The 223,985-nt window shown below is 63.0% G+C and carries 220 protein-coding genes, 1 tRNA gene and 9 pseudogenes (2 of these 230 cut by a window edge); 134 read left to right on the top strand and 96 right to left on the bottom strand.

Annotated elements, in window-relative coordinates:
- On the top strand, positions 1-226 hold the 3' end of the coding sequence (locus BPNPMPFG_RS13325) for an Lrp/AsnC family transcriptional regulator (RefSeq protein ID WP_258595860.1). 254 nt of this gene lie to the left of the window's left edge; 226 of the gene's 480 nt are visible here — the last part of the coding sequence; its start codon lies beyond the left edge, outside the window; the stop codon is at positions 224-226.
- Between the two features lie 247 nt (positions 227-473).
- On the top strand, positions 474-1,370 hold the full coding sequence (locus tag BPNPMPFG_RS13330) for a glycosyltransferase family 2 protein (RefSeq protein ID WP_258595861.1): 897 nt from the start codon (positions 474-476) through the stop codon (positions 1,368-1,370).
- On the opposite strand, the gene BPNPMPFG_RS13335 is transcribed toward BPNPMPFG_RS13330, so the two are convergent.
- From BPNPMPFG_RS13335 to BPNPMPFG_RS13350, 4 genes are all read right to left on the bottom strand, one after another.
- On the bottom strand, positions 1,271-1,936 hold the full coding sequence (locus BPNPMPFG_RS13335; protein WP_258595863.1) for an HAD family hydrolase: 666 nt from the start codon (positions 1,934-1,936) through the stop codon (positions 1,271-1,273). The genes BPNPMPFG_RS13330 and BPNPMPFG_RS13335 overlap by 100 nt on opposite strands.
- Positions 1,929-2,501 carry a D-sedoheptulose-7-phosphate isomerase gene (locus BPNPMPFG_RS13340; RefSeq protein ID WP_258595864.1) on the bottom strand — a complete coding sequence of 191 codons (573 nt, stop codon included), beginning with the start codon at positions 2,499-2,501 and terminating at the stop codon, positions 1,929-1,931. Before BPNPMPFG_RS13340 ends, BPNPMPFG_RS13335 begins: the two co-directional genes overlap by 8 nt.
- 7 nt (positions 2,502-2,508) lie before the next feature.
- The gene (rfaE1, locus tag BPNPMPFG_RS13345) at positions 2,509-4,002 is read right to left on the bottom strand and encodes a D-glycero-beta-D-manno-heptose-7-phosphate kinase (protein ID WP_258595865.1); all 1,494 of its coding nucleotides are present in this window, start codon (positions 4,000-4,002) and stop codon (positions 2,509-2,511) included.
- Positions 4,003-4,143: 141 nt separating this feature from the next.
- On the bottom strand, positions 4,144-4,776 hold the full coding sequence (locus BPNPMPFG_RS13350) for a LysE family translocator (RefSeq protein ID WP_258595866.1): 633 nt from the start codon (positions 4,774-4,776) through the stop codon (positions 4,144-4,146).
- Positions 4,777-4,939: 163 nt separating this feature from the next.
- Here BPNPMPFG_RS13350 and rfaD point away from each other — a divergent pair, with 163 nt between their 5' ends.
- The 3 genes from rfaD to waaC are packed head-to-tail and all read left to right on the top strand — an operon-like array spanning position 4,940 to position 7,841.
- A complete protein-coding gene (gene rfaD / locus BPNPMPFG_RS13355) occupies positions 4,940-5,890 on the top strand; it encodes an ADP-glyceromanno-heptose 6-epimerase (RefSeq protein WP_258595868.1) in 951 nt (316 codons plus the stop codon).
- Positions 5,863-6,870: a lipopolysaccharide heptosyltransferase II gene (gene waaF / locus BPNPMPFG_RS13360; protein ID WP_258595869.1), complete on the top strand. Its 1,008-nt coding sequence runs from the start codon at positions 5,863-5,865 to the stop codon at positions 6,868-6,870. The genes rfaD and waaF overlap by 28 nt, the downstream gene beginning before the upstream one ends.
- Positions 6,867-7,841, top strand: coding sequence for a lipopolysaccharide heptosyltransferase I (gene waaC, locus BPNPMPFG_RS13365; RefSeq protein WP_258595871.1), 975 nt, complete (start codon positions 6,867-6,869; stop codon positions 7,839-7,841). The genes waaF and waaC overlap by 4 nt, the downstream gene beginning before the upstream one ends.
- Before the next feature lie 136 nt (positions 7,842-7,977).
- Here waaC and greA read toward each other — a convergent pair whose 3' ends face one another.
- Positions 7,978-8,451, bottom strand: a complete 474-nt coding sequence (gene greA / locus BPNPMPFG_RS13370; RefSeq protein WP_258595873.1) for a transcription elongation factor GreA — start codon at positions 8,449-8,451, stop codon at positions 7,978-7,980.
- A 324-nt stretch (positions 8,452-8,775) separates the two neighbouring features.
- Complete coding sequence (locus BPNPMPFG_RS13375) at positions 8,776-9,312, bottom strand: tetratricopeptide repeat protein (RefSeq protein WP_258595874.1); 537 nt, start codon at positions 9,310-9,312, stop codon at positions 8,776-8,778.
- Positions 9,313-9,454: 142 nt separating this feature from the next.
- On the opposite strand from BPNPMPFG_RS13375, the gene BPNPMPFG_RS13380 reads away from it, so the two are divergent.
- From BPNPMPFG_RS13380 to BPNPMPFG_RS13390, 3 genes are all read left to right on the top strand, one after another.
- Entirely contained in the window at positions 9,455-9,880 is a 426-nt protein-coding gene (locus tag BPNPMPFG_RS13380; RefSeq protein WP_258595875.1) for a DUF3775 domain-containing protein, read from the top strand.
- A 186-nt stretch (positions 9,881-10,066) separates the two neighbouring features.
- On the top strand, positions 10,067-11,116 hold the full coding sequence (locus tag BPNPMPFG_RS13385) for an extensin family protein (protein WP_258596734.1): 1,050 nt from the start codon (positions 10,067-10,069) through the stop codon (positions 11,114-11,116).
- A 110-nt stretch (positions 11,117-11,226) separates the two neighbouring features.
- Complete coding sequence (locus BPNPMPFG_RS13390) at positions 11,227-12,033, top strand: extensin-like domain-containing protein (protein WP_258595876.1); 807 nt, start codon at positions 11,227-11,229, stop codon at positions 12,031-12,033.
- 7 nt (positions 12,034-12,040) lie between these two features.
- Here BPNPMPFG_RS13390 and BPNPMPFG_RS13395 read toward each other — a convergent pair whose 3' ends face one another.
- On the bottom strand, positions 12,041-12,610 hold the full coding sequence (locus BPNPMPFG_RS13395) for a gamma-glutamylcyclotransferase (protein WP_258595877.1): 570 nt from the start codon (positions 12,608-12,610) through the stop codon (positions 12,041-12,043).
- Between BPNPMPFG_RS13395 and BPNPMPFG_RS13400 the strand changes: the two genes are divergently transcribed.
- From BPNPMPFG_RS13400 to BPNPMPFG_RS13425, 6 genes are all read left to right on the top strand, one after another.
- A complete protein-coding gene (locus BPNPMPFG_RS13400; protein ID WP_258597107.1) occupies positions 12,539-12,766 on the top strand; it encodes a hypothetical protein in 228 nt (75 codons plus the stop codon). The genes BPNPMPFG_RS13395 and BPNPMPFG_RS13400 overlap by 72 nt on opposite strands.
- 80 nt (positions 12,767-12,846) lie before the next feature.
- Entirely contained in the window at positions 12,847-13,554 is a 708-nt protein-coding gene (locus tag BPNPMPFG_RS13405; protein WP_258595878.1) for an LssY C-terminal domain-containing protein, read from the top strand.
- Positions 13,555-13,697: 143 nt separating this feature from the next.
- Positions 13,698-15,008 (top strand): hemolysin family protein, encoded by a 1,311-nt coding sequence (locus BPNPMPFG_RS13410; protein ID WP_258595879.1) that lies wholly within the window; start codon positions 13,698-13,700, stop codon positions 15,006-15,008.
- Positions 15,009-15,515: 507 nt separating this feature from the next.
- On the top strand, positions 15,516-16,382 hold the full coding sequence (locus tag BPNPMPFG_RS13415) for a helix-turn-helix domain-containing protein (RefSeq protein ID WP_258595880.1): 867 nt from the start codon (positions 15,516-15,518) through the stop codon (positions 16,380-16,382).
- Positions 16,383-16,541: 159 nt separating this feature from the next.
- Positions 16,542-16,946, top strand: a complete 405-nt coding sequence (locus BPNPMPFG_RS13420) for a YciI family protein (RefSeq protein WP_258595882.1) — start codon at positions 16,542-16,544, stop codon at positions 16,944-16,946.
- Positions 16,943-18,205: an RNA polymerase sigma factor gene (locus BPNPMPFG_RS13425; RefSeq protein ID WP_258595884.1), complete on the top strand. Its 1,263-nt coding sequence runs from the start codon at positions 16,943-16,945 to the stop codon at positions 18,203-18,205. Before BPNPMPFG_RS13420 ends, BPNPMPFG_RS13425 begins: the two co-directional genes overlap by 4 nt.
- A 50-nt stretch (positions 18,206-18,255) precedes the next feature.
- Here the strand turns inward: BPNPMPFG_RS13425 and BPNPMPFG_RS13430 are convergent, their stop codons facing one another.
- Complete coding sequence (locus BPNPMPFG_RS13430; protein ID WP_258595885.1) at positions 18,256-19,758, bottom strand: winged helix-turn-helix domain-containing tetratricopeptide repeat protein; 1,503 nt, start codon at positions 19,756-19,758, stop codon at positions 18,256-18,258.
- 231 nt (positions 19,759-19,989) lie between these two features.
- Here BPNPMPFG_RS13430 and BPNPMPFG_RS13435 point away from each other — a divergent pair, with 231 nt between their 5' ends.
- From BPNPMPFG_RS13435 to BPNPMPFG_RS42910, 3 genes are all read left to right on the top strand, one after another.
- Positions 19,990-20,721 (top strand): alpha/beta fold hydrolase, encoded by a 732-nt coding sequence (locus BPNPMPFG_RS13435; RefSeq protein ID WP_258596735.1) that lies wholly within the window; start codon positions 19,990-19,992, stop codon positions 20,719-20,721.
- A 229-nt stretch (positions 20,722-20,950) separates the two neighbouring features.
- Positions 20,951-21,733 carry an alpha/beta hydrolase gene (locus tag BPNPMPFG_RS13440; RefSeq protein ID WP_258595887.1) on the top strand — a complete coding sequence of 261 codons (783 nt, stop codon included), beginning with the start codon at positions 20,951-20,953 and terminating at the stop codon, positions 21,731-21,733.
- Between the two features lie 240 nt (positions 21,734-21,973).
- Positions 21,974-22,114, top strand: coding sequence for a hypothetical protein (locus tag BPNPMPFG_RS42910; protein WP_319945991.1), 141 nt, complete (start codon positions 21,974-21,976; stop codon positions 22,112-22,114).
- 134 nt (positions 22,115-22,248) lie between these two features.
- Here BPNPMPFG_RS42910 and BPNPMPFG_RS13450 read toward each other — a convergent pair whose 3' ends face one another.
- On the bottom strand, positions 22,249-22,854 hold the full coding sequence (locus BPNPMPFG_RS13450; RefSeq protein ID WP_258595888.1) for an NADPH-dependent FMN reductase: 606 nt from the start codon (positions 22,852-22,854) through the stop codon (positions 22,249-22,251).
- A gap of 89 nt (positions 22,855-22,943) precedes the next feature.
- Here BPNPMPFG_RS13450 and BPNPMPFG_RS13455 point away from each other — a divergent pair, with 89 nt between their 5' ends.
- Entirely contained in the window at positions 22,944-23,312 is a 369-nt protein-coding gene (locus tag BPNPMPFG_RS13455; RefSeq protein ID WP_258595889.1) for a winged helix-turn-helix transcriptional regulator, read from the top strand.
- A 431-nt stretch (positions 23,313-23,743) separates the two neighbouring features.
- Here BPNPMPFG_RS13455 and BPNPMPFG_RS13460 read toward each other — a convergent pair whose 3' ends face one another.
- Both BPNPMPFG_RS13460 and BPNPMPFG_RS13465 read right to left on the bottom strand, forming a co-directional pair.
- A complete protein-coding gene (locus BPNPMPFG_RS13460; RefSeq protein ID WP_256754348.1) occupies positions 23,744-24,139 on the bottom strand; it encodes an acyl-CoA thioesterase in 396 nt (131 codons plus the stop codon).
- A gap of 91 nt (positions 24,140-24,230) precedes the next feature.
- Positions 24,231-25,172: a phosphoribosylaminoimidazolesuccinocarboxamide synthase gene (locus BPNPMPFG_RS13465; RefSeq protein WP_258595890.1), complete on the bottom strand. Its 942-nt coding sequence runs from the start codon at positions 25,170-25,172 to the stop codon at positions 24,231-24,233.
- A 201-nt stretch (positions 25,173-25,373) separates the two neighbouring features.
- On the opposite strand from BPNPMPFG_RS13465, the gene BPNPMPFG_RS13470 reads away from it, so the two are divergent.
- Genes BPNPMPFG_RS13470 through BPNPMPFG_RS13480 form a run of 3 tightly spaced genes read left to right on the top strand, consistent with a single transcriptional unit; the run spans position 25,374 to position 29,115 of the window.
- Positions 25,374-26,990: a GMC family oxidoreductase gene (locus BPNPMPFG_RS13470; RefSeq protein WP_258595891.1), complete on the top strand. Its 1,617-nt coding sequence runs from the start codon at positions 25,374-25,376 to the stop codon at positions 26,988-26,990.
- Complete coding sequence (locus tag BPNPMPFG_RS13475) at positions 26,987-28,201, top strand: mandelate racemase/muconate lactonizing enzyme family protein (RefSeq protein WP_258595892.1); 1,215 nt, start codon at positions 26,987-26,989, stop codon at positions 28,199-28,201. The genes BPNPMPFG_RS13470 and BPNPMPFG_RS13475 overlap by 4 nt, the downstream gene beginning before the upstream one ends.
- Positions 28,198-29,115 (top strand): NAD(P)-dependent oxidoreductase, encoded by a 918-nt coding sequence (locus BPNPMPFG_RS13480; protein WP_258595893.1) that lies wholly within the window; start codon positions 28,198-28,200, stop codon positions 29,113-29,115. The genes BPNPMPFG_RS13475 and BPNPMPFG_RS13480 overlap by 4 nt, the downstream gene beginning before the upstream one ends.
- Before the next feature lie 92 nt (positions 29,116-29,207).
- Here the strand turns inward: BPNPMPFG_RS13480 and BPNPMPFG_RS13485 are convergent, their stop codons facing one another.
- Positions 29,208-30,146, bottom strand: a complete 939-nt coding sequence (locus BPNPMPFG_RS13485) for a diacylglycerol/lipid kinase family protein (protein WP_258595895.1) — start codon at positions 30,144-30,146, stop codon at positions 29,208-29,210.
- Positions 30,147-30,841: 695 nt separating this feature from the next.
- On the opposite strand from BPNPMPFG_RS13485, the gene BPNPMPFG_RS13490 reads away from it, so the two are divergent.
- The 3 genes from BPNPMPFG_RS13490 (at position 30,842) to BPNPMPFG_RS13500 (ending at position 33,126) form a co-directional block, all read left to right on the top strand.
- Positions 30,842-31,276 (top strand): DUF4383 domain-containing protein, encoded by a 435-nt coding sequence (locus BPNPMPFG_RS13490; protein ID WP_258595897.1) that lies wholly within the window; start codon positions 30,842-30,844, stop codon positions 31,274-31,276.
- Positions 31,277-31,282: 6 nt separating this feature from the next.
- Positions 31,283-32,413 carry a hypothetical protein gene (locus BPNPMPFG_RS13495; RefSeq protein WP_258595898.1) on the top strand — a complete coding sequence of 377 codons (1,131 nt, stop codon included), beginning with the start codon at positions 31,283-31,285 and terminating at the stop codon, positions 32,411-32,413.
- 191 nt (positions 32,414-32,604) lie between these two features.
- The gene (locus BPNPMPFG_RS13500; RefSeq protein WP_258595900.1) at positions 32,605-33,126 is read left to right on the top strand and encodes a hypothetical protein; all 522 of its coding nucleotides are present in this window, start codon (positions 32,605-32,607) and stop codon (positions 33,124-33,126) included.
- A 115-nt stretch (positions 33,127-33,241) separates the two neighbouring features.
- Here the strand turns inward: BPNPMPFG_RS13500 and BPNPMPFG_RS13505 are convergent, their stop codons facing one another.
- The 3 genes from BPNPMPFG_RS13505 to BPNPMPFG_RS13515 form a co-directional block, all read right to left on the bottom strand.
- Positions 33,242-33,865 carry a hypothetical protein gene (locus tag BPNPMPFG_RS13505; RefSeq protein WP_258595902.1) on the bottom strand — a complete coding sequence of 208 codons (624 nt, stop codon included), beginning with the start codon at positions 33,863-33,865 and terminating at the stop codon, positions 33,242-33,244.
- Positions 33,866-33,964: 99 nt separating this feature from the next.
- Positions 33,965-35,584, bottom strand: a complete 1,620-nt coding sequence (locus BPNPMPFG_RS13510; RefSeq protein ID WP_258595903.1) for an FAD-binding oxidoreductase — start codon at positions 35,582-35,584, stop codon at positions 33,965-33,967.
- A gap of 324 nt (positions 35,585-35,908) precedes the next feature.
- Positions 35,909-36,151 (bottom strand): DUF1344 domain-containing protein, encoded by a 243-nt coding sequence (locus BPNPMPFG_RS13515; protein ID WP_258595904.1) that lies wholly within the window; start codon positions 36,149-36,151, stop codon positions 35,909-35,911.
- Positions 36,152-36,594: 443 nt separating this feature from the next.
- On the opposite strand from BPNPMPFG_RS13515, the gene BPNPMPFG_RS13520 reads away from it, so the two are divergent.
- The gene (locus tag BPNPMPFG_RS13520; RefSeq protein WP_258595905.1) at positions 36,595-37,089 is read left to right on the top strand and encodes a YegJ family protein; all 495 of its coding nucleotides are present in this window, start codon (positions 36,595-36,597) and stop codon (positions 37,087-37,089) included.
- A 13-nt stretch (positions 37,090-37,102) separates the two neighbouring features.
- Here the strand turns inward: BPNPMPFG_RS13520 and BPNPMPFG_RS13525 are convergent, their stop codons facing one another.
- Positions 37,103-38,074 carry a hypothetical protein gene (locus BPNPMPFG_RS13525; protein ID WP_258595906.1) on the bottom strand — a complete coding sequence of 324 codons (972 nt, stop codon included), beginning with the start codon at positions 38,072-38,074 and terminating at the stop codon, positions 37,103-37,105.
- A 287-nt stretch (positions 38,075-38,361) separates the two neighbouring features.
- Positions 38,362-39,408 (bottom strand): CapA family protein, encoded by a 1,047-nt coding sequence (locus BPNPMPFG_RS13530; protein ID WP_258596736.1) that lies wholly within the window; start codon positions 39,406-39,408, stop codon positions 38,362-38,364.
- Positions 39,409-39,563: 155 nt separating this feature from the next.
- Between BPNPMPFG_RS13530 and BPNPMPFG_RS13535 the strand changes: the two genes are divergently transcribed.
- Positions 39,564-40,820: a hypothetical protein gene (locus tag BPNPMPFG_RS13535; protein ID WP_258595907.1), complete on the top strand. Its 1,257-nt coding sequence runs from the start codon at positions 39,564-39,566 to the stop codon at positions 40,818-40,820.
- A gap of 239 nt (positions 40,821-41,059) precedes the next feature.
- On the opposite strand, the gene BPNPMPFG_RS13540 is transcribed toward BPNPMPFG_RS13535, so the two are convergent.
- Positions 41,060-42,259, bottom strand: coding sequence for a clavaminate synthase family protein (locus tag BPNPMPFG_RS13540; protein ID WP_258595908.1), 1,200 nt, complete (start codon positions 42,257-42,259; stop codon positions 41,060-41,062).
- A 102-nt stretch (positions 42,260-42,361) separates the two neighbouring features.
- On the opposite strand from BPNPMPFG_RS13540, the gene BPNPMPFG_RS13545 reads away from it, so the two are divergent.
- Positions 42,362-43,291 (top strand): LysR substrate-binding domain-containing protein, encoded by a 930-nt coding sequence (locus BPNPMPFG_RS13545; RefSeq protein ID WP_258595909.1) that lies wholly within the window; start codon positions 42,362-42,364, stop codon positions 43,289-43,291.
- Between the two features lie 5 nt (positions 43,292-43,296).
- On the opposite strand, the gene BPNPMPFG_RS13550 is transcribed toward BPNPMPFG_RS13545, so the two are convergent.
- The 3 genes from BPNPMPFG_RS13550 to BPNPMPFG_RS13560 form a co-directional block, all read right to left on the bottom strand.
- Positions 43,297-44,229 carry a hypothetical protein gene (locus BPNPMPFG_RS13550; protein WP_258595910.1) on the bottom strand — a complete coding sequence of 311 codons (933 nt, stop codon included), beginning with the start codon at positions 44,227-44,229 and terminating at the stop codon, positions 43,297-43,299.
- Complete coding sequence (locus BPNPMPFG_RS13555; RefSeq protein WP_258595911.1) at positions 44,229-46,931, bottom strand: hypothetical protein; 2,703 nt, start codon at positions 46,929-46,931, stop codon at positions 44,229-44,231. The genes BPNPMPFG_RS13550 and BPNPMPFG_RS13555 overlap by 1 nt, the downstream gene beginning before the upstream one ends.
- 145 nt (positions 46,932-47,076) lie before the next feature.
- A complete protein-coding gene (locus tag BPNPMPFG_RS13560) occupies positions 47,077-47,946 on the bottom strand; it encodes a protein-L-isoaspartate O-methyltransferase family protein (RefSeq protein ID WP_258595912.1) in 870 nt (289 codons plus the stop codon).
- Positions 47,947-48,460: 514 nt separating this feature from the next.
- Between BPNPMPFG_RS13560 and BPNPMPFG_RS13565 the strand changes: the two genes are divergently transcribed.
- The gene (locus tag BPNPMPFG_RS13565; RefSeq protein WP_258595913.1) at positions 48,461-50,119 is read left to right on the top strand and encodes a tlde1 domain-containing protein; all 1,659 of its coding nucleotides are present in this window, start codon (positions 48,461-48,463) and stop codon (positions 50,117-50,119) included.
- Positions 50,120-50,247: 128 nt separating this feature from the next.
- Positions 50,248-53,424 carry an excinuclease ABC subunit UvrB gene (gene uvrB, locus BPNPMPFG_RS13570; RefSeq protein ID WP_258595915.1) on the top strand — a complete coding sequence of 1,059 codons (3,177 nt, stop codon included), beginning with the start codon at positions 50,248-50,250 and terminating at the stop codon, positions 53,422-53,424.
- A 125-nt stretch (positions 53,425-53,549) separates the two neighbouring features.
- Here uvrB and BPNPMPFG_RS13575 read toward each other — a convergent pair whose 3' ends face one another.
- A complete protein-coding gene (locus tag BPNPMPFG_RS13575; RefSeq protein ID WP_258590727.1) occupies positions 53,550-54,656 on the bottom strand; it encodes an ISAs1 family transposase in 1,107 nt (368 codons plus the stop codon).
- Positions 54,657-54,924: 268 nt separating this feature from the next.
- Here BPNPMPFG_RS13575 and BPNPMPFG_RS13580 point away from each other — a divergent pair.
- From BPNPMPFG_RS13580 to BPNPMPFG_RS13615, 8 genes and pseudogenes are all read left to right on the top strand, one after another.
- Positions 54,925-56,056, top strand: a pseudogene (locus tag BPNPMPFG_RS13580) (IS481 family transposase).
- A 296-nt stretch (positions 56,057-56,352) separates the two neighbouring features.
- Positions 56,353-57,258 (top strand): DMT family transporter, encoded by a 906-nt coding sequence (locus BPNPMPFG_RS13585; protein WP_258596737.1) that lies wholly within the window; start codon positions 56,353-56,355, stop codon positions 57,256-57,258.
- Positions 57,259-57,526: 268 nt separating this feature from the next.
- The gene (locus BPNPMPFG_RS13590) at positions 57,527-59,053 is read left to right on the top strand and encodes an ABC-F family ATP-binding cassette domain-containing protein (protein WP_258595916.1); all 1,527 of its coding nucleotides are present in this window, start codon (positions 57,527-57,529) and stop codon (positions 59,051-59,053) included.
- Positions 59,054-59,139: 86 nt separating this feature from the next.
- Positions 59,140-59,419, top strand: a pseudogene (locus BPNPMPFG_RS13595) (type II toxin-antitoxin system RelE/ParE family toxin).
- A gap of 26 nt (positions 59,420-59,445) precedes the next feature.
- A complete protein-coding gene (locus BPNPMPFG_RS13600) occupies positions 59,446-59,754 on the top strand; it encodes a HigA family addiction module antitoxin (RefSeq protein WP_258595917.1) in 309 nt (102 codons plus the stop codon).
- Positions 59,755-59,886: 132 nt separating this feature from the next.
- A complete protein-coding gene (locus BPNPMPFG_RS13605) occupies positions 59,887-60,069 on the top strand; it encodes a hypothetical protein (protein ID WP_258595918.1) in 183 nt (60 codons plus the stop codon).
- A gap of 160 nt (positions 60,070-60,229) precedes the next feature.
- Positions 60,230-60,652 carry a VOC family protein gene (locus BPNPMPFG_RS13610; RefSeq protein WP_258595919.1) on the top strand — a complete coding sequence of 141 codons (423 nt, stop codon included), beginning with the start codon at positions 60,230-60,232 and terminating at the stop codon, positions 60,650-60,652.
- 111 nt (positions 60,653-60,763) lie between these two features.
- A complete protein-coding gene (locus tag BPNPMPFG_RS13615) occupies positions 60,764-61,117 on the top strand; it encodes a DUF1428 domain-containing protein (RefSeq protein ID WP_258595920.1) in 354 nt (117 codons plus the stop codon).
- Positions 61,118-61,122: 5 nt separating this feature from the next.
- On the opposite strand, the gene BPNPMPFG_RS13620 is transcribed toward BPNPMPFG_RS13615, so the two are convergent.
- Both BPNPMPFG_RS13620 and BPNPMPFG_RS13625 read right to left on the bottom strand, forming a co-directional pair.
- The gene (locus tag BPNPMPFG_RS13620) at positions 61,123-62,757 is read right to left on the bottom strand and encodes a tetratricopeptide repeat-containing sulfotransferase family protein (protein WP_258595921.1); all 1,635 of its coding nucleotides are present in this window, start codon (positions 62,755-62,757) and stop codon (positions 61,123-61,125) included.
- 181 nt (positions 62,758-62,938) lie between these two features.
- A complete protein-coding gene (locus tag BPNPMPFG_RS13625) occupies positions 62,939-63,157 on the bottom strand; it encodes a hypothetical protein (RefSeq protein WP_258595922.1) in 219 nt (72 codons plus the stop codon).
- Positions 63,158-63,499: 342 nt separating this feature from the next.
- On the opposite strand from BPNPMPFG_RS13625, the gene BPNPMPFG_RS13630 reads away from it, so the two are divergent.
- From BPNPMPFG_RS13630 to BPNPMPFG_RS13655, 6 genes are all read left to right on the top strand, one after another.
- A complete protein-coding gene (locus BPNPMPFG_RS13630; protein ID WP_258595923.1) occupies positions 63,500-63,706 on the top strand; it encodes a cold-shock protein in 207 nt (68 codons plus the stop codon).
- A 245-nt stretch (positions 63,707-63,951) separates the two neighbouring features.
- On the top strand, positions 63,952-64,221 hold the full coding sequence (locus tag BPNPMPFG_RS13635; protein ID WP_258595924.1) for a hypothetical protein: 270 nt from the start codon (positions 63,952-63,954) through the stop codon (positions 64,219-64,221).
- Positions 64,218-64,484, top strand: coding sequence for a hypothetical protein (locus tag BPNPMPFG_RS13640; protein ID WP_258595926.1), 267 nt, complete (start codon positions 64,218-64,220; stop codon positions 64,482-64,484). The genes BPNPMPFG_RS13635 and BPNPMPFG_RS13640 overlap by 4 nt, the downstream gene beginning before the upstream one ends.
- 143 nt (positions 64,485-64,627) lie before the next feature.
- The gene (locus BPNPMPFG_RS13645) at positions 64,628-64,765 is read left to right on the top strand and encodes a hypothetical protein (RefSeq protein WP_164482279.1); all 138 of its coding nucleotides are present in this window, start codon (positions 64,628-64,630) and stop codon (positions 64,763-64,765) included.
- A 110-nt stretch (positions 64,766-64,875) separates the two neighbouring features.
- Positions 64,876-65,100, top strand: a complete 225-nt coding sequence (locus tag BPNPMPFG_RS13650; RefSeq protein WP_258595927.1) for a hypothetical protein — start codon at positions 64,876-64,878, stop codon at positions 65,098-65,100.
- 110 nt (positions 65,101-65,210) lie between these two features.
- Positions 65,211-65,870, top strand: a complete 660-nt coding sequence (locus BPNPMPFG_RS13655; RefSeq protein ID WP_258595929.1) for a flavodoxin family protein — start codon at positions 65,211-65,213, stop codon at positions 65,868-65,870.
- Here the strand turns inward: BPNPMPFG_RS13655 and BPNPMPFG_RS13660 are convergent.
- Positions 65,840-66,241, bottom strand: a complete 402-nt coding sequence (locus tag BPNPMPFG_RS13660) for a Kazal-type serine protease inhibitor family protein (RefSeq protein WP_258595931.1) — start codon at positions 66,239-66,241, stop codon at positions 65,840-65,842. The two genes, BPNPMPFG_RS13655 and BPNPMPFG_RS13660, sit on opposite strands and share 31 nt — an antisense overlap.
- A 118-nt stretch (positions 66,242-66,359) precedes the next feature.
- Here BPNPMPFG_RS13660 and BPNPMPFG_RS13665 point away from each other — a divergent pair, with 118 nt between their 5' ends.
- From BPNPMPFG_RS13665 to BPNPMPFG_RS13690, 6 genes are all read left to right on the top strand, one after another.
- The gene (locus BPNPMPFG_RS13665; RefSeq protein ID WP_258595933.1) at positions 66,360-66,623 is read left to right on the top strand and encodes a hypothetical protein; all 264 of its coding nucleotides are present in this window, start codon (positions 66,360-66,362) and stop codon (positions 66,621-66,623) included.
- Positions 66,624-66,763: 140 nt separating this feature from the next.
- Positions 66,764-66,976, top strand: coding sequence for a cold-shock protein (locus tag BPNPMPFG_RS13670; RefSeq protein WP_006202520.1), 213 nt, complete (start codon positions 66,764-66,766; stop codon positions 66,974-66,976).
- A 342-nt stretch (positions 66,977-67,318) separates the two neighbouring features.
- Positions 67,319-67,531 carry a cold-shock protein gene (locus tag BPNPMPFG_RS13675; RefSeq protein ID WP_013530020.1) on the top strand — a complete coding sequence of 71 codons (213 nt, stop codon included), beginning with the start codon at positions 67,319-67,321 and terminating at the stop codon, positions 67,529-67,531.
- A gap of 185 nt (positions 67,532-67,716) precedes the next feature.
- The gene (locus tag BPNPMPFG_RS13680) at positions 67,717-68,145 is read left to right on the top strand and encodes a BA14K family protein (RefSeq protein ID WP_258595938.1); all 429 of its coding nucleotides are present in this window, start codon (positions 67,717-67,719) and stop codon (positions 68,143-68,145) included.
- 168 nt (positions 68,146-68,313) lie between these two features.
- Positions 68,314-68,706 carry an IS630 transposase-related protein gene (locus BPNPMPFG_RS13685; RefSeq protein WP_258592109.1) on the top strand — a complete coding sequence of 131 codons (393 nt, stop codon included), beginning with the start codon at positions 68,314-68,316 and terminating at the stop codon, positions 68,704-68,706.
- A complete protein-coding gene (locus BPNPMPFG_RS13690) occupies positions 68,612-69,265 on the top strand; it encodes an IS630 family transposase (protein ID WP_495885005.1) in 654 nt (217 codons plus the stop codon). The genes BPNPMPFG_RS13685 and BPNPMPFG_RS13690 overlap by 95 nt, the downstream gene beginning before the upstream one ends.
- A gap of 12 nt (positions 69,266-69,277) precedes the next feature.
- Here BPNPMPFG_RS13690 and BPNPMPFG_RS13695 read toward each other — a convergent pair whose 3' ends face one another.
- From BPNPMPFG_RS13695 to BPNPMPFG_RS13705, 3 genes are all read right to left on the bottom strand, one after another.
- Positions 69,278-69,916: an MBL fold metallo-hydrolase gene (locus BPNPMPFG_RS13695; RefSeq protein ID WP_258595939.1), complete on the bottom strand. Its 639-nt coding sequence runs from the start codon at positions 69,914-69,916 to the stop codon at positions 69,278-69,280.
- A 361-nt stretch (positions 69,917-70,277) separates the two neighbouring features.
- The gene (locus BPNPMPFG_RS13700) at positions 70,278-70,595 is read right to left on the bottom strand and encodes a hypothetical protein (protein WP_258595940.1); all 318 of its coding nucleotides are present in this window, start codon (positions 70,593-70,595) and stop codon (positions 70,278-70,280) included.
- 145 nt (positions 70,596-70,740) lie between these two features.
- Positions 70,741-71,634, bottom strand: coding sequence for a branched-chain amino acid aminotransferase (locus BPNPMPFG_RS13705; RefSeq protein ID WP_258595941.1), 894 nt, complete (start codon positions 71,632-71,634; stop codon positions 70,741-70,743).
- A gap of 247 nt (positions 71,635-71,881) precedes the next feature.
- Here BPNPMPFG_RS13705 and BPNPMPFG_RS13710 point away from each other — a divergent pair, with 247 nt between their 5' ends.
- From BPNPMPFG_RS13710 to BPNPMPFG_RS13725, 4 genes are all read left to right on the top strand, one after another.
- Positions 71,882-72,415, top strand: a complete 534-nt coding sequence (locus tag BPNPMPFG_RS13710) for a MarR family winged helix-turn-helix transcriptional regulator (RefSeq protein ID WP_258596739.1) — start codon at positions 71,882-71,884, stop codon at positions 72,413-72,415.
- On the top strand, positions 72,402-73,121 hold the full coding sequence (locus BPNPMPFG_RS13715; protein WP_095090873.1) for a response regulator: 720 nt from the start codon (positions 72,402-72,404) through the stop codon (positions 73,119-73,121). Before BPNPMPFG_RS13710 ends, BPNPMPFG_RS13715 begins: the two co-directional genes overlap by 14 nt.
- A 51-nt stretch (positions 73,122-73,172) precedes the next feature.
- Entirely contained in the window at positions 73,173-74,588 is a 1,416-nt protein-coding gene (locus tag BPNPMPFG_RS13720; protein ID WP_258595942.1) for an ATP-binding protein, read from the top strand.
- 209 nt (positions 74,589-74,797) lie between these two features.
- Positions 74,798-75,820, top strand: a complete 1,023-nt coding sequence (locus BPNPMPFG_RS13725; RefSeq protein WP_258595943.1) for a glycosyltransferase family 4 protein — start codon at positions 74,798-74,800, stop codon at positions 75,818-75,820.
- Positions 75,821-76,044: 224 nt separating this feature from the next.
- Here BPNPMPFG_RS13725 and BPNPMPFG_RS13730 read toward each other — a convergent pair whose 3' ends face one another.
- The 3 genes from BPNPMPFG_RS13730 to BPNPMPFG_RS13740 form a co-directional block, all read right to left on the bottom strand.
- Positions 76,045-76,404, bottom strand: a complete 360-nt coding sequence (locus BPNPMPFG_RS13730) for a tRNA-binding protein (protein WP_258595944.1) — start codon at positions 76,402-76,404, stop codon at positions 76,045-76,047.
- Positions 76,405-76,422: 18 nt separating this feature from the next.
- Complete coding sequence (locus BPNPMPFG_RS13735) at positions 76,423-76,923, bottom strand: type III secretion system chaperone family protein (RefSeq protein WP_006202532.1); 501 nt, start codon at positions 76,921-76,923, stop codon at positions 76,423-76,425.
- 323 nt (positions 76,924-77,246) lie between these two features.
- Positions 77,247-77,549, bottom strand: a complete 303-nt coding sequence (locus tag BPNPMPFG_RS13740) for an accessory factor UbiK family protein (RefSeq protein WP_258595948.1) — start codon at positions 77,547-77,549, stop codon at positions 77,247-77,249.
- A 166-nt stretch (positions 77,550-77,715) separates the two neighbouring features.
- Here BPNPMPFG_RS13740 and lgt point away from each other — a divergent pair, with 166 nt between their 5' ends.
- From lgt to BPNPMPFG_RS13770, 6 genes are all read left to right on the top strand, one after another.
- Positions 77,716-78,570 (top strand): prolipoprotein diacylglyceryl transferase, encoded by an 855-nt coding sequence (lgt, locus tag BPNPMPFG_RS13745; RefSeq protein WP_258595950.1) that lies wholly within the window; start codon positions 77,716-77,718, stop codon positions 78,568-78,570.
- Positions 78,567-79,655: a class I SAM-dependent methyltransferase gene (locus BPNPMPFG_RS13750; protein ID WP_258595952.1), complete on the top strand. Its 1,089-nt coding sequence runs from the start codon at positions 78,567-78,569 to the stop codon at positions 79,653-79,655. Before lgt ends, BPNPMPFG_RS13750 begins: the two co-directional genes overlap by 4 nt.
- Positions 79,656-79,787: 132 nt before the next feature.
- Complete coding sequence (gene pgeF / locus BPNPMPFG_RS13755) at positions 79,788-80,582, top strand: peptidoglycan editing factor PgeF (protein WP_258595954.1); 795 nt, start codon at positions 79,788-79,790, stop codon at positions 80,580-80,582.
- Positions 80,582-81,733, top strand: a complete 1,152-nt coding sequence (locus BPNPMPFG_RS13760) for a M24 family metallopeptidase (protein WP_258595955.1) — start codon at positions 80,582-80,584, stop codon at positions 81,731-81,733. The genes pgeF and BPNPMPFG_RS13760 overlap by 1 nt, the downstream gene beginning before the upstream one ends.
- Positions 81,734-81,776: 43 nt before the next feature.
- A complete protein-coding gene (locus tag BPNPMPFG_RS13765; RefSeq protein WP_258595956.1) occupies positions 81,777-82,388 on the top strand; it encodes a hypothetical protein in 612 nt (203 codons plus the stop codon).
- 155 nt (positions 82,389-82,543) lie between these two features.
- Entirely contained in the window at positions 82,544-83,479 is a 936-nt protein-coding gene (locus BPNPMPFG_RS13770) for a ribose-phosphate pyrophosphokinase (RefSeq protein ID WP_019860650.1), read from the top strand.
- Between the two features lie 94 nt (positions 83,480-83,573).
- Here the strand turns inward: BPNPMPFG_RS13770 and BPNPMPFG_RS13775 are convergent, their stop codons facing one another.
- Positions 83,574-84,458: an AraC family transcriptional regulator gene (locus BPNPMPFG_RS13775; protein WP_258595957.1), complete on the bottom strand. Its 885-nt coding sequence runs from the start codon at positions 84,456-84,458 to the stop codon at positions 83,574-83,576.
- 149 nt (positions 84,459-84,607) lie between these two features.
- Between BPNPMPFG_RS13775 and BPNPMPFG_RS13780 the strand changes: the two genes are divergently transcribed.
- Positions 84,608-85,858 carry an MFS transporter gene (locus tag BPNPMPFG_RS13780; protein ID WP_258595959.1) on the top strand — a complete coding sequence of 417 codons (1,251 nt, stop codon included), beginning with the start codon at positions 84,608-84,610 and terminating at the stop codon, positions 85,856-85,858.
- Positions 85,859-86,033: 175 nt separating this feature from the next.
- Here BPNPMPFG_RS13780 and BPNPMPFG_RS13785 read toward each other — a convergent pair whose 3' ends face one another.
- Positions 86,034-86,891 carry an alpha/beta fold hydrolase gene (locus BPNPMPFG_RS13785; protein ID WP_258595960.1) on the bottom strand — a complete coding sequence of 286 codons (858 nt, stop codon included), beginning with the start codon at positions 86,889-86,891 and terminating at the stop codon, positions 86,034-86,036.
- A 151-nt stretch (positions 86,892-87,042) separates the two neighbouring features.
- Between BPNPMPFG_RS13785 and BPNPMPFG_RS13790 the strand changes: the two genes are divergently transcribed.
- Positions 87,043-87,471 (top strand): MarR family winged helix-turn-helix transcriptional regulator, encoded by a 429-nt coding sequence (locus BPNPMPFG_RS13790; RefSeq protein ID WP_258595961.1) that lies wholly within the window; start codon positions 87,043-87,045, stop codon positions 87,469-87,471.
- Positions 87,472-87,624: 153 nt separating this feature from the next.
- Here BPNPMPFG_RS13790 and BPNPMPFG_RS13795 read toward each other — a convergent pair whose 3' ends face one another.
- Positions 87,625-89,007 (bottom strand): FAD-binding oxidoreductase, encoded by a 1,383-nt coding sequence (locus BPNPMPFG_RS13795; protein ID WP_258595962.1) that lies wholly within the window; start codon positions 89,005-89,007, stop codon positions 87,625-87,627.
- A gap of 299 nt (positions 89,008-89,306) precedes the next feature.
- Between BPNPMPFG_RS13795 and BPNPMPFG_RS13800 the strand changes: the two genes are divergently transcribed.
- Positions 89,307-90,443 carry a helix-turn-helix transcriptional regulator gene (locus BPNPMPFG_RS13800; RefSeq protein WP_258595963.1) on the top strand — a complete coding sequence of 379 codons (1,137 nt, stop codon included), beginning with the start codon at positions 89,307-89,309 and terminating at the stop codon, positions 90,441-90,443.
- Positions 90,444-90,518: 75 nt separating this feature from the next.
- Here BPNPMPFG_RS13800 and BPNPMPFG_RS13805 read toward each other — a convergent pair whose 3' ends face one another.
- From BPNPMPFG_RS13805 to BPNPMPFG_RS13835, 7 genes are all read right to left on the bottom strand, one after another.
- Entirely contained in the window at positions 90,519-90,836 is a 318-nt protein-coding gene (locus BPNPMPFG_RS13805) for a MocE family 2Fe-2S type ferredoxin (protein ID WP_258595964.1), read from the bottom strand.
- Positions 90,837-90,906: 70 nt separating this feature from the next.
- Positions 90,907-91,848 (bottom strand): substrate-binding domain-containing protein, encoded by a 942-nt coding sequence (locus BPNPMPFG_RS13810; RefSeq protein ID WP_258595965.1) that lies wholly within the window; start codon positions 91,846-91,848, stop codon positions 90,907-90,909.
- 87 nt (positions 91,849-91,935) lie between these two features.
- On the bottom strand, positions 91,936-92,946 hold the full coding sequence (locus tag BPNPMPFG_RS13815; RefSeq protein ID WP_258595966.1) for a sterol desaturase family protein: 1,011 nt from the start codon (positions 92,944-92,946) through the stop codon (positions 91,936-91,938).
- A gap of 8 nt (positions 92,947-92,954) precedes the next feature.
- On the bottom strand, positions 92,955-93,746 hold the full coding sequence (locus tag BPNPMPFG_RS13820; RefSeq protein WP_258595967.1) for a 3-methyl-2-oxobutanoate hydroxymethyltransferase: 792 nt from the start codon (positions 93,744-93,746) through the stop codon (positions 92,955-92,957).
- A 75-nt stretch (positions 93,747-93,821) separates the two neighbouring features.
- Positions 93,822-94,829 carry a LacI family DNA-binding transcriptional regulator gene (locus BPNPMPFG_RS13825; RefSeq protein ID WP_258596741.1) on the bottom strand — a complete coding sequence of 336 codons (1,008 nt, stop codon included), beginning with the start codon at positions 94,827-94,829 and terminating at the stop codon, positions 93,822-93,824.
- A gap of 216 nt (positions 94,830-95,045) precedes the next feature.
- Positions 95,046-97,034: a putative bifunctional diguanylate cyclase/phosphodiesterase gene (locus BPNPMPFG_RS13830; RefSeq protein WP_258595968.1), complete on the bottom strand. Its 1,989-nt coding sequence runs from the start codon at positions 97,032-97,034 to the stop codon at positions 95,046-95,048.
- 301 nt (positions 97,035-97,335) lie between these two features.
- On the bottom strand, positions 97,336-98,376 hold the full coding sequence (locus BPNPMPFG_RS13835) for a class I SAM-dependent methyltransferase (RefSeq protein WP_413776850.1): 1,041 nt from the start codon (positions 98,374-98,376) through the stop codon (positions 97,336-97,338).
- 320 nt (positions 98,377-98,696) lie between these two features.
- Between BPNPMPFG_RS13835 and BPNPMPFG_RS13840 the strand changes: the two genes are divergently transcribed.
- From BPNPMPFG_RS13840 to ychF, 3 genes are all read left to right on the top strand, one after another.
- Positions 98,697-99,338 (top strand): 50S ribosomal protein L25/general stress protein Ctc, encoded by a 642-nt coding sequence (locus tag BPNPMPFG_RS13840; protein WP_258595971.1) that lies wholly within the window; start codon positions 98,697-98,699, stop codon positions 99,336-99,338.
- Positions 99,339-99,362: 24 nt separating this feature from the next.
- Positions 99,363-100,088, top strand: coding sequence for an aminoacyl-tRNA hydrolase (gene pth / locus BPNPMPFG_RS13845; RefSeq protein ID WP_258595972.1), 726 nt, complete (start codon positions 99,363-99,365; stop codon positions 100,086-100,088).
- A 95-nt stretch (positions 100,089-100,183) separates the two neighbouring features.
- The gene (gene ychF, locus BPNPMPFG_RS13850; RefSeq protein WP_258595973.1) at positions 100,184-101,287 is read left to right on the top strand and encodes a redox-regulated ATPase YchF; all 1,104 of its coding nucleotides are present in this window, start codon (positions 100,184-100,186) and stop codon (positions 101,285-101,287) included.
- 198 nt (positions 101,288-101,485) lie between these two features.
- Here the strand turns inward: ychF and BPNPMPFG_RS13855 are convergent, their stop codons facing one another.
- From BPNPMPFG_RS13855 to BPNPMPFG_RS13865, 3 genes are all read right to left on the bottom strand, one after another.
- Positions 101,486-103,906: a choice-of-anchor D domain-containing protein gene (locus tag BPNPMPFG_RS13855; RefSeq protein WP_258595974.1), complete on the bottom strand. Its 2,421-nt coding sequence runs from the start codon at positions 103,904-103,906 to the stop codon at positions 101,486-101,488.
- Between the two features lies 1 nt (position 103,907).
- Positions 103,908-104,672: a hypothetical protein gene (locus BPNPMPFG_RS13860; protein ID WP_258595975.1), complete on the bottom strand. Its 765-nt coding sequence runs from the start codon at positions 104,670-104,672 to the stop codon at positions 103,908-103,910.
- Positions 104,673-104,736: 64 nt separating this feature from the next.
- The gene (locus BPNPMPFG_RS13865; protein ID WP_258595976.1) at positions 104,737-105,003 is read right to left on the bottom strand and encodes a hypothetical protein; all 267 of its coding nucleotides are present in this window, start codon (positions 105,001-105,003) and stop codon (positions 104,737-104,739) included.
- Positions 105,004-105,548: 545 nt separating this feature from the next.
- Here BPNPMPFG_RS13865 and corA point away from each other — a divergent pair.
- The 3 genes from corA (at position 105,549) to BPNPMPFG_RS13880 (ending at position 107,595) form a co-directional block, all read left to right on the top strand.
- On the top strand, positions 105,549-106,523 hold the full coding sequence (gene corA, locus BPNPMPFG_RS13870) for a magnesium/cobalt transporter CorA (RefSeq protein WP_258595977.1): 975 nt from the start codon (positions 105,549-105,551) through the stop codon (positions 106,521-106,523).
- A gap of 128 nt (positions 106,524-106,651) precedes the next feature.
- The gene (locus BPNPMPFG_RS13875) at positions 106,652-107,128 is read left to right on the top strand and encodes a MaoC family dehydratase (RefSeq protein ID WP_258595978.1); all 477 of its coding nucleotides are present in this window, start codon (positions 106,652-106,654) and stop codon (positions 107,126-107,128) included.
- Positions 107,125-107,595, top strand: coding sequence for a MaoC family dehydratase (locus BPNPMPFG_RS13880; RefSeq protein WP_258595979.1), 471 nt, complete (start codon positions 107,125-107,127; stop codon positions 107,593-107,595). Before BPNPMPFG_RS13875 ends, BPNPMPFG_RS13880 begins: the two co-directional genes overlap by 4 nt.
- Before the next feature lie 167 nt (positions 107,596-107,762).
- Here the strand turns inward: BPNPMPFG_RS13880 and BPNPMPFG_RS13885 are convergent, their stop codons facing one another.
- The 6 genes and pseudogenes from BPNPMPFG_RS13885 to petA all read right to left on the bottom strand — a co-directional run bounded on the left by BPNPMPFG_RS13885 (position 107,763) and on the right by petA (position 113,465).
- Entirely contained in the window at positions 107,763-108,308 is a 546-nt protein-coding gene (locus tag BPNPMPFG_RS13885; RefSeq protein WP_258595981.1) for an adenine phosphoribosyltransferase, read from the bottom strand.
- 9 nt (positions 108,309-108,317) lie between these two features.
- The gene (locus tag BPNPMPFG_RS13890) at positions 108,318-109,463 is read right to left on the bottom strand and encodes an alpha-hydroxy acid oxidase (RefSeq protein ID WP_258596743.1); all 1,146 of its coding nucleotides are present in this window, start codon (positions 109,461-109,463) and stop codon (positions 108,318-108,320) included.
- 180 nt (positions 109,464-109,643) lie between these two features.
- Positions 109,644-110,338: pseudogene (locus BPNPMPFG_RS13900) on the bottom strand (acid phosphatase).
- Positions 110,339-110,599: 261 nt separating this feature from the next.
- Positions 110,600-111,472 carry a cytochrome c1 gene (locus BPNPMPFG_RS13905; protein ID WP_258595984.1) on the bottom strand — a complete coding sequence of 291 codons (873 nt, stop codon included), beginning with the start codon at positions 111,470-111,472 and terminating at the stop codon, positions 110,600-110,602.
- A gap of 114 nt (positions 111,473-111,586) precedes the next feature.
- Complete coding sequence (locus BPNPMPFG_RS13910) at positions 111,587-112,888, bottom strand: cytochrome b (RefSeq protein ID WP_258595986.1); 1,302 nt, start codon at positions 112,886-112,888, stop codon at positions 111,587-111,589.
- Between the two features lie 16 nt (positions 112,889-112,904).
- Positions 112,905-113,465, bottom strand: a complete 561-nt coding sequence (gene petA, locus BPNPMPFG_RS13915; protein ID WP_258595987.1) for a ubiquinol-cytochrome c reductase iron-sulfur subunit — start codon at positions 113,463-113,465, stop codon at positions 112,905-112,907.
- Positions 113,466-113,725: 260 nt separating this feature from the next.
- On the opposite strand from petA, the gene BPNPMPFG_RS13920 reads away from it, so the two are divergent.
- Genes BPNPMPFG_RS13920 through BPNPMPFG_RS13930 form a run of 3 tightly spaced genes read left to right on the top strand, consistent with a single transcriptional unit; the run spans position 113,726 to position 114,774 of the window.
- Positions 113,726-114,001, top strand: coding sequence for a type II toxin-antitoxin system Phd/YefM family antitoxin (locus BPNPMPFG_RS13920; protein WP_258595988.1), 276 nt, complete (start codon positions 113,726-113,728; stop codon positions 113,999-114,001).
- A complete protein-coding gene (locus BPNPMPFG_RS13925) occupies positions 114,001-114,423 on the top strand; it encodes a type II toxin-antitoxin system VapC family toxin (protein WP_258595989.1) in 423 nt (140 codons plus the stop codon). Before BPNPMPFG_RS13920 ends, BPNPMPFG_RS13925 begins: the two co-directional genes overlap by 1 nt.
- 6 nt (positions 114,424-114,429) lie before the next feature.
- On the top strand, positions 114,430-114,774 hold the full coding sequence (locus BPNPMPFG_RS13930) for a cupin domain-containing protein (protein WP_258595990.1): 345 nt from the start codon (positions 114,430-114,432) through the stop codon (positions 114,772-114,774).
- Positions 114,775-114,828: 54 nt separating this feature from the next.
- Here the strand turns inward: BPNPMPFG_RS13930 and BPNPMPFG_RS13935 are convergent, their stop codons facing one another.
- The 5 genes from BPNPMPFG_RS13935 to BPNPMPFG_RS13955 are packed head-to-tail and all read right to left on the bottom strand — an operon-like array spanning position 114,829 to position 119,840.
- Positions 114,829-115,134 (bottom strand): DUF6665 family protein, encoded by a 306-nt coding sequence (locus BPNPMPFG_RS13935; RefSeq protein WP_258595991.1) that lies wholly within the window; start codon positions 115,132-115,134, stop codon positions 114,829-114,831.
- Position 115,135: 1 nt separating this feature from the next.
- Entirely contained in the window at positions 115,136-115,603 is a 468-nt protein-coding gene (locus BPNPMPFG_RS13940) for a GNAT family N-acetyltransferase (protein ID WP_258595992.1), read from the bottom strand.
- A 4-nt stretch (positions 115,604-115,607) separates the two neighbouring features.
- Entirely contained in the window at positions 115,608-117,491 is a 1,884-nt protein-coding gene (locus tag BPNPMPFG_RS13945) for an ABC transporter ATP-binding protein (RefSeq protein ID WP_258595993.1), read from the bottom strand.
- The gene (locus BPNPMPFG_RS13950; protein WP_258595994.1) at positions 117,488-119,371 is read right to left on the bottom strand and encodes an ABC transporter ATP-binding protein; all 1,884 of its coding nucleotides are present in this window, start codon (positions 119,369-119,371) and stop codon (positions 117,488-117,490) included. The genes BPNPMPFG_RS13945 and BPNPMPFG_RS13950 overlap by 4 nt, the downstream gene beginning before the upstream one ends.
- A 28-nt stretch (positions 119,372-119,399) precedes the next feature.
- Positions 119,400-119,840 carry a hypothetical protein gene (locus BPNPMPFG_RS13955; protein WP_258595996.1) on the bottom strand — a complete coding sequence of 147 codons (441 nt, stop codon included), beginning with the start codon at positions 119,838-119,840 and terminating at the stop codon, positions 119,400-119,402.
- 449 nt (positions 119,841-120,289) lie between these two features.
- Here BPNPMPFG_RS13955 and BPNPMPFG_RS13960 point away from each other — a divergent pair, with 449 nt between their 5' ends.
- Complete coding sequence (locus BPNPMPFG_RS13960) at positions 120,290-120,748, top strand: tRNA (cytidine(34)-2'-O)-methyltransferase (RefSeq protein ID WP_258595998.1); 459 nt, start codon at positions 120,290-120,292, stop codon at positions 120,746-120,748.
- A gap of 220 nt (positions 120,749-120,968) precedes the next feature.
- A complete protein-coding gene (gene soxR, locus BPNPMPFG_RS13965; protein WP_258595999.1) occupies positions 120,969-121,442 on the top strand; it encodes a redox-sensitive transcriptional activator SoxR in 474 nt (157 codons plus the stop codon).
- Positions 121,443-121,544: 102 nt separating this feature from the next.
- On the opposite strand, the gene BPNPMPFG_RS13970 is transcribed toward soxR, so the two are convergent.
- Complete coding sequence (locus tag BPNPMPFG_RS13970; protein WP_027039410.1) at positions 121,545-121,802, bottom strand: hypothetical protein; 258 nt, start codon at positions 121,800-121,802, stop codon at positions 121,545-121,547.
- A gap of 169 nt (positions 121,803-121,971) precedes the next feature.
- Here BPNPMPFG_RS13970 and hemF point away from each other — a divergent pair, with 169 nt between their 5' ends.
- Together hemF and BPNPMPFG_RS13980 are read left to right on the top strand one after the other, a co-directional pair.
- Positions 121,972-122,886 carry an oxygen-dependent coproporphyrinogen oxidase gene (hemF, locus tag BPNPMPFG_RS13975; protein WP_258596001.1) on the top strand — a complete coding sequence of 305 codons (915 nt, stop codon included), beginning with the start codon at positions 121,972-121,974 and terminating at the stop codon, positions 122,884-122,886.
- 164 nt (positions 122,887-123,050) lie between these two features.
- A complete protein-coding gene (locus tag BPNPMPFG_RS13980; RefSeq protein WP_258596002.1) occupies positions 123,051-123,236 on the top strand; it encodes a DUF1059 domain-containing protein in 186 nt (61 codons plus the stop codon).
- Positions 123,237-123,298: 62 nt separating this feature from the next.
- Here BPNPMPFG_RS13980 and BPNPMPFG_RS13985 read toward each other — a convergent pair whose 3' ends face one another.
- The 3 genes from BPNPMPFG_RS13985 to BPNPMPFG_RS13995 are packed head-to-tail and all read right to left on the bottom strand — an operon-like array spanning position 123,299 to position 125,822.
- Positions 123,299-124,564, bottom strand: coding sequence for a CCA tRNA nucleotidyltransferase (locus BPNPMPFG_RS13985; RefSeq protein WP_258596003.1), 1,266 nt, complete (start codon positions 124,562-124,564; stop codon positions 123,299-123,301).
- Positions 124,561-125,193: a CoA pyrophosphatase gene (locus BPNPMPFG_RS13990; RefSeq protein WP_258596005.1), complete on the bottom strand. Its 633-nt coding sequence runs from the start codon at positions 125,191-125,193 to the stop codon at positions 124,561-124,563. The genes BPNPMPFG_RS13985 and BPNPMPFG_RS13990 overlap by 4 nt, the downstream gene beginning before the upstream one ends.
- Complete coding sequence (locus tag BPNPMPFG_RS13995; RefSeq protein WP_258596744.1) at positions 125,193-125,822, bottom strand: DUF1285 domain-containing protein; 630 nt, start codon at positions 125,820-125,822, stop codon at positions 125,193-125,195. Before BPNPMPFG_RS13995 ends, BPNPMPFG_RS13990 begins: the two co-directional genes overlap by 1 nt.
- A 142-nt stretch (positions 125,823-125,964) precedes the next feature.
- Between BPNPMPFG_RS13995 and BPNPMPFG_RS14000 the strand changes: the two genes are divergently transcribed.
- From BPNPMPFG_RS14000 to BPNPMPFG_RS14015, 4 genes are read left to right on the top strand one after another with little or no spacing between them, the layout of a single operon-like run.
- Positions 125,965-126,969 (top strand): AAA family ATPase, encoded by a 1,005-nt coding sequence (locus BPNPMPFG_RS14000; protein WP_258596006.1) that lies wholly within the window; start codon positions 125,965-125,967, stop codon positions 126,967-126,969.
- Positions 126,969-127,979: a DUF58 domain-containing protein gene (locus BPNPMPFG_RS14005; protein ID WP_258596007.1), complete on the top strand. Its 1,011-nt coding sequence runs from the start codon at positions 126,969-126,971 to the stop codon at positions 127,977-127,979. The genes BPNPMPFG_RS14000 and BPNPMPFG_RS14005 overlap by 1 nt, the downstream gene beginning before the upstream one ends.
- Positions 127,976-130,798, top strand: coding sequence for a DUF4159 domain-containing protein (locus BPNPMPFG_RS14010; RefSeq protein WP_258596009.1), 2,823 nt, complete (start codon positions 127,976-127,978; stop codon positions 130,796-130,798). The genes BPNPMPFG_RS14005 and BPNPMPFG_RS14010 overlap by 4 nt, the downstream gene beginning before the upstream one ends.
- A 3-nt stretch (positions 130,799-130,801) precedes the next feature.
- The gene (locus BPNPMPFG_RS14015) at positions 130,802-132,874 is read left to right on the top strand and encodes a hypothetical protein (RefSeq protein ID WP_258596010.1); all 2,073 of its coding nucleotides are present in this window, start codon (positions 130,802-130,804) and stop codon (positions 132,872-132,874) included.
- A gap of 49 nt (positions 132,875-132,923) precedes the next feature.
- Here the strand turns inward: BPNPMPFG_RS14015 and clpS are convergent, their stop codons facing one another.
- From clpS to BPNPMPFG_RS14035, 4 genes are all read right to left on the bottom strand, one after another.
- A complete protein-coding gene (clpS, locus tag BPNPMPFG_RS14020; RefSeq protein WP_258596011.1) occupies positions 132,924-133,223 on the bottom strand; it encodes an ATP-dependent Clp protease adapter ClpS in 300 nt (99 codons plus the stop codon).
- A gap of 205 nt (positions 133,224-133,428) precedes the next feature.
- A complete protein-coding gene (locus BPNPMPFG_RS14025) occupies positions 133,429-133,794 on the bottom strand; it encodes a hypothetical protein (RefSeq protein WP_258596012.1) in 366 nt (121 codons plus the stop codon).
- A gap of 216 nt (positions 133,795-134,010) precedes the next feature.
- On the bottom strand, positions 134,011-134,259 hold the full coding sequence (locus tag BPNPMPFG_RS14030) for a hypothetical protein (protein ID WP_258596013.1): 249 nt from the start codon (positions 134,257-134,259) through the stop codon (positions 134,011-134,013).
- A gap of 38 nt (positions 134,260-134,297) precedes the next feature.
- Positions 134,298-134,597, bottom strand: coding sequence for a hypothetical protein (locus BPNPMPFG_RS14035; RefSeq protein ID WP_258596746.1), 300 nt, complete (start codon positions 134,595-134,597; stop codon positions 134,298-134,300).
- 234 nt (positions 134,598-134,831) lie between these two features.
- On the opposite strand from BPNPMPFG_RS14035, the gene BPNPMPFG_RS14040 reads away from it, so the two are divergent.
- Together BPNPMPFG_RS14040 and BPNPMPFG_RS14045 are read left to right on the top strand one after the other, a co-directional pair.
- Positions 134,832-135,548 (top strand): response regulator, encoded by a 717-nt coding sequence (locus tag BPNPMPFG_RS14040; protein ID WP_258596747.1) that lies wholly within the window; start codon positions 134,832-134,834, stop codon positions 135,546-135,548.
- Positions 135,545-136,951 (top strand): ATP-binding protein, encoded by a 1,407-nt coding sequence (locus BPNPMPFG_RS14045; protein ID WP_258596014.1) that lies wholly within the window; start codon positions 135,545-135,547, stop codon positions 136,949-136,951. Before BPNPMPFG_RS14040 ends, BPNPMPFG_RS14045 begins: the two co-directional genes overlap by 4 nt.
- Before the next feature lie 24 nt (positions 136,952-136,975).
- Here BPNPMPFG_RS14045 and choV read toward each other — a convergent pair whose 3' ends face one another.
- The 3 genes from choV to choX form a co-directional block, all read right to left on the bottom strand.
- On the bottom strand, positions 136,976-138,157 hold the full coding sequence (choV, locus tag BPNPMPFG_RS14050; protein ID WP_258596015.1) for a choline ABC transporter ATP-binding protein: 1,182 nt from the start codon (positions 138,155-138,157) through the stop codon (positions 136,976-136,978).
- A complete protein-coding gene (gene choW / locus BPNPMPFG_RS14055) occupies positions 138,154-139,008 on the bottom strand; it encodes a choline ABC transporter permease subunit (protein WP_258596016.1) in 855 nt (284 codons plus the stop codon). The genes choV and choW overlap by 4 nt, the downstream gene beginning before the upstream one ends.
- 131 nt (positions 139,009-139,139) lie before the next feature.
- On the bottom strand, positions 139,140-140,075 hold the full coding sequence (choX, locus tag BPNPMPFG_RS14060) for a choline ABC transporter substrate-binding protein (protein WP_258596017.1): 936 nt from the start codon (positions 140,073-140,075) through the stop codon (positions 139,140-139,142).
- 258 nt (positions 140,076-140,333) lie between these two features.
- On the opposite strand from choX, the gene BPNPMPFG_RS14065 reads away from it, so the two are divergent.
- A complete protein-coding gene (locus tag BPNPMPFG_RS14065) occupies positions 140,334-140,945 on the top strand; it encodes a thymidine kinase (protein ID WP_258596018.1) in 612 nt (203 codons plus the stop codon).
- 132 nt (positions 140,946-141,077) lie between these two features.
- Here the strand turns inward: BPNPMPFG_RS14065 and BPNPMPFG_RS14070 are convergent, their stop codons facing one another.
- The gene (locus BPNPMPFG_RS14070) at positions 141,078-141,974 is read right to left on the bottom strand and encodes a DMT family transporter (protein ID WP_258596019.1); all 897 of its coding nucleotides are present in this window, start codon (positions 141,972-141,974) and stop codon (positions 141,078-141,080) included.
- 125 nt (positions 141,975-142,099) lie between these two features.
- Between BPNPMPFG_RS14070 and BPNPMPFG_RS14075 the strand changes: the two are divergent.
- The 9 genes and pseudogenes from BPNPMPFG_RS14075 to BPNPMPFG_RS14115 all read left to right on the top strand — a co-directional run bounded on the left by BPNPMPFG_RS14075 (position 142,100) and on the right by BPNPMPFG_RS14115 (position 153,154).
- A pseudogene (locus BPNPMPFG_RS14075) lies at positions 142,100-142,957 on the top strand (LysR substrate-binding domain-containing protein).
- A 137-nt stretch (positions 142,958-143,094) separates the two neighbouring features.
- A complete protein-coding gene (locus tag BPNPMPFG_RS14080; RefSeq protein WP_258596020.1) occupies positions 143,095-143,484 on the top strand; it encodes a c-type cytochrome in 390 nt (129 codons plus the stop codon).
- Positions 143,485-143,808: 324 nt separating this feature from the next.
- Complete coding sequence (locus BPNPMPFG_RS14085) at positions 143,809-144,897, top strand: hypothetical protein (RefSeq protein ID WP_258596021.1); 1,089 nt, start codon at positions 143,809-143,811, stop codon at positions 144,895-144,897.
- A gap of 25 nt (positions 144,898-144,922) precedes the next feature.
- Positions 144,923-146,068, top strand: coding sequence for a hypothetical protein (locus BPNPMPFG_RS14090; protein WP_258596023.1), 1,146 nt, complete (start codon positions 144,923-144,925; stop codon positions 146,066-146,068).
- Between the two features lie 24 nt (positions 146,069-146,092).
- On the top strand, positions 146,093-148,003 hold the full coding sequence (locus tag BPNPMPFG_RS14095) for an AAA family ATPase (protein ID WP_258596024.1): 1,911 nt from the start codon (positions 146,093-146,095) through the stop codon (positions 148,001-148,003).
- Positions 148,004-148,072: 69 nt separating this feature from the next.
- A complete protein-coding gene (locus BPNPMPFG_RS14100; protein WP_258596025.1) occupies positions 148,073-148,483 on the top strand; it encodes an endonuclease domain-containing protein in 411 nt (136 codons plus the stop codon).
- 67 nt (positions 148,484-148,550) lie between these two features.
- Positions 148,551-149,849: a DUF6638 family protein gene (locus tag BPNPMPFG_RS14105; protein WP_258596026.1), complete on the top strand. Its 1,299-nt coding sequence runs from the start codon at positions 148,551-148,553 to the stop codon at positions 149,847-149,849.
- Between the two features lie 105 nt (positions 149,850-149,954).
- Positions 149,955-151,073 carry a DUF2333 family protein gene (locus BPNPMPFG_RS14110; RefSeq protein ID WP_258596029.1) on the top strand — a complete coding sequence of 373 codons (1,119 nt, stop codon included), beginning with the start codon at positions 149,955-149,957 and terminating at the stop codon, positions 151,071-151,073.
- A gap of 401 nt (positions 151,074-151,474) precedes the next feature.
- Positions 151,475-153,154, top strand: a complete 1,680-nt coding sequence (locus BPNPMPFG_RS14115; protein WP_258596030.1) for a formate--tetrahydrofolate ligase — start codon at positions 151,475-151,477, stop codon at positions 153,152-153,154.
- Between the two features lie 69 nt (positions 153,155-153,223).
- Here BPNPMPFG_RS14115 and BPNPMPFG_RS14120 read toward each other — a convergent pair whose 3' ends face one another.
- Positions 153,224-153,868 carry a cysteine hydrolase family protein gene (locus BPNPMPFG_RS14120; RefSeq protein WP_258596031.1) on the bottom strand — a complete coding sequence of 215 codons (645 nt, stop codon included), beginning with the start codon at positions 153,866-153,868 and terminating at the stop codon, positions 153,224-153,226.
- A gap of 126 nt (positions 153,869-153,994) precedes the next feature.
- Here BPNPMPFG_RS14120 and BPNPMPFG_RS14125 point away from each other — a divergent pair, with 126 nt between their 5' ends.
- The gene (locus BPNPMPFG_RS14125; protein ID WP_258596033.1) at positions 153,995-154,990 is read left to right on the top strand and encodes a GlxA family transcriptional regulator; all 996 of its coding nucleotides are present in this window, start codon (positions 153,995-153,997) and stop codon (positions 154,988-154,990) included.
- Positions 154,991-154,995: 5 nt separating this feature from the next.
- Here the strand turns inward: BPNPMPFG_RS14125 and BPNPMPFG_RS14130 are convergent.
- A pseudogene (locus BPNPMPFG_RS14130) lies at positions 154,996-155,548 on the bottom strand (sugar O-acetyltransferase).
- Positions 155,549-155,733: 185 nt separating this feature from the next.
- On the opposite strand from BPNPMPFG_RS14130, the gene BPNPMPFG_RS14135 reads away from it, so the two are divergent.
- The 4 genes from BPNPMPFG_RS14135 (at position 155,734) to BPNPMPFG_RS14150 (ending at position 160,017) form a co-directional block, all read left to right on the top strand.
- Positions 155,734-156,195: a DUF4126 domain-containing protein gene (locus tag BPNPMPFG_RS14135; RefSeq protein ID WP_258596034.1), complete on the top strand. Its 462-nt coding sequence runs from the start codon at positions 155,734-155,736 to the stop codon at positions 156,193-156,195.
- On the top strand, positions 156,192-157,568 hold the full coding sequence (locus BPNPMPFG_RS14140) for an FAD-containing oxidoreductase (protein ID WP_258596036.1): 1,377 nt from the start codon (positions 156,192-156,194) through the stop codon (positions 157,566-157,568). The genes BPNPMPFG_RS14135 and BPNPMPFG_RS14140 overlap by 4 nt, the downstream gene beginning before the upstream one ends.
- A gap of 125 nt (positions 157,569-157,693) precedes the next feature.
- On the top strand, positions 157,694-158,872 hold the full coding sequence (locus tag BPNPMPFG_RS14145; RefSeq protein WP_258596038.1) for an MFS transporter: 1,179 nt from the start codon (positions 157,694-157,696) through the stop codon (positions 158,870-158,872).
- A gap of 89 nt (positions 158,873-158,961) precedes the next feature.
- Positions 158,962-160,017: a succinylglutamate desuccinylase/aspartoacylase family protein gene (locus tag BPNPMPFG_RS14150; protein ID WP_258596040.1), complete on the top strand. Its 1,056-nt coding sequence runs from the start codon at positions 158,962-158,964 to the stop codon at positions 160,015-160,017.
- Between the two features lie 226 nt (positions 160,018-160,243).
- Here BPNPMPFG_RS14150 and BPNPMPFG_RS14155 read toward each other — a convergent pair whose 3' ends face one another.
- Complete coding sequence (locus BPNPMPFG_RS14155; RefSeq protein ID WP_258596041.1) at positions 160,244-161,014, bottom strand: isocitrate lyase/PEP mutase family protein; 771 nt, start codon at positions 161,012-161,014, stop codon at positions 160,244-160,246.
- Between the two features lie 338 nt (positions 161,015-161,352).
- Between BPNPMPFG_RS14155 and BPNPMPFG_RS14160 the strand changes: the two genes are divergently transcribed.
- Positions 161,353-163,542 (top strand): anthranilate synthase, encoded by a 2,190-nt coding sequence (locus tag BPNPMPFG_RS14160; protein WP_258596043.1) that lies wholly within the window; start codon positions 161,353-161,355, stop codon positions 163,540-163,542.
- Between the two features lie 5 nt (positions 163,543-163,547).
- Positions 163,548-164,495 (top strand): cation diffusion facilitator family transporter, encoded by a 948-nt coding sequence (locus BPNPMPFG_RS14165; protein WP_319945992.1) that lies wholly within the window; start codon positions 163,548-163,550, stop codon positions 164,493-164,495.
- 108 nt (positions 164,496-164,603) lie between these two features.
- Here the strand turns inward: BPNPMPFG_RS14165 and BPNPMPFG_RS14170 are convergent, their stop codons facing one another.
- Complete coding sequence (locus BPNPMPFG_RS14170) at positions 164,604-165,695, bottom strand: hypothetical protein (protein WP_258596044.1); 1,092 nt, start codon at positions 165,693-165,695, stop codon at positions 164,604-164,606.
- A 102-nt stretch (positions 165,696-165,797) separates the two neighbouring features.
- On the opposite strand from BPNPMPFG_RS14170, the gene BPNPMPFG_RS14175 reads away from it, so the two are divergent.
- The 4 genes from BPNPMPFG_RS14175 to BPNPMPFG_RS14190 all read left to right on the top strand — a co-directional run bounded on the left by BPNPMPFG_RS14175 (position 165,798) and on the right by BPNPMPFG_RS14190 (position 168,618).
- Positions 165,798-166,235, top strand: coding sequence for a DsrE family protein (locus BPNPMPFG_RS14175; protein WP_258596045.1), 438 nt, complete (start codon positions 165,798-165,800; stop codon positions 166,233-166,235).
- Between the two features lie 61 nt (positions 166,236-166,296).
- Positions 166,297-167,079, top strand: a complete 783-nt coding sequence (locus BPNPMPFG_RS14180) for an SDR family NAD(P)-dependent oxidoreductase (protein WP_258596046.1) — start codon at positions 166,297-166,299, stop codon at positions 167,077-167,079.
- Positions 167,080-167,141: 62 nt separating this feature from the next.
- Entirely contained in the window at positions 167,142-167,450 is a 309-nt protein-coding gene (locus BPNPMPFG_RS14185) for a putative quinol monooxygenase (protein ID WP_258596047.1), read from the top strand.
- Between the two features lie 64 nt (positions 167,451-167,514).
- Positions 167,515-168,618, top strand: coding sequence for an AbrB family transcriptional regulator (locus tag BPNPMPFG_RS14190; RefSeq protein WP_258596048.1), 1,104 nt, complete (start codon positions 167,515-167,517; stop codon positions 168,616-168,618).
- 71 nt (positions 168,619-168,689) lie between these two features.
- Here BPNPMPFG_RS14190 and BPNPMPFG_RS14195 read toward each other — a convergent pair.
- The 5 genes and pseudogenes from BPNPMPFG_RS14195 to BPNPMPFG_RS14215 form a co-directional block, all read right to left on the bottom strand.
- Positions 168,690-169,919, bottom strand: a pseudogene (locus BPNPMPFG_RS14195) (MFS transporter); the annotation flags it as partial.
- Positions 169,916-170,245 carry a hypothetical protein gene (locus BPNPMPFG_RS14200; RefSeq protein ID WP_258596049.1) on the bottom strand — a complete coding sequence of 110 codons (330 nt, stop codon included), beginning with the start codon at positions 170,243-170,245 and terminating at the stop codon, positions 169,916-169,918. The gene BPNPMPFG_RS14200 and the pseudogene BPNPMPFG_RS14195, both read right to left, overlap by 4 nt.
- A gap of 2 nt (positions 170,246-170,247) precedes the next feature.
- Complete coding sequence (locus tag BPNPMPFG_RS14205; protein ID WP_258596051.1) at positions 170,248-170,811, bottom strand: cysteine hydrolase family protein; 564 nt, start codon at positions 170,809-170,811, stop codon at positions 170,248-170,250.
- A gap of 36 nt (positions 170,812-170,847) precedes the next feature.
- Positions 170,848-171,309: a MarR family winged helix-turn-helix transcriptional regulator gene (locus tag BPNPMPFG_RS14210; RefSeq protein ID WP_258596753.1), complete on the bottom strand. Its 462-nt coding sequence runs from the start codon at positions 171,307-171,309 to the stop codon at positions 170,848-170,850.
- Between the two features lie 88 nt (positions 171,310-171,397).
- On the bottom strand, positions 171,398-172,279 hold the full coding sequence (locus tag BPNPMPFG_RS14215; protein ID WP_258596053.1) for a LysR family transcriptional regulator: 882 nt from the start codon (positions 172,277-172,279) through the stop codon (positions 171,398-171,400).
- A 146-nt stretch (positions 172,280-172,425) separates the two neighbouring features.
- On the opposite strand from BPNPMPFG_RS14215, the gene BPNPMPFG_RS14220 reads away from it, so the two are divergent.
- Complete coding sequence (locus BPNPMPFG_RS14220) at positions 172,426-173,964, top strand: MFS transporter (RefSeq protein ID WP_258596055.1); 1,539 nt, start codon at positions 172,426-172,428, stop codon at positions 173,962-173,964.
- A gap of 11 nt (positions 173,965-173,975) precedes the next feature.
- Here BPNPMPFG_RS14220 and BPNPMPFG_RS14225 read toward each other — a convergent pair whose 3' ends face one another.
- The 3 genes from BPNPMPFG_RS14225 to BPNPMPFG_RS14235 all read right to left on the bottom strand — a co-directional run bounded on the left by BPNPMPFG_RS14225 (position 173,976) and on the right by BPNPMPFG_RS14235 (position 176,313).
- A complete protein-coding gene (locus BPNPMPFG_RS14225) occupies positions 173,976-174,290 on the bottom strand; it encodes a nuclear transport factor 2 family protein (protein WP_258596056.1) in 315 nt (104 codons plus the stop codon).
- A gap of 75 nt (positions 174,291-174,365) precedes the next feature.
- Positions 174,366-175,142 carry an esterase family protein gene (locus BPNPMPFG_RS14230; protein WP_258596058.1) on the bottom strand — a complete coding sequence of 259 codons (777 nt, stop codon included), beginning with the start codon at positions 175,140-175,142 and terminating at the stop codon, positions 174,366-174,368.
- A 4-nt stretch (positions 175,143-175,146) separates the two neighbouring features.
- Positions 175,147-176,313 carry an ATP-grasp domain-containing protein gene (locus BPNPMPFG_RS14235; RefSeq protein ID WP_258596060.1) on the bottom strand — a complete coding sequence of 389 codons (1,167 nt, stop codon included), beginning with the start codon at positions 176,311-176,313 and terminating at the stop codon, positions 175,147-175,149.
- 524 nt (positions 176,314-176,837) lie between these two features.
- Between BPNPMPFG_RS14235 and leuA the strand changes: the two genes are divergently transcribed.
- From leuA to BPNPMPFG_RS14255, 4 genes are all read left to right on the top strand, one after another.
- Complete coding sequence (leuA, locus tag BPNPMPFG_RS14240; protein ID WP_258596755.1) at positions 176,838-178,514, top strand: 2-isopropylmalate synthase; 1,677 nt, start codon at positions 176,838-176,840, stop codon at positions 178,512-178,514.
- A 182-nt stretch (positions 178,515-178,696) separates the two neighbouring features.
- On the top strand, positions 178,697-180,478 hold the full coding sequence (locus BPNPMPFG_RS14245; RefSeq protein ID WP_258596062.1) for a tetratricopeptide repeat protein: 1,782 nt from the start codon (positions 178,697-178,699) through the stop codon (positions 180,476-180,478).
- 157 nt (positions 180,479-180,635) lie between these two features.
- The gene (locus BPNPMPFG_RS14250; RefSeq protein ID WP_258596063.1) at positions 180,636-181,439 is read left to right on the top strand and encodes an alpha/beta fold hydrolase; all 804 of its coding nucleotides are present in this window, start codon (positions 180,636-180,638) and stop codon (positions 181,437-181,439) included.
- A gap of 114 nt (positions 181,440-181,553) precedes the next feature.
- Positions 181,554-182,171, top strand: a complete 618-nt coding sequence (locus BPNPMPFG_RS14255; protein WP_258596064.1) for a hypothetical protein — start codon at positions 181,554-181,556, stop codon at positions 182,169-182,171.
- On the opposite strand, the gene BPNPMPFG_RS14260 is transcribed toward BPNPMPFG_RS14255, so the two are convergent.
- Entirely contained in the window at positions 182,155-183,075 is a 921-nt protein-coding gene (locus tag BPNPMPFG_RS14260; RefSeq protein ID WP_258596065.1) for a metallophosphoesterase family protein, read from the bottom strand. The two genes, BPNPMPFG_RS14255 and BPNPMPFG_RS14260, sit on opposite strands and share 17 nt — an antisense overlap.
- Before the next feature lie 71 nt (positions 183,076-183,146).
- On the opposite strand from BPNPMPFG_RS14260, the gene BPNPMPFG_RS14265 reads away from it, so the two are divergent.
- On the top strand, positions 183,147-183,644 hold the full coding sequence (locus BPNPMPFG_RS14265) for an NUDIX domain-containing protein (RefSeq protein ID WP_258596066.1): 498 nt from the start codon (positions 183,147-183,149) through the stop codon (positions 183,642-183,644).
- Position 183,645: 1 nt separating this feature from the next.
- Here the strand turns inward: BPNPMPFG_RS14265 and BPNPMPFG_RS14270 are convergent, their stop codons facing one another.
- Positions 183,646-184,635 carry a glutathione S-transferase family protein gene (locus BPNPMPFG_RS14270; RefSeq protein WP_258596067.1) on the bottom strand — a complete coding sequence of 330 codons (990 nt, stop codon included), beginning with the start codon at positions 184,633-184,635 and terminating at the stop codon, positions 183,646-183,648.
- A 273-nt stretch (positions 184,636-184,908) separates the two neighbouring features.
- Here BPNPMPFG_RS14270 and BPNPMPFG_RS14275 point away from each other — a divergent pair, with 273 nt between their 5' ends.
- The 6 genes from BPNPMPFG_RS14275 to BPNPMPFG_RS14300 all read left to right on the top strand — a co-directional run bounded on the left by BPNPMPFG_RS14275 (position 184,909) and on the right by BPNPMPFG_RS14300 (position 189,711).
- A complete protein-coding gene (locus BPNPMPFG_RS14275) occupies positions 184,909-185,445 on the top strand; it encodes a GNAT family N-acetyltransferase (protein ID WP_258596068.1) in 537 nt (178 codons plus the stop codon).
- A gap of 60 nt (positions 185,446-185,505) precedes the next feature.
- The gene (locus BPNPMPFG_RS14280; RefSeq protein ID WP_258596069.1) at positions 185,506-186,267 is read left to right on the top strand and encodes a 3-hydroxyacyl-CoA dehydrogenase; all 762 of its coding nucleotides are present in this window, start codon (positions 185,506-185,508) and stop codon (positions 186,265-186,267) included.
- Positions 186,268-186,272: 5 nt separating this feature from the next.
- Positions 186,273-187,448, top strand: coding sequence for a CaiB/BaiF CoA transferase family protein (locus BPNPMPFG_RS14285; RefSeq protein ID WP_258596070.1), 1,176 nt, complete (start codon positions 186,273-186,275; stop codon positions 187,446-187,448).
- A 35-nt stretch (positions 187,449-187,483) separates the two neighbouring features.
- Positions 187,484-188,296, top strand: a complete 813-nt coding sequence (locus BPNPMPFG_RS14290) for a HugZ family pyridoxamine 5'-phosphate oxidase (RefSeq protein ID WP_258596071.1) — start codon at positions 187,484-187,486, stop codon at positions 188,294-188,296.
- Positions 188,297-188,415: 119 nt separating this feature from the next.
- Positions 188,416-188,760, top strand: coding sequence for an ArsR/SmtB family transcription factor (locus BPNPMPFG_RS14295; protein ID WP_258596072.1), 345 nt, complete (start codon positions 188,416-188,418; stop codon positions 188,758-188,760).
- A 147-nt stretch (positions 188,761-188,907) separates the two neighbouring features.
- Positions 188,908-189,711 carry a TrmH family RNA methyltransferase gene (locus BPNPMPFG_RS14300; RefSeq protein WP_258596073.1) on the top strand — a complete coding sequence of 268 codons (804 nt, stop codon included), beginning with the start codon at positions 188,908-188,910 and terminating at the stop codon, positions 189,709-189,711.
- A 1-nt stretch (position 189,712) separates the two neighbouring features.
- Here the strand turns inward: BPNPMPFG_RS14300 and BPNPMPFG_RS14305 are convergent, their stop codons facing one another.
- Together BPNPMPFG_RS14305 and BPNPMPFG_RS14310 are read right to left on the bottom strand one after the other, a co-directional pair.
- Entirely contained in the window at positions 189,713-190,849 is a 1,137-nt protein-coding gene (locus BPNPMPFG_RS14305; protein ID WP_258596075.1) for a coiled-coil domain-containing protein, read from the bottom strand.
- A 188-nt stretch (positions 190,850-191,037) separates the two neighbouring features.
- Positions 191,038-191,574, bottom strand: a complete 537-nt coding sequence (locus BPNPMPFG_RS14310) for a DUF1134 domain-containing protein (RefSeq protein ID WP_258596077.1) — start codon at positions 191,572-191,574, stop codon at positions 191,038-191,040.
- Between the two features lie 443 nt (positions 191,575-192,017).
- Here BPNPMPFG_RS14310 and chpT point away from each other — a divergent pair, with 443 nt between their 5' ends.
- Positions 192,018-192,647 carry a histidine phosphotransferase ChpT gene (chpT, locus tag BPNPMPFG_RS14315; RefSeq protein ID WP_258596078.1) on the top strand — a complete coding sequence of 210 codons (630 nt, stop codon included), beginning with the start codon at positions 192,018-192,020 and terminating at the stop codon, positions 192,645-192,647.
- Between the two features lie 247 nt (positions 192,648-192,894).
- Entirely contained in the window at positions 192,895-193,263 is a 369-nt protein-coding gene (locus BPNPMPFG_RS14320; protein ID WP_258596756.1) for a response regulator, read from the top strand.
- A gap of 119 nt (positions 193,264-193,382) precedes the next feature.
- Here BPNPMPFG_RS14320 and ctrA read toward each other — a convergent pair whose 3' ends face one another.
- Positions 193,383-194,078: a response regulator transcription factor CtrA gene (gene ctrA / locus BPNPMPFG_RS14325; protein ID WP_006203583.1), complete on the bottom strand. Its 696-nt coding sequence runs from the start codon at positions 194,076-194,078 to the stop codon at positions 193,383-193,385.
- A 451-nt stretch (positions 194,079-194,529) separates the two neighbouring features.
- On the opposite strand from ctrA, the gene BPNPMPFG_RS14330 reads away from it, so the two are divergent.
- Complete coding sequence (locus BPNPMPFG_RS14330) at positions 194,530-194,907, top strand: hypothetical protein (RefSeq protein WP_056595903.1); 378 nt, start codon at positions 194,530-194,532, stop codon at positions 194,905-194,907.
- Positions 194,908-194,978: 71 nt separating this feature from the next.
- Here the strand turns inward: BPNPMPFG_RS14330 and BPNPMPFG_RS14335 are convergent, their stop codons facing one another.
- Entirely contained in the window at positions 194,979-195,377 is a 399-nt protein-coding gene (locus BPNPMPFG_RS14335; RefSeq protein ID WP_258596080.1) for a winged helix-turn-helix transcriptional regulator, read from the bottom strand.
- Positions 195,378-195,466: 89 nt separating this feature from the next.
- Between BPNPMPFG_RS14335 and BPNPMPFG_RS14340 the strand changes: the two genes are divergently transcribed.
- Positions 195,467-196,393 (top strand): NADP-dependent oxidoreductase, encoded by a 927-nt coding sequence (locus BPNPMPFG_RS14340; RefSeq protein ID WP_258596081.1) that lies wholly within the window; start codon positions 195,467-195,469, stop codon positions 196,391-196,393.
- Between the two features lie 82 nt (positions 196,394-196,475).
- Here the strand turns inward: BPNPMPFG_RS14340 and sciP are convergent, their stop codons facing one another.
- Complete coding sequence (gene sciP / locus BPNPMPFG_RS14345) at positions 196,476-196,751, bottom strand: CtrA inhibitor SciP (RefSeq protein WP_006203587.1); 276 nt, start codon at positions 196,749-196,751, stop codon at positions 196,476-196,478.
- A 289-nt stretch (positions 196,752-197,040) separates the two neighbouring features.
- On the opposite strand from sciP, the gene mnmA reads away from it, so the two are divergent.
- Positions 197,041-198,231, top strand: a complete 1,191-nt coding sequence (mnmA, locus tag BPNPMPFG_RS14350; protein WP_258596082.1) for a tRNA 2-thiouridine(34) synthase MnmA — start codon at positions 197,041-197,043, stop codon at positions 198,229-198,231.
- Between the two features lie 58 nt (positions 198,232-198,289).
- On the opposite strand, the gene BPNPMPFG_RS14355 is transcribed toward mnmA, so the two are convergent.
- Positions 198,290-199,249, bottom strand: coding sequence for a Gfo/Idh/MocA family protein (locus BPNPMPFG_RS14355; protein WP_258596083.1), 960 nt, complete (start codon positions 199,247-199,249; stop codon positions 198,290-198,292).
- A 240-nt stretch (positions 199,250-199,489) separates the two neighbouring features.
- Here BPNPMPFG_RS14355 and BPNPMPFG_RS14360 point away from each other — a divergent pair.
- Positions 199,490-199,566 (top strand) — tRNA-Met (locus BPNPMPFG_RS14360).
- Positions 199,567-200,083: 517 nt separating this feature from the next.
- Here BPNPMPFG_RS14360 and BPNPMPFG_RS14365 read toward each other — a convergent pair.
- A complete protein-coding gene (locus BPNPMPFG_RS14365) occupies positions 200,084-201,604 on the bottom strand; it encodes an aldehyde dehydrogenase family protein (protein ID WP_258596084.1) in 1,521 nt (506 codons plus the stop codon).
- Between the two features lie 147 nt (positions 201,605-201,751).
- On the opposite strand from BPNPMPFG_RS14365, the gene adhP reads away from it, so the two are divergent.
- Positions 201,752-202,825 carry an alcohol dehydrogenase AdhP gene (gene adhP, locus BPNPMPFG_RS14370; RefSeq protein WP_258596085.1) on the top strand — a complete coding sequence of 358 codons (1,074 nt, stop codon included), beginning with the start codon at positions 201,752-201,754 and terminating at the stop codon, positions 202,823-202,825.
- Between the two features lie 390 nt (positions 202,826-203,215).
- Positions 203,216-203,713, top strand: coding sequence for a cupredoxin domain-containing protein (locus BPNPMPFG_RS14375; RefSeq protein WP_258596086.1), 498 nt, complete (start codon positions 203,216-203,218; stop codon positions 203,711-203,713).
- A 94-nt stretch (positions 203,714-203,807) separates the two neighbouring features.
- Here BPNPMPFG_RS14375 and BPNPMPFG_RS14380 read toward each other — a convergent pair whose 3' ends face one another.
- Positions 203,808-204,491 (bottom strand): VIT1/CCC1 transporter family protein, encoded by a 684-nt coding sequence (locus tag BPNPMPFG_RS14380; protein WP_258596087.1) that lies wholly within the window; start codon positions 204,489-204,491, stop codon positions 203,808-203,810.
- Between BPNPMPFG_RS14380 and istA the strand changes: the two are divergent.
- Together istA and istB are read left to right on the top strand one after the other, a co-directional pair.
- A pseudogene (gene istA / locus BPNPMPFG_RS14385) lies at positions 204,409-205,948 on the top strand (IS21 family transposase). The gene BPNPMPFG_RS14380 and the pseudogene istA overlap by 83 nt on opposite strands.
- 15 nt (positions 205,949-205,963) lie before the next feature.
- Entirely contained in the window at positions 205,964-206,722 is a 759-nt protein-coding gene (istB, locus tag BPNPMPFG_RS14390) for an IS21-like element helper ATPase IstB (protein ID WP_258596088.1), read from the top strand.
- Positions 206,723-206,841: 119 nt separating this feature from the next.
- On the opposite strand, the pseudogene BPNPMPFG_RS14395 reads toward istB, so the two are convergent.
- Positions 206,842-207,120, bottom strand: a pseudogene (locus BPNPMPFG_RS14395) (VIT1/CCC1 transporter family protein); the annotation flags it as partial.
- A gap of 162 nt (positions 207,121-207,282) precedes the next feature.
- Here BPNPMPFG_RS14395 and BPNPMPFG_RS14400 point away from each other — a divergent pair.
- Positions 207,283-207,509, top strand: a pseudogene (locus BPNPMPFG_RS14400) (pyridoxamine 5'-phosphate oxidase family protein); the annotation flags it as partial.
- A 122-nt stretch (positions 207,510-207,631) separates the two neighbouring features.
- Here the strand turns inward: BPNPMPFG_RS14400 and BPNPMPFG_RS14405 are convergent.
- The 6 genes from BPNPMPFG_RS14405 to BPNPMPFG_RS14430 all read right to left on the bottom strand — a co-directional run bounded on the left by BPNPMPFG_RS14405 (position 207,632) and on the right by BPNPMPFG_RS14430 (position 216,340).
- Positions 207,632-208,222 carry a DUF6920 family protein gene (locus tag BPNPMPFG_RS14405; protein WP_258596089.1) on the bottom strand — a complete coding sequence of 197 codons (591 nt, stop codon included), beginning with the start codon at positions 208,220-208,222 and terminating at the stop codon, positions 207,632-207,634.
- Between the two features lie 137 nt (positions 208,223-208,359).
- Positions 208,360-208,728, bottom strand: coding sequence for a hypothetical protein (locus BPNPMPFG_RS14410; protein ID WP_258596090.1), 369 nt, complete (start codon positions 208,726-208,728; stop codon positions 208,360-208,362).
- Positions 208,725-209,783 (bottom strand): Acg family FMN-binding oxidoreductase, encoded by a 1,059-nt coding sequence (locus tag BPNPMPFG_RS14415; protein ID WP_319945993.1) that lies wholly within the window; start codon positions 209,781-209,783, stop codon positions 208,725-208,727. Before BPNPMPFG_RS14415 ends, BPNPMPFG_RS14410 begins: the two co-directional genes overlap by 4 nt.
- Before the next feature lie 352 nt (positions 209,784-210,135).
- Entirely contained in the window at positions 210,136-212,463 is a 2,328-nt protein-coding gene (locus BPNPMPFG_RS14420) for a phosphoketolase family protein (RefSeq protein WP_258596757.1), read from the bottom strand.
- Positions 212,464-212,528: 65 nt separating this feature from the next.
- Positions 212,529-215,150, bottom strand: a complete 2,622-nt coding sequence (gene mgtA, locus BPNPMPFG_RS14425; RefSeq protein WP_258596092.1) for a magnesium-translocating P-type ATPase — start codon at positions 215,148-215,150, stop codon at positions 212,529-212,531.
- Positions 215,150-216,340 carry an acetate/propionate family kinase gene (locus BPNPMPFG_RS14430; protein ID WP_413776851.1) on the bottom strand — a complete coding sequence of 397 codons (1,191 nt, stop codon included), beginning with the start codon at positions 216,338-216,340 and terminating at the stop codon, positions 215,150-215,152. The genes mgtA and BPNPMPFG_RS14430 overlap by 1 nt, the downstream gene beginning before the upstream one ends.
- Positions 216,341-216,611: 271 nt before the next feature.
- Between BPNPMPFG_RS14430 and BPNPMPFG_RS14435 the strand changes: the two genes are divergently transcribed.
- The 9 genes from BPNPMPFG_RS14435 to BPNPMPFG_RS14475 all read left to right on the top strand — a co-directional run.
- Positions 216,612-216,863, top strand: coding sequence for a biotin/lipoyl-containing protein (locus BPNPMPFG_RS14435; RefSeq protein ID WP_258596094.1), 252 nt, complete (start codon positions 216,612-216,614; stop codon positions 216,861-216,863).
- A gap of 51 nt (positions 216,864-216,914) precedes the next feature.
- Entirely contained in the window at positions 216,915-217,361 is a 447-nt protein-coding gene (locus BPNPMPFG_RS14440; RefSeq protein WP_258596095.1) for a pyridoxamine 5'-phosphate oxidase family protein, read from the top strand.
- Positions 217,362-217,541: 180 nt separating this feature from the next.
- On the top strand, positions 217,542-219,062 hold the full coding sequence (locus BPNPMPFG_RS14445) for a PAS domain-containing sensor histidine kinase (protein WP_258596096.1): 1,521 nt from the start codon (positions 217,542-217,544) through the stop codon (positions 219,060-219,062).
- Complete coding sequence (gene fixJ / locus BPNPMPFG_RS14450; protein ID WP_258596759.1) at positions 219,055-219,669, top strand: response regulator FixJ; 615 nt, start codon at positions 219,055-219,057, stop codon at positions 219,667-219,669. Before BPNPMPFG_RS14445 ends, fixJ begins: the two co-directional genes overlap by 8 nt.
- A 123-nt stretch (positions 219,670-219,792) precedes the next feature.
- Positions 219,793-220,152: an ANTAR domain-containing protein gene (locus tag BPNPMPFG_RS14455; RefSeq protein ID WP_258596097.1), complete on the top strand. Its 360-nt coding sequence runs from the start codon at positions 219,793-219,795 to the stop codon at positions 220,150-220,152.
- An 85-nt stretch (positions 220,153-220,237) separates the two neighbouring features.
- Positions 220,238-220,894, top strand: a complete 657-nt coding sequence (locus BPNPMPFG_RS14460) for a helix-turn-helix domain-containing protein (protein WP_258596098.1) — start codon at positions 220,238-220,240, stop codon at positions 220,892-220,894.
- Between the two features lie 457 nt (positions 220,895-221,351).
- On the top strand, positions 221,352-221,798 hold the full coding sequence (locus BPNPMPFG_RS14465; protein WP_258596099.1) for a pseudoazurin: 447 nt from the start codon (positions 221,352-221,354) through the stop codon (positions 221,796-221,798).
- Between the two features lie 241 nt (positions 221,799-222,039).
- Positions 222,040-223,143 (top strand): copper-containing nitrite reductase, encoded by a 1,104-nt coding sequence (gene nirK, locus BPNPMPFG_RS14470; RefSeq protein ID WP_258596100.1) that lies wholly within the window; start codon positions 222,040-222,042, stop codon positions 223,141-223,143.
- A 134-nt stretch (positions 223,144-223,277) separates the two neighbouring features.
- Positions 223,278-223,985, top strand: the 5' portion of a protein-coding gene (locus BPNPMPFG_RS14475) for a formylglycine-generating enzyme family protein (protein WP_319945994.1). 99 nt of this gene lie beyond the right edge of the window; 708 of the gene's 807 nt are visible here — the first part of the coding sequence; its start codon is at positions 223,278-223,280; its stop codon lies off the right edge, out of view.

Consider the following 223,985-nt stretch of genomic DNA (forward strand, 5'->3'; position numbering starts at 1 on the left):
GCGCACCTTTGCCGAGCGCACCCGAGGCTGGCCGATCGTGCGCGACGCCTGGATGGTGTCGGGGGAATCCGATTTCCTGCTGCATTGCGTGGCGAGCGACCTCGGCGCCTTCCAGACCTTCGTTATCGAGGAGCTGACTTCGACTCTGAATGTCGACACGGTGCGCACCGCGCTCACCATCCGCCGGGTCAAGGACGAAGGCCTGGTCTCGTTTGCACAGCCTTGAAACGGTCGACCGGCAGCACCACGTCGTGCCTGGCCGATGCGAATTCCCGTTTCGTCATACCAGGGCCGCTTTCGCATTCGACAGGCTCTGGTGTAGAAAGCCGGGGCGTTCTGCCGGACCCGGCCGCCTAGTTGGTTTCCTAAGGCGATTTCAGGGAAAGTGTGTACGGTTTTTCGTCCGGAGTCGCGTAAGAACAGATGGCGCAAGCTGCGCAAATTCCCAGAACAGCGTGCCGTAGAGTGGGATCATGACTCGATTTTCTAGCCCGGTTTCGGCGCTTGTCATCTGCATGAACGAAGCCGACATGATCGGACCGTGCCTGGAAAGCGTCGACTTCTGCGCCGAGATCATCATCGTTGATTCAGGTTCGACGGATAACACCCTGGACGTCATTCAGGAGTTCATCGCCAAGGGCTATCCGATAAGGCTGTTTCACAACGACTGGCCGGGTTTTCCACGCCAGCGACAATTCACGCTCGATCAAGCCACGCAGCCATGGTGCCTTTCGATTGAAGCCGATGAGGCCGTCGACGACCTGCTCAGGCAGTCGATCGTGGCCGTGACGCAGCCTCAAAATGACGCCATCGACGGATGGTACGTAAGACGCCGCGACAAGCTGAAAGGCTATGGCTATGCGCACCGCTGGGTGCTGCACAACAGGCTGCTGCGTCTTTTCCGCCGTGACAAGGCCACCATGGACCTTGACTTGCGGGTCCATGAATCGTTCGAGGTGCCGGGCCAAACCAACACGATTGAAAGCGGCGTGTTGCTGCATCGCCGCGAAATCACTGTCGCGGAGGATCTGGCAAGAGCCAACACGTACTCCAGCCTCAAAGTTGCCACGCTGGTCGAGAGAGGCAAGAAGCCCGGCCTGACAAAACTGGTGCTGTCGCCGTTCGGCAACTTCCTGAAATTCTACCTGGCCAAGCGCTATTTCCTGTGCGGCCGACATGGGTTCGTCTATTCAATGATGGTGATGGTGTATTCGTTCGCCACAGAGGCCAAGCTTTACGAAGCGTCGCGAGACAATGATCGGGCGAGCCATCACGGCCGGCCTGACACGGCGCCTAGTGCCGCTATTGCGGCGAGCAGGCCGCCGAAATCCTCGCGGTCGCGCCAGGGCCAGACTGTGAAACCCGATTGAACAGCCGATTCGCCATCGACCAGCCAGCCCCGTGAGAGGCCGGCGCGCCGTCCCGCCTCCATGTCCGCCGGCTTGTCGCCGACGATCAGCGAGCGCGGCAGATCGAGCCCGAGACGTTTGCCCGCCTCCAGCAGCATACCCGGATTGGGCTTGCGCATCGGATGATCGGCGATCGCAAGCGGCCCCTCGCCTGCCTCGTGATAGGCACAGGCCAAGACCATGTCGACGGACGCGTTGTCGGCGCGCAACAAGTCGAGCACGCGGCCGTTGACCGCGGCGAACTCGCTCCAGCCAAAATAGCCGCGCGCGATGCCAGACTGGTTGGTGACGACGATGACGGGAATGCCGGCCCGGTTGGCGGCACCGATCGCCGCGGCGATATCGTCGCACAGCACCATCTTGGCCGGATCATCGGGATAGCCGGTATCGACGTTGACGGTACCGTCGCGGTCGAGGAACAGCGCCGGCGCGCCGGCGGGAAACACCCTCGAACCGACCCGCTCGACCCACAGGCCGGGCTCCGCCAGCGGATAGGGGCCGGACGTCGTGGCATCCGTGTCAGCCATTGCTGAGACGCGCTTCGACCACCTCGCACAGGTGGTGGTAGAGGCACAAATGCCCCTGCTGGATGATCGGCGTCGAGGTCGACGGCACATTGAGCAGGATGTCGGACAGCGGCTTGAGCTTGCCGCCGGTGTCGCCGGTCAGGCTGATCACCGTCATGCCCATCATCCGCGCCTGTTCGGCGGCGGCGAGGATGCTCGGCGAATTGCCGCTGGTCGAGATCGCCAGCAGCACGCCGCCGGACGAGCCATGCGCCTCGACCTGGCGCGAAAACACCGTGTCGAAGCCGTAGTCGTTGCCCCAGGCGGTCAGCACCGCCGCATTGGCCGGCAGTGCGATGACATTGTAGGCCTTGCGCTCTTTCAGGAAGCGGCCGACCAGTTCGCCGGCAATGTGGATGGCATCGCTGGCCGAGCCGCCATTGCCGCAGATCAGCAGGGCTTTCCCCGACGAAAGGGCCGTCACGACGGCGCTCGCCGCCCGCTCCATCTCGCTGGTCAGGTCACGCTCGACCATAGCGGAAATCGCAGCCGCGGAGCGGACCAGGTAATCGTTCAGTTCAGACATGAAACCCTCAGTTCGTGGTGCCGCCGGCACGCAATTTGCCGATGGTGCTGGTGGTGCTCTTGCCGGCGACGAGATCGACCAGCACGACGCGCCCGCCAGCCTTCTGCACCACATCGGCGCCGACCACGGTGTCGATCGTGTAATCGGCGCCCTTGACCAGTATGTCGGGCAGCAGGGCTTCGATCAGCGCCAGCGGCGTATCCTCCTCGAACACCACGACCGCATCGACCGAGGCAAGGGCTGCGAGCACGCAGGCGCGATCATGCTGGTCGTTCACCGGCCGCCCCGCGCCCTTCAGCCGCCGCACCGAGGCATCGCTATTGAGGCCAAGCACCAGCCGGTCGCACTGGCTGCGCGCCGCGTGCAAGAGACTGACATGGCCGGCATGCAGGATGTCGAAACAGCCATTTGTGAAGCCGACGCTCAAGCCCTCTTCCTTCCACGCCGCCACCATGCGTGCGGCTGATGTGGCGTCTAGGATGGCATCCTTGTGGGCGGTCGGTCCATGCGAGCGGAACAGCGCGCCGGTAAGCTCCTCGACCGTCAGCCGCGCGGTGCCGCGCTTGCCCACCACGACGCCGCCGGCTGCGTTGGCGATCGAGGCAGCCGCGACAGGGTCAGCACCTGCCGCCAGCGCCAGCGCGAAGCTCGCGATCACCGTGTCGCCGGCGCCCGAGACGTCGAACACTTCGCGCGCCTGGGTGGCGATGTGGCGCGCCTCGGTCGGGGCGACCACGCTCATGCCCTTTTCGCTGCGCGTCGCGACGACGAAGTCGAAGCCATGCGCCGAAATCAGCTGGCGCGCCGCCGCCACGATCTCGTCATCGGCGAACACCGCGTGGCCGACAGCCTCGCCAAGCTCCTTTCGATTGGGGGTGATGGCTGTCGCCCCGGCATAACGCGCATAGTCGCGGCCCTTCGGGTCGACCAGGACCAGCTTTCCCGCCTCACGGCAGATAGCGATCAGGTCGCCGGCGACGCCATCGAGCAATATGCCCTTGCCGTAGTCGGACAGGATGACGATGTCGGCGCGCGTCAGTGCCGCGCGGAAATGCTGGATCAGGCCGGCGCGCTCCGCGGCGCCGAGCGGCTTGATTTCCTCCTCGTCGAACCGCAGCACCTGCTGGTTGAGCGCGCTGAAGCGGCTTTTCGACGAGGTCATGCGGCCACGCTCCTGCGCCAGGCCCACTGTCTCGGCGCCGAGTTCGCGCAGCATGCGCACCAGATTGTCGCCGGCCGCGTCAGCGCCGATCACCGACACCGGAATGGCGGACGCGCCAAGCGAGACGATGTTGGCGACGACATTGCCGGCGCCGCCCATCGTCGAGCTCTCGCCGCGCCCGTGCAGCACCGGGATCGGCGCTTCCGGCGAGATCCGCTCGATGACGCCGTTGACGAAACGGTCGAGGATGAAGTCGCCGACCACCAGCACGGTGGCCTGGCCGAACCGCGCAATGGCGCGGTGCAGGGGTTCGGGGGAAGGCGGATTGTGCTTGATCATGTCACTGGCAACGCGCGGGAAAGGCCGATCTCAATCTTGCTGATGGTCATCGATTGACGGGCCGGATCTTTCATGGCGAAGCCGATATACCGCAATTTCGCGCAGCGCAACGGCAGGACGTGACCGCGGTGGCCCCGGCGGTCAGCTCTTCTGCAAGGCAACGTGCACGCCCAATCCTACCAGAACCGCACCGCCGGCCCGCTGCATCAGGCGCTGCGCGCGGCTAGAGCGCCGCAGCCGGCCGATCACCGCGCCGGCCAGGAACACGCAGACGACATCGGCCGAAGAGAACATCAGGTTGACGATGGTGCCCAGCACGACGAACTGCAGCCAGACCGGAAACACCGCCGAGGCATCGATGAACTGCGGCAGGAACGCCATGAAGAAGATCGCCGTCTTGGGATTGAGCACCTCCACGGTGATGCTCTCGAAAAAAGCGCGCCGTGCCGATTTCCGCTCGATCGCGGGCAGCGCCGCATCGCCCTCGACGCGCTTGCGGAACAGGGCGACGCCAAGCCAGATCAGATAGAGCGCGCCGACCAGCTTGACCGCCATGTAGAGCGGCGGCACGGCGTGAAACAGCACCGACAGGCCGGCCGCGGCAGCGAAAACATGCACATAGCCGCCCAGGTGAATGCCAAGTGCCGCCGTCAGCCCGGACCAGCGGCCGCGCGCCATCGTTTGCGCGGCGGCGTAGAGCATCGCCGGGCCGGGAATATAGGCGAAGATCGCCGTGGTGGCGAAAAACGCGACAAGCAGTTCGGTCGACGGCATTCTTTTGTCCTCGCGATCATGCCGGGCGGCACAAACCAACTGAAGCGGAAGCTTTGCGGCGCCACTGTGACATCCGCTCCGCTGCCTGCTTTGTCGACAGCCCACCCTGCCTCCCTTATAAGGGCCGGAATCGACAAGCGAAACGCGTATCAGGGTCAACAACATGATCATCGTTACGGGCGGCGCCGGCATGATCGGCTCCAACATCGTCGCCGCGCTCAACGCCGAAGGGCATGACGACATCCTCGTCGTCGACGACCTCACCGACGGCCACAAGATCGTCAATCTCGCTGATCTCAGGATCGCCGACTATCTCGACAAGGACGATTTCCTGTCTCGCATGGAGGCCGGTTCACTCGGCCGCATCGAGGCCGTCTTCCATCAAGGCGCCTGCTCGACCACCACCGAATGGAACGGCAAGTTCATGATGGGGGTGAATTACGCCTTCTCGAAGCGGCTGCTGCATGCCTGCCAGGCGCTGCGCGTACCCTTCCTCTACGCCTCCTCGGCTTCCGTCTATGGCGGCGGCTCGGAATTTCGCGAGGACCCGGCGCTCGAGCGGCCGCTCAACGTCTACGCCTATTCCAAGAAGCTGTTCGACGACTATGTCAGGCGCACCGTCTTCGATACCGACCATTCGCAGGTTGCAGGCCTGCGCTACTTCAACGTCTATGGCCCGCGCGAGGCGCACAAGGGCACCATGGCTTCTGTCGCCTTCCATCTGTTCAACCAGGTCGAACGCGGCGAGAACCCGAAGCTGTTCGGCGCCTATGATGGGTTCGGACCTGGCGAACAAAGCCGCGACTTCATCCATGTCGGCGATGTCGCCGACGTCAATCTGTGGCTGTGGAAGCGCGGCGCGAGCGGCATCTTCAATTGCGGCACCGGCCGCGCCCAGCCCTTCCGCGCCATTGCCGAAACCGTCATCGACACGCTGGGCCAAGGGCAGATCGAGTTCATCGAATTCCCCGACAATCTCAAGGGCAGCTACCAGAGCTTCACGCAAGCTGATATGTCCCGTTTGCGCGCGGCCGGTTACAATGGCCAATTCCGGACAGTGGAAACCGGTGTCAGAGACTATGTCGAATGGCTGAAAGCCCAACGATCCTCGTGATCGGCCCACGCTGGGTGGGCGATATGGTGATGGCGCAGTGCCTGTTTTCGGCGCTGAAAGAGCTGTATCCCAACGCCGCGATCGATGTGCTGGCGCCGGCCTGGGCCGCACCGCTGGTCAAGCGCATGCCGGAGATACGCCAGCAGATCGACTTTCCGCTCAAACCCGGCGCGCTCGAATTCACCATTCGTCGCCGCTTCGGCCGCCTGCTGCGCGGCCGCTACGACATGGCCTATATCCTGCCGGGCAGCTGGAAATCGGCGCTGATCCCGTTCTTTGCCCGCATTCCGCGCCGTTTCGGCCATTTGCGCGAAATGCGCTATGGCCTGCTGACTGACATCGTGCCGCTGCCCGATGCCGTGAAGCGACGCACCGCGCAGGCCTATTTCAGTCTCGCCCAGGGCGGTAGCTTCCAGGCGCCCCGGCTGACAGTGGACGCGAAAAACCAGGCCGCCCTGCTCGATCGCTTCGGGCTCGCACCGCAGAAATTCGTGGCGCTGATGCCCGGTGCCGAATTCGGCCCGGCCAAGCGCTGGCCGAGCGAAAGCTATGCCGGGCTTGCCCGTGACTTCATGGACAAGGGTTTGAAGGTCGTGCTGTTCGGCTCGAAGAACGACCGCGACGTGACGGCTGAGATCGCCGCACTCGCACCCGGCGTTGTCGACCTCGCTGGCCAAACGCGGCTGGAGGATGCCATCGACCTGATCTCAGCGGCAAGGCTGGCGGTGTCCAACGACAGCGGGCTGATGCATGTCGCGGCGGGAGTCGGCACGCCGATCGTTGCCGTCTACGGCTCGACTTCGCCCGAAAATACGCCGCCAATGGCGGAACGCCGCGAACTGGTCTGGCTCGGCCTGTCCTGTTCGCCTTGCCACAAGAAGATCTGCCCGCTCGGCCATCTCAACTGCCTGAAGACGCTTGAGGTCGCACAGGTCGCGGCGGCGGCGGACCGGCTGCTGGAAATCCCGGCAGCCGCATGAAAGTGCTGATCGTCAAGACATCCTCGATGGGCGATGTCATCCACACCTTTCCCGCGGTCGAGGATGCCCGTCTTGTCAGGCCGGACGTGTCCTTCGACTGGTGCGTGGAAGAGGCATTCGCCGGCATCGTGGCGCTGCATCCGGCCATCGACAAGATCCACACGGTGGCGATCCGGCGCTGGCGCAAGGCGCTGCTCGACGGTGGCACCTGGCGCGAGGCGGCTTTGTTGCGCCGCACCTTGCGTGCGTGCCGTTATGACCTGGTCATCGATGCGCAAGGTCTGCTGAAATCCGCCCTGGTGGCAAGGCAGGCCGGCGCGCCGATTGCCGGCTTCGACCGCTCCAGCGCACGCGAACCTTCGGCAACCCTGTTATACGACGTCACCTACGCCGTGCCGCGTGACCTGCACGCCATCGAACGGACGCGGCGGCTGTTCGGGCTGGCGCTCGGCTATCAGCCCGATCTTTCGGCGCTGGACTCGGGCATCGTCCCGCTATCAGGCAATCTCGCCGGCATCGGCGGCAGAACCGCTTTCCTGCTGCACGGCACCAGCCGTGAGGACAAAAAATGGCCGGTCCAAGACTGGATCGAAACCGCCCGCCTGCTGGTTGAAAGGGGAATGACGCCGGTCACCACATGGTCGAACGAGCGTGAGAAAGCGGTGGCCGAAGCAATCGCGGAAGCTATTCCGTCAACGATAATGGTGCCCAAATCGCCACTGGCCGAAATTGCCGCCATCATCGGCCGCTCGACGCTGGTGATCGGCGCCGACACCGGCCTCACCCACCTCGCCAGTGCCTTCGGGCTGCCGACGGTTGCAGTGTTCCTGGCGACCGAGCCCGGCCTCACCGGCCCGCGCGGGCCATATGCGTCGACGCTTTTGGCCACAGCAGGTGGGCGTGTTGCGCCGGCGGACGTGGTGGCCGAGGCAGAGAGGCTATTGGTACTTCAATTGCAAGCGCCGGCTTAGGACTTTTCAGATTTCGCTCCGGCGAGTCGAATAGCGTGGTTTTCGAGAACCGGAGCGGAGCGTACTTAAAGTACGTGAGCACCGGAAGCGCAGAAAACCGCGCTAGTCGGCCGCCAGAGTAGAATTATCAAAGGTCCTAGATGAACTGCACCTGGACGATCTCATACCCCCTAGCGCCGCCGGGCGCATTGACCTCGATGGCGTCGCCGACTTCCTTGCCGATGAGCGCGCGCGCGATTGGCGAGGAGATCGAGATGCGGCCCGATTTCACGTCCGCTTCCTGGTCGCCGACGATCTGGTAGGTCTTCTTTTCCTCGGTGTCCTCGTCGACCAGCACCACGGTCGCGCCGAACTTGACCTTTTCGCCGCTGAGCTTGCTGACGTCGATCACTTCGGCGCGCGCGATATAATCTTCGAGCTCGTTGACACGGCCTTCATTGAGGCTCTGCGCCTCCTTGGCGGCATGATATTCGGCATTTTCGGAAAGATCGCCGTGCGAGCGCGCCTCGGAGATCGCCTCGATGATGCGTGGCCGCTCTTCCTGCTGGCGCCAGCGCAGCTCTTCCTTGAGCGACGCGAAACCTCCGCCTGTCATCGGGACCTTGTTCATGATGCCTGACCTTTCCTGCCGCCACCCCCGCGTTTCGGGGAAAGCCTTGTCGATGGGTACAAAAAGAAAACGGTCCGACAGCCTCGGGCTAACGGAACCGTTTCACCGCAATTTCCCTGAATATAGCAATCTTCGCGGGTTTTTCACGTCCAAAAATCGGTTTTGCAAAAATCATCTACGGCTTTAACAAATGCCGCCGCCTTTCACAAATGCCATCGCTGCTTTCGCAAATGCCGTGGCGGCAGATGTGAATTTTCGGATGGCCGGCAACAAAAATCCGGCCGCGATCGCTCGCGGCCGGATTGAGGAGCACTGCGGGTTGAATCAGCTCCTCATGAAATGATCGATCTGCTCCGACAGCATGCCGTATTCACGCGAACCCTTGCCGGTCCGCTTCTCGATCTCCATCAGCTGTTGCTGAGCGCCGGCCAGATCGCCGATCTGCAGATGCGCTTCGCCGAGATATTCGCGCACCAGCGTGTAGTTGGGATCGATGCGCAGCGCTTCCTCGTAATAGCCGAGGCCGACCGTGACGCGACCGGAATGGCGGTGCGAATAGCCGAGATAGTTGAGGATGCGCGGATCCTGCTTGTTGGCGGCAAGGCTGAGCACGGCGATCGCCTCGTCATAACGCCCTGCCATCGCCAGCGCGTGACCGGCATCATAGATGCTGTCGTCGTCCAGCATGCCTTCCTTAGGCGGTACGCATTTCTGCTTCTTCTTGTCCCAGACCTCCCCCTTTTTGCACTGGGTGGTGGTCTGATCGCTGCCACCGCTACTGCCGGCGGCGAACGCCGGAACGGCAAGGAACTGCAGCGCGACAAGGGCAGTCGCCGCCTGGATCAGCATTCTTTTATGCATCGAAGCCTCCTTGGGGGTGAGAATGCAACACTAACGCCGGGTGCCGGCCGTTTCATCCCGGAAAAAAGTAGCGGGGCGAAGATCGCGTGACGGCTGCTGCAAATCGGCTATCATCCGGCAAACGACCTGACGGAGACGGCCCGTGCAGCGGCGGCTTGAAAAGGATTGGGAGCTTTCGATCGGCCCAGACACCGTGCGCCTGTTCATCCTCAAGGCCAAGGCGCTGAGTGCCGCCGTCAACGAGGACTATGCTGACGGCGCCGAGCATGAGGTCGAGCTTGACGGCGAGGCGCATGCCAACCACCATCATGACGGCCTTGCCGAGGAAAGTTCGGAAAACTTGACCGAGGAAGAGCTGCGCGAGCTGATCAACGACCTCAATGTCGATGAAGCAGCCGAACTGGTCGCGCTGGCCTGGGTCGGTCGCGGCGACTACGATGCCTCCGAATGGACGGACGCGGTGACGGCGGCGCGAGAACGCGCCAACAAGCGCACGGCAAAATACCTGCTTGGCATGCCGCTGCTTGCGGACTGGCTGGAGGAAGGGCTGGAAGCGATCGGCGCGTAACGTCGCGGTTACTGTTCGTGATGGCGCCAAGGCAACCTCCTTGCGTTGGCGCCGTTGAGGGCGATGGGGTCGTTTGTCTTTTCCAGAACATGCAAAATAGCGCTGGTCATGGCCGTCACAGCTTTGCTGGTTGCGCCGGCTGACGCCAGACAGCGCCATCGCCACCACAAGCCGCTGACCATGCGGGTGGAGCAGCCGCTGACACCACGGGTCGGGCAGCCGCTGAAGCCCCGGGGCAAGCAACCGCTAAAGCGGCGGATCGAGCGGCAGGTCACGCCGAGCCCGACACAGATACAGCAGAAAACCCAGGATCCAGTGCAGCAGCCACCAGCCGATGTTCCGGTGCCTGAGCCACGTCCCGACGACGCGCAGAAGGCCGACGCTTCAAAGACGGAGGAGCTGAAGACGCAAGCTCCAAAGAACGGCGGAGCCGGCCGGCTCAATGAAGAGGGCCGGTTGAACGAAGAAAAGTCCCATCAGAAAAAGCAGGCGCGGCCCGAACCGTCGGCCGATACGGAAAGTGAGCCGGAGCCGCCGGCCATAGCGCCGACGCCACCACAAAAACCTGCCGACGCGGAGCCCGGGGTTGAGCCGCCGGCCGTCGCCCCGCAGCCGCCGCAAAAGCCGGCCGATGCAGGCGACAAGAAAATGCTGCCCGACCCGCGCTCGGCCGATCTCCCCGACGAGAAAATGCCCGAAGAGGAAGTCGCTTGCCGCCAGCGGCTGAAGACGCTCGGCGTCGAATTCGAGGAACACAAGGCGGAAAGCAATCCCGAAATCGGCTGCTCGATCCCCTACCCGATCGTGTTGAAGACACTCGGCAAGTCGATCGCCATCGCCCCCGGCACCGAGCTCAATTGCCCGATGGCCGAGGCGGCGGCGCGTTTTGCCGCCGATGTCATCCAGCCGGCGGCAAAGGCCGAATTCGGCACCGATCTGAAATCGATCAGCCAGGCATCCGCCTTTGTCTGCAGGCCACGCCACGGCACACGAAAACTGTCGGAACATGCCTTCGGCAACGCGCTCGACATCGCCAGCTTCACGCTGTCGGACGGCAAGAAGATCGAGATCGGCCCATCGCCGCCGGAGAAGGATGCGAAATTCCTCAATGCCGTGCGCAAGGCCGCCTGCGGGCCGTTCAAGACCGTGCTTGGACCAGGCGCCGACGCCGACCATTCCTTGCATTTCCATCTCGACCTCGAGCCGCGTCGGCATGGCGGCACATTCTGCCAGTGATATTCCGCCGATGCGTGCCGCAATTCGGCCGCAGGCATGAACGCCGACGCAGAGTTTTCCTTTACCCTTGATCGTTAAAATGCCGGATATCCGTGAATGGGATTCCGCCAATGGCCGGCAAATTTCGCGCCGTTTTTTTAGCAGCCGCACGCCCATCGAAACTTGCAGCGATGATTGCCGCCGGCGTTGCCCTCGCGACGGTTTCGGCCTGCAACACCGGCAGCGTTCTGTCGCTCGAACCGGCCGTCGATGTCGGCTCGCAGACGGCAGCCGTGCCGCAATACACCGGCATGCAGAAGCTTGTTCCCTCCAACCCCTACATGACGCAGGCTGCCTATCCGCGCATGGATGAGCCGATGTCGCCGGTCGAGCAGATGCCGGCCAGCGAAACCGACTGCCGCCAGCAACTGAAGCGCCTCGACGTCGCCTACACCGACCTGGCGCCGATCCATGAAGGCCAGTGCGGCATCGATTATCCGGTCAAGGTCTCGGCCATCGGCAGCGTCCAGATGAAGCCCGCCGCGACGCTGACCTGCGACATGGCCGCGACCTTCGCCGGCTGGACCAGGAACGAACTCGTTCCCTCCGCCCGCTGGCGCTATTTCTCCGGCGTCAAGACCATCCACCAGGGCTCCAGCTATTCCTGCCGCAACATTGCTGGCGAGGGCGTCCTGTCCGAGCACGGCAAGGGCAACGCGCTCGATGTCATGAGCATCGAGCTCAACAATGGCGACGACATCGACGTGCGCAAGCCCGGCCTGTTCGCCTTCCGCACCCGCGGCTTCCTCAACAATGTGCGCGCCGACGGCTGCCAGTATTTCACCACCGTGCTTGGCCCCGGCTACAATTACGACCACCGCAACCATTTCCACTTCGACATCAAGAACCGCAAGAACGGTTATCGCGCCTGCCGCTAGGACGAAATCAGGCGTGATTGGTGTCGCTGGTCGACGCGACGATCTGCCTTGCCACGAGGTTCTGGATGCGCCAAAGATTCCGGTCGCGGATGCCGCTCTGCTCCAGCATGCCAACGGTTCGGAACAGATATTGTGCCGATGAGCCCCAATGCCCGGCGGCACGCGCCAGCGTCTGGGCGACCTGCTCCAGCGGCAGTTTACCGGCATAGGCCCTGCAATCCGGCGCGGCGACGAAAGCCAGCGCGATCAGCGGGCCGCTCGTGGTCTTGACCTTGATCCAGCGCGGTACGTTGGTCGGTGGGTTCGCATCGATCTCACGGCGCATCAGCTGGCCAAGTTGGCCGAAATGGTCTTCCGCAGGCAGTCGGTAGACGATCCCGTTGCAGCTGCCACCGCGATCAAGGGCCAGCATCAAAGCCGGCAAATCGCGCGTTCCGCGCCAGCGTGTCAGTTTCAGGCAGAATGAACGATGCCATCCCGGCGCCGTTGCGGGACGCTGTTCAACATGGGCGAATTCGGGATTCCAGATCAGCGAGCCGTAGGCAAAGATCCAAAGCGTTTCAGGCCGGTGCTGCAAAAGCAGCTGTTCGACGAGTTCATCGAACTCCGCATCGGTATGCTCACTGGTTCCGGGCTCTGGCCCGGGATCGGGCTCAACACGCTCAATGCCATTGGCCTGCGGCCTGCCAGCTTCCGCTCCATTGCTGCCCCGCGCAAAAACGATGGCCGATGATAGACCGGCGGCGCGCCGCTGGCCATTGATTTCGAGGGTCTGTCGGGCAACAGATATATCGCACGGATCGAGCGGCAGTGATGAGCCAGCGAAGTTTTTGGCGACGCGTTGCAATCTGGGTGGCGACCTTGCTGGCCGCCTATCTGGCGCTCGCCTATTTCGCCGTGCCGGAATTCTGGACGTTCCGCGATAGCGGCTTTCGCACCCAGCGCTTCGAGATGGTGACGCACACGCCGCAGGGCATTCCGGGCGACCCCATCAATGTCGGCTTGGTCGGCACCGAGAAGGAGGTGGTCCATGCCCTCGCCGTCGCCGGCTGGGACACTGCCGACGCCGTGACCTTGAAGACCGCGATCGAGATCGGTGAAAGCGTGCTGTTCAACCACCCCTATCCCGATGCGCCCGTCAGCCGGCTGCTGTTCGACGGCCGCGCCCAGGATCTCGCCTTTGAAAAACCGGTCGGCGGCAGCGCCGACCGGCGTCATCATGTCCGCTTCTGGCAGACCGGCGCGACCGGCGACGACGGCCGACCGCTATGGCTGGGCTCGGCCAGCTTCGATCGCGGCGTGGGGCTGAGCCACCATACCGGCGCCATCACCCACCGTATCGGCCCCGATATCGACGCCGAACGCGATTTCCTGATGCGCGACCTGGCCACCGCCGGCACGCTGATCTCGACCAGCGGCATCGCAAGTGTCGGCGCCACCAGCACCGGGCGCAATGGCGGCGGCGATCGCTATGTCACGGACGGCAGGGCGATTGTCGGCGTGTTGAAACAACTGCCGTGAGACCATGTGCCCTGAAAGCGGTCCCGGTTTTGGGACGACGAAATGTATCAGAACAAAGACTTAAGGCGTTGCGCACGACTCCGTTTGAACACGATGCGCTTTAACTATTTTCGAACACCGCGCCGCAATGCTATTGAGCCCTCATGCTATACGTCGAAATTGCTATCGTGGTCGTCCTCATCTGCGTGAACGGCCTTTTGTCGATGTCCGAACTCGCCATCGTCTCGTCGCGCCCGGCGCGGCTGAAAGCCATGATCGACCGTGGCGTCAACGGCGCCGGCCGCGCCCTCGAGCTTGGCTCCAATCCCGGCAAGTTCCTGTCCTCGGTGCAGATCGGCATCACTTTGGTCGGAGTTCTCTCCGGCGCGTTTTCGGGCGCCACGCTGGGCGACCGGCTGGCCACCTTCCTGGCCTCGAACGGCATGCGCGAAACCGTCGCCGATCCGCTCGGCGTCGGCATCGTCGTCGCCATCATCACCTATTTCTCGCTGATCGTCGGCGAGTTGGTGCCCAAGCAGATCGCCTTGCGCGATCCAGAGCGCGTTGCCGCCCGCGCCGCGCCGGCGATGACCATCCTCGCCACCATCTCGGCCCCCCTGGTCTTCCTGCTCGACATTTCCGGCCGCGCCATCCTGTGGCTGCTCGGCCAGCGCGGCGAAAGCGAGGAGAAGGTCACCGACGAGGAAATCAAGATGCTGGTCGCCGAGGCCGAGCATCACGGCACCATCGAATCCGACGAACGCCGCATGATCGCCGGCGTCATGCGGCTGGGCGACCGCGCCGTGCGCGCGGTGATGACGCCGCGCACCGAGGTCGACTGGATCAATTTGCAATCCGACGAGAGCGCCATCCGCAAGCTTTTGATGGAGACCCAGCATTCGCGCCTGCCGGCGGGCGACGGCGGCGTCGACGTCATGGTCGGTGTCGTTCAGACGCGCGACGTGCTCGCCGCACTGCTTGCCGGTCGTGCGCTCGACCCGCGGCGGCATGTGCGCGCCGCCCCCATCGTCTATGACCAGGCCGACGCCCTGGATGTGCTGCAGAAGCTCAAGGAATCCGACGTGCCGATGGCGCTGGTGCATGACGAATATGGCCACTTCGAAGGCATCGTCACCCCGGCCGACATTCTCGAAGCCATCACAGGCGTGTTCCGGGCGGACACCGACGCTGGCGACGAGGAGAATGCCGTCAAGCGCGAGGACGGCTCATGGCTGCTCGCCGGCTACATGCAGGCCGACGAGATGGCCGAGGTTCTCGGCATCGACCTGCCGGAAAACCGCGACTACGAGACCGTCGCCGGCTATGTGCTGGCGCACATGCATCATCTGCCGGCGACCGGCGAATGCGTCGACGCGCAGGGCTGGCGCTTCGAGGTGGTCGATCTCGACGGCCGCCGCATCGACAAGCTGATCGCCACCCGCCTGCCTGGCGCTCACCGCGAGGCGGTGCGTTGACGATCAAAACGACTCTTCGGACCAGCTCTGGAACATGAGCCCGGAAAGTGGAATCCGGCTTTCGGAAAATCACGTTCAAACAGGCAGATAAAGCCTGTTCCGTCCGCTCTCGAACACTTGCACTGCAAGATCGTTCAATCGGCCGATGATCAAGATCCCCTACCGTATGCGGGTGACGTTCCAAGAGAACTCGCCTCCGGAATCAAGGTCCAAGGGAATTTCAATGTCGACTGTTGTTGCTGCACTCGGCGGCAGTGGGGCCGGCGAATTTTATCGAGCTGGACGCCAACTTTTGGCGGTGTCCACTCCGGACCACCCGCGATAGGATCGTTCCATGCGCTCATCTCGCGGATGGGCCAAAGGGCTGCACTCGAACGGCAACCGATTGTAAAAAGTCGAGCGTCGCGTCAGGTGGCCGAAGGGTGATTTTCGATCGCCTGGCCGTGCACTGGCAGGCGCAGGGAGGCTTCAATGGTCCTTAATGTTCCCCGGGTCGACATCGCCACCGTGCCGATCGGCCTGCCTCCAAACGGCCGCAAGCTGGCGGTCCGGGGCATCGCCCGCTCGAGGCTGATCGCGGCCGACATTCGATACGGCCTGACGCAGGTCGGCCACAACGCGGAATTCCCCAGCTGGGACGATGCCTTCAGCATCGGCGTGCGCTTTAAGGATGAAACAAGCGATATCCACGTCGACGGTCGCAACTACTCGCATCCTCGCCGAAGAGGCGAAACCCATATGCTGTATCTGTCGGGGGTCGAGCACATCGATTTCAGCACCCCTCGCCACACGATCGAGACCTTGCTGCCGCGAAGTTTCATGCGTGAGATCGCCGACGATCTGGAAGTCCCGCATGTGACGCATCTCGGGCGGAGCCTTTTCCACGTAACCCGTGATCCCGTCATCAGGCATCTAGCCATGCGGATTCAACCTTTCTTCGACGCGCCCGAAACGCTCGATCCGCTGCTGGCCGACCATTTCATGTGGAGCCTTGGTATCCATGTCTGCGCACGCTATGGGGATCTCGCCATACGACGTCCCGTCACTGGCGGCTTGAGCACGTGGCAGCAGCGGCTTGCCAAGGAAGTGATCGAGACGAGTCTGGTAGGCGGTATCGGCCTCGCTGAGCTCTCCAGATTGTGTGGGCTGGGAACCAGCCAGTTCGCGCACGCCTTTAGAAAGTCAAACGGCATGGCGCCCTATCAGTGGCTGGTGAACCGTCGGGTTGACCGGGCGAAGGAAATGCTTGCCGGAACGGCCTCTCTGGCCGACATCGCGCTCGCAAACGGCTTCGCCGACCAGAGTCATCTGACACGCGTCTTCTCGCGTCAGGTGGGCCTCACGCCCGGTAAATGGCGGATCTCGCTTCACTGAGTCGCATCATTGGCTTCCCAGAAGCATCGACGCGTCAGGCGCGGCTCATTGTCGGTTTCCACAACAAGCAGGTATTTGAACTTTTTATCGCACACCTGTCGATTCCGCCGGGACCCGTTCGTCGTATGATCGAACCAACCCAACCAAGGAGAAAGACACATGCGGTTCATGATGCTGATGATCCCCGGCGGCTACGCAACGGCGGCGCCCGATGTCATGCCCAGCGCCGAGGCGGTAGAGACGATGATGAAATACAATGAGGAACTGAAGAAGGCCGGCATTTTGCTGGCACTTGACGGGCTGCATCCGCCATCTTCGGGCGCTCGGGTCAGCTTCAGGGGTGGCAAACCTACTGTCACCGACGGCCCTTTCGCGGAGGTCAAGGAAGTGCTGGGCGGCTATTGGATGATCGACGTGCGCTCACGCGAGGAGGCCATTGAATGGGCCCGCCGCTGTCCCGCTTCGGAAAACGACGTGATCGAGGTCCGCCGCGTCCAGGAGATGAGCGATTTCCCCGAAGACGTCCAGAAGGCAGTAGAAGGTTTTGGCGAGCTTAAGGGTTGACGGCCACCGCAACCATAGAGGCGGTCTGGCGGATCGAGCAGCCGAAGCTCACCGCCAGGCTGGCCCGCTATCTGCGCGACGTCGGGTTGGCAGAGGAGATCGCCGGGGATGCCTTCCTGCTGGCGATGGAACGCTGGCCCCGGGACGGTATCCCGCGCAACCCGGCCGCCTGGCTGACCCAGGTTGCGAAGAACCGGGCGCTCGACCGCCTGCGCCGCACCACCATGATCGATGGCAAACATCGCGAACTCGCCATCGACCTCACCGCGCTGGAGCGCGAGATGCCCGACATCGAGGCCACACTCGACGAGGATATGGACGACGACCTGCTGCGGCTGATCTTCACAGCTTGCCATCCGGTGCTGCCGGCCGAGCAACGCGCAGCACTTGCCCTGCGGCTGCTGGGCGGGCTGTCGACGGCCGAGATCGCCCGCGCCTTCCTGGTGCCCGAAGCCACCGCCGCGCAGCGTATCGTACGCGCCAAACGGACGCTTCGCGATGCTGCCATCCCGTTCGAGACGCCCCATGGGCAGGACCGACGCGAACGCCTCGCCGCCGTGCTGGAGGTGGTCTATCTGATCTTCAACGAGGGCTATGTGGCGACAGCGGGGCCGGACTGGCTGCGCGCCGGTCTGTGCGGCGAGGCACTGCGCCTGGGCCGCTCGCTGGTGGCGCTGATGCCACAGGAGCCCGAGGTGCAGGGGCTGGTGGCCCTGATGGAGTTGCACGCCTCGCGTTTCGCGGCCCGCACCGGCAAGGCGGGCGATCCGATCCTGCTGCTCGGCCAGGACCGCGGCCGGTGGAACTGGTCGCTCATCCGGCGCGGTCTCGACGGTCTGAACCACGCGATGACCCTGACCTCGGCACCCGGCCCCTATCTGCTGCAGGCGATGATCGCCGCCTGTCATGCCCGCGCTGTGACCGCCGCCGATACCGACTGGATCGCGATCGCCGCCTACTACCAGGCACTCGCCCTGGCAGCCCCCTCGCCGATCGTCGAAATCAACCGGGCCGTGGCAGTCGGCATTGCGTTCGGGCCGGCACAGGGTCTCGCCATCGCCGACGCGCTGAAAGACGAGCCACGCCTGAAGGAATCGCATCTCTTGCCTACGGTGCGCGGTGATCTTCTGGAGAGATTGGGACGTCTAGCGGAAGCGCGCGCCGAATTCCGCCAGGCCGCCGGATTGACCGGCAACGACAGAGAGCGCGCCTTGTTGCTCGCCCGCGCCAATTCTCCCGCCCTGCGGCCCGAATCCTGAACCATCAATGCCGGCGCGGCGCCGCGTATCTAGCCATGGGTACGGACGCTCTAGGCGGAGCACTCAACAGGCAGCCCTGCCCTCAGGAGCCCGTTCCTGATCCGGTTCAGATCCTGCGGATTCCTGAACGGCGTCCGGCCAATGCCTTCCGCAAACGAATAGCCCGGCTTTATCGCCATCAGTTCGCTCCAGGCCCGCCGCGCGCCCTCATCGTCACCCAACAGGCCGAGCACCGCGGCGAGATAGGCGCGGCTCATGTCGGTTTCCGGAACGAGCAGGATACGCTCCCGCAACAGCGCGGCCGCGGTTTCGTATTTGCCGGCGACCAGATGCGCCACGCCCAGATGATGAAGATAGTTTTGCGTGAACAGGGGATCGAGGCGAATGGCGCGCTCGATGTCCTCGATCGCCGCTGACGGCTCTCCCGAATAGGTGTTAAGCATCCCGCGCAGCGCCAGCGCAGGCGCAAAGTTCGGATTGAGCGTCAGTGCAATCTCGACTTCGGACGCCCATCGCTCGAAGTCCTTGCTGTACGTCGAAACCAGGGCGGCAACACCATGCGGAAAGGGATCGTTTGGATCGAGACGGATCGCTTCCTCGACGAGGCCGCGGGCTTCGGCCAGTGCGCGTTCGGGATCGTTCGTCCAGCGGTTGTAATAGGCGTGCCCCATCGCCATTGCGAGCGCGGCATAGGGCGCCGCGTAGTTGGGATCGTGGTCGATCGCTTGGCGAAACAGTTCGCTTGTCCGCTTGAAGACATCGGAATTCTGCGTCGCGCCCCGTTGCATCGCACGGCCACGCAGGAAGCAATCATAAGCATCGAGATCCGTCGTTCCGGTCGAGGCAATTCCGGGCCATTGCGCCGTCTCTTTCGGGCTCAGCGCGATCCTGAGTGCGCCGACGATCCGGCTCGCCACTTCCTCCTGCAGCGTGAACATATCAGCCAGTTCTCGGTCATAGCTTTCGGCCCACAGATGCGCCCCTGTCTCGCCGTCGCTCAACTGCGCGGCGATGCGCAGACGGTTGCCGCTTTTGCGCACGCTACCCGCCAGGATGAAACGAACGCCCAGCTCCCTGGCGACAGTGCGTATGTCGATCGATAGTCCCCTATAGGCAAAGCTCGAGCTGCGGGCGATGACGACCAGCCCGGAAAGCTTCGACAGCATCGTTATGATGTCCTCCGCGAGCCCATCGGCGAAGTATTCCTGCTCCGGATCGCTGCTGAGGCTGGTGAGCGGAAGAACCGCGAGCGAGGGCTTTGCCTGCAGCGGAGCGGTCCTGCCCTCCTGCTCAAGGCCGAGCCCGAGCCCGAGGAACCGGTAGCCGATGCGCGGGATGGTGGCGACCCACTCCGCGCCATCCGGCATCGGCCCGAGCGCCTTGCGCAACAGTGCTATCTGAACCGAAAGATTGCTCTCCTCGACGGCGCTGCCTTGCCAGCCGGCGTCCATGAGCTCGGTCTTCGTCAGAATCTCACCTGGGCGCTTGAGAAGCGCGTCGAGCAGAAGGATGCCCCTGCGCCCCAGCGCCACCGGTTCGCTGTCGCGCAGCACGTCCCCTTGTCGGGGTCCAGCGTGAACGGGCCAAAAACGAGAGCTTGCTTCGACATTGTCCGGTTGCAGCTTAGGAAATTGTTCGGAGATTATTCGGCATCCGTTCAATACGCGAGAGGCCGTTTCAAGACACCTTCTCCAGCATGGCAGACCAAGCCTGCCGTTAATGCGCTGAGGAAGGAAAAGCAAATGAACACAGTACTTTCGCTGCTCGCTCTATCGCTGGCGAGCATGGTCGCGGCGGTGCCCGCCTTCGCGGTCAGTGGTTCGCAAAGGGCCATCGTGCTCGTCCATGGCGGCTTCGTCGACGGATCCGGCTGGGAGGGCGTCTACCAGAAGCTGAAGGCCGATGGTTATGATGTCGCCATCGTCCAGAACCCTACCAAATCGCTTGCCGGCGACGTTGCCGCGACGCGTGCGGTCATCGACGCGCAGGACAAGCCTGTCATTCTGGTCGGCCATTCCTATGGCGGCGCCGTCGTGACCGAAGCCGGCAATGATCCGAAGGTTGTCGGCCTGGTCTATATCGCCGCTTTCGCCCCCCATGCCGGCGAGTCCGTGGCCAAGCTGACCTCCAACCCGGCGCCCGGAGCCCCGGTGCCTCCGATCCTGCCGCCCCAGGACGGCTTTCTCATGCTCGACAAGAACAAGTTCGCGGCTTCGTTCGCGGCCGACGTCGAGCCCGGCAAGGCCGCCTTCATGGCGGACTCGCAGGTGCCCTGGGGGCTCGACGCGCTGAATGGCGTGATCAGCAAGCCAGCCTGGAAGGTCAAGCAGAGCTGGTACCTCGTCGCGACGGAAGACAAGATGATCCCGCCGGACGTCCAGCGCACTATGTCGAAGCGCGCAGGCTCCACCGTCGTGGAGGTTCCGGGCAGCCACGCGATCTATGTGTCGAAGCCCGGCGCGGTCGCCGAACTGATCGAGGAAGCCGCCCAAACGGCAAAAGCGCCCGCAAACTGATCGGCTTTGGCCGCCTCGACCCTTCGAGCCCGGCCATCATCCGATCACCAGCACTGTGCGCCGTAACGAAAGCGGCTCGCATCCACCGGAATACGGGCCGGGCCCACTGCAGGATCGTTCAATCGAGCCTCGAATCCAATCGCTAGCGTGCTTCTCGGCTGGTCCGGGAGCCCGCTGGGGATGCGGCCAACCCGGCCGCCAAGCAACTGTTTTGAAAGGGAGAACTCAAATGTCTAGCGCACTGACTTTGATTGCCGCCGCAGTGGGGCTTGCCCTGGGCGTCAACGCAACCGCGGCCATAGCCGCGAGCAACAAGCCGACGAAGTCCATCATCCTGGTGCATGGCGGCTTCGTGGATGGGTCCGGCTGGGAGGGTGTCTACGATATCCTCAAGAAGGACGGCTATGATGTGACGATCGTCCAAAATCCGACCATATCGCTGGCCGATGACGTCGCGGTCACAAAGCGTGCCATCGCGGCCGCTCCCAACCAGGTCATCCTGGTTGGTCACTCCTACGGTGGCGTCGTGGTGTCGGAGGCCGGCACCGACCCGAAAGTGGCGGGCGTGGTCTATATCACGGCCTTCGCTCCCGATGCGGGCGAGTCCGTCTCAAGCCTGATCGCCAACCCACCGCCCGGGGCTCCAGTGCCGCCGATCCTGCCGCCAGTCGACGGGTTCCTGTTCCTGGATCGCGCGAAGTTCGCAGCTTCGTTCGCTGCCGATGTCCGGCCCGATCTCGCCTCGTTCATGGCGGATTCGCAGGTTCCGTGGGGCCTCGCGGCACTCGATGGCAAGGTCACCGCGCCGGCTTGGAGGATCAAGCCCAGCTGGTACCTGGTTGCCACCGAAGACAAGATGATCCCGCCGGATGCCCAGCGCGCCATGTCGAAGCGTGCCGGCTCCACTGTCATCGAGGTCCCGGGCAGCCATGCGATCTACGTGTCGAAGCCCGGTCCGGTCGCCGAATTCATCGAAACAGCCGCCCAGACGGTAAAGACGGCTGGAAACTGATCGGCTTCGACCACATCGATCCAGCGAACCTACCCATCCCAGCGAACCATCATCCGATTACCAACGCGGTCGTCGACCGCTTAACCCAAGAGAGAGGACCAGACCATGAACTTCAAAGCCACTTGCCTTGCGGCAATTGCCGTATTCGCCATCGGCGGTGCCGCGGTCGCCGGCGCACTCGACGAGCCTTCCAACATGGCGCCGTTCTAAGCGGATTCGGCACTGAAGCAGCTGAAGCCGATGCCTGAATTCAAGAAGGTCTTCATGGCGATGCCAAAGGACAAGCAGGACGAAGTGCACCGACTGTGCCAGGACGCCGCGATGAGCAAGCCGCACGCCGAGTTCTGCGCGGACGTGAACGCGTTGGCCGGCAAATCCTGAACCAGGCTCTTGAAGGATGGCGGGCATGCAACCCGCCATCCGGCTTTTGTATAAACCCGACGGCGCTCGCCTCCCATAATTGAAAAGGGCGACGCAAGCGCCGCCCCGTATCCTTGGGAGGATGATGTCGAAGGTCAGGCTGCCTTGATTTCCTCGTCGATGGCGTCGGCCTGACGTGCTGCCTTGAGTGCCTTGGCCCACCAGGCAACGTCGTTGACCAGCGCCGTGGCGGCCTGGTTCAGATGCTCGATGTCTTCGAGTTTCTTCTCGCCCTGCCGGACGGCGAGGAAATCGCCCCAGGCGATGTGGACGGCCGACTTGACCGGCGCCATCTGCAGCTCGACCGCATGCATACGGAGCTGCTCGACGGCGCGGGCGCCGCCGACGCTGCCATAGCCGACGAAGCCGGCCGGCTTCTTGTTCCATTCGTTGGCGGCGTAGTCGATGGCGTTCTTCAGCACGGCCGTCGGGCCATGATTGTATTCGGCGGCGGTGAAGATGAAGCCGTCGTACCCGGCGACCTTCTTCTGCCAGCGCTGTGCAACCTCATTCGTCGACGGCACCCAGGCGGAGGATGCGACCTCGTCGAAGAACGGCAGCGGAAAGTCACGCAGGTCGACGATCTCAACGTCGATGTCGGCATGCGACTTGGCGATCTTGGCGATCCATTGGGTCGGTACGTCGGCGAAGCGCGCGGCGCGGGTCGAACCGATGATGATGGCGATTTTTGGTTTTGACATGGGGGCTCTCCACATAAGTATAGCTGGTATCATTTGGATACCGGCGCTATATGAGATACTGACAACTCGACGCGCAAGGAGGCACCTTTTTGTTACCGAGGCACCCGCATATCACCGAAGACTGCCGCGCCGTTTCGGAAATCCTGCAGCGCGTCGGCGACAAATGGACCGTTCTCGTGGTCGGCAAGCTTGGCGACGGACCGTTGCGATTCAACGAGTTGCGCGCCGCCGTCGGCGGCATTTCGCAGAAGATGCTGACCACCACCTTGCGCGGACTGGAGCGCGACGGCTTCGTCACCCGCACCGTATTCCCGACCATACCGCCGCGCGTCGACTACGAACTGACCGAACTCGGCCATGAATTGCTGATCCCGGTCAGCGCGCTTGGCGAATGGGCGCGCATCAACACCACGCGTGTGCGGGCAGCGCGCGAGAAATTTGACGGAATGCATGCCTAAAACGCTTGCGTTGCAAGGGTTTGCCTGTGGCTGCGTTGAGGACATTTCAGTTCGTCAGCGGGGCTGTTGATCCGGCTTGCAGCCGGCTTTTCAGGCTGACGCCCCGCAGACAAAGCAAGGCCGAGAAGCAAAGCGCCGTTCAGCAATTGTTGACTGATTGTCTTCGTTCCGGTTCACCCGGCATATCGCAGGTGGGAAGCCGAGGCCTCGCTCTATGAAGTACCCCCACCCCTAACCCCGCCCCACAAGGGGGAGGAGACTTCCGTTGGTGCTGATCTTGGCAAATTGCCTGCCTTTCGAGGCCAAAGAGGAAGTAAAAGCACGCGGTAGCGTTCCCTCCCCCTTGTGGGGAGGGTTAGGGTGGGGGTCCTTCTTCGCAAGAATCCATATGCGATTGCCCCGGGATATAGGGCGTGCGCCGATGCCCCCGGTCAGCTTTCCGCCGGAACCGCCTTTGGCTTGCCTTCGCCATCCAGCGCCACCATGACGAAATCGGCATGGGTGACCTTCTCCATCAGGTCGGAGAGGTAGCGCTGCGCCCAGGCTTCGACCTTGAGCGTCATCGAGGTGCGGCCGACGCGCTCGACATGGGTGTAGATGCACAGCGTGTCGCCGATCTTCATCGGCTTGGCGAACGACATCTCCTTGACCGCCGCCGTCACAACGCGGCCCTTGGCGCGCTCGGCGGCACGGATGCCGCAGGCAAGGTCCATCTGCGCCATCACCCAGCCGCCGAAAATGTCGCCGGCCGCATTGGCGTCCGAAGGCATGGCCAGCGTGCGCAGCGTCAGATCGCCGAGCGGCCGTCCGTCAGCGTAGTGCACCATGGGGAAATCCTTCGAGATCGGTTGCCCTCGATCCCGTATCGTCACGGCGCCGGCAGGTCAACGCGCCATCCAACGAAGTCTCGCTTGGCCGCTAGAAGTAGCGCGCGAGGTTCGAACGAATGCGATCGAGGACAATATCCCCGGAAACGTCAGGAGAAAATTCTCTGCCGGTGATCGCCTCATAGGCCTGCGCATAAATCCTGGAGGCCTGTTCGACGATCTCGTCGGGTATGTCGGGAATCGGTTCCCTGTAGGGATCGCACCTTGCCGAAACCCACGACCGGATGAAATCCTTGTCGAAGCTCTCCGGCCGGCTTCCGCTGGCGAGGGCATCTTCATAGCTCTTGGCGATCCAGTACCGGCTGCTGTCCGGCGTGTGGATCTCGTCGGCAAGGATTATGGTCCCGTTCTTGTCGGTGCCGAATTCATATTTCGTATCGGCAAGGATGAGGCCGCGTTCGACGGCGCGCTGCTGGCCGCGGGCGAACAGCTGCAAGGCGTAGCCCGATACGGTATCCCACTGTGCCTGCGTGAGCAGGCCATGTTCGAGGATCTCGGCTTCCGACAGTGGCTCGTCATGGCCACCGTGCAGCGCCTTGCTCGTCGGCGTGATGATCGGCTCGGCCAGTTTCTCATTGTCGCGCAGGCCGTCCGGCAGGCGCAATCCATACATCTCCCGATCGCCGCGCCGGTACCTTGTCAGGATCGAGGTGCTGGTGGTTCCCGCCAGATAACCACGCACGACGATCTCGACCGGCAGGATATCGAGCCTTGTGCCGACGACCACATTCGGGTCGGGGTATTCGAGGACATGGTTCGGACAGATATCGGCAGTTTCTTCGAACCAGTAGCGCGCCGTCTGCGTGAGGATCTCTCCCTTGAACGGGATCGAGGTCAGGATGGTGTCGAAGGCACTGAGGCGGTCGGTTGCGATGATGATGCGCCTGCCGTCTGGCAGGTCGTAATTTTCGCGGACCTTGCCGCTGTAGCGACCCGGCAATTCGGCAATGAAAGCGTCGGACAGGGTGCGCATGGGATTTCCTGCCTTGCGGAAATTGGCGGATGCCATCGCTTAAGCCCTAGACCCCCGGCATATCAAGCAGGATTGTCAGCCACTCAATTCAAACCTTGTGTCGGCAGTCGCATTTTTCACAACGCATGCCGGAAGGCGCGGCGACGTGGCGAGCCCGCCGCGTCTAGGCTGCAGCCGAATTTCCGGAGCCGCCTACCAATCATGCAGACCTATGACTTCATCATCGTGGGCTCCGGCTCGGCCGGCTCGGTCCTGGCGGACAAACTGTCGGCATCGGGACGTTTCTCCGTGCTGGTGCTGGAGGCCGGCGGCACTGACCGCCGCTTCTACGTGCAGATGCCGCTCGGCTACGGCAAGACCTTCTTCGATCCGGCGGTCAACTGGAACTACAAGGCCGAGCCGGACCCGGGGCTCGCGGGCAATGTCGACCACTGGCCGCGCGGCAAGCTGCTTGGCGGCTCGAGCTCGATCAACGCCATGGTCTGGATCCGGGGCGCGCGCGAGGATTTCGATGCTTGGGCCGCTGCAGGCAACCTAGGCTGGGGCTATGACGATGTCTTGCCCGCCTTCAAGGCGCTGGAGGACAATCAGGCCGGTGCCGACGCATGGCGCGGTGTGGGCGGCCCGCTGCATGTCACCGACTGTTCGAACGCCGTCCATCCGCTCACCAAGCGCTATCTCGCCGCCGGCCAGCAAGCCGGCCTGCCGCTCAACCCGGATTTCAACGGCGCTGCCCAGGAAGGCGTCGGCATCTACCAGATCTCGACCCGCAACGGCCGCCGCATGTCGGCGGCGCGGGCCTTCCTGCGCCCGGCGATGAAGCGCGCCAATGTTCGCGTCGAGATGAACGCGCTGGCGACCCGGATCCTGTTCGAAGGCAAGCGCGCCGTCGGCGTCGAATACCTGCAGAACGGCGAGACCAAGACGGCGCGTGCCGGCCGCGAGGTCATCCTGTCGGGCGGCTCGGTGAACTCGCCGCAGCTGCTGCAACTGTCCGGTGTCGGCCCGTCCGCTCTGCTCGGCGGTCTCGGCATCCCCGTCGTCCACGCCAACGAGAATGTCGGCGCGCATTTGCAGGACCATGTCGGCATCAACTACACCTTCAAGGGCAGGCTGCCGACGCTCAACCAGACGCTGCGTCCATGGTGGGGCAAGCTGCTGGTCGGCATGCAATACATCCTGACGCGCTCGGGGCCGCTGTCGCTGTCGATGAACAATGCCGGCGGCTTCTTCCGCACCGATCCGGGCGCGGCCCGGCCCAACATGCAGCTTTATTTCCAGGCCTTCTCGACCGTCATTCCGAAGAGCGGCGAGCGCCCGATCCTGACGCCGGATCCATGGCCGGGCTTTTCCATCGGCCTGTCCAATTGTCGACCGTCGAGCCGTGGCGAGATCATGATCCGTTCCAGCAACCCGCGCGACTATCCCAGGATAACGGCCAATGCCTATTCGACCGAGGCCGATGTCGCCGAGATGCTCGACGCGGTGAAGTTCGTGCGCAAGATCGCCTCGATGCCGGCAATGGCGGAAATCATCGAGGAAGAGGTCTTGCCCGGCCCGTCGATCACCTCGGACGCCGATCTGATCGCGGATTTCAGGAAACGCTCGGGCACCGTCTATCATCCGGTGTCGACCTGCCGCATGGGGCCTGATCCTGCGCGCGCAGTCGTCGATCCACGTCTCAAGGTGCACGGTATCGAAGGCCTGCGTGTCATCGACGCCTCGATCTTTCCCGACAACATCACCGGCAACACCAACGCCGCTTCGATCATGACCGGTTCGAAGGGCGCCGAACTGGTTCTGGAGGACCAAAAATGAAGATCACCGACGTCAAGACCTGGGTTGTCGGCAACCCGCCGCCTGGCATCGGCGGCAAGTATTTCATCTTCGTCAAGCTGACCACCGATGGCGGCGTCGTCGGCTATGGAGAGGCCTACAACGCCACCTTCTCCGCCCATATCACGGCGAAGATGGTCGAGGACATGGCCGAGCGCTATCTCGTCGGCCGCGATCCGCACGACATCGAAAACTTCTTCCGCCGCGCCTATTCCTCCGGCTTCACCCAGCGGCCTGACGTGTCCGGCATGGGCTGCTTCTCGGCGCTCGAAATGGCCTGCTGGGACATCATCGGCAAGGAGGCCAACAAGCCGGTCTACAAATTGCTCGGCGGCCAGGTGCACGAGACGCTGCGCTCCTACACCTATCTCTACCCGCACACCGGCAGCGTCCATTCGGAGGACGCGCCGGATGGCAAGAACGTCTACAACGATCCCGATATGGCGGCGGCCTGTGCGCTCGAATATGTCGAGCAGGGTTTCAATGCCGTCAAGCTCGATCCGGCCGGCCCCTACACCGCTTTCGACGGCCACCAGCCGCGCTTGCTCGACATCGATGTCTCCACCCGCATGATCAAGGCGATCCGCGAGGCGGTCGGCACCCGCGCCGACATCCTGTTCGGCACCCATGGCCAGTTCACGGCATCGGGCGCATTGCGCATGGCCCGCGCCATCGAGCCCTACGATCCGCTGTGGTTCGAGGAGCCGGTCCCGCCTGATATGCCCGAAGTGATGGCCCAGGTCGCTCGCGGCACATCGATCCCCATCGCCACCGGCGAGCGGCTGACGACCAAGTTCGAATTCGCCCGTGTCATCGAAAACCGTGCCGCGACCATTCTACAGCCGGATCTCGGCCGCTCCGGCGGCATTCTCGAAACCAAGAAGATCGCCGCCATGGCCGAGGCCTACCACATCCAGATCGCCCCGCACTGCTATTGCGGGCCGATCGTCGGCGCCGCCAACATCCAGCTGGCGGTGACGCTGCCCAACTTCCTCATTCTCGAATCGCTGAAGCAGTGGGACGGTTTCCACGCGACGCTGCTGAAGAAGAAGATCGAGTGGCAGGACGGCAACGTCATCCCGTCGAAGGAGCCCGGCCTCGGCGTCGAGCTCGACGAAGCCGTCTGCGACGCGCATCCCTATACCGGCAAGGAACTGCACCTGCAGATGATGCAGACGCCGTTGATGCCGTGAGCGAAAGCTACGCCTTCATCGGCCTTGGCCACCTCGGCGGCAACCTTGCCGCCAGCCTGATCCGCAACGGCCTTGCCGTCACCGTCTTCGACCGCGCCCCCGCCGCCGTCGAGCGCCTCGTTGCGCTCGGCGCCACCTCGGCAACCAGCCCGGCCGAGGCCGCCGCCCGCGCCGGCAACGCCATCTCTTGCCTGCCTTCGCCCAAGGTCAGCGAAGCGGTACTGGCCGGCCCTGATGGGCTGCTCGAAGGCTTGCCCAAGGGCGGCACCTGGATCGAGATGTCGACCAATGGCCGCGACGAGATCGTGCGCCTTGCCGCCCTCGCCTCGGCCAAGGGCATCGAGACGTTGGAATGCCCGGTCACCGGTGGCGTGCATCTGGCTGCGGTGGGAAAAATCACCGCGCTGGTCGGCGGTGATGCAGCACTTTATGCGCGTCATCGCGCTGCCATCGAAGCAATGTGTGCGAAGTCGTTCCTGATGGGTCCGGTCGGCTCGGCGGCGGTGATCAAGGTGATCACCAACATGCTGGCCTTCATCCATCTCGTCGCCGCCGGCGAAGCGCTGATCCTGGCCAAGCAAGGCGGTCTCGACCTCGCCCAATCCTACCACGCCATCGTTGCCTCCTCCGGCAACAGCTTCGTCCACGAGACCGAAAGCCAGCTCATCCTCAACGGCTCCTACGACATCGGCTTCACCATGGACCTGGCGCTGAAGGACCTTGGCTTCGCGCTCGCCATGGCCGAGCAATCCGGCGTGCCGCTCGACCTGGCCTCACGCGTCAACTCGATTTTTGAGCAAGGCAGAGATGCCTATGGCGGCGGCGCCTGGTCCACACAGATCGTCAAACTGCTCGAGGATGCCGTTAGCACCGACCTGCGCGCCCCCGGTTTTCCGGCGAAGCTGGGAATCTGAACGCAGACTGAAAACCCAGCAATTTCATACAATTAAATAGACAGTTGGATTCTTTTTCGAAACCACTGGAATCAATGTCGCAACGCCTTGATTCAGTATCTGAGCGTCAGCGCGCCGGGCAGGATCTCGAAGGTCGCCGGTATGCGTCCTGGCGACTCGCCGTCTATGTCGACCAGCGCGCCGTTCTTCTCGACATCGCCGAGCGGTTCGACAACCACTTTCCTGCCGCGCAGGATGGTGATGTCAGGATGGTTGCGGTGACGCCCGCCATAGAGCAGCCGGATGTCCCAGATCAGCTTCAGCTTTCCGGCCGCGCGCAGGATGACGATGTCGAACTGGCCGTCGGTCAGCTCGGCATCCGGCGCGATCATCATGCCGCCGCCAAAGAACTTGCCATTGGCGACCGCCACCAGCGCCATCCGCGCCTCGACCGGTGTACCGTCGTCGACGGTGATCCTGACCTCCTGAAAGCGGTAGCGGACGAATTCCACCACCGTACGCCACAGGAACAGCGCCTTGGCCGACACCTTGCCCTTGCGCTTGTCGGCATTGACGGCGCGGTCGGTGGCGCCCGACAGGCCGAGGCTGGCTATGTTGATGAAGTGGCGGCTGGCCAGCGCGCCGTGATCGTCGATATAGCAGATGCGCCCGGCATCCACCTTCCGAGCCTTGGCCTCGGCGAGCCGCTTCAGCACCGCGTCCACTTCTTTCGGCAGGCCGAGTCCGCGCGCGAAATCGATGCCGGTGCCGCATGGCAAGAGACCGAGTTCGGTCGTCCGGCCGCTCTCCTGAAATGCCTGCAGCAGCCCGTCGGCCACTTCGCTGGCGGTGCCGTCGCCACCCGCCGCGATCACCAGGTCGAAACCGTTTGCCGCGAGGTCGAGCGCCAGCCGCTCGGCGTCGCCTTCGGCCTGCGTTTCGCGCAGTTCGAAATCGCCGAAATGCTTTTTCAGCGACGCGGCAACGTCTGGCCAATACCGTTTCAGTCGGCCCCCACCGGCAATCGGATTGAGAACAACGCCGACTTTCAAGCAATCCCTCCCGCAAGGACATCGAGGCGCTGACGCCTCGAATCCTTTGCCGGCATTGAAGCCCGCACCGGCCGGCAGGGCAAGGCCGAATGTCCGCTGGAACCGCTCCTCAGGCGGGCTTGAAAATCCCGCCGTCATTTGGTCGATCCCCGATAATCCCGCTATCCACAGGCCCGCCGCAGTTTCGCCAACCACTTATCCGGCGTACGTTGAACCCATCTCAGGCGGCTACCGATCGCCCCGCCGAAAGGCGAAGTGAAAGGCGGATTTCCTGAGGCCCGTACGGCCCGGATCGAGAGCAGGCTTGCCTGTTCGAGGGATGGATGCCGAGACCTACGGGGCCGCGGAAAGCGTGCCAACGCCGACGGCGGACCGATGCTGCCATGAAGGACGGCAAAAACCTTCGATGGTGCGCAGGGCAAAGCCCGCAAGGGCGGAGACCGGCGCGGTCCCGAACGGACGCTGCTCTCGGGTAGCGGACTGGCAGGACCGTCAAAATCAAGGCCGGCATGGCGCGACGACTTTACGGAAGTTGCTGCCGCGACCGTGTCCTGATCTGACAGGGAGGCGCTGGGAGAAATCCCGGCGCCGACTGTCTTTTTTCTATCTCCGCGATTTTTACGGTGTTTTCGGTTGGGGCTGCAACCAGCGCCAAAATCGGCTAACGTTTGGCGTCAGTTGAAGGGGGATACTTCATGACGCTGATCCAGAAGCTTGCCGTTGCATACGCCTTCCTGTTTTTCGGTGTCGTCGCCATCGGCTACATACCGGCGTTCAACGATGCCAACGGCAATCTGTTCGGGCTGTTCTCGCTGCAATGGTATGACGACCTGCTGCACGCCTTCTCCGGCGTCTGGGCGCTGGCCGCCGCCTTCATCTCGCACCGCCAGGCGGTGTTCTATTTCAAGCTGTTCGGCTCGGTCTATCTGTTCGATGGCGTGCTCGGCCTGATCACCGGTTCCGGCTGCCTCGATGCCGGCATCTTCATCAACGGCTTCCGCTCTCTCAACGATATCGAATTCCCGGCCCGCGTCTTCGCCAACCTGCCGCATATCGTGATCGGCGGCTTCGCCGTCTATGTCGGCTTCTGGCTGTTGAAGCGCATATACGACCACTTCGCCACGGCCTGACCGGCCATGTTCCTGTTCCGCTGGCTGAAGCGCATCATCAAGACGATCCTCTGGCTGATCGTCATCGTCATCCTGATCCCGATCGCCGGGCTGAGCTATGGCTTCCTGACGACGTCGTCGCTCGACAAGACGCCGCTGCCCGGCATTGCCGACGGCGCACCGCCCAAGGCACTGGCCGACAAAGTCCGTGCCGAAATCCCAGGCTATCAGCGGCCGAAGGAGTCGACTTTTCTCACCTATCCGGAATGGGCGATCGTGTACGCCGCGCGCGAATATGCCGGCTTCGTCGACAAGAACCAGCCGAGCGGCTTCCCCTACTGGTCCTATGTCGGCCGCTTCTGGCAGGACTACGCCATGGTGATCCGCGCCAGCTCCGCCTACCAGTTCAACGTCGCCAACCACCAGATGCTGGTCGTCATCGGCACCAGTCACTCGATCGAGCACATCTTGCAGTGGGCCTATGAGAACACGATCGGCCGCGTCACCGAGGCGACATCAGGCAAGCGCACCGCCGCCGACATCTATCAGGCCAAGGTGGCGGCCGACTATGCAGCCTTCCTCGACCAGGTGCCGTGGTACGAGTTCCCCTACGCCGAAAAGCGCGCCGGCCTGTTTGCAGTGCAGCCGGCGCCGGGCGACAGTTCTGTCCGCACCAGCGAACGCAAGCTGGCCTTCGGCCTCGCCGACACTATCAAGCAGGGCTACGCCGGCCTGATCACCAAGGCACTCGCCGCCACTTCGGACCCCGCCTTCCTCGACATCCATGTCTGGGCCAAGGGGCCGGTCGGCGAAGCCACCCGCAACGAGGCCGACACCTTGCTCGAGCGCGACATGGGTCCGGATGGCACCATCTTCGTCACCAAGCGCTACCAGGTGTTTACCGAGATGATCCCACGCCTGATCGACAAGGGCGTGTCCTTCGTCGAGATCGGCGGCAATGACGAGATCATGGTCACTGTGCTCTCCACCGACTCGATCGCTGTCCCCGAAGGCATCCGCATCCTGTTCAGCTATCCCCTCCCAGCCGACCCGTCGACGCGCCGCACCGGGCTGACAGTCGCCGTACGCAAGCTGCATCTGGTGCTGCCGGCGCTGATCAAGTCAGGCGCCAGGCTCGAACACGTCTACGATTACTGAGACCTTTCGGCCACATCCCGCAAGGATCAGCCATATCCAGCGCCACGCCACGCTCATTCCACAATCGCGGCCAAATCCCGCCTTGTTCGCGCGCGATGGATTGTTGCATGTCGCCAAAAGTGGAAACCGGTTTTGGGAAAACGACATGCACCTAAATGGGCTGCCGGGGGGCATCTCGAAGGGACAAGACCGTGATCAAGACCGCCCTTGTCGCCATGACCATTGTCGGCTGCGACTGCGACGCCAAGCTTTGCGAATATATCGGCGAGACGCCGGCCAAGTGGTCGACCATCGCCGAGTGCGAAGCGGCGATGAAGAACCAGATGCTGCACGAGCGCAATTTCAACTATCCGCTCGTTTCCGGAATCTGCCGCACGAAGGGCTCGTCGACCTCCTCGCAGCTGGCCGCGACCGCGTCGCGCCCGGAACTGAAGCCGGTCAGCAGGGTCGTTAAAATCGAAAGCCCGCTGCCGCCGGAATTGAGCCATCGGCCGAGCGTCCCGGTCGGCTCACCGACGACCGCCATGGAAGCGGCGGCCGCCCGGCCCGTCGCCTATGAACAGGTGGTCGATGGCGGAACCGGCGTGCTCTATCGCACGAAGAATGGCTACGCCGTGGTCAAGACCGATCTTGGCCGCGCCGTGTCGGCCACCGCCGACATCGCAAAACGGTCGGCCGACTGGCTGGCTGGCCTGGTGCCGAGCAAGCTGTAGGCCGGCCAATGCATGTCGCCTAAAAGTGCGCGGCGGTTTGGAACAACGACATACATAGAACCAAAGACTCAAAGCACGTCGACTGAATCCGTTTCAACGCGACGTCCTTTGGCGTCTACATCTTCAGCTTGAGGCTCTGCCAGAACTTGTCGATCAGCGGCTTTTCGGTCGCCGCATCCTCACCGGCAACACGCGTGATGAACAACAGCCCCTGATCGGCAAGGCCGAAGCCGACAATCTCGAAATCGGCAGTGTCGGTGCGTGTCTTCACCGTGGCTGTGATGCCGGTCAGTTCCTTGCCGTCGGCGAGCTTGCGCGCCGTCGGTGCCTGCGTCAACTCAGCACCGGCCTGCACCGATTCCTTGGTCATCTCCTGCAGCATCAGCTGATTGAGCGACACCGGATTCATCTTGCCGTATTCCTGCACGACGACGATCGTGCCCAGCGCCGATGCCATCAGATACTGCGTGATGTTCTCGCCGAGATCGGTCTTGGTCACCGAAATATTGCTCGAATGTACGAAGGAGAAACGGCCGCCGGAAAAAGTGGCGAAGTCGTTACGCTCGAGCGTCACCTTGCTTTGCTTGCCGCCGGGCAGCGTCACATCTGTGCTTTCGCCGGGATCGATATCGACCGTCACGCCGTCGATGGTCAGCCTGAAAGCCTTGAGATCCTCGGCACCGGCCGGTCCAGCGCACAGCGCGATGAGGGTGAGTGCCGCCGCCGATACCATCCGCATGGTTGTTCTCCTGCTCTATTCCTGAGCAGTTCCCTAGGGAAAGCGCTGCGCGCTTTTCCCGGGGAAAACCGCTTCACACTTTTCCTGGAACTGCTTCCGCTACACCACTCCGCTCAGCGCCTTGATGGCACGGTAGAAGGTCGAGGAAAACAGTTCCGTCGGGTCATATTGCCGTTTCGAGGCCAGGAAGGCCGGCAATTCGGGATAGGATGCCAGCAATTCACTGGCGGTAAAATGCAGCTGGTAGGGCAGGAAGAACCGCCCGCCATGCTTGATCGTCACATCGATCAGCGCCCGTGTCAGCGCCCGCATCCTGGCAGTGCCGTCGGCATCGGTCGGTTGGTTGATGTAGAGCACCAGCGAATAGGCCGGCTCCGGCGCGTAGGTCAGCGCCACATCCTCCTTGTGGACGATGCGCACCGAGGCGTTGAGCACCGGCAGTGTCTGGTTGCACAGGATCTCGCGCGCCTCCGCGATAAACTCGATATAGACGGCGCGCGGGATGAAATACTCGTGCAGGATGTCGGTCTCGTCAGGCAGATCGTTGAACAGATACGGCACCGAATCGTGCATCGGGTTGTTGCGGGTGACAAGGCAGGCCTCGCCCTCGGCCATGGCTGAGCTACGCGCCACCGTGCAGCTCTCGAATTTCGGCTCCAGCGTCTTTTCGGTGAACCATTTCAGCTCCTGGAACAGGCTGCCCCATTTCGCCAGATTGATGATCACCCGCTTCAGCCCGACCGAGCCCGGCTCGCCGATCCCGGGCTGATCGGCCGGCTGATCGGCCACCTTGTCATAGCGATAGACGATCATGTCCTCGAGGAAATTGCCCGGCGCCGTCGACAGATGGCCGTAGAACAGCCCGATCTCCTTGTTCGGCTCCAGCATCTCGGCAAAGAATTTCGGGAAATCGTCCGATTTGATGATCTCGCGCGAGGTCCGGTAGACGACGTTGTCGACGATATCGAGCGTTGCCTCCAGCACCACCCCGAACAGGCCGTAGCCGCCAACGACGTGGCGGAACAGGTCGGCGTTCTCGCTTGGTGAGCAGGTCGTCACCGAACCGTCAGCCAGCATCACCCGCATCGAGCGGATCGAACCCGCCACCGAACTCGCCTGATGATCCATACCATGCGCGTTGACCGACAGCGAACCGCCGACCGAGAAGATATCGGTCGACTGCATCGCCTTCACCGCGAAGCGCGGATGCAAGAGGGTCTGGATGTCTTGCCAGCGCGCGCCCGGCTGCAAGGTCATGGTCTTGGCCGCCGCGTCGACGGTCACCTTGTTGAAATTTCTGAGATCGAGCACCAGCGCGTTATCGTCGAAGGCATGCCCGCCCATCGAATGGCGGATGGCGGCCAGCGACACTTTCAAGCCGTTGGCGCGCGCTAAGACCAGCGCTTTGGCGATGTGCTCTTCCTTGCTGACCTCGACCACGCCGTAGACCGGTGTCATTGAAAGGCCACTGGCATCGTTGATGTCGCCGCCTTTTGCAGACCAGGGCAGCGAAGAATCGAAGGCTGGTGCGTTCTCCAGGGGTTTCAGCGGCAGCACGATGCCGTCGATATCGGCGATGCGTCCGGCGTTCTTCGGTCCCGAAGGCCCGCGCGCCAGCCGCGCCACCGTCGTGCCGCCCCACAGCACCGCGCCGCCGACGACAGCCGCACCCAGCAGCAATCGCCGCGACAGGCGAAACCCTTTTTGTGCCTCGGCCATGAATATCCCCCGTCGACCAAGGGATAGCGCGGCACTTTGGCAAAAACCATAGCGGCGCATGGCGGAGCCGAGGCGCTGTTACGGCATCAAGGCGGCGGATGTGGAAATTGAGCCGTCACAAGGGCGATTTCGGAGGATTGCGCCGCCCCTCATCCGCCTGCCGGCACCTTCTCCCCGTACGTACGGGGAGAAGGGACGTGCTCCATCGCTGGCGACCCCTCTCCCCGTTCTTCACGGGGGTCCGAAGGACGGGCGAGACAAGTGGCTCGCCCGGGAACGGGTAAGGGTGAGGGGCAGCGCCAACGCTGAGAAATTGCGTTGCCGCTACGAGGCCTTCTTGATCGACGTCACCATGCCGGTCTTGTCATCGACGGTCACCGCCACCTTGGCGCCGACCTTCAGTTTCCCGATCGCCGCTTCCGGCGACAATTGGTAGATCTTGCCGTCGTCGAGGGTGATCGACTTGGTCGTCGGGTCGACCGCCTGGATGGTGCCCTGAACGGTCGCGGCATAGGCGGTGCCCAGGAAGGCGAGCAGAGCGGCGGTGGTTACGAGGGTCTTTTTCATTCGGTAGCACTCCGTGCTGTTTCGGTTTTTCGGGCTGCATCTTTGAGAAACGACAGCACCGAACGGCCTGAAACTGGAACGGAAAGCTTGGCCTGCGCAAATCACGTTGAGTGAATTTTCGCAAACAATATCATAGGCTTAATTCCGACACATTGCTTATGGTGGGCGCGATTTCCAATCGCTTCGGTCTTCCCTAAAACGCATTTCTTTCCACGAAAAGAGTCATTTGGCCGATTGCGGCGGGCAGCTTTCGACCACCATGCAGCCGCCGCAATCCACCTCGGGCGACATCACGGAACAGACTGCTGACCGGTCATCGGTACAAATTTTGTTTCATGGATCAGCTGAAACCGCTGCTCCGAAGAGAATGAATATCGCGCTCCGGTTGAAAATTCGAAACGGATGCATGATGGTATCAGCCGTCATGAAGGGGGCCGTCATCCATGAAGCTTGCAGTCCGGACCATGATATCCCTGATGCTGGCGCTTGCTCCAGGACTGGCTGGCGCACAAGGCGCGGATCCCGGCGACGACAAAACGGTTATCTTTACTCCCGGCGATCCCGACATGGCGGCAGCGACCGCGAAGGCGCTCGCCAGCCTGGATGAATTCCTGACTTTGTCCGAGGCTCCTCCCTCTGGGACAGACAGGTTCAAATTGAAGGTCAAGGTGCGGGACGGAAACGTCACCGAGCACTTCTGGGTCATACCGTTCCGTCGCACCGAGACCGGCTTTGTCGGCATATTGGCGAACCAGCCGGAGGGAGTGCACAACGTCGTCCTCGGCCAGAATATAGAATTCACCAGGGACGATATTTCCGACTGGGGATACACAAGCGACGGGCGTCAGGTCGGCAGCTTCACCGTTTGTGTGATGTTCAAGAAAATGTCGAAAGAAGAAGCAGACACCATGCGCGACAACTACGGCTTCGACTGCTGACAGCGAGGTCCGATTAACCCATCTCGTCCCGCGCGCCGATCTTGCGCACAAGCGCCGCCGTCGCCAGCATGGCGCCCATGTCCGCTATCATCGGCGCGACGTGCCTGGTGTAGTCGAGCGGCACCGAAATGTCCGGCAGCTCGAAGAAATTCTTCGTCTGCGGCAACAGCAGGAAGCCGTCGCTGCCATTGAGGGCGACGCGGGCCGGGTCATCCGGCCAGGTTTCACCCAGCCATTTCAGCGCCTGCGCCAGCCGGCCGGTCACGAGTGGTCGCGCCGCCTCGACATTGTCAGTACGGAATTCATAGGCGGCGTCGAGTTCAGGCACGCCGGATGACAATTCCTGCATCTTGTTGGCGAACATGCCGCGGAAGAAGCCGACGACGCCGTTGGCTCGCCGCGCCGCCACAAGTACCCCGGGAAACGGCTCGATCGTCTCGAAGGCGACAATGACGCCCTTGAAGCTTGTCGCCTTGTTCTTGGTTGCCGCCCCATCCCACAGATCCGCTTCATAAAGCTCGAACGGGAACCCTTCGTAGCGTCCGGATATGATGTCGTCGAAGCGGCTCATGGTGAAGCCGCCGACCGTCTCGCGCGGCAACCGGTCGAACGAACGCGGCGTCACGCCATGCTGGTAGCGCATATCCCTGATGAAGCCGAAGATGATCGGCAGCAGCGTTTCGCGGAACGATTGCCGCAGCCGTCTCGCCGGCCTGATCGCCCGGAAGTAGAGCAGGATCGCCGCCACCAAAGCGATGACATAGAGAAACAGATGCGGCGTCGAGAACCATTGCTCTTTGGGATCGGCGACCTTGTTGAACAGCCAGGCGACCAGCACCACGAACACCAGCACCAGCCCGACGAACAGCGGCATCCGCCAGCGCACTTGCCGGACCGCCGAGGCCCTCGCCGCTTCATAGGTCTCGATGTCTTTCCGGATGCCGGCGATATCAGCTTCATCAGGCATGAAATCCGCTGTTTCCATCGCCACCCCCGCAAGCCGCCTCTGCCGGCGCATGATAGTCGGTTTTGTCGAAGCGGCGCCAGCCGGGTAGAGCGGTGATCCCTTCTCCCCTTGCGGGGTGAGCCGCCGGTTCGCGAAGCGAATTCATCGTGCCGGTGGCACGATGAAAGGCGGCGAACGCCGGGACGCTGCGGAGCAGCGGGGACCCGGCAGGTGGATCGCTCGCCACCCGGCCCTTCGCAGGCTCAGGGCGTTCGAGGCTCGAAAAGCCAAGCAATTGGCTTTTCGTCCGCTGCGCGGACCGCCTCTCACTCCACAAGGGGAGAAGGGAAGATCGCCCTCAATCGGCCTTCGACCTTGCCACGCATTTCCCCCACCAACCCCTCCACCGGCAGCAGCCGTTCATGGTCTCCGGTGCGCAGCCGCACGAAGGGATGCAGCCGGTAAGACGCAATCGCGCCACGCGTATCGGCATCGGCACTGACATCGACGACGAATATTCCGCCGATACGCCCCGGCCATGGCTGGCGGGAAAGGGCGGTGCCGAGGAAATCGCCGAGGCCATAAGCGACGATCGTCTGGCCGATCCGCTCCACAGGCTGCAGGACATGGGCGTGATGGCCGGCGATCAGCCTGACGCCCTGCCCGGCCAGCCGCCTGGCCAGCGCCCGCGTTTCGGCGCGCGGAAAGTGCCGGAACTCCCAGTCCCAATGCGGCACCGCGCAGGTGAGATCGAAACCGGCATCGTGCGGCCAGCGCGCCGGATCGTACTCCGTCGACACGCGGCCGGCGAACAGCTCCGCGTCCGCATTGCGCCACAGCGTGAAGGCGGCAAAACCCAATGTCAGCGGCCCGGCTTTGACAGGTTCCACGGGACCATTGGCGGCCAAGCCGATGGTGCGGATGCCGAGCCGCTTCAGCGCCGCAACCGTCTCGTCGAAACCGGCGACGCCCTGGTCTAGCACATGGTTGTTGGCCAGCGACAGCACCAGCTTTTCGCGCGCGATACCCACCGCCGCCAACGCCTGGCTCAGAAATCGCTCGCTCATCGCATGATGCGTGCCGAACTTTGTCCCCAGCACGGCGCTTGGTCTGTCCACAACGGGGCTTTCGCAATTGCCGATCACCAGGTCGGCAGCGCCGAGCAACGCCTTGATCGCCGGGTCGCAGTCCGGCGCGCCGCGGTTGGCCACCGCCGAGATGTCGCCGATAAAGGCAAGCCGCACCGTCTGCTTCGGCGGCGCTGTCATCGTCGCCCCGGCCATCGGCGCGAAACCATTGGCATCGCCACCGAGCGAGGGCTTCAGAAAGCTCGGCAGCCAGGACAGTTTGTAGGAAAGCGGATAGTTCGACACGCCCATGCCCAATCGTTTGCCCTGTGTAGACTGTCCACCTCAAGGGTTGAAGCGCATCCGTTGACAATCGTGCGGCGATGGCGGTCTGCGCCGACAGGCGCGGCACCGCAAATGTGTGTATGGTCGCCGGCGCAACCAACGCATGGGAGGCAAAGATGAACCGACTTTCGCGCCTGCTGGCATCTGCCTTCATTGTGCTTGTGCCTTTGTCTTCCGCTCGCGCCGCCATGCCCGAAGCCGCAACCGCGTTGTTCGAGGCCAAGACCGTGGCCGCGCGCGACAGCGCCCTGTCGACGCTGGAGGCAGCCGCGCCAAAAGATCCGGCGTCAGCCTACGCGGCCGGCGCCGGCGAATTCTTCACCGCGTTGGAGCTGCTGGCCAGTGGCCTGCACCGCCATGGCTTCGAAAGCCCGCGATCCTTCATGCTGCCCTTGATGCGACTGCCGGTGCCCGACAATCCCAATCCCGAGCCGCTGACCTATGAGCAGTTCCGCGCCATCCTGGTCGCCTTCCGCGACCGGCTGGAAAAATCCGCCGCTACGCTGGGCTCCGTGCCGGCCGATGCGGACATCGGCATGGTCATCGACCTCACCCATGTCGGCATCGACCTCAACGAGGATGGCACGATCGCGCCGGATGAAAGCATGGCCGCCATCATGGCCTCGCTGTCGCGCGGCGGCAGTGCACCGGATGTTGCAGCACCGGCTCTGACCTTCCGCTTCGACCGCGCCGACGGTTTCTGGCTGCAGGGCTATGCCGAATTCCTGATGGCGCAGGCCGATTTCTGGCTGGCGCATGATTTCAGGAGCACCTTCGACGGCTCCTTCCACATGCTGTTCCCGCGCGCCAAGCTGCCGTTGCAGGATAGTCTCGTGCCGCCGAGCGACGACATGGGCAGCAGCATCTTCTCCTCGGAATGGCGCATCGCCGATTTCATCTCGCTGGTGCATCTGGTCAACTGGCCGGTGGTCGAACCCGAGCGCCGGCAAGCGGCGCGCCGCCACCTGCTCGAAATGATCCGGCTGTCGCGCGAGGACTGGAAGGCGATCCGCGCCGAGACCGACAATGATCGCGAATGGCTGCCGGGACCACAGCAGAAAGGCGAGAACCCGCTCACCGGCCTCGAAGTCGGCGAGGAGCAGGTCGCGGCCTGGCTCGCCACCTTGACCATGGCCGAGGATCTCCTGGAAGGCCGTGTGCTGCTGCCGCATTTCCGCATCACCGGCAAGGGCATCAACATGAAACGCTTCTTCGACGAGCCAAAGCCTTTCGACCTCGTGCTGTCGATCACCGGCCCGGGCATCGCGCCCTATCTCGAGAGCGGCAAGATTCTCTCCAGCGACGATTTCGACCAGATCCAGCGCCAGTTCGGCGGCGGTGGGTTTCTCACATTTGCGCTGTGGTTCAATTGACGAAAGCTTGGGTTCCTCGCCCCCATGAAATGGGGGAGAGGCGGCTCGGCGAAGCCGAGACGGAGAGGGGGATAAACTCAGCCTTCATAAATTGAGGGAAAGCCGCCAACGTCGCAGCCCCTCTCCGACCGCTTCGCGGCCACCTCTCCCCCATTTCATGGGGGCGAGGAACCCCAGCCTTCCGAGGCCGAAGTCAACTCTGGCGGATGTCGCGACAAACGATTGGCTATCAACACCCCTTAAAAGATGGCCCCCTGATAAAGCACCGCTTCCGCCTCCTGCGGCGCAAAACGGCGGGCCAGCGTGCGAAACGCGCTGTGCACGCCATCGCGATCGATGTTGCAGCTTCTGAGGTGCCGCACCGCCAGCGTCGGGTCGAAGGCGCTGCGGCCATGCATGACGCGCTGGTTGTCGAAGACCAGCACTTCGCCCGGCTGCAGCTGATGCTGGAACTGGTTTTGCGGATGGCAGATCAGCCGCGTCAGTTCGGCCAGTGCCTCGATCACGCCATCGATTTCATCCTCGGATGCCGTCTGCGGTGCCAGGCAGCGGTCGTTGTAGCGGATGCCGGTGACGGCCCCGGTGGCATCGAGGCTGATGACATGTGCCTCGGCGCTGAAGTACACCTCGCCCGCATGCTCGCGATGAAAGGTGACGCCGTGCCGCGTCAACACATCGAACAGGTCGGGCGTCCTGTTCCGCATCAGTTCGGCGACATGAAAGCCGTCGACCATTAGCGAGGTGCCGCCGCTGCCCGCACCCGTGTGGATGGCGTGGAAGAAGATGAAGCCCGGCGGCGCATAGCGGAACGGCTCGTCGGTATGCGGGATCTGCGCCCGCGCCGTCTCGCCCGCCACCCGCGCATCCGGCCGCGAGATCAGATCGAACACCTTGCCATAGCTGGTTTCGCGGATCGGCCCGTAGCGGGCGGCGACCCGCACCGTGGCTTCCGTCTCGGCCGGAACCCCGGTCAGCATGGCGATGCCGTGATCGCGCAGCGCCCGTAGCGAATGAAACAGCGCTTCGTCATCCGCGACCACCGCATCGAAGGCGAAGCGGCCGAGCTTTGCAGACAGGTCGCTGCTCCACAATTGCGGCTGGAAACGAGCCGGGCCTGAACCAGCGCCGGCATGGCCAGCCAGGAAATCCGAACCGTAACACGAGACGTGGCCGTCACCCCAGACGACACGCACCTCGCCCGCCGCGACATCGATTGAGCTGGCCCGAACACCAGCGGCAACATCGGCCGGCGTCAGCCATCTCTTGCCGGAAGCGGTGTCGCCGCATTGCTCGCATTCGCAGGCCAGCCGCAGCCAGCGCGTCGACAGCTTTCCCGTCCGGCCGACCGCCAGATCGACGGCGACGCGCTCACCCTCGGAACGCATAGCGCGGATTGGCGCGGTAGAAACCGAGTGGCTTGGCTTTGGCGTGTCGAGCATTGTGGTGGCCCTTTGCGATTGAATTTCCTGAACAAGCCTATGCCTGAGAAAATGCCGATTCAAACGAGTTCCTTTCGCCAGCTTTTGAGTTAATCTCAATCCATGACGATGCTCAGGGAATTGCCTCTATCCGCCTTGCGGGCGCTGCTCGCCGCCGCCAGGGCCGGCAGCCTGACGCGTGCGGCCGACGAGCTGGGCGTCACGCCCGGCGCCATCGGGCACCAGATCCGGCAGCTGGAGGAGCGGCTCGGCATCAAGCTGGTGCGGCGCGAAGGCAACGGCATTGTGCTGACCCGCGCCGCCGAGGCCGCCCTGCCCGACATCGACCGCGGTTTTGACGCGTTGGCCTCCGGCATGCGGCGGCTGCGCTTCGAACGACGGGCCGAGACCTTCACCATCTCGGCCGATCCTTCCTTCGCCTCGCTGTGGCTCGCACCCCGCCTCAGCAGAATGCGGACGGTGCTGGGTAAGCTCGACGTGCGCATTGTTGCGTCCGTCGCGCTCGATGCCATGCCGGAGGAAGGCGTCGACCTCGCCATCAGCTATCGCAAGGGCGGCGCCTCGGGTCTCGCATGGCTCGACCTGTTCACTGAACGGGTGATCCCGGCTTGCGCGCCTGCGTTGGTTCGCGGCCATATCAGGCCGGATGCGGCCGAGGTGCTCGAGAGCATGCCGCTGCTGCACATCGATCCGACGATGGGCGACGACGTCTATCCCGCATGGCGCGACTGGTTCACTGCTGCCGGCAGGCAACGGAAAGGCATCGACCAGGGCCCGCGTTTCGGACTGACCATCGTCGCGGCACAGGCGGCGATTGCCGGCATAGGCGCATTGCTGGCCAGCGAACTGGTGCTGCGGCGCCACCTCGACCCCGGCCATCTCGTCGAGATCGCAAGGGATGTGCCGGCATTGACGATAAGGCGCCGGCTCGTCTGGCCAGAGCACGGTGTGAAGGCGCGCCGCGCCGCCGCTGTCGCCGCCGAACTGGCGGCAATCGCGGACATCGGCATCGATGGCGCCCTGCCGCAGTGAACAGGCTAACGCCGAAATCCATTCATTCGGCCTAGCAGCCACTGCAGCGGATTGGCGACGAACGCCCGCGTGACAAACGTATCATGGGCGGCATCCGAGGCAAGGAAGGCGACAGTGCCGGCTTCGAGGCGGCGGGGCGGATCCGAACTGGCGTCGATGCCCTGGCCTGCCAGCAATTGCCGGATTTGTGCATTGCCGAAGGCCGAGGATTGGCCATAGGCGCTGACGAAAAAGCTCTTCCTGTGGCGCGCGATCCAGCTGGTGAAAATATCGGCCTCGTCGAACACGGCGTCGAGCAGGATGACGCCGAGCAGGCGGCCGCCAACATCGCCGTTCTTCAACACGAAGGCGGCGGGATTGTAGCCGCCGCTATAGGCGACCAGCACCACCGGCATGGCGTCGAATTTTGCCGCTTTGGCGCCGATCAGTTTGCCCAGCCCTTGTGACGCCTCGGCCATGAACTTCGCAAAGACGCCCGGCGTCCAGAAATTGCCGGCGCTGGAATCCTGCGCGTTGCTGGCGAATTGCGGCGCCACCAGTGCGGCGTTGAGGCCGGACGCTTCCAGCTGCGCGACAACCCGCTGGCGGCCGACCACATCGCGCTGCAAGGTGGCGCCATTGCCGTGGAAGAACACCACGATGACCGCCGGCTTGGCGGGATCGAATCCTCGGGGCGCCGCCAGCAGCGTGCTGCGGTCAAAATAGGTCTCGTCTTCCCAGTAAATGCCGCCGCGCGGCGAGGTGTGACCATGACGGCCGTTGGCGGTCACGTCGAGAAACGGTCCGGAGCCATCCGGCAGCTTTCCCCGGTAGGGAAAGGGCGATGTCTTGAACGGCACGATCGTCGATACGGCCTTGCGCAAGCGCGCCCCCTGGCTCGCGACTGGGAACGCCGCCGCGGCCAGCAGTCCGGCGACGATGGCACGCCGGTCCGGCATCAGGCGGCCACCAGATGTACGGCCGGCGCCTTCGACGGCAACAGCACCGCGAAAAAAGCCGGGATGGCGATAAGATAGCCAATCGCCGCCCATTGCAGCACGGCGCTGAGGCCGAAGCTGGTGGCGACGATCGGCACCGCGGCCGAGCCGATGACGGAGAAGCAGCCATTGATGCCCCAGGCCCAGACGAACAGATGCGCCTTGCCGAGCCGCGCCAGCCAGGTCATGGCGGTCGCCATCGGCATGCCCATCAGGAAGGCCGGCGGCGACACCAGGAGAAAGCAGAGCAGCAGCCGGACGGCGTAGGGGTAGGCGCCGATCCAGTCGAGCACCGGCGACAGAGCGAAGCCGTAGGCCAGCAGCAGCACGCAGATCGCCAGCAGCACGACCGGCAACAGCGTCCTGGCGCGGTCGAAGATGCGCTCGGCAAACAGGCTGCCGAGACCGGAAAACACCAGCATCGACGAGATCAGCACCGAGGCCGACACGGTCGGATTGGCGAGCGCCACGGTGAAGCGGCTGATCAGCCCGACCTCGACCATGATGTAGCCGAGGCCGAGGCAGGCGAAATAGAGGATGGTGCCAAGCTTGCCGCGCGAGCGCGAAAACACGATGCGCCAGCCGAAGATGACCGGGAGCAGCACCAGCGACGCCGCCGTGACGCAGGCGATGCCGAGCGTCGCCCAGATCAGCAGATAGCCCCAGTCGTCCTGGAACAGGTCGAGCCGGTCCAGCGTCAGCGGCAGGTCGGCGACCTTCACATAGGCGGCGAAGTAGGGCTGGTCGTTGCTCAGCGGATGCGCGTCGAAGACATAGTCGCTGGCAAGCTTTGCCCAGCCGCCGGTCAAAAGCGCATGCCAGGTCATGCGCTGCAACGCCGTCGCCGGCAGCACATCGGGGCCGGCATTGCCGCCGGCGTCGGCGCAGGCATCGAGCGTCGGATCGGCTGGCGCCGTCGGATCGCAGGCCCCGTTCGGCACGGTCGGATCGGCCGGCGCCGTCGCATCGGCGGCGGGCTGCGTCAGCGTCGCGTCCTCGCCGCTGCCGAAGATCGAAGCGCGATAATCGTCGAGGATTTTTTGCGCCGTCGTGCCGTCATAGGCCATGCCGGGGTAATAGATCTCCTCCCACGACATCGACTTGGTGTAGTCGCGCAGCGTCTTGATTTCCGCCTCGCTGAAGCCGCCGCGCTTGAACAGCACCGTTGTCGTCGAGAGATAGCTCGAGACGGCGAAGATGTCGTTCGCCGCACCCGCCGGATCGTACGCCTTGGCCGCCTCGGCGATGGTCGAATAGAGCTTCAGCACCGATTTCGGCGGCTCTTCCTTGTTCCACAAGGTCACAGACAGCACGCCGCCATCGGCCAGCGCGTGCATGTAGCTCAGCATCGCCTCGCGCGTGTAGGCATATTTCTCCGAGATGGCGAAGCCACCCGGATTGGACAGGCCGACGCTGTCGGCGAGGCTGAGGTCGATGACGTCGTAGCGCTCGTCGGTGTTGGCGAGGAACAGGCGCCCGTCATAGTCGATCACCTTGAGGCGCGGTTCGGCGAGGATATCGCCGGTGACATCCCTGAGCACCGGGTCTCGGAACGCCCGCAACGTCATCGGGTTGCTCTCGGCCACGGTGACCGATGTCGAACCGGCATTGAGCGCCGCCTGCGTGGAGATGCCGCCACCGAACTGCACCACGAAGGTCTTGGGCCTCTCCTTGATGACATAAGGATAATGCATCGGCAGATAGCGGAAATAGACCTGCTCGGCCGGCGCCAGGTTGCGCATGATGCCTTCCGGCCCGTCGCCGTCGCGATACATGCCGACATAGGTGTTGGCCGGAACCTCGGGCATGCCGAAGGCGGCGTTGTCGCTCAGGCCCGGCGCGAAATGCATGTAGGAACTGGCATAGACCTGCAGGTCGCCGAACGGCGAGACGCTGCGGTAGATGCGCTTGCCGTCCGGGAAGTTGCGGGCATAGGCGACGCCCTTGTACTGCGACACCGCGATATCGGGTATGCCGAGCAGGCCGGGCAGCATCAGGTAACCTGATATCGACAGCGCCGCCACGATCACGCCGGCGACGACGCTCTTCCAGGCCCCGAAGGCGAAAAACCACAGCAGCGAGCCGGCGGCCCAGAGCAGCAGCGGCACGACGATGATGGTTTCCGGCGCGAACAGATACATCGACACCAGCACGACGAGGCCGGCGAGCCCCGAGCCGGTCAGGTCGGCGAAATAGACGCGGCCGAAGGCGGTGCGGCTTTTCAGGAAGACGATGCCGAGGAAGAATGCGCCGGCAAGGAACGGCAGGAGATAGAGCAGGAAATTGGCCAGCAGCCGCCATTTCTGCGCGGGGTCGGAGACCAGGAAGATGGCGTTGAACGGCACCGTCTGCGCAGCGAGATTGGAGGCGACGGCAAGCGGGCCGATCAGCAGCAGGGCAGCCGTGGCGGCCCCTTGCCAATGCCGGTCGAACCAGTCCTTGCCGGCGAAGATGACGACGCTGGACAGCGAGAAGCCGAGCATGGCGAGGCTGACCACCAGCGAGCCGAAATGCGACCAGCTGCCGACGGCGAACACCCGCATGACGGATATCTGCAGCGCGATGATGGCACCGGCAATCAGTCCGACCGCGAGATAGTGCGCGAGCCGCGGCGCCTCCAGGGAGGCGATGCTCGAGCGAGAATTCGATACGACGGCTGCCATGCAGGCCCCTTGATGCGGCGGTTCAGCTAAGCAGGTTCCGCAAAAGTGTCCCACGGTTTTGCGGCAAGAACCTGCGGCAAGCAAGAAACCAAACCAGACAACGCGGTGGCCAGGCGAGCGAAGTCTGCTTAGGCCGACGCGGCAATCAGCCGTTATGCGTGCCGACGATCTGGTCGCCTTCCAGCTTGGTAAAGGGCACGAAAGGCACCACCTTGCCATTGTAGATGTCCGAGCGGACGATGTTGAAGGTGCCGTCGGCGAGCTGCTCCTTGATCACCTTAAGCACATGCTGCGCGCCCGGCGGGCCGACGGGAATGACCATGACGCCATTGGGCTTGAGCTGCTGCAACAGCGACGGCGGAATATGATCGATGCCGCAGGTGACGATGATCTTGTCGAACGGACCGACGCTTTCCCAGCCATAATAGCCGTCGGCATTGCGGCTGGTGACCGAGCCGAACTCGCTGTAGCCGCGCTCGACCAACGCGTCATAGGTGCGGCGGGTGCGCTGCGCCAGCGGATTGATGATCTCGATCGTGTGCACCTTGTCTGTCAGATTGGCCAGATAGGCCGCCTGGTAGCCGGAGCCGGTGCCGACCTCGAGCACGGATTCGCCGAGCTTGACGTCGATGGCCGTCGTCATGCGTCCGACCAGATGTGGGCCGGAAATGGTCACGCCGTAGCCGATGTCGAGGAAGGCGTGATCATAGGTGCGCGCCAGATTCTGCGGCAGGACGAACTCTTCGCGCGGCGTCAACAGGAAGGCGCGCTTGTTGCGATCGTCCAGCACGTCCTTGTTATAGACCATGATCTGGAAGCGATCGAACCGCTCGGCCAGCAACTTCGGATCCTCGCCGCGATTGGCCACCATCCAGTCGATGAACGACTTTTTGTCCTTGAACGGCACTTCGGCGTTCCGGTCATACGCCACCGGAACGTTCGCCTTGACGGCGGCCGGAAGAATGGAAAACGCCGCAGCCCCCGCCGACAGCGCCAAGAAGTCCCGACGCTTCATGGAAAAAGCCTCCAAAAGTGGCCTTTGCCACCCCCAAACCAAGCACTTCAATCCGATTGCACCGCCTCCCAAAACGAGTCAATGGCCCTCGACAGGTGACCGTCCGGGCGGGGAAATTGTGGCAGGAGGGCAACAGTTTTGCCGATGTGACGGCTTATTCGGCAATACGCAATGGCGTGCGCCATTGTCACACGACTCGCTGAACAGCCCTTTGGGTACATTAGCAAGGGCTGTTTTGCTTGACTTGGGCGGCAAAAACAGGCAGCAAAACAGCATTGGAAGGGCTGCAATACCGCGTTCGGGTCGTGGACAAGCCTTCTCTGGCACAAAGTCCACGTCTCTCGGTTGGTTTTGAGAGGGATTGGTTAACCAACTTTGTCCATATTTTGAAGCAATCGGCAACTAACGACAGGCGCGGCAAACGCGTCGGGGACCACCTGGGATCACTCACAGAATGGTCGTCGCGGCTATCACAGCCGCGGACGTAGGAGCCGATTGGAGCAAGATTGGTTGCATGGCGTTCTTGAGTAAAAAAAATTTAGGGGACAAGCGTTGGGACGGTGAGACCGCCTGCGACGCGCCACGTTCCTCTTCCTTCAACCCTGAACGGATCATCCGCTGGGTCGCGGTGCCCGGCGTCGGCGCTGCCATTGGCCTATGGCTGGTCGGCACCATCGCTGGCCTGAGTTCAGTCGGCGCCTCGCTGTCGTCGACATCAGGCGGCCTGCCGCAGACGCTTTCGATACCGGGATCGCTCGCCCTGGCCGATCCGCTGAAGCAGCATTTCCTGAGATCTTCGGCGCCGTTCGTGCTGGCCAATGCCAATGGCGGCGCGCAGGCGCTGCATGACCATGCAGTGCAGTGCGGCGCCAGCTGCTTCAAGCTGGCTGGAGTGAGCCCCCAGTCGGAGAAATCCGCGCGGCTTGTGGCCCAGGCAAAGCCAGCCCCGGTGGTCACAAAATCGAAATCGCAGGAGCGTTTCGAACGCATGGAAGCATCGCTGTCGCCGACAAGGCTTGCCGCCGCTTTCGCGGGTGCCGGAAAGCCTGATGTCGCGGCCGATGCATCCGCGCACCCTGTCATTTCCGCTGTCGCGCCGCAAATTGCCGAAGCGTCCCTGGTGCCATCCGCCAAGGTCATGGCCAGCCTGTCGGATGACATGCCGGCCCCGGCGGCGGAACGCTTCGCCCGGATGGATACCGGCTCGGTGGTCGTGCAGACCGCGCCGCAGCCGATGGGCTTTGCCCAGTCGGAGACGGATACGCCGGACAACGCACAGTTGGCGCTTGCCCTTGTGCGGTCGCTGCCGGTTGAGGACGAGGCGTTCGCCTCACCGCTGCCGATGACCGAATCTTCTGCCGATGTCGCGGTTTCGCCTGTCGAAACCCAGCATGAGCAGCCCGGCGATGCCGCCTCGCTGCCGGACGCGCTCACCAACGACGTGCCGCTGCCGACCCAGCGCCCGCAGTTCGACGCGCCGCAGCCACCCAAGGTCGTGGACCAGGACAAGCCGGTTCAGCAGCCAAGGGGCGCGCAGGCTAAGCCGGCGCAGCAGACCAAGCCGATCCAGCAGGCCAAGCCGGTCCAGCAGACCAAGCCGGTCCAGCAAGCCAGGCAACCGGCCCGGCAAGGGCGCCCGGGCGATGGCGGCGACGTGCTGGCCTATGCCAAGCCGGACACGCCTTCGGGCGGCCTCGGCCAGGCGTTCAGGAACCTGTTCACCGGGCCAGGAGACGCCAGGACCGGAGCCGGCAATGGCGTCGCTGTGTACGATATCAGCGCCAAGACAGTCTATCTGCCGGACGGCCAGCGTCTCGAAGCGCATTCCGGTCTCGGCGCCATGGTCGATCAGCCACGCTATGTCGACCAGAAGGATCGCGGCCCGACACCGCCCAACACCTACAATCTGTCGCTGCGCGAATCGCGTTTCCACGGTGTCGAGGCGTTGCGCCTGACGCCGGTCAACGGCGGCAACAAATACAACCGCAACGGCCTGCTCGCCCACACCTACATGCTGCGCGGCGGCCGCGCCGAGTCGAATGGCTGCGTCGTCTTCCGCGACTATGCCCGCTTCCTCGCCGCCTTCAAGAAAGGTAAGATCACGCGCCTCGTCGTGGTGCCGCGCCTGAACGGATCGGCGACCCGCGTGGCGGACAACGCACGCGGCGCCTGATCACGAGAGGGATATAGCATTGCCTTCCCGCCTCCTCCTGACAGCCTTCTGTCAGGAGCCGCACCCGGCAACACGCCTCCCTTCATCCCGCTCTTTCCATTTTGCCCAGGAAATCCCATATTCGGGGCATGGCCAAATCCCCCGATGAAAGAACGCCGCCGACGGCGAATGAGGACCGCGCCGCGCCGAAGCGGCGCAGCCCGCTGACCGATTTCCTCGATGCCTCGGAGCCGCTGCACAGAGGCGGCTTCGCCGAGATGCCGCAAGCAGAATTGTCGGGCACGCCGCTGACCGGTTCGATCGCCGATTGGGCCGAACAGATCGAACAGGAGGCCGAGAAGGAAGGCCGCCTTGCCGGCAAGGGCGACGGCGGCAAGGCATCGAAGCCGTCGAAAAAGATTCCCGAGCGCTCAACCTCGCCGGGCCGCAGTTCGCGCGGCACCTCGATGGGTGGCGCGGCGACAGCCAGGGAGCGCACGGCAGCCGGCCTCAACCCGGTCGCCGGTCTCGACATCTCGCTGGAAGACGCCGAGACCATGGCTTCGGGCAGTGTCACCGCCACGGTCGCGGCGCTGTCGGCGTTGATCGAATCCGGCAATCCGCTGCACAAGGACGGCGTGCTGTGGACCCCGCACCGCCCTGCCCGTCCGGAAAAATCCGAAGGCGGCATCGCCATCAAGATGGTGTCGGACTTCGAGCCGGCCGGCGACCAGCCGACCGCCATCAAGGATCTTGTCGAGGGCGTCGACAACCACGATCGCACCCAGGTGCTGCTCGGCGTCACCGGCTCCGGGAAAACCTTTACCATGGCCAAGGTGATCGAGGAGACGCAGCGCCCCGCCCTGATCCTGGCGCCGAACAAGACGCTGGCCGCGCAGCTCTATTCCGAGTTCAAAAAATTCTTCCCAGAAAACGCCGTCGAGTATTTCGTCTCCTACTACGATTATTACCAGCCGGAAGCCTACGTTCCGCGCACCGACACCTTCATCGAGAAGGAATCCTCGATCAACGAGCAGATCGACCGCATGCGCCATTCGGCGACGCGCTCGCTGCTCGAACGCGACGACGTCATCATCGTCGCCTCGGTGTCCTGCATCTACGGTATCGGCTCGGTCGAAACCTACACGGCGATGACCTTCCAGATGCAGATCGGCGACCGGCTCGACCAGCGCGCGCTGCTCGCCGACCTGGTGGCCCAGCAATACAAGCGCCAGGACATCAATTTCGTCCGCGGCTCGTTCCGCGTGCGCGGCGACACGATCGAGATCTTTCCGGCCCACCTTGAAGACCGCGCCTGGCGCATCTCGATGTTCGGCGACGAGATCGAGCAGATCACCGAGTTCGACCCGCTGACCGGCCAGAAGACCGGCGAGCTGAAAAGCGTCAAGATCTACGCCAATTCGCACTATGTGACGCCGCGCCCGACCCTCAATCAGGCGATCAAGTCGATCAAGGAAGAGCTCAAGCACCGGCTGGTGGAACTCGAACGAGCCGGCCGCCTGTTGGAGGCGCAGCGGCTGGAACAACGCACCCGCTTCGACCTGGAGATGCTGGAAGCCACCGGCTCCTGCGCCGGCATCGAGAATTATTCGCGCTATCTGACCGGCCGCCAGCCGGGCGATCCGCCACCGACGCTGTTCGAATACATTCCCGACAATGCGCTGGTCTTCATCGACGAAAGCCACGTCACCGTGCCGCAGATTGGCGGCATGTATCGCGGCGACTTCAGGCGCAAGGCGACTCTGGCCGAATACGGCTTCCGCCTGCCGTCCTGCATGGACAACCGGCCGCTGCGCTTCGAGGAATGGGACGCCATGCGCCCGCTCTCCGTCGCCGTGTCGGCAACGCCCGGCGGCTGGGAAATGGAGCAGGCCGGCGGTGTCTTCGCCGAACAGGTCATCCGTCCGACCGGGCTGATCGACCCGCCGGTCGAGGTGCGCCCTGCCAAGAGCCAGGTCGACGACGTCGTCGGCGAGATTCGCGACACCACCAAGGCCGGCTACCGCACGCTGGTGACGGTGCTGACCAAGCGCATGGCCGAGGACCTGACCGAATATCTGCACGAGCAGGGCGTACGCGTCCGCTACATGCACTCCGACATCGACACGCTGGAGCGCATCGAGATCCTGCGCGACCTGCGGCTCGGCGCCTTCGACGTGCTGGTCGGCATCAACCTCTTGCGCGAAGGCCTCGACATTCCCGAATGCGGCTTCGTCGCCATTCTCGATGCCGACAAGGAAGGCTTTTTGCGTTCGGAAACCTCGCTGATCCAGACCATCGGCCGCGCCGCTCGCAACGTCGACGGCAAGGTCATCCTCTACGCCGACCAGGTCACCGGCTCGATGGAACGGGCGATGGCCGAAACCAGCCGCCGCCGCGAGAAGCAGATGGAGTGGAACGAGGCCAACGGCATCACCCCGGAATCGGTCAAGTCGCGCATCTCCGACATCCTGGACTCGGTCTACGAGAAGGACCATGTCCGCGCCGACATCTCGCAGTTCACCGACAGCGCCGGTGCGATGATGGGCAACAATCTCAAGGCCCATCTCGACGCCATGGACAAGCAGATGCGCGATGCCGCCGCCAATCTCGATTTCGAGAAGGCGGCCCGCATCCGCGACGAGATCAAGCGGCTGCGCGAGATGGAACTGTCCATCTCCGAGGATCCGCTGGCCAAATATGCCGACATGGAAAGCCCGGTCTCGGGCCGGGAGAAGGGCAAGCACAACAAGGGCCGTGCCATCCACCGCACGGTCGACGACCAGGGAAACATCCCTGTCGTGGCGGTCAGCAAGCCGGAAGGGACCGCAAACGATCGCGTCAAATCCGCCCTGTTCCGCAAGTCGGCGCTCGACGAGATGGGCGCCGATGGCGCGGTGCCGGTGAAAAGGCCGCTGTTTGCGAAACCCTCGCTCGACGCCATGGATCCAGGCACCGACATGCCGACGCCCGCGGGCGCCGTGTCGCGCTCGCTGTTCAAGAAACAGTCGGCCGAGGAGGCGCATGGTTCCGATTTCGGCATTCCCGGCGACGCCGCCAAGCCGCTGTTCAAGAAGAACTCGCTCGACGAGATGACGGTGCGGCGCACCGAGAAACCGGTTGAAGGAAAAATGCCGGCCAAGCCACAGCCAATCTCCCCCCAAGTGGGGGAGATGTCCGGCAGGACAGAGGGGGGCGCGAAGGAACACGGCGACCCCAACAAGCCTGTCGTCCGCCAGCGCGCCGGCATCGGCTCCTACGAAGATCCCGGCGACGCCCGCCGCGAAAAGCGCCGGCCGGGGAAGACGGGCAGGCCGGGACGGTAGCGATCCTTCGCGCCCCTCTGTCCTGCCGGACATCTCGCCCACGAGGGACAGGGCAATCGCATATGGGAAGCAGAGGCTTTCGCTCTACGATAACCCCCACCCCTGCCCTCCCCACAAGGGCAGGGCTATCGCATATGAGTGATAAGGCTGATGAGGTCTTGATCGGCCCACCGTGCTTTGAGTCGTTTGTGGCTGAGCGGGATGTTTTCCGGGTCGGCTCTAAGGATGTTGAGAGTAAGGCGCCGAAGTATGGCGTGGTTTGCCGGCGCGTTGTTCTTGCGACCCCTGATGCGATCTTCGCAGAGCAGGACGTCGAGTTGCCAGTGCAGCTCATTCTCTATGCTCCAGTGGCGGCGAACGGAGGCGATCAGTTCTTTGGCCGGCATTGTGCGCGACAACGCATAGCAGCGGACCTTGTGGGTGGTCTTGCCATCGACGGTGCGCCAGCTTTCGACACGGCCGACGGCGCAAAGGTCGACGAGCGCGTTCTGGCCCGGCGTCTGGGCGAAGGGGACGACGAAAGCACGGCGCACCTCGTGGCGGCCATGGGCATCCTCGTCGACCTGATGGAACCTGGTTCTTTTGCTCGCAGCTGCCGCGTCGAGGGCGGCATTGGCCTGTACTGCCAGTTTCGACTGGTTGCCCTTGATGGCCAGCACATAGTTGCCGCCACCTTCGCGGATGGTCTTGGTCATGCGGCGATGGCAGTGCAAGGCATCGCCGGTGACGGTCAACCCCTTGAGCGACAACAGCTTGAGCGCCTCGATCGCAGCCTCGACCTCGCCACCCTTGTGTGCCACGACCTGAGCCAGGCTCATGAAGGTGTCGCAGGCAAAGACTGTAACCACCAGCGGCGGCATGTGGGCGCAGCCCTTGGCGTAGGCGCGCCTGAGGCTCTTGCCGTCGACGGCGACTTGGCCTTTCGGCACATCGATGTGCGCCTGTGTGCCGAAGGCGGCCATGAAGCGCATGAAGGCGGCGTTGAAGGCCACCGGATCGAGTGCGGCCAGCACCCGGCTGAAGGTGTCGTGGCTGGGCACGCCGTGCTTGAGGGGGATGAACTGCCGCAACAGATCGAGCCGCGACTTGGCAAACAGCACCATCTCCGTGCAGTGCGTCGCTCCGCAAAGCACCGCCGCCAGCGCCACGAACAAAATCTCTGGCAATTCGTGCTGGGCCGTGAAGTCTCGAGGGTCCGGAACCTCGTCGAATATATCCACAAACACCATCATGACCTCCTGTCTTCAAGAGGTCCGTCAGAATCAATTTCTCTCCACCACGCAAGTGACCCGATCTACTCATGTGCGATTCCCCTGCCCACAAGGGGGAGGGAGATTCTGTAGGCGCTGATCTCGACAAATTGCCGACGTTTTGACGGCAAAGATGAAGGGCGCGCGGCAGCTTCCCTCCCCCTTGTGGGTGTTTGGACCGGAGACATCGCGAACAGGTGTGCGAAGACATCGCGAACAGTTTTGCGCGTTTTGCGCGAGGGGGTTCGGGATGCCATTCGGGGACAACAGCGCGATGAAACAGAAATTGGAATTCGTCAGGTTGGCGAGCGCGGCGGGTGCGAATGTGAGCGCGTTGTGTCGGCGCTTCGGAATCGGCCGGACGTTGGCCCACAAGCTGATCGCTCGCTATCGAGCGCAAGGCGATGCGGGGCTTTTGGAGCGTTCGCGGCAGCCCCATTTGAGCCCACGGCGCAGCGCCCCTGAGGTCGAAGCGGCAGCCCTTTGGGTGCGTGCGGCGCATCCGGCCTGGGGTGGGCGCAAGATCGCGCGTGTGCTCGCTCGCGAGGGTATCGGCACCCCTTCGCCCTCGACGGTGACCGGCATCCTGCGCCGCAACGGGATCGAGCTCGGATTGCAGGGCGGCGGGGCGCAGCCTTTCATCCGCTTCGAGCACGAAGCCCCCAACGATCTGTGGCAGATGGACTTCAAGGGCCATGTCGCCCTGCGCACCGGCCGGCTGCATCCGCTCACCGTGCTCGACGACCATTCGCGCTTCTCGGTCGTGCTGTCGGCCTGCTCCGATCAGACCACCCAAACCGTGCAAACGCGCCTGATCGAGGCCTTCCGTCGCTATGGCCTGCCGTGGCGCATCGCCACCGACAATGGCCCGCCCTGGGGCGATGGCGGCCGCAACAACTTCACGCTGCTCACCGTCTGGTTGATCGAGGCCAGCGTCGCCGTCAGCCACTCCAGGCCTTGCCACCCGCAGACACTCGGCAAGGACGAGCGCTTCCACCGAACGCTCAAGGCCGAGGCGCTGCAAGGGACCACCCTTCGCCGATCTCGCCAAGGCTCAGCACGCCTTCGACCAGTGGCGCCATGTCTACAACGCCCAGCGTCCCCACGACGCGCTGGACGGCGCCGTGCCGCTCGACCGCTACCGGGCCTCGCAGCGCCAGTATCGCGAAATTGTCGAGCCGTTCGAATACGCCAAGGACGATCTCATCCGCCGCGTTCAGCAGCATGGCTTCGTCTCTATTCTCGGCCGCAAAATGCGCCTCTGCAAAGCCTTCGCCGGAAAATCCGTTGCCTTCCGTCCGACCGCAACAGACGGCCTCTTCGACGCCTGGTTCAGGCACCAGAAAATAGAAACCATCGACCTCAATGCCATGGCTCGATAGCATGCAAAACTGTTCGCGATGTCCTCGCACACCTGTTCGCGATGTCTCAGGTCCAAACAGTGGGGAGGGTTAGGGTGGGGGTCTATCTTCGCAAGAATCCATATGCGATTGGCCTGCCGACGAGGGAGGAGATGTCCGGCAGGACAGAGGGGCGCGCTGCCCAGGGCGCTGTCCCTCCAACATAAGTCTCTTCTATGGGCAACAAGTCCCTCCTGGACTATGAGCTCACCCTTGCCAGCTGCGGGTGGAACCTATACGGCCCTGCCATCCCGCCCCAGAAAACCGTCCACCACACCATGAAACCCAAGGACATCGCCGCCTACGTCTTCCTGGCCATCACCTGGGGCCTGTCGTTCCTGGTATTGCTCAAGGTGGTGCATGCCTTTGGCTGGATCGGTGCGGTCACCTTGCGTTCGCTGCTCGCCGGCATCACGCTGTTGCTGCTGGCGGCGGTGACCGGGCGCAGGCTCGATTTCAGCGCCGGCTGGCGGCCTTTCGCGGCAGTCGGCGCGACGACGGTCGCGGCACAGCTGATCGGCCTGTCCTATGCCACGCCGCGCATCGGCACGGCGATGGCCGCCATCCTCGTCGCCGCTATCCCGCTGTTCTCGATGATCATCGGCCAGTTGTGGGGGCTTGAGCGCATCACCGTTCGCGGACTGGCCGGGCTGCTGCTCGGCGCCGCAGGCATCATCGTTCTGGTCGGCTTCCCCGCCGTGCCCCTCACGGCATCCTTCGCGCTTGGCTGCGCCGCCTCGCTGTTCAGTTCGTTCTCGGCCGCTTTCGGCAGCAATTACGCCAACCGCCATCTGCGCTCGGCCGGCTCGCTCGAACTCACCAGCGCCGCCTTCCTGTTCGGTGGGCTTATGACGCTGCCGCTGCTGCTTGCAGTGCCGGTGCCGGCGATGCCGAGCGCCGTCGACTTCCTCTATCTCGCCCTTCTCGCCTGCGTGATGAGCGCGCTGACCTACGTCGTCTATTTTCGGCTGATCGCCAGCATCGGCGCAACCAGGACGATCAGCGTCGAGTTCGCCGTGACCGTTGTCGCGGTGCTGGTCGGCACGGTTCTGCTTGGCGAGTCGCTGACCATCGTCCAAGGCTTCGGCGCGGTGGCGATCATCGCCGGCTGCGTGCTGGTGCTGGACCCGTTCCCGCGCCGCGTGAAAGCGGTAGCCTTGCCATCGGCCCCGCCCTTGGTGTAGCCCGCCCTTGGTGTAGTCAGTTTCCACACTCGAACGTCTTGAAAGGAGGGCTCACGTGTTTACTTTTTTTCGTCACCATCGTCAGCGTGGCCCGATTTCTGCCCTGCGAGCTTGCTTGCAGGGCTGACCAGGGACGGTCCGGGTTTTTCCCGCTTCGATTTTTTGGTCTGCCCTTCGTGGTGTTGCAACGCCTGTTCTGATGGCCGGCACGCGCACCGTCAAAGTGCATTGAACCGGAGTTTTCCTCCGGCAAGACCAGAGAAATCCAATGGCCCTGATCAGCCTCAAATCCCTCGGCGTCACCATGAGTGCGCCGCTCTTTGCCAATCTCGACCTCACCATCGGCACCGGCGACCGGCTTGGCATCGTTGCCGCCAACGGCCGCGGCAAGTCGACCTTGCTGAAATGCCTGACCGGCGAGATGGAGCCGACAACAGGCGACATCACCCGTACACGCGGCCTGCGCGTCGGCCATGTCGAACAGTCCGTTGCATCAGCCCTTCTCGAACGCAGCTTCCATCAGGTGGTCGCCGATGCCTTGCCGCCGGAGCAAGCCGAAAGCGAACTATGGCGCGTCGACGTGGTGCTGGATTCGCTCGACGTGCCCGAACCGATGCGCGAACGGCACATGCAGGCGCTGAGTGGTGGCTGGCAGAGGCTGGCGCTGATCGCCCGCGTCTGGGTCACCGATCCGGATGTGCTGCTGCTCGACGAGCCGACCAACCATCTCGACCTGGCCCGCATCAGCCAGTTGGAAAGCTGGCTCAACACGCTGCCGCGCGAAGTGCCAGTGGTGATCGCCAGTCACGACCGCGCCTTCCTCGACGCCACCACCAACCGGACGCTGTTCCTGCGCCCGGAACAGTCGCCGGTGTTTGCGCTGCCCTACTCCAGAGCAAGGCAGGCGCTCGACGACGTAGACGCCTCGACCGAGCGCAAGTTCCAGCGCGACATAAAGGTGGCACAGCAATTGCGCCGGCAAGCAGCCAAGCTCAACAACATCGGCATCAATTCCGGCAGCGACCTTTTGACGGTCAAGACCAAGCAGCTCAACCAGCGAGCGGAGCGGCTGGAAGAGGCGGCCGCCCCGGCGCATCGCGAGAAATCGGCGGGCGCGATCCGGCTCGCCAATCGCGGCACCCACGCCAAGGTGCTGATCACGCTCGACGATGCGGCGGTGGAAACCCCTGATGGAACGCTGCTGTTCAGGACCGGCAAGCGCCACATCTGCCAGGGCGACCGCATCGTGCTCCTCGGCCGCAACGGCGTCGGCAAGTCGCGCTTCGTCACCTTGATCCGCAACGCCATCCTCGAGCCTGAAACCGTGCGGAACATGAAGGTGACGCCGTCGACTGTACTCGGCTACAGCGACCAGGCGCTGTCCGGCATCAGCGGTGACGACACGCCGCTGGCGATGGTCTCGCGCCGCCACGATGTCGGCGAGCAGCGCGCCCGCTCGCTGCTCGCCGGTGCCGGCGTCGGCATCGACATGCAGGAGCGCAAGATCGGCGTGCTGTCCGGCGGTCAGAAGGCGCGGCTGATGATGCTGGCTCTTCGGCTCGCCAACCCCAACTTCTATCTGCTCGACGAGCCGACCAACCATCTCGACATCGACGGCCAGGAGGCATTGGAAGCCGAACTGCTGGCGCATCAGGCAAGCTGCGTGCTCGCCTCGCACGACCGCTCCTTCATCCGCACCATCGGCAACCGCTTCTGGCTGATCGACAAGCGGCGGCTGGCCGAAGTCGAGGACCCGGAGGATTTCTTCCGCTCAGTGGCCGATGCGACAGGATGACGGCGACGCTATGAACGGCACTTATGCCTGTAAATTATTTGCTTACAGGCTCTTGACTAATGTAAGCAATCTGTTTACATAGACCTGTGATCAAGTCCTTCAAGAACAAGGCGTTGTCGGGACCTCTTTCAAACCGGGAAAACCGGCAAGATCGACGCCAAGATGCACAAGCGCATTCTTGTCCGGCTTGATCGCCTGGAGGCTTCAGAGAAGCCGGAGGAGATGAACCTCCCCGGCTTCGACTTCCACCCGCTGAAAGGCTTCGATCCCATCCGCTACACGGTCCACGTCAACCGTCCGTGGTGCATCACATTTGAGTTCGACGGCAAGGACGCCGCCCGCGTCGATTTCGAGCAATACCACTGAGGCGGCCAAATGGAGAAGTTCGACTTATGACCGTGCACGAGCCGACGCGTCCCATTGAGCGTTGTCCCTCCCACCCGGGGGCGCTGCTTGACGACATTATCCCGGCAACTGGAAAGACCAAGGTGGAAATTGCAAATCTGCTCGGGATCTCCCGACAGCAGCTCTATGACATCATCCGCGAAAAGAGACCGGTTTCGCCGGCTGTGGCCGCCCGCCTTGGGAAGCTGTTCGGCGACGGCGCCGCGATCTGGCTTCGGATGCAGGCGGCTTTCGATGCCTGGCACGCAGAGCGTGAAGTTGATGTTTCAGCTATCCCTACGCTCAAGGTTGCCTAGATCCACTCTCGGCGACGAAATCTGATCGGGTGCCACGCAAGAAAATCATGGCGGTCTGTCGGATCGCCTCAGCGCGCCTCGTCCTTGGGACGCCGACACGGTGATGCCGGCGCAAACCAGGGAGAATTCATCATGTCGGTCCTTTCATCCATCGGTCGCATCGCAACCCACTATGCGGCGGCACGCGCCCGCCACCGCAGCGAACGCATCCTGCTGTCGCTGCCAGCCGAATTGCGCAAGGACATCGGCTTTCCCGAAATCTTCGACGCGCGGAACAGCCGTCGCGCGGCCACGTTCTCGGCCAAGGTCATATGACCGCGATCAGCCTGCCCATGCCCCTGTCGCTCAATTCCGCCGGTTGCCCGGCACACCCAGGCCCTGCCTTCGAAAAAATTTTCGCGACCCTGTAGGACCGCCGTCACCTCGTGCGTCCTATGATCGGCAAGGCCAACCAAACGCAAAGAGGAAGCAAGACATGACCGACCAGACCCCGGCTCAGGCCGTAGCGAAAGTGCTTGGCGGATTGACCCCCTATCTGCAGGTGGACGGCGCCTTCAAGGCCGCCGAATTCTACAAGAAAGCCTTCGGCGCGGAGCAGGTGTTTGCCTATCCGCCGGACGAAAAAGGCCGCACCATACACATCCATCTTCACATCAACGGCTCTACGCTGATGCTGGGCGACGCTTATCCCGAGCACGGCCATCCGCATAAGGATCCGCAGGGCTACACCATGCAGCTGCATCTTCAGGACGACACCATCGAAACCTGGTGGAAGCGCGCCATCGAGGCCGGCTGCGAGGAAGTGGTGCCGCTGCAGGTGATGTTCTGGGGCGACCGCTGGGGACAGATGCGTGACCCCTTTGGTGTTGCCTGGGCGATGAACGCCCCGGTGAAGTAAGTTTTCTCATCGAGCAGCAACGTCCCTCGCTGCCCGCGGAGGGATGATGCTCACCTGCGCCGGGTTGATCCCCTGCCGGCCCGGCGCTCCATTTCAGCAAAGGAAACCACCATGTCCTATGTCGATGGCTTCGTGCTTGCAGTGCCCAAGGCAAAACTCGATGACTATAAGAAGCTGGCCAACACAGCCGGCATCGTCTGGAAGGAGCACGGCGCGCTCGCCTATGTCGAATGCGTCGGCGACGATGTGCCTTATGGCGAGGTCACCTCGTTCCCGCGCGCGGTGCAGGCCAAGGACGACGAGATCGTCGTCTTCTCCTGGGTGGTCTATGAATCGCGAGAAAGCCGCGATGCGGTGATGGCCAAGGTGATGGCTGACCCGCGCCTGAAACCCGATTGGTCGGCCATGCCGTTCGACGGCAAACGCATGATCTTCGGCGGCTTCAAGCCGTTCATGGAGCTGTAGGCGGATCAGTCCAACTTGTCGAGCAGTGGCTTCAGCCGGTCGCCATAACGCTTCCACAAATCGACCGAGCCCTGATACATCGGCTGGCGCACCTGCGCGGCCGACGCCGTGCGCACCGGCCGGTCCGTCTCGTGGAACGACAGCACCGCATCGTTCCACGGCAGGCCGAGATGGGCGATGAGCGCCCGTGTCTGCCCTTCCTGGTCGGCGACGAAATCCTCGTAGCGCACATCATGCACCACCCCAGGCAGCACGGTATGCCAATGCGCCATGATGTCGGTGTAGAGATTGTGGAAATCGGCGAGTTCGCCAAGATCATAGCCGTAGCGGTGGCTGTCGCCGCGGAAATGCACCTTGTAGATCGACAGGCACGTCGCCGCCGCGTCGCGCGCGCAATGGACGATCTTCGCCTTCGGCAGCATCAGGTGGAGGAAGCCGACGAGCAGGAAGTTGCCGGGCATCTTGTCGGTGACATGCTTGAAGCCTGGGTAGCGGGCGTGCAGCATGTCGAGATAGGCCTCGCCGGCCTCGGCGAACACCTTGTCGGGCATGTCGGCGATCCCTGCCGGGAAGCCGCCCTTCATGGTCAGCGGAAACTGCTTGCCGACCGCCGTCTTCAGGATGCTGAGCTCGCCGGCGCCATAGACTAGCGGATGGCTGGCGATGATCTGCTCGACCAGCGTCGTGCCGGAGCGCGGCATGCCGACGACGAAGATCGGCGTGTCGTCGCTGATCGTGCTCGGCCGGTGTTTCACGAAGAAGCCGGCATCGAAGGTGGCCTTCATCGCCTCGAATTCGGCCCGCGTCTTGGCCGCATCGTACTCGATGCCCTTGCGGCGGATCGCATTGCCTTCGGCGAAATAGTCGAAGGCACGCGAGTAATCCTTCAGGTCGTCATTGGCCTTGCCGAGACCGAAGGATAGCTGCATGCGGGCCACGCTGTCCCGCGGCGCCTTGGCATGCTGGGCCTCCATGCCGGTCAGCTCGGCATCACGTTCCTTCTGGCGCTTGACCTGCGTCAGCATCAGCCAGGCTCTCGCCATGCCGGGGTCGACGGCCAGCGCCTGCCGGAAAAGATCGGCCGCTTCGTCGAGCTTGCCCTTTTCCATCAGCCCGACGCCAAGGCCGTGCAACAGGTCGGCATCCTTGGGCCGGATGGTCAGCGCCTCGCGGAAGACGGCCAGCGCCTCGTCGAGCCGCCCGGCTTCCTGCAGGGTTTCGGCAAGCCCGATGCGGGCGCGGACATGGAAGGGATTGCGCCCGACCGTGCCGCGATAGATGTCTTCGGCGCCCTCGAACTGGCCGAGCTGCTTCAGCGACGAACCGAGATTGTCGCGCGCCGCCAGTTGATCGGGCCGCAGCGTCACCGCCTTGCGGAAACAGTCGACGGCTGCAGCGACCTGGCCGAGATCGCGCAGCACGGTGCCGAGATTGTTTTGAAAATCCGGATTGCCGGGCTGCAGGCGCACCGACTGTTCGATGAGACCCAGCCCTTCGGCGCTGCGCCCGGTCTGGTGCAGCAGCAATCCCAGGAAATGCGCGGCGGCGGCGTGATTGGTCTTCTGCGCCAGCACCTGCCGGTAGATCGCCTCGGCCTCTTGCCGGCGCCCGGCCTGATGCAGTTGCAGCCCCTGCTGCACATGCTGGTCGAGCCCCAGCGGCGGTTGACCGCCCGAGCCTGAGTTGGCGCCCGCCGCTCTTCTCTGATCTCGGTTGATGGGAAACCTGCCTTGATTTGTCCGCCTGCCGCGATCTAGGCCATCAGCGCGGCAGGTTCAAGGCTTCGCTTGGTGTCTCGCCTTCGCGGCGGCGTGGAAAAGATCAAATCAGGCGATTGGTCTCGGCAACTTGCCTGGCCCGCCTCACGGTGCCATCGGTATCGGCGATCGTTCGCCTTGCTGCCTCATCGCTTCGGATCGTCAGCCGTGCCGACTTGACGACCATCGGCTTGCCAGTCGGGCCAACGGCAATGGCGTGTATGGGCTTGATGGCCGGGTTGATCGCTACGGTCGTTCCTCTCGGGGTTCTGACGGAAACCATGGCTTTTGTCCTCTCGCGAATAAATAAAATACAAGTGCCGAGACGATTGCCCCGGCATAATTTTAAGCATTTTTTTGAAAGCCCCCAAACTCTATCAGGGTTTTTCAAATAGTTACAGCGATCTATTTTTTTGTAATCTATTTTTTTGTAAAAGCCGGGGTTTTTTGGAAATCTTCTTGAATGTGCCAGCCCATCAAGCTATATAGACGAAATCGCTTTGGGCCAGAATTGGCATCTCGCGGCGTCAGAGGTTCTCGACCCGCCAATCTCATTCCAAATCATCGATACCGGGCGCACAGCATATTCGCTCCGCGACCATGTCTCATTCTTCGAAAGACACACATGAACACCGGAACCGTGAAGTTCTACAATGGCCAGAAGGGCTTCGGCTTCATTCAGCCGGCCGATGGCGGTAAGGACGTTTTCGTCCACGTCAGCGCGTTGGAGCGGGCCGGCTTCCCCGGTCTCGCCGAAGGCCAAAAACTGCAGTTCGAGTTGGAGCGTGACACCAAGGGCCGCGAGTCGGCCGCCAATCTGCAACTGATCTGATCCGGCCGAATTCGATGAACGCTGACCACGGATGTACTGGCAGCTCTCGAAATCGGCTTATTTCCAGCGATTGCCGGAAATAGGAAAGCGGGGCTCGTCCCCGCTTTTTTGCTTTCAGGCGGCCGTTCTAGAGCAATTCCAGGAAAAGTGTGAAACGGTTTTCTGTCCGGAATTGCGTCAAAACAAAGAGATAGAGAGGCGCCGCGAGGCGCGAACGCTTTCCGGAAAACATCAAGGTTAAGACAATGCCGGACCGCACCACCCACTCCATCGCCCATTTCGCGGCACCCTTCGTGCTCGGCGGACTGGAAGGACAATTGCCGGCCGGCGACTACGACATCGATCACGACGAAGAGGTGATCGAGGGCATGTCGCGGCTTGCCTGGCGCCGCGTCGCCACCTTCATCCACCTGCCGGCAAGGACGGTGAAGAACCCGACCACCAGCCAGCTTGTCGCCATCGATTACGTCGAACTCGAAACAGCGCTGAAGCGCGACAGGGAGAATGCAGCATGATCCGTTTCCAGCAGAATGCGCGCCCGCGCACCGACACGCCGTCGCATCTCTTTGCCGTCGGACAGACCGTGCGCATGAAGAGCCGCACCGGCCTCGTCCAGAAGACCGCGGAACTGTTCCAGATCAAGAGCAGGCTGCCGGTCAAGGACGGCTCGCCGCAGTACCGCATCCGCAGCGAACAGGAGACCCATGAACGGGTCACCACCGAAGACAATCTCGAACCGGCCGACAATCCGGTTGTCGCTGACAATCCGGTCGTCTGAGACCTCGTGCATGTCGCCCAAAAGTGCCCAGCGGTTTTGGGACAGCGACATGTACAAAACAACGACTTAACGCGCGTCGGCTGAACCGGGTTAGACGCGACGCGCCTTAGCAAAGCCAGGCCAAAACGCAGCAGGAGCACGACATGTCCAAGGGTCAACAGCGAAGCAACCGCGAAACGCGAAAGCCGAAGAAGGACAAGGTCGTGGCCAAGCCCGCCTCCCCCTTCGGCTCGTCGGTCAAGCAGGCGGAGAGCAGCCTGAAGCCAAAGTCGAAGGGCTGACGCCAGGGGCGCCTTGTGCGCCCTCTCCGTCGCCCTGTGTGAGGGCTGTGTGAGGCGACGGACTGACTGAACAGGCCCGCGCAACGCTTTGCCGCACCACGGAGGCGCGCTTGAACTTCGTCATCGAGTTCTACCGGTCGCGCGACGCCGACGAAGCCACGCTCGACAAGGTGTCGCTGGAAGCGCCGAATCTGCGCGCCGCACTGCAGGGCGCCACCGCGCTGTTCCACACGCTGGCCATGCCGCAAATCCCCGATCGCCTGTGCATTTCCGACGAAGATGGCAGCGAGCTTTACGCCGGCCCGGCCGATGGAGCGTATCCGGCGGAGGTATGAGAGCCGCCGCGCTTTCCCACCTTTCACCAACCTCTTGAGGTGCGATCCGCGCGCAACCGTAAGCGCCTCGCGACGTTGAGCCTGCACAACCAAATGCAGGAGCCCGCGCTGTGTCCCTTACCGCCTTTGCCCTCAACTGCTCGCTGAAAGCCTCCGGCGACAAGGGAAAATCCTCCACCGACAAGATCATCGCCGACCTGTTTTCGGCCTTGAAACCGCATGGCGTGAAGGGCGAGATCGTCAGGGCCCTCGACCATGACATCAAGCCCGGCGTGCTGTCCGACATGGGCAAGGGTGACGCCTGGCCGAAGCTGCGCGCGAAGATCATCGCCGCTGATATCTTCATCCTCGGCCTGCCGATCTGGATGGGCCAGCCGTCGAGCGTCGCCAAGCGCGTCATGGAGCGCATGGACGCCTTTCTCTCGGAAACCGACGACAAGGGTCGCATGCCGGCCGCCGGCAAGGTGGCGCTGGTGGCGATCGTCGGCAATGAGGACGGTGCGCATCATTGCCACGCCGAATGCTTCCAGTCGCTCAACGATGTCGGCTTTACCATCCCGGCCAATGGCGGCGTCTACTGGGTCGGTGAGGCGATGGGCGACGTGAACTATGTCGACCTGCCTAAGACCCCCGAAAAGGTCGCCGGCATGATCGAGATGGCCGCGTCAAATGCCGCCCATCTGGCCGCCCTTCTGAAGAGCAAGGCCTATGTTGGGGTGGACAAGTGGCGCTATCTGCCTCAGCACTGTCCATCGCCAACGACGCGGTAATCCGCGGCGCGGGCTTCGCAGGCATTGGGGAAGGTGCGCATCTCGCCATGCCGGCGGGCGCACACGGGAGCGTATTCGCGGGTGCAGAATGTCTGTTCCTCGCCACCGCCACCACCCCCGCCGCGGCATGGGCCGTCGCGCACGATACGGTAGTCGGCGCGGTCGGCAAGGCAGGCATTGGCGAAGGTCTGGCGGTCACCGCCGCGCCGGGCGCAGACCGGCTCGTACTGCTTGCTGCAGTATTGCGGTTCGGGCCGTGGCGGACGTGGCCCCGGTCCGTCATCGACGACGACGGTGCAGGCGGCAAGAATTGCCGACAGGAACAGGACGGCAAAACCTTGCCGCGAAAAGATTGCCGCCAGAAACTTCATGTTGATCTCTCCCCCGATCCCGTCCCGGCCCGATCCCGTCCCGGAAAGACGATCCTCATCAATCCCTTGCCAAATGCAACCCCGTTAGCAGCCTCGCCGCTGGAAACCATGCCTGGCCGTGGCCGGCATCAGCCCCGACACTGGCGACCACAATATCTGGCCCATTCGTGGCCCGGTTCTGGCCGATGACCCGACCGGCAACCAAGCCTATGCCGAGCCGAACGATGCTCAGGTCAGTCGATTCATGCGTCGGGATGCGCCCAGTGCGGCGGCCCGCGGCGGTATCTTGCAACGTTCACGTTTCCGTGCAATAAATTCCGTGTTCGGGCATTTGCGACCCGGAGAGCGGAACGTTTTGGACGACCTTTCCCCGATACTGTGAATCTCTGACGGCCCCGTTTTTCGGCGGGGGGTTTGACCATGCGCCAATGCATGACTGCCGAAGCAACCACCGGGACTTGCCCATTGCGCCAGGCGGCGGGCAGGACCAACAAAGACTGAACGGGTGAAGGAGTTTCCCCAATGGCCCAGACCGGCACCGTTAAATTCTTCAACGCGACCAAAGGCTTCGGTTTCATCACGCCCGATGGCGGCGCCAAGGATGTGTTCGTCCATATCTCCGCGATCGAGGCCTCCGGCTTGCGTACGCTCGTCGACGGCCAGAAGGTCACCTTCGATGTCGAGCCGGATCGCATGGGCAAGGGCCCCAAGGCCGTCAACCTCCGCGCTGCCTGAGCCATCGGCACGCCGCACGTCTCCCGGACGCGCGACGGAGGCTCCAATGCCTGGACCTGGCTTGGAGAGGGGTTTGAGTTTTGAAAGGCGCGGCGGCTTTCGTCGCGCCTTTTTCGTGCCGAGCGTGCGGCCCAACGCATGTCGCTCAAGAGTGCGCAGCGGTTTTGAGCGACATGCATAAAAACAAAGACTTAAAACCACCTCGTCTGAATCCCTTCAAACGCGGCGCGCCTTAGGGCCCGCAAAACTTTCTCTTGCCGATGGCGCTAAAATAAAGGACAAATTTCCACTCGGGCATTTGCCGGCCCGAGACTGGACTTTATGGGATCAAAGGAGCTTCCCATGCCGCAGACCGGCACCGTCAAATTCTTCAACCATGCCAAGGGCTTCGGCTTCATCACGCCCGATGATGGCGCGAAGGATGTTTTCGTCCATATCTCAGCCGTGCAGGCGTCGGGTCTTCCCGGTCTCGAGGACGGCCAGAAAGTGTCCTTTGACACCGAACCGGACAAGCGTGGCAAGGGCCCCAAGGCCGTCAATCTGTCCGTCGGCTGAGTTCGGCCCTCGGATAGACGACGGCCGCGGCAGGACCGCTCCCTTGAGTGCGTGATCTTCTACGCCTGTTTGACATTGACGCGTCGAAATCCGTTCAGCCCCCGTTCAGCCACGGTCGCATATTAGTCTTGGGTAAAGCCGGACCGCATCCCAGAACTGCACGGGCCGGCACGAAGGAGACCGACATGAACCGAATTTTCAAGACCGCAGTCCTGTCCGCCGCCGTGGTCGCCGCCACGCTGGCGACCTTGCCCGCCGCCAACGCGCGTGACTGGCGCCGTCATGGCCATCACGGCAACGGCGATGCGATTGCCGCCGGCGTCCTCGGCCTCGCCGCCGGGGCGCTGATCGGTGGCGCGTTGGCCAATGACCAGCCGCCGCCTGAAGCCGACCGCTACTACGATGACGGTTACTACGATCGTGATGTGCGGGTGCGTCCGGCACCGATCCGTCGCTATTATGCGGAGCCGAGGGTTGTCTACAATGAAGGCTACGCCGAGCCGTGGACCCGTGGCTGGTACGAATACTGCTCGGACCGCTACCGCAGCTTCAACGCCCGCACCGGCACGTTCACCGGCAATGACGGCGAACAGCATTTCTGCACGGCCAACTGAGGCTTCCCTGCCCCAAACAAAAAAGCGCTGGCTGAAAGGTCGGCGCTTTTTTGTTATTCGGCTTTGGCCGCCCAGAGTTCCTTTAGTCTAAAGCGTGTCGCGATTTAAGGGATTCAGGATTCCCATAGATTTGAGTTCGTGATTCATTGCGGCTGAAAGGAGACCGCGATGGGCAAGCCGCTACCGCTTGAGTTGCGTCGGCGTGTTGTTGCGTATGTCGATGAGGGACATGGTCACCGCGAGGCTGCGCGCCATTTCCGCGTTTCGCCTCGCTTTGTGAACAATCTGATCAACCTGCGGCGGCAGACCGGTTCGCTTGAAGCGCGTCGGCAGGGCCATGTGGGCGGCGGCAAGCTTGAGCCGCATGCCGAGTTTGTCCGCTCGCGGTTGGCCGAGACCGGCGAACTGACGCTAGATGAGCTTTGCGTCGAGCTGGAGGTGCGCGGGGTGAGCGTGCACCGCTCCAATGTCGGTCGCCTGCTCAATCGCCTTGGGCTCAGTCATAAAAAAAACTCTACTGGCCAGCGAGCAGCAGCGGGCCGACGTGCGCCAGGCGCGTGAACTGTGGATCGGGCGGCGAAAGCGCTTCTTCAACAAGGCTTTGGCGCGGCTGATCTTCATCGATGAGACGTCGACCAATACCAAACTGACCAAACGCACCGGCTGGGCGCCGAAGGGCGAGCGCTTCAGGACGCATGCGCCATTCGGCAAATGGCAGACGCAGACCTTCATCGCCGGGCTGCGATGTCACGGTCTTGTCGCGCCGTGGATCGTCAACGCGCCGATGAATGCCGCCATCTTCGAACGCTACGTCGAAACGCAGCTCGCTCCCGAACTGTCGCCCGGCGATGTCGTCATTCTCGATAATGTCGGCTTCCACAAGAACGAGCGCGCTGCCCAACTGGTTCGCCAAAGGGGCGCATGGCTCCTGTTCCTGCCGCCATACTCACCCGATCTCAATCCGATCGAGATGGCCTACTCAAAACTCAAGGCGCGGCTGCGAAAGAAGGCGGCCAGAACTTTCGATGCCCTCTGCGACGCTCTCGGCGATATCTGCCACCTGTTCGAGCCAGCCGAATGCAGAAACTTCTTCAAGGCTGCCGGATATGAGGCCAATTAATCGCGACACGCTTTAAGTCAAAAACGGATTCGTCCGCCGCTCTTCGCCGAAGCGTCCACCGGGACCGTGGCCGCAGATGAAGCCGATATCGTCGCCGAGCGGCAGGAGCTTGTCCTTGATCGAGGCGATCAGTGCCGCATGGTCGCCGCCGGGCAGGTCGGTGCGGCCGACCGAGCCGCGAAACAGCACGTCGCCGACATGGGCGAACTTGGCCGCGCGATTGTAGTAGACGACGTGGCCAGGCGCGTGCCCGGGGCAATGCAGCACCTCGAACAGATGCGAGCCGAACGACACGGTCTCGCCTTCGGTGAGGAACCGGTCGGGCACGCAGTCGCGCGCGCCGGCGATGCCGTAACGCCTGCCCTGGTTTTCCAGATTGTCGAGCAGCGCTTTGTCGGCCTCATGCGGGCCGATGATGTCGACGCCGAGCGCCTCCTTCAATTCCATCGCGCCGCCGGCATGGTCGATATGGCCGTGGGTGATCCAGATCGCTCCGGCCGTGATCGCATTGTCCTTCAGCACCGCCAGCACCTTATCGATGTCGCCGCCCGGATCGACGACGACACCATGCTTGTCGTCCATGTCGAACAGGATCGTGCAATTCTGCTGGAACGGTGTGACCGGCACGATGCCGGCATTGAGCTGACCCATGATCGTCCTTTCGCTGTATGAGGCGAGATTTAGAGCAATTCCAGGAAAAGTGTGAAACGGTTTTTCCGTCCGGAATTGCGTCAACAAAGAGACAGAGCGGTTCGGCGTTTCTCAAGAAACGATGAACCGCTCTGGAGCCGCAGACGAAGGGCGTCCATCCCTCGAAAGACGAACAGTCAGTCGCTCTGAAAACGAAAATGGGCGGCCGAAGCCGCCCATTTGAAAAGCCTGAGAGCATGACCCCGAAAAGTGGAAACCGGTTTTCTCGGACAAACGGAAAACCGTTTTGTCCAGAGATCATGCTCAAACAAGAAAGAGAGCCCCATCCCGATACCGTCGGGATGGAACAGGCTCGAATGGCTTACTTCTTCATGGCGCCCATGACCGCGCCGAGAATGCCGGTCAGGATCGCGCCACCGCCGGCGCCGCCGATGATGTTGTTGAGGTTCAGCGCGCTGCCGAGACCGCTCGTCGCGGCCGCGGCCGCGGCCGGATCGACCGCGCCACCGCCAAGCAGGCTGCCGAGGATCGCCGCGCCGCCGACGCCGCCAATGGCTCCGCCCAGGATTTTGGGAAGCTGACCCATCGCCGCCGTCTTGAGCGCCGCACCGACCGCCTGACCACCGATGACGCCTGTAATCACCTGTATGATGATCGGAAGAAGCGTGTTCATGTCCATATGATTAGTCCCTCCATAGCTGCCAGCCTCCCGGGCCGACACCATCATGAGACGCCGAATTGGACGAAAGTCAAATGCAGAAACGCTGAAATAAAAGGGGCGGCCCGAAAACCGCCCCTGCTTGCTCGAAAAGCTGTGACTTTCGTTATTCTGCGGCGATCGCGTGCTTGGGCTGAACCGCTGCAGAATAGTCGTTCATAAGGTTCTTGGCGATTTCACCGACCTCGAATCGGTAAGGTCCGATCTCGGAAACCGGCGTCACTTCCGCTGCCGTCCCGGTCAGGAAGCATTGCTCGAAGCCTTCCAGCTCTTCCGGCATGATGGCCCGTTCGATCACCTCCAGGCCGCGGTCCTTGGCCAGGCCAATGACCGTGCGGCGGGTGATGCCGTCGAGGAAGCAGTCGGGCTCGGGCGTGTGGATCTTGCCGTCCTTGACAAAGAAGATGTTGGCGCCGGTTGCTTCGGCGACCTGGCCACGCCAGTCGAGCATCATGGCGTCGGCATAGCCTTTGGCCTCGGCGGCGTGCTTGGACATGGTACAGATCATGTAGAGGCCGGCGGCCTTCGATTTGGAGGGCGCGGTGCGCGGGTCGGGCCGGCGCCACTCCGCCATGTCGAGGCGGATGCCTTTCAGCTTCTGTGCCGGATCGAAATAGCTTGGCCATTGCCAGATGGCGATGGCGCAGTTGATGCGGTTGTTCTGCGCCGAAACGCCCATCTGCTCGCTGCCGCGCCAGGCGATCGGCCTGACATAGGCGTCCTGGAAACCCTGCTTCTTCAAAAGCATGGTCGAGGCGTCGTTGAGCTCGGCCACCGAATAGGGAATCTTGAAGCCGAGCAGGCGCGCCGATTCGTGCAGGCGCTCGGTGTGGTCGTTCAACTTGAAGATCTCGCCGCCATAGGCGCGCTCGCCCTCGAAGACGGCGCTGGCGTAGTGCAGGCCGTGGGTCAGCACATGGATCTTGGCGTCGCCCCATTGGACGAACTCGCCATTCATCCAGATGAAGCCGTCCAGTTGATCGAAGGGAACGGATGCCATGGTAACCTCCCGCGGGCGGCAGCCCGATAGTGTTGTGTCGTTGTGTGTTTCGCGTCGGCCGGGCAAGGTGGCCTTTGTTCAGAAGCGTAAGCGGATAATTGAGCTCTGGCAAACTCAGGAAGTTCCGGAAAAACCGGCTTCCCTTGCCTTTTCGTTCGCAATCCGCCCAAAAGCTTGTCAAAAATTACCATTGCAGGGAAATTACGTCAATAGTACTGACATAATCTCCCTTTCCCACGGAGAAATGATGACGGATCGAAGCCACGCAGCCGGGAAACCGATCAGGACGGCGATCACCGACGAGGACGGCATCGATTTCGCCATCATCGAACTGTTCTTCTTCGCCTATCGCGATTTCACCTCCGATCCGGACCAGATCCTGGCCGATTACGGCTTCGGCCGCGCCCATCACCGGGTGCTGCATTTTGTCAACCGCAGGCCGGGGCTGACGGTCGCCGAACTGCTCGAGGTGCTGAAGATCACCAAGCAGAGCCTGGCGCGCGTGCTCAAGCAACTGATCGACACCGACCACGTCGTGCAGTTGCAGGGGCCGCGCGACCGCCGCCAGCGCGAACTCTATCCGACAGCCAAGGGCCGGGCGCTGGCGTTGGCGCTGGCACGGCCACAGTCGCGCCGCATCCATGCTGCATTGGAGGATTCCGGCGCCACCGAACGGACCTTGGTGGAACGCTTCCTCGAAGCGATGGTCAATCCGGAACTGAGGGCGCAGATCGACGTTGGGTCCGCAAAAATGTCAGGGAAAAGCCATGGAGAGCACTGAAAGGGTAGATCACGCGGCCGCACCCGACGACGACGCGCCGCATCTGCTGGTGGTCGACGACGACACCCGTATCCGCAATCTCCTCAAGCAGTATCTGACCGAGAACGGTTTTCGTGTCACCGTCGCCGGCAACGCCGGCGAAGCCAGGCGCAAGCTTGCCGGCCTCGACTTCGATCTTCTGATCCTCGACGTGATGATGCCCGGCGAAACGGGCGTCGACCTGACCAAGTCTCTGCGGGCCGAAAAGAACGTGCCGATCCTGATGCTGACGGCGCTGTCGGAAACCGACAGCCGCATCACCGGGCTCGAAGCCGGCGCCGACGACTATCTGCCAAAACCGTTCGATCCGCGCGAGCTGATCCTGCGCATCAACAACATCCTGCGCCGCGGCGGTCCGGCGACCACGCCCAAGGTCGAGCAGCTGGTCTTCGGTCCCTACACCTTCCAGATCGCCAGGCGCGAATTGAAGCGTGGCGGCGAAGCGCTGAAGCTGACCGACCGCGAGCAGGAGATCCTGGCGATCTTCGCGGCACGGGCCGGCGAAACCATCCCGCGCCACGAGCTTGTCGGTGACGATTCCGAAGTCGGCGAGCGCACCATCGACGTGCAGATCAACCGGCTGCGCCGCAAGATCGAGCGCGATCCGTCCAACCCGGTCTGGCTGCAGACCGTGCGCGGTATTGGGTATCGGCTCAGCGTGGAATAGAATGCCGCCCTGCGGCCGGCTGGACCGGCCGCGCGTGAGCGAAAAGATCGAATGGCAACCACGGAACTGGAACAGCCGGAAACTCGCGGCTTGAGCGCACGCGCCATGCGGACGCTGAAGACGGTGCCGCGCGCCTGGAATCGGTTCTGGCGCCTGGTTTCGCTGTATATGCCCAAGCGGCTCTATGCCCGCTCGCTGATCATCGTCATCGCGCCGATGATCCTGCTGCAATCGGTCGTCGCCTTCGTCTTCATGGAGCGCCATTGGGCAACCGTGACGCAGCGCCTGTCGCAAGCCACCGTGCGCGACATCGCCGCCATCATCGACATGATGGAAACCTATCCGCACGATGCCGACTACGCCAACATCATCCGCGTCGCGCAGGACCGCATGCAGTTGAAGATCGACCTGTTGCCGCCCGATCCGCTGCCGCCGCCAGGACCCAAACCGTTCTTCTCGATCCTCGACGAGGCCCTGTCGTCCGAGATCACAAGGCAGATCAACCGTCCGTTCTGGATCGACACGGTCGGCAATTCCAACATCGTCGAGGTACGCGTCCAGCTCGAGAACAAGGTGCTGCGCGTCTTCGTGCGCCGCAGCCAGGCCTATGCCTCGAACACCCACATCTTCCTGATCTGGATGGTCGGCACCTCGCTGGTGCTTCTGATGATCGCCATCCCCTTCCTGCGCAACCAGATCCGGCCGATCCTGACGCTCGCCGAAGCCGCCGAAAGCTTCGGCAAGGGCCGGCCGATGCCGCGCGATTTCCGGCCGCGCGGCGCCGAGGAGGTTCGCCGCGCCGGCTTTGCCTTCATCCAGATGCGCGAGCGCATCGAACGCCAGATCGAACAGCGCACCGCCATGCTGACCGGCGTCAGCCATGACCTCAGAACCATCCTCACCCGCTTCAAGCTGCAGCTGGCGCTGGCCGGCGGCAAGACCGAAAGCAAGGCAGCACTCGACCAGGACATCGACGACATGCAGTCGATGCTCGAAGGCTATCTCGCCTTTGCCCGTGGCGAGGCCTCGGAGGACGCTGGGCGTTTCGATCTCGAAGCCTATTTCCGGAAACTCGGTGAAGAGGCCAGGCTGCGCAAGCGCAAGCTGTCGACGACGCTCACCGGCGACCGCGATGTGCATGTGCGGCCGAACGCCTTTGCCCGGTTGATGTCCAACGTCATCGGCAACGCCTTCCGCTATGCCAGGACGGTGGAGGTCAACGCCGACCATGGCCGCGGCTCGCTGCTGGTCACCATCGACGATGACGGTCCGGGCATACCCGCCGACAGGCGCGAAGACGTGTTCAAACCCTTCGTGCGGCTTGACGAGGCGCGCAACCTCGATGCCAGCGGCACCGGGCTCGGCCTGTCGATCGCCCGCGACATCGCCCGCAGCCACGGCGGCGACATCACCCTCGACGACAGTCCGCTCGGCGGCCTGCGCGCCGTCATCAAGGTTCCGGCCTAATTGGCGAAAAGACGGGGCTTCATCGGCACGTCATGAAACCATGGTGGAAGAGCGCGCATGAAGCGCGCGACGTCAATTGATTCGAGCTTGCCGCCTCACTTCGACCCCGTGCCCGCCCGGGTGCGCTGGAGCGAAGCGAGCGCAGCAGGCTGGTCGCCGTTCCAGCATCGTCTCAAGGCAACCGTCGACCTTTCCTGCAAAGGGCCGCCATGCGCATATTGATGGTCACCGACGCCTGGCGCCCGCAGGTCAATGGCGTCGTCCACACGCTGGAGCGGCTTGCTGAATCGCTGAAATCCTTCGACGTCGAATTGGATTTCCTGACACCGAACATCTTTCGCACGCTGCCCTTGCCGACCTATCCCGACATCCGCCTGGCGCTGACCACCCCCGGCCATGTCGCGCGCCTGATCGACACGCGCAAGGCGGACCACATCCATATCGTCACCGAGGGTCCGCTCGGCATCATGGCGCGGCGCTATTGCCGCAACGCTGGCCGGCCGTTCACCACCAGCTATCACACGCGCTTTCCCGAATATCTGAGCGCCCGCCTGCCGGTGCCGGAAAGCTGGGCCTATCGCTGGTTGCGCGATTTCCACAATTCCGGCCAGGGCACGCTGGTCGCCACCCAGTCGCTCGCCGACGACCTTTCGGCGCGCGGCTTCAACAAGCTGAGGCCCTGGACGCGCGGCGTCGACACCGACCATTTCCGGCCGGACAAGAAGAAGGACCTCGGCTTCCCCGGTCCGATCTTCCTCTGCGTCGGCCGCGTCGCCATCGAAAAGAACCTGAGCGCCTTCCTCGACCTCGACATGCCGGGCAGCAAGGTGATCGTCGGCGAGGGTCCTGAACTCGCCAAGCTCAAGGCGAAATACCCGCAAGCGCATTTCCTCGGCCACCGCCCCAATGACGAACTGGCCGAGATCTACGCCTCGGCCGATGTCTTCGTCTTCCCCAGCCGCACCGACACCTTCGGCAACGTCATCATCGAAGCACTCGCCAGCGGCACGCCGGTCGCCGCCTATCCGGTGACCGGGCCGATCGACATCATCGGCGACGGTTTTGGCGGCGCGGTCTCGAACGACCTGCGCGAGGCGGCGCTTGCCGCCCTCAATGTCGACCGCGCCCAGGCACGCGAGCGCGCCATGCGCTACAGCTGGAAAGCCTGCGCGGAAATGTTTCTCGACACGGTCGAGGAGGCATTGGGCAAAACGACGAAACTGGCCGCCTGACTGACCTGCAACAGCACTAGGTTGTCGGAACCGTAGCGGGACAGCGCCCCCCTCTGTCCTGCCGGACATCTCCCCCTCAAGGGGGGAGATTGGACGTCACGATTGTTTTCGCCAATTTTCAACGTTGAAGAAAAAACAGTGAGGACGCGGCTCCTGATCTCCCCTTGGGGGGAGATGGCCGGCAGGCCAGAGGGGGGCGTGAAGGAACGAGGCGGTGGTTTTCTCTAAAACAGCCGCCCGCCATCCGGCACCTTTCGCTCGATGGCGCCGAGCACCACGGCGCCCTCTTCGTCGGGAAAGCCGAGCGTCAGCACTTCCGACATGAACGGGCCGATCTGGCGCGGTGGGAAATTGACCACCGCAAACACCTGTCGGCCGATCAGTGTCTCGGGCATATAGTATTTGGTGATCTGCGCCGACGATTTCTTGATGCCGATGCCGGCGCCGAAATCGATCTTCAGTTTGAACGCCGGCTTGCGCGCCTCGGGGAACGGCTCTGCCTCGACGATCGTGCCGGCGCGGATGTCGACACGATCGAAGTCGGCGAAACTGATCTCGGGCTTGCGCTCGCTGCTCGAACTCATCTCTGCCTACCGTAGGGCTCAGGCGTTGCCGTAGGTCTCGAACAGCACGCCCGCCAGCGCATCCTTGGCCGAGGTTCCCGACCAGACGACGAACTGGAAGGCCTGGAAGTAGCATTCGCAGGCTTCCAGCGCCGACGACAGCAGCACCTCGACCTGCTGGCTCGACGGCTCGACTCCGCCGGCCAGCAGCAGCGACTGGCGGAACATGATCGCGCCTTCCTGCTCCCAGAGGTCGAAATGGCCGAACAGCATCTGTTCGTTGATGAGCGACAGCAGCCGCATCACTTCCAGCGCGCGTGCCTCCGGCACCTTGATGTCAAAGGCGCAGGCCAGATGCAGCGCCTCGAAATCCTCCATCCACGAGAAGGACACGTGATAGTCTGTCCAGCTGCCGGCAACCGAGATCGAAATCTCGTCGTCGCCGGCCCGCTCAAAGGACCAGTCGTTGTTGTGGGCAACCTGCTCGATGACATCCACCGGATGGATTTCGCGGGAGAATTCGAGTTCGAGAAGTTCCATGGAATGCTTCCTGTCGTTCTGAGGAGCGCCGCCACACGCTCCGCGGGAGGGCACACACAACGAACAATCTTGTCTAGAACTCGGACGGCCAGGATTTCTCGACACAAAGACCCCGGACCGGACCCCACCGCCCGGCCGCATGACCCTGCTCCGAATCATGCAACAAATTCAGTCTATTGATCGGGAGTCGCGTGAACAGCCCAATTTTTCGCACTGCGTCATTCGCATGTGGAAAGCCGCTGTCACAAAGATTCATGCAATGCCGTTAAGCGATTCACGGCAAAGCGCTTTTCAGGATCGGGCTATGTGGAAAAGTTTAATGATTATTTTTTTGCGCGGGGCTTCGCCGTCGCAGCCGGTGCGGCTTGTCCGGTCAATTCGGCAAGTTTCGCCTCGAGCGCCTCGATACGCTCGGCAAGGCGGGTGTTTTCTTCCCGAGCCTTGGCGGCCATCTCGCGCGCCGCCTCGAACTCTTCGCGCTGCACCACGTCCATGGTGTTGAGAATGCGCTCGGCCTGCCCCTTGAAGGCGGTCTCAACCTCGCGGCGCACGCCCTGCGCGGCCCCGGCGGCATCGGTCATCAGCTTGGCGAATTCATCGAGAATGCGGTTCGGTCCGGTCGACATGGCAAATCCTCGCTTGCTGTAATTGAGTTAGTGGCGCGGCACTTGGAATGCAAGCATGTTGCGCCCTGCCGCGCCATCAAGTCGGAAGCGCCCACCTTGCCTTGACCCCGCCAAAACCCTGCCGCATGGTCCGCGCCCAAACGCGATCGCAACCGAGAGTTCCCCATTGAACGACTATTTCCTGCTGCCGCTGGCCTCCCTGCCCTTTCCCAACATCAACCCGATCCTCATCCAGATCGGGCCGCTGGCGGTGCACTGGTACGGTGTCGGCTATATCGTCGGCATCCTGTTCGCCTGGTGGTACGCCAAGCGGCTCGCCGCCAATGCGAAGCTGTGGCCGAACGGCGTCCTGCCGATGAAGCCGGAGGACCTCGACGACTTCATCGTCTGGGCCGCCATCGGCGTCGTGCTCGGCGGCCGCACCGGCTATGTGCTGTTCTACGATCTGCCGCGCTACATCGCCCACCCGCTCGATATCTTCGCGGTCTGGCAAGGCGGCATGTCGTTCCATGGTGGTCTGCTCGGCGTCATCCTCGCCATGACGCTGTTTTCCATCAAACGCGGCATCCGCACCTGGTCGCTGTTCGATGTCGTGGCGGCCGGCGTGCCGGTCGGTCTCGGCCTGGTGCGCGTCGCCAACTTCATCAATTCCGAGCTCTGGGGGCGCCCCACCGACGTGCCATGGGCGATCGAATTCCCCAATGGCGGGCCATTTGCCCGCCATCCAAGCCAGCTCTACGAGGCTCTGCTCGAAGGCGTTGTACTGTTCCTCGTCCTGCGCATCCTCACCCATTCGCGCCTTAAGCTGAAGACGCCGCGCTTCGTCGGCGGCGCCTTCATCTGCGGCTATGGCCTGTCGCGCATCTTCGTCGAGTTCTTCCGCGAGCCCGACCAGCAGCTCGGCTATCTCCTTGGCACCAACTGGCTGACCATGGGTATGATCCTGTCGTCGCCGATGGTGCTGGCCGGTATCTGGGCGATGGCGACGGCCAAGCCGGTGCCACAGCCGCGGCCGGCATGACGCGGCTGAAGGCTCGCATCGCCGACCTGATCGAGGCGTTGGGACCGCTTCCCGTCAACGAATACATGGCGCTGTGCCTGTTCGACCCCGAGGACGGCTACTACACGACGCGCGAACCCTTTGGTGCGGCCGGCGACTTCATCACCGCGCCGGAAATCAGCCAGATGTTCGGCGAACTCGTCGCTGTCTGGCTCTATCAGGCCTGGCTGGCGAGCGGCCGGCCGAAGCCGGTCAGCATCGCCGAGATCGGTCCTGGCCGCGGCACGCTGATGAAGGACATGCTGCGCACGCTGTCGCGGCTTGATCCCGATCTGGCCAATGGTGCTGCCTTCGCCATGGTCGAGACCAGCCCGCGCCTGACCGAGGTCCAGAAACGGACGCTTGGCGCGACACCTTTCGCGATCGGCTGGCACGAAACCATCGACACGCTGCCGCAACAGCCGCTCTTCATCGTCGGCAACGAAGTGTTCGACGCCGTGCCGATCCGCCAGTTCGTCCGCGCCGGCGCCGGCTGGCGCGAGCGCATGGTCGGCCTCGACGAGACCAACGCGCTGCGTTTCTTCGCCGGCGCCGGCTCGGTCGACCCGACGCTGCTGCCCGCCGACGCCGCTGACGCGCCGCAGGGCGAGATTGTCGAGGTGGCGCCCGCCCGCGCAGCCCTCATGGCGGCCATCGCTGAGCGAATGTCCAAGCACGGCGGCGCTGGCCTGTTCCTCGATTATGGCCACCTTCAGCCCGGTGTCGGCGACACGCTGCAGGCCTTGCGCAAGCATGGTCACGAAGATGTGCTGGCCAATCCCGGCAAGGCCGATCTCACGACCCATGTCGATTTCGCTGCTCTTGCGGCAATCGTGCGTGCGCATGGCCTCGACGCCCATCTGTCGACGCAGGGCGACTTCCTGCTCGGCATGGGCATTCTCGAGCGCGCCGGCCGGCTCGGCGCCGATGCCGACCAGACGGCGCGCGACAAGATCGCCGACGATGTCGAGCGTCTCGCCGGCCCGCACGCGATGGGCGAGCTGTTCAAGGTGCTTGCCGTCCTGCCGCGCGGCGTGACCGTTCGGCCCTTTGCCATGGCGGATTGACTTTTCACTGCTGCCCCTCCCAATCTCCCGTCCGGCAAGTGCGGCCGAACCGCCGGCCGCGCTTTGCCCCGCCTTCTTTTCGACGAAGCACTTTTTCTTGACGAAACCGCTCACACGGACAACAACGCCCACATGCTGAATCAGACCAAACCGGATCCCGTTCGGTCGCCTCTGCTGGACAAGGCGCAGGCACAAGGCATCCGCCACGGCTATTTCACCCGCGTCGGCGGTGTCTCCAGCGGCATCTACCAGGGCCTCAACATCGGCACCGGATCGAATGACGACCAGGCGCTGGTCGCCGAGAACCGCAGCCGTGTCGCCGCCTGGATGGGTGTGCCTGCAAGCCATCTGTTGACCGCCTGGCAGATCCATTCGCCCGACGTCATCATCGTGAGCGAGCCCTTTGCCGGCGAGCGCCCCAAGGCCGACGCCATCGTCACCGACCGGCCGGGCATCGCCATCGGCGCCTCGACCGCCGATTGCGGGCCGGTGCTGTTCGCCGATGCGCAGGCGCGCATCATCGGCGCCGCGCATGCCGGCTGGAAAGGCGCTTTCAGCGGGGTGCTCGAAAACACCATCCTCGCCATGGAAGGCCTCGGCGCCCGGCGCGATCGCATCGTTGCCGTGCTCGGCCCCTCGATCGGACCGGAAAACTACGAGGTCGGACCGGAGTTCGTCGCCCGCTTCGTCGAGGCCGACGCTGAAAACATCCTCTATTTCGCGCCCTCCGCCAACGCCGGCCACGCCATGTTCGACCTCAACCGCTACACGGTCGACCGGCTGGCCAAGGCCGGCGTAACGGCCGAGGGCCTCGGCCGCTGCACCTATGCCGAGGAAGATCTGTTTTACTCCTACCGGCGCACCACGCACCGCAAGGAACCCGATTACGGCCGGCAGGTTTCGGCAATCGTTTTGGAGAGACAATAATGGCGCTGCATTTTGAACGCTCGGAATTCGACGCGAGGCGCGACCGGCTGATGATCGAGATGGCCGAGAAGAAGCTCGATGCCATCCTGCTGTTCGCGCAGGAAAGCATGTACTGGCTGGCCGGCTACGACACGTTCGGCTTCTGCTTCTTCCAGTGCCTGGTGGTGAAGGCCGACGGTTCGATGGTGCTTTTGACCCGCTCGGCCGACCTGCGCCAGGCGCGCCAGACCTCGATCATAGACAACATCGTGCTGTGGACCGACCGCAACGGCGCCAATCCGGCGGTCGACCTGCGCAATCTGCTCAACGAGCTCGACCTGCTCGGCGCCCGCATCGGTGTCGAGTACGACACCCACGGCCTGACTGCCTTCAACGGCCGCCGCCTGGACGAGCAATTGCAGACTTTTGGCCAGATCGCCGACGCGTCCGGCATTGTCAGCCGGCTGCGCCTGTTCAAGAGCCCGGCTGAAATCGCCAAGGCCGAGAAGGCCGCCAATCTCTCCGACGACGCGCTGGACGCGGCGCTGCCGCTGATCAAGCAGGGCGGCGACGAAGCCCTGATCCTGGCCGCCATGCAGGGCGCGATCTTTGCCGGCGGCGGCGACTATCCGGCCAACGAGTTCATCATCGGCTCCGGCATCGACGCGCTGCTGTGCCGCTACAAGTCCGGGCGCCGCAAGCTCACCAAGAACGACCAGTTGACGCTCGAATGGGCCGGCGTCTTCAACCACTACCATGCGCCGATGATGCGCACGGTGCTTACCGGCAAGGTCTCGAAGCGCCATCAGGAGCTGTTCGACGCCGCCCGCGCAGCGCTTCTGGCCGTCGAGAAGGCAATGACGCCGGGCAACAGCTTCGGCGACGTGTTCGACGCCCACGCCCGCACCATGGAGACGCACGGCCTGACCAAGCACCGGCTGAACGCGTGCGGCTACTCGGTCGGCGCCCGCTTCACGCCGTCCTGGATGGACATGCCGATGTTCTATCAGGGTAACCCCGAACCCATCGCGCCGAACATGACGCTGTTCGCCCATATGATCATCATGGATTCCGACACCGAGACGGCGATGACGCTTGGCCGCACCTACCTGACCACCGAATCCCAGCCGAAGCCGCTGTCACGCCATGATCTCGACTTGATCGTACAGTGAATCCATAATGGGAGGCGTTGTTCGCCAAGGAGTTAGAAGGCAAATGAGACGATCGCATGTGACGACCGTGTCATTGCTTGTGGCATTGGCTCTTGCCGCCTGCACCAACGCAAAGGACGTGCTCGAACCTTCGGCGATCACCCCGCCAGCGACCTCGACGCCAGCCACCCAGGGCAGCGCCGCCGTCACCGGACCGTCGCCTGCCACCACCACGATGGGTGCTCCCGCAACCACCACCACGCCGGTCGCCTCAGCCCAAAGCGCTGCCATCCTGTCGAAGACCCGCCTGCAGATCGCGCCGATCGTCGGCGCTTCGGTGGAAGCCGCGACGCCGCTGACGGCGGAACTGCAGGCGCGCGCCAGGCAGCGCGGCATCACGCTCGCCGGCAGCGCCGACCAGGCCGCGACCCACGTCCTCAAGGGTTATTTCTCGGCGATTTCGGAAGGCAAGGACACCACCGTCATCTATGTCTGGGACGTCTACGACCCGGCCGGCAACCGCCTGCACCGCATCAACGGCCAGATGAAGGCGCCTTCGGTCAATTCCGGCGGGGGCGGCGACAGCTGGAAAGCGGTAGCGCCGGCCACCATGCAGGCGATCGCCGACCAGACCATCGACCAGTTCGCGGCGTTTCTTGGCGGCAAGGCAAGCTAGAGTGTTGCCGGCCGGCGATGGCGCCTGGCTTTCTTGAGATTAGCCGGCGGATTCCCGATCTCGGCGCTTGCAATACCGGCACGGGCCGCTAAAAGCCCGGTTAAAGGGCGCAGGCGAGTCCGTCAGGTCTCGCGATCCTCCACCAGGAACGGTGCATGAAACTCTTCGCGGGCAATTCCAACAGGGTGCTGGCCGAAGCGGTCGCCCGCTATCTCAACATCCCGCTGGGCAAGGCCAGTGTCAGGCGCTTCGCCGATCAGGAAATCTTCGTCGAAATCCAAGAAAACGTGCGCGGCGAGGATGTCTTCATCCTGCAGTCGACCTCGTTCCCGACCAACGATCACCTGATGGAACTGCTCATCATGATCGATGCCTTCATGCGCTCGTCCGCCAAGCGCATCACCGCTGTCATTCCCTATTTCGGCTACGCCAGGCAGGACCGCCGCGCCTCCGGCCGCACGCCGATCTCGGCCAAGCTGGTCGCCAACATGATCACCCGCGCCGGCGTCGATCGCGTTTTGACGCTCGACCTGCATGCCGGCCAGATCCAGGGCTTTTTCGACATTCCGACCGACAATCTGTTCTCGGTGCCGGTGATGGCCCGCGATGTGAAGGCGAAATATAAGCAGCTTGGCAATGTCGTCGTGGTGTCGCCCGATATCGGCGGCGTGGTGCGCGCCCGCGCGCTGGCCAAGCGCTTCGATGCGCAACTGGCCATCGTCGACAAGCGCCGCGAGCGTCCCGGCGAATCGGAAGTGATGAACATCATCGGCGCCGTCGCCGGCAAGGATTGCCTGCTGATCGACGACATCGTCGATTCGGGCGGCACGCTCTGCAATGCCGCCGATGCGCTGCTGGCCAACGGCGCCACCAGCGTCACCGCCTATATCACCCACGGCGTGCTGTCGGGCGGCGCCGTCGCCCGTATCAGCGGCTCGAAGCTGCAGGAGCTGGTGATCACCGATTCCATCCAGCCGACGCAAGGCGTGCTTGACGCGCCCAACATCCGCGTCATCTCGATCGCCGACCTGATGGGCGAAGCCATCTCGCGCACGGCGACCGAGGAATCGGTGTCGAGCCTATTCGACTAAAGCACGTCGCGTTTGAACGGATTCAGGCGACGCGCTTCAACCTTCGAAAGAGCAGGGACGATCGAGGTCGGCAATCAACCCCGGCTGCTGTGCGCTACGGCGCCGGGCTCTGCAGCCGCGCCGGACCGCTTAGCCGACGGGCGCCTTCGCCGCTGTCGCGTGCGCCGCGCATATAGCCGCGCGGCGACGCGCCCAGCATGCGCTTGAACATGGTGATGAAGGCCGGCACGCTGTCATAGCCGAGATCGAGCGCCACCCGCGTGATCGGCTCGCCATCGGCCAGCCTGGGCAGCGCCGCGAACAGGCAGGCCTGCTGACGCCATGTCGACAGCGACAGGCCGGTCTGGCGTTGGAAGGCGCGGGTGAAGGAGCGGCGGCTCATGCCGGCGGCATCGGCCCATTCGTCGATCGTCGCATGCGGCGAAGGTGCAGCCACGAAGCGCCGGCAGAGCGCCGCCAATTTGGGATCGGACGGGAACGGCAGGCCGAGCGGCCGCTCCGGCAGGGTCGGGATTTCATGCAGCAGGAGATTCATGATCAGCCCGCCACGCCCTTCCAGCACGCCGCCTTGCGGCAGCTTCTCCGATTCGACGATCAGGCTGTGCATCAGCTCGGTGACACCTACGACACGCAGTTCTTCCGGCAGCCCCGGAATCGCCCGCGGCATGACATAGACCGAACGCATCGAGACATCGCCCAGCATCTCGACGGAATGCTCGGTGCCGGCCGGAATCCACATCGCGTGATCGGGCGGCACCATCCAGCGCCCATGCCGTGTCGTCACCAGCACGACACCGACCCGCGCATGCAGCAGCTGGCTGCGGCTGTGGCGGTGTTGCGGCACGTGGTAGCCGTCGGGATATTCCGTCGGCAGCGCCACCGCCGGCCCGACCGCTTGCTCCAGCCACTGCCAGCGCCGTTCGTGCAATTGACGGAGATCGGCATTGCCGGCGTGAAAGATTTCCCTGCCGTGCGGCATCGGCTATGGCCCACTTGCGAAACTATTGGACCAAACCACGAAAGAAGTCGCCCGGCAAGCAGCTTATAAGGCACCGTCCTAAGGCGACCGCAGGAGCGACCGCCGCGCTACCCGCGGGCGTGCCCGCCAAAAAGACCACGGAGCCTATCTTGATCGATACGACAGCCGCCAGTGTCGCGCCACCAGCGACCGTCAGTCACGCTTCAGCCCAGGCGACAGCCTTCACCGTCATCCTGGCGGTGAGCTTCTGCCACTGCATCAACGACATCATGCAGTCGCTGCTATCGGCCATCTATCCCCTGCTGAAAGAGAATTACGGTCTCGATTTCTGGCAGATCGGCCTCCTGACCTTCACCTTCCAGGTGACCGCGTCGCTGCTGCAGCCGGTGATCGGCATGATCACCGACAAGCGGCCGATGCCCTATTCGCTGCCCTACGGCATGGCGTCGTCGCTGATCGGCCTGGTCGTGCTGGCCTATGCCGGGCATTATTCGCTGTTGCTGATCGGCGCCTCGCTGATCGGCATCGGCTCCGCGATCTTCCATCCGGAATCCTCGCGCATCGCCCGCTTCGCCTCCGGCGGCCGCTTCGGGCTGGCGCAGTCGCTGTTCCAGGTCGGTGGCAATTTCGGCCAGTCGATGGGGCCGTTGCTGGCGGCGTTCATCGTTGTGCCCTTTGGCCAGACCAGCATCTCGTGGTTCGCCATCGGCTCGCTGATCGGCATCATCGTTTTGTGGCAGGTCGGTGGCTGGTACAGCCGCCTGCGCGCCGCACAGGGCAACCGCAAGGCGGCAAGCTTCGTCTCGCCCTTCCCGCGCCGCAAGGTGATGTGGGCATTGACGGTGCTGACACTGCTGGTGCTGACCAAGAACGCCTACATCGCCAGCCTCGCCAGCTACTACACCTTCTATTCCATCCATAAGTTCGGCGTTTCGGTGCAGATGTCGCAGATCATGCTGTTCCTGTTCCTCGGCGCTTCGGCGCTTGGCATCCTGCTCGGCGGCCCGTTCGGCGACCGCTATGGGCAAAAGGCGATGATCTGGTTCTCGATCGTCGGCGTGCTGCCCTTCACGCTCGCCCTGCCCTACGCCAACCTCGAATGGACCATGGTGCTGACGGTGCTGATCGGCCTGATCCTGTCGTCGGCCTTCTCCAACATCGTCGTCTTCGCGCAGGAGCTGGTGCCGGGGCGCGTCGGCATGATTGCCGGCATCTTCTTCGGCTTCGCCTTCGGCATGGGCGGCATCGCCGCCGCGGTGCTCGGCGTCGTCGCCGACATGAAGGGCATCGAGTTCGTCTTCCAGATCTGCTCGTATCTGCCGCTGCTTGGCCTGCTGACGGTGTTCCTGCCAAACATGAAGGAAGCGAGAAAGCTCGAAGCCGGCCCGGCGATCGGCTGAGCCGGATTTAGGCTTCGACATGACAAAGGCACCCGCCAACTGGCGGGTGCCTGATCTCCCAACCGGAAAAGCCTAGTGCATGTCGCCCAAAAGTGGCCCCGGTTTTGGGGCGACGACATGCATCAAAACAAAGACCTAAAGCGCGTCGCCTGAATCCGCTCAAACGCGACGCGCTTTAGGCCTTGAAGAAGGCCAGCAGGTCGGTGTTGATGATGTCGGCATGGGTCGTGGCCATGCCGTGCGGGTAGCCCTTGTAGACCTTGAGCTCGCCCTTCTTGAGCAACTTGATCGTCAGCAGGGCGGAGTCGGCGATGGGGACGATCTGGTCGTCGTCGCCATGCATGACCAGCACCGGCACGTCGATTGTCTTCAGGTCCTCGGTAAAATCGGTTTCCGAGAAGGCCTTGATACAATCATAATGCGCCTTGGTGCCGCCCATCATGCCCTGGCGCCACCAATTGTCGATCACGCCTTGCGAGACTGCCGCGCCAGGACGATTGAACCCGTAGAACGGACCGGCCGGAACGTCGCGGAAGAACTGGGCACGGTTGGCTGCCTGCGCCGAGCGGAAGCCGTCGAAGACCTCGATCGGCAGGCCGCCGGGATTGGCCGGTGTCTTGAGCATGATCGGCGGCACCGCTCCAATCAGCACCGCCTTGGCGACGCGGCCGCCTGAGCCATACCGGGCGACATAGCGCGCCACCTCGCCGCCGCCGGTCGAATGACCGACATGGATGGCGTCCTTGAGGTCCAGATGCGCCGCAAGCGCCGCGACATCGGCGGCGTAGGTGTCCATCTCATTGCCGATATCGGTCTGGGTCGAGCGGCCATGGCCGCGACGATCATGGGCAATGACGCGGTAGCCTTGTGCCAGGAAGAACAGCATCTGGGCGTCCCAGTCGTCGCTGCTCAATGGCCAGCCGTGATGGAAGACGATTGGCTGACCGGTTCCCCAGTCCTTGTAGTAGATCTGCGTTCCGTCCTTGGTGGTGATCGTGCCGCTGCCGGAGCCGGACTTGGTCTGCGAGGTCATCTCAATCTCCCTTCGATTGTTGTCGCGATAAACAATATCGCGATAACTGTATGCCTAGCGCGACGCACGGCTCTTGTCCACGATAATATGTATCGCGATATCATTTCTCGTGGTATGGAGTTCGTGCCCTGTCGGCAAAAAGGAATCGGCCGTGCCTCTCCCGTTGGACAATCAGCTCTGTTTCACGCTCTACGCCACGAGCATGGCGATCAACCGCACCTACAAGCCGATGCTGGACGAGATGGGGATCACCTACCCGCAGTATCTCGTGCTCAACGCGCTGGGAGAGGCCGACGGCATGTCGGTCGGCACCATCGCGCACCGGCTCGCCTTGGAATCGAGCACCATCACCCCGCTGGTGAAGCGATTGGAACAGGCCGGGCTGGTGACCCGCCAGCGCAGCCAGACCGACGAGCGCCAGGTCCAGGTCGATCTGACCGCGACCGGGCGCGCGCTGTTGGTCCAGTGCAACTGTCTGAACGAGACCTTGATCGAGCGCTCGGGCATGACACTGACACAGCTTGATGCCCTGAACCGGCAAATCCAGGCGCTGCGTGATGCGTTGAGCGGCGATCAGTAGCCCAAACTCTTGCGACCTGCCTCCCTGCCGTTTGCCGGGCGCGCCCGACTCGATGCAAGCGTGCCGACCCGTCTTCTTCATCGTCCCGGCCGGGACCTCGTTGGCCCCAGCCGGTACGACACAGCACATACCGGCCTGGCGAGCGGCCGCCCGTCAGGCAGCCGGCCGGATGTTCTGGTTCACCCGAAAAAGGTTGGTCGGGTCGTATGTCTTCTTCAGCGTAGCGAGGCGCGCGTAGTTGTCGCCATAGGCGGCCTTGAGTCTTGCATCCCCTTCGTCATCCATCATGAAGTTCGGGTAGGCGCCACCCAGATCGAACGGATGCACCGCCTCCCAATAGGCCTTGGTCCAGCGCGTCACCGGCCCCGCCTTCTGCGGATTCGGATCGATCCCCGCGATGACCATCGACCACGTCGCATCGCGGCAATTCCAGGCTGTGTCTCCTTTGCCGACGCGATGGACGGCGCCATCGATCGGATAGAGGTGCATGAGCGATAGCTCGCTCGGCGTCTTCGCCGCCTGCTCGAGGTGGGCGTCAATCGCCGCGTCAGACAGTGTCTTGACGAAATCACCACGCCAATACCACTGCATCCCCTTTGGGTAGAGCCCGTCGAACATGCTCTGCACGGCGGGATAAGGCATCGTTCCCATCCAGTTGAACAAGGGTGCGGGGAGCGCATCGATCAGCGGAGCCAGCGCCTCTCTGCCCTTTTCCTCCAGGCCACTGTAGCAACACATCAAGAGACACATCCGCTTTCCCCAAAACTCTTCCGGGAACGGCGCGCTCGAAAGGATCGTCTTGAGCCCGAGGAATATCCCGAGTTCCTCGGGCGCACCCGGCAGGAACTCGCGATAACGCTGCATGATGGTGCGGGCGTGCTGCTGATCCCATGCGATCGGCCCCGCAAAGACCATGCTGACCGGGTGAAGCTGGAACACAAAACTGGTGACGACGCCGAAATTGCCGCCACCGCCGCGAAGCGCCCAGAACAGGTTGGGATTCCGGTCCTTGCTGGCGGTGACGAAGCTTCCGTCGGCAAGCACGACATCGGCCTCGATCAGATTGTCGATGGTCAGGCCGTATTTGCGCGTCAGATAACCGTGGCCGCCACTCAGCGTCAGTCCGGCGACACCGGTGGTCGAGATGATGCCGGCTGGCACGGCCAACCCAAAGGCATGGGTGGCGTGGTCGACATCGCCTTGGGTGCAGCCCGCGCCGACCCGTGCCGTGCGGGCATCCGTATCGACGCGCACGCCGTTCATCGCCGACAGGTCGATCACCAGACCGTCGTCGCAACTCCCTAGTCCCGGTCCGTTGTGGCCGCCGCCGCGTACCGCGACCAGCAAATTGTTCTCACGGCCGAAATTCACCGCTGTGATCACGTCGGCGACGTCGACACAGCGGGCGATCAGCAACGGTCGCTTGTCGATCATCCCGTTATAGAGCTTGCGCGCGTCGTCGTAACCGGCATCGTCGCGCTCAACCAGCGTACCCCGCAGGTTGGCTCGCAATTTGGCGTTGGACTCGTCTTTCATGGTCTCCTCCTGATCTATGGACGACTGGATTCAAGATGTCGGGCGCTTACTCCCGTTCCGCTGTCGTGCGGAACCAGGACATGCACATCGCTGGCGCTGCGCGCCTGACCAGAGGGGCACAATCTGCCTGACGGCAAAGGTTGCCGCATCGCCCGATCGATGGATATCAGGGCCGCACCTTGCCACGCCCGTCCGCGCAAGCCCCTGCAGCCTGTGATTGTCCATGACGAACCTTGGGCACCCAACCGCGCGTGCAATCGTTCTGGAAGGAGGGTAAGGTGGACGTTGGAGCTGCCACCATGCGTGAAGCAGAAGAGCTTTCGCAGGTCATCGGTGACGTTTACGACGCGTCGCTCGACCCGGCACTGTGGCAGAACGCGATCGAAAGCGTCTGCGGGTATATCGGCGCCGCTTCCGGAAGCCTGCATTCGCAAGACTCGATCAGCAGGGCCACGGATGCACTGTTCTGGTGGGGGGACCCGTCCAGCGCGCCTCACTATTTCAAGACCTATCTGGAAACGTATGGCAAGATGAACCCGATCTTTCCCGGCGTCATTTTTTTCGACGTGGAGCGATCGGTTGCTGTACCCGACGTGATTTCGTGCGAGGAATTTGTTCGGACGCGCTTCTTTCGCGAATGGCTCGCTCCGCAGAGCTTGACGGACGGCCTGTTCTCAAACCTGGAGAAGGGCGCGACAAGCTGCGCACTGTTTACCGCCATGCGCCACACGGCGCAGGGGGAAGTGGATGACCGCATGCGCCAGCGCTTTGAGCTGATCACGCCACACGTCAGGCGCTCCATGCTCATCGGCAAGGTGATCGATCTCCATCGCGTCGAGGCAGCGACGCTCGCCGACAGTCTCGACGAACTCGCTTCCGGCATGTTCATCGTGGACTCGACTGGCCGTATCATCCACGCCAATGCCAGCGCGCATCGTCTGATCGCCGAAGCCGACGTACTGCGTGCCACGAACGGGCGGATAGCGGCATTTGATCTCCAGGGCAGTCGCAAGTTGCTCGATGTGTTCATGGCAGCTCGGTCTGGGGATGTGGCTGTCGGAAAGAGTGGCATCGCCCTGCCGCTGACGGCGCGCAGTGGTGAACGCTATGTCGCGCACGTGCTGCCGTTGACCTCCGGGAAACGTCGGAAAGCGGGCGTTTCCTATTCGGCGACGGCGGCGGTGTTCATTCGCAAGGCCGCTTTGGACTTGCCGTCACCGCCGGAGGCGGTGGCCAGCCAGTTCAATCTGACGCCCGCGGAGCTCCGGGTCCTGTTCGCCATCATTGAGATTGGTGGCGTGCCCGAAGTCGCCCCGGTGCTCGGCATCTCGGACCAGACCGTCAAGAGCCATCTGCATCGGATCTACGAGAAGACCGCGACGAAACGGCAGGCGGATCTGGTGAAGCTGGTAGCGAGCTATTCGGGGAGGCCCTGAATCGGCGGGTTGAGGCGCTGCGCGATGCGTTGAGTGGCGACCAATAGCCAGCCGAGGCCTGCCCGCTCGGCCCTTTCACGGGCTAATGGCGATCAGCACCGAGCCCGATTCTACCTTTGCCGGATAGGTCGTGAGATTGATGCAAGGCGGCAATCGCTTTGCCACGCCGGTACGATAGTCGAAGGCGCCGGCGTGTTTGGGGCATTCGATCTCGTAGTCCATGACCAGCCCTTCGGCGAGATGGACGGCTTCGTGCGTGCACAGGCCGTCGGTGCAGAACACCTCGTCGTCGGGCGAGCGAAAGACCGCGTAGGTTCGGCCTTCATGATCGAAACGGCGGGCGCCTTCCTGTTCGATGTCGTCGAGGCTGCTGGCCCTGATCCAGCTGGACATTTTTCTCCTCAATTCCGGCAAGGCATCCGGGACGGCCATGACAGCCGCCTCGGAGGCCTCAGCCCTGGGACTAGTTCTTGTTGAGGTAGGCATCCATGTTCGCCGGCGTGACCAGCTCGAACGGAACGTAGACGACGCGGTCGACCTTCTCGCCCTTGGCCAGCGCCAGTGCTGCGTCGACGCCGCCACCACCTTGCGCCTTGGCGTTCTGGAACACCGTCACCGCAAGGTCGCCCGCCTTCATCGACTGCAGGCCATCCTGGGTGGCATCGACACCGCCGACGACGACGTTCTTCATGTCGATACCGTTTGCCTTGAGCGACAGGATGACGCCGATGGCGGATTCGTCGTTGTTGGCGATGACCGCGTCCGGCGCCGGCCCTGCCGTCAGCCAGTTGGTCATCAGGTTCTGCGCGTTGTCGCGCGACCATTCGGACGACTGCTTGTCGACGATCTTGATGAAGTTGCACATGTCGGTGCCGAAGATCTGCTCGACGTCCTTGGTCCGCTGCAGCGCCGCCTGATGAACCAGGCTGCCCATGACGATATAGGCCTTGGCGCCCGCCGACTTGCCCTTGGCACGCAGCAGCTTGCACACTTCAAAGGCCTCGAGGGTTCCAGACCCGGCCTCGTTCGAGCCGACATAGACCTGTTTGTCCGGCAGGTTATGCATGTCGTTGGGTTCGAGATTGACGAACACCAGCGGAATGCCGGCTTTCGCGGCTTCGTCGCTAAGCGTCCTGGACGCATTGGTATCGACCAGGGTGACGACGATGGCGTCGACGCCGCTGGCGATGAAATTCTTCACCTGGTCGAGTTGCTTGGCGACGTCGTTCTGCGCATCCTCGACCTGGATGCCGGCGCCCTTTTCCTTGGCGCGGTCCTGCATGCCGTGCATCAGCAGCGTCTGGAAATTGTTGTCGAAGTTGACGATGCTGACACCGATCTTGGCGGCAAACGCGCTGCTCGACATCGTCGCGGCGAGCGCCGTCGAAAGCAGAAGCTTCTTCATGGATTTCCTCCCTCTGGATGGAGTGCCGGCTCACTCCTTTTTTGAATGCCGGCCCTTTCGGGATGCTTGACGGATCGGCAGGCGCGGTTACTTGGCCGCGTCGGCGTTGGCGCGCGCCTTCTTCTTCTCGTAGCGGGCCTGCATGCGGGCCTCGCCTTCCTTGCTGCCGTCGTGGAAAGTGCCGAACCACTTGTCGAACGGGATGAGGCCGTCGCCGTAGTTCACCTCGAAATATTTGTGATGGAGGTAGTGGATATGGGCGTGACTATCGACGGCGGTATTGTCGCCGACCTCGATCTTGTCGAAGCCGACATGGCCCGGGATGGCGCCGAAGCCGGCAAGGTGAAGCTGATAGAGCGCCAGGATCGGATTTGACGGAATGACCAGGTGCCAGAGTGCCACGCCGAGATAGGAGAACTGCTCCACGGGATGCATCGCCAGCGATGACCAGGGCGACGGGTTCACCGAATTGTGGTGGACCGAATGCACCCATTTGTAGAGCGGCGGCCAATGGATCGCCCGGTGCAGCAGGAAGAAGTGGGTTTCGTGGATGACCGGTGCGAGGAGCGCCAGGACAAAGAGATAGACCGGGTGCTCGGCAAAGCTCAGCCACGGTACGTAGCCATTGGCGTAGGCGTAAAGGATGGCGACCTCGATCGCCGTCCAGATCGGCATGCCGGTTCCGAAAGTACGCAGCATGTTGTCGATGTTCTGGCTTTCGAAGAAGAAGGTCTTGCTCTTCTGCTCGGAGGGCCATTTGCCGTTGTATTTGAAGCGGTTGCCCTGGGCTCTCAAAATGTAGAGTCTGAGCTCGAAGGCACCGAAGAACACAAGCAGCGCGGCACAGTTGACGACGAACAGTTTTAGGATCCAACCCCAGGCGAGCGTCTTCATCGCCACGACATCGGGCAGGACGAAATGCCACCAGGCCACTGCCAAAAGCGCGAACAGCAAATTGTAGGGCAGGAAATAATGCGGCAGCCATTTCAGCAGCGCCAGCGGCCGCGGCGGAAAGACGAAGAGCGGTGCTGTGCCTGCCGGCTCGCTTGGAGCCCAGTCGCCTCGCTTGTTGCGCGTGCCGTATTTCAGGTCATCCATTTCTAATCTCACAAGGCCTGGGAGAGGGTCAGGAAGCGGTCAAAGGCGACATCGTCCATGGCCACCTGGTGCCTGGCTTCGGGATAGTTGCCCTCGGCAACGTCGCGGCCGAAGGCCCGGAAGGCGGAGATGCGCTTCTCCTGCAGTTCGGCCTCCAGCGTGACGAAATCGGCATAGCGCCTGGCATGACGCGGGTAGTGACCGGTATGGGTGCCGAGCACGTCGCTGGAAAACAGATACTGCGTGTCGCAGGCCGAGCCGCAGCCCATGCCCATGGTGATCAGCGGCGTCGAGCGGGTGATGTGCTCGGCAAGCCTGACCGGCACCACCTCGACCTCGATACAGGCAGCCCCGGCATTCTCCAGGTCTTTTGCCGCACGCAGCACCTTCAATGCCTCTTCGGCGGTCTTGCCGATCGCACGAAAATTCGTCCAGGTGGCGCGGTTCGGCACCAGGCCGACATGACCGGTGACAGGAATGCCCTCGGCTGCCATCGCCTCGATGAAGCGCGGCGAATGCGAGCAATAAACCGCGTCGGCGCCGCGCTGCATCATCGAAAAACCGAGCCGCACTGCCTCATCGGGCGAGGCGACGGCGCCATGCGGCATGCCGACCGACAGGAAGGCGAGGGGCGCAGCCTGACGGATGACTTCGAGATTGTGGTCGGGCTCGCAGGACAGGATGACGATGTCGCAGGCAACCGCCGCTGCCGCCTCGGCTGGCGTGTCGACATGCAACTGCAGCCATTTGCGGCTGCCCTTGGCGCTCCTGAGATCGTAGGCCGTCAGCCGTCTGGTCACCTGTCACCCTCCCGTTTGCGAGAGGGGATACCATCGCGGCCGGCGCAAGGCCGCTTGTTCCTTGATCAAATCAGATCAAAGATTCTCGGCGGTGAAGGTGACGAAGCGGATCGGCGGATTGTCGACCGGCAGGTCGTGCAGGCCAAGCGTCGCCAGCACCAGATCCATGGCGCGCCTCGCCTGCGCCTCCGGTGCCTGGTCGAGCACGACATCCATCGTTCCCTGGCGAAGGGCGGTGGCACTGCGCTCGGTAAGCTCGTGGCCGACGAAGAATATCTCTGCCCCATGTGGATGGCGTCTCAGCACATCGTTCAGCGCGGCGTTGGCGCCGCCGGCATTGTAGAGGCCTGCAAGGTCCGGCCACCGCCCCAGCGCCTCGACGAGTTGCCCGGCATTGCGGTCGCCTTCGTCATGGCCGAACAGCGCTGCGACCGGTTCGAAGTCGCCGGCGCCGGTGTCCATCAGATAATCGAAGAAGCCGCGCACGCGGTCGCGGTGCACGCGGTAGATCTGGCTGTGGCAGATGGCGACCACCTTCCCCGGCCGCCTTTGCATGCGCGACAGCATGAGGCCGGCCATGCGTCCGGCTGCGTAATTGTCGATGCCGACATAGGGTCCGGAGGTGGCGGAAATCTGCGTGACGATCTGCACCGTTGGGACGTTTTGCGCTTCCAGCTGCCTGAGCGCCGCTCCGACGAGCGGATGGTCCGGGACCGCCAGGATCAATGCCGCCCGGCGCATCTCGGGATCGAGGACCCGCCGCGCGATGGCGGCGGGATCCGCCTCGTCGAGAAAGGTCCGATGCACGGCGATCGTCCGATCCAGTGTGGCGGCGATGCGCTCGAAGGCACGCGACAGGCGGGCAAAGAAGGTCGCATCCGGACGAACCAGGATGACCTCGATCCTGATCACGCCGCGGTGCGCCTCCGGCAGGCGGCGCGGATAGTCGAGCGAGCGGGCGGCGGCGACAACCTTCTCGACGGTTTCGGGCCTGACCCCGCCCCTGCCGTTCAGCACGCGCTCGACCGTCGCCGTTCCGACCCCGGCACGGCGGGCGATCTCAAGGAAGGTGGGCTTCGGAATCTTGGTTCCCCGCGGTCACGACGCCGAAACCTAGAGCAATTCCAGGAAAAGTGTGTAGCGGTTTTCCCGGGAAAAGCGCGTAGCGCTTTCCCTCAGGGAATTGCGTCGAAACGAAGAGTTGGGCCAGCCGTATCCGGCCTTTGCAAGGTGGATGCCGCAAAGCTGGCAGCGGCGCGGTGATCAGATGAAATCACGGCGCGACCGCCCGCCCCGCTATCACGCGGACTTTAGGACAGCGAATGAGCGCTTGCGGATCCGCTTTGCCTGGAAGCTTGCGGCCGGAGCGGGACGGCCGACATGATAGCCTTGGACCTTGTCTATGCCGAATTCGCGCATAAGGGCCATCTGCTCGTCGGTTTCCACCCCTTCGACCAGGATTTTGTGGCCGCGATTTCGGACCAGGGTAATGATGTCTTGGAGCATTGCCTTGCCGCTCGGGGTGCCGCAGTCGTGCAGAAACGAACGGTCGATCTTCACCGTATCGAAATCGATCAGGCGAAGCCACGAAAGGCCCGCGAAGCCCGTGCCAAAGTCATCAAGCCATATCTTGATCCCGAGCAGCTTCAGGTCGCTGATGCAGCGAAGAATGTCCGAGTGCATCTCCATTTCCAGTCCTTCGGTGATCTCGAAGGCCAGTCTGTTGCCGGCGACGCCGGTCTCGCCCAAAATGGTCGCGACAGAAGTTGCAAAGCCAGGTGTCTTGAGCTGAATTGGCGAGACGTTGACACTGACGACGCGGACGTGATCGTCCACTAGGAGCTCCGCGCACACTGTCCTTATTGCCCAGCGCCCGAGTTCCAGGATCGCTCCAGTTCGTTCCGCGACGGGAATGAACAGGCTCGGCGGAACCGATGTGCCGTCCAGCATTTTGAGGCGCATCAGAGCCTCCACGGCTTCAACTCGGTCCGACGCGACATCCTGGATAGGTTGATAGACGAGTGAAACGAGATTCTGGCCGATCGCGATCTTCAGCAAAGCCGCGATGTTCTCACTCTCGTCGCTGCTCTGGGGATCGGTCGGATCGAACAGCCGAGCGCAATTTCGACCACCGGCTTTTGCCAGATAGAGCGCGCGATCGGCCTCGTGGATGATCTTCTCCAGCTTGGCACCAGTCTGCGTCCTGGTGAATGCAGCGCCAACGCTCACGGTCACAATCGAGACACCGTCTCGCCGCAGCTCGTGGATAAGCGCCAGGTTCTCCACCGTACCGCAAATCGCTTCCGCGATTTCCATGATCTGCTCTTTTTTCTCCATGCGGGCCAGGACAATGAACTCTTCACCGCCGTAGCGCCCAATCGAGCCACCATATTGCTTGATCAGATCGCTGAGGGCATTGGCGACATGGATCAGGCAACGGTCGCCTTCTTGATGGCCGTAGCAGTCATTGAATTTCTTGAAGAAGTCCACGTCGATGAGGATCGCCCCAAAACTGGTGCCAACCCTTTGCCAGTCGCTCCAGTAATCCCGCAGTTTCTCGTCGATCGCCCGCCGATTCTCCAGGCCTGTAAGCGGATCGGTCCGCGACAGTCGCAGCAGGGCCTTGCCGCGTTCGGTCGCCTCGTTGTGCTGAATTTTGGCTTCCAGTGCGTTCAGGAAGACGTTGTAGCGCTCTTCGTTTAGTTTCCAGTTTACGTAGGAGGTAAACGTGAAACACGAAAGGTAAAACGTGCCCATTGCGATCTGATAGGAACCGGTCGCTGGAAACAAATAAAGAGCAACGAAGAAGGCCACCAGGACTATGCCGGACGACACAATCGAAAGGAGAAACTGGAACCGGAAGAACAGGTTGGCACCCATCATGAAGATGGAACCAAAAATCATGAAATAGGAGAAATTCTGGGCATATTCCGTCGTGATTGCCGGAATCAGCCAGCCTACATAGCCCGAGACCAGGGCCCCCGCGCAGGCAAGCTCAATCGACTCCGTCCTGAAATTCATGCGAGACTGTATTTCGACGATGGCAAGCGCCGTCACGCTGACCGCGAAGCGCGCGGCGATCGTGTAAGCCGCAACGTCCGGAATCAGCAGTATGTCGATGACGGAGAATTGCAGATAGACCGCGACCGCGAGCCAAAGCCCTTGCCGCGCAGCCTTTCTGCGGGCATGCTCACCTTCCTGTCGGTAGAGCTTACGCACTCCCGATGGGGTCTCTTGCCGTTGCTGAAGGACGTCGTCCTCAACCACATCGGCCAACGTTTGGGTCATGTACCGATCCTAGTTTCGCCCGGCCAAACAGGAATTCACCGCCCAGTCCTCAATCGAAGGCCCCAATTTCCGCATCGCGGCCGCGCCAAGCCTCCCAAGATCAGCACCATAGTGTATCGCGCTTACGGAATGTTTCGCACGATACATACAATTTTCCTAAATTATGATTGACTGTTTAATGACGACCGTTGCCCGACTTTCACACCGGAAGTCACGGCCTAATGACGGCTGTGAGCTTCGACAAACAACATCCTCGTCGACCCACCGCTAAGCAGGCACCGAATTCCGAATCCCAAAGGGGTCACACTTTCCGGACTTTGCCGTAAACGATGTTTCGGTTCGATCCATAGAAGACTTCAGCTTCGACATGGTTCATGTCGACCGCGCCTTTGATGATGTCCCACATATCGTCAGCCGAACGCAGGATCAACGGCCAATCCATGAAGGTTTCCATATAACCGTCCGTCGTGATCTCATCGCTGAAATTGGCAAAAAGGAATTCGCCACCAGGCTTGACCATTTCCATGGCGCGCTGAAACAGGCGGATGCCAATGGCCGCCGGCAGGTAATCGTAGAGACCCGACGCATAGACGAGATCAAACGTGCCGAGTTTGTAGGCGCGGCGAAGAATGCCGCGCACGGAGCCATCCACCGCCTCGACCGCGGTACCGGCCAGATCGCGATTGACGATGGCTACGCTGATCGGGTCCTGGTCCAGTCCGATCCAGCGCTTCAATTTGCCCCCGGCGAGCGCCTCGGAGAGTTCCGCTTCGCGAAGATGGCCGCAGGCAATCGCAAGCACTTCGGCATTCTCGACCCGGCGGGCCGTTTCGTCCACCGTTCTGGCGAGGATGTCGCGACGCTCGCGTCCAGCCGCGGAACTCGCTGCCTCGCTGGTGTAGGCGTAAATCTCCCGGCCAAGCGGGGTCGAAGAAGCCACCTCCTGGTCTGCGCTGGGGTGCTTATAGTAAATGTCCAGCAGGCTTGCGTCGCCCGAATACCCTCGCGGCTTTTCGAACGACCAGCGCGTGAACGGATCCTGCATCAGATACTCTGCAACGCGGTGCTGCTGGGCCAAGGGAATGAGTTGCTGCCAGATCGCGGTAGCGGAATGCCTGCGAAGCTCGTGGAGCCGGCCCGCCAAACGGTCGACTGTCAATCCAGCCGGCCCCCCCCTCCCGAACGCCTGATAAGCAAGATCAAGCACAAGTGCGAGTTCCGCGGATCGCTCTTTCAGTTCGCCCGCATCGACAATATCGGGCGATGCCCCGCGATGCCTCTCGACCAGTTTCGACGTTATCAGGCTGTGCTCGTCGAGCTTCGCGTCCACGTTTCGCGCCATGCAGCATCCCCTTTTTTGGTCCACCGGCACCGACTACAGACACCTAAATGATACCAAACATTTTAATTAAGGTTTAACTAATTGGCCTCGATCCGGCATTCGAAATGCCCTGAAATGACATGAGGCCGAAATTTCAGGTGCAATACTCCCCATAGCCTTTGGCTTGCACCCCCGGCCGCCTTCCGCTATAGAGCCGCCACCCGCGTAGACACCCTTGGAGGCAACGCGGCGGAAGGCCGCCTCACCCGGCGGCTTTCGACGTTTACGGCCAAGCACGTTGCCGGCCGCGAACGCTCCAGAACAAACCGAAAGGAAATGCCATGAGCCACGACACTTACGAGCTCAAGGCCGAAGCACGCGAACAGGTCGGTAAGGGGTCCGCCCGTGCAGTTCGCCGCAACGGTAAAGTGCCTGCAGTAATTTATGGTGACAAGCAGCCTCCCCTGGCTATCTCGCTCACCTACAAGGACATCTTCTACAAGATCCATGGCGGCGGGTTTCTGACCACGATCGCCACGATCGATGTCGACGGCAAGAAGATCCAGGTCCTGCCGAAGGACTTCCAGCTCGACCCGGTCAAGGATTTCCCTGTCCATGTCGACTTCCTGCGCATCGGCAAGGACACCCAGGTCAATGTCGACGTGCCTGTCCACTTCATCAACGAGGACAAGTCGCCCGGCATCAAGCGCGGCGGCGTGCTCAACATCGTGCGTCACGAAGTCGAGTTCCACTGCCCGGCAAATGCGATCCCGGAATTCATCACCGTCGATCTCACCGGCGCCGACATCGGCGATTCGATTCACATCTCGGCGGTCAAGCTGCCGGCCGGTGTGAAGCCTGTCATCTCCGATCGCGACTTCACCATCGCGACCGTTGCCGGCTCGTCGGCGATGAAGCCGGAGACGGAAGTCACGGCTGAAGTGGCGACCCCTGAAGCGGCGCCTGTCGCCGAAGAGAAGTAAACTCTTTCACGCCCGGAGCAGGCGATGCTGCTGTTTGCAGGTCTCGGCAATCCGGGCGCGAAATACGCTGGTAACAGGCACAATGTCGGTTTCATGGCGGCGGACGCAATCGCCCGCCGCCATTCCTTTTCGCCCTGGTCGAAGAAGTTCCAGGGCCTGATTTCCGAAGGCACGCTTGGCGGCGAAAAGATCGTCCTGATCAAGCCGCAGACCTTCATGAACCTGTCCGGCCAGTCGGTCGGCGAAGCGCTGCGCTTCTACAAGCTCGAGCTTTCCGCGCTCACCGTCTTCTACGACGAGATCGACCTTGCCGAGGGCAAGCTGCGCATCAAGACCGGCGGCGGCGCCGGCGGCCATAACGGCATCCGCTCGATCGACGGCCATGTCGGCAACGCCTATCGCCGCGTGCGCATCGGCGTCGGCCATCCCGGCGTCAAGGAAATGGTCCAGCATCATGTGCTGGGCGATTTCGACAAGGCCGACCGCGAATGGCTCGAACCGCTGCTCGACGCGATCGCCGACAACGCCGCCATGATCGTCAAGGGCGACGACTCCGGCTTCATGAACAAGGCCAGCCTCGCCGTCCAGGGCAAGTCCGGCGCGGAGCCGGAAAAGCCGGCGCCGAAGCAGCCGGCGCCAAAGCAGCAAAGTCACGTCCGCCAGGCGCGCCCGCAGCAGCCGGCGGTCAAGCTGCCCGAAAGCGGCCCGATGGCCGCGATGCTGAAGAAACTCTTCGGCAACAAGGACTGAACGCAGGAACGTGCGGCGTTACAGGGCTTGACGTTGATCATCCCTATCGCCCATAGCCCTGATCAAATTTCGATTTCCCGATAGGACCGGACACAATGGGTTTCAAATGCGGCATCGTTGGCTTGCCCAACGTCGGCAAGTCGACGCTCTTCAACGCGTTGACCAGGACGGCGGCGGCGCAGGCCGCCAACTATCCGTTCTGCACCATCGAACCGAACACCGGCGAGGTGGCGGTGCCCGATCCGCGCCTGCAGAAGATCGCGGCGATCGCCAAGTCGAAGGAGATCATTCCGACCCGCATCTCCTTCGTCGACATTGCCGGCCTGGTGCGCGGCGCCTCGAAGGGCGAAGGGCTGGGCAACCAGTTCCTCGCCAACATCCGCGAGGTCGACGCCATCGTGCATGTGCTGCGCTGCTTCGAGGATGACGACATTACCCATGTCGAGGGCCGCATCGATCCCGTCGCCGACGCCGAGACCGTCGAGACCGAACTGATGCTCGCCGACCTCGACAGCCTGGAGCGCCGCATCGTGCAGATCCGCAAGCGCGCCGGTAGCAAGGACAAGGAAGCGACGGCAGTGCTGCCGCTGATGGAGGCCGCGCTCGAGCTGCTGCAAGCCGGCAAGCCGACCCGCATCCTGCTCAAGGGCATTTCGGCGGAAGACCTGCGCATCCTGCAGGGATTGAACCTTCTGACCTCGCACCCCGTGCTCTATGTCTGCAACGTCGCCGAGGCCGACGCCGCCACCGGCAACGAGCACACCAGGGCCGTGGAAAAGATGGCGACCGCGCAAGGCGCCAGCACCGTGGTGATCTCGGCGGCAATCGAAGCCGAGGTCGCCCAGCTCTCGGACGAGGAGGAGATGGAGTTCCTGTCCTCGCTCGGCCTCGACGAACCCGGCCTCAACAAGGTCATCCGCGCCGGCTACGAGCTGTTGCAGCTGATCACCTATTTCACCGCCGGGCCGAAGGAGACGCGGGCCTGGACCGTGCACAAGGGCGCCAAGGCGCCGCAGGCGGCCGGTGTCATCCACACCGACTTCGAGCGCGGCTTCATCCGCGCCCAGACCATCGCCTACAACGACTTCATCACGCTGGGCGGCGAAGTGGCGGCCAAGGAGGCCGGCAAGGCCCGCGACGAAGGCAAGGAGTATGTCGTCCAGGACGGCGACGTCCTGCTGTTCAAGTTCAACACTTGATCTGCCCGACGGCGAGACGATTGTGCCGCTCCCCATCAAGGAGTTGTACTAAGGCTCGATGTCTCGACGGATGTGCGATCCATCGAGAATAGGCCGCCTCTCAAGTTGAGGCAGCCTATTCGGAAGCCTCCAGCTGAAAGCTGAAAATCCATTCGCCGTAATGCCGACAGAATAGCGCCTTTGGCCGGGCGATGCGCTCTATTCGTCGTCCCTGTCGTCAGCATCATCGTCGTCGCAGCAATCATCCCGGCATTCGTCGCAACCGCATTTGTGGTGCTCGTGGCCTTCGCGCTTGCAGCCGCATTCCTCCCAGATCGTGTAGGCCATCACGTCCAGTGTCTTGACCGGCATTGCTGGATCGTCGCTGGTGATGATCAGCTCACAGGCGCGCGGGCACTTCTCGTTAGCCTTGTAGCAGACGGTCAGCGCCAGGCACGAACCCGCATGCAGCGTCGCCGGGAACGGGTTGTGGACCAGCTTCCAGTGATGGCTCTTGCGTTTGAAGGCGACGCTCGACACGTGCAGGGCGCATTCGCCGACATTGCAGATCGAGATCACCCGCTCCGTCCGGCAGCATGCCTTGACACCGCCGAAGCACAGCGAACCGGTGACGGCGAGCTTGCCGCTCGGCGCTTCGCCCTTGACCACGATGTCGTGCGGGCTGCCTGGATCGGTGCTGGTGACGGTGATCGTCGCCCCCTTCGCGCCAAAACTCTTCGGCGCGAAACGGATCGGCAGCGGCAGCGAGGCGCCGGCCCCGATCAGCAGCGGATAGAACAGCGCCTCCGGAACCAGGAAGTCCGGCGAGGACGATGTCGCTCCGGTCACAGTCAACCCGCAATGACTGCCATTGTTGAGGATAAGCGGTTCGTCGCGGAACGACCCGACGCAGACCTTGCCGAAACTGCCGGTGTCGGCGATCAGGAGGTTGAGCTTTGGCCCTTGCGCCAGACCCGATACGTGGACCTTGTGCGGCCCGGCCGGATCATTGCTGAACACGGTGATGATCGCCGCCTTGAGGCCGAGGCTGGTCGGCTCGAACCGGATCGGCAGGTCGATGGCATCGCCGACGCCGAGCTTGACCGGATAGGACAGCACGCTCGGCGTTACGAAGTCTGGCGACGACGAGACGATGTTGGTGATCGACAGCATTGCCGTGCCGCCATTGTCGATAGTCAGTTCCTCGTCGGTGAACGAGCCGACGCATACATGGCCGAAATTGCCCTTGTCGGCGATGCCGGTGACCACCCTACCGGTTCCGGGCGCGACCTTGAAGAAGAACGGGTCAATGGACACCGCCACCGGGGTAACGTTGTCCGTGGCGAGCAAAGTCTTGGTTGTGAAATTGGCGTTGCGCTGGAACTTGACGCCGTTGGGGAAGTTGGCGTTGTCCGGCGTGTTGTTGGCGCTGAAGATGCCGTAGAACGAGCGTCCGACCGCCATCATGTAGAGATAGTCGCCGATATAGGGCTGGAAGCTCGCTGCCGGCGAACTGGCCGGCGTGGTGGCCAGCATGTAGGTGCTGATCGATCCGAAATCGTTGGTCGTCAGTTCCAGCATCGTTTCCCAACGCTGGCTGGGTGCAAGGCCGGTGACCTGCTGGTAGACGAAGCCGAGCCGGCCGGCCTCGTTGATGGCCAGGGCCGGATTGGTCGCATTGGCGATGCTGCGCAGGTTGCCCGACCAGGTTGCCCCGGAATCGGTCGACTTGCGCACGTAGAGCGTATAGGTGCCGCCCGTCTGGTCGCCCCAGCAGGCGTAGACGACTGCGCTGTTGTTGGGGTCGACTGCTATCGAAAGGTCGCCGCCGATACGTTGCTGGCCGATGTTGAGGCCCAGGAACGGGTTGTTGACGCCCGTGGCGATGCGCAGGCCCTGCTTGAGGTCGCCGGGATCGGTCAGCGCGGTGTACGGCGTGGCGCTGCTTGCCCAGTTGTCATCGCGCACGATCACCACGTCGAAGGACGCGAAGCCGGGCAGCACGGCATAGAACAGCGCGTAGACGGTGCCGTTCGGGTGGACGGCCGGCCGCGTCTGGAAGCCGTCGCGAGCGACGGTGCGGCCTTCTATGACGAAGGTGCTGGTAGCGGGCGCGGCGATTGCCGCGTCGAGTGACTGATCGACCGTTGCCGGTATGTTGGCCGGCGCGTGGTCGTTGCTGCCGACATAGACGCGGTCCTTGCCGGCGCCGGGACCTGAAGGAACAGTCGCCGCCTGTACGAAGGGCTGGTCGTCGTTTTTGCGCGTCGCCATTCTGAACATCGTCGTGGCGCCGGAAAAATCGTTGGTCCGCAAGATGTCGAAATTGATCGACGAGATGCCGCCGCCGCCCCACAGCACGCCGGCGTAGAGATTGCCGCTCGTCGTCGCGAAGCGCAGCGTCTGGTCGCGCACCGGCGTGCCGGCAATCAGGTCTTTCAGGCTCCAGGTGGAGCCGCCGTCGTTGGAAAAGAAGATCGGGGAATTCTTGCTGCCGGCATTGGGGCTCGGCGTGAAGGCGGTTCCGGCGATCTCCAGCGGATTGGCGGGATTGACCGCCAGATTGGGTTCGCTGTCCTGGTTGGTCTCCCCGCTCGACAGGTTGGGGATCATGTTGACGATTGTGAGGACGTCCGACATCTCAGCGACCTCCCTCTTGATCGATCAGGCGGCGCACGTCGGCCTCGCGGTCCGCGGGCAGGAAATCCAGCGGATCGATCGCCTTGTGGATGGGCCTGGGCAGGTCGCGCGGATGGTCGTCCTCGTCCTCTTGCCCAGCCAGGTGGAGCAGGAAGATGCCACGCTTGCCCTCATGCAGCTTCGGCGATTTGTACCAGGCGATGTCATGGCTGTTGGCAAAGAGGACTTCGACATCTCCCTTCGGTTTCTTCCCTTTGAGAACGGTTCGCACGGCGACGCGCGCTATGCCCCATTCCGGATCGTGCTCGGAGCGTGGCGGAGACGGACGCTCCAGCACCCTGGAAGCCGTGACCTCGCCGGTCACGATCAATTCGGCATGACGCACGCGCTCGGCCAGCGGCCGCTCGACAGCGGCGCGCAGCGTCTCGGCAATCTCCTCGCGCGCTTCCGATGTGGCGCGGCGATGACCAAGTTCGCGAACGATGAGATCATCCCCCAGCGACACCACGTCGGTGAAGAACACGAATTCCTCGCCGCCTTCGAAAGTCGCCCTGTGTTCGGTGATGACGAGAGCGTCGCGGCCGCGCAGGCCGCGCAACTCGGCGGTGCTGTGCATCACCTCGTCGATATGGATACTGATTGTGTTTTCCGCCGTGGAGCCGCGTTCGGCACCGCCTTCTTCACGGATTGAACGATCTTTGTCCGGCACTGCCTTGCCCCGGAATATGAAACCGGCTTCCTCCGGGCGTCGTTCGTCCGTGCTCATGGCGCACTCCTCCCAACGGACGAGACGTCCGCGATGAAACGATCCTAAATTTGCAGTCCGGAAACTAGTTTCGTGCTGAAACGTTTACTGCCCGGCTTCGCCGGAACAAATGCACAAGCACAATGCCGATGACGAGGCCAAGCCCCGCTTCAATGAAATCAATCAGGAAATAGATCCAGCTGAGCTGAATCTCGCCGCTCAATATGGTGGCGAAAGCGCCTGCCGCCAAGACTGCAAGAATGGCAAGCACGGAGCGTATCCGGCCAACCGAGGTGCACCAGACCAGCGCTCCCAATGCAGCTCCGAGAATTACCGGTACGATTTCATCCATCGGTCAAATCCTCCAGGTTTGCCGGCTCTATTTCGAGACGACAATCTTCGATGGGAAAAACAGGATCAAAATATCGTACAAGCGCCACAGTGTACTCTTTGATATATGCGGTGTCACTAATGTTTTTAAAATTTGTTATTTCTATCTTTCTGTTACCGACGGTCGCGCAATTTTATTTCAACTTGAGGAAAATTGACGGAAATTCGGCAGACGCAAGCTGTGCATTACTTTAGGAATCACTTGAAAAGCAATGACTTGCGCACTTTTGCCTTCGCTGTCGGCTATCGCCGTTGCCGCGCTCCATCCACCTGCCTGGCGTGCGGCGTATACGCGGGTCGCCAACTCCGTGACATCGAACCGAACTTTGGCGAGGCGACGATGCCCGACCAGATCTCGGCCAAGGATCGGCGGCCATGGCAGCGACCGATCGCCTTCGTGCCCATTGGACCGCCGTCTCAGACCGCTTGACTGCCCCTGGTGCCCAGTCTAAGGGCGTTCGCACTCGACCTGCAACGACCACGAACGTCCCCAAGGGAGACCCGGCGATGATCAAGGCCTTCGTCGTGGACAATGACCGCCTGCGCTCCGTCGACGATCTCCTGGCAAACAGCGACAATGTCGTCTGGGCCGACCTGCTCAACCCGACAAAGGACGAGGAAGCGACCATCGAGAGCTGGCTCGGCGTTGCCATTCCGACGCGCGAGGAGATGGAGGAGATCGAGATTTCGAGCCGCCTCTATGTCGAGGACGGCGCCTACTTCATGACCGCCACTCTGCCCGCCCAGACCGAGGTCGACGATCCCCTGATGTCGCCGGTCACCTTCGTGCTGGCCGGCACCAGGCTGATCACCGTGCGCTACCACGAACCGAAGGCGTTCAAGACCTTTCCGCAGCGCGCCGAAAAGGTGGCGACCGGCTGCACCAGCGGCGACACCATCCTGATCGGCCTGCTGGAGGCGATCGTCGACCGCCTCGCCGATATTCTGGAGCGCGCCGGCCGCGACATCGAGGCAATCTCGCGCGATATCTTCCAGGCGCGCTCGACCAAGGTTTCCAAGCGCAACCGCGACTTCCAGGAGCTCCTGAAAGCCATCGGCCGCAAGGAGGACATCGCCTCCTCGATCCGAGACAGCCTGATCTCGCTGCAGCGCCTCGCCGGTTTCTTCGCCCATGCCTCGACCCGGACCAAGATGAGCAAGGACACCAAGGCGCGCATCAAGACGCTGTCGCGCGACGTGCTGTCACTCGCCGACCACGCCACCTTCCTGTCGCAGAAGATCAGCTTCCTGCTCGACGCCACGCTCGGCATGATCTCGATCGAGCAGAACGCCATCATCAAGATCTTCTCGGTCGCCGCCGTGATCTTCCTGCCACCGACATTGGTCGCTTCGATCTACGGCATGAATTTCGACATCATCCCCGAGCTCAAATGGCAGTGGGGTTATCCCTTCGCCGTCGGCTTGATGATCCTGTCGGCGATCCTGCCCTTCTGGTATTTCCGCCGCCGCGGCTGGCTCTGACATCAGGGCCAGAGGCCAAGTGGCGGCGGTCTGGTGCTATAGAAATCTCTTGACCAAATGCGCTGCGGCCTGCATCCGGAAATCCCCGATCCAGAGGGTCGCAGGTTTTCCGAACCGGATTTCAGACCATGACTGCAAAAACAAAAACCTGGGCCTATGAGGATTTTGTAGAGGGCGCATCGCTCGACCTCGGCAGCAAGCTGGTGAGTGCCGCCGAAATCATCGAATTCGCCACGGAGTTCGACCCGCAGCCGATGCATCTCGACGAGGAAGCCGGTAGGGCCAGTATCCTCGGGGGGCTGGCGGCATCGGGCTGGCACACCTGCGCCATGTTCATGCGCATGCTGTGCGATGCGTTCCTGCTGGACTCCACCTGCCAGGGCGCGCCCGGTGTCGATCAGGTCAAATGGAAGAAACCGGTTCTGGCCGGCGACACACTTACCGGCAGCGTCGCCGTTGTTGCCAAACGCCTTTCCAGATCGAAGCCGCAACTCGGCTTCGTGACCATGCGCAGCGAGCTGTTAAACCAGCGCGGCGAAAGCGTCTTCGAGCTTGAGAACTCCGTCATGTTCCTCACGCGTGACGCCGCCGGGAGCCCAGCATGACATTGGACGAATTCTTCCGCATCGGCACCACCGTCACGCTCGGCTCGCACACATTCGAGCCCGAGGCGATCAAGGCGTTCGCCAGGAAATACGACCCGCAGGTCTTCCATGTTGACGAGGAGGCGGCGAGAAAAAGCGTACTCGGCGGGCTCTGCGCGTCCGGCTGGCACACCGCCGCCACCTGGATGAAACTCAATCTGGAAAGCCGGATGGACGCCGAGGTCGCTGCGTGGAGCGGTCCCGGTCCGCTGCCCGAATTCGGCCCCTCGCCCGGTTTCAAGAACCTGAAATGGCCAAAGCCGGTCTATGCCGGCGAGACCGTCACCTTCACGCGCACAGCACTATCCCACCGCCCGATTGCGTCGCGCCCCGGCTGGCGGCTGCTGGCGCTGCGTTCCGAAGCCTTCGATTCGACCGGCGACAAGGTGCTGGAATTCGAAAGCGCCGTGCTGGTCAAGGTGGAGTAATTTCTGCCTTCTCCCCGTTTACGGGGAGAAGGTGCCCAAAGGGCGGATGAGGGGCGGCGCCAGCGTTGGTGGTTCGCGTTGCCACCCGGCCCTTCGCTATCGCTCCGGGCGTTCCAAACCTTTGAAAGGTCCAGTGGACCTTTCAATTTGCCTTCGGCAAACCGGTCTCAACCCCCCTCGAACCCAATCAGCGTCCGCACCGGCACGCCAAGTTCCTCAAGCTTCTTGCGGCCGCCGAGGTTCGGCAGGTCGATGACGAAGCAGGCGGCAAGGATGTCGGCGCCGATCTGGCGCAAGAGCTTGACCGCCGCTTCCGCGGTGCCGCCGGTGGCGATCAGATCGTCGACCAGGATCACCTTCTCGCCCGGCGAGACGCCGTCCTTGTGCATCTCCATCTCGTCCAGCCCGTATTCCAGGCTGTAGGCGACGCGCACGGTCTCGAAAGGCAGCTTGCCCTTCTTGCGGATCGGCACGAAGCCGGCCGAGAGCTGGTGAGCAACGGCGCCGCCAAGGATGAAGCCGCGCGCTTCGATGCCGGCGATCTTGTCGATCTTCTGGCCGGCATAGGGATGCACCAGCTCGTCGATGGCGCGGCGGAAGGCGCGTGCATTGCCGAGCAGCGTGGTGATGTCGCGAAACAGGATGCCGGGCTTGGGATAATCCGGAATGGTGCGGATCGCGGCAAGCAGAGTGTCTTCGAGGGAAGATTTCATGATTCGAGATTACCTGAAACGGAGGTTCTTGCGCGACAATTGTTCGATCGAACTGCAGCCCATCAGCTTCATGCCGCGTTCGATCTCGACCCGCATCTGTTCGAGCGCCCGTTCGACGCCCGGCTGGCCGGCCGCGGCCAGCGGAAACAGATAGTAGCGGCCGACACCGACAGCCTTGGCGCCGAGCGACAGCGCCTTCAGCACATGCGTGCCACGCTGCACGCCGCCATCCATGATGACGTCGATCCGATCGCCGACCGCATCGACGATCTCGGCAAGCTGGTCGAAAGCCGCCCGCGAGCCATCCAGCTGCCGGCCGCCATGGTTCGACAGCACGATGCCGCTGCAGCCGATCTCGACGGCGCGCCTGGCATCCTCCACCGACATGATGCCCTTGAGGCAGAACGGGCCCGACCACAGCCTGACCATCTCGGCGACGTCGTCCCATGTCATCGACGGGTCGAGCATATCGGTGAAGTAGCGGCTGATCGACATGGTGCCGCCACCCATGTCGACATGCTCGTCCAGCTGCGGCAGCTTGAACCCCTCATGGGTGAAATAGTTCAGCGCCCAGGCCGGCTTGAGCGCGAACTGTGTCATCCCGGCCAGGTTGAGCTTGAAGGGAATGGCAAAGCCAGTGCGTTTGTCGCGTTCGCGATTTCCCCCAGTGATGCTGTCGACGGTCAGCATCATCACTTCGACGCCAACCTCCTTTGCTCGCTGCATCATCGCCCGGTTGAGGCCGCGATCCCGGTGGAAATAGAACTGATAGACCTGCGGGCTGCCGCTAATCCTGCGCGTCTCCTCGAGGCTGACGGTGCCGAGCGAGGAGACGCCGAACATCGTCCCGTATTTGGCGGCGGCCTTGGCGACCGCGCGCTCGCCCTGGTGGTGGAACAGGCGCTGCAAGGCGGTCGGCGAGCAATAGACCGGCATCGCCAGCTTCTGGCCCATCACCGTCACCGACATGTCGATCTCGCTGACGCCGCGCAGGACGTTGGGAACCAGGTCGCAGGTCTCGAAGCTTTCGGTGTTGCGGCGATAGGTGACCTCATCGTCCGCCGCGCCGTCGATGTAGTTGAAGATCGGCCCCGGCAGCCGCCGTTGCGCCATGCGGCGGAAATCGGAAAAATTGTGACAGTCGCCGAGCCGCATCATCGATTTCCAGACGTCATATCGGGGCAAGCCGCGCGCCGCCGCTTGATGCGTCGAATATCAATCTGAAGTCTCCGTGCCAACGGCCAAATTACCGAGTTGCTCCTCGATCATCCCCCCAAGCACGAAAAGGGGCGCCCGAAGCGCCCCTCCCGTCGAAGATCGACTGCCGACTAACGATTACATGCCGAGATCGGAACGAAGCTCGGCCTTGGCCACGTCATATTCGGCCTTGAAGTCGTCCCGGTTGAGCAGCACCGCGGCGATGACGCTGCCGGAAATCTTGCCCATCTCGATGTCGGACGCGTAGTGGATGCCGCCGACCTCGCGATTGTGGGCGTATTCGGCCGCGCGCGTCATGATCTCGGCGCGCTTTTCCGGAACCATGTCGGACAGGATGATGCCCATCATTGTGCCGACGGTGCGTGGCCGGAAGGCCACGAACCGGAGCTGGACAGCTTGACCGCGGGCTTGACGAGGTCGCTGAGCTGGTGCGGACGCGGACGCTTCCAGACATCCTTGGCCGGATCGACGACGGCGCCTTCGGTGGCCACCACGCGGTCGAAGAAGGCACTGAACTTCGGCAGCGTTTCCTTGTTGAACTTCGGTCCCATGACATCGGCGAAGCGCCAGACATTCTCCTCGGCGTCGGCGACAGCCCTGGCCACCATCTCGGGCGTGCGCGTCACCTGCAGCGTCAGCACCTCGCCGAGTTCGGCCTTGGTCTGCGCGGAATCGTTCGCCGGCGGCGGTGGAAGGATCATCGTCAGGTCGACATCCTTGTTGGTGACGAAGGGCTGGGCGTCTTCCGCCTGCGCGGCCGAGCCGACGATGAGCAGCAGCAGGCCTGCTACGAGCGATGCATATCTTTTCATGGGTGCGATCCTTTGATGAGTGCGGCACAGGATCGCCAGATGCAGTGACGGCCATGTGACATCACCAGCCTCCGGAAATGCAAAAGGGCGCCTCGCGCCGCCCTTAAGTGATCGAGGTCAAGGCCTCTTGAGATTCAGGTCAGGCCGAGTCGAAAACGGTGGTTTCCGAGAACCGGAGCGGAGCGTACTTAAAATACGTGAGCACCGGAAGCGCAGGAAGCCATTGTTTGCAGACCGGCCTCACCTGAATATCAGCAGGCCTTAGTGCGCCACGCCTTCCCACACCTTGCGCTTGGTGAGATAGACCAGCGCGCCGAACAAGAGCAGGAACACCAGCACGCGAAAACCGGTCTTCTTGCGGTCTTCCATGTGCGGCTCGGCCGCCCACGTCAGGAAGGCGGAGACGTCGCGGGAATACTGGTCGATGGTCTGCGGCGCGCCGTCATCATAGGTCACCTGGCCGTCGGAGAGCGGCTTGGGCATCTTCAGCGACACGCCCGACATGAAGTAGGGATTGTAGTGGGTGCCTTCCGGGATCACCATTCCGGCCGGCGGCGTCTGGTCGTAGCCGGTCAGCAGCGAGTGGATATAGTCGGGACCGCCCGCGTCATACTGGGTGAAGATGTCGAAGACGAATTGCGGAAAGCCGCGCTCGACGCCGCGAGCCTTGGCCAGCAGCGACATGTCGGGCGGAGCGGCGCCGCCATTGGAGGCAGCCGCGGCTTCCTCGTTGGCGAATGGCGGCGGGAAGTGGTCGGATGGCTTGCCGGGACGGTCGAACATGTCGCCGGCATCGTTGGGGCCGTCATGGATGGTGTACCCGGCCGCCAGCGTCTTGATCTGCGCGTCGGAATAACCGAGGTCCGACAGCGTGCGGAACGCCACCAGGTTCATCGAATGGCAGGCCGAGCAGACTTCCTTGTAGACCTTCAGGCCGCGCTGCAGCTGCGCCTTGTCATAAGTGCCGAACGGGCCGGTAAAACTCCAGCTCATTTCCTTCGGCTCATTGATCGGGAAATGCGTCGGCGCGGCCGCGTTGTGTGCCTCTTCGGCAGCGGTCGCCCAAGTGGCTGCGGTCCCAGTGCCGACGGCCACGAGGCCGATCAGCGCCAGCGAGGTGAGAATCTTCTTCATGCCAAATCCCCTTAGATTCTCTACCGCTCTGTCTTCCTGTTCGAGCATGATCTCTGGACAAAACGGTTTTCCGTTTGTCCGAGAAAACCGGTCCCCACTTTTCGGGATCATGCTCTAGCCCTTGGTCTCTGGTGCGGCCGTGGCACGCGCCGGATGTCCGCTGCCGCCCTTGTTCTTCTCGAGCACCGCTTCGGTGATCGAGTTCGGCAGCCTTCGCGGCGTCTCGATCAGGCCAAGCACCGGCAGCGCGACCAGGAAGAAGGCAAAGTAAAACAGCGTCGCCATCTGCGCCATGAACACGTAGCTGCCTTCGGCAGGCTGCGAGCCCAGCCATCCCAGCAGGATGGCATCGGCCACGAACAGCCAGAAGAACAGCTTGTACCAGGGCCGGTAGACCGCCGAGCGCACCTTGGAGGTGTCGAGCCACGGCACCAGGAACAGCATGACGATGGCGCCGAACATGCACAGCACGCCGCCGAGCTTGGAGTTGATCGGCCCGACATTGAAGGTGATGGCGCGCAGGATCGCGTAGAACGGCAGGAAGTACCATTCCGGCACGATATGGGCCGGCGTCTTCAGCGGGTTGGCGACGATGTAGTTGTCCGGGTGGCCGAGATAGTTCGGCAGGTAGAAGACGAAATAGGCGAAGAAGAACAGGAACACGATCATGCCGAACGCGTCCTTGATGGTCGCGTAAGGGGTGAAGGCGACGGTGTCGGTCTTCGACTTGATCTCGATGCCGGTCGGGTTCGACTGGCCGACGACATGCAGCGCCCAGATGTGCAGCACGACGACGCCAGCGATCATGAACGGCAAGAGGTAATGCAGCGCGAAGAAGCGGTTGAGCGTCGGATTGTCGACGGCAAAGCCACCGAGCAGCAGCTGCTGGATCCAGTCGCCGACCAGCGGGATGGCGCTGAAGAAGCCGGTGATGACGGTGGCACCCCAGAACGACATCTGTCCCCATGGCAGCACATAGCCCATGAAGCCGGTCGCCATCATCAGCAGGTAGATGATGCAGCCGAGGATCCAGAGCAACTCGCGCGGCGCCTTGTAGGAGCCGTAATAGAGGCCGCGGAAGATGTGGATGTAGACGGCGACGAAGAAGAACGAGGCGCCGTTCGAATGCATGTAGCGCAGCAGCCAGCCCGAATTCACATCGCGCATGATCTTTTCGACCGAGCCGAAGGCGAGATTGGTGTCGGCCGTGTAGTGCATGGCCAGCACAATGCCGGTCAGGATCTGCGCCACCAGCATGATCGACAGGATGCCGCCGAAGGTCCACGCATAGTTGAGGTTGCGCGGCACTGGATAGGCGACAAAGCTGTCATAGATCAGCCGCGGCAGCGGCATGCGGGCGTCGAACCAGCGTTCGATACCGGTCTTGGGCGTATAGGTCGAGTGTCCCTCGCTCATCGAAATATCCCCTGCCTCAACCGATAAGGATCTTGGTATCGGAAATGAACTTGAATACCGGCACTGCCATGTTCTCGGGCGCCGGGCCTTTGCGGATGCGGCCGGCGGTGTCGTACTGCGAACCGTGGCATGGGCAGAACCAGCCGCCGAAATCGCCTTCCTGGCCGAGCGGAATGCAGCCCAGATGGGTGCAGACCTGAACCATCACCATCCAGGCTTCCTTGCCGGGCGTGGTGCGGTTGGCGTCTGTCGCCGGCGCGTCGGCCGGCAAATTGGCGTTGCGCGCGATCGGATCCTTGAGATCGGTGAGCTTGACCGCCTCGCCGTCCTTCATCTCCTGCTCGGTGCGGTTGCGCACCACGACAGGCTTGCCGCGCCATTTGACGATTAGCGACATGCCCGGCGTCAACGAAGCGACGTCGACCTCGACCGAGGCAAGCGCCAGCGTCGAGGCATCGGGGCGCATCTGGTCGATGAACGGCCATGCGAAGGCACCCGCGCCGACCACTGCGGCCATGCCGGTAGCGACGTAGAGAAAATCACGACGATTGGGATCCTGGATGTCGGTTGCGCTCACGGGTGCCTGATCCTTTCGCCTCTTCCGCGCCGGTGGCTGAGCCTTGTTCCCCGCTCAATTACGCCAACCCGACAGCGCATGGCGAACAGGCTTGCGAATTCCTCCGGCATTTGGACTTCGGTTTATGCGTGAAGCCCGTTTTTGTCCAGACGGGTGAAGGCACAAGGGCAGATTGTCGCGGGCGTTCCGCACAGAGATAAATTTGACCGGTTTGGCCAAATGTAGCAATATGTCTACATCTTCTGCACGGAGGTGCTGAAATGAACATCTCGACGAAGACAATCACCATCATGTCGAGCCGTGAATTCAACCAGGACACGGCGCTCGCCAAACGGGCAGCCAGGAACGGGCCGGTCATTATCACCGACCGCGGCAAGCCTTCCCATGTGCTGATGTCGATGGAGGAATATCAGCGGCTTCAGAAGAAGCCGAGAAGCCTTGCCGATGCGCTTGCCGACGATCGCCCTGAAGCGGATTTCGACTGGGAACCACCACGTCTGGAAGGACCGTTTTTTAGGGTACCCGAACTCGACTGATGTTCATTCTCGACACCAATGTCGTTTCGAATCTGCGCCGCCGGGACAAGGCCGACCCCAACGTGTTGGCCTGGGCAGAGAATCACGACATCGCCAGTTTTTTCATGTCGGTGATTTCGATCCTGGAGCTCGAAATCGGGACGTTGCTTTTGGCAAGGAAGGACACCAGGCAAGCCGCCGTCTACCGCGAGTGGCTGGACCGGATACTCATTCCGGAATTCGACGAACGGATTCTGAGTGTGGACACAGCCATCGTCGTGCGTTGCGCGAACCTCCACGTTCCCGACCCCAGGCCGGAACGCGATGCTCTCATCGCCGCCACCGCGCTCGTCAACAACTTGACGGTTGTGACCCGCAATACGAAGGATTTCGAAGGCACCGGCGTGAAACTGTTCAATCCCTGGATTTCGGCGACGAGTTAGATGGCCATGGCACACGTAATAGACCGCGACGCATGGGCTGTTCGCTCCGACCACTGGAAGGGCGAACTGCAATGCGGCGCCTACGGTTCCAACTCCTGCCTGATCTTCAACTATCTGCCTGACGTCGGCGGCGGGCCGCGCCTGCACAGGCATCCCTACGCAGAGATCTTCATCATTCGCCAGGGCACCGGCCTGTTCATGGTCGGCGACCAGGAGGTCGAGGCATCGGCCGGCCAGATCCTGATCGTTCCGCCCAACACGCCGCACAAATTCACCAATCTCGGCCCCGGCCCGCTGGAAACGACAGACATCCACGAGAACGGCAGTTTCATCACCGAATGGCTGGAGTGACCATGATCCCGAAGGTGGCAACCAGCTTTCGGAAAAGATCAACGGTCAAAAGCGCTATTTCGCGCCAAGCCTGACCAGCACCGCCTTTGGGATGTTGTATTCGCGGATGACGGCGTCGTGCTTTCGCAAGCCGCACAGTTCGCGCTGGATGAAATAACCGTGCACCGCTTCGGCTGCCTCCTTGAGGAGCCGGGGGCGCAGTTGCTCATCCCCATTGTCGCGCAGCCTGGCCAGCGTTTCCTCGACCCGCTGGCCGGCACGGCCGAGTGCGGCCGCCTTTTCGGCGAGGATTTCATGGCCGAGCGCGTCGAAGGCGGCTTCGGCGGCCGAAGCGCCGGCGGATGGCGGACGCAGCGACATTTCAGCCCCCTTTCCCAAAAATCATGCGGTGTGTGACGAATTCTTCGCCCACCACCGGCTGGAAGCCAAGCCGCTCATAGAAAGCGAAGGCTTCTTGCGGCGCGCGGGTGTTCAGCACGGCAAAATGGTGACGTGCCCTGTCGATGACGGTCTCGACCAGCATGCGGCCAAGGCCGGTGCGGCGGTGACGCGCACTCACGAACAGGTGCCGGACCCGGCCATGGTCCCTGCTCTCGAAATAAGGATCGATGTTCAGCCCGCACACGCCGGCGAGTTCCCGGCCATGCCATGTCCCGTACAGCGCCTCGCCCCGCTTCAGGAACTTGTTATGGTCGCTTGCCCAGCCATCCGCCAGGCGCACCAGCATCCAGTAGCCTTCCAGCCGGCTCTCGTCCTTCAGCGCGTCAAAGGCCGGCGTTGTCGGCCGGAGCCGCTCGAGCACATAGCCGACCCCTGCTGATCCGCCCATGCCCTCACTCCGCCGGCCGAGTCTCTTCGAGCACGCTGTCCTCGTGATAGAGGAAGCCGCCGGACTGCCGCTTCCACAGCCGCGCATAGAGCCCGTCGAGCGCCACCAGTTGGTCATGCGTGCCCTGTTCCACGATGCGGCCGCCGTCGAGCACCACGAGGCGGTCGAGCGCGGCAATCGTCGACAGCCGGTGGGCGATGGCGATGACCGTCTTGTTTTCCATCAGCCGCGTCAGATTCTCCTGGATCGCCGCCTCGATGTCCGAGTCCAGCGCAGACGTCGCTTCGTCGAGGATCAGGATCGGTGCGTCCTTGAGGAAGACGCGGGCGATCGCCACGCGCTGGCGCTGGCCGCCCGACAGTTTCACGCCGCGCTCGCCGACAAAGGCCTCGTAGCCGGCACGGTCCCTGTTGTCGCGCAGACCAAGGATGAACTCGTGCGCCTCAGCCTTCCTGGCCGCCGCGATCACTTCGGCGTCGGTGGCATCCGGCATGCCGAGCTTGATGTTGTCACGCAGCGAACGGTGGAACAGCGCGGTGTCCTGGCTGACGACACCGATATTGGCGCGCAGCGAATTCTGCGTCACATCGGAGACGTCCTGACCATCGATGGTGATGGACCCACCCTCCAAATCGTAGAGTCGCAGGATCAAATTAGCGAGTGTGGTCTTGCCGGCCCCGGACGGCCCGACCAGCCCGACCTTCTCGCCCGGCCGCACGACGAGGTCGATGCCGTTGAGCACGCCGAACCCCTTGCCGTAATGGAACTCGACATTCTTCACCTCGATGCGCCCGCCGGCCACCACGAGTTCCTTCGCGTCGGGTGCATCGATGAGGCCGAGCGGCTGCGAGATCAGCGCCTTGGAATTTTCCAGCACGCCGAGGTTTCGCAATATGCCGTTGAGCTGCATCATCAGCCGGCCAAGCAGCATGTTGAGCCGCAGCACCAGCGACAGCGTGAAGGCGACCGCGCCGACCGTGATCGAGCCCTCGACCCAGAGATAGACGGCAAAACAGCCGATCGCCGTGATCATGATGCCCGACAGCGTCGTCAGCGCCATGCGCACGCCGGTCAGCCGGCGGGTGAAGGGGCGCAGCGCGTCGAGATAGATGTCGAAGCCGTTTTTGATGTAGCGGTCGTCGCCGTCGGCCGAGAACAGCTTCAGCGTCTGCACGTTGGAATAGGAATCGACGATGCGGCCGGTGATCATCGAGCCGGCCTCGGCGGTTTCCTCGGCATGCTTGCGGATTGCCGGCAGATAGAGCTTGGCCAGCCAGCCGAAGGCGGTGATCCAGATCACCACCAGCACCGCCAGCCTGAGATCCAGCCCGGCCACCAGCGCCAGCGTCGTCACCGTATAGACGACCATGAACCAGACGACCTCGATGAAGCTTTCCATCAGGTCGCCGGTGGCTTGCCCGGCCTGCCAGACCTTGGTGGCGATGCGGCCGGCGAAATCGTTCTGGAAGAAGGCGTAGGACTGGCGCGAGACGTGCCGATGCGCCTGCCAGCGGACCAGATTGTAGAAGCCGGGCGTGATCGTCTGTTCATCGACCAGCGCCGACAGCCCGACGACGATGGTGCGGAGGACCAGCACCACCGCGATCATGAACACCAGTTCGGAGCCGGCGGCATTCCACAGCGCATGCCAGTTGCGCTCGCCGGGAAGCTGGTCGAGAATGTCGACCAGCCGCCCGACGAAGTAGAACAGGCCTGCCTCGACCAGCGGGGCGATGCCGCCGATGACCAGCATGGCGAAGAAGGCGAACTTCGCCTGGCCGACATAGTGCCAGAGAAAGCCTCCGACGCTCGTCGGTGGCCGAAGATTCGCCGGCTCCCTGAACGGATAGACCCAGTTCTCGAACCAGCGATAGACTGCAGTCATCATTCGGCAGCTTGGCCCTTTGCAAGTGCGTCATTTGCGGCGTCGGCCGGGCCGTCCTCGAGGAGGAATCCGCCCGACTGACGCTGCCAGAGCTGCGCGTAGAGCCCGCCCCGGGCGACGAGTTCCTCGTGCGAACCCTCCTCTATGACGCGGCCCTTATCCATCACCACCAGCCTGTCCATCGCCGCGATGGTCGACAGCCGGTGCGCGATGGCGATGACGGTCTTGCCTTGCATGAGCTTGTAGAGATTCTCCTGGATGGCTGCCTCAGCCTCGGAATCGAGCGCGGATGTCGCCTCGTCAAGGATAAGTATCGGCGCGTCCTTCAACATAACGCGAGCAATGGCGATGCGTTGCCGCTGGCCGCCGGACAATTTGACGCCGCGGTCGCCGACATGGGCATCGAATCCCTTGCGGTCATTGGCATCCGAAAGCCCGGCGATGAAGTCCAGCGCCTCGGCGCGCCGCGCCGCCTCGACAAGCAACTCGTCGCTGGCATCAGGCCGGCCATAGAGGATGTTCTCGCGCACCGAACGATGCAGCAGCGAGGTGTCCTGCGTGACCATGCCAATCTGGGCGCGCAGCGAATCCTGCGTCACCGCTGCGATCTCCTGGCCGTCGATCAGGATCTTGCCACTCTCCAGGTCGTAGAAGCGCAGCAGGAGGTTGACCAGCGTCGACTTGCCGGCGCCGGAACGGCCGACAATGCCGACCTTCTCGCCCGGCTTCACAGCCAGCGACAGGCTCTCGATGACACCCTTCTGCTTGCCGTAGTGGAAACGGATGTCCTCGAAGCGGATCTCGCCCCTGGAAACGGCAATATCCTTCGCCCCCGGCCGGTCCTCGACCAGGCGAGGCAGCGAGATCGAGGCGATGCCGTCCTGCACCGTGCCGATATTCTCGAACAGGCCCGACATTTCCCACATGATCCACTGCGACATGCCCCACAGCCTGAGCACGAGCCCGATGACCACGGCGACCGCGCCGATCGTCACCGCCTGCCCCAGCCACAGCCACAGCGACATCGCGGTGACCGAAAACAGCAGCAGCGCGTTCAGGATGTAGAGGACGCCATACAGCACCGTCACCAGCCGCATCGACCGGTAGACCGTGTCGAGGAAACCGGCCATTCCCTCCTTGGCGAAGGATGCTTCGCGGCGCGCATGGCTGAACAGCTTGACCGTCTGGATGTTGCTGTAGCTGTCGACGACGCGGCCGGTCATGGTCGAGCGCGCATTGGCCTGTTCCTCCCCGACCTTGCCCAGCCGGGGGATGAAATAGCGCAGCAGCAGGACGTAGCCGACCAGCCAGACAGCAAGCGGCATTGCCAGCCGCCAGTCGGCCGAGCCGACGATGAACAACATGCCGAGAAAATAGACGATGACGTAGTTCAGCACATCGATCAGCTTGATGACGCATTCGCGCACGGCGAGCGCCGTCTGCATCAGCTTGGTGGCGATGCGGCCGGCAAACTCGTCCTGGTAGAAGCTCATCGACTGCTTGAGCAGGTAGCGGTGTACCTGCCAGCGGATACGCATGGGGTAGTTGCCCATCAGCGTCTGCTGGTTGAGCAGCGAATGGAGCCATACCGTACCCGGCAGCGCGAACAGCACGATGAAGGCCATGCCGGCGAGTTTCCAGGCTTCCGTCTGCAGGAAGGTCTCCCGATTCTGCCCCGACAGCCAGTCGACGATGCGGCCGAGGAAGCCGAACATCCACACTTCGGCAATCGCGATCGCCGTCACCAGCACCGCGTCGAAAAGGATATAGGGCCAGGCGCCGCGTGTATAATGCACGCAGAAAGCAACCAGCGTCTTGGGCGGCTCGACCGGTTCCGCTGCGGGGAACGGGTCGAGCCTTTTTTCAAACCAGCCAAACAACATAGGTCATGCTCACAAATCTGTTTTCCGCTTACGCGGCACGCGAACGTACGAAGTCTCCGGAGCGCATGGCGCCGAGGGCCGACGGCCCGGAATCATCCGGACCGTCGGCCCTGCTTCGCGCAGTATAGGGGGTCGCGGGCTTTTCGCCGACAGGCACGTTCGACGATCCTGACGGCGCGGTGTCGACAAGTCGGATTTTCGGTCCCGGCCGGATCAACCGGATGATCCGGCGCACCAGCGATGGCCGGCTGTGGTCGGGAACCGCGCGCGAAAAATCGACATCTGGCAGCATGCCGCGATGCGGGCGGCGGCGTGTCTCGGCATGAACCGCCGACGAATAGGTTTCGCCGATCAGCAGCGCCCAGGTCGCCATCTTCTGCTCGTGCAGGTTCCTCGAGCCAGGTATTCTGTAGGGATCGAACATCGGTCCATCCTCCGTGTGAAAATAGAGATAAAAAGGCGAATCCATGTCGTCCGCCGGCATTCGGCCGGAGGCACCGATTGCGTCGGTCTGGACATGACGACGAGCGTCAGTCCGGACATGACGGCGAGCATCGGTCCGGACACGACGGTACGCGTCGGCCTGGACACGTTCAGGTGGGGCGTTCAGCCCCTTTGACAGTTTGAAAAACATCGCAGGATTCCTTCGAAAGCCGAAAAAGCGTTTCGGCGGGAATCGGTGCGATCAAGTCTTAGAAAGTCAGGAGAATCGTCGTACCGAAACCGCCGTGGGGCGTACAAGGGCCCACGAGGGGCGCTGGATGTGCATGGTCATCATGAATTACCCCTCCATCGGTTCGGGTTGACAATGGATTTGACATACAAGACTTCGCAGAAAATGGCCACCCGCAGGTCCAGCAATTTCCAAAACCGCGAGCCCGCTGTGGCCGATCTGCCACTTATTAGAAGGATGTGGAAATGAACGACCGTCTCCGCATCGCGCTCTACCAACCTGATATCGCCGGCAACACCGGCACAATCCTGCGCTTCGCTGCTTGCCTTGGACTTGGCGTCGACATCATCGAACCGGCCGGCTTTCCGCTCTCCGACAAGGCGCTCAAGCGAGCCGGCATGGACTACCTCGAAATGGCCGATCTGACCCGGCATGTCGACTGGCACGCCTTCGATAATTGGCGCAAGGTTGGCGCGCGTAGACTGGTGCTGTTGTCGACCAAAGCCACGAACGTCTATACGGGCTTCACCTTCGCCCGTGGCGATATACTCCTGTTCGGTCGCGAATCCGCAGGCGTGCCGGATCTTGTCCATCAGGCGGCGGATGCGCGGCTGACCATCCCCATGCAGGGTCCGGCGCGCAGCATCAATGTCGCGCTTTCCGTCGCCATGGTGGCGGGCGAAGCCATCCGGCAACTTGGCTAAAGCAATTCCAGGAAAAGTGTGAAGCGGTTTTCCGTCCGGAATTGCTTCAGAAAAAACAGATAGGGCGGTTCTGCGTTTCTTTGAAACGATGAACCGCCCTAGCGGCTCGCCGTCTCCCGTCATCTTGACCCAGGCGCACATCACCTTCTCCTTCGTTTGCACATCCAGGCTTTCTTCGCTACAAGCTCAACTTAACTTGAGGTCAAGCGGAAAGTGAGAAATGGCTCCGGTAACGGAATTGACGGTCGGCCAGGTGGCCGCGCGCAGCGGTGTGGCTGTCTCGGCGCTGCATTTCTATGAGGTCCGCGGCCTGATCCGCAGCCACCGCACGTCGGGCAACCAGCGCCGCTACGGCCGCGACGTGCTGCGGCGCGTGGCGATCATCAAGGTGGCGCAGGAGGTCGGCATCTCGCTGGCCGAGATCGGCGCGGCACTGGCATCCCTGCCCGAGGGCCGCACGCCGACGCGCGACGACTGGAACCTGCTGTCCACCGCCTGGCGCGACGGGCTCGACCACAAGATCGCCCAGTTGAAGAAACTGCGCGACGGGCTGACCGACTGCATCGGCTGCGGCTGCATGTCGATCGACAAATGCCCGCTGCGCAACAAGGGCGACCGGCTGGCAAGGGAAGGCACGGGGGCGAGAAGGCTGGTTGCTCTTCCTTCTCATCGTGCGCGGGGAGAAGGTGCCTGAACGCAGTGAAGGCGGATGAAGGGCAGCGTCAGCCTTCAAATGTTTGCGCCACTCCTCACCTGCCTGCCGGCATCCTCTCCCCGTAAACGGGGCGAGGAAATCCTAATCCGCCGCCGGCAGCCGTCTGATGGTGAATTCGATCAGGTCGCCCGGCCGCTCGAACCAGCTTTCGATCTCGGTCCAGTAGGCCTGCTTGGGAAAGCGTTCGAACCATTCCTTGGCCTTGAGGCGCGCATCCGAGCGCGGCAGGACGAAGGTCTCGCGCAGAAAACCGTCGCGCGGCATGCGCGCATGTTCGGCCCGGCTTTGGTCGAGCCTTTTCTTCAGGCCATCCAGCGGTGGTCTTGCCGGGGTGCGCACGAAACAACTCCTTGCACCGTGCGCATGACCCCGAAATCGGAATCGAGTTTCGGAAAGGATCATGCGCAAAACCAAAGTGACTTGACCCTTGCCCTTAAGAGATTAGGGATCGCGCCGGCAAAAGACGAGTCATTTGTAGGATCAGCCACCCCGCAACCGGAGACGGCACTTGGAACGACCTGAAATACCGGCAGGCCTGCCCGCCGACATCGAACAGAAGAAGATGAAGGCGCGCCTGTGGTTCGAGGCGCTGCGCGAACGCATCTGCGGCGCCTTCGAACAGATCGAGCAGGATCTTGGCGGTCCGCTGGCCTCGTGGTCGCCCGGCCGTTTCGAAAAGACGCCATGGGAACGCGACGAGGGTCGCGGCGGCGGCGGCACCATGTCGATGATGCATGGCCGCGTCTTTGAAAAGGTCGGCGTCCACACCTCGACGGTGTATGGCGAGTTCTCACCCGAATTCAGGAAGCAGATGCCCGGCGCCGAGGAAGACCCGCGCTTCTGGGCATCCGGCATTTCGCTGATCGCGCACCCGTGGAACCCCAACGTTCCGGCCGTGCATATGAACACGCGCATGGTCGTCACCTCGCGCCAATGGTTCGGCGGTGGCGCCGACCTGACGCCGGTGCTCGACCGTCGCCGCACCCAGGACGATCCCGATACCGTCGCCTTCCACCGCGCCATGCAGTTCGCTTGCGAGAAGAACGTCGCGGTCGCCGATTATCCGAAATTCAAGGCCTGGTGCGACGAGTACTTCCATCTGTCGCACCGCAACGAGCCGCGCGGCACCGGCGGCATCTTCTTCGACTGGCTGCATTCGGGCGAGGACAGAGGCGGCTGGAATGCCGATTTCAACTTCGTCCAGGATGTCGGCCGCTCTTTCCTGGTCGTTTACGGTCACCTCGTGCGTGCCAACTTCAACGAGAACTGGACCGATGGCGACCGTGACGAACAGCTCATCCGCCGTGGCCGTTACGTCGAATTCAACCTGCTTCACGATCGCGGCACCATCTTCGGACTGAAGACCGGCGGCAATGTCGCGGCGATCCTGTCCAGCCTGCCGCCCGAGGTCCGCTGGCCGTAACAAGATGGTGAGCCGACCGCGCACGGGCTTTGATGCAACCAAGTGCACCCCATCTGTGTTATGGTTTTTACCCTGCTCTCGGTCCGAAGATTCAACCCAGGACATTGGACCGTGAGCCAAGAAGTATCGGAGCCTCAGGCTCCATGGAGGAAAAGGAGAATCCCATGAAGGAATTTCACTGCGGGTCGCTCGTTCCCGGCTGTGACTGGCATACGCGTGCCGATGAGGAGGCCGAGGTGATGCGCCGCGCCGTCGAGCACATGCGCGAGACGCATGGCGAGGCGGTCATCCGCGAGACGATGATCGAGGCGATCCGCTCGCGCATCGGGAAGACCCGCGACGCGGCCTGATCGGAGCAATTCCAGGAAAAGTGTGAAACGGTTTTCCGTCCGGAATTGCGTGAACAAGTATTCTACCGGGCTTTCAAGGCTTCCGCGGCGCGTTCAAGCAGCGCGCCGCGATCGGGAGCAAAGCTGGCTTCCACCCACTCCGCCTCTAGGTTCTTGAGGATTTCGCCAAGCTTCGGCCCTGGAGTCGCGCCAAGCGCCGTCAGATCGGCGCCTTTTAGCGGAAACAACGGCTTTTCCCATTTGATGGCGAAGGCAAGCAGGCGCGAAAAGCCGCCGGCTTCGAGCAGTGCCTCATTGTCCTCGACAGCGCGCACCCGCGCTCTTGCAAGCGACAGCCGCAGACGGTCGACAAACCCTTGCCGGTCGCCGCGATAGAGCCGCTTTGCCAGTTCGCCCTCGGTGGTCTTCGGCTCGACGGCGGCGGCAAGCGCCCAATGGCGCAACCGGTCCGCCTCAACAGTGGAAAATTTGAGCCGCTCGGCGAGCGTCTTCATGCGCGCCGCATCCGGCGGCACGATCGCTTCCAGCCTGAGCAGCGGGTCGGGTACCCAGCCCAGATCCTTCTCGGCCTTGGTCAGCCCGTGGATCGCGTCGATGCCCCATTTCTCGCTTTCCGGCAGTGCGGCGGTCAAGACGCTGGCCTGCCGCATCCAGAGCAGTGCCCGCGAGGCATCAGGCGCCGACAACAGCTTCTTCAGTTCCGACCAGATACGCTCGGCCGAAAGTTGGGCCAGCCCTTCCTTCAGCCAGGCGCAGGCCTTCAGCCCTTCGGCGTCCGGCCGGCCGTCGCCATACCAGGCGAAGAAACGGAAGAAGCGCAGGATACGCAGATAATCCTCACGGATGCGCGCTTCCGCATCACCGATGAAACGCAGCCGGCGCGCCTTGATGTCGGCGATGCCGCCGACCAGGTCGATGACAGTGCCGTCGGCCTCGGCATAGAGCGCGTTGATGGTGAAGTCGCGCCGCTCGGCGTCAAGCTTCCAGTCGCGCCCGAACGACACCTTGGCGCGGCGGCCGTCGGTCTCGATGTCGGCGCGCAAGGTGGTGACCTCATAGGGCTTGCCGCCGGCGATAACCGTGATCGTGCCGTGCTCGATGCCGGTCGGCACCGCCTTGAAACCTTCCGCCTCGGCGCGGCGGATGGTTTCCGGCGGCAGGCACGTAGTGGCGATGTCGATGTCGGCGACCGGCTGGCCCATCAGCGTGTTGCGCACCGCGCCGCCGGCGACACGCGCTTCTTCGCCGCCTTGCGCCAGTGCGGCAAGCAGGCGCCCCAGATGCTTGTCGGTGAGCCAGTCGGCCCTGCCCGCGATCGAGACACTCACGCATAAAGCCTTTCATAGAGCGTACGGATGATGCCGGCGGTGACGCCCCAGATGCGCCGGTCGCCATAAGGCATGTCGTAGAAGAACCATTCGAGATCGTTCCACATGCGGCTGTCGCGCTTGTGGTTGGCCGGGTCCATCAGGAAGCGCAGCGGCACTTCGAAGGCGGCGTCGACCTCGTCGGCATTGAGCCGCAGCGAAAACCCTGGCCGCACGATGCCCAGCACCGGCGCGATGCGATATCCGCTGCCGGCGACATAATCGGGCATGCGGCCGATGATCTCGATGCGATCCCCGCCAAGGCCGATTTCCTCGAAGGTTTCGCGCAGCGCCGCCGCTTCCGGACTGGCATCGGTCGGATCGATGGTGCCGCCGGGAAAGGCCACCTGCCCCGAATGGTTGCGCAGCTTTTCGGCCCGCTTGGTCAAAAGAACCGTCGCTTCGCCCTCATGATCGACAACCGGGATCAGCACCGCGGCATTGCGCAGCGCCTTCGCCTGGTTGAGGCGCGGATGGTCGGGATTGAAGCGATGATCGCCATAGTCGTCGCCGGCATGCGCATCCGGCTGCGCGGCAAAGCGCGCGCGAAAATCCGCTGACGAAAATGGCGCCGGCGTCCTCTGGTCCATCACGCGCTCAGCCGCTTCAACCGGTCCGCCGGCATGATCGCGAACACAGCACCCTTCGAGCGCACGGCGAACATGGTCTTGCCGCCGATCTCGATCTCTTCGCCATGCCCGACCAGCTCGTACATCACCGGCCGCGCCACCAGCGCCTCCAGCCGTCCGCGCACCAGCACATAGGGTTTCAGGCCGCCGGTCTCGTTCTCGTCGACGAAGCGCAGCGGCCGCTCCGGCCCGGCCTCGACCACGTCGCCGACATTAGTGCGAAAGGTGATGATTTGCCCCTCGCCGCTGCCCGAAACATCCATCTCGACGGCGATGAACGGCGCATCGGCGACGCGGATGCCGACCCGCTCCACGGGTGTCACCAGATAGGTCCTGCCGTCCGCGTCCTTGCGCAGCACCGAGGAGAAAAGCTGCACCAGCGGCATGCGCCCGATCGGCGTGCCCAGGTAGAACCAGGTGCCGTCGGCCTTGATCTCCATGTCGAGATCGCCGCAGAAATCGGGATTCCAGCGCTCGACCGGCGCCGCGCCCTTGCCGGCGCGGGCGGCGCGCGAGATCAGCGCCTCGAGACCGCGCGCCTCGGTGGCGGTCGTAAGGCTTTGTTCGCGATGTTCGGAGTGTTCCGTCATGGTCACGAAATAGTCACTGTTGTTGCGCTTGTCAGCCTAAGGCTGTGATTTAAGTTTCGACATAGGCGCCACGCGAGGCCGAATCGCGGCAACCTATGCTATGGTGCGGGCCGGTATTTCCAAGCACAAGGATCGATGCTGCATGAGCGTGATGGTCAAGGAAAACCCGATCAGCGAAACGGACATGATCGCCGAGGCCGAGAAGGCGCTGGCCGACATCTCCAGGATCCGCGACGGGGTCGGCCGGGTCATCTTCGGCCAGGAAAGCGTCGTCGAGCGCACGCTGGTGGCGCTGCTGGCCGGCGGCCATGCGCTGCTGGTCGGCGTGCCGGGCCTCGCCAAGACCAAGCTGGTCGAGACGCTGGGCATCGTGCTCGGCCTCGATTCGCGCCGCATCCAGTTCACGCCCGACCTGATGCCGTCCGATATCCTTGGCTCCGAGGTGATGGAGCAGGACGAGACCGGCAAGCGTTCCTTCCGTTTCATCGCCGGGCCGATCTTCGCCCAACTTCTGATGGCCGACGAGATCAACCGCGCCTCGCCGCGCACCCAGTCGGCGCTGCTGCAGGCGATGCAGGAATACCACGTCACCATCGCCGGCGCCCGCCATGACCTGCCGGCGCCCTTCCATGTGCTGGCGACCCAGAATCCGCTGGAGCAGGAAGGCACCTATCCTTTGCCCGAGGCCCAGCTCGACCGCTTCCTGATGCAGGTCGACATCCTCTATCCCGACATCGAGGCCGAGCGCCGCATCCTTTTGGAAACCACCGGCATCGAGGATGCGAAGGCGCAGAATGTGCTGCAGCCGGTACGGCTGAAGGAAATCCAGACGCTGATTCGCCGCATGCCGGTACCGGAAAGCGTCGTCGAGGCAATTCTGACGCTGGTGCGCTCGGCGCGTCCGGGCCAGGGCAATGCCGAGACCGACAAGCATGTCGCCTGGGGCCCCGGCCCGCGCGCCAGCCAGGCGCTGATGCTGTGCACGAGGGCGCGCGCCCTCTATGACGGCCGGCTGGCGCCCTCGATCGACGATGTCCGCGCGCTGGCCGAGCCGGTGCTGCAGCACCGCATGGCGCTGACCTTCGCCGCCCGCGCCGAAGGCACCGGCGTGCGCGACGTGGTTGGCAAGCTCGTGAAAGGGATTTGATGGCGCGCATCGGCGAGGTCCAGGCTCCGGCAGCGACGCGCGACGCGCTCGCCCGTGGCCGGTTGCGGGCCTCGCTGGTGCCCGACCTGCTGGTCGAGGCGCGCCGCATCGTCAACACCGTGATCGCTGGCTGGCATGGCCGCCGCAAGCGCGGCATCGGCGAGAATTTCTGGCAGTTCCGGCCCTATGTCGAAGGCGATTCCTCGCGCATCGACTGGCGCCGCTCGGCGCGTGACGACCACACCTATGTGCGCGACCGCGAGTGGGAAGCCGCCCATACGGTGTGGCTGTGGGCCGACCCATCGCCCTCGATGCTCTACAAGTCGACCGGCGCAAGCGTTTCCAAGCAATCGCGCGCGCTGGTGCTGGCGATGGCGATGGCCGAGCTGTTGTCGCGCAGCGGCGAGCGCATCGCCTGGCCCGGCCTCACCGATCCGTTCACCGCCCGCAACGGCGCCGAGCGCATCGCCGCCCAGCTCATGCATGCCGGCGAGTTGCCGGCAAAACCCGACCTGTCCGACATACGCCGCTTCTGCGACATCGTCATCGCCAGCGACTTCCTCGACCCGGTCGAAGAAACGATGGCCTGGCTCGACGTGCTGGCCCGCCACGGCGTGCGCGGGCATCTGATCGAGGTCGCCGACCCGGCCGAAGAAACCTTCCCCTATGCCGGCCGCACCGAATTCACCGATCCCGAGACCGGCGACAAGCTGACCGCCGGCCGCGCCGAAATGCTGGGCGATGAATACCGCCTGCTCTACGCCGCCCGCCGCCACGAACTGGCGGCCTGGTGCAAGCGGCTCGGCTGGAGCTTTACCGTCAACCACACCGACCGGCTCGCTTCCGACGCGCTGGTGCGCCTGCACATGGCAATGACCGCCGATGGCGGTTATGCCGGGCTGAGCGCTGGTAGCGCTCATGCCGGGCTGACCACTGGTCATGCCGGGCCGAGCGCCGGTCGTGCCGGCATGACCGCCTCTGGCGGTCAGCCTGGAAAGGCCGTCGCATGAGCTGGCTGCCGCTCTCCTTTGGCGCCCCCATGGTGCTGTGGGGCCTGCTGGCGCTGCCGGTGATCTGGTGGCTGTTGCGGCTGACCCCGCCCAAGCCGCAGATGGAGATCTTCCCGCCGCTGAGGATACTGGCGCGCGTGCTGAAGCGCGAGGAGACGCCGCAGCAGAGCCCATGGTGGCTGACGCTGCTCAGGCTGCTGATGGCCGCCCTCATCGTCGCGGCACTTGCCGAGCCGGTGTTCAACCCGCGCGAGAAACTGCCTGCCGAGGGCGCGGCCCTGGCGCTGGTCATCGACAACAACTGGGCAAGTGCCGCCGACTGGAACAAGCGCGTCGCCACCGCCGAGCGGCTGATCAACGATGCCGGCTCCAACGGCGTGCCTGTCGTCATCGCCTTTACCGCCGAAAAGCCCAATTCGGAGATCGGCCCCTTCGATGCCGCCGCCGCACTCGACCGGCTGCGCGCCGCCAAGCCTCGACCGATCCCGACCGACCGGCCCGCCGTCTATGCCCGCGTTGCCGGCGTGCTGGACACCTTGCCCGGCGCCAGCGTCGCCGTGCTCGCCGACGGCCTGGCGGCGAAAGGCGACGAGGCTGCGTTCAACACGCTGTTGTCGAAAAATGCCGCCCGCGTCGTCTGGGCCAGTTCCGACCTGATATCGCTGACCGGCCTGACCGCCGCCGACAACCAGGTCGATGGCTTTGCGCTGACCGCCATCCGCGCGCCGGGCGACCCGGCCCCGGCGCAGGTCACCGCCGGCGCCTTCGACGACAAGGGGCGCCGCATCGCCGATGCGACGCTGACCTTTGCACCGGGCGAAGCCACTGCCACCGGCACCATGGCGGTGCCGTTCGAGTTGCGCAACGACTTCGCCTCGATCGCGCTCGACGGCGAACGCCAGGCCGGCGCCGTGCGCGTCCTCGACGAAAGCTCCAAGCGCCGCCGCGTCGGGCTGTTGTCGCAGGCCGAGGCCGACCAGGCGCAGCCGCTTTTGTCGCCGCTCTATTACATCAGGCGCGCGCTGCAGCCCTTCGCCGATCTTGTCGAACCCTCCAGCGCCGATCTCGCCGACGCCATCCCGCAAATCCTCGACCAGAAGCCGGCAATGATCATCATGGCCGACATCGGCACCATCCCCGCACAGGTCCGGCAAAGGCTGGTCGACTGGGTCGACAATGGCGGCACGCTGGTGCGTTTCGCCGGCTCGCGGCTGGCCGCCGCCGGCAATGACGACGATTTGCTGCCGGTCCGCCTGCGCACCGGCGAACGTTCGCTCGGCGGCGCGCTGTCGTGGACGTCGCCGCAGCCGGTCACTGAATTCCCCAAGGCCGGCCCGTTCGCCGATCTTGCGCCGCCGGCCGAGGTCACCGTCACCAGGCAGGTCTTGGCCGAACCGACGCCCGACATCGTCGAGCGCACCTGGGCCGCACTCGCCGATGGCACGCCGCTGGTCACCGGACTGAAGAAAGGCAAGGGCACGCTGGTGCTGTTCCACGTCACGCCCGAAGCAACCTGGTCGAACCTGCCGATCTCGGGCAGCTTCGTCGAGATGCTGCGCCGCATCGTGCAGCTGTCGCGCAACCAGGGCGCGGCGATCGCCAACGCCGAAGCCGCCGCCACCTCGCTGGCGCCCTACCGCATGATATCGGCCGACGGCTCGCTGGTGCCGCCGACGCCGGACGCACGGCCGTTGGTGCCTGGTCCCGGCGCGCTGCCGGTGACCTTCGAGAACCCACCCGGCCTCTACGGCTCCGAGACTGGCGTCTTCGCCCACAATTTGCTCGATGCCGCAAGCACGCTGGCGCCGCTGACGCGCCCGCAAATCACTATTCCCGTCACATCGATCCAGTATGCCTTTGATGAATCGCGCAACCTGAAGGGCGCGCTGGTCGCGGCTGCTCTGATCCTGATGCTGCTCGACACGCTGGCGGTGTTCTGGATCGACGGCCTGTTTACGCGCCGGCCGCGCCGGGCCGGTGCCGTGGCAACCACCGCCGCGATCCTGATTGCGCTCGGTGCCTTGTTTGGCCATGCCGATCTTGCCCGCGCCGACGATGCCAAGCCAGGCGACGAGGCGGCAATAGAGGCGATTTCGAAGACCCGCATCGCCTATGTGCTGACCGGGGTGCCTGGGGATGATTCGATCAGCCGCGCCGGGCTCGAAGGCCTGACCCGCTTCCTGGTCGAGAAGACGGCACTTGAACCGGCCGCGCCGGCCGGCGTCGACATCACGAAGGACGAGCTGTCTTTCTATCCCTTGATCTACTGGCCGATCGATCCGGCCGCGCCGATGCCGAGCCAGGCCGCGATCGCCCGGATCGACGCCTATATGCAGCAGGGCGGCACGGTGCTGTTCGACACCCGCGACCAGTTCGCCAACGGCATCGGCGCCGATTCGACCAGCCCGGCGACAGAGCGGCTGCGCGACATCCTCGGCAACCTCAACGTGCCGCCGCTGGAGCCGGTGCCGGCCGATCACGTGCTGACCAAATCCTTCTTCATCCTGCCCGAATTTCCCGGCCGCTTCAGCGGCAGCCCACTTTGGGTCGAGGCGTCGCTCGACGCCAGCAACGCCGAGAACCGGCCGGTGCGCACCGGCGACGGCGTTTCGCCGATCATGATCACCGCCAATGATTTCGCCGGCGCCTGGGCGGTCGACGAGAATGGCGATCCGTTGCTGCCGACCGTGCCGGCGGACCCGATGCAGCGCATTTACGCGCTGCGCGCCGGCGTCAACATCATGATGTACATGCTGACCGGCAACTACAAATCCGACCAGGTGCACGTGCCGATACTGCTCGAACGGCTGGGGCAGTAACCCATGAATTGGTCGATCTCCTTCGAGCCGCTGATTTCCTGGCCGTTGCTGGCCTTGGTGCTGGTGCCGTTGGCGCTGCTGGCACTCGTGGGCCTGTGGTTTCGCCAGCGCGGCGGGGTCTTCCGCTTCATCGCCCTGCTGGCGCTCGCAGCCGCCCTGTTCAACCCGGTGTTCCTCAACGAGGAACGCGAGCCGCTGAAAAGCGTCGTCGCCCTCATCGTCGACCGCAGCCAGAGCCAGGACATCGGCGACCGCGCCAAGCAGACAGACGAAGCGCTGGCCGGGCTGCAGCAACGTCTTGGCCGCTTCAAGCAGTTCGACGTGCGCGTCGTCGAGGCCGGCAAATCGCAAGCCGCCGAGGAGCGCACCGAGACGCGGCTGTTCGGCGCGCTCGAGGGCGCCTTCCGCGACGTGCCGCCGTCACGCATCGGCGGCGCCATCATGATCACCGATGGCCAGGTGCATGACGCCCCAGCCGGAGCGCCCGATTTCAACGCCCCGCTGCATGCCTTGATCACTGGCAACGACCACGAGAAGGATCGCCGCATCCGCTTCGAGAACGCGCCGCGCTTCGGCCTGGTCGGCAAGCCGCTCGACATGACCTACCGCGTCATCTCGACGGAAAACGAGACCGGCCCGGTCGACGTGCGCGTCTCGGTCAATGGCGAGCAGGTCGCTGTCGAGCATGCCATCGTCGGCCAGGCGATGCCGCTGCAGGTGACCATTCCAGGCGCCGGCCGCAACATCGTCGAGCTCGCCATCGACCGCGAACCGGGCGAACTGACCGACACCAACAACCGCGCCGTCGCGCTCATCGACGGCATCCGCGAAAACCTGCGCGTGCTGCTCGTCTCCGGCGAGCCGCATGCGGGCGAGCGCACCTGGCGCAATCTGTTGAAATCCGACGCCTCGGTCGACCTCGTCCATTTCACCATTCTGCGGCCGCCGGAAAAGCAGGACGGCACGCCGATCAACGAATTGTCGCTGATCGCTTTCCCGACCCGCGAACTGTTCGTCGAGAAGATCAAGGATTTCGACCTCATCATCTTCGACCGCTACCAGCATCGCGACGTGCTGCCGATCCTCTATTACGACTACATCTCCGAATATGTCCAAAAGGGCGGCGCGCTGCTGATCGCGGCCGGTCCCGAATATGCCGGCGAAAGCTCGATCGCGCGCACGCCGCTGATGTCGGCCTTGCCGGCGATGCCGACCGGCGAGGTGGTCGACAAGGCCTTCTATCCGCGCCTTACCGATCTCGGCCAGCGCCACCCGGTGACGCGCGGGCTCGACGGTTCGGCCACCGAGCCGCCGCACTGGAGCCGCTGGTTCCGCACCATCGGCGTGCAGAATCCCGAAGGCGAAGTGGTTATGAAGGGCGCAGACAACCGGCCGCTGCTGCTGCTCGACCGCAAGGGAGAAGGCCGCGTCGGCATGCTTCTGTCCGACCAGGGCTGGCTGTGGGCGCGCGGCTTCGAGGGCGGTGGCCCGCATGTCCAGCTTTACCGGCGCATCGCCCACTGGCTGATGAAGGAGCCCGAACTCGAGGAGGAGCGGCTGACCGCCGATGGCCGCGGCATGGTGCTGGAAATCCGCCGCCAGACGATGGCCGACGATCCCGGCCCCGCGCAGATCATCACCCCGTCGGGCAAGACCTTGAGTGTCAAGCTCGACAAATCCGAGCCTGGCGTCTTCCTTGGCAGCGTCGAGACCAAAGAGATTGGCCTCTACCAGGTCGCCAATGGCGACCTCACCGCGCTCGCCCATGTCGGACCGGTCAATGCGCCGGAATTCACCGATGTCGTCTCCACCGAGGACCGCCTGAAGGCGCCGGCGCAAGCCACCGGCGGCAGTGTGCGGCGGCTGGCCTCGACGCCCGGTAGCGATGTGACGCTGCCCTCCATCGTCCCCGTGCGCTCGTCCGGCGAAGCCTCCGGCAGCGACTGGATCGGCCTGCGCACGACGGACGACAGCGTGCTCAAGGCCGTCTCGCGCGTGCCGCTGTTCGGCGGCTTCCTCGGCCTCGGCCTGCTGCTCCTGGCCATGGGTTCGATGTGGTACCGCGAGGGACGGTAGCTGCGCTCTGTCCTTCTCCACAAGGGGAGAAGGAAAAAGCGCAGCTGCCCTACTCCTCCGGCTCGGTCGTGAACAGCAGCGGGTAGCCCTTGGCCTTGCCGGCATCGGTGGCGCGTGTCGCCTTGGTCTCGGCGACGTCCTTGACGGCGACGACGCAGACGCCACGCCGATGCGCGGTGATCATCACCCGGTGCGCCTGGTCTTCGCTGAGCTTGAATTCGCCCTTCAGCACCGTCACCACGAATTCGCGCGGCGTGAAATCATCATTGATGAGGATGACCTTGTGGAGCTTCGGCCGTTCGGTTTGCGGCTTGACCTGGACGCGCGGTTTTGTGGTGATTTCAGGCATCGGAACCGACAGTTAGAGCAATTCCAGGAAAAGTGTGTAGCGGTTTTCCGTCCGGAATTGCGTTAAAACAAAGAAGCTCTGGCGTAAGCGACCCGGCTCGCATTCTGGCATCGGCGAAGGCGGCCGTCTATTTTGATCGGCGCGCGAAACCGGTGTCCGGCGGGCGCCGCCATTCACAACTATGTGGGAAAGTGTCGGTCGCCGTTCAACGGCCGTGGCGGCCGAAGATACGGCGGCTGGGAACCTGCCGCGCTGATGTGGCGGACGGCAGATCTGGCCGGGCGCGATTTCCGCTTGCATCCGCCCGGCGTTCCAGCCACGCCGCGATCGGCCACGCGACGGCGCAGGTCAGCGTCGCGCCGGTGAGCAGGATCAGCAGCCAGGTCTGTGCCGGCGTGATGTAGTCCCAGTTGGTGGAAATCTCCGGTGCGAACAGCGAAGGCTCGGTGCGGCCGCTCGCGGGATCCGGCACCGGGCTGGCAGTGAACAGGATCAGCACCCTGGCGACGCCGGTGGCGACGAGGCCGCCGAGCACCAGCGAGCGCAGAATGGACGAAAGCCGCTTCTTCATGCGGATGTCCTACACGGCCGGCATTGCAAACGGGTTAAACTCGGTCGAGGCGGAAGCTGCCGGCGCGAGGCTTCGGCCAAACATCGGTAGGTCCCATCCGTCCGTTTCATCGCCGATATCAGGGCCTTCTACGGTTTGGACAGGAAGAAGGCCGCTCCAGCCGAAACCAGCTGGAGCGGCCTTGTCACGAGGCAGGCGCCTTATGCCGGACCTGGATTAAGCCTTCGGGGCAACCTTCTTGACGGCCTTCTTAGCAGCCTTCTTGTGCTTCTTGACCTTCTTGACGACCTTCTTCGGAGCAGCCTTCATCGGAGCGGCGGCAGCCGGAGCGGCAGCAGCCGGAGCGGTGGTGGTCGTCGAAGCAGCCGGAGCAGCGGTCGTGGTGGCAGCGGCATTGCCGAGAGCCGGCATCGCGAAAGCGAGAGCGACGGCGAGACCGGTGGCGGAGAGGATGGACTTTTTCATGGCTTCGTTTCCTTTTTATGCGGTCGAATTTTCGAGTGTCACTGATCCGGATCGTTCGGTGTCACTCCAAGCAGCTTCAAAGCGTTGGCGAGCATCCGGATGCCCTGTGCCTGTTTCTTGGCAGCACAGTACCGGTTACCCTTTCTCTGAAGTGCCTTTGCCGCGGTGACCTGCGTTGCCGCGGCATGGGTTTCGAGGGCTTCATCAAATTGGTGGCTGAGATTGGCGCACCGTTCGCTCCGGGTGAGCGGCGCCTTTGCGTCCGATTGTCCGACAGCGGCAGCGACCAGGCAAATGCCCAGTAACCCACCCAACAAACTGATCGACAACCTTGGCATCGGTTTTTCCGTAAACCCGGAGACTAGCGTCGCAGCCGATGACCTGACCGCCACGAGACCACTTATGCCTTTGAATTTTTTCACGAGTTTTTCTGAACTGTAGAATTTTGTTTCTGGATTGTGTCTGAGAAAGCCGGTGGGAACCCCATCATCGCCACTGGCCAACATATGGCCTGAATTCTATCGTGTGGGTTGCGACAGAAGGGCTTGGCAATCAACAATGACAGTGCTGCAGTGAAATCCGACGCACACATACTGATCGTCGACGACGACAAAGGCATCCGCGACCTGCTGCAGGAATTCTTCCAGAAGCGAGGCCTTCACACATCGGTTGCCGCCGACGGCATCGAAATGGAGACCATTCTGCGTCGCGCGCAGGTGGACCTCATCGTCCTCGACGTGATGCTGCCCGGCAAGAGCGGGCTGGAACTGTGCCGCGACCTTCGCGCCCAGTATTCGACGCCGATCATCATGCTGACCGCCGTCACCGAGACCACCGACCGCGTGGTCGGCCTGGAGATGGGCGCCGACGACTATGTGCCCAAACCGTTCGACCCGCGCGAACTTCTGGCGCGTATCCGCGCCGTGCTGAGGCGTAATGGCGCCGCCGAGCCGAAGCGCGCCACCACCAAGCAGATCTACCGGTTCGCCGGCTGGACGATGGACTGTTCGCGGCGCCGGCTGATCGCGCCCGACGATGTCAGGGTCGAGCTGACCATGGCGGAATTCAACCTGCTGCAGACCTTCGTCAAGAGCGCGCAGCGCGTACTGACGCGCGACCAGTTGATTGAACTGTCCGGCGGCGACAGCGACTATTCCTTCGACCGCAGTATCGACATCCTGGTCAGCCGGTTGCGGCGCAAGATGGAAGACGACCCCAAGACACCCAAGCTGATCCTGACCGTGCGCAGCGGCGGCTATCAGTTCCTGCCCGAGACGACTTCCGAATGAGACGCTTCCTGCCGCAGACCTTGCCCGTCTGGGTGCTGCTGATCGTCATTGCCGGCCTGCTGATCAGCCAGGTTGCGACCCTCTACATCGTCTCGCGCGACCGCGCCGTCGCCAATGACGAGGTCGACCTCTACCGGCTCAACGACCGCGCTTACTCGCTGGTGCAACTGATGCACAACGCCGCACCCGAGCAGCGCAAGGCGACGGCGACCGGCCTGTTCAATTCCACCTACGCGCTCACCGTCTCGGACACGCCCGCGGTCACCTCTTCGATTGCCGGCGACGATGAACTGGCCGAACTCGAAGACATCCTCGTCGGCCGGCTGTCGAAGTTCGGCATCACCGATGCGCGGGTCCGGCGCGATCCGGCGACGCGCGAGGCCGATGACGCCAGCGGCGCGGCGCCGGGACCCGATATCGGCCAGGTCGAGCGTGACCTTCTGGTGCTGGCAGCCGACTTTGCCCAGAGCGACAAATTGACGGCGTCGCTGCGTTTCGCCGACGGCCAATGGCTGAATTTCACCGAGCCGAACACCCCGGTCGGTCCGATCCTGAGCTTCGACAGCCTGCCGCTCTACTCGCTGATCGCCGGGCTGGTGGTGGTCATGTCGATCTGGTCGCTGCGCCGGCTGACAGCGCCCTACCGGATGATGGAAACCGCCGTGAACCGGATCGGCAACGACCTGAAGAGCCCGCCGATCGCCGAGTCGGGCAGCCGCGAGGTGCGTGCCGCGGCGAAGGCGATCAACGCCATGCAGGCCAGGTTGCGCGAATATGTCGAGGACCGCGAACATCTTGCGGCGGCATTGGCGCATGATCTGCGCACGCCGATCACGCGGATGCGCCTGCGCCTGGAGCTCTTGCGCAAATCGGCGGTTCGCGAGGCGCTGGCGCACGATCTCGCCGATGTCGAAAGCATCGCCAGTTCGGTGATCGACTTCGCCACCTTCGAGGTGACCGAGGAAAAGAGCGAACGCATCGACTTCTGGTCGCTCGTGGAATCGATCGCCGACGGCTATGACGACGCTTCGTTCGACGACGACACGAGATCGCGCGGCCTGATCTGCATGGCGCGACCGGTCGCGCTCAGGCGCTGCGTCACCAATCTGGTGCAGAACGCGATCACCTACGGCAAGAGGGCGCATCTTTCCCTGCGCCGCTCGGAAAACATGATCCTGCTCACCATCCGCGACGAAGGGCCAGGAATACCGCAGGCGCAGATCGACGCCGTGTTCGGCTCTTTCGTGCGTCTCGAACAGTCACGCAACCGCCAGACCGGTGGCCTCGGCCTCGGCCTGACCATTGCCCGCAACATCGCGCGTGCCGCCGGCGGCGAGGTCCGTCTGTCCAACAACCCGGGCGGCGGCCTGCTGACCGAACTGCGGCTGCCGCTGGCGGCCTGACGCGCCTAGCCTCGCAGGCGGACCTTACCGCCGCAGCACCGCGCTCAGCACGTCGCGGATGCCGATGGCGCCGACGAAGCGGGACTGGTCGTCGAAAAGCGCCACCGGTGCGGTTTGCGAACGATGCATGGCCAGCATCACGGTTTTCAGCGAGGTGCCGGGATTGGCCCAGAACACCTGCGCCGCTTCCTCCGACTGGCCCTCGACATCGGCACACGACACCCACACCGCCGGCTTGCCGTCGCGTTCGGCCGCGGCCACCAGCCCGTGCTCGTCGATCTTGAAGCGCGTCGTCTTGCGCCGGTCCAGCCATACCCAGCCATTGTCGCCGTGATCCAGGTCGCGGTGGTCGCGCATGACGTTCCAGGCGGTTAGCACCGACAGCGGATTCACATTGGCGATGAAGTCGCGCACATAGTCGTTGGCGGGCCGCAGCACGATGTCTTCCGGCGCGCCGGTCTGCACGATGCGCCCGCCCTCCATGATGGTGATGTGGCTGCCGATCTTCAGCGCCTCCTCGAGATCGTGGCTGACGAAGATGATGGTCTTCTTCAGCTTGGCCTGCAGCTGCAGCAACTCGTCCTGCAGCTTGGTGCGGATCAGCGGGTCGAGCGCCGAGAACGGCTCGTCCATCAACAGGATCGGCGCCTCGGTGGCGAAGGCGCGGGCCAGGCCGACGCGCTGCTGCATGCCGCCTGACAGTTCATGCGCGTATTTCTTCGACCACTGGTCGAGATTGACCAGCTGGAGCTGGCGCTGGACGCGTTCCTTGCGCTCGGCTTCCGGCACACCGGCAAGTTCGAGGCCGAGGCCGACATTCTCCTCCACCGTGCGCCACGGCAACAGGCCGAACTGCTGGAACACCATTGCCACCTGCTTCTGGCGCAGACGCCGCAAGGTGGCCTGGTCACAGGTGACGACATCGACGATCTTGTCGCCGTCCTTGACCAGCACCTGGCCGCGCGACACCACGTTCAGCCGGTTGACGGCGCGCAGCAGTGTCGACTTGCCGGAACCGGAAAGGCCCATCAGCACGGAAATCTCGCCCTCGTTCACGGTCAGGCTGGCGTCGGCGCAGCCGAGCACATTGCCTGTCTTCTCGAGGATCTCCGCACGGGTTGCGCCGGCGTCGATCATCGCCAGCGAGCCGGCCTGGTCGGCGCCGAAGACGATATCGACGTTCTTGAAATCGACGGCGACGGTCATTTCTTGCCTCCAACGCCAATGCGGGTCATGCGGTCGAGGACGATGGCCAGCACCACGATTGCCAAGCCAGCCTCAAGCCCGAGATCGATGCGGCGCGAGCCGAGCGCTCGGTTGATCTCGGTGCCGAGGCCGCCGGCGCCGATCAGCGCCGCGAACACCACCATCGACAGCGACAGCATGATCGACTGCGTCAGGCCGGCCATGATGGTGGGCAGCGCCGAGGGCAATTCCACCTTCCACAACAACTGGCTTCTGGTGGCGCCGAACGCCTCGCCGGCCTCGATGATCGACTTCGGCACCGAGACGACGCCGAGATGGGTGAGCCGGACCGCGGTCGGGATGACGAAGATGATGGTGACGATCAGGCCGGGCGCGTTGCCGAGGCCGAACAGCGTCAGAACCGGGATCAGATAGACGAAGGTCGGCAGCGTCTGCATCAGGTCGAGCACCGGCAGCATGATCCGATAGACCTTTGGCTTGTGCGCGGCCCAGATGCCGAGCGGCACGCCGATCGCCATCGCCATGGCGGCGGCCGCGACGACCAGCACCAGCGTCTGCACCGTCTGCTTCCACAGGTTCTGGTTGATGATGAAGATCAGGCCGAGAAAGACACCGATGGCAAGCGGCCGCGAGCGCTGCAGCAGCCAGGCGATGGCGGCGATGACAAGCGCAAGCAGCACAGGCGGCACCATCAGCAGGATGCCGACCAGCCCGTCGAGCAGGAAATTGAGGCCATTCGAAAAAGCCCTGAACACAGTATCGAAATTGTCGGTGAGAAAGCCGAAGAACGCCTTTCCCCAGGCGCCGATCGGAATCTTGTGATCGACCATGAATTGCGAAATCGGATCCATATCGCCCCTCTCATGCACGAGACCGCCCTGCCCTCGGCCTCTCCTGTCGTCATCTTGTCACAGGATATGAAAAAGGGCAGCCTTTTCTAAATGGCTGCCCTCATTTCGGTCATACCGAAATCGAAGTCGGCTCAGCTTCCGAGCGCGGTCTTGACCGCCGCCGCGGCGTCGCCGCCATCGAAGGTGGTCACGCCGGCGATCCACGGCTTGACCGCGTCCGGATTCTTCTTCAGCCAGTCGGACGCCACCGTGTTGGCGTCGCCACCCTTGAGGATCGCGTCCATCATCTGGCCTTCCATGCCCAGATTGAACTTCAGATTGGCGATGAACTTGCCGGCATTCGGGCACTCCGTGGTGTAGCCCTTGCGCACATTGGTAAAGACGGTGGCAGCCCCGAAGCCGCTGTCGCCCATGCCGTCGAGATAGGTGATCTTCATGGCGCCCATCACCGGATGAGGTGTCCAGCCGAGGAAGGCGATCCACTCATTGTTCTTCATCGACTGCTCGGCCTGCGTCAGCATGCCGGCTTCCGAGGACTCGACCAATTCGAAACCCGCGAGATTGTCCTTCGGGTTCTTGATCATGTCGAGGATGATGCGGTTGCCGTCATTGCCGGCCTCGATGCCATAGATCTTGCCGTTGAATTTGTCCTTGAACTTGCCGATATCGGTCAGCGACTTGACGCCGGCATCCGCGACATAGGTCGGCACCACGATACCGTAGCCGGCGCCGGTCAGATTCGTGCTGATCGTCTCGACCGAACCGTCGGCCGTGTAATCCTTGATGTCGTTGGTCATCGACGGCATCCAGTTACCGAGGAAGACATCAAGATCCTTGTTTTTCAGCGACGCCATGGTCACCGGCACCGACAGCTGGATCGTTTGCGGCGCGTAGCCGAGCGCGGTCAGCAGGACGGAAGCGACGCCGGTCGTCGCCTGGATGTCGGTCCAGCCGACATCGGAGAGGCGCACCGCCTTGCAGCTTGCCGGATCACCGGCGAAGGCAGCGCTCGTGGACAAAAAAGCCGCCAGGCCGAGGCCGGCGACGAAGGAATTCATACGCGACATAGATGTTCTCCCATTGCGATTCTTTGGCGAAGCGAAGTTACGGTTTCTGTGCCCGCCTTGTTTCGTCAGCCAAACACCATTCTGGTGTGGTTTCAAGCGTCAAGGCAATCACGATCAACGGCGCAGGCTGGCCAATCAGCGACACGCTCCCCGCTTTTGTGTTGGGCGGGCATAGTTTTTTGGCGGCGGGGGCCTTTTTTGGGGGAATGCGGCGGCGGCCCCTCCCCGCGCGGCGGCAAGTCGGCTTAAAAGGGCGGCATGGCCAAACTGTATTTCCACTATGCGACGATGAACGCCGGCAAGACGACGATGCTGCTGCAAGCGTCGTACAATTACCGCGAGCGCGGCATGCGCACGATGCTGTTCGTTGCCGGTCACTATCGCAAGGGCGATACCGGGCTGATCTCGTCGCGTATCGGCCTGGAGACGGAAGCCGAGATGTTCCGCGACGGCGACGATTTGTTCGCCCGCGTCGCCGAACACCACGCGCACACGACCGTGCATTGCGTCTTCGTCGACGAAGCGCAATTCCTCGAGGAAGAGCAGGTCTGGCAGCTTGCCCGCATCACCGACCGGTTGAACGTCCCGGTCATGTGCTACGGCCTGCGCACCGATTTCCAGGGCAAGCTGTTTTCCGGCTCTCGCGCGCTGCTGGCCATCGCCGACGAATTGCGCGAAGTGCGCACCATCTGCCGCTGCGGCCGCAAGGCGACGATGGTGGTGCGCCTCGGCCCTGACGGCAAGGTGGCACGGCAGGGCGAGCAGGTGGCAATCGGCAAGGACGTCTATGTCTCGCTCTGCCGCCGCCACTGGGAGGAAGAAATGGGCCGCGCCGCGCCCGACGATTTCATCGGCTTCACCCAGGCCTGACCAGGGCGGTTCATCGTTTCATGGAAACGCGGAACCGCTCTGTCTCTTTTGCTCTGACGCAATCCCTAGGGAAAGCGCTACGCGCTTTTCCCGGGAAAACCGTTTCACACTTTTCCTGGAATTGCTCCAGGCTCACACCGTCGACACACGCCGCGTCGGAAACCGCCAGCCGAGCCGCACGCCAAGTGTTGCCAGGGCAATCAGCGCCATGCCGGCAGCCTGCGCCGGTCCGAGCGGATGCCCATAGATCGCCCAGTCGACGATGATGGCGACGACAGGGTAGATGAAGGTGATGACGCCGATCACCGGTGTCGTCAGGCGCGGAAAGGCTGAATTCATCAGCGCATAGGCAATGCCGGTATGCAGGATGCCGATGCCGAGAAGCCAGCCCCATGACGCAGGCGCGATATGTTGGCCGATGTCGGCGAACGGGGCGAGCATGACGATACCAACCACCGTCTGGCAAAGCACGGTGATTTCCGGGCGCTGTTGCCCGAGACCCTTGGCGAGGATCGTCGCAACCGCATAGAGCAGGGCCGCGCCCAGCGTCAGCGCGATGCCCAGCGCCCAGTCCGCGTCGGCATGGCCGTGCGCGACGACGAGGCCGCTGGCCAGCACGACGCCGAGAAACGCGCCCAGCATCCACAGGATCTGGTCGAGCGAAATGCGCTCCTTGAGAAACACCACACCGATCAGCACCACGAAGAACGGCTGCACATGGTAGACGATCGTCGTCGTGGCGATCGACGTCATGGCGAAGCCGGCGAAGAAGGCCGTCCAGCTCAGCACCATGCAGACGCCGGCAAGCGCGGCGAGGCCAAGCCGGGACGCAGACAGTGTCCGGTCCAGCAGATAGCCGCGCAGCAGGCACCATGCGGCCAGGAATATCGCGCCGAACACGCATCGCCAGAAGACGACGGTGACGGGATGGAGCCCCGATTCCGTGACGAAGGCGCCGACGGTGCCGGCAATCACCATCGCCAGAGCGAGGCTCGCAGCCGGGAAACGGGCAGTCGATGGATCGGTCATGAGGCGTTCTTCCACGTGGCGCGGCACCATCTGGTTCCAGATGGTGCGGCAACATCTGGTCAGGTCGGAAACTCTCAAACAAGCGAATAGATTTGTGACTATCTATTCGATATGCTGATAGCACGATGGCCGCTCCGCTCGACCTCAATCTGCTGAAAACCTTCGTCGCCGTCGTCGAGAGCGGCAGTCTTTCCAATGCCGCGCCACGGGTCGGCCGCAGCCAGTCCGCCGTCAGCATGCAGATGCAGCGGCTGGAGGAGATGCTTGGCAACCAGCTTCTGGTGCGTGGCCCCAGAACCGTCACCCCCAACGCGATCGGCGAGGATTTCCTGATCTATGCGCGCCGGCTGCTGAAACTGTCGGATGAAGCATGGGCAAGCGTGACCCGGCCGAAGGAGACCGGCAGCGTGCGCCTCGGCGTGCCGGACGACTACGCTGCCTTCCTCTTGCCGCCCGTGCTGTCGCGTTTCGCGGCGGAGCACCCGCTGGTGACGGTGGAACTGATCTGCGAACAATCGACCGCGCTGGTGAAGACGCTTGCCGAGGGACGGCTCGACCTGGCGATCGTCACCCGTTTGCCGGAGCAGCCGCTCGACGTGATCCGGCTGGAGCGCTTCGTCTGAGTCGCCTCGCCCCATCACGTCGCCTGGGAGAACGATCCCTTGCCCGTCGCTTTGTTCGAACCCGGCTGCGCCGCGCGGATGAATGTCCTGCAGGCGCTTGGCGATGCCGACCGGTCCTATCGCTGCACCTATTCCAGCGCCTCTCTGCTTGGCCTGATCGCGGTCGTCCAGGCCGGGCTTGCGGTCGCCGGCCTGGCGCAGCGCAGCGTGCCGCCGTCGCTGCGCATCATCGGCGGCAATGAAGGGCTTCCCGTGCTGCCGGATCTCGAAATCGGCATCTTGCGCAACCCTCTGTCGACGACGCCGGCGGTCGAACGACTGCATGATTTTCTGCGCCGCGACCTGGCACAACAGGCCTGACCTGCGGAGCTCAAAGTCCAGGCAAGCGAGATCAGCCGCGGGTCTGCCTTCGCAATCCCGCCACGATGCAGCGTTTGTTAAGGCCTCGGTCCTATTTTGCGCCATCTCGTTCCAGCCAGAACTCGTCGGGGTCAGCCATGTTTCGAGCCGCTTCGTCTGCCGGTGTCCTTCTCCTCGCCAGCGTCCTTGCCGCCCATGCCGGAGGCGACCCGGCACTGGGCAAGCATGTCTTCAACCGCTGCATCGCCTGCCATGAAGCGGCCACCGACCGAGACAAGATCGGCCCGCATCTGCTGGGCGTCGTCGGCCGCGCCGCCGGCAGCGCCGACAGCTTCCTTGGTCACTATTCGGACGCCATGAAAAGTGCCGGCGCCGCCGGCCTGATCTGGGATGAAGCCAACCTCGCCGAATATCTCAAGGCTCCCAAGCTGAAGGTGCCCGGCAACAAGATGGCCTTTGCCGGCCTGACCAGTGACGACGACATCGCCAATGTCATCGCCTATCTGAAGGCAGATCCCAAGCCCTGAGCAACCGCCGGCGCATCCGATGACGGCAGCGGCTTTCGCCTGGCGTGCTGCTGCGGTAACCGGTCCAGTTCTTTGTCGAATTCCAGGACATCCGAGCCGGTGGACACTGATTGCTTTGCCGGCGTGAGAGTTCAACAACAGCTGAACTACGCTTTGCCGGCTGGCTAATCACGCCATGACCACGCCTTCATTGCCTTTCAAGACCGCGACGCATTCTTTTGTTTTCGGGGCGGGTCTTGTGTTGCGTCTTTCAATCCCCGAATGCCCCACATATATTCGCCGCTGTTCGCGACCAGCGACCTGATGCCGAAGCGGGAGGCCCAAATGGCGACATTGCAGAATTTCGATGCCGAAATTGCCAAGACCAAGCAGGTCGTGCAGGACATGCGCTCCAAGATCGAGCAGTCCGGCACCGTGCTGGACACGCTCGCCACCGCCGACAAGAAGATCGGCGACGCCAATTTCGACATCGAGAACGCCCGCATCGAGGATGTGCTGAAGCAGCAGAAGGTGATGGAAGGCAACATCGCCGACCTGATCATCGGCCTGGAGGACGCCACCAACGTCTTCGGCGCCGAGTTCGAGAGCATGAAGAACTATTCCGGCTGGGAAAATTTCGTCGGCATCTTTTCGTCGCAGCGCAAGCAGCGCATGCGCACCGACCGCGTCCGCAACATGTCGCTGGCGGGCAATCTGCAGGAACTTCTGGCCAAGTCCGACACCATCGTCGGCATACTGAAGGCGCAGAAAGAGGTTCTCGACCAGCGCTACAAGACCTCCGAGGCCAGCCTGTCGCAGGTCATCGAACGCCGCAAGACGACCATGGCCAACCTCGAAGCGGTGCAGAAACGCATCGAGGAGCTCAACCCGATGCTGCTCGACATCGAAAACAAGATCGCGGCCTCGACCAATCAGAAGGACCGCACGCAGCTTGAGGGCGAGCGTTCCAAGCTGGCGACGGAATACAATGAAAAGCAGGCCAAGGAGCAGGAATTGTTGGCCGAGAGCCAGACGCTGGAGCGCTACACCTCGATGTTCCAGACCTTCGTCGATTCGCTCAACAACCAGATTGCCGCGCAGTCGACACTGATCAACAAGCTGACCATCGATACCGAGCAGCGTATCGTGCTCTACAAGGCGCTGGAAGATTCGCTGAAGACCGCCGCCCAACAGGACGTCGCCCACAAGATCAACACGCTTGGCAGCCGGGTCGACAACACCGCCGAGGAAACCATGGCCGGCATCGGTGCCGCTTCGCAGAAGCACATCGGCGACCTGCTCGAGATGCACGAGAAGAACATGGTCGCCAGTTCCGACATCCAGCGCCGCAAGAAGCTGGCCGACGATGCCTTCGCCCGCCGCTTCGACGAGGTGCTGAAGAAGCACAACGCGGCAAACTACGTACAGTCGTAAGGGACTGCCCCGCGAGCGCACAGGCATGACCCCCGAAAACGAAGCGGCGGCGCGGTATTTCTCCGCTATCACGGCCGCACTGAGCGGCCTTGAAGTGTTCATGCGCGACGATCGCTCGCCGCTCTACCGGCATGGCATCGTCGCCAAGATCGTCGCCGAATACATCGCCCGGCTCGACAAGTCCTTTGCCTGCTGGCGCAACCGGCTGGGCTTCATGGACACGTTCCGCATTTCGCGCGCCGAAAGCGGCTTCCCGGTCTTCCAGAACCTGCTTGAGCTGGAGAACGACCGCCGCCAGGCCGACGCACGGCTTGCCAACATTCCGCTGGCCGGCGAGTTGCGCGAGGAAATGGCCGACTTCATTCTGCGCCACAAGGAATTCCCCGAGGCGCTGCAGAAGTCGATGGCCGAGCGGCTCTATCTCGAGGACGTGAAAAGCGAGAACACCTTCGGCCCGTTCACCCTGGCGCAAACGGCCAAGGTCTCGGTCAATCCGAAGACGGCGCGGCCCTATTACCTCGTCCACTGGGCAACGTTCGATGGCAGCGCCAACCTGCCTCTGGTCTACATGGTGACGGTCGAGGATTCCTCCGAGACGATGATCCGCCAGCTCGTCGACAGAAATGGCAAGCTGAACGAGACGATCGACATTCCGCTGCCGGTCGATGGCTTGCTCAACCCCGATCTGGCCCACCGTTTCGACGATTTCACCGAGAAGAATTCCGCCTACACGCTGTCGCCGACGACCATCGCCGTCAACCTCGACAAGGATTTCGAGCCGCTGCACCCCAAGCAATTGCGCCGCGTCGTGCTCGGCCCCTTCTATTCGGCGGGGATCACCGACAACAATTCGACCGTCACCGAGGTGCTCGCCAAGGTGCGCAAGCCGGAAAATGCCTGGCTGCTGACCTGGACCATCCAGGAAGTCTACTCCAAGGGCGAGAAGCCCGGCCGCAAGGGGCTGTTTTCGAGCGAGAAGACGACGCAGGAATTCTTCATCAACACCGTCGATCTGGAAGCCGCGCGCCAGGGCGTCTCGAGCTACGAGAACCACGCACTGATCCCGCACGAGGCCTACCAGGCGCTCTACGCCGCCGGCGAGGCGCAGAAGATCTTTGCCGGCTACAAGGTCCACATCCTGTCCAACGGACAGGTCATCAGCGACGTCTGACCGTCACACCACGGAGCGCACTTCATGGATACCGGCCTGACCACCATCCCGGAAGCCGCAATCGAAAAGCACCGCGCCACCGCGCAGAGCTTCATCACCCGCATCGTCGTGCTGGAAGATCCTTCGCGCGAGTCCGGCACGGCGCTCGCCGGCACCAATCGCCGCTTTGTCTCGACCGTATCGGTTGGCTCGGTGCGCCGCACGCGCGAGGTCGAGCTGTCGAAGACCGTCGGCGCCGTCCATCCCGACGACCAGTTGCTGACCATCCCGCAGCATACGCTTTTGTTTCGCGCGCGGCGCGGCGCGGCCATTGCGCTCGCCATCTCGGACGTCTTCGCTGAAGGCTCCGATCTCGAAAGCCTGCAGGCCAGGAACACCCGCGCGCCACTCGAAGGCGACGAGGCGTCCACCTTCAAGAAGCTCTTGTCGGCCTCGGCTTACATCTCGGCCTTCAGCCTCGCCTCCTATCTGTTCCAGCTGATCGACAGCGATGGCGAGGCGCCAAACGACATTCCCGAGCCGGACTTTCTGTTCGACACGCCGCAGGACGCGGTGAAGTCGATCCTGGCCGGCCTCGACAAGGCGATATCGGGATCGTCCGACGACGCCGACCTGATGACCCGGGCGCGCGCCTTCGCCCGCGTCGCCATCGACGGGCTTCTGGCGCGCAAGGGCCGCTTCGACGGCATCGGCCCGTTCGAGAACGCTCATATCCGCATCGATGCCGACGACTTCACCCTCGACGGTTTCGACGTGGCACCCGGCACGCGCTCGAAGCCGCTGGTGATGACCTTCAAGAAACCGGAAGAGGTCGTCGGCAACCACATCGCCAAATACCAGTCGGTCAAGCTCGCCAAGATGCTGATGGCCTACGACTTCGAACGTGAGCTGAACCCGTTCGTCGAGCTCGGCGGCTTCCTGTTCACCTTCATCGGCGACGGTGCGCCCGGCACCGGCAAGACGACGCTGATCCAGATGATCGCCGGTCTCGTCAATGGCTACTGCCAGGTCGCCGGCTATCCCTTCGCCTACGAGAATTTCGGCGTCGACCAGATCTCGTCCTATCAGGGCAAGTCGGGCCAGAACTGCCGCCAGTTCATCAACAACGTCTTGAACCCGCGCGTCATCGGCTTCGGCACCATCGACGACATCGACCAGGTGGCGGCGCGCCGTTCCGACGACCGCGCCTCGGCCGGCCAGCAGGAGATCACCGGCGTCTTGATGGACGCTTTCGCCGGCGCGGCCACCGTGGTGCGCGGCAACTGCTCGTTCGGCATGTTTTCCAACTACCCCGAAAATGTCGACGATGCACTGCGCCAGCGCGCCGGCGCCCGCTGGCTGGTCGACGGACCGCAGACCCGCGACGACTACATCGACATCTTCGTGCTGCTCGCCGGCAAGAACCACGAGATACCGCTAGGGGGCCACAAGCTCTACGCCGCGCAGGAGATCCAGCGCGCCGTGACCGAGGCCTATGAGGAGCATGAGAAGCCGCGGGAAGACGGGCTGATGAAGGTCTACCAGCGCTACATGAAGGAGAATGGCGCGCCGAAATCGATGGCCGACATCGGCACCTATCTGCACCTGATCAAGGATGCCGAGCCGCGCTTCACCGGCCGCGCCATCAAGAATGTCACCGACGCCATCAAGATGCGTGCCATGGACATCGAGCTTCCCGACGACTGGTTCGAGAAGCCGGAAGCCTTCATGCACAAGGGCTATGACGAGAAGAAAGCAATGATCGAGGAACTGCGCGGGCCCTTCTCGATGGACATGGTCATGCAGGAGATCAACCGCTACGCCGACTCAGAGTTCCGCTATTCCGACAAGTCCGACGACGCCGCGGTGGAAAAACTGCTGCGCGACGCGCGCCTGCGCGAACGGGCGGCGCACGAGATGGAGGAGATGAAGAAGAAGGGGCTGTGGAATGCGTAAGCTTGGCGCCTCTGCCTTCTCCCCGTTCACGGTGAGAAGGTGCCCGAAGGGCGGATGAGGGGCAGCGCGATGCGAGGCAGCAATGAGCCAAAGGTAGCAAGAGCACGCCAGCTCCGAAAAGTAGAGAATGATGCCGAGGAAAAACTGTGGAGCGAATTGCGCGGACGGCGACTGACTGGTCACAGATTTATTCGTCAGCTACCGATCGGTCCGTATTTCGCAGACTTCGCCTGCCGTGAAGCCAACCTGGTTGTGGAAGTCGATGGAAGTCAGCATGCAAATCGGTCTCATGATCGATACAGGGACGAGACCATGAACAGGAATGGCTGGTCAGTGTTGAGGGTTTGGCATGCTGATGTCCTGACGGGCCGCAAGAGCGTGCTGGATACGATTGTTGCAGCCCTGGATGGTCGGCTCAATCATAAGATGATTGCTGTAGACGTGAAATTTTTGCCGTCTTCAACGCTAGGGGAAAGATGATGAGCGTCTGCGCCGCCCCTCATCCGCCCTTCGGGCACCTTCTCCCCGTAAACGGGGAGAAGGTTAGGTGACCAAGAAACCCGACCTCTTGCGCGACAATGAGCTGATCTATGGCCGGCTGCTGACGGTCGACGAGCCGCATCTGATCGATCGCTACAACAAGGCGCTGGCCGCATTCGGCTTGAAGCCGACGAAACTCAAGAGCTTCCAGATCGACCGCACCGGCTTTTCGCCCGAAGTGGCCGAGGAATGCGGCGACTATGACTATCTCGATCCCAATGAGGTCAACCGCCGCTTCATCATTCTGACGCCGTCGCAGATCGTCCTGCCGGTGGTGCACACCGCCTTCTCCAACACCTCGCAGCTGATGTTCGAGTTCATGTCCAGGAACCAGCGCGCCATCGACGCGCTGACCATCAAGGACGTCATCTACGGCGAGATCGAGGATTCCGTTCCCAAGGTCAACGACATCGAGGACCTGCTGTCGATCAACCAGGTCGAGTTCAAGGTGCTGTCGGCCGAGGATGTGCTGGGCAAGGCCGCCGAACTCGGCAAGCTCGTCGACCGGCTGAAGCAGGAGCCGGACGCCTGGCGCGACAACGCCATGCTGACCCGCATGGTGGAACTGGCGAAGATCTGCGGCGACATCCGCGAGAACGCGCTGGTACCGGACCAGGTGATCTTCCGCCACAATGCCTACTGGACTAGCCATTTCGGCGGCCTCTACGTGTTCGTCGACCCTGACATGACGACGGTGATCGGCGATCCGGCGGCGCCCGGCTTCCGCCGCTCGCGGCCGTGGCAGGTGAGCTATCTCTCCATCAACGACGCCGACAAGGTGTTCAAGTTCCTCGCCTCCACCGGCCGCATCGAGCTGCCGCGCGCCTCCTGGATCGAGGCCTCGGGCTATCTCGAGCACCGCGCCGAGATGGTGGTGCGCGCACTGATCCGCGACGCCGAGCCGAACCGCAACCTGACCGATGTCGACAAGGTCTGGCTGCAGACCTGGATCCAGAGCCATGCCGACCTCATCACCAGGGACGGCAATTTTCCCTTCCTCAACGCCGCCAAGCGCGAGATCGCCCAGCTTGGCCACCTCAAGATCGAGGATGTGTTCCCGCAACAGCGCTTCCTGGTGATCCGCGCCAAGCCAGATCATCCCGACGCCTGGCTGACCAACCGGCTGATTTCGGATTTCGTGCCGTCGGACTTCGTCTCGCGCTACATCTTCAACAAGCAGAGCTTCTACAAGGACTATGACGGCTTCAGCGACGCCTGGCGATCGCATGTTGTGGACGTTCTCAAAACCACATATTTGAAGGATAAGGTGGCGTTTCGCGCACGCCTCTACGGACTGACTGACTAGAACGAAATGAACCGTCATTTCGTTCTAACTTATTGTTTTGGCGCATGATGTTATCCAAAAAGTCTGCAACTTTTTGGTATCATGCCTTGAGGGGGTGACATCGCCATGCTCGATCCGATCGTGAACTTTTTCACCCGGATTTTCCAATGGATTGGCCGTGGCATCGGCCTTTTGATCGGCGTCATCCTGTGGCCGTTCATGTGGGCCGGGCGCTGGTACACGCAGCGCGGCTGGATCCTCAAGACCGTGGTCGGCCTCGCCTTGCTGGTGCTGATCGGCCTCTATGGCAATTTCTTCTACGCCACGCAGTGGTGGAACAAGTTCGACCCGAACTATCCCGACACCTACAGCTTCGAGAAACGCAATGTTTCCGCTGGCGAACAGGTCGCCGTGGGCGCCGGCACCGACACCGCAAAGACTTGCGGCAACTCCGGCCTCGCCCAGATTGCCGCCGACCTGATCGACTTCAACGTCAATCAGAACGCCTGGGTCTCGTCGATGATCCTCTACAAGCTCGGCCTGTTCGGCATCACTTGGGACGACACGCCGTGGATGGACAACAAGGCCTCGTTCCAGCGCGGCATCAACCAGGCGGTGCGGCGCACCGCGACCGAGCTTGCCGACAACCTTGGCCGTGTGCGCACCACCTCGCAGATCGACACCAATCTCCAGGATGCCCGCGGTCAGCTGCAGTACGACGAATCCATATGGTACATCAGCCGCAACGGCATGACGGCAACGACGCCCAGCATGTACCGGCGTGCGATGGCCAATCTGCGTTCCTTCAACGCCCGCCTCGCCACCTGCCAGGCGACCTTCGACGCCCGCGCCGACAACCTGAAACAATATATCGACCGCATCGCCAGCGACATCGGCTCGACGTCCGCGATCCTCAAGGAGCGCGCCGAAAACCACAACAATGGCTGGTTCGACTTCCGCGCCGACGACCGCTACTGGTTCGCCTATGGCCAGCTCTACGCCTATTACGGGCTGATGAAGGGCGCGCAGGCAGACTTCGAGGACGTGATCAAGGAAAAGCATCTGCAGAGCCTTTGGGACACGATGGACGCGCAGTTCGTTTCGGCGCTGAAGATCCAGCCCTTCATCATCGCCAATGGCCGCGAGGATGGCTGGCTGCTGCCCACGCACCTGACGACGATGGGCTTTTATGTTCTGCGCGTGCGCTCCAACATGGTCGAAATCAGCAACGTGCTGATGCAGTAATGCTGTTCAGCCCAATGCATGTCGCCCAAAAGTGGTCCCGTTTTTGGGAGAACGACATGGATAAAAATAGAAGGCTGAAGCGCGATGCGCTTTAGGCTCGCAATGGCGAATTTGCGCCGTCGCTTCTGTCGCATTCCGTGCATTGTGCGGCTGTTTTGAGACGGCGGAGCGACGCGTCCTCTGGCTTCTATACGGCGCGGCAACGGAGCCAGGAAGAACCGATGAAAGGTCGGCCGGTCCGCAGAGGAATTTTCTTCATAGGAAACATAGTTGCATGCAAGTTGACGCCGCGGCAGCGACAGGGTTAGAACATACCCATGCGCCCGCGCCCGGCTCCAACCCTGCTTGCGAGTGAGATCAAACCCGTCCCCCTCCACCGTCCAATCCAAAGGAAAGCCGTCATGGCCGAAGTGAAGTCCGACATCGAGATCGCGCGCGGCGCCAAGAAGAAGCAGATTCAGGAGATCGGCCAGAAGATCGGCATCCCGACCGAACACCTTTTGCCCTATGGCCACGACAAGGCCAAGATTTCCGCCGAATTCATCAAGTCGGTGAAGGGCAACAAGGACGGCAAGCTGATCCTCGTCACCGCCATCAACCCGACACCGGCCGGCGAAGGCAAGACCACGACGACTGTCGGCCTCGGTGATGGCCTGAACCGCATCGGCAAGAAGGCGATCATCTGCATCCGCGAAGCCTCGCTCGGCCCGAATTTCGGCGTCAAGGGCGGTGCCGCCGGCGGCGGCTATGCGCAGGTCGTGCCGATGGAGGACATGAACCTCCACTTCACCGGCGACTTCCACGCCATCACCACGGCGCACAATCTTCTGTCGGCGCTGATCGACAACCACATCTACTGGGGCAATGAGCTCGGTATCGATACCCGCCGCGTCGTCTGGCGCCGTGTCATGGACATGAACGACCGCGCGCTGCGCGAGATGATCTGTTCGCTCGGCGGTGTCGCCAACGGTTTCCCGCGCGAGGGCGGCTTCGACATCACCGTCGCCTCGGAAGTCATGGCGATCCTGTGCCTGTCCACCGACCTGAAGGACCTCGAGAAGCGGCTCGGCGACATCATCGTCGCCTACCGCCGCGACAAGTCGCCGGTCTATGCCCGCGACCTCAAGGCCGATGGCGCCATGGCCGTGCTCTTGAAGGACGCCATGCAGCCGAATCTGGTGCAGACGCTGGAGAACAACCCGGCCTTCGTGCATGGCGGCCCGTTCGCCAACATCGCGCATGGCTGCAACTCGGTCGTCGCCACCACGACGGCGCTGAAATTGGCGGACTACGTCGTCACCGAAGCCGGCTTCGGCGCCGACCTCGGTGCGGAAAAGTTCTTCGACATCAAGTGCCGCAAGGCGGGCCTGAAGCCGGCGGCGGCGGTCATCGTCGCCACCGTGCGCGCCATGAAAATGAATGGCGGCGTCAAGAAGGAAGACCTCGGCAAGGAAAATGTCGAGGCGGTGAAGAAGGGTTGTGCCAACCTTGGCCGCCACATCGAGAACATCAGGCAGTTCGGCGTGCCTGCGGTGGTTGCCATCAACCATTTCTATTCCGACACCGACGCCGAAATCCAAGCGATGAAGGACTATGTCGCTTCGATGGGCGAAGAGGCGATCCTGTGCAAGCATTGGGCCAAGGGTTCGGCCGGCATCGAGGAGCTCGCCAACAAGGTGGTGGCGCTGGCCGAATCCGGCGCCTCGCAGTTCGCGCCGCTCTATCCCGACGCCATGCCGCTGTTCGAGAAGATCAACACCATCGTCCAGCGCATCTATCGCGGCTCGGAAGCGATCGCCGACAAGTCGGTGCGCGACCAGTTGCACGCCTGGGAGCAAGCCGGTTACGGCCATCTGCCTGTCTGCATGGCCAAGACGCAGTATTCCTTCTCGACCGATCCGAACCTGCGCGGCGCACCGACCGGCCACACCGTGCCGGTACGTGAGGTCAGGCTATCGGCGGGCGCCGGCTTCGTCGTCATCATCTGCGGCGAGGTCATGACCATGCCCGGCCTGCCCAAGGCGCCGTCCTCGGAAAAGATCTTCCTCAATGAGGCCGGCCAGATCGAAGGCCTGTTCTGAGACTTTGCAATCTCGACGATAAAGGGGCGCCGCAGCGATGCGGCGCCCCTTTTTTGTTTTCGGATATTCCTACGCCGCGTTACGCGACAGCGCCCGCTGGTTGGAGCCGAAGATCGTGTCGCGTTCCGGCAGAACGCCGGTCTTCAGGCATTCGACCCATTCGGCGGTCTTCAGCACGGCTGCGAAGCGCGACTGCAGGATAACAGTCACCACGCGGTGGATTTCCTCGGCCGAAGCATAGCCGGCGCTGTTAGCGTAGGGCAGCGAGCCGGTCGCGTCGGACAGGAACTCGACGGCAAAGCCCATGTGGACGGCGTGGATGATGGTCGACAGATCGCAATTATGCGTCATGTAGCCGACCACCGTAAGCGTATCGATGGCGTTGGCACGCAGCCAGTCCTCGAGGTCGGTCCCGGTGAAGGCGGAGGGCAGGTTCTTTTCGACATAATGGTCGCGGCCACGCCTGGCGATCTCCGGATAAAGGTCGCCGCCATGGCTGCCCTTGGCAAAGATCGGCGATGTCTCGGGTGCCATCTGCTTGACGACCACCACCTTGATACCGGATGTCGCCGCCGCATCCATGGCGCGCGCTACATTGACGACGCTGTCGCGGAACGGCGGATGCTGGATGGCGAGATTGCCGCCATCATAGTCGTTCTGGACGTCGATGACGATCAGCGCCCGGCGCGGCGTTGTGTTGGCTGGGTCAGACATGGTGTTTTCCTTTCCGGCTTGAATGCGATGGGCCGAAAATAGGCGGGTCGCCACGCGACCGAAAGTGTCCCGATTGACATCATTCGAAAGAATTGGGACAATCCACATTCACCTGCTGGAGGCACCATGACCGACCCGATCATTGCCGTTCTCGCCTTCGATGGCATCAGCCCATTCCATCTCTCCGTGCCGTGCCTGGTGTTCGGCGAGGACCGGACATCCCTTGGCCTGCCGCGCTTCGATTTCCGCATCTGCGTGATCAAGGCCGGCCCGGTCCACACCGAAGCCGGTCTGACCGTTGCCGCACCGCATGGGCTCGAGGGCCTCGATGGCGCCGACATCGTCATCATCCCAAGCTGGCATCATCTCGACGCGCCGCCACCGCCGCCGCTGGTGGAGGCGCTGCGCCAGGCGCACCGGCGCGGCGCATTGATTGTCGGCCTGTGCCTCGGAACCTTTGCCATTGCCGCGACCGGGCTGCTTTCAGGCCGCCGTGCCGCGACGCATTGGGCCTATTCCGAACGGCTGCAAAAACTCCATCCCGACATCGCTGTCGATCCCACGGTGCTCTATGTCGACAATGGTGATGTCGTGACCTCGGCCGGCGTCGCGGCCGGCCTCGACTGCTGTCTCCACATAGTGCGCGCCCGCTATGGCGCGGAAGCAGCACTCCGGCTCGCCCGCCAGATCGTCCTTTCTCCCCATCGGCAGGGTGGGCAGGCACAGTTCATCGAGCATCCGGTGGCAAAAAGTGCTGCCGCCGACCGCTTCACCCAGGCCCTCGACGCCGTTCGCGCGACGCTCGGCGAGACGCACAGCCTGGACCGCGTCGCCGAAGCTGCCGGCCTGACACGGCGCACCTTCACCCGTCGCTTTCAGAAATCGATTGGCACCAGTTTCGGCGAATGGCTGACCAGCCAGCGGATCGAACTGGCGCAACGGCTGCTGGAAGCGACGGAGAAGTCGATGGACATGGTGGCCTTCGAGGTCGGCTTCGGCAGCGCCACGTCGCTGCGTCAGCATTTTTCGGCACGGCTCAAGACATCGCCGGCGCAATACCGGCGCGAATTCTCCAGACGGACCGATCAGGACCAGCACATGGCGCACGCCGCCTCAGTCTGATCTGTTCAATCCCGCTTGACCGCCCGCGCCGGATTGCCGACCACGGTGGTGTTGTCAGGTACGTCGCGCGTCACCACCGCGCCGGCGCCGACAATCGCGCCCTCGCCGATGCTGACGCCGCCAAGGATGATCGCGCTGCCGCCGATCCAGGCATCGGCGCCGATCTCGACTGGTCTCGCGATCTCCAGTCCCGCTTGCCGCCCGGCGGCTTCCTTGTGGTGCTCGGCGCAATAGATCTGCACATTGGGGCCGAGCAGCGTTCCCTTGCCGATGCGCACGCTTGCCGTATCGAGGATGGTGCAGCCGGCATTGAGAAAAACGCCATCACCGAGAACGATGTTGAAAGGCGCAGTGGAACGGCGCCTCGATGCGGGCGCCCTCGCCCACGCCGCCGAGCAGTGCCTTCAAGCCCGGCCCGAGGTTTCCGCGCTGCCATGGCGGCAGGCAATTGTGCTCGAACACCGCGTCGCGCGCCGTGTCGCGCAATGCCTCCAGTTCGTCGTCGAGGCAGGTGTACCATTCGCCGGCGGCCATCTTTGCGCGCTCGCTTCCAGCCATGACGGTGTCTCCTGTGACGTCCTCGCCAAAGCACAATTGCAGTTAAGGTGAAAGTGCCAGCGTTCCGACAACACCGGGCGCAAAAATCCATTCCGATTTTCCGAAGTCATGTGCTGGTCCAAGGCCCGGTCCATGCTAGCCTGCTCTCGTCAGGCTGTCCTGGCCCGGCGATGAGGGGATCAACCATGTTGTATATTCTCGCACTTCTGATCGGCGTCATTGCCGGCCTTCGCGCCATGACCGCGCCGGCCGCCGTCGCCTGGGGCGCCTATCTCGGCTGGCTGCCGGCCGCAAGCACCTGGGCCAGTTTCATGAGCCATTGGGCGGCTGTCGGCATCTTCACAATCCTGGCCATTGTCGAGCTGGTCACCGACCAGTTGCCGTCGACGCCGAGCCGCAAGGTACCGCAGCAGTTCGGCGCCCGCATCATCATGGGCGCCTTTACCGGCGCCGTCATCGGCGCAACGGGTGGCTCCACCATCGGCGGTCTCATCGCCGGCGCCATCGGTGCGGTCATTGGCACGCTGGGCGGCGCTGAAGCGCGCGGCCGGCTGGCAGCCGCCTTCGGCAAGGACCCGCCGGCCGCCTTCATCGAGGACGCCGTGGCGATCATTGGCGGCCTGCTGATCGTGGCTGCGGTGGCATGACGGCCAAAGCCTTCGACGCCATCGTCATCGGCGCAGGACAGGCCGGCCCTTCCCTGGCCGGCCGGCTGAGTGCCGCCGGCACGACCGTGGCGCTGATCGAGCGCAAGCTGGTCGGCGGCACCTGCGTCAACACCGGCTGCATGCCGACCAAGACCATGGTGGCCAGCGCCTATGCCGCGCACCTCGCCCGCCGCGCCGCCGACTATGGCGTGACGCCCAGTGGCCCCGTAGGCGTCGACTACAAGGCGGTCAAGGCGCGCAAGGACAAGGTGTCGAACGACGCCCGCACCAGGCTCGAAACCTGGATCGCCGGCATGGATCGATGCACGCTCTATCGCGGCCATGCGCGGTTCGAATCCGCCAACACGGTGCGCGTCGGCGACGACCTCTTGATCGCCGAGAAGATCTTCCTCAACACTGGCGGCCGCGCCTCGGTGCCCGATCTGCCCGGCATCCACGACATCGACTATCTGACCAATTCCTCGATGATGGATCTCGACGTGCTGCCGCGCCATCTCATCGTCGTCGGCGGCAGCTATATCTCGCTCGAATTCGCGCAGATGTTCCGCCGCTTCGGGTCGGAAGTCACCGTGATCGAGAAAGCTCCCAGGCTGACCGGCCGCGAGGACGAGGATGTTTCCAACGCTATTCTTTCCATCCTCGAAAACGAAGGCATTGTGGTCCATCTCGGCGTCGACGACAGCGCTTTCGCCAGACAGGGCAAGGACATTGCCGTGACCTTTTCCGCCGGCAAGCCGCCGGCGGTCGGCTCGCATGTGCTGCTGGCCCTGGGACGAGTGCCCAACACCGACGACCTCGGCCTCGACAAAGCCGGCGTCGAGATCGACAAGCGTGGCTTCGTCATCGTCGACGACCAGTTGCGCACCAGCGTGCCCGGCATATGGGCGATGGGCGACTGCAACGGCAAGGGCGCCTTCACCCACACCTCCTACAACGACTACGAGATCGTCGCCGCCAACCTGCTCGACAACGATCCGCGCAAGGTCAGCGACCGCATCGAGGCCTATGCGCTCTACATCGACCCGCCGCTCGGCCGCTGCGGCATGACTGAGGCCGCGGTGAAGAAATCCGGCCGCAAGGCGCTGGTCGGCCAGCGGCCGATGACGCGCGTCGGCCGCGCCGTCGAAAAAGGCGAGACGCAAGGCTTCATGAAGATCCTCGTCGATGCCGACACCAGGCAAATCCTCGGCTGCTCGGTGCTTGGCCCCGGTGGCGACGAGGCGGTACATTGCGTGCTCGACCTGATGTACGCCAAGGCGCCCGTCGACACGCTGGCGCGCGCCGTACACATCCACCCCAATGTCTCGGAACTGCTGCCCACCATGGCGCAGGAACTGAAACCGCTGGTGTGACGGCCTGCCACCATCCACTTTCCGAGCTCCTCCCTTTCTGCATTGCTGCATTGCAGCAATGGCGCTTGCAGACTGTGCATGGGTTCGCGCAGTCTCAATTTGAACCGATTCAGTCTGGACGCCCCATGCCGTTGCCGATCCTTGCGCTTGCCATTGCGTCCTTCTGCATCGGCACCACTGAATTCGTCATCATGGGCCTGCTGCCGGAGGTCGCCGCCGACCTCGGCGTGTCCATCCCTTCGGCCGGTCTGCTGGTCACCGGCTATGCGCTGGGCGTCGTCTTCGGCGCGCCTGTCGTCGCGATGGCCACCGCGCATTTGCCGCGCAAACCTGTACTGGTTGGCCTCGCCGCACTGTTCGTCGTCGGCAATCTGTTCTGCGCCATCGCGCCCAACTACTGGATGCTGATGGCCGCGCGCGTCTTCACCGCCTTCGGCCACGGCGCCTTCTTCGGCATCGGCTCGGTCGTTGCCGCCAGCCTGGTGCCGCGCAACAAGCGGGCCAGCGCCATCGCGCTGATGTTCGCCGGGCTGACGCTGGCCAACATCCTCGGCGTTCCCGCCGGCACCGCCCTTGGCGAAGCCTACGGCTGGCGCGCCACCTTCCTCGCCGTGGTCGGCATCGGCCTGATCTCGGTCGCTTGCATCGCCTGGCTGGTGCCATCCGATGTCACTGAGCCGAGCGGTGGCGGCCTGCGCGGCGAGCTGCGCGTGCTGCGCAAGCTGCAGGTGTGGCTGGCGATGCTGATCGCCGCCTTGGCCTCGGCCAGCCTGTTTGCCGTCTTCACCTACATAAAACCCTATCTGACCGACGTATCCGGCCTATCCACCTCGGCCGTCACCTGGGTGCTGCTGCTGTTCGGCGCCGGCATGACCATCGGCAACATCATCGGCGGCAGGCTGGCCGACTGGAAATTGATGCCGACGGTCATCGGCACGCTGCTGCTGCTGGCGCTGCTGTTTGTCGGCTTCACGCAGTTCGGCGCCATAGCAAGCGTCGCCATCGGCATCGTCTTCCTCTGGGGCCTGCTGATCTTCGTCGTCGTGCCGCCGCTGCAGATCCGCGTCGTCGAAGCGGCTTCCGAAGGGCCGAACCTCGCCGCCACGCTGAACCAGGGCGCCTTCAATGTCGGCAATGCCAGCGGCGCCTGGATCGGCGGCGTGGCCCTTTCCGCGGGCGTTTCCTACGCCAATCTGCCGCTGGTCGGCGCGGCACTGGCGCTGCTGGCGGTCACCGTCGCGGTGCTGTCGCAGACGCTGGATCGGCGCGCGTCTGGCGTCGCCGTTCAGGCTCCGGCGGAATAGCCTGTTGCGCCCATAGCGCGGCAGGCTGGACCAATCGACATCGACACCATCAAATGGGCATGTCTTCTCGCTCTTGATGGAGGAAAATCATGCAGAAATCGATCGAGCGCATCGCCGGCGAAAGCGAAGGCGTATCCTACGAATTTCCGGTGTTCCGCTTTGCCGGTGCGGACAAGGCCGCAGCTTCGGCCTACCTCCAGGCGGCGCTTCATGCCGGCGAGCTGCCGGGCGTCGTCGCCATCGACGCGCTGATGCCGATGCTCGACAAGGCAGAAGCCGAAGGCCGTATCAAGGGCGACATCACCGTCGTGCCCTGGGCCAACCCGATCGGCCGGGCGCAATATCATTTCGGCGAGCATCAAGGCCGCTTCCATCTCGGCACCCGCACCAACTTCAACCGCGGCTTTCCGCTGCTCGCCGCACCCGACACAGCGCTCTTGCCCGACACCACCCTTGGTTCCGTCGACCAGCGGCTGAAGAGCCGGCTGGTGCAGCTCTCCCTCGGCCACGACATCGTGCTCGACCTGCATTGCGACGACGAAGGCCTCGTCTATCTCTACGTCCATACCAGCCTGTGGCCAGCCATGGCCGACTGCGCCGCCGCCATGGGCGTCGATGCGGTGATGCTGTGGAGCGAAGACGCTGACGGCACCTTCGAAGGCGCCTCGATCATGCCCTACCAGAACGTGCCCGCCGATGTGGCGAAGCTCGACCGCCGCGTCGCCACCACTGTCGAATATCGTGGCATGCTCGATGTCGACAGCGCCTATGCCTCCGCCGACGCCGAAGGGCTCTACCGGCTGCTGGTGGCGCGCGGCGTGATCATCGACACAGCCCTGCCCGCGCCCGGTCCGTTCACCGGGATCGTCGCGCCGCTGGAAAACATCGAGATGATGCCGGCGCCCCGGGCGGGTGCCGTGCTTTACGACGTGAAGCCAGGCGACCGCGTCGCCAAGGGCGCACGGCTTGTCACCATCGTCCATGCACCGGGCGAAGCCGGTGGCCGCACCGAAGTCTTCGCGCCGCAGGACGGCATGATCCTGACCCGCCGCTCGCGCCGCATCATCCGCGCCGGCGAGGATCTCTTGAAACTGGTCGGCGACAGGAAGAGCGTCGACGCGCGGTCGGGGACGCTGGAGGACTGACTGGTTCCTCGCACAGCATGCCTTGGCGATTGGCGCAAACGCCCATCGCTTCGTCATCCACGGGCGGAGCAAGGAGCGCAGCGACGCAGCGCAGATCCGAGGATGACGAAGGCGGTGAGGCTTCGGCCAATCTCGAAGGTTGCAACAGTCCGCTGGAACGAACGATGACATCTAGACTGCCAACAGACCTCCCAACCAGTCAAACCCTGTATGCAGCGCTACCAGTCTAGCCTGAAATGGCCAGCCGCGCTTTCGCCTCCAGCCATTCGGCCATCTGCCGATAGGGCACAGGGCCGTGGCTGATGCGGGCGACACCCAGTTCCGCCAATCGCTGCCGCGGTGGGACATGCGCCAGCGCGATGATGTTGACCGGCAGCGCAATCGCCTTGCACAGCGCCTCGATCAAGCCTTCATCGCCAAGGCCCGGCGCAAAAAAGCCGTTCGCTCCCGCCTTTTCATAGGCATGCGCCCGCTCGATCGCCTGGTCGAGCAGTGCCCTGTCGTGCGTATCCGGCTTCGCCTTGAGGAAGATGTCGGTTCGGGCGTTGAGGAAGGCCGGGACACCCGAAGCCTTGACGGCCGCCGCTGCCGCTTCGATCCGCTTCACCTGCACCGCGATGTCGTACAGGCCAGTGCCGCCGACAACCTGATCCTCGAAATTGAAACCGATGGCGCCGGCCTGCACGGCAAGCGTTACCGTGCGGGCGACGGTTTCCGGATCGGTACCGTAACCGCCCTCGAGATCCATGGTCACGGGCAGGTCGACCGCCGCCACGATACGCTTGATGTTGCCGAGCGCCAGCTCCAGCGGGATTTTCTCGCCATCCGCGTATCCAAAGGCGGCCGCGACCGGCCAGCTTCCCGTGGCGATCGCCTTGGCCCCCGCTTTCTCGACGATCTTGGCCGAGCCCGGATCCCAGGCATTGTAGAGAACGATCGGGTTTCCCTTGACGTGGAGGGAATGGAACGTCCGCGCGCGGTCGATCTGCTCGGTCATGGGTATTTTTCCCGTCTTCCTGCTGTTGCCCATCTTCCTGCGGAGAATATCCAGCCTAGACGGCACCGCCAGCTCTGGCGATGTGCCATGAGCCCCGGAAGCGGCAGCCACCGAACAGACTTTTCAAATCTGTTGCGCATCGGGTTTTTCGCCGCTATGGATTTCGCCATGAACATGCGTTCGACCAAGACCATTTGGTGGTGGGCCTGCTGACAGCGGCCTGTTCGAACGCGTGCGCGTGAAAATAGAGGGTGGCCGCAACGGAATGTCCGGGCGGCCATTTGTTTTTTCCAAGCCAGTCCCGGGTCCCTTGCCCCAACAAGCTGATGGAGACGGCAATGACGATGAAGGTTCTGGAGAACGGCGCGGAAAGTTTCGTGACGGCGGGTGGCATCACCATCACCCGCGAGCGCCACGACCGGCCCTATGCGGGCGCGATCGATGCTTACGTCGATGGGTTGAACTCGCGGCGCGGTGCCGTGTTTTCCTCGAACTACGAATATCCAGGCCGCTACACGCGCTGGGACACAGCCATCATCGATCCGCCGCTGGTCATCTCGGCACGCGGCCGCGCGATGCGCATCGAGGCGCTGAACGGTCGTGGCGAGGTGCTGTTGCCGGTCATCGGCAAGACGCTTGCGGGCCTCGCCGATGTGACGGTCGCAGAGACGTCGAAAAAACTGATCCGCCTCGACGTCGCCAAATCCGGCCGTGTCTTCACCGAGGAGGAGCGCAGCCGCGTTCCTTCGGTGTTTACCGCGCTGCGCGCCATCACCGCTCTGTTCAAGACGGCGGAAGACGCCAATCTTGGCCTCTACGGCGCCTTCGGCTACGACCTCGCCTTCCAGTTCGACCCGGTCGACTACACGCTGGAGCGCAAGCCGAGCCAGCGCGATCTCGTGCTGTTCCTGCCCGACGAGATCCTGGTCGTCGACCATTATTCGGCCAAGGCCTGGACCGACCGCTACGAGTATGCGGGCGAGGATTTTTCGACCGAAGGCCTGCCGCGCGACGAAATCGCCGAGCCCTTCAAGAGCCCCGATCGCATTCCGCCGCGCGGCGATCACGAGCCCGGCGAATATGCCAACATCGTGCGCAAGGCGATGGACAGCTTCAAGCGCGGCGATCTGTTCGAGGTCGTGCCCGGCCAGATGTTCTACGAGCGCTGCGAGACGCAACCGTCCGAGATTTCGCGCAAGCTGAAGGCCATCAACCCCTCGCCCTATTCCTTCTTCATCAATCTCGGCGAAGGCGAATATCTGATCGGCGCCTCGCCGGAAATGTTCGTGCGCGTCAACGGCCGCCGCGTCGAGACCTGCCCGATCTCCGGCACCATCAAGCGCGGAGACGACGCCATTTCCGATAGCGAGCAGATCCTGAAACTGCTCAACTCGAAGAAGGACGAATCCGAGCTCACCATGTGCTCGGACGTCGACCGCAACGACAAGTCGCGGGTCTGCGAGCCGGGCTCGGTGCGCGTCATCGGCCGCCGCCAGATCGAGATGTATTCGCGCCTGATCCACACCGTGGATCACATCGAGGGGCGGTTGCGCGAAGGCATGGATGCCTTCGACGCGTTCCTGTCGCATGCCTGGGCGGTCACCGTCACCGGCGCGCCGAAACTGTGGGCCATGCGCTTCATCGAACAGAACGAGAAGAGCCCGCGCGCCTGGTATGGCGGCGCGATCGGCATGGTCAATTTCAACGGCGACATGAACACGGGCCTCACCCTTCGCACCATTCGCATCAAGGACGGCATTGCCGAGGTGCGCGCCGGCGCCACGTTGCTCTTCGACAGCATTCCCGAGGAAGAAGAAGCCGAAACCGAACTGAAGGCATCCGCCATGCTCTCCGCCATCCGCGACGCCAAGACAGGCAATTCCGCCAGCACGGAGCGCACCACCGCGCGCGTCGGCGACGGCGTCAACATCTTGCTCGTCGACCATGAGGACAGCTTCGTCCACACGCTGGCCAATTACTTCCGCCAGACCGGCGCCAATGTCTCGACCGTGCGCTCGCCGGTGCCGGAGGAAGTCTTCGACCGGCTGAAGCCCGACCTCGTCGTGCTGTCGCCCGGTCCAGGTACGCCCAAGGATTTCGACTGCGCCGCCACCATCAAGAAGGCGCGCGCCCGTGACCTGCCGATCTTCGGCGTCTGCCTTGGCCTGCAGGCGCTGGCGGAGGCTTATGGCGGCGAGCTCAGGCAGTTGCATGTGCCGATGCACGGCAAGCCCTCGCGCATTCGCGTCTCGAAGCCCGGCATCATCTTTTCCGGCTTGCCGAAGGAAGTCACCGTCGGCCGCTACCACTCGATCTTTGCCGATCCAGTGCGCCTGCCCGACGATTTCATCGTCACGGCCGAGACCGAGGACGGCGTCATCATGGCTTTCGAGCACCGCAAGGAGCCGATCGCCGCGGTGCAGTTCCACCCGGAATCGATCATGACGCTCGGCCACAATGCCGGCATGCGCATCATCGAGAACATCGTCGCCCACCTGCCGCGCAAGGCCAAGGAAAAGGCCGCCTGACAACCATGGCCGAAACCGAGAACACGATGGCGATCGCGGCCAAGGCCGCAGCGAAGCGCAAGGTCGCCAACCTTGCCTTCTGGTCGATCATCATTGCCGCAATCGTGCTCGGCCTGAAGCTCGCCGCCTGGTACATCACCGGCTCGGTGGCGCTCTATTCGGACGCGCTGGAATCGATCGTCAACGTCATTGCCTCGATCGCCGCCTTATGGGCGATCCAGGTCAGCCACAAGCCGGCCGACCAGGATCATCCCTTCGGCCATCACAAGGCCGAGTATTTCTCGGCGGTGCTGGAAGGCGTGCTGATCGTTCTCGCTGCGCTGCTCATCCTCAACGAGGTCTGGCGCTCCTGGGAGACACCGGCGCCCATGGAGAAGCCCTGGAACGGCCTCGCGGTCAACGGCGTCGCGACGGTGATCAATGCCTTCTGGGCCTGGACACTGATCCGCGCCGGCAGGGCCGAGAAATCGCCGGCGCTGGTTGCCGACGGCAACCACATCATGACCGACGTGGTCACCTCGATCGGTGTCTTCGGCGGCCTGGTGGGGGCGATTCTAACCGGCTGGCAGATCCTCGATCCGGCACTGGCCGTCATCGTGGCGCTGAACATCCTGTGGCAAGGCTGGCATGTCATCGGTTCGTCGATGAACGGCCTAATGGACCGCGCCGTCGACACGGCAGAACATATGCACATCCGCGACATCATCTCGGCCAACTGCAAGGGCGCGCTCGAGGTGCATGACCTGAAGACCCGCATTGCCGGCCGCGCCACCTTCATCGAGTTCCATCTGGTCGTCGATGCCGACATGTCGGTCGGCGCCAGCCATGTCATCTGCGACCGCATCGAGGACGCGCTGAAGGCCGAGATCCCCTCGGTGCGCGTCACCATCCATGTCGAGCCCGACGACGAGGCCAAGCTACCGAAGGGCACGACCGCCGTGCCGTTCGCATGAGGCGATCCGCCGTCACGACCTTGGAAAATTAGCCGAAGACTCTCGACTTCGTCATCCACGGGCGGAGCAGGAGCGAAGCTCCGCCATAGGATGACGAAGCGTTGGTGCTCACGGCGCGCAAGCCGACTGCGGCATCGGCTGCAGCCTATACACTTTGTCGTCGGACTTCGTCTTGCCGTCGGCGGCCTTCGAGCACAGGTCGACGATCGCCAGGCTGCTGTTGGGATTGGCCAGCATCATCGTGCCATTGGCGCCGCGCTTGAGGAAAATCTCCTTCTGCGCGATATCGCAGGAAAAATCGCTCATCTTCGAACTCGCAGCGCAGCGCCACTGGTCGGCCTCGCCCTGGCAGGAATAGGTCTGCGTGACCTTGGCCGATTTCTGCCGCGTGGTGACGGTTACGGCAATGTCGGCGCCGTCGGGCCAGTTGGCGGCATCGCCGCCCGAGGCGAAGGACGCCAGTTCCACCGGCCCGCGGAAAACCCGGATCGACTGCGTCAGCTGGTCGGGATGGGACGCCAGATGCGAGGCGTCATAGTCGCGGCCGTAGCAGAACGCCTGGTCCGGCTTCAGCCGCTCGCGCAGCGGGGGCCCCAGCGCCGGGTCGATCGGATCGATGCGCGCGAACTCCGCCTTACAGGTCGCGGCGGGCATCGGGTCGAGGCGGAAATTGTCGTCCTCCTTGCCGAGCGCCTGCCTGTCAAATTCCGCCGAACCCAGTTCCTCTTCCGAACCTGCATCGAGATAGATGTCGGGCTGCAGATCCGAGAGGATCAGCCGGCCCTTGTCGTCGACCTTGAGCGACGCCAGCGTCCGGTCGCAGTCCATGCCGCAATGGATCGGGCCCGATTTGCTGTCCTCGGACTGGTGATTGCACCAGCCGCCGGCCCATTCCGGCGCCTTGCCGCCGCGCACGGTGGTGGTGACGAAGGCATTGTAGGACGAGTCGGAACTCCCCGCCGGCTCCTCGTTCGGCCGGCTGACCGGATCATGGCCATAGTAGAAGAAGATCCGCGCCACCTTCTGCTTCGGATGCGCCTTGAGGTGCGCCGCGTCATAGACGCGGCCGAAACAGGCGTCCGCCCCGTTCGGACTGAGTTCGGTGAGCTTAAGCGCGTTATCGGCTGCGGCCGTGCCAGTCAGCAGACCGAGCAGCGCGACACTCGAGGCGCCGCGCGCCAATACCTTGCCCAACGCCATGTGACCCCTCCTCCGCATCGACAGGACGTAGCGTCAATTTATGCTAGTATTGCGGCCGCAGCCACGAAATTCGCGGCGAGCCGCCAAGCCAAGGAGGATGCGATGCGCCGGCGCGATATGTTCCGTGCGGCTCTTGCCGGAACCGGAACGCTTTTTGGCCTGCGGGCGGTGCAGGCCGCTGCGACGGAGCCCGCCAGGCAGAAGGTCGCCTATCATCTCAGCGATCTCGACAAGGTCAATTTCGTGCTCGGCAACATCAAGAACCACTATGAAGGCACCGGCGGCAATGTCGACATCGTGCTGGTCGTGCATGGTCCGGCCCTCGCCGCCTTCAAGTCGAAAGGCATATCGGCCGCGATTTCAGGCCGCTTCGCCACTCTGGTGCAGCAGGGGCTCAATCCCAATGCCTGCGCCAACACGATGCAAGGCATGGATATTTCCTTGACCGACCTGCTCGAAGGTTTCCATGCCGCCGACAAGGGCGGCGTCGTCAAACTCGCTGAACTGCAGGGCCAGGGCTATGCCTATCTGCGCCCCTGAGGCTTGAACATCCGGGCACCAAAGGCCTACGAAGGATCGGCAGAAATCCCGGAGGACAAGCGTGCCAGCCACCACCACACTCAGCATTCCCGATCTTGCCGGCAAGGCGGTGCTGGTCACCGGTGCATCGACCGGCATAGGCGCGGCCCTGGCGTCGGCCTACGCCGCGCAGAAATGCCGCGTGGCGCTGCACTACAATTCGAGCCGCGACGCCGCCGAGGCTCTGGCCAAGACCATTGCCGACAAGGGCGGCGAGGTGTTCCTCGTCCAGGGCGATTTCTCCGTTCCCGCCGATGTCGAACGCGTCGTCGAGGACAGCGCGCGGCATTTCGGCCGCCTCGACGGGCTGGTCAACAATGCTGGCGGCATGCTCGGCCGCGTGCCCTATGCCGAGCAGACCGAAGCACACTACGACGCAGTGATGGACCTCAATGCACGGTCGGTGCTGACCGCTTCGCGCAAGGCCATCCCATGGCTGAAGAAACAGGGCGGCTTCATCGTTAACACCTCGTCGATCGCCGCGCGCAACGGCGCCGGCGGTGGTGCCGGGCTTTACGGCTCGGCCAAGGCTTTCGTCTCCAACGTGACGCGCGGCATGGCCAAGGAGCTGATCGGCTTCGGCATCCGCGTCAACGCGGTGGCGCCCGGCACCATTCTCACGCCGTTTCACGAGCGCTATTCGACCGACGAGCAGATGAAGGGCATGGTCGCCACCATTCCGCAGGGGCGTGCCGGCACCGCGCAGGATTGCGTCGGCGCCTACCTGTTCCTCTCTTCCGATCTTCTGAGCGGCTACATCACCGGCCAGGTGATCGAGGTGAATGGTGGCCAGTTGATGCCTTGAGCGGCTATCTGCATACTGGCGATCTGCATGTCTTGTCGGAAACCTTGAAGGGAGACAACGGAATGTATGGACTGATCGGCAAGATGCGGGCGGCGCGCGGCCAGCGCGACGCGATCATGGATGTGCTGCTGACCAGCACCGGCGCCCTGCCGGGCTGCCTGAGCTACATCATCGCCCGCGACCCCGCGGATGCCGATGCGATCTGGGTCACCGAAGTGTGGACCGATGCAGAAAGCCACAAGACGTCGCTGCAGCTTCCGGAAGTCCAGGCGGCGATCGCCAAGGCGCGGCCGTTCATCGCCGGCTTTGAGTTCCAGGTCGAAACCCACCCCGTCGGCGGCTTTGGCCTCGCCGATGGCAAGACTGGCTGAGGCAAGCATCCTTTCGCGACGCAGCGGGGTTCGCATCGTCCCGCTTCAGGTCTAACGTCAGAACATGGATTCCTCGACCGAGCCGCCACCTCCGGACCAGCCAGTTGCCGAGCGCATGGCGCGGATGCACAAGGCTTGGCAATGGCTGGCGATCCTTGCCGTCTCCGCCCTGTTTGCAAGCGCGCTGGAACTCGCCGCCCTGCCGGCGGCGCTGCTGATCGGGCCGATGCTGGCAGCCATCGTCGCCGGCACCAATGGCGCCACGGTGCGCGTGCCGCGTCTTCTGTTCGGCGCCGCCCAGGCGATTGTCGGCTGTCTTGTCGCCAGCTCTATCTCGGCCGATATCTTTCCCGTCTTCTACCAGGAATGGCCGCTGTTTCTCGGTGTCGTGGTGGCGACCGTCACGGCCTCCAGCCTGCTCGGCTGGCTGATCAGCCGCTGGCGCATCCTGCCCGGCACCACCGCCGTCTGGGGTTCGTCGCCAGGTGCCGCCACCGCCATGGTGCTGATGGCCGGCGCCTTCGGCGCCGACCAGCGTCTCGTCGCCTTCATGCAATATCTGCGCGTCATCTTCGTTTCGATGACGGCGGCCCTCGTCGCCAAGATGTGGGTCGACACGTCGGGCGTCGAAATCCCGCCCATCATCTGGTTTCCGCCGATCGACCGCCAAGCCTTCGCCGCCACCATCGGCATCGCGCTCGTCGGCGGCCTGGCGGGAAAGCTTTGCCGGCTGCCCTCACCCTTCTTCCTCGGCACCTTCATCTTCGGCACCGTCATCCATCTCGGCCTTGGCGTGGAGATGCAATTGCCGCAATGGCTGCTGGCGGTCAGCTACGCCATGGTCGGTTGGTCGATCGGCCTGAACTTCACAAGGCCGATCCTGCGTCATGCGGCGCGCGCTCTGCCGCAGATCATCGCCTCGATCGTGGCGCTGATCGTCTTTTGCGGCGGCCTTGCCTTCATGATCAGCCATCTGCTCGGCATCGACCCGCTGACAGCCTATCTGGCGACCAGCCCCGGCGGCATGGACAGCATCGCCATCATCGCCGCCGCCGCGCAGAACGTCGACATCTCCTTCGTCATGGCGCTGCAATCGGCGCGCTTCCTGATCGTGCTGCTGGTCGGCCCGAGCGTGGCGCGGCTGGTGGCGAGAAGCGTGAGGGAGTGATCTTGACGAGGGCCGACTGACCCTAAGCTCCGGGCTGGGTCGCCATCGACGACGAAATGGAAGCGTCCCGCGTCGAAATTCATCCGCAGGTGGCGATATCTCACGAGATAACCGACCCCGACGAGCGCCGCCGCAAATCCGGCAACAGCGCCCACGCCAAGCGCCCAGCGCGGGCCGACATCGTCGGCCACCCAACCGACCACCGGCGCGCCGAGAGCAGTGCCGCCCAGTGTTATGGCCAAAAGTATAGCCATCACCCGCCCGCGCATGGCGGGATCGGTGGAGAGCTGTACCAGGCTGATCGTCGAAGTGGTCATCGTCTGCGCGGAAATGCCGATGACGACAAGCACAAGACCGAACAACCAATAGTTGGGCATGATCGCGGCCAGGCCGAAGCCGAGGCCGAGGATCGCGGCGCCGGCCAGAAGAAACGCCAGGCGGGGTTGCTCGCGCCGGGCGGCCAGCAGCGCACCGGTGACAGATCCGATCGCCATGATCGACGTCAGCAACCCGTATTGGCTGGCGCCTGCGTGAAAGACGGAGACGGACATGGTCGAGATGAAGATCGGGAAGTTGAGCCCGAAGCTACCGATCAGGAGAAGCATGAGCAGGATGGCTTTGAGGTCGGGGCGCTTCCAGACATAGCGGAAGCCTTCGGCAAGGCTGCCGCGGCTTCGCTGCGCCCTATCCTTCAGGTGCAGCTCACCGATGCGCAACAGGCAAAGCGACGACAGGACGGCGGCAAACGAGGCCGCGTTGATCAGGAAGACCCAGCCGGAGCCAAGCGAAGCGATGAGGGCGCCGGCGACCGCCGGGCCGATCATCCGCGCCACGTTGAAGGACGTGGAATTCAGCGCCACCGCGTTCGACAAATCGGCCTCGCCGACCAGATCCGAGACGAACGTCTGGCGCGCCGGCGAATCGAATGCGGTGGCGCAGCCGAGCAGGAAAGCAAACACATAGACGTGCCACAGCTGGACAAGCCCGGCGACCGTGAGCAGACCGAGGCCGAGCGCAAGCAGGCCCATGGCGCCTTGCGTGGCCAGCAGCAACTTGCGTCGGTCGAGATGATCGGCGGCCAAACCGGTCCACGGCAACAGGAGGATCTGCGGCGCGAACTGCAACGCCATCACCACGCCCATGGCGGTTGCGTTGTTGTGGGTCAGCTGGGTCAGCACCACCCAATCCTGGGCGGTGCGCTGCATCCATGTTCCGACATTGGATACGATCGCGCCGCCAGCCCAGATCCGATAGTTGAAATTGGCCAGTGAACGGAAAGTGCCCTTCGCCGGACTGCTCATCCGTCGACCGGGGAATTGCCGCCGTTGAATCGGCCGAACATGCGCGCCGACACCAATCCCATCAGGAGGGCGCCCAGCCCAAGGGCGACGACGTCAGGCGTGGACCGCAGATCGAAATTTCCGACACGGATCACCAGAAGATAGGCGATCACCAGGTTCAGAAATCCCCACAGCACGTTCACGGTCGAGGACGATTGGCCTTGGCCGTGCGGCTTGGCGAACGGGCTTTGAAAAGATCGTCCCATAACGCCGCTGACAAGATGCGGCACGGCATTTGTCAGAAAGGCGCCGCCGAACAGATAGGACACATGGTCGATCCATTGCATCGTCAGGCACTCCTCTTCGCGAGCAGATCGATGATGTCCAACGTGGTGCCGGTTTCGCCCAGCCTGGGGAAAATATGCACGATGCTGTTGGTGTGGGCATCGAGGTTCGTATCGGTCATGGCGTCGAGAGCCAGGGTGACGTTGAACCCGAGATCGCGGGCATGGCGAGCCGTCGCTTCAACGCCCATGCTGGTGGATACGCCGACGATCACGACTTGGGTGACGTTCCGGCTCTTCAGATAGGCTTCGAGATCGGTATTCGTGAATGCGCCCGCCGTGCGCTTGGTAACCGTGTGGTCGCCCGGCCGCTGCCTCAACTCGGGCACAATATCCATCCAGCCGGCGGGAAAGGCCGTCACGCGAGGCGCCTGCTCCGTTCGGCCCGGAGGCGCGCCGGCAACGTTGACGAGCACGACCGGCAAGCCGCGGCTGCGGAACGTGTCGGCGAGTGTGCTGGCCTGCTTCACGACCTCGGCCGTCGGATGGACGGTGGGCGAGGAGACCAAACCCTTCTGCAGGTCGACGACGATGAGTGCTGTTTTCTGGTCAAGCGTGGTGACTGCCATCCGCGTTTTCCTTCCGATGATTGGAACAGCGGCGCGTCAGGAAGCGGCGAGCCGCTTGAGCAATTCGACGGCGCCCGCCAACTGCTCCTGTTCTTCGCCATCGAGGTTCGTCTGGATGGCACGGAACAGCCAGTCCTGCCGGGCGGCGCGCCCGGCGACGATCATGTCCCGGCACGCAGCCGTGAGCGACAGCAGGGTCTGCCGGCCATCGGCGGGATCAGGCGCGCCATCCACCAGACCGGCCACTTCCAGCGTCGACACAATGGCCCCCATCGATTGAGGGCGCATGTCCTGCGCGCGGGCCAACACTGTCACCGTGGCCGTCCCCTCGCGCTCCAGATGCAGCAGCACCGACTTCTGCGACGAGGTCAGGTCGCCGGCGCTCGCCTGCTCTCGCAAACGCCGAACCAACCTGCCGACAACTACCCGAAGCTCCGCCGCTACAGCCAGGGCGCGCGCGGCTTCGGGGCGGTTCTGCGGAGCCCGTTGATCTTTCATAGCCGTCATGTAGCATGTATGAAGGAAAACTTCAAAGATTACCTTCATACCTGAAGTCACAAGGCCGTGAGCCGCTCGGCTCCCTGGCCTATCGCCCGACAGCAAGCCGCTCGGGAAGGAAATCGACGAAGACACGAACCTTCGGGGAGAGATGGCGATTGGATGGCCACAGCATCCTGAACTGCCCGCGGCCGTCGATATGGTCGTCGAGAACGCAGCTCAGCTTGCCCTCGCGCAGTGCCTCGCGGACCAGGAAATCGGGCATGCAGCCGATGCCGAGACCAGCGATCGTGGCACCTTTCAACGCCTCCATGTTATTGCAGGTCAGCATGGAGCGCGGTTCGATACCGCCGGCAACGAGCGGCCAATCCTGCAGCTTGCCACTGTTGGGAAAGCGGAAGCGTATGCCGAAATGTTGTGCGAGATCGCCCGGCACCTTGGGCGTGCCGTGGCGCTCGAGATAGGAAGGCGCCGCGCACAAAAGCAGCCGAAACGGCGCAAGCGGCCGCGCCACCAATCGCGAATCCGGCAGCTCGCCGCTCCGGATCGCGACGTCGATGCCCTCTTCGATGACATCGACGATGCGATCGTTGAAATCGATATCGAGCTCGATCTCGGGATAACGCGCCATGAAGTCGGATAGCACCGGCAGCAGCAGATGATAGGTGACGATCGGCGTCGAGACGCGCAGCCGCCCGTGCGGGGTTTCCCGTGTACGCGACAGCATCGCCTCGGCATCCTCGATGTCGTCGAGGATGCGGCGCACCCGCTCGTTGAACAGCTTGCCCTCCTCGGTCAGGCCGATGCGTCGCGTGCTGCGCTGAAGGAGACGCACCCCGAGTTCCTGTTCAAGCCGGGCGACACTCTTGCCGACAGCGGAAGCGGAGATACCCATCGCCCGGCCGGCGGCGACAAAACTGCCGAGCTCCGCAGTGCGGGCGAAAGCCATCAGGCCGCTGAGACGATCCATCGCATCCTCCATTCGAGCGTTTCAGTCCGGTATGTCAGGAGATCTAATACCATTTTGCCGGAAACCTCGCCGACCTATCTTGTCGGCATGACCGGCGTCGCGACTCTGCGGCATGCCGGTGGATCCTGCTTCAGATAGGGAAATCCATGACTTTGAAGACCAGAACCGGCAGCGTCGCCAAGAGATGGCTCGTGCTGCTGTCAGCATGCCTTGCCGCAATGACGATGCCTTTGACCTTCACCGGTCCGGCCGTCGCCCTCTCCCGCATCGCGGCCGATCTCGGCGGCAGCCCGATCCAGCTCAACTGGGTGACGAATGCCTTCATGCTGACCTTCGGCGCCAGCTTGATGGCCGCCGGCGCGCTCGCCGACAACCATGGCCGCAAGCGCATCTTCCTCGCCGGCCTCTCCACCTACGTCCTTGCCTCGCTGGGCGCGATGCTCGCACCTGACATCGTCTGGTTCGACATCCTCAGAGCCGCGCAAGGCATCGGTAGCGCCGCCGCCTTTGCCGGCGGCGCCTCGGCACTCGCCCAGGAGTTCGAAGGTCCCTTGCGGCTGCGCGCCTTCAGTTTCCTCGGCACCAGTTTCGGCATCGGTCTCGCCTTTGGCCCGATCGCGTCAGGCCTGCTCATCAATGCATTCGGCTGGCGGGCGATCTTCCTTCTGGCCGCAGCACTTGCGGTTGCCGCCGCGGTCCTCGGCCTGCGCACCATCAGGGAATCGCGCGACCCGGACGCGACCGGCCTCGACTGGGTGGGAGCCGGCACTTTCACGATCGCACTGGCGTCGCTCACCTATGGCGTGCTCCAGGCGCCGCAGAGCGGCTGGAGCGATCCCCTCGTCATCACGCTTCTCGGCGGGGCTGCCCTTTGCCTTGTTGCCTTCGTCATTGCCGAGCGCCGCGTGCGACGGCCGATGCTTGATCTCACGCTGTTTCGCTATCCCCGCTTCGTCGGCGTCCAGTTTCTGGCAGCAGCACCCGCCTACGCCTTCGTCGTCCTGCTTGTGTTGTTGCCGATCCGCTTCATCGGCATCGAAGGGATGACCGAGATAAAAGCGGGGCAATTGATGATCTGCCTGTCGGGACCATTGCTGATCCTGCCATTGCTTGCCGGCCAGCTGGCGCGCTGGATCGCTCCGGCCACCATCTGCGGCGTCGGCCTGCTCATCGCTGCAGCCGGCCTCGTCTGGCTGAGCCTGACACCGCCGGTCGACATCGTGCTGGTGGCGCCGCTGATGCTGGTCGGCGTCGGCATTGCTTTGCCCTGGGGACTGATGGACGGGCTTGCCGTCAGCGTCGTGCCGAGGGAGCGCGCCGGCATGGCGGTCGGCATCTTCAACACCACCCGCGTCGCTTGCGAGGGTGTGGCGCTGGCGATCGTCATGGCGATCCTGTCGGGTTTCACGGCCGCGCAGCTCACCGCTCAAGGGGTGGCTTCTTCCAGGGATGCCACCGCCGCCGCGCAATTGCTGGCAACCGGCAATGTCAGCGAAACGGCGCAACGCCTGCCGCAAGCTGGCGCCAGCGTTCTGGCCCAGGCTTACGAGACGGCGTTCGACAGGCTGCTGATCGTGCTGGCGGCAATCACCGTATTGACCGCCATTGTCGTTTTCCTCGGCCTGCGTCGCGGATCGGTGTTGGAACACGAGACCGCCCCTCTGCCGGCATGCCAGGAAGGATAAACACCCGCGCGTCAGGCGATGACAAGGCTCGCTATGCGGTCGCCGTCCAGCGTGAAGGTCATGTCGCCCTCGCCGTTGAAGCCGTTGCCTGTGACGGCGATGCGGACGCGATAGCTGCCTTCCGCCATCGCGATGCGGACGATGTTGAGACGAGACTGCACGCCGATATTGTCCGACCGGTTCCAGCGCGAGATCTGCTCGCGCCCGTGGAAAGGCCGTCCCCAGTCGCTCAAGAATGCGTCCGCCGTGAATGTGTCGAGAAAGGCTTCCGTGTCGCCGGCATTGGTGGCTTCGACGAAACGGCGGATGGGATCGGGCGTGGTCATTCTTCTGTACCCTAAGGTGCCCTAAGATTCGGGTCAGGCCGAGGCGTTTGCGGGCCGGCTGAACATCAATGCACCTTAATCCAGCCTGTGCATCAGGTCCTCATCCAGCCAGCGGCCGAAGAAATAGGCCAGCTGCTTGTGCCACCATGGCCAGTCATGGCTGACATCGCCGCCCCAATAGTCGACCCAGGCGGGAATGGACTTGTCGCGCAGGATCTGTTCCAGCCGGCGCGTCTCGACCAGCATCCGCTCTTCCCAGGCGCCTTGCCCGCAGCAGAAGATCAGCCTGAGCGCCTTCAGGCGGGCAAGCAGTTTCGCGTCGACGATGCCGGGCAGATAGTCGAGCGGCGAGTTGTAGAAGATGTCGCCTTCAAGCGCCTTGCCGAAGAAGTCGCGGGCCGAATAGACGCCCGACAGCGCGATGACCCCGCTGGCCAGTTCGGGAAAGCGGAAGACGAAGTTCGACGAATGGTAGCCGCCCATCGAACAGCCCGAGAACAGCGGCTTCAGCTTGCGCCCGCCATTGGCGGCTGCTGCCGTGGACAGGAACTCCGGCAGCGCCTCCTCGCGCACATAGCGGAAATAGGCCTCGTGGCGGGCGATGCGATGGGCGGCATCTGCATGTTTGTCGAAGAAGGATTCCGAATCGATGCCGTCGACCGTGAACAGCTGGATGCGGCCGGTGTCGATGAACTCGGCCAGCGCCCCGACCCCGCCGGAATCCTCGAACTGGTAGAACCGCCCCTGCGAGGTCGGGAACACCACCACCGGCCGGCCGGCATGGCCGTAGCGCTTGTATTCCATGTCACGGCCGAGATTGCGGGCGAAATTCTTGTGATAGGAAATGTCCATCGCCTCACGCCTTTTCCGCATGGATGTAGGCGACCGCTTCGCGCAGTGCCTCTTCATCTTTCGAGCGCATCTGGTAGGCGTAATTTCCCATGGCGCGGCTGAAAACCTCTTCGATTGCGTGATGGTGGACGATCTTGTCGCCATGGGCGGCTAGCACGTCCTCATGGCTGTGCAAATAGTGGAGCCGTCGCTTGCGGCTCGCATAGGCAGTGAAATACTTGCCCTCGTAAGGGCCGCCGGCGGCATCCTTGACCACCATATCGGCCCAGGCAGCATAGACGTCGATGTCGAATGTGTAGTTGATGGCATCGGTCATCCAGGCGCCCGGCGGGCGCATGTTGACCTCCAGCGCGATGACGCGGTCGTCGTTGGTCTCGAACAGCTCGATGTGGAAGAAGCGCTCGCGCACGTCGAACGCCTTCAGGATCTTGCGGCCAGCCTCCTCGACCGCCGGACTGATCCGGGGAAAGCAGGTGTAACTCATGTGGCGGTCCTTGTTGACCACCTCCATGACGCTCTGGTCGTAGCGATGGCTGGCCGCCAGCACCACCTCGCCATCGCGGTTGACCAGCCCGTCGAACGTCACCACCAGCCCCTCGATGAACTGCTCCATGACGAAGGTCACATCCTCGGGCTTGTCCCTGAAGAATTGGTCGAGCTCCCCAGTGTTGGAGATCTTGAAGGTGTTCGAGGCGCCGGAGCCGCTGTCGGGCTTGACCACAACGGGATAGCCGACGCGGCGGATGAAGGTCATGGCGCCGGCCCGGTCGGAGCATTTGCGCTGTGCGATGGTGTCGACGCCACTCTTGCGGAAGAAGGCGCGCATGCGGCTCTTGCGCTTCAGATTCTTCACGAAATCGAGTTTGGTGCCGTAGATGTTGAAGTCGGTGCGGATGTTGGCTTCCAGCTCCAGCCAATGCTCGTTGAGCGATTCAAAACGGTCGATGCGGCCCCATTTGTGGATGAAATGCCCCATCGCCCGGAACACCGGGTCGTAGTCCTCCATGTCGGCGACACGGTAATACTCGCTAAGCGCCGCCTTCAGTTTGCCGTCGAGCACGTCATAGGGTGCGTCGCCGATGCCGAGCACCCTGGCTCCGGCCTTCTTCAGCCGGTCGCAGAAATCGGCGCCGTTGGCGGGAAAGTGCGGCGAGAAGAACACGAAATTCATGGATGACCCCCTCCCGGCAACAGGACATCGCAATCCCGTCGACGCCCAAGTCTGGCGCATTTGCCGCCCTTGGGGAAGAGCAAGCGCATTAGGGATACTGTTCAACAAACCTTGACCCACCATGCGGCCCCACTTGCCTCTCACAAGCCGCTCCTGTATGAGAACCGCCATGAACACGCGCGCCACCAACGCTTCCCGTCCGACCGGTTTTTCCGGCGAGACCGTGCGCGCGCTGGCTTCGACCCTGCTTCTTCTCGGCCTTATCGGCGATCGCCGGGTTCGCTGAAGGAGCGCCCGGCGGTCGAACCGCCGCGCAAGCGCATGCTCCTTGGCCAGTCTCAAAATTGGCAGTCACATCAAGCGAACGAAATTCTGGTAAAGGCGCCGCTCGCCATCGATCCACCTGAGGTGGACCCGTGAGCCGCCGGGAGAAAACGACGATGAACGCACGAGAAGAAATCCGCTCCCATGCCGCCGTAGCCGGCAAGGATGCGGCAAAGAGCATGCCTGACGCAGCCCGGGGCATGCCCGACGCGGCCCGCAAGTACCAACCTTACCCCACAGTAGGCCTCACCGACCGCACCTGGCCCTCCAAGGTGATCGACAAGGCGCCGATCTGGTGCTCGGTCGACCTGCGCGACGGCAACCAGGCGCTGATCGACCCGATGGGCCACGAGCGCAAGGCGCGCATGTTCGCGCTGCTGCTCGACATGGGCTTCAAGGAGATCGAGATCGGCTTCCCGTCGGCCTCGCAGACCGATTTCGACTTTGCCCGCTGGTGCATCGAGGAAGGCAACGTACCCGCCGACGTCTCGCTGCAGGTGCTGGTGCAGTGCCGGCCGGAACTGATCACCCGCACCTTCGAGGCGCTCAAGGGCGCCACCAACCCGATCGTCCATTTCTACAACTCGACCAGCGAGTTGCAGCGCCGCGTCGTCTTCGAAAAGGACGTCGGTGGCATCAAGCGCATCGCCACCGACGCCGCCAAGATGATCACCGACATGGCGGCCAAGGCCGGCGGCGGTTTTCGCTTCGAATATTCGCCGGAGAGCTTTACCGGCACCGAGCTCGAAGTCGCGCTGGAGATCTGCAACGCCGTCACCGAGATCGTCAGGCCGACATCAGACAACAAGCTGATCGTCAACCTGCCGTCGACGGTCGAGATGTCGACGCCCAACATCTATGCCGACCGCATCGAATGGATGTGCCGCAATCTCGACAACCGCGAGAACCTGCTGGTCTCGCTGCATCCGCACAATGACCGTGGCACCGGCGTCGCCACCACCGAACTCGGCCTGATGGCAGGCGCCGACCGCGTCGAAGGCACGCTGTTCGGCAATGGCGAGCGCACGGGCAATGTCGATATCGTCACGCTGGCGCTCAACATGTACACGCAAGGTGTCGATCCGGGGATCGACTGCTCCGACATCAACCGGATGAAGGACGTCTACGAATATTCGAACCAGCTGAAGATCCCCGAGCGCCACCCCTATGTCGGCGAGCTCGTCTACACCGCCTTTTCCGGCTCGCACCAGGATGCCATCAACAAGGGCATGAAGGCGCTGAGGAAGGCCAACACAAGCCTGTGGGAAGTACCCTATCTGCCGATCGATCCGGCCGATGTCGGCCGCAGCTACGAAGCGATCATCCGCATCAACTCGCAGTCCGGCAAAGGCGGCATCGCCTATGTGCTGCAGGCCGATTACGGCCTCAATTTGCCGCGCAATCTGCAGATCGAGTTCAGCCAGGAGATCCAGGCGATCACCGATGCCGAGGGCAAGGAAGTGCCGGCCAGGCGCATCCATGAGCGCTTCCTCGAGACCTATGTCGATCAGCCGGCCGCGCGGCTGAAATTCCTCGACCACCACACCTATCCCAGCACCGAGATCAAGGGGCGGCGCGTGGTCGAGGCCGTCATCCTCGACAACGACAAGGAAGTGACGATTACCGGCACCGGCACCGGTCCGATCGACGGCTTCGTCGATGCGTTGTCGCGCCATCTCGGGGTCGAGATGTCCGTGCTCGATTATTCCGAGCACTCGATGCAGCGCGGCTCGAACGCCTCGGCCATCTCCTATGTCGAGATGGAGTATCCCGGTGGCAAGCTGTTCGGCGCCGGCATCAACACCAACATCGTCGCCGCCTCGCTGGAAGCGGTGATGTCTGCCGCCAACCGTATCGTCGGCAAAAAAGCCGGCTGACGCACGACCAGAACGAAGGTCGGGACCTCCCATTCGGTGATCGGTTCCGATCCTTCGCATCATTAACCACCGGAGAATTATCCGGTGGGGTACGTGATCGCATAATGCGTGTATGCTTGTGTGGCGGTGCGGGAACTATATGATCGCGCCTCAACCTGTGCCGACTTCGAGAGGATCGACACTTGCAGCATGCCACGCCTGCCGCCCCCGCAGTGCGCGAGACACTGGAGCGACTGCTTGCCAGCCAAACGTTCGGGAGATCCGAACGCGCGCGCAAGCTGCTCCGTTATCTTGTCGAACGCGAACAAGCCGGCGAAGCCGACAGGCTTAAGGGCTTCTCCATAGCCATGGATGTTTTCGGCAAGGACGGCGATTTCGATCCGTCCACCGATGCCGTGGTGCGGGTTCAGGCGGGCAGGCTGCGCGAGCTTCTGCAGCACTATTTTGCCAATGAGGGCATTGCCGAGCCGGTCCGCATCGCCATTCCGCGTGGCGGCTATGTTCCCGCCTATGAACTGAACGCGATCCGGCTGCCGGATGTTGCCGAGGCTGTTCCCAAGCTCAAGTTGGACGGCGCTGTAGCCGCCGATCGGCCCAACGACGCCGGGACGGGCATGCCGGACGCGGTGTTGCCGGCTTCCGCGACACCTTCGCCCGCCCCCTCGGTGGTGCGCCATCTCCGCTTTTTCTGGATGGCGATCGCCCTGGTCATCGCCATGCTGGGCGTGCTGATCCTTCGTCAGGGCAGCAATGCCTTGCTGACCGGCGGCGACATTCCGGCGACGCTCGAGACCGCCGGCGCGACCAGTAGCGTCGCGCCATCGGCAATGGCTGACGCCCTGCCGCTCGTCTACATCGACGTCAAGGCCAACAGCGCTGACGCCAGCCGTGTCGCCGCCTCGCTGCGCGCCGGCCTGAGCGGCTTCGATACGATCGACTTCATCGGCCGCGACACCGTCAACAGGCCCGATCCGGCCAATGATGCCACGAGCTTCGTTTTCGACATCCTGCCTGGACCGAACGCAGGCGATATCACGATCGAACTGCAAAGCATGGCGTCCGGACGGGTGCTTCTTTCGCGCAATCTGACCCCGGCCGACAGCGCGCCCGCCGCGGTCGAGGACCGTATCGCCGACATGCTGAGCTCGGCACTTCCCGCCTCGGGCACGATCTACAACTATATCGAGCAGACCGGCGTGCCAAACGGCCTGACGCAATGCCTGTTGCTCAATGACAAATATTATCTCGACCAGAACGCCCGGACCCATGATGCTGCCTATCGCTGTCTCGAAAGTCTGGCCGATGGCGGAACGAAATCCTCGCTCGTCTATTCGGAACTTGCCTCCCTGCATCTCGAAGCGGTCTCCGATCATTATGCCTATCCGCCCGATGCGACGATTGAAAAGGCAGTGGAGTTGGCCCACCGCGGCGTGCAGATGGGGCCGACCAGTCCCTATGCGCATCGCTCCTACGGCTACGTCAGTTCGCGCCTCGGCAATACGGACGAAGCGATCCGCTGGATGCGCAAGGCCTACGAACTCAATCCCTACGATCTCGGCATGGCTGCCGCTTACGGCTACGGGCTGATCTTCGCCGGCCGCTATGCGGAGGGAACGCCGATCCTTGCCCACGCGGCAGAGACCTTCAGCGGCCACTCGACATGGTGGGACTACGGGCTGTTCGTCGGTGAGTTCATGCTCGGCGACATGGACAAGGCCGTCGCGGCCAGCATGGCGTTGAGAACGACGGCAGCGAAATCGCACTATCTGGCGGCGCGACTGATCGGCGCCAAGGCCGCCGGACAGGACAATCTGGTGACCACGCTGCTGAATGAACTGAACACCAGGTTCCCTAAATTTGCCGCCGACCCGCGCGCGACTTTCGTCGAGCGGAAATATCCAGCCGACCTGACCGATCGCCTGATCCAGGCGCTGCGCGCCGCCGGGCTCGGCAACGCAAGCTGACACCAATCGACATCCAAGGATTGGGTCGCCGAGTTCTGTCCGAAACCGTACAAATCGCGAAAATTTTACTGGTCATCCCGCTAGACAAGGAGCAATTCAGCCACAATTGGTGTCACGCATCCTGCAATCATGCTGCAACAACAAAAAATCTGCTTTCATGACCGCATCGCTTTTTGCCGCCGAACAGGGTGTTGGCTCGAAGGCCATCGTCCTGCTGCATGGTTTCGGCGGCTGCCACGATGTCTGGCGCGAGGTGATTTCCTCCCTGGCGCCTTCCAGGCGCACGCTCGCCTATGATCTGCCGGGGCACGGGCTGTCGCTCGATTTTCCCGCCGCCGGTCCGGCCAAGGTGGCGGCAAGGGCCGTGCTCGCCGATCTCTCGGAACGCGCGCTAAAGCGTGTTCATCTGGTGGGCCACTCGACGGGCGGCGCGGTGGCGATGCTGATGGCGTTGGCAGCGCCCGAAAAGATTGCCTCGCTGACGCTTCTGGCGCCAGGCGGCCTTGGCCCCGAGATCAACGGGCCGCTGCTGCGCCGTTATGCCGGCGCGAAGGACCGGTCCGAGATTCGCGCCTGCCTCGCCGCCATGTCCGGCCCGCGCAGCCTGGCCCCGGAGCGCGTCGTGGACCTGCTTTGCGAGATGCGCGGGCGACCCGGCCAGCTGGAAAAACTCGTCGCGATAGCGGCCGCCATGACCATGGACGATCGGCAAGGCGTCATCCCGCACGATCGTCTCGACGGGCTGACCATGCCGGTGATGGTGGTGTGGGGAACCGACGACGCGGTGCTGCCCTTTGCCCAGGCCGATGGTCTGCCGGCGCATTTTCATGTGCACCATGTGCTGGAGGCCGGCCATATGCTGGCCGAGGAAGCACCCGATCTCGTCGCCGAGATCATTCGCCGCAACACCAACCGGCGCGCCAGGCCGCATCGGTTGAAATTCGCCGTCGCGGCCGGCTGACTTTTTCCGGCGCGACACCTTACCGGACACGCCTCGATCCCGTCGATCTCGCCAGTGCATTTTGCCGGCGGCTGTGTTAACTCCGTGTTAACCAAACCCGCGAGGCAAACGCCGATGAAGGAAGCAGGCGAGAAGACCTTCGATCAGTCGAAGAAACTGTCCGATGCCATCCGTGATGTGAAAAATGCCTTCGCTGACCGCGACGACGTCGTCGTCGATATGCGCGAGGCCCATCGCATGCGCCTCGATCTGCTTGCGGCCGAATTGGCGCCGGTTTTTGCCGATGTTCCCGCCGACATGGACAATTTCGATTTCGCCGTCTCGTCCGGCCTGCAGCCGCGCCTGTGGATCGACGCCGTCAGCCATGTCGCCATGGGACGCGACCGCCGCACCTATCGCTTCCTCAAGGACACCCGCATCGGCCGGGTCGTGCTTGCCGAATCGACAGAGATGAAGCCGGTTGCCGATCAGGTGACGCGCTATGTCGCCGAGCGGATCGTCGAGCGTCAGAGGATGATGGAAGGCGGGGTCGAGCCGGCTGTCGCCGGCATGAAACGCGCCGACGTGCCGGAAGCCGAACCGCCACTGCGCTCGACGACGCGCGGCAAGGGCTGGTCGGCCTTTCTGTCCGGCCTTGGCCTGGTTGCCGCCGGTGCGCTGGTCGGACTGGCGGTGTCGGTCGTGCTGTTCTGGGACCGCATCGTGGCCATGGGTCTCAGCTTGCGGCCATAACCGCGGCACCCAGCTCAAGCGTCTGCAGATCGGATGGCGGTATGGCCGGCCCTGTCAGGCCGCGCCGCGTCAGCCGGATTCGCCAATTGCCCTTTTCGCCGTCGATGTCGAACAGATTGTACTGCGCCGCCGGGTGCCTGCCGCCCGGGGCCTGGCCGGCGGCAGCGACGCCGACCACCGGAACCTTGGCGTCCCACGGGCCGATGTAAGACAGTGACGGCAGATGCGAATGACCATGCAGGACGAGTTCGGCGCCATGGCGGCGAATGATCTTGTGGAAGCGGGCAATGCCGAACAGCCGCTTGTGCTGCGAGACGGCGCCGCGCACCGGCGGATGGTGGATCATGATCGTGCGAAACAACCCTTGCCTGGCGGTGGCATCAAGCAGCTTGCCGAGCCGCTCCGCCTGGCCTTCCATGAAGAAGCCGTTGGCCATGAAGGGTGCCGTGGCGCGCGCCGTCGAGACGCCGATCAGCGCGACATCGCCGCGCACGCGCAGATAGGGAAAGGCGTTGCGGTCGACCGGCGTGTTGATGCCGTCGCCACTCATCCACGCCGCCCAAGACCGGCAGATCTTGTCGAAGGCACCGGGCACATAGGCGTCGTGGTTTCCCGGCACCACCGAGACATCCTGCGGCGATCCCAGCGTCTCCAGCCAGTGCCTGGCCATCTCGATCTCGCCGTCGAGCGCTAGATTGACCAGGTCGCCGGTGACGGCGAGGTGATCGGGTTTTTTCGCCTCGATGTCGGCGACGATCGTGTCGATGACGGCGTCATGCATGTGGCGGCGGCGGTTGCGCTGCCAGTTGACATAACCGAGCACGCGCTTGGAGGCGAGATCGCGATAGGATACATCGGGGAGCGGCCCCAGATGGATATCGGAAATATGCGCGAGCCTGAACATCCATCCTTCATAAGCGACGCGCCCCCCGCTTTCCACCCACGGTTTCCTTTCCACCAACGGTTTCGCGCCTGATGGAGACGGATCCGGAGAAAGCCTTCCGCCAGACCGGCTGGGCGGGCCTCAAGGCCCGGCTGTTCCATCTCTATTTCGTGCTGCGGCGGCCGATGACGCTCGGCGTGCGCGGCCTGATCCATGACACGGCGTCCAATTCCGTTTTCCTCATTCGCCACACCTATGTTCCGGGCTGGCAGCTCCCCGGCGGCGGCGTCGAGGTCGGCGAGACGATGACAGACGCGCTGGCTCGCGAGCTCGCCGAGGAAGGCAACATCGCGCTGACCGCCCCGCCGGTGCTGAGGTCGATGCATTTCAACCGCCGCTCCAGCCGGCGCGACCATGTCGGTTTCTATCTAATCGAGCATTTTAGCCAGACGGCGCCGAAACTGCCGGACCGCGAGATCGCCGAGTCCGGCTTCTTCCCGCTCGACCGCTTGCCGCAAGCCACGACGCCGGCGACGCTGCGCCGGATCGCCGAGGTTCTTGGCGGCGAGCCATCGTCGCCCTACTGGTAGGTCACGCCGCTTTTTTGAACCGCGCCCGGTCATGCGGTGCGCCGTAATCGAGTTCCGGCCCCACCGGCACTATTCGCGTCGGATTGATGGTTTCGTGGCTGCCGTAATAATGCGCCTTGATGTGGTTGAGGTTCACGGTCCCGGCGACACCTGGCACCTGGTAGAGATCGCGCAGATAGTTCGACAGGCTCGGATAGTCGGCGATGCGCCGCAGATTGCACTTGAAATGGCCGACATAGACCGGGTCGAAGCGCACCAGCGTGGTGAACAGCCGCCAGTCGGCCTCGGTAAGCCGGTCGCCGACCAGATAACGTTGCCTTGAGAGACGGTCCTCCAGCGTGTCGAGTGCCTTAAACAGCTCGCCGAACGCTTCCTCATAGGCGCCTTGCGTGGTGGCGAAGCCGGCACGATAGACGCCATTGTTGACCGCGGGATAGACCAGCGCGTTGATCGCATCGATCTTGCCGCGCAGCGCCTGCGGATAGAAATCGAGGCTGGCGTCACCCCATTCATCGAAAGCTGAATTGAGCATCCGGATAATCTCGGAGGACTCGTTGGAGACGATCGTCTGCTCTTTTTTGTCCCACAGAACCGGCACCGTCACGCGGCCGGAATAGGCAGGATCAGCCCTGGTGTAGATCTGGTGCAGAAACTCGAGTCCATAGAGCGTGTCGCCGGTCGCGCCGTCCTGGGCCGCGAACGTCCAGCCATTGGCGCCCATGAAAGGATGCACCACCGACACCGAGATGATGCCTTCCAGCTTCTTCAGCACGCGAAAGATCAGCGTCCGGTGCGCCCACGGGCAGGCGAGCGAGACATAGAGATGATAGCGGCCGGGCTCCGCCTTGAAGTCGCGGCCGCGGCCCTCGGCCGGCGTGCCGTCGCGGGTGACCCAGTCGCGCCATTGCGATTGCGCCCGCACGAACTTGCCGCCGCTGTCCTTGGTGTCGTACCAGCGGTCCTGCCATTTGCCGTCGACCAGCAATCCCATCGCATGTCCTTTCCTGCTTCCTTTGCCATGTAGGGCCCGAAGCCACGCCATGGAAATCACCTGGCGCTGAACAGACCGTCAAGCGGCTGCCTGGCCCATGAAGCCGCCGATTGCAGCGGCGGGAAATTGATGCTAGCGGACGATCCGCATGTTCGACTTTGCTTTGATCCGGTTTGACCGACGACGAAAGGGCGCCCGCGCTTGATGAAGCGCTGACTGGCGAATGCTGCCGTTTGCAGCAAACCTTTTCCTCCTTATCGGAACGCAAAGACCATGAGCCTTGCCGACGTGAAATACCTGCCGGAATCCCCGGCGCATGACATCCAGATCGAAGCCATCAACGACGAAGCCTTCGGGCCCGGCCGTTTTGTGCTGGCCGCCTACAAGATCCGCGAGGCCGGAGGCCACGAGCGCTCGCTGTCCTTCGTCGCCGTCGATGGCGACATCGTCGTCGCCTCGGTGCGCATGACCCGCGTCGCCGCCGGCGCCGGTCGCGCGCTGATGCTTGGACCGCTTGCCGTGCGGCCGGCCTTCAAGAATCTCGGCATCGGCCGCCGGTTGGTGGCGATCGCCCTCGAAGCGGCCGCAAAGGCCGGTGCGCCTGCCGTGATGCTGGTCGGTGACGAGCCCTATTACGGCCCGCTCGGCTTCAAGCGAATCCCGCGCGGCCAGATTTCGATGCCGCGCCCGGTCGATCTCGACCGGTTGCTGTCGCACGAAATCGTGCCGGGCGCGGTCGCCAGGCTCTCGGGCGAGATCTGCCACGCCAATCAGGCCAGGATTGCCGATCCTGTCGCCACGATGGCTTGACCTTTCGGGCCGATCTGGCGCCTGATCCGTTCCCTGTCCCTGAGATCAAAGGATGTCGGCATGAACCCGAACGGCCAGATCGCGATTGTCACCGGCGGCGGCTCCGGTCTTGGCGAGGCAACGGCGCGCGCGCTTGCCGCCAAGGGCGCCCGCGTCGCCATCTTCGATGTCGGCATCGACCGCGCGGCCAAGGTCGCCGCCGAGATCGGCGGCGTTGCCGTCCAATGCGATGTCAGCAGCGGTGACAGTGGTACTGCCGCTGTCACCGAGGTCGCGGCCAGGCTTGGCGAGCCGCGGATCCTGGTCAATTGCGCCGGCATCGCCATTGGCGTGAAGACGATCGGCAAGGATGGTCCCCATTCGCTCGATCAATACCGCAAGGTGATCGAGGTCAATCTGATTGGCACGTTCAACATGATCCGCCTCGTCGCAGACCGCGCCGCGAAGCTCGATCCGCTGCAGGGCGGCGAGCGCGGTGTCATCGTCAACACCGCTTCGGTTGCCGCCTATGACGGCCAGATCGGCCAGGCCGCCTATGCGGCGTCCAAGGGCGGCGTCGTCGGCATGACGCTGCCGGTGGCGCGCGACCTCGCCCGTTCCGGCATCCGCGTCTGCACCATCGCGCCCGGCATCTTCAAGACACCGATGATGGCCGGCATGCCGCAGGAGGTGCAGGATTCGCTGGGCGCCGCCGTGCCCTTCCCGTCGCGCCTCGGCGAACCGTCCGAATATGCGGCACTGGCGCTGCACATCATCGAGAACCAGATGCTCAATGGCGAGACCATCCGCCTCGACGGCGCCATCCGCATGGCGCCGAAATAGCGATCATGAACACCGGCCTGTCCGCTGCCGGAAAGACCGGTCCGCTTGCCGGGCTGAAGGTGATCGAGATGGCAGGGCTTGGCCCGGTGCCGCTGGCCGGCCTCATGCTTTCGCAGATGGGCGCGCAAGTGCTGCGGATCGAACGGGCAGGATCGAGCCGACCGCACCCGTCGCTGCCGGATGAATACGACCTCGACCGCCACGGCCGATCCATCCTGCGCATCGACCTGAAGCGCCCGGAAAGCGCCGAGCTGATGCTGCGCCTTGCCGAAAAGGCGGATATTTTGCTCGAAGGGTTTCGTCCCGGTGTCATGGAGCGGCTGGCGCTCGGCCCGGAAGCGGTGCTGGCGCGCAACCCGGCGCTGATCTACGGCCGCATGACCGGCTTCGGCCAGGATGGACCGCTCGCGGGCCGCGCCGGCCACGACATCACCTATCTCGCCTATTCGGGCGTGCTGCATGCCATCGGTCACGCCGGCGACCGTCCCGTCCCGCCGCTCAACCTCGTTGCCGACTATGGCGGCGGCGCCATGATGCTGGTTGCCGGCGCGCTGGCCGCGCTGTTCCAACGTTCGCTAACGGGCAAGGGACAGGTGATCGACGCCGCGATGGTCGAGGGCGCCTCGATGCTGGCGACGCCCCTGCACGCCCTCATGGCGGCCGGACTATGGAGCGAAAAGCGCGGCGCGAACCTGCTCGATTCCGGCGCGCCTTTCTACGACACCTATGAGACGGCGGATGGCGGGCACATCGCCGTCGGTTGCCTCGAGCCGCGATTCTTCGCCGAATTCGCCAGGCTGCTGCCACTCGACGAGCGCTTTGTGTCCGGCCAGTATGACAAGGCGCTGTGGCCGCCGATGCGCACGGCCATTGCCGGCAGGGTCCGGCAGAAATCACGCCACGACTGGGATCGGCTGTTTGCCGAAACCGATGCCTGCGTTGCACCGGTCCTGTCGCTGCGCGAAGCGCAACAGCACCCACACAATCGGGCGCGCGGCGCCTTCGTGACAGCAGGTGCATTTGAGCGCCCCGCACCGGCGCCGCGTTTTTCCGGCTCGCGGCCGACACTGGCGACCGAGCCTGCCGAGAACGATCTCGCCCCGTCGACAGTGCTGGTGCGTTTCGGGTTTTCGAAAAACGAGATTGACGACCTTGTCAAATCCGGTTTGTTTGACAGATAAGCGGAGAAAGAACATCAACTTATTCCGGTGATGCCTTGGACGAAGCGAAAAAGGACGTGATCCGCGCGACGGACGCCGAGGCGATACGGCTGGGCAAGACGCTCCTGCGCAATGCCCGTTTCGGCGCGCTGGCGGTGATCGAACCGCAAACCGGCTCGCCGCTGGCGAGCCGGGTCGGCGTGGCCACCGACATCGATGGCGCGCCGCTGATCCTGGTGTCGATGCTCTCGGCGCACACCGGCGCCCTGCTTGCTGATTCGCGCTGCTCCCTGTTGCTTGGCGAACCGGGCAAGGGCGACCCGCTGGCGCATCCGCGCCTGACATTGGTCTGCCAGGCCGCACGGTTTGAGCGCGGATCAAGCGAACACGCCCGCGCCGAGCGCCGTTATCTCAACCGCAATCCCAAGGCGAAGCTCTACGCCGGTCTCGGCGACTTTTCGATCTTCCGTCTCGAACCGCAACGCGCCAGCCTGAATGGCGGCTTTGGCAAGGCCCATCAGCTCGATCGATCCGACCTGCTGACCAGCGGACCGGTTGTCGACGAACTGTCGGCGAGCGAACAATCCGCCATCGACCATATGAACGCCGACCATCTCGACGCGATCGCCGTTTATGCACAGCATTTCGCTCGAGCCGCCGGCAACGGCTGGACCATTGCCGGATTCGATGCCGATGGCATGGATCTGGTGTCGGGCGATGATGTTTGCCGGGTCTTCTTCCCGCAACCTTTGGCGGCGGCACGCGAATTGCGTCCCATTCTCGTCGACATGGCCAGGACCGGCCGGGCTGCGGCCGACGCCGAGACTGAACTTAATCATGCCGGGTCAAAAGCAACGCTTGAGATTTGAAAGAAATGTTCTACCCTTTGCCGGTGACGCTGAATCGCCAGCGCCCATTCACAGTGAGTTTATGGATTCAGATGCCATTGCCCCCATGGCGTCCGATGAACAAAAAGCATGGGGGATCGATGGTCTCGACAAAGCTAATCGCCAATGCCGGATCGGCAGCCGAATTTCTGATGCTGATGGGCAATGAAAAACGGCTGTTGATCATGAGCTATCTGATCGACGGTGAAATGTCGGTCGGCGCCATCGCCGAGAAGGTGATGCTCAGTCAATCCGCCCTGTCGCAGCATCTGGCCAAGTTGCGGGCGCTCGACCTCGTCGACACCCGGCGTGACCGTCAGATGATCTACTATTCCTGCAAGTCCGACGCCGTACGCGAACTGCTCGGCATGCTGGACGGCATTTTCGGCAGCGGCAAGGAGGACCTGTCCCAGATGGCGCACCGTTTGCGCCGCGCTGGAACCTGACCTGCAGGCCCCAGAGATAGAGCGACATGCGTCGATCCGGTCGCATGAACCGTAGCCGACATTCCTGAATTGTCGCATCGTGCTTTCCAGGCCAGTGCTGGGAATCGGTCCGGATTTTCGGGCCGATGCGGTGGCCGCGAGGAACGCATGGAGCCCATTCGCATCGACGACCCGCAGGATCCGCGCGTCGCTGCCTATCTCGACATCCGCGAGCGCGATCTCGCTGGCCGGCAAGGCCGCTTCGTCGCCGAGGGCAAGGTGGTGCTCGACCTGCTGCTCTCGGCTGGACGTTTTGGCGCCGAATCGGTTCTTGTTTTGGAGAACCGGCTGGCCGGCCTCGACGACATCCTGCGCAAGGCGCCGGCGGACCTGCCGGTCTATGTCGCCACCGGCGCGGTGATGGACGCGATCGCCGGGTTTCACCTGCATCGTGGCATCCTGGCCATGGGCCGCAAAGGGACGCCGCAATCGGCCGAGGCCCTGCTCGATGCGGTGCCCACCCGGGCGCTGGTCGTGGTGCTCGTCGGCATCGCCAACCATGACAATATGGGTTCGATCTTCCGCAACGCCGCCGCCTTTGGTGCCGATGCGGTGCTCATGGACACGACCTGCTGCGATCCGCTCTACCGCAAGGCGATCCGCGTTTCGGTCGGCGCCGCGCTGAAGATTCCGTTCGCGTCGTTCACCGACACCGCCGGCTTCACGGCAGCGCTCGCCCGACGGAGCTTCGAACAGTTTGCACTGTCGCCGCGCGGGCAGGGCGACATACGCGATGCGCGGCGGCCCGAGCGCCTTGCACTCTATCTCGGCACCGAGGGCGAAGGCCTGCCAGAAAGTCTGCTTGCACGCTTGCAGACGGTGCGGATCGCCATGTCGGAAGGTTTTGACAGCCTGAACGTGGCTGCGGCGTCAGCCATCGCCCTGCACCATTTCACAGCAAACAGGAGCTAATTCAGCTTGCCGCGTCAGCCTTCTGCAGCGCCCGCACGCGGTCTGCAAGGCTACGGTCGCCGGTACGCGCATCCACTGACGCCGCCAATGCCTTGGCGATCGGCGAATCAGGCCCCTCCAGCTTGGCCGTCAGGTGGACGACCTCCGCCGCCAGTTCGTTCATCTGCTCGCGCAAGGCGGAGCCGCCGTCCGTGGGGCTGGACGCGGCCAGCGCGGTGAGATCCGCCTTCAGCCGCTTGTTCTCGCGCGCCAACGCCGTCAGCCTGGCCTCGAGCCGTTCACGGTCGCTGTCGAGCTTGGCGATCGCCTTGTCGACGTCGTCGTTCTTCGCAACTTCGCCGCCCTTGCCGACCAGCCGCAAGGCCGGCGCGCTGTCCGCGCCCTCGCCTTTCGACTTTTCGCGCAGCCGCGCCAGTTCCTTTTCGCGACGGTCGAGCTTGTCCTCGCGATCGGCAAGCGTGGCCAGCAGCCGTTCGACCTTCTTGTCGAGATCGTTGGTCTTTTTCTTCTCGCTTTTCAGGGCCTCGCGCGCGGCCTTGCTTTCGGCCGCGATCTCCTGGCCGCGCCTGTCCGCCTCCTTGCGCTGGCCGCGCAGCAGCGCAATGTCGCTGGCGAGTTTCTGCATCTCGGATTCGCGCGCCACGAGCTCGATCTGTCGGCTGCTGGAGGAGAAGCTGGCGTCGTCATACATGCGCTCCAGCTTTTCGAGCTCGAGCGCGCGCTTTTCCAGTTTGCGTTCGGTTTCCTTGAGCCGGTCAGACAGACGCTGCAACTCCTCCTCGCGCTGTCGCAGCATTTCGCTCTTGGCCCCCAGTTCGCTCAGCGCCCGGTCCTTGCCCATGCGCTCGACCGCCAGCCCTTTCAGGGCCTCGTGGCCGCGACTGATCTCGACGAGCTGTTCGGCCGCCTTCTCGCGCAACGCCTTGACGCTTATTTCGAGACGGCGCGTCGTCATGGCATACTCGGCGCGGACGCGGTCCTTGTCCGCCTGGATCTCGGTTTGCGTCAGAGGTATCGAGGCTTCGATGCGCTTGCGCGTCAGGGCGACGGCCCGACGCCATATGGCTGGAGCAACCATCAGCGCCAGAAAGCCGGCGCAGAGAAAGCCGAGGGCGAAGAACAGGACCGACTGAACCAAAGTGACTACCCGTTGTCGACGGCAACCGCCAAACCAATGCATGCCGCCCAAAAGTGAGAGCCGGCCTTGGGACGACGACATGCAACACAATAAACCAAAAGCGCGTCGAGCGCTTTTTGACTGTGCCACGTTGGCATGGCGGAAATCCAGCGCTGCGGCAAGGTTTTGCCGCAACGGGACGGTTTAGCTCAGAACGGATTCCACGTCGCGCGCTCGGTAAGCTTCAGATAACCGAGATTGACGCCGAGCCGGGCGCCGACACCGGTGCGGATCGGCACCAGAAGCACATTGTTGTTCTTCAGCACGTTGAAGCCGACGCCCGCCACCACATAGGCCGAACCGGCGACGCCGCCATAGCGGTTGTAGAGGTTGCTCACATCGTCGAGATTGTAGACCAGCATCATCACCCGCGACCCCTCGCCGCCGAAATCCCAACCGAGCGACGGGCCCTGCCAGAACACTTTGTGATCGCCGGCGTTCTTGGTGTAGAGCGTGCCTTCACCATAGGTCAGGCCGCCGATCAGCGCGCCCGAGCCCTCTTCGCCCAGCAGATAGCCGTTGGGCAGGCCGTAGGAAGCAAAAATCTTCTCGACGACCGTGGCGAGCCCGCCCGACGTCGCCCCGAAGAACTTGTGACCGGAATCAACGATCTCCTGAGCGGTATATTCCTGGGCTCGCAGGGCCGACGTCGAGAAGACGAGAACACCCATGAGCGCGATCGCCATTGATACGACACGGACAAAAGTCCGGTCTGGGATGACACGGACAAGAGTCCGGCCTGGGACACGGAAAAAGCTCCGGTCGTAGAATCGGGAAAACATGCTTCCAATCTCCGTCAGGGAGCACCTTCGCCGACGCCTCACACCCCGTACGGCTCTCTTAGCCGGCCGTTAAGGGTAACTGTTACGGGCAAACTATGCCGTAATCCTTTTTCAACCATTAAGCTCCCACATGAACATGGCGGTTCAAAGGCTGTTTGGGCTCGCTCCAGTGGGGCCGGCAGCCTGCGTGAACGCGCCATTTGCCATAACCACAATTTTGGATTTGTTGCTGCACGCACGAGCGCTGTGTATTCAGAACGCTCGAGGAGAGAGAGCGTGATTCGTGCGGGCAGGCGATGATCGATCGCTCGGCCGTGAATTGTGGAATTTTGCAGGGATCTTCGCCGATGGCCGAACTGTTCACCATTTCCGCACCCGATCTGGCGGCGCTTTTGTGCAGCCGGGTCTGCCACGACATCATCTCGCCGGTCGGCGCGATCAACAATGGGCTCGAACTGCTCGATGAAGGCGGCGCCGACGAAGACGCCATGAAACTGATCCGCCAGAGCGCCCGCAACGCTTCGGCCCGCCTGCAGTTCGCCCGCATCGCTTTCGGTGCCGCCGGCTCGGCCGGCATGCTGATCGATACCGGCGATGCCGAGGCCGTCGCCATCGCCTTTCTCAAGAACGAGAAGCCGGAACTGATCTGGAACGGGACCCGTGCGCTGCTGCCCAAGAACAAGGTCAAGCTGCTGCTCAACCTGCTCCTCGTCGCCAACGCCGCCATTCCGCGCGGCGGCAAGCTTTTGGTGACGCTGGAAAACCTCGACACCGAGCCGCGTTTCGCGCTTGCGGCGAGCGGCCCGATGCTGCGCGTGCCGCCGAAATTCCTCGAACTGCATTCCGGCCACAGACCTGAGGAACCGATTGACGCGCATTCGGTGCAACCCTATTACACGCTGCTTCTGGCGCGTGAGGCCAATATGACAATTTCGATCCACGCAACGCCGGAAGAAATCGTGCTTTCGGCAGCCTGAAATCGCTGTCAGGCCCCTAGAGAAACCGAAGTATTTCAATCCGCGACACCTATGGCGGCGCCTCGATCGAGGTGAGATGAGCTTCATCGAGCCTGCCGCGTCGAAGCATCGTCAAGAACAGCCTGCAAACGGCATCTTTGCAAAAATTTTACCTAATGGCTTTTCGGCTTCTTTACCAGATCGGCCTATGTTGGATTTCGGATGCCCCGAGGCTACCGGATTGCCAGAAGGCAAAGAGGACCCGGAAATGAAACGCTGCATGTTCGTCGACGATTCAAGCGTCATCAGGAAGGTTGCAAAACGCATCCTGGGCGGCTCCGACATGATTGTCATCGAGGCAGCCAGCGGACTTGACGCGCTGGAGATGTGCAACGCCGACATGCCCGACATCATCGTCGTCGACGGCGCCTTGCCGGACGTGGCGGCCGTCGATCTCATCCGTCGCGTGCGCGCCATGGAGAGCCCGACAAAGCCGCAGATCCTGATTTCACTGGTCGAGCTCGATATTGCTTCGATCATGCGGGCCAAGCGCGCCGGTGCTCAAGGCTATCTCTTGAAGCCATTCAACCGGCCGCAACTGCTCGAGCGCTTTCGCACCTTGAAGATCGCTGCCTGATCGGGCTTGCCGCTTAAATCCGTTTCAACGCGACGCGCTTTAGCATCGGCCCATCACGCAAAAAACCCGGCCGAGCCGGGTTTTTTGTTGAGGAAGAAATCCCGGCGGCGCGTCGTCGCTCAGGCGCTGACGCGGATGTCTTCTGGTTCGCGCAGCACGTAGCCACGGCCCCAGACCGTCTCGATGTAGTTCTGGCCACCGGACGCCGCGTCGAGCTTCTTGCGCAACTTGCAGATGAAGACGTCGATGATCTTGAGCTCGGGCTCGTCCATGCCGCCGTAGAGGTGGTTGAGGAACATTTCCTTGGTCAGCGTGGTGCCCTTGCGCAACGAGAGCAGCTCCAGCATCTGGTATTCCTTGCCAGTGAGGTGCACGCGCTGGCCGCCGACTTCAACGGTCTTGGCATCGAGGTTGACCACCAGGTCGCCGGTAGTGATGACCGACTGGGCATGGCCCTTGGAACGCCGCACGATGGCATGAATGCGGGCAACCAGCTCATCCTTGTGGAATGGCTTGGTCATATAGTCGTCGGCGCCGAAGCCGAGGCCGCGCACCTTGTCCTCGATACCGGCCATGCCGGAGAGGATGAGGATCGGCGTCTTTACCTTGGAAAGACGAAGTGTTCTCAAGACCTCATAGCCCGACATGTCAGGCAAATTGAGGTCGAGAAGGATGATGTCATAGTCGTAGAGCTTGCCTAGATCGACACCCTCTTCGCCGAGATCGGTCGTGTAGACATTAAAACTTTCCGATTTCAGCATCAACTCGATGCTTTGTGCGGTTGCACTGTCATCTTCTATCAGCAGAACACGCATTTCATTCCCCTTTTCTGCTGCCGGACCATTTCACGACCCGTCCGGACCCGGAGCAGTGGTTGCCTTATGCAGAGGCTGCCATTGAATGGTTAACAAAACCTAATTTCCCGTCCATGACGGTACCAGATTTTTTAACCCCTTTCTACACCCTCTTGAATCTAATAACGAATCACAGAACCAAATTCCTAATGCAACACATTAATAACCCGGACTAAGTGACTCCAGGGACTCATCGACGCGGCTTTCGAATCGGCGGCCGAATTTTTACCCGGCCTTAAGTCCTGACCCGTATGATTAACAATGCCCGTAAACGAATGGTTACCGCCGGCAAAAAACTTTAGGATTTTGTTTCCCATAGTTCGGGGAAAGCCGGTGGACACGGGCAACGCTTGGGCCTTTCCAGGTGGTTTGGACGATATGTGCGGGTGTGCGTTTCCGGGAGTACCGAATCATGAAGTCACGTGAAAACCTCGTTCGGCTGAAACAGTTTCAGGTGAATGAGAAGCGGCGGCAGCTGCTGCAGCTCGACATGATGATCGCCGAGTTCGAACGCATGGCCGTCGAACTGGAGCTTCAGATCACCGCCGAGGAAAAGAAAGCCGGCATCACCGACATCAACCATTTCGCCTATCCGACCTTCGCCAAGGCAGCTCGCCTGCGCCGCGACAACCTCAGAAATTCCCAAAGCGACCTCGCTCAGCAGCGAAGCACTGCCGAATCACTACTCGGCGAAGCTGAAGCGGAGCTTTCCAAGGCGGAAATGCTCGAGTCGCGCGACACCAAGATTCGCGAAGCCGAAGTCGGCGGCCGCAGCGCCATGATCGGCTGAAGCCACGTATCCGCGGCGCTTGCCACTCGGGCGGGCGCGGCAACACAGGTTTTCGGCTGAACCAAGCGGCCCTAGGCGGCCCAATCCGCTTCATTTTTGGCAACAGCCCGTGCGCGGGCCTCCTTGATGTCGGGCGCATGCTGCTCCGACCACGACCGGATCTGGTTGAGCAGTCCCGCCAGGTTCTGGCCGAGCTCGGTCAATTCATATTCGACGCGTGGCGGGATGACCGGGAAGATCTCGCGCCGCACCAGGCCGTCGCGCTCGAGCACCCGCAATGTCTGCGTCAGCATCTTCGGCGTGATGCCTTCGAGCTTGCGGGCAAGCTCGCCATTGCGCTGCCGGCCTTTGCGCAGCGCACAAACCACCAGATAGACCCATTTGCTGGCCAGCATCTCCAGCACGGTGTGCGAAGGACACGTCCGCCGGAACGCGTCATAGCCGAAAGGTGCGTTAAAATCACTATCCATAAGGTACCTATATATCAAAAAGGTACATACTGGACAAGGGACTATTACTATCCAAATGATAGTGGCACAAACCAAGCAGGAGACATCCCATGCGTGCCGTTATCCAGAATTCCGTCGGCGGACCCGACGTTCTTTTCGTCGCCGACCGGCCCAATCCTGCACCAAAATCCGGCGAAGTGCTGGTCCGCGTCAGGGCAGCCGGCATCAATCCGGTCGATGGCGCCGTCCGCGCCGGCTACTATCAGCTGCTCGGCGAGCCGCCCTTCATCCTGGGCTGGGATATCTCGGGAACCGTCGAGGCGCTGGGCTCCGGCGTCACCGGCTTCAAGGTCGGTGACACTGTGTTTGGCATGCCACGCTTCCCCAAGCAGGCCGCGGCTTACGCGGAACTGGCCGCAGTACCTGCCGATGAAATCGCGCTGAAGCCGAAGGGCGCCGACCACATCCAGGCAGGTGCATTGCCGCTGGCCGGCCTGACCGCCTGGCAGGGTCTCGTTCGCCATGGCGGGCTGAAATCGGGCCAGCGCGTGCTGGTCCACGCCGCCGCCGGCGGCGTCGGCCATCTGGCGGTGCAGATCGCCAAGGCGCGTGGTGCGTTTGTCATCACCACCGCCAGCACGCAAAAGCTCGATTTCGCCCGCTCGCTCGGCGCCGACGAGGTTATCGACTACACCAAAGGCGATTTCGCCGACCAGGTTCGAGACATCGATCTCGTGCTGGAGACTGTTGGCGGCGACCATGCCGAGCGCTCGCTGAAGGTGCTCAAGCGTGGCGGCGTGCTGGTATCATTGCTCAATGTCAGTGACGCCGCAAAGGCGCAGGCCGGCGCGCAAGGCATCCGGGTCGTGCGCATGTCAGTCGTGCCTGACCGCGAAGGTCTGATGGAACTCGGCGAGTTGATCGATGCGAACAAGCTCGCCGTCCATGTAGCGAAAAGCTTCCCGCTCGAGCAGGCTGGTGCTGCTCACGCCTTCCTCGCCACCAGGCCGATTGGCAAGGTGGTGCTGACGGTCTGACCGTCAGAAGGATCGCTTCGAAAAACATGAAAAACACAAAGGGCGCGGAGTGCCGCGCCCTTTGATCGTGTTCAGACCGGCTCTAGTGCCGGTATTGCTGGATGCGCGTCGTGCGCAGCCCGGCAAGGCCGTATTCGTCGATCGACGCCTGCCAGGACAGGAATTCCTCGGTGGTGAGCTTGTAGCGCTGGCATGCCTCTTCAAGGCTCAAGAGCCCGCCGCGCACCGCCGCAACCACTTCCGCCTTGCGCCGGATAACCCAGCGACGTGTATTCGTCGGCGGCAGATCGGCAATCGTAAGAGGGCTGCCGTCAGGCCCGATAACATACTTGACTCTCGGTCTAACCAGATCGGTCATCGTACTCTCTACAAAAAACTCAAAGACCCAATCCCCGCCACGTTACCGCCACAGCTTTAAAAATTGCCTAAGCAGACCCTAATGACTAGGTAAGGATCATGAACGCCGCGTTAGTCTTTTCGCCGGCATTTGAAACATCGGCCTGGAAGCGGCGGCAGTGGGCGGAAAAACCTGCCCATTCACAGGAGCGGCCGCAACTTGCTGAGCGGACCTGCAAGCTGGCGTAGCCGGAAAGCTTGACCTATATTCCCGTCATTGGCATTCAGGCGCCGCGCAGAACGAAAGAACCATGAACAGCCTCGATCTTCCCGGACGTCCCGAAAACACCCGCATCGTCGTCGCCATGTCGGGCGGCGTCGATTCGTCCGTCGTCGCCGGCCTGTTGAAACGCGAAGGCTATGATGTCGTCGGCGTCACCTTGCAGCTCTACGACCATGGCGCGGCGACGCACCGGGCCGGCTCATGCTGCGCCGGGCAGGATATCGACGACGCCCGCCGTGTGTCGGAGACGCTCGGCATTCCCCACTATGTGCTCGACTATGAGGAACGCTTCCGCAAGGCGGTCATCGATCCCTTCGCCGAAAGCTATGTCGCCGGCGAGACGCCGATCCCGTGCGTTTCCTGCAACCAGACGGTGAAGTTCGCCGATCTTCTGGCCACCGCCAAGGAGCTTGGCGCCGACGCGCTGGCCACCGGCCACTATATCCGCTCCGGCGCCAATGGCGCCCACCGCGCGCTGTTCCGGCCTGTCGACGCCGACCGCGACCAGAGCTATTTCCTGTTCGCCACCACGCAGGCGCAGATCGACTATCTGCGCTTCCCGCTCGGCGGCCTATCGAAGCCGCAGGTTCGCGCCATTGCCGAGGAGATGGGGCTGACGGTCGCCGCCAAGCAGGACAGCCAGGACATCTGCTTCGTGCCGCAAGGCAAGTATTCCGACATCATCGCCAAGCTGAAGCCGGCCGCTGCCAATCCCGGCGACATCGTCCACATCGACGGCCGCGTGCTCGGCCGCCATGAGGGCATCCTGCGCTACACGATCGGCCAGCGCCGCGGAATCGGCATCGCTTCCGGCGAGCCGCTCTATGTCGTCCATCTCGACGCCGACCGCGCGCGCGTCGTGGTCGGCCCGCGCGAGGCGCTGGAGACGCACAAGATCTATCTGCGCAACATGAACTGGCTGGGCGATCGCGCACTGGCCGATGTCCCCGCCGGCGGCCTGGAACTGTTCGCCAAGGTCCGCTCGACGCGCCCGCCGCGCCCCGCCGTGCTGCATCACGGCAGCGGCGCGACATGGGTGGAACTGGTCGATGGTGAGTCCGGCATCGCGCCCGGACAGGCCTGCGTGCTCTATTCCGATGACGGCAACGAGGCGCGCGTGTTCGGCGGCGGCTTTATCGAACGCTCGGAGCGTGGCGCCGAGGCCGAGGCCATGCTGATGCGGCTCGCCGCCAGGCCGGCGCAGGTTCCCGCCGAGTAAGCGCCACCCTCTTAGAGACGCCGTCGGATGGCCGCCGGAGTAGAGGTTCCAAACGGTCTCAGGATTTGGTGTGCGTGACCGTGCCGGCGGTCAGGATGCGCAGCACCCTGATCGCTTCCTCGCCGCTGGTGCGCGGTTCGGCCCGCGTCTCGATGCACTGGATGAAATGCTCCAGCTCGCGCGTCAGCGGCATGCCTTGGGCAACCGCGACATAGGACGGCTCATTTGTGGTGAAGGCCCACTGGCCGCTGTCCTGCCACACCGCATGGCGGTAGACGGCAAGCTTGCGTTCCCATGGCTCGACATCGTCGAACACCGCCATCGCCTTGGTGCCGACCACGGTCAGCCGCCGCTCGCGGTAGGGATTGAGCCGCGAGGTGAAGAGATGGCTGCGCAGGCCGTTGGGAAAGCGCATGTGCAGATGCGCGAAGTCACTGAGATTGTCGAGCAGCGCCGCACCCTCGCCGCGCACCTCGATCGGCTCGGTGCCGGTGATCGCCAGGATCATCGACAAATCATGCGGTGCCAGGTCCCACAGTGCATCGTTTTCGGTGTGGAACTTGCCGAGGCCGAGCCGGTGCGAATGGATGTAGCGGACTTCGCCGAGTTCGCCCTTGTCGATCAGCCCTTTCAGCGTCTCGAAGGCGGGATGGAAGCGCAAGACATGGCCGACCATGAAGACGCGGCCATTGTCCTTGGCCGCCTGCACCGCGCGCTCGGCATCCACGACCGTCAGCGCGATCGGCTTTTCCACCAGCACATCCTTGCCGCCCTCGACGGCGCGCACGGCAAGATCGGCATGGAATTGCGGCGGCAGCGCCATGACGATGGCGTCGATGTCATCGCGAACGAACAGCTGTTCCGGCTCGATCGCCAGGCAGTCCTGCTCGCTGGCGAAGCCTTCGGCGCGAGCCCGGTTGAGGTCGGAGACCGCGTGCAGCGCGCCGAGCGCCTTGAGGGTGCGGATGTGGTTGCTGCCCCAGTATCCGCAACCGAGGACTGCAATGCGCGGCTTCATCTGTTTCAAACTCTAAAAACTCGTGGCCGAGACATAGCGACGTGCCCCCGCGAACTCAACCCCGGCGGCAGCAACCAAATGTCTGCACGGCAAAGCTTTTCGCCAATGACAATAAGCCGGCACGCCGGTTGCTTCGAAGCTTGACAGGCTTGCCCTCCCAACCTTATATCCGCGCGACCTTGGCGAACGCCCCCGACATGCCTTTCGATTTAAGGCGGATTTCGGGCCTTTCGCCGCCCTGGCGGGGTAGCTCAGTTGGTTAGAGCACGGGAATCATAATCCTGGGGTCGGGGGTTCAAGTCCCTCTCCCGCTACCAAATTCTAATTAACCCACTGAAATATATACTAAATCTTTCCTTCGATGGTAGCGCCACCGGACGGAATTTTACAATGGAATCAACAGAGATCCCACTCAGAAGCAGCCTTGAGTGTCTCGATGACCGAAGGGGCAGCCGTCGCGACGCGTTTTGGCGAACTGAGCCGTGGTGGGTCCGGAAGGACGTGGTCTCTTAAACAAAATCAATCAGTTAGCGGGTGGTTCGCCCGGCCATATCCTTCGTATGTTCTCGTATTCGGTGGCGAACCTGGTGGCGAGGACTCCGAATGATGCATGACCCGACCAGCCACGTTTGCCAAAGGCAAGACAACGCTGAAGGCACAGGATTCCAGGTACGTTGGTTGCGGGACCCGCAACCACCGATACCGACATCCGCTGGTGGTGGCGATTTGAGAAATCTGGGCCCCATTCACGGCCTTCTTCCCGGCGCTGCGTCTGTGGCTCCTGCGGCGAGACGATGGCGCATCAAGCGCCACCTTCCAGCGACAGATCGAGACTCAGAAAAATCCCAGCGCTTTGGTCGAGTAACTGACCAGTAGATTCTTTGTCTGCTGATAGTGGTCGAGCATCATCTTGTGGTTTTCCCGCCCGAACCCGGACGCTTTGTAACCGCCGAAGGCGGCGTGGGCGGGATAGGCGTGGTAGCAATTGGTCCACACGCGCCCGGCCTGGATGCCGCGCCCTACCCGGTAGGCGTCGTTGCCGTTGCGCGACCAGACGCCGGCGCCCAGACCGTAGATGGTATCATTGCCGATGCGGATCGCATCCTCGACGGTCTTGAACGTCGTAACCGACAGGACCGGGCCAAAAATCTCCTCTTGGAAGATCCGCATGCTGTTGTCGCCGCTGAACACGGTCGGCTTCAGGAAGTAGCCTTTGTCCAGGTCGCCACCGAGATGAGCGCGCTCGCCGCCAGTCAGGCATTTGGCGCCTTCCTGCTTGCCGATCTCGATATAGCCAAGGATCTTGGTCAACTGATCTTCGGAGGCTTGCGCGCCCATCTGCGTCGAAGCATCGAGCGGATCGCCGACCTTGATCTTTGCAACGCGGGCCACCGCGCGCTCCATGAACTTGTCGAAGATCGACTCCTGGACGAGCGCCCGCGAAGGGCAGGTGCAGACTTCGCCCTTGTTGAAAGCGAAGAGCGCGAAGCCTTCCAGCGCCTTGTCGAAGAATTCGTCGTCGGCATCCATCACGTCAGCCATGAAGATGTTCGGCGACTTGCCGCCCAACTCCATGGTCTGCGGAATGAGGTGCTCGGCCGCATATCCCATGATCTGCCTTCCCGTCGTCGTCTCGCCGGTGAACGACACTTTTGAAATGCGCGGATCGGCGGCGATCGCCCGACCGACCGACGCGCCCGGACCGGTTATGACATTGAGCACGCCGGGCGGTAGGATATCCGCGGTGAGATCGGCAAGGATCAACAGCGTCAGCGGCGTGTTGGAGGCCGGCTTGATCACCGTGCAATTGCCGGCGGCAAGCGCCGGCGCAATCTTCCAAGCCGCCATCAGCAGCGGGAAGTTCCAGGGAATGATCTGGCCGACGACACCCAATGGTTCCTTGAAGTGATAGGCGATGGTGTCGTCATCGATTGTGGAAATGGAGCCTTCGTCAGCGCGGATACAACCAGCGAAGTACCGGAAATGGTCGATGGCAAGCGGCACGTCGGCGCCCCGCGTCTCGCGGATCGGCTTGCCGTTGTCGAGCGTTTCGGCCAGCGCCAGCAGCTCGAGATTCTCCTCCATGCGGTCGGCGACCTTGTTGAGCAGCCGCGACCGCTCGGCCGGCGACAGGCGCGCCCAGCCGTCCTTGGCCTTGTAGGCGGCATCGAGCGCCGCTTCGACGTCCACAGGCGTCGACTTCGCAACCTCGACGAGGCGTTGGCCGTTGATTGGGCTGTAGTCGGTGAAATACTGCCCGTCCAACGGCGCGACCCATTTCCCACCGATGAAGTTGCCATAGCGGGCTGGAATATTTCCCTTGGAGCGAACGAGTTCGATGGCGTGCTGGGACATGGCAACTTCCTTGTCTTGAAGCCCGGGAACATCCCAGGGTCACGGAAACTCCAGCTTTACGCCCTGCCCCGATACGCACATTGATTTCGGTCAAAGCACCTTCGGCGCCGATGCTTAGTTTGCCTTCATCGACAAAGGAGTTGGATCATGGTCAAGACGATGAAGGCCGCCGTCGTACAGGCATTCGGCAAGCCGCTTACGATCGAGGACGTGCCGGTGCCCGTGCCGGGGCCAGGTGAACTGCTCGTCAAGGTCATCGCCTGCGGTGTTTGCCATACGGACCTGCATGCCGCCTCCGGCGACTGGCCAGTGAAGCCTGTGCCGCCCTTCATCCCCGGCCATGAAGTGGCGGGCGTTGTGGCTGCACTCGGGCCGGGTGTGACCGGTTTCAAGGAGGGTGACCCGGTCGGCGTGGCCTGGCTGCACGACGCCTGCCTGAGCTGCGAATATTGCGAGACCGGTTGGGAGACGCTGTGCGAACATCAGCACGATACCGGCTATAGCTGCGATGGCGGCTTCGCCGAATATGTCATCGCGTCGGCAGCCTTCACCGCGCGGCTTCCAGTTGGTGTCGATTTCGCACAGATGGCGCCGATCCTGTGCGCTGGCGTCACGACCTACAAGGGGTTGAAGGAGACAGAGGCACGTCCGGGCGAATGGGTGGCGATTTCAGGCATAGGTGGCCTCGGTCATGTGGCGGTCCAGTATGCCAAGGCAATGGGCCTCAAGGTCGTGGCGCTCGACGTCACGCCGGACAAGCTCGCTCTGGCGCGCGCGACCGGAGCGGACGTGACCATCGACGCCCGCTCCCCGAACGCAGTGGCGGAGGTGCTCAAGGCAACGGGCGGCGGCGCCCACGGCATTCTGGTGACGGCCGTCTCGCCACCGGCCTTTTCCCAGGCGGTGCACATGGTGCGCCGCAAGGGTACGGTCGCCCTCGTCGGTCTGCCGGCGGGAGAATTCCCGACGCCGATCTTCGACGTCGTGCTGAAGCGCATTACCTTGCGCGGATCCATCGTAGGTACACGACGCGATCTCGACGAGGCCATTGCCTTCGCGGCCGAGGGCAAGGTACGGGCCGAGATCACCAAGGCGCCGTTGAGCGACATCAACGCGATCCTCACCCGGCTCAAGGCCGGCAAGATCGAGGGCCGTGTGGTTCTGGATCTCACTGCGCCGATAGAGACAGGGGTAAAGCAGACAGAAGCCGCATACGCATAGATCCGGTGGCCGTCTGTCGGCCACCCGTAGCCGTACACGCGGGCAGGCCCGGGACGGGCGGCACGATCGATGAACGCATCAACGACATCTACAGGATGGGATCTTGTCACCGTGGCCACGCGCTCGGGGGGCGGAGAAGCACCTTTTTCAACACAGTTAGGTTCAGGCTGCCGAAATGCGTCGATAGCAACGGGTTATACCCGGCTTAGCGGGCTTCGCGACTGCTGAGGACAGACAGCGCAGCACCATCGCCAGATCCCGGACGAATCGCGAGAGGCGCGCATAGGGCCGCCCGGTTTGATCTGGCGCAAGGACGGTGGGCGATGTTCATGAACAGAATAATGCTCGGGATATGGAGCGCTTCTGCTGCCGTCCTGAAGGGAGATCGCCATGAAAGGCATATCAAGAAGGGTAGCACTTGGGCTCGCTGCCGCGATGCTGATGACGGGCAGTGCCGCTGCCACCCAGGCCGCAACGCTCGTTCAGGTCTCGCTGTGGGACAAGGGCGCGGAAGTGCAGATGCCGATGGGTCTCGCTTATGCCGCGCCAGGACTCGATCTCGCCAAGGGGACCATGGGCATTAAGGCTTTGCCCGGTGCAGTGAAGGCCGGGGAGGTCACATTCAATGTGAAAAATGACTCCAAGGACACTGTTCACGAAATGATCGTGATGTACCTTGCCGATCCCGGTAAGCCGCTTCCTTACCTTGAGGCGGAGAACCGGGTCGACGAAGACAAGGCTGGCGACAAGGGCGAAGTATCGGAACTCGATCCCGGCAAAACAGGCATACTGACCGTCGATCTTAAGGCTGGAAAATACCTGCTTATCTGCAACGTGCCAGGCCACTATGGGGCGGGCATGTGGGCCGAATTTACCGTCGATCCATAGAAACCTGAAGCAGGCAGCCCGTGAACCGGAAGCTGCGACCGTCCATCATGCATCGGTGCTACCGTCGTGAGGACGCTCGCCCACCTCATACCGGTTAGACCGCAGTGCCGACGACGGCGCCGATACCGGCGGTCAGCGCCATTGCAAGCGCACCCCAGAATGTGACGCGAACGGTTGCCTTCAGCACATTGGCGCCGCCGGCTTTCGCCCCGACGGCGCCCAGCACCGCGAGGAACAGCAGCGAAGCAATGGAGACAATGGCGACAAGTTTTGCGGCCGGCGAAACCAAGACCATCGCCAGCGGCATGGCCGCACCAACGGAAAATGCGGCTGCCGAGGTCAGCGCCGCCTGGATCGGACGCGCTGTGGTCACCTCCGAAATACCGAGTTCGTCGCGCGCGTGCGCGCCAAGCGCGTCGTTCGCCATTAACTGGTCCGCGACCTGCAACGCCAATTTCGGCTCAACCCCGCGCGCTACATAGATTTGCGCAAGTTCATCGCGCTCGAACTCGGGCTGCGTTGCGTATTTCAGGCGATCGTGAGCACGGATTTCGCCGCATCGTGAGCACGGATTTCGCGGGATCGTGAGCAGCGATTTCAGAGGATCGTGAGCAACCTTCTCGAAGGTTGTGGACGTTTCGGCCGACATCTCAACCCGGCTACAGGATGCCTCGTCACTGCAACGAGGAAGCCTGATGCCAACCCAGAGATTGTCGATGCGCCGGATCAGAGAAGTTTTACGTCTAAGACATGTCCAAGGCCTGACCGAGCGCGTCATCGCGCGCACGCTCGGGGTGAGCAATGGCGTCGTGCATGGTTATCTACGGCGCGCCCGTCTTGCCGGGCTGAGCTGGCCGCTGCCCGAAGGGATGGATGACGAAGGGCTTGAGCTGCTCCTCTTCCCGGCGCCGAAGGCGGCATCGCAAAGCCCCCGGCGGCCGGTGCCCGATTGGAGCTATGTGGAGAAGGAATTGCGCCGCCGCGGCGTGACGCGGGTGCTGCTGTGGGAAGAGTATCGCGCCGCCAATCCCGATGGCTTTGGCTATACCTGGTTCTGCACGACCTTCGAGGCCTGGAAAGGGCGGACGCGCCCGACGATGCGCCAGACGCACCTGGGCGGCGAGAAGGTGTTTGTCGATTTTGCCGGCGACACCATCGACATCTTCGACCCCATCACCGGCGAAGCGCACGCCATGAAGCTGTTCGTCGCAGCGATGGGCGCCTCGAACTATACCTACGCCGAAGCGGCCCGAGCGAGAGCCTGCCCGATTGGATCGGCGTTCACACCAACCTTTTCACCTTTCTGGGCGGCGTCCCGAAGTTCGTGATCTGCGATAATCTCAAGGCCGCCGTCACCAACCCCGATCGCTACGACCCCGGTCTCAACCGGACCTATGCCGAGATGGCGAGCCACTACGGCACCGCGGTACTCGCGGCGAGGCCGAGACGCCCGAAGGATAAGGCAAAGTTGAAGTTGCGGTGCAAATTGCCCAGCGCTGGGTCCTGGCGCGGCTGCGCAATCAGCGCTTCTTTTCCCTGGCGGACCTGAACGCCGCCATCCGCGTGCTCGTCGCCGAACTCAACGCCCGCCAGATGCGCGGTTTCGGCTCCAGCCGAGCCGAGCTGTTCGCCGAGATCGACAGGCCGAAGCTGGGAGAACTGCCGGACCAGCCATACGTCTTTGCACGCTGGAAGCGTTGCCGCGTGGCACCCGACTATCACGTCGAGATCGACGGGCATTGGTATTCCACGCCCTACCGCCTCATTCGCGAGCTCGTCGATGTGCGGATCGCCGACAAGACGGTCGAGATATTCCACAAGGGCCAGCGGATCGCCAGCCACGCCCGTGCGCCCAACCGGCGCGGCCATACGACAGTCGCTGATCACATGCCGAGCGCGCATCGCCGCTACGGCAAGTGGACGCCGGGAGGATTGATCGCCGCCGGCGAGAAGATTGGTCCTTCCACCGCCGCCTTCTTCCAGGCTGTCATCGCGGACCGGCCGCATCCCGAACAAGGCTTTCGCACCTGTCTCGGCATTCTGTCGCTGACCAAGAGCTACGGCAATGCACGTGTCGATGCGGCCTGCCAACGCGGCATCCTCATCAAGGCGCGCTCCGTCGCCTCGATCCGTTCGATCCTCAAGAACGGCCTTGATCGCGCTTTCCTCGACGAGGCGCCCGATCACCAACCCCTGCGCCACGGCAACATCCGCGGTCAGGGCTATTTCCACTGAACTATGGAGATCTCAATGCTCACCCATCCTACCCATGACCAGCTGATCGCTCTGGGCCTGACCGGAATGGCCAAGGCCTTCGAGGAGCAGCGGCGATCGCCGGATCTCGATGCCCTGTCGTTCGAGGAGCGCATCGGGCTTCTTATCGATCGCGAAGCCGCCGAGCGCGACACCAAACGGCTCACGACGCGGCTCAACGCCGCGCTGCGCCAGAGCGCCTGCGTGGAAGATGTCGATCTGCGCACCCCGCGCGGCATCGACCGCGCCGTCTTCGCCAGGCTCGTCGCCGGCGACTGGATCGAACGCCACGAGAACTTGCTGGTCACAGGCGCAACCGGCCTGGGCAAGAGTTGGCTGGCCTGCGCTCTGGGCCACAAAGCCTGCCGCGACAATCGTTCGGTCCTTTACCATCGCGTCCCGCGGCTCTTTGAGGCGCTCGCCCTCGCGCGGGGCGACGGACGCTACGGGCGCCTGCTCAAGACGCTTGGGCGCGTGCAACTCCTCATCCTCGACGACTGGGGCCTGGCGGTTCTCACCGCGGCCGAGCGCCGCGACCTCCTGGAGATCCTCGACGATCGCCATGGTCGCGCATCGACCATCGTCACCAGCCAAATCCCCGTGGAACTCTGGCACGACGTAATCGGCGATCCCACGCTCGGCGACGCGATTCTTGACCGCCTCGTCCACAATGCTCACCGTCTTCAACTCACCGGAGAAAGCATGCGAAAACAGAACGCTCAACGCTCAGCTCTTGACGCAGACCCAAACACCTGAATCAATCAACACGTCGGTCGAAGCGGCCGCTCATGATCGCGTGAAATACCTGCTCACGATCAAATGAAATGAGCGCTCATGATCGCGTGAAATGGCTGCTCACAATCAGCGAAATGCGCAGGCTGCGTTGCAAGTTCGGTGCGCTCGCGGCTGAGGTCGGCTTGCTCGGTGTCGGACTGAGAACTGACCGAAACATATTCACCCGCCGCCATCGACATCGCGCCGGCGACCAGTCCGGCGACACCAGCAACCAGAACATCGGCGGCCGCAGCATTGGCCGCAGCCACACCAACGATCAAGCTCGCCGTCGAGACGATGCCGTCATTGGCGCCAAGCACCGCCGCCCGCAGCCAGCCGATGCGCGATATGAGATGGTTTTCAGCATGCAGGCGGCTCAAACGATCGCCCAATGCAGCAGGATTTGTGTTCCGGAATAACCGGCGACCTCATTGGCAACAGTCATGGCAGGTACTTGGGTTAAGAGAACCTATCCTATCCTGCAGTTTCTGCGAACGTCTTGATCTGCGACAAATCAATTTGCCGTCGCCCATCGGCTTTTAGGGCGGGGCTGGAAAAGCGTAGTTGTCGATGGCCGCTATGAGGAACTGCCTGACCGGATAGGCCACAAGCTCGAGCGCGACCATGCCTGGACGATGCTGAGCAAGCACACCGACTGGTGAGAGCCCGGCGCCCTCAAACCGGTGAGCCTCTGGTGTCAGATAGCACGCCGCACGCATTCTTCCGGATCCTCGTCGAGCAGGTGTCCGGCCGAGAAGCAAGTGAGTAGACAGTTTTCCTGTACCTCGATTCGTCGCCACCGTCGAAGAGCGACGGCCGGACCGGCGCGGAGGAGCGGAAAACGCATAGATAGATCATCTGACGGCGACTTGCGCTGATCTTGACGCAGGATCAAGCACCATCCTTGGACGCCTCCCAACGTTCGATCCGGCCCTGCCAGTAGATGGTTTCACTCCCGCCGATTTCCCAGGCGACCTCTCCGGCAAACGGAAGCCACATATTGCCGTGATGACGATAGTCGGAGAAACGGCCGCGCCATGGAGTTGGCAGGATTGGTGCCGTAGCCGAACGCGGCCTGTCGGGCGCAAAGGCACCGGCAATCCTCCCGTCGCTGTCGAGGCTGAGCGTGACTTCGACCGCTGTTTCTCCCACGCCGGCGCTCACGGCCAGCCCGTCGGGACCGTCTTCACGCCAGCGAAGCGTGGTATTGAAGAGAATAGCGTCGGGCGCCCAGGCAAGTTCGGCAAGGTATCGCATCAGCTCGCCGCGCATCAGCGCCGACGAGTGCTCGGCGCGGGCGAGCGGAATGATGCCGAGCGCCATGACATCCAACCGCCCCTGGCCGCCCTTCAACGCATCGCGCACTGAGATCATACCGAAGGGACCAAACCGTGCCCGCCAATCGAAGGCACATTCGGACGTGGAGATTGTTTGTGTTGCGGTAAATGACATCCAGGACGTGGCGCCAAGCCGTTGTTTCATCAGTCCTGTTTGCCTGAGCTTGACCGTCGTTCGGCGCATCTAGGGACTGGCGCCAACCCGCAGCGCCAGGTCATAGACAGCGGCTGGCAACCGCTTCCTGATCAGAAGAGCATCCTCAGCCATTATGCGGCCTTCCTCTATGTTGACGCATTGCTCCACCTCGCGAGCGTGGCCGCTATCCCGGCCACATAGAGGGTCCCGAAGATCAGCTTGCTGTGACGCGCAAGCCATTCTGGAAGATAGATGTCGAAGTTATCGCGTCGATCGTCGGTGTAGCCCGCAGCAACGGATGTGAGGGGGCACTGCCATCCGTTCAGGACCAGCACGAGCACCTCCACCAGGACGACGCCGATCGACAGCGCCGAGTAGAAATATTCGCCCCGCAAGGCGAACACCCAGATTGCAAAGATACATCCGACGAAAAACGCCCAGACGACAGTGTGAATGGCTTTGATTGTCACGAGCCGTGCCGCCGATGCGGGTGGGCTCAGAACGGGTGCGTTCAAGATATGATTACACTTTCTGCCGGCCGGCGCGCCGAGAAGGGGAGCGCGGCTCCGTAGCCGAAGCGCATGACGAGGTCGGAACGTCGCCCGGGCAAGCCGACAAGCGTTGCCAGTTCAGGCCGCAGACCAGCGACTTCGACGGGCTGGTTGATGAAAGCATGCTTGAGGCCGAGCGCGGTGGCCTGCAACCCGAAACGCTGGCAGGCGCGGCCTGCCAGAACCCAATGCTCGCGGTCTTCCTTTTGGGCGACGAAGACGGCGACGCCGGCCGAAGAGGCGAGCTGTCGAGCGTATTTTTCGTTCTCGGCTTTGGCTTTGAAGACGAGATAGAACATGACCCGACCAAGCCATTCCGGAAGGGCGGGATTGCCGCTTGATGCGCTGAAGAGACCGTCACCGGTTAAGATCGCCTGCAGGGGGCTGAAGCGCAGCCAGGTCTTCAGTTCCCGCACGAATGCGGCGTCGGCGATCTGCGCATTGTTGCCCGCGACGACTAGGTCGCGCACGCGGTCGATCCGTGGCCGATCCGTGATTAGAACCAGATCGACTCCCGGAACGGCCGCTGCGCCGGAAAGCGTCTGCAAGTCGCGGCTGCTGACGGCTTTGCCGTTATAGTCGCCACGTGTTGATTGCCGCTTCGGGATCGCATCGAACAGCGCCGGCTCGACAGGCGGCCCGCTCCCGAACGTAAACGTCACGGCACCGTCATCCGCCAGGCTGAAACTGAGTTCGCCGGGCTTTCCGCACGCGCTGCTGGCGATAGCCAGGTTTTCCGCCGCGCAACCGAGACTGGCGAACAGATGATGATTGTCCGGGTCGACGATCTCAATCTGTCGCGCCATGTCGGGCACGATTTCTATTCCAACGTCACTGATCTTGAATTGCCACGGCTGAGTGTTGTGGCTGTTCGCCGCAAGCGTCGCGTAGCGGATCAAGTCGATCGTCCCAGGCGCTTGCTTCAGTGCCGAGCGCGTCGCGGCCACGGAGGCGTTGTATTCCGCCATCGAACCCATGTTCAGGAGCCCGAGACAGGTTGCTCCGACGCCGGCCACCATTAGGGCGCCTCCGCCAACAAGATATTGCCGCCTGTTCATCGCTTTTGGCCGATCTGTCTTCGACAATTGCGAAGCGGCCAACAGCGGCCGGTGCGGTTGTCTTCAAATAACTTAACTCGCAAAGGCGGCACCCGTTCCCGTTCCGGCCAGGGTGCCGATGCCCGCTGCCGAGCGCTCGCTATCGGGCCGGACAGATTAGAGCTCAATGACCGACAGCGGGTTCTATCGGCGCCGTATGCTTCACGATTGGCGCGTCGACCTGTCGCCGGCGACCTGGTACATCCCAAGCTAGAGAGTGTGCGGATCAGCATCGGTCTGGTCTCAACCGGTCATTTTGACTGCGCGATGGTGTTCAGGAATTGGCAGACCATCGCCAGTCCCGGATCTCCGGCATGTCGACGCCGTGCTTTCGAATGTAGCGTTCGTGTTCGACCAGCTTGTCGCGGATCGCTTGCTTGGCGTACACGGCCGCCGCGCCAAGCCTGGGCACGCGGTCGATTACGTCGGCTACGAGGTGGAAGCGGTCTAGCCTGTTGCGGACGACCATGTCGAACGTGGTCGTCGTCGAGCCTTCTTCCTCGTAGCCACGAACATGCATGTTGTCGTGATTGGTGCGCTTGTATGCCAGACGATGAATGAGCCAGGGATAGCCGTGATAGGCGAAGATCACCGGCTTGTCCTTTGTGAACAATGCGTCGAAATCGCTGTCCGTGAGGCCATGCGGATGCTGGGACTTTGGCTGCAGGGTCATCAGATCGACGACGTTGACGACCCGCACCTTAAGGTCCGGAATGTAACCCCGAAGCAGATCGACCGCGGCAAGCGTCTCCGCCGTGGGGACATCTCCGGCGCAGGCCATCACGACGTCCGGTTCACCACCGCGGTCGTTGCTTGCCCATTCCCAGATGCCGATGCCTTGCGAGCAGTGCTTGATCGCCGCATCCATGTCGAGCCATTGCGGCGCCGGCGCCTTGCCCGCGACGATGACGTTGATCCGGTCCCAGCTTCTGAGACAGTGATCGGTGACGTAGAGCAGCGTGTTGGCATCCGGCGGCAGATAGACGCGGACCGTATCGGCCTTCTTGTTGACGACGTGGTCGATGAAGCCCGGGTCCTGATGGCTGAAGCCGTTGTGGTCTTGCTGCCAGACATGGGACGTAAGCAGGTAGTTCAAGGATGCGATCGGCTGCCGCCAAGGCACGTCGCGCGAGGTCTTCAGCCATTTCGCATGCTGGTTGAACATCGAATCGATGATGTGGATGAAGGCCTCGTAGCAGGAAAACAATCCATGGCGCCCGGTCAGCAGATAGCCTTCGAGCCAGCCCTGGCAGAGATGTTCGCTGAGCACTTCCATGACGCGCCCGGACGGCGCCAGATGATCGTCCTCCGCCGTTGCACTCGCATCCCAGGCGCGGTTGGTGACTTCAAAGAGCGCCTGGAGGCGGTTGGAGGCCGTCTCATCTGGCCCGAAAACCCGAAAGTTGCGGGTCCCATCGTTGGCCGTCATCACATCGCGCAGGAATGTCCCCATCACCCGCGTCGCCTCGGCCTCCACTTGGCCCGGAGACGCCACCGCAACGGCATAGGCGGTGTAGTCGGGCAACCGCAGCGGGCGTTTCAGGGCGCCGCCATTGGCGTGCGGATTGGCGCTCATGCGCCTGTTGCCCGCCGGCGCCAGCGCCGCGATCTCGGCGTGCAACCGTCCGTCATCATCGAACAATTCGTGCGGTTGATAACTGCGCAGCCAATCTTCGAGCAGTTGCAGATGCCCAGGCTTGGTCATGTCGCTGAACGGGACCTGGTGCGAACGCCAGGAACCCTCGGCCTTTAGGCCGTCGACAGTCTTCGGTCCGGTCCAGCCCTTGGGGCTGCGCAGCACGATCATCGGCCAGCGCGGGCGCGCGGAGACGCCGCCTTTGCGCGCGTCATGCTGAATCTGCTTTATCCGTTGAAAGGCCTCGTCCATGGCCGACGCCATTTTCTGATGCATGATCTCCGGCTCCTCGCCTTCGACGAAGAGCGGGTCGTAGCCGTAGCCGCAAAGGAGAGCCTCTAACTCCTCCGGAGATATGCGGGCCAGCACGGTCGGGTTGGCGATCTTGAAGCCGTTCAGGTGCAGGATCGGCAAAACCGCTCCATCGGCGGCCGGATTGAGGAACTTGTTGGAATGCCAGGATGCCGCCAGCGGCCCGGTCTCGGCTTCGCCGTCGCCAACAACGCAGGCAACGATCAGATCGGGATTGTCGAGGACCGCGCCGTGGGCATGCGCAAGCGAATAGCCGAGTTCGCCGCCTTCATGGATCGAGCCGGGTGTCTCCGGCGCGGCATGGCTTGGAATGCCCCCCGGAAACGAGAATTGCCGCACAAGACGGCGCAATCCGTCCTCGTCCCGGGAGATGTCAGGATAGAGCTCGCTGTACGTGCCTTCAAGATAGGTGTTTGCGACGATACCTGGCGCGCCGTGCCCCGGACCAGCGATGAACAGGACGTCGAGATCCCTTGCCTTGATGACGCGGTTTAGATGGACATAGATGAAGTTCAGGCCGGGCGTCGTCCCCCAATGGCCGAGCAAGCGCGGTTTGACGTGCTCGAGTTTGAGAGGTTCGCGCAGGAGCGGATTGTCGAGGAGATAGACCTGTCCCACCGACAGGTAATTCGCCGCGCGCCACCAGCCGTGCATGAGCTTGAGCGTATCCGGCTCCAGAACAGTTGCTTCTGCTGCCAAACCCTGAGGTTTATGTGCTGTCATTGCGATGCTCCTGATGTCGTCAAAGATGAATGGTCACGCGTGGATCCGGTCCGCGCGCCGATGCCGGGTCTCACGGCCAGAGGTTTCAACAGTTCCGCCGACACGAGGTAGGCGACGACGATGACGCCAATGCCTGCCAGCATCGCCGCGGAAGGCGCTTCAAAACCAAACCAGAGGCCGAGAGGCGTGAACGGCAGAACCATGGCAACGACCAATGCCACGAGCGAGGAAGCTGCCAGAGGCAAGCGGGGAAGATCCTGCCAGGGCCGGCCATTGGTGCGGATGATGAAGATGACCAGTATTTGCGTCGCCATCGATTCCAGGAACCAGGCGGTGCGGAACTCCGCCGCAGACGCATGGAAGATCAGCAACAGCGCCCCGAAGGTCAGGAAATCGAACAGCGAGGAGAGCGGTCCCATGACGCCAGCGAACCGCATCAGGCCGCGCATGTCCCAAACCTGCGGCCGCGCCGTGGCTTCGGCTCGGACGCCGTCGAATGGAATGCCGAGTTCGGACAGGTCGTAGAGCAGGTTGTTCAAGAGGATCTGTGTCGGCAGCATGGGCAGGAATGGCAACGCCATGGCCGCGACCGCCATCGAAAGCATGTTGCCGAAATTCGAACTGGCGCCCATGCGCACATATTTGAGGATGTTGGCGAACGTTCGCCGGCCCTCCTCGACGCCGTCGGCGACGACTTCAAGGTCGGATGCCAAGAGGATCATGTCGGCGGCGGCCTGCGCCACTCCGCTTGCTCCGTCGACCGAGAGGCCGATGTCTGTAACCTTCAGGGCTGGCGCGTCGTTGATGCCGTCACCGAGATAGCCGACAATGGCGCCCCTGGCCTGCAGCGCCTTTATGATCCGGGATTTCTGGTCCGGCGCGAGCCGTCCATAGGCATCGACCGACTGGACCTGGACCGCGAGCGCTTCATCGCTCAACGCCACGATATCGGTGCCGGACAGGACTCTCCCGGCGTTCAGGCCGACAAGTCCGGCAAGGCGCTTCACCACGACCGGATCATCGCCGGACAGGATCTTGAGCCTGACACCGGCATTGGCAAGACGGGCTATGGCTGCAGCGGCGGTGGGCTTGGGCGGATCGGCGAAGGCACAAAGCCCTTCGAAAACGAGGTCTGTTTCGTCGGCCGATTCCACGTCATGCGTCGATCCCGACCATGGCCGCGAGGCGACGGCAATGGTTCTCAGGCCGTCGCCCGCCAGGGCATGGACCCGCTCGATCGCCTGGGTCCGTTCGGCCTCCCCAATCGGTGCTGAGATGTCCCCGGTTCGCTGCGCCGAACAAAGCGCCAGAACCGCTTCCGGCGCACCCTTGACGATCAGCAACGGACCCTCGGGACCGGCAACGAGCACCGAACCGAGCCGCCGGCTGAAATCGAAGGCGTGCCGGCCCGACAGGGTCCAGCCCTGCGACGCAGCGGCCGAGCCCTGGATCAACGCCGCATCGAGCGAACCACGATCACCTCCAAGGTCGGCCGCAATGGCGCCGAGCCGGGCGGCGCGCGGATCCTCGCTGCCGGCCGGGTCGACACTACGGGCAAGCGTGATCTCGGCCGACGTCAAGGTGCCGGTCTTGTCGGTGCACAGCACCGTCATCGCGCCAAGGTCGTGGATAGAGGCAAGCCGTTTGACGATGACCTTGCGCCGCGCCATCCGCATGGCGCCGCGCGACAGGGTGACGGTCGTGATCATCGGCAGGAGTTCGGGCGTCAGGCCGACGCCAAGCGCCACCGCGAACAGGATCGAGTCCAGCACCGAGCGGCCAAGCAGCACCCTGGTGGCAAGCACGATAACCACCAGCGCCAGGCTCAGCCGCGCGATGACGAGGCCGAACTGATGCAGATCGCGCTCGAACGGTGATGGAGCTTGCGCCTCAGCAAGTGCGGATGCAGCGGCGCCAAACACGGTCGACCGGCCGGTGCCGACGACAAGCGCTATCGCTTCTCCGGTCTGCGTGACAGCGCCCCGGAACAGGGCATTCGACGCTTCTCCGGGGCTCGTCGCCGTGACCACGCCCGAACGCTTCTCGACGGCATAAGGTTCACCGGTCAGGGCCGCTTCGCCGGCAGTGCAGGCCGTGCTGTCGAGGATCAGCGCGTCCGCGGGGATGATATCGCCGGCGCGGACGCGTAGGATGTCGCCGGGGACGACCTTCTCGACGTCGATCTGGCGAAAGACGCCACCGCGTTTGACTTCGGCCTTGAGCGCCACGGAACGCCGCAGGACTTCGGCCGCCTTCACCGCGTGTCCTTCCTGCACGGTATCCAGACCGATCGAAAGCGCCAGGATCGCGACGATGATCCCGCCTCCGATCGCGTCGCCGGTCACCAGCGAGACTATGCCTGCCGCCAGCAAGATCAGTGAAAGCGGTTCCAGCAGACGACGCAGAATCGCCCGCCACAAACCGTCGGTCTTGGCCGCCGCATCGCTGTTGGGACCGTATCGGGCGAGCCTGGCTTCGGCATCCGCCGATTTCAGGCCATCGCCGCCGCAATGGAGAGCCGCGTAAAGATAATCCGGCGAGCGCGTCCAGAACGCAGCGAGGTCATCGGGGCGTGTTTCCGAGACAGGTCTATTCGCAAGATTGGCTGCCGAGGCCATCAACCCGCCTTTGCTGCCTGGAAAACGGAACAGGTTTCCTCGGCTATCATTTGTTCTTCGTCGGTTGGAATGACGCGGACGGCCACCTTGGCGTCCGGCGCCTCGATCCGCGTCGCGTTCGCGGCATTCGCCACGGGATCGACGGCGACGCCGAGCCAGGACAGATGGCCGCAGACGGCTTCGCGGATCTGCGGCTGATGCTCGCCGATACCAGCGGTGAAGACGATCCCGTCGAGCCCGCCCAGCGTGTTGGCGATGGCTGCCGTCTCGCGGGCGATGCGGAAGGCAAACATATCCAGCGCCTCGCGAGCGGCCGGAGCGTCGTTGCCGAGCAGGTCGCGGCTGTCGGCGCTGATGCCAGAGACGCCCAGCAGCCCTGAGCGATGATAGAGCATGTCCTCGACCGCCTCGATAGACAGGCCGCGCTCCTTTAGCAGATGGATCAGGACGCCTGGATCGAGCTCTCCGCAACGCGTTGCCATCGGAATGCCATCCAGCGTCGAGAACCCCATGCTGGTGTCGCGGCTGACGTCGCCTTCAAGCCCACACAAGCTTGCGCCACTGCCCAGATGCGCCACGACGATACGGCGGCCGGCGATGTCCGGCGCGACCTGACGCAGTTGCGCGGCAATGTATTTGTACGAGAGGCCGTGGAAGCCATAGCGCTTGATGCCCTCGTCAAAGAGCGAACGCGGCAGCGCGAAGCGGCGCACGAGATCGCTCTGGCTGCGGTGGAAGGCCGTGTCGAAGGATGCGATTTGCGGCAAGCCGGGTCGCAGATGCCGGATTGCCTTTATCAGTCGCACACTCTGCGGCTGGTGCAGCGGCGCCAGGGGCACCAGCGCCTCGATCGCGGCGAGCGTCTCGTCGGTAATCGCCTGTGGGCCGGCGAACCGATCGCCGCCATGAACGACCCGGTGCCCGACGGCGGCCAGCGCGCTCACCGAAAAGTGGTGCGCCAGCCAGCCGAGGGTTTCTTCGGTGACTTCGTGCAGATCGTCGGAAACGGCGGCCTTCAGTGGAATATTCGCGACCGTCGGACCTTCTGTTATCTGAAGCGCCAGCGGCTGATGGCGTAGGTCGATGACACCTTTTCCAAGGCGATGCGGCACACCCGCCTTGAGCGCGAACAGGCCGAGCTTGATCGTCGAAGATCCGGGATTGAAGGTCAGGAGAACAGGATCGGTCATGATACGGTCTGATCACTGTTCTGCTCGCGCGACGCGAACTTGCCATCAGCAACGGCTGGTGGACGATTTGGTTGCCCCAAGGGGGCGTCTCTGTCCGACGACGCCCTCAGCTGTGCTGCTACGAAAAGCACTTGGTAACCGCCAACGCTTTGACGACGATCAAGAATATCCGTTTTGGTCTTGGTGTGATTGATCGGCCCTCTTCTTTGATCGTGATCAATGCCCGTTCCCGGTGATCCGCCTTAAGACTCTCGGCCAAAGGAGAACAGTGATGCAATATATCAAGACCGATGGCGAGCTATGGGGGTCGACCATGCTCCCCGAGGGCATCGTCGAGCGATGGTTTATCGTCAGCGGTGAAACGATCGGGGCAGGCGAGCGGATTGCGGAAGTTCGTATAGAAGAAGCACTCCGCGAAATTGTCGCCCCGGCTGACGGGCGTGTGACGATTGTCGCTGTAGTGAATGATATTGTCGAACCCGGTTCAGTCCTGGCGACGCTGGAGACGCTGCGGCCTGACTGAGGCGCTCGTTTCGAAACACAAGGGATGCTCACAGACCGGGAGATCGCACCGATGCAGATCCGCACGCTTACCGCCTTGGAATGTACGAAATTGCTGACAGCCAATCGTGTCGGCCGCCTGGCATGCGCGAAGGACGGACAGCCTTACGTCGTGCCCTTCCATTACGCCCATGCCGACAATCATCTCTACGCGTTTTCCATGCCGGGCAAGAAGGTTGAATGGATGCGCGCCAATCCGCTGGTGTCTGTCCAGGTTGATGAACGGGGCGAAGGGCGGGGCTGGCAAAGCGTGGTCGTGGACGGCCGTTACGAGGAACTGCCGGACCGCGTCGGTCACAAGCTGGAGCGCGACCATGCTTGGTCGCTGCTCAGCAAGCACTCCGATTGGTGGGAGCCCGGCGCCCTCAAGCCTGTTACGCCTCCGATGGCGGACAACGCACCGCATGTGTTTTTCCGGATCCTTATCGTGGCGGTGTCCGGCCGAGAGGCCAGGGATTAGCTGTTTTCGCCTGGTGGTAAGTCCATTCCGTTGAGTTCAACCAGAATCGTGATTGACGCCAAGCTGATCCGGCCGGCATTGGCTTGCCTGATAAGCGCATTGCTTGCTGGTGGCGGATCATATTGAGTGCATTGAGAATCGCCAAATCAGATACTCGTTCTCGAAATTGGTGGCCGTATCATGCCGGCAAGGGATATCTCCGGATTGAAAGGCCGCTTCCTGCAGCTGGTCCTTTCCCGCCGCTTCGAAGGCGTGGACGGCTACCTGCTGGCGGTTCTGTTCGTGGCCATAGCCTTCGCCATACGGTTAGCGCTACAGGGCTTTCTGGACGAAAGGGCTATTTTCATCCTGTTCATTCCGGCAATCCTGGTCGCTTCGATCGCCGGGGGCATCGGGCCGGGAGTTGTGTCCGTCCTCGTCTCCTTTCCAACCGCTTTGTACTTGATCTCGCTACAGTCGGTGCGCCCCGGCAATGGCTTTGAATTGGCGGTGTTCGGGATCACCGGCGTAGTCATCGCGGCTTTGGGAGAGCTGCTTCATCATGCAAGACGATTGATGGACAGCACGCAAAGCGCGCTGGACGCAAGGGAGGCGCATCTCCGCTCGATACTCGACACGGCGCTCGACGCGACCGTGGTCATCGAGAAGGACGGCACCATCGTCTCGTTCAACGCCGCCGCGATCCGGCAATTCGGCTACGCTGAGACGGAGGTGGTCGGCCAGAATGTCCACATCCTGATGCCGGAGCCCTACCATCATGAACACGATGGCTACATGAACCGATATCTCGCGACCGGGGAAAAGCGCATCATCGGCATCGACAGGGTCGTCGTTGGCCGACGAAAGGATGGCTCCACATTCCCCATGAAGCTGGCGGTTGGCGAGATGACAACAGCCGGCAAGACCTTTTTTACCGGTTTCATCCGCGATCTCACGGAGCGCGAAGAGTCGGCAGCACGCTACGAGGAAATTCAAGGCGAGCTGGCCAGGATGGCACGGCTGAACGAACTCGGCGAAATGGCATCCACCCTTGCCCACGAACTGAACCAGCCGCTCTCGGCGATCGCAAATTATGTCCAGGGCTGCAGCCGCCTGCTTCGGGACGTCGACGACGCTCTTGCTTCCAGAATGCGGGAAGCCCTGGACGAGGCCGCGCGGCAAGCGCTACGTGCAGGGCAGATCATCCGTCACCTGCGCGAGTTCGTGACGCGCGGCGAAACCGAAAAGGCGCCGGAAGACATCCGCAAATTGGTCGAGGAAGCCGGCACGCTGGCACTCGTAGGCTCGCGCGAACGCGGCATTCGCTCGGTGTATGATTTCGCGCCGGAAGCGAAGACAGTCATGGCGGACCGCGTCCAGGTTCAACAGGTTCTGATCAACCTCATGCGCAACGCAATGGAAGCCATGCGCGACAGCGAACGGCGCGAGCTCAAAGTAAGCACGGCACCCGATGGAGATGGAGCGGTTGTCATTGAGGTTTCGGACACTGGTCCCGGCATTTCCGAGGACATCGTGGCCCAGTTGTTCAAGCCTTTCGTCACCACCAAGCCAGGTGGGATGGGTGTTGGCCTGTCCATTTCCAAGCGCATCGTCGAAGCGCACGGTGGCAAGATATCAGTGTTCAGAAATGACAATGGCGGCGCCACATTTCGCTTCACGCTGCCGACAATCGAGGATGACGTTCGCAATGGCGATCACTGATTACACGGTCCACATCGTCGATGACGAGGAGGCCGTCAGGAAGTCCCTGGCGTTCCTGCTGACCATGAATGGCTTCGCAGTACGGGTGCACAATTCGGCGACGGATTTTCTCGCATTCGCGCCCGGCATCAGCAACGGCTGCCTGGTGACGGATTTGCGCATGCCCGACATGAGCGGCGTCGAACTGCTGCGCGCGCTCCAAACCGCGCACGCGATGCTCCCGGCCATCGTCATCACCGGCCACGGAGACGTGCCGATGGCGGTAGAAGCCATGAGGGCCGGTGCGCTCGACTTCATAGAGAAGCCCTTTGAGGACCAGATCCTCATCGAAGCCATAGGGCGCGCGGCCGAGCAGCTCGAGGAACCGCAGCCGGGTACCAATGATATCGCGGCCATCCAGGCGCGGCTTAAGGAATTGACGGAGCGCGAACAACAGGTGCTTTCGAGGGTCGTTGCTGGTCATGCCAACAAGACCATCGCTTACGATCTCAGCATCAGCCCGCGCACCGTCGAGGTCCATCGCGCCAACGTTATGGCGAAGATGCAGGCAAAAAGCCTGCCTGAGCTGGTGCGCATGGCGTTGGCGGTGAAGTTCGGTCACGCCTGAGCACCAGCCAGCCTCCACTCGGAATTGATACAGCGCAAGGCGGGCCTTCCTCCATTGCGGATATACCTGCCGATCGCAGCCCGGCTGAACGCCAGCCTGGCCGCCTGTTGGAGGACCCATTCCTTGACCATCGCCGGTGTGGTTCTTGTCGTAGCCACCAATCCTGGGTTTCGGAAGTCACTCGAGTTTGCACTTGAGGCCGAAGGTTATCTCGTGGATTCCCAGGCCGAGCTTGCAAGGGCAATCGCATCTCCGCCCAATTCGGCGATACGCTGTGCAATCGTCGACGAAGACGCGGTCCGGAATTGGACGGACGGCTGGAACGATCTGGCCCGCTTTCCCAGGCCGGTCATCCTGCTGGTAGACCGCCCCTGGCCTTCTCCTGAGCCGGACGGCGTGATGATCCTTGTCAGACCGCTCCTTGGCAACGCGCTGATCGAAGCCGTCGAGCAGGTCATAGCGAGCGGTATTTCGGCGCTCTAAGTAGTTTCCCTTAGGGACATAACCGAATTTCGCGGACTGCGAATTCCGCCCATTGCTGGTTCATCGAATTGAACGGGAGACAGCGATGCTCGCCTACACCACGTCCAGGACCGCGGTTCCATTGCAGCCTTCGGATCCCCTCCATCCCGCCCTTTCACTGTCGTTTGCACCCACGCAGTCGCAACCCTGCGGCTTCTTTCCTGCCGGGGCGGAGATCTACGCCCAAGGTGAAAACGCCGGCAGCCTCTATCAGGTCGAGTTCGGCGCCGTCCGCGTCTATCGCCTCCTGGCCGACGGCCGCAGGCAGATCAGCGCTTTTCATCTGTCGGGAGAAATATTCGGCTTCGTGGCGGATGCTACCCATCACTTCTTCGCCGAGGCGATCTGCGGCACAGGCATTCGTTCATTCCGCCTCGCGACTGGCCTCGACATGTCCCGCGAGCTTCTGCCTCTCGCATTGCGTGGCTTGATCAGGGCTCAGGAACATCTCCTGGTGCTCGGTCGGCAAAGTGCCATCGAGCGCGTCGCGGCATTCCTAATCGATATGGCGGAACGCCAAGGTGAACTCAGCCACATCGAACTTCCCATGTCGCGCACCGATATCGGCGACTATCTCGGCCTGACCATCGAGACAGTGTCGCGCATCTTCTCGAAGCTCAAGGAGAGAGGCGTCATCCGGCTTCCGTCCTTGCGCACCGTGGAAATCGCGAAATGGGATGCCTTGCATGGCATGAGCGAATAATCCTCGGAGATCTGACGATGCGTCTTTAACACGGCTGTTTCGGCTTCTTTACTGGGCACATCCAACTTAGGTGCATTTCCAAAAGTCCATGTGCGCGACCGAGGCCGCCGCTGTCGGTTCTTTCCTTGCGCAATTGCAAAGACTGGCCAAACACCCGCGCGATAGGACCCAAGGCTAAAGCTGACGGGGAGGCGCAACTTTGAGGATCCATCCGAACATGTCCGTCGATGGCCCATCAGCGTCGCTGTCATGTTGAAACACCGGATGCTTCGCGTGGGTTGCCCGATCGTCAAGCGGCATACTCAGCTCCCTAACCCGGAAGTCCTGTTGGGGTGCCAGATCGTCATATTTCGATATTTCGTGAGCCAGTTTGCGCCAGCGCAAATCGCAACGCCATCCCGTGGCTTAGAAAGCCGCAACGGTTGATGCCGTGATGAACCTAGGAAAGGACTATTCCATGAAACTGCCCCTGATCGCCGCGGCCATAGCCTTATTCGCTCTGGCCGGTGCAGCGAACGCTGAAGAACACGTCGTCCAGATGCTCAACAAGGGCGAGAAGGGTTCGATGGTCTTCCAGCCCGCTTACATAAAAGCGGCGCCCGGAGACACGATCAAATTCGTGCCCACAGACAAGTCCCACAATGCCGAAACCATCAAGGGAATGCTGCCCGGCGGCGCTGAAGCTTTCAAGGGAAAGGCAAGCGAGGAGATCACCGTGACCATGACCAAGGAAGGCGTCTACGGCGTGAAGTGCGCCCCGCACTACGGCATGGGCATGGTTGCGCTGATCGTCGTCGGCAAGCCGGTGAACCTCGACGCGGCGGAAGCCGTCAAGCAGACCGGCAAGGCCAGAGCGGTGTTTGCGGAGTTGTTCGGCGAAGCGACCAAGGCCGCCTCCAACTGACGCTTCCATTATAGATACCCTCCGGTTGGCGATCGCCGGGGGAAAACGGCCGGACGGACCACGGGGGGTCCAGTCCGGCCTATTTCATAGGGATCGATGAGTGTACCAGAACGCGATCCTCTCCTCACCTTCAACGCGAAAATCGTATGGAAATGAAGGGCGTTTGCGCCAGCGCAAAGACGGTCCCCGCAAGCAGGCTAATCTCCGGTCATCAAGTAGCTGACGCACAAGGAGATTGAAATTGCTTACGCGACGTGAAGCTCTGTTGGGATCTGTCCTTACCGCCGCCGCGGTGGCGACGCTCGGCGCAATGCCGGCTGTGGCCAGCGCCAAGGACGTGGCCGGACTGCCGCGCGAAAAGATCACCCTCGTCGCGCCGCCCTTCGTCCACGCGCACGACCAGGTGGCCAAGGACGGCCCGAAAGTCGTCGAGTTCACGATGACAATCGAGGAAAAGCCCATCGTCATCGACGCCGATGGGACGCAGCTCAATGCGATGACCTATAATGGCTCGATCCCCGGTCCCTTGATGGTTGTCCATGAAGGCGACTATCTTGAGCTCACCCTCATCAATCCCGACACCAATACGCTTGCGCACAACATCGATTTCCATGCTGCCACCGGCGCGCTCGGTGGCGGCGGACTGACACTGGTCAACCCCGGCGAGCAGGTAACGCTGCGATTCAAGGCAACGCGCACGGGGACGTTCATCTACCACTGCGCACCCGGCGGACCGATGATCCCGTGGCACGTCGTGTCCGGCATGAGCGGTGCGGTGATGGTGCTGCCGCGTGACGGCCTGCGCGACGACAAGGGCAAACCCATCCGTTACGACCGCATCTACTATGTCGGCGAAAACGACTTTTACGTCCCCCGCGACGAGCAGGGGAAATTCAAGAAATACGATACAGCCGGCGACAACTATGATGACACCGTCAAGGTCATGCGCGGGTTGATTCCGACCCATGTCGTATTCAATGGCAAGGCAGGATCGCTGACCGGCGACAATGCCATGAAGGCGAAAGTCGGCGAGACTGTCCTGATCGTCCATTCGCAAGCCAACCGCGATACGCGGCCGCATCTGATCGGCGGCCATGGCGATTATGTCTGGGAACAAGGCAAGTTCGCCAACCCTCCCGCAAAGGATCTGGAAACCTGGTTCATTCGCGGCGGCTCGGCCGGCTCGGCCCTCTATACGTTCCTGCAGCCGGGCATTTACGCCTATGTGAACCACAATCTGATCGAGGCTGTGGAACTCGGCGCGACCGCACATTTTACCGTCGATGGAGCCTGGAATGACGACCTGATGACGCAGGTCGAAGCCCCAAGGGCCATTACGGCGTAGCAACAGGGATCCGATCCTGAACATCGACGAGACCTTGCGCCATCTGTGCAAGGTCGCGTGGCTCTGGACGAAATGCCATGTCTTTCAATCCCATCATAGCCCTCGGAAGCATCGCGACTGCCGCGCTGATCGTCATGGGCGCGACCAGCGTGTTAGATCGGTTGGCCGGTTCGCTCGTGGCGGACCCCGAACTTGTGACCCTCGCGCCCGGATCGTTCGACCATCCTCAACCAGGTGAATTCCTCGGGGAAGGCCATCCTGTCGCGGCGCCGCGGATCCTGGCAAAGGTCATTGGTCCGCTGAAAATCATGAAATACCAAGTGAGTGCATCGGAATACGGACGTTGCGTGACGGCAGGCAGTTGCAAGGCGGCTGATACTCCGGGCAGCGGCAATTTTCCGGTCACCGGGGTAAGCCACATCGACGCCGAAGCCTATACGATCTGGCTGTCGGCCCAGACGGGCGCGACATGGCGGCTTCCGACAGACGCGGAATGGGCCTACGCCGCCGGCGAACGGTTCCGAAGCGACATCGAGGGTGGTGCCGGCGACCCCGACAATCCGGCGCGGCGCTGGCTTGCCCAGTATCGCACCGAGGCTTCGCTTGGACGGAAATCTGATCCTGAGCCAAGGGCTCAAGGGGCGTTTGGTATCAACTCAAAAGGATTGGCGGACGTCGCAGGCAATGTCTGGGAGTGGACATCGACCTGCTACGTCCATGCAGCGATAGCCGCCAATGGCATCAGCATTGTGAGTTCGATCGACAATTGCGGGGTGCATGTCGTTGAGGGGTTCCACCGCACATACATGTCCAACTTCATCCGGGACGGGAAAAGTGGCGGC

Source organism: Mesorhizobium sp. AR07 (genome assembly GCF_024746815.1).
Taxonomy (GTDB): domain Bacteria; phylum Pseudomonadota; class Alphaproteobacteria; order Rhizobiales; family Rhizobiaceae; genus Mesorhizobium.

Coding starts and splice junctions, on each gene's coding strand:
- BPNPMPFG_RS13410 (WP_258595879.1), top strand. CDS start 13,698: ATGCTATACGTCGAAATTGCTATCGTGGTCGTCCTCATCTGCGTGAAC.
- BPNPMPFG_RS42910 (WP_319945991.1), top strand. CDS start 21,974: ATGCCTGAATTCAAGAAGGTCTTCATGGCGATGCCAAAGGACAAGCAG.
- BPNPMPFG_RS14380 (WP_258596087.1), bottom strand. CDS start 204,491: ATGACGCGCTCGGTCAGGCCTTGGACATGTCTTAGACGTAAAACTTCT.
- BPNPMPFG_RS13670 (WP_006202520.1), top strand. CDS start 66,764: ATGGCCCAGACCGGCACCGTTAAATTCTTCAACGCGACCAAAGGCTTC.
- BPNPMPFG_RS13840 (WP_258595971.1), top strand. CDS start 98,697: ATGAGCCACGACACTTACGAGCTCAAGGCCGAAGCACGCGAACAGGTC.
- mgtA (WP_258596092.1), bottom strand. CDS start 215,150: ATGGCCTCGGCAGCCAATCTTGCGAATAGACCTGTCTCGGAAACACGC.
- BPNPMPFG_RS13495 (WP_258595898.1), top strand. CDS start 31,283: ATGTTCCTGTTCCGCTGGCTGAAGCGCATCATCAAGACGATCCTCTGG.
- BPNPMPFG_RS13340 (WP_258595864.1), bottom strand. CDS start 2,501: ATGTCTGAACTGAACGATTACCTGGTCCGCTCCGCGGCTGCGATTTCC.
- BPNPMPFG_RS13675 (WP_013530020.1), top strand. CDS start 67,319: ATGCCGCAGACCGGCACCGTCAAATTCTTCAACCATGCCAAGGGCTTC.
- corA (WP_258595977.1), top strand. CDS start 105,549: ATGATCAAGGCCTTCGTCGTGGACAATGACCGCCTGCGCTCCGTCGAC.
- BPNPMPFG_RS14100 (WP_258596025.1), top strand. CDS start 148,073: ATGCGAGGCAGCAATGAGCCAAAGGTAGCAAGAGCACGCCAGCTCCGA.
- BPNPMPFG_RS14065 (WP_258596018.1), top strand. CDS start 140,334: ATGGCCAAACTGTATTTCCACTATGCGACGATGAACGCCGGCAAGACG.
- BPNPMPFG_RS13785 (WP_258595960.1), bottom strand. CDS start 86,891: ATGACCTCGCAGACCAAGTCCGGCTCCGGCAGCGGCACGATCACCACC.
- BPNPMPFG_RS13810 (WP_258595965.1), bottom strand. CDS start 91,848: ATGAAGAAGCTTCTGCTTTCGACGGCGCTCGCCGCGACGATGTCGAGC.
- ychF (WP_258595973.1), top strand. CDS start 100,184: ATGGGTTTCAAATGCGGCATCGTTGGCTTGCCCAACGTCGGCAAGTCG.
- clpS (WP_258596011.1), bottom strand. CDS start 133,223: ATGCCTGAAATCACCACAAAACCGCGCGTCCAGGTCAAGCCGCAAACC.
- BPNPMPFG_RS13435 (WP_258596735.1), top strand. CDS start 19,990: ATGGTCGCGGCGGTGCCCGCCTTCGCGGTCAGTGGTTCGCAAAGGGCC.
- BPNPMPFG_RS14170 (WP_258596044.1), bottom strand. CDS start 165,695: ATGGCGTTGGGCAAGGTATTGGCGCGCGGCGCCTCGAGTGTCGCGCTG.
- BPNPMPFG_RS13420 (WP_258595882.1), top strand. CDS start 16,542: ATGCGGTTCATGATGCTGATGATCCCCGGCGGCTACGCAACGGCGGCG.
- BPNPMPFG_RS14110 (WP_258596029.1), top strand. CDS start 149,955: ATGCTCGATCCGATCGTGAACTTTTTCACCCGGATTTTCCAATGGATT.
- BPNPMPFG_RS14070 (WP_258596019.1), bottom strand. CDS start 141,974: ATGACCGATCCATCGACTGCCCGTTTCCCGGCTGCGAGCCTCGCTCTG.
- BPNPMPFG_RS14310 (WP_258596077.1), bottom strand. CDS start 191,574: ATGGCGATCGCGCTCATGGGTGTTCTCGTCTTCTCGACGTCGGCCCTG.
- BPNPMPFG_RS13765 (WP_258595956.1), top strand. CDS start 81,777: ATGAGACGATCGCATGTGACGACCGTGTCATTGCTTGTGGCATTGGCT.
- BPNPMPFG_RS13585 (WP_258596737.1), top strand. CDS start 56,353: ATGAAACCCAAGGACATCGCCGCCTACGTCTTCCTGGCCATCACCTGG.
- BPNPMPFG_RS13795 (WP_258595962.1), bottom strand. CDS start 89,007: ATGAAAGACGAGTCCAACGCCAAATTGCGAGCCAACCTGCGGGGTACG.
- BPNPMPFG_RS14300 (WP_258596073.1), top strand. CDS start 188,908: ATGGAGCCCATTCGCATCGACGACCCGCAGGATCCGCGCGTCGCTGCC.
- BPNPMPFG_RS13560 (WP_258595912.1), bottom strand. CDS start 47,946: ATGAAGCGTCGGGACTTCTTGGCGCTGTCGGCGGGGGCTGCGGCGTTT.
- BPNPMPFG_RS13525 (WP_258595906.1), bottom strand. CDS start 38,074: ATGGAAACAGCGGATTTCATGCCTGATGAAGCTGATATCGCCGGCATC.
- BPNPMPFG_RS14120 (WP_258596031.1), bottom strand. CDS start 153,868: ATGTCTGACCCAGCCAACACAACGCCGCGCCGGGCGCTGATCGTCATC.
- BPNPMPFG_RS13920 (WP_258595988.1), top strand. CDS start 113,726: ATGAACATCTCGACGAAGACAATCACCATCATGTCGAGCCGTGAATTC.
- BPNPMPFG_RS13715 (WP_095090873.1), top strand. CDS start 72,402: ATGGAGAGCACTGAAAGGGTAGATCACGCGGCCGCACCCGACGACGAC.
- BPNPMPFG_RS13515 (WP_258595904.1), bottom strand. CDS start 36,151: ATGAAAAAGACCCTCGTAACCACCGCCGCTCTGCTCGCCTTCCTGGGC.
- BPNPMPFG_RS13575 (WP_258590727.1), bottom strand. CDS start 54,656: ATGATGGTGTTTGTGGATATATTCGACGAGGTTCCGGACCCTCGAGAC.
- BPNPMPFG_RS13705 (WP_258595941.1), bottom strand. CDS start 71,634: ATGGCATCCGTTCCCTTCGATCAACTGGACGGCTTCATCTGGATGAAT.
- BPNPMPFG_RS14015 (WP_258596010.1), top strand. CDS start 130,802: ATGAATTGGTCGATCTCCTTCGAGCCGCTGATTTCCTGGCCGTTGCTG.
- BPNPMPFG_RS13815 (WP_258595966.1), bottom strand. CDS start 92,946: ATGGATGACCTGAAATACGGCACGCGCAACAAGCGAGGCGACTGGGCT.
- BPNPMPFG_RS14190 (WP_258596048.1), top strand. CDS start 167,515: ATGGATTCCTCGACCGAGCCGCCACCTCCGGACCAGCCAGTTGCCGAG.
- BPNPMPFG_RS14135 (WP_258596034.1), top strand. CDS start 155,734: ATGTTGTATATTCTCGCACTTCTGATCGGCGTCATTGCCGGCCTTCGC.
- BPNPMPFG_RS13590 (WP_258595916.1), top strand. CDS start 57,527: ATGGCCCTGATCAGCCTCAAATCCCTCGGCGTCACCATGAGTGCGCCG.
- BPNPMPFG_RS13465 (WP_258595890.1), bottom strand. CDS start 25,172: ATGCGCACCCTGTCCGACGCTTTCATTGCCGAATTGCCGGGTCGCTAC.
- BPNPMPFG_RS14250 (WP_258596063.1), top strand. CDS start 180,636: ATGACCGCATCGCTTTTTGCCGCCGAACAGGGTGTTGGCTCGAAGGCC.
- BPNPMPFG_RS14465 (WP_258596099.1), top strand. CDS start 221,352: ATGAAACTGCCCCTGATCGCCGCGGCCATAGCCTTATTCGCTCTGGCC.
- BPNPMPFG_RS14005 (WP_258596007.1), top strand. CDS start 126,969: ATGGCGCGCATCGGCGAGGTCCAGGCTCCGGCAGCGACGCGCGACGCG.
- BPNPMPFG_RS13490 (WP_258595897.1), top strand. CDS start 30,842: ATGACGCTGATCCAGAAGCTTGCCGTTGCATACGCCTTCCTGTTTTTC.
- BPNPMPFG_RS14000 (WP_258596006.1), top strand. CDS start 125,965: ATGAGCGTGATGGTCAAGGAAAACCCGATCAGCGAAACGGACATGATC.
- BPNPMPFG_RS14335 (WP_258596080.1), bottom strand. CDS start 195,377: ATGGATAGTGATTTTAACGCACCTTTCGGCTATGACGCGTTCCGGCGG.
- BPNPMPFG_RS13770 (WP_019860650.1), top strand. CDS start 82,544: ATGAAACTCTTCGCGGGCAATTCCAACAGGGTGCTGGCCGAAGCGGTC.
- BPNPMPFG_RS13565 (WP_258595913.1), top strand. CDS start 48,461: ATGGCGTTCTTGAGTAAAAAAAATTTAGGGGACAAGCGTTGGGACGGT.
- BPNPMPFG_RS13390 (WP_258595876.1), top strand. CDS start 11,227: ATGGCCGGCAAATTTCGCGCCGTTTTTTTAGCAGCCGCACGCCCATCG.
- BPNPMPFG_RS13945 (WP_258595993.1), bottom strand. CDS start 117,491: ATGATGACTGCAGTCTATCGCTGGTTCGAGAACTGGGTCTATCCGTTC.
- soxR (WP_258595999.1), top strand. CDS start 120,969: ATGGCTCCGGTAACGGAATTGACGGTCGGCCAGGTGGCCGCGCGCAGC.
- rfaD (WP_258595868.1), top strand. CDS start 4,940: ATGATCATCGTTACGGGCGGCGCCGGCATGATCGGCTCCAACATCGTC.
- BPNPMPFG_RS13940 (WP_258595992.1), bottom strand. CDS start 115,603: ATGGGCGGATCAGCAGGGGTCGGCTATGTGCTCGAGCGGCTCCGGCCG.
- BPNPMPFG_RS13605 (WP_258595918.1), top strand. CDS start 59,887: ATGTCGGTCCTTTCATCCATCGGTCGCATCGCAACCCACTATGCGGCG.
- sciP (WP_006203587.1), bottom strand. CDS start 196,751: ATGACCGATCTGGTTAGACCGAGAGTCAAGTATGTTATCGGGCCTGAC.
- BPNPMPFG_RS13875 (WP_258595978.1), top strand. CDS start 106,652: ATGACTGCAAAAACAAAAACCTGGGCCTATGAGGATTTTGTAGAGGGC.
- BPNPMPFG_RS14155 (WP_258596041.1), bottom strand. CDS start 161,014: ATGACCGAGCAGATCGACCGCGCGCGGACGTTCCATTCCCTCCACGTC.
- BPNPMPFG_RS13630 (WP_258595923.1), top strand. CDS start 63,500: ATGAACACCGGAACCGTGAAGTTCTACAATGGCCAGAAGGGCTTCGGC.
- BPNPMPFG_RS13610 (WP_258595919.1), top strand. CDS start 60,230: ATGACCGACCAGACCCCGGCTCAGGCCGTAGCGAAAGTGCTTGGCGGA.
- BPNPMPFG_RS14225 (WP_258596056.1), bottom strand. CDS start 174,290: ATGACCACGCCCGATCCCATCCGCCGTTTCGTCGAAGCCACCAATGCC.
- BPNPMPFG_RS14095 (WP_258596024.1), top strand. CDS start 146,093: ATGGATACCGGCCTGACCACCATCCCGGAAGCCGCAATCGAAAAGCAC.
- BPNPMPFG_RS13640 (WP_258595926.1), top strand. CDS start 64,218: ATGATCCGTTTCCAGCAGAATGCGCGCCCGCGCACCGACACGCCGTCG.
- BPNPMPFG_RS14295 (WP_258596072.1), top strand. CDS start 188,416: ATGGTCTCGACAAAGCTAATCGCCAATGCCGGATCGGCAGCCGAATTT.
- BPNPMPFG_RS13880 (WP_258595979.1), top strand. CDS start 107,125: ATGACATTGGACGAATTCTTCCGCATCGGCACCACCGTCACGCTCGGC.
- BPNPMPFG_RS14085 (WP_258596021.1), top strand. CDS start 143,809: ATGGCGACATTGCAGAATTTCGATGCCGAAATTGCCAAGACCAAGCAG.
- BPNPMPFG_RS14185 (WP_258596047.1), top strand. CDS start 167,142: ATGTATGGACTGATCGGCAAGATGCGGGCGGCGCGCGGCCAGCGCGAC.
- BPNPMPFG_RS14145 (WP_258596038.1), top strand. CDS start 157,694: ATGCCGTTGCCGATCCTTGCGCTTGCCATTGCGTCCTTCTGCATCGGC.
- BPNPMPFG_RS13710 (WP_258596739.1), top strand. CDS start 71,882: ATGACGGATCGAAGCCACGCAGCCGGGAAACCGATCAGGACGGCGATC.
- ctrA (WP_006203583.1), bottom strand. CDS start 194,078: ATGCGTGTTCTGCTGATAGAAGATGACAGTGCAACCGCACAAAGCATC.
- BPNPMPFG_RS13990 (WP_258596005.1), bottom strand. CDS start 125,193: ATGGACCAGAGGACGCCGGCGCCATTTTCGTCAGCGGATTTTCGCGCG.
- BPNPMPFG_RS14125 (WP_258596033.1), top strand. CDS start 153,995: ATGACCGACCCGATCATTGCCGTTCTCGCCTTCGATGGCATCAGCCCA.
- BPNPMPFG_RS13730 (WP_258595944.1), bottom strand. CDS start 76,404: ATGAGTTCGAGCAGCGAGCGCAAGCCCGAGATCAGTTTCGCCGACTTC.
- pgeF (WP_258595954.1), top strand. CDS start 79,788: ATGCTGAATCAGACCAAACCGGATCCCGTTCGGTCGCCTCTGCTGGAC.
- BPNPMPFG_RS14340 (WP_258596081.1), top strand. CDS start 195,467: ATGCGTGCCGTTATCCAGAATTCCGTCGGCGGACCCGACGTTCTTTTC.
- BPNPMPFG_RS14115 (WP_258596030.1), top strand. CDS start 151,475: ATGGCCGAAGTGAAGTCCGACATCGAGATCGCGCGCGGCGCCAAGAAG.
- BPNPMPFG_RS14460 (WP_258596098.1), top strand. CDS start 220,238: ATGCTCGCCTACACCACGTCCAGGACCGCGGTTCCATTGCAGCCTTCG.
- BPNPMPFG_RS13750 (WP_258595952.1), top strand. CDS start 78,567: ATGACGCGGCTGAAGGCTCGCATCGCCGACCTGATCGAGGCGTTGGGA.
- BPNPMPFG_RS13960 (WP_258595998.1), top strand. CDS start 120,290: ATGAACGACCGTCTCCGCATCGCGCTCTACCAACCTGATATCGCCGGC.
- BPNPMPFG_RS14255 (WP_258596064.1), top strand. CDS start 181,554: ATGAAGGAAGCAGGCGAGAAGACCTTCGATCAGTCGAAGAAACTGTCC.
- BPNPMPFG_RS14280 (WP_258596069.1), top strand. CDS start 185,506: ATGAACCCGAACGGCCAGATCGCGATTGTCACCGGCGGCGGCTCCGGT.
- BPNPMPFG_RS14220 (WP_258596055.1), top strand. CDS start 172,426: ATGACTTTGAAGACCAGAACCGGCAGCGTCGCCAAGAGATGGCTCGTG.
- BPNPMPFG_RS13980 (WP_258596002.1), top strand. CDS start 123,051: ATGAAGGAATTTCACTGCGGGTCGCTCGTTCCCGGCTGTGACTGGCAT.
- BPNPMPFG_RS14150 (WP_258596040.1), top strand. CDS start 158,962: ATGCAGAAATCGATCGAGCGCATCGCCGGCGAAAGCGAAGGCGTATCC.
- BPNPMPFG_RS14045 (WP_258596014.1), top strand. CDS start 135,545: ATGAGACGCTTCCTGCCGCAGACCTTGCCCGTCTGGGTGCTGCTGATC.
- BPNPMPFG_RS14445 (WP_258596096.1), top strand. CDS start 217,542: ATGCCGGCAAGGGATATCTCCGGATTGAAAGGCCGCTTCCTGCAGCTG.
- BPNPMPFG_RS13520 (WP_258595905.1), top strand. CDS start 36,595: ATGAAGCTTGCAGTCCGGACCATGATATCCCTGATGCTGGCGCTTGCT.
- BPNPMPFG_RS14140 (WP_258596036.1), top strand. CDS start 156,192: ATGACGGCCAAAGCCTTCGACGCCATCGTCATCGGCGCAGGACAGGCC.
- BPNPMPFG_RS13450 (WP_258595888.1), bottom strand. CDS start 22,854: ATGTCAAAACCAAAAATCGCCATCATCATCGGTTCGACCCGCGCCGCG.
- BPNPMPFG_RS13995 (WP_258596744.1), bottom strand. CDS start 125,822: ATGACGGAACACTCCGAACATCGCGAACAAAGCCTTACGACCGCCACC.
- BPNPMPFG_RS14415 (WP_319945993.1), bottom strand. CDS start 209,783: ATGGTGGCCGGCGTCGGAGCAACCTGTCTCGGGCTCCTGAACATGGGT.
- BPNPMPFG_RS13830 (WP_258595968.1), bottom strand. CDS start 97,034: ATGACCCAAACGTTGGCCGATGTGGTTGAGGACGACGTCCTTCAGCAA.
- BPNPMPFG_RS13935 (WP_258595991.1), bottom strand. CDS start 115,134: ATGTCGCTGCGTCCGCCATCCGCCGGCGCTTCGGCCGCCGAAGCCGCC.
- BPNPMPFG_RS13405 (WP_258595878.1), top strand. CDS start 12,847: ATGAGCCAGCGAAGTTTTTGGCGACGCGTTGCAATCTGGGTGGCGACC.
- adhP (WP_258596085.1), top strand. CDS start 201,752: ATGGTCAAGACGATGAAGGCCGCCGTCGTACAGGCATTCGGCAAGCCG.
- BPNPMPFG_RS14165 (WP_319945992.1), top strand. CDS start 163,548: ATGGCCGAAACCGAGAACACGATGGCGATCGCGGCCAAGGCCGCAGCG.
- BPNPMPFG_RS13885 (WP_258595981.1), bottom strand. CDS start 108,308: ATGAAATCTTCCCTCGAAGACACTCTGCTTGCCGCGATCCGCACCATT.
- BPNPMPFG_RS13725 (WP_258595943.1), top strand. CDS start 74,798: ATGCGCATATTGATGGTCACCGACGCCTGGCGCCCGCAGGTCAATGGC.
- BPNPMPFG_RS14200 (WP_258596049.1), bottom strand. CDS start 170,245: ATGCAATGGATCGACCATGTGTCCTATCTGTTCGGCGGCGCCTTTCTG.
- BPNPMPFG_RS14235 (WP_258596060.1), bottom strand. CDS start 176,313: ATGAATTTCGTGTTCTTCTCGCCGCACTTTCCCGCCAACGGCGCCGAT.
- BPNPMPFG_RS14010 (WP_258596009.1), top strand. CDS start 127,976: ATGAGCTGGCTGCCGCTCTCCTTTGGCGCCCCCATGGTGCTGTGGGGC.
- BPNPMPFG_RS13540 (WP_258595908.1), bottom strand. CDS start 42,259: ATGCTCGACACGCCAAAGCCAAGCCACTCGGTTTCTACCGCGCCAATC.
- BPNPMPFG_RS13690 (WP_495885005.1), top strand. CDS start 68,612: ATGTCGGTCGCCTGCTCAATCGCCTTGGGCTCAGTCATAAAAAAAACT.
- BPNPMPFG_RS13950 (WP_258595994.1), bottom strand. CDS start 119,371: ATGTTGTTTGGCTGGTTTGAAAAAAGGCTCGACCCGTTCCCCGCAGCG.
- BPNPMPFG_RS13375 (WP_258595874.1), bottom strand. CDS start 9,312: ATGCATAAAAGAATGCTGATCCAGGCGGCGACTGCCCTTGTCGCGCTG.
- BPNPMPFG_RS14355 (WP_258596083.1), bottom strand. CDS start 199,249: ATGAAGCCGCGCATTGCAGTCCTCGGTTGCGGATACTGGGGCAGCAAC.
- BPNPMPFG_RS14365 (WP_258596084.1), bottom strand. CDS start 201,604: ATGTCCCAGCACGCCATCGAACTCGTTCGCTCCAAGGGAAATATTCCA.
- greA (WP_258595873.1), bottom strand. CDS start 8,451: ATGAACAAGGTCCCGATGACAGGCGGAGGTTTCGCGTCGCTCAAGGAA.
- BPNPMPFG_RS13865 (WP_258595976.1), bottom strand. CDS start 105,003: ATGGATGAAATCGTACCGGTAATTCTCGGAGCTGCATTGGGAGCGCTG.
- istB (WP_258596088.1), top strand. CDS start 205,964: ATGCTCACCCATCCTACCCATGACCAGCTGATCGCTCTGGGCCTGACC.
- BPNPMPFG_RS13720 (WP_258595942.1), top strand. CDS start 73,173: ATGGCAACCACGGAACTGGAACAGCCGGAAACTCGCGGCTTGAGCGCA.
- BPNPMPFG_RS14030 (WP_258596013.1), bottom strand. CDS start 134,259: ATGAAAAAGTCCATCCTCTCCGCCACCGGTCTCGCCGTCGCTCTCGCT.
- BPNPMPFG_RS13800 (WP_258595963.1), top strand. CDS start 89,307: ATGCGTGAAGCAGAAGAGCTTTCGCAGGTCATCGGTGACGTTTACGAC.
- mnmA (WP_258596082.1), top strand. CDS start 197,041: ATGAACAGCCTCGATCTTCCCGGACGTCCCGAAAACACCCGCATCGTC.
- BPNPMPFG_RS14090 (WP_258596023.1), top strand. CDS start 144,923: ATGACCCCCGAAAACGAAGCGGCGGCGCGGTATTTCTCCGCTATCACG.
- BPNPMPFG_RS14435 (WP_258596094.1), top strand. CDS start 216,612: ATGCAATATATCAAGACCGATGGCGAGCTATGGGGGTCGACCATGCTC.
- BPNPMPFG_RS14265 (WP_258596066.1), top strand. CDS start 183,147: ATGGAGACGGATCCGGAGAAAGCCTTCCGCCAGACCGGCTGGGCGGGC.
- BPNPMPFG_RS14430 (WP_413776851.1), bottom strand. CDS start 216,340: ATGACCGATCCTGTTCTCCTGACCTTCAATCCCGGATCTTCGACGATC.
- BPNPMPFG_RS14270 (WP_258596067.1), bottom strand. CDS start 184,635: ATGGGATTGCTGGTCGACGGCAAATGGCAGGACCGCTGGTACGACACC.
- BPNPMPFG_RS14230 (WP_258596058.1), bottom strand. CDS start 175,142: ATGGACATTTCCTATCACAAGAATTTCGCCCGCAATCTCGGCCGTGAC.
- BPNPMPFG_RS13550 (WP_258595910.1), bottom strand. CDS start 44,229: ATGCCGGACCGGCGTGCCATCGTCGCCGGACTGCTGGCCGCGGCGGCG.
- waaC (WP_258595871.1), top strand. CDS start 6,867: ATGAAAGTGCTGATCGTCAAGACATCCTCGATGGGCGATGTCATCCAC.
- chpT (WP_258596078.1), top strand. CDS start 192,018: ATGGCCGAACTGTTCACCATTTCCGCACCCGATCTGGCGGCGCTTTTG.
- BPNPMPFG_RS13835 (WP_413776850.1), bottom strand. CDS start 98,376: ATGGCGCGAAACGTGGACGCGAAGCTCGACGAGCACAGCCTGATAACG.
- uvrB (WP_258595915.1), top strand. CDS start 50,248: ATGGCCAAATCCCCCGATGAAAGAACGCCGCCGACGGCGAATGAGGAC.
- BPNPMPFG_RS13615 (WP_258595920.1), top strand. CDS start 60,764: ATGTCCTATGTCGATGGCTTCGTGCTTGCAGTGCCCAAGGCAAAACTC.
- BPNPMPFG_RS14210 (WP_258596753.1), bottom strand. CDS start 171,309: ATGAAAGATCAACGGGCTCCGCAGAACCGCCCCGAAGCCGCGCGCGCC.
- BPNPMPFG_RS13350 (WP_258595866.1), bottom strand. CDS start 4,776: ATGCCGTCGACCGAACTGCTTGTCGCGTTTTTCGCCACCACGGCGATC.
- BPNPMPFG_RS14285 (WP_258596070.1), top strand. CDS start 186,273: ATGAACACCGGCCTGTCCGCTGCCGGAAAGACCGGTCCGCTTGCCGGG.
- BPNPMPFG_RS13600 (WP_258595917.1), top strand. CDS start 59,446: ATGACCGTGCACGAGCCGACGCGTCCCATTGAGCGTTGTCCCTCCCAC.
- BPNPMPFG_RS13740 (WP_258595948.1), bottom strand. CDS start 77,549: ATGTCGACCGGACCGAACCGCATTCTCGATGAATTCGCCAAGCTGATG.
- BPNPMPFG_RS13700 (WP_258595940.1), bottom strand. CDS start 70,595: ATGGACATGAACACGCTTCTTCCGATCATCATACAGGTGATTACAGGC.
- BPNPMPFG_RS13335 (WP_258595863.1), bottom strand. CDS start 1,936: ATGGCTGACACGGATGCCACGACGTCCGGCCCCTATCCGCTGGCGGAG.
- waaF (WP_258595869.1), top strand. CDS start 5,863: ATGGCTGAAAGCCCAACGATCCTCGTGATCGGCCCACGCTGGGTGGGC.
- BPNPMPFG_RS13400 (WP_258597107.1), top strand. CDS start 12,539: ATGGGCGAATTCGGGATTCCAGATCAGCGAGCCGTAGGCAAAGATCCA.
- BPNPMPFG_RS13555 (WP_258595911.1), bottom strand. CDS start 46,931: ATGGCAGCCGTCGTATCGAATTCTCGCTCGAGCATCGCCTCCCTGGAG.
- BPNPMPFG_RS13535 (WP_258595907.1), top strand. CDS start 39,564: ATGAACCGACTTTCGCGCCTGCTGGCATCTGCCTTCATTGTGCTTGTG.
- BPNPMPFG_RS13735 (WP_006202532.1), bottom strand. CDS start 76,923: ATGGAACTTCTCGAACTCGAATTCTCCCGCGAAATCCATCCGGTGGAT.
- BPNPMPFG_RS13470 (WP_258595891.1), top strand. CDS start 25,374: ATGCAGACCTATGACTTCATCATCGTGGGCTCCGGCTCGGCCGGCTCG.
- BPNPMPFG_RS13925 (WP_258595989.1), top strand. CDS start 114,001: ATGTTCATTCTCGACACCAATGTCGTTTCGAATCTGCGCCGCCGGGAC.
- BPNPMPFG_RS13635 (WP_258595924.1), top strand. CDS start 63,952: ATGCCGGACCGCACCACCCACTCCATCGCCCATTTCGCGGCACCCTTC.
- BPNPMPFG_RS14260 (WP_258596065.1), bottom strand. CDS start 183,075: ATGTTCAGGCTCGCGCATATTTCCGATATCCATCTGGGGCCGCTCCCC.
- BPNPMPFG_RS14215 (WP_258596053.1), bottom strand. CDS start 172,279: ATGGATCGTCTCAGCGGCCTGATGGCTTTCGCCCGCACTGCGGAGCTC.
- BPNPMPFG_RS13660 (WP_258595931.1), bottom strand. CDS start 66,241: ATGAAGTTTCTGGCGGCAATCTTTTCGCGGCAAGGTTTTGCCGTCCTG.
- BPNPMPFG_RS13505 (WP_258595902.1), bottom strand. CDS start 33,865: ATGCGGATGGTATCGGCGGCGGCACTCACCCTCATCGCGCTGTGCGCT.
- BPNPMPFG_RS13930 (WP_258595990.1), top strand. CDS start 114,430: ATGGCACACGTAATAGACCGCGACGCATGGGCTGTTCGCTCCGACCAC.
- BPNPMPFG_RS14160 (WP_258596043.1), top strand. CDS start 161,353: ATGACGATGAAGGTTCTGGAGAACGGCGCGGAAAGTTTCGTGACGGCG.
- BPNPMPFG_RS13625 (WP_258595922.1), bottom strand. CDS start 63,157: ATGGTTTCCGTCAGAACCCCGAGAGGAACGACCGTAGCGATCAACCCG.
- pth (WP_258595972.1), top strand. CDS start 99,363: ATGCTGCTGTTTGCAGGTCTCGGCAATCCGGGCGCGAAATACGCTGGT.
- BPNPMPFG_RS14025 (WP_258596012.1), bottom strand. CDS start 133,794: ATGAAGAAGCGGCTTTCGTCCATTCTGCGCTCGCTGGTGCTCGGCGGC.
- BPNPMPFG_RS13760 (WP_258595955.1), top strand. CDS start 80,582: ATGGCGCTGCATTTTGAACGCTCGGAATTCGACGCGAGGCGCGACCGG.
- BPNPMPFG_RS14320 (WP_258596756.1), top strand. CDS start 192,895: ATGAAACGCTGCATGTTCGTCGACGATTCAAGCGTCATCAGGAAGGTT.
- BPNPMPFG_RS13645 (WP_164482279.1), top strand. CDS start 64,628: ATGTCCAAGGGTCAACAGCGAAGCAACCGCGAAACGCGAAAGCCGAAG.
- BPNPMPFG_RS13475 (WP_258595892.1), top strand. CDS start 26,987: ATGAAGATCACCGACGTCAAGACCTGGGTTGTCGGCAACCCGCCGCCT.
- BPNPMPFG_RS14375 (WP_258596086.1), top strand. CDS start 203,216: ATGAAAGGCATATCAAGAAGGGTAGCACTTGGGCTCGCTGCCGCGATG.
- BPNPMPFG_RS13440 (WP_258595887.1), top strand. CDS start 20,951: ATGTCTAGCGCACTGACTTTGATTGCCGCCGCAGTGGGGCTTGCCCTG.
- BPNPMPFG_RS14330 (WP_056595903.1), top strand. CDS start 194,530: ATGAAGTCACGTGAAAACCTCGTTCGGCTGAAACAGTTTCAGGTGAAT.
- choV (WP_258596015.1), bottom strand. CDS start 138,157: ATGACCGTCGCCGTCGATTTCAAGAACGTCGATATCGTCTTCGGCGCC.
- choX (WP_258596017.1), bottom strand. CDS start 140,075: ATGTCGCGTATGAATTCCTTCGTCGCCGGCCTCGGCCTGGCGGCTTTT.
- BPNPMPFG_RS13910 (WP_258595986.1), bottom strand. CDS start 112,888: ATGAGCGAGGGACACTCGACCTATACGCCCAAGACCGGTATCGAACGC.
- BPNPMPFG_RS13890 (WP_258596743.1), bottom strand. CDS start 109,463: ATGCGGCTCGGCGACTGTCACAATTTTTCCGATTTCCGCCGCATGGCG.
- BPNPMPFG_RS13775 (WP_258595957.1), bottom strand. CDS start 84,458: ATGCCGCACGGCAGGGAAATCTTTCACGCCGGCAATGCCGATCTCCGT.
- BPNPMPFG_RS13680 (WP_258595938.1), top strand. CDS start 67,717: ATGAACCGAATTTTCAAGACCGCAGTCCTGTCCGCCGCCGTGGTCGCC.
- BPNPMPFG_RS13510 (WP_258595903.1), bottom strand. CDS start 35,584: ATGGCCGAGGCACAAAAAGGGTTTCGCCTGTCGCGGCGATTGCTGCTG.
- choW (WP_258596016.1), bottom strand. CDS start 139,008: ATGGATCCGATTTCGCAATTCATGGTCGATCACAAGATTCCGATCGGC.
- BPNPMPFG_RS14080 (WP_258596020.1), top strand. CDS start 143,095: ATGTTTCGAGCCGCTTCGTCTGCCGGTGTCCTTCTCCTCGCCAGCGTC.
- BPNPMPFG_RS13905 (WP_258595984.1), bottom strand. CDS start 111,472: ATGAAGAAGATTCTCACCTCGCTGGCGCTGATCGGCCTCGTGGCCGTC.
- BPNPMPFG_RS13685 (WP_258592109.1), top strand. CDS start 68,314: ATGGGCAAGCCGCTACCGCTTGAGTTGCGTCGGCGTGTTGTTGCGTAT.
- BPNPMPFG_RS13545 (WP_258595909.1), top strand. CDS start 42,362: ATGACGATGCTCAGGGAATTGCCTCTATCCGCCTTGCGGGCGCTGCTC.
- BPNPMPFG_RS13855 (WP_258595974.1), bottom strand. CDS start 103,906: ATGTCGGACGTCCTCACAATCGTCAACATGATCCCCAACCTGTCGAGC.
- BPNPMPFG_RS14440 (WP_258596095.1), top strand. CDS start 216,915: ATGCAGATCCGCACGCTTACCGCCTTGGAATGTACGAAATTGCTGACA.
- BPNPMPFG_RS14275 (WP_258596068.1), top strand. CDS start 184,909: ATGAGCCTTGCCGACGTGAAATACCTGCCGGAATCCCCGGCGCATGAC.
- leuA (WP_258596755.1), top strand. CDS start 176,838: ATGCCCGACGCGGCCCGCAAGTACCAACCTTACCCCACAGTAGGCCTC.
- BPNPMPFG_RS13955 (WP_258595996.1), bottom strand. CDS start 119,840: ATGGATTCGCCTTTTTATCTCTATTTTCACACGGAGGATGGACCGATG.
- rfaE1 (WP_258595865.1), bottom strand. CDS start 4,002: ATGATCAAGCACAATCCGCCTTCCCCCGAACCCCTGCACCGCGCCATT.
- BPNPMPFG_RS14175 (WP_258596045.1), top strand. CDS start 165,798: ATGCGCCGGCGCGATATGTTCCGTGCGGCTCTTGCCGGAACCGGAACG.
- BPNPMPFG_RS14035 (WP_258596746.1), bottom strand. CDS start 134,597: ATGCCAAGGTTGTCGATCAGTTTGTTGGGTGGGTTACTGGGCATTTGC.
- BPNPMPFG_RS13805 (WP_258595964.1), bottom strand. CDS start 90,836: ATGTCCAGCTGGATCAGGGCCAGCAGCCTCGACGACATCGAACAGGAA.
- BPNPMPFG_RS14205 (WP_258596051.1), bottom strand. CDS start 170,811: ATGGCAGTCACCACGCTTGACCAGAAAACAGCACTCATCGTCGTCGAC.
- BPNPMPFG_RS14405 (WP_258596089.1), bottom strand. CDS start 208,222: ATGAAACAACGGCTTGGCGCCACGTCCTGGATGTCATTTACCGCAACA.
- BPNPMPFG_RS14420 (WP_258596757.1), bottom strand. CDS start 212,463: ATGCACGGCTGGTGGCGCGCGGCGAATTACCTGTCGGTGGGACAGGTC.
- BPNPMPFG_RS13460 (WP_256754348.1), bottom strand. CDS start 24,139: ATGGTGCACTACGCTGACGGACGGCCGCTCGGCGATCTGACGCTGCGC.
- BPNPMPFG_RS13695 (WP_258595939.1), bottom strand. CDS start 69,916: ATGGGTCAGCTCAATGCCGGCATCGTGCCGGTCACACCGTTCCAGCAG.
- BPNPMPFG_RS13330 (WP_258595861.1), top strand. CDS start 474: ATGACTCGATTTTCTAGCCCGGTTTCGGCGCTTGTCATCTGCATGAAC.
- BPNPMPFG_RS13860 (WP_258595975.1), bottom strand. CDS start 104,672: ATGAGCACGGACGAACGACGCCCGGAGGAAGCCGGTTTCATATTCCGG.